The 230686-nt window shown below is 44.0% G+C and carries 189 protein-coding genes, 1 pseudogene, 3 riboswitches and 1 other annotated feature (1 of these 194 running past the window's edge); of the genes and pseudogenes, 146 read left to right on the forward strand and 44 right to left on the reverse strand.

Annotated elements, in window-relative coordinates; genetic code table 11:
• Positions 1-35 precede the first annotated feature (35 nt).
• Both MHI01_RS00275 and MHI01_RS00280 read left to right on the forward strand, forming a co-directional pair.
• A complete protein-coding gene (locus tag MHI01_RS00275) occupies positions 36-1106 on the forward strand; it encodes a leucine-rich repeat domain-containing protein (RefSeq protein WP_340982231.1) in 1071 nt (356 codons plus the stop codon).
• Between the two features lie 168 nt (positions 1107-1274).
• Entirely contained in the window at positions 1275-2057 is a 783-nt protein-coding gene (locus MHI01_RS00280; protein WP_405157442.1) for a cupin domain-containing protein, read from the forward strand.
• 695 nt (positions 2058-2752) lie between these two features.
• Here the strand turns inward: MHI01_RS00280 and MHI01_RS00285 are convergent.
• A complete protein-coding gene (locus MHI01_RS00285) occupies positions 2753-3799 on the reverse strand; it encodes an aromatic ring-hydroxylating dioxygenase subunit alpha (protein WP_340982233.1) in 1047 nt (348 codons plus the stop codon).
• A 409-nt stretch (positions 3800-4208) separates the two neighbouring features.
• Here MHI01_RS00285 and MHI01_RS00290 point away from each other — a divergent pair, with 409 nt between their 5' ends.
• A complete protein-coding gene (locus tag MHI01_RS00290) occupies positions 4209-4655 on the forward strand; it encodes a carboxymuconolactone decarboxylase family protein (protein ID WP_036613386.1) in 447 nt (148 codons plus the stop codon).
• A 32-nt stretch (positions 4656-4687) separates the two neighbouring features.
• Complete coding sequence (locus MHI01_RS00295) at positions 4688-5623, forward strand: sigma-70 family RNA polymerase sigma factor (protein ID WP_340982234.1); 936 nt, start codon at positions 4688-4690, stop codon at positions 5621-5623.
• Positions 5624-5722: 99 nt separating this feature from the next.
• Here the strand turns inward: MHI01_RS00295 and MHI01_RS00300 are convergent, their stop codons facing one another.
• Together MHI01_RS00300 and MHI01_RS00305 are read right to left on the reverse strand one after the other, a co-directional pair.
• A complete protein-coding gene (locus tag MHI01_RS00300; protein ID WP_340982235.1) occupies positions 5723-6676 on the reverse strand; it encodes a hypothetical protein in 954 nt (317 codons plus the stop codon).
• 240 nt (positions 6677-6916) lie between these two features.
• On the reverse strand, positions 6917-7558 hold the full coding sequence (locus MHI01_RS00305) for a spore coat protein (RefSeq protein WP_405159401.1): 642 nt from the start codon (positions 7556-7558) through the stop codon (positions 6917-6919).
• A 359-nt stretch (positions 7559-7917) separates the two neighbouring features.
• Between MHI01_RS00305 and MHI01_RS00310 the strand changes: the two genes are divergently transcribed.
• Both MHI01_RS00310 and MHI01_RS00315 read left to right on the forward strand, forming a co-directional pair.
• Entirely contained in the window at positions 7918-8454 is a 537-nt protein-coding gene (locus MHI01_RS00310) for a hypothetical protein (protein ID WP_076250069.1), read from the forward strand.
• A 29-nt stretch (positions 8455-8483) separates the two neighbouring features.
• On the forward strand, positions 8484-9212 hold the full coding sequence (locus tag MHI01_RS00315) for a DUF1361 domain-containing protein (protein WP_315372723.1): 729 nt from the start codon (positions 8484-8486) through the stop codon (positions 9210-9212).
• Between the two features lie 142 nt (positions 9213-9354).
• Here the strand turns inward: MHI01_RS00315 and MHI01_RS00320 are convergent, their stop codons facing one another.
• Positions 9355-10293: an alpha/beta fold hydrolase gene (locus MHI01_RS00320; RefSeq protein WP_315372724.1), complete on the reverse strand. Its 939-nt coding sequence runs from the start codon at positions 10291-10293 to the stop codon at positions 9355-9357.
• Positions 10294-10477: 184 nt separating this feature from the next.
• Here MHI01_RS00320 and MHI01_RS00325 point away from each other — a divergent pair, with 184 nt between their 5' ends.
• Together MHI01_RS00325 and MHI01_RS00330 are read left to right on the forward strand one after the other, a co-directional pair.
• Positions 10478-11071, forward strand: a complete 594-nt coding sequence (locus MHI01_RS00325; RefSeq protein ID WP_340982236.1) for a TetR/AcrR family transcriptional regulator — start codon at positions 10478-10480, stop codon at positions 11069-11071.
• Between the two features lie 143 nt (positions 11072-11214).
• Positions 11215-12237 carry a serine hydrolase domain-containing protein gene (locus tag MHI01_RS00330; protein WP_340984811.1) on the forward strand — a complete coding sequence of 341 codons (1023 nt, stop codon included), beginning with the start codon at positions 11215-11217 and terminating at the stop codon, positions 12235-12237.
• 84 nt (positions 12238-12321) lie between these two features.
• Here the strand turns inward: MHI01_RS00330 and MHI01_RS00335 are convergent, their stop codons facing one another.
• On the reverse strand, positions 12322-13302 hold the full coding sequence (locus tag MHI01_RS00335; RefSeq protein ID WP_340982237.1) for a serine hydrolase domain-containing protein: 981 nt from the start codon (positions 13300-13302) through the stop codon (positions 12322-12324).
• 253 nt (positions 13303-13555) lie between these two features.
• On the opposite strand from MHI01_RS00335, the gene MHI01_RS00340 reads away from it, so the two are divergent.
• From MHI01_RS00340 to MHI01_RS00365, 6 genes are all read left to right on the forward strand, one after another.
• Entirely contained in the window at positions 13556-13825 is a 270-nt protein-coding gene (locus MHI01_RS00340; RefSeq protein WP_340982238.1) for a DUF6809 family protein, read from the forward strand.
• A gap of 284 nt (positions 13826-14109) precedes the next feature.
• Positions 14110-15417: an SPFH domain-containing protein gene (locus tag MHI01_RS00345; protein WP_340982239.1), complete on the forward strand. Its 1308-nt coding sequence runs from the start codon at positions 14110-14112 to the stop codon at positions 15415-15417.
• A 53-nt stretch (positions 15418-15470) separates the two neighbouring features.
• A complete protein-coding gene (locus MHI01_RS00350) occupies positions 15471-16160 on the forward strand; it encodes a hypothetical protein (protein ID WP_340982240.1) in 690 nt (229 codons plus the stop codon).
• An 18-nt stretch (positions 16161-16178) separates the two neighbouring features.
• On the forward strand, positions 16179-16556 hold the full coding sequence (locus tag MHI01_RS00355) for a hypothetical protein (protein ID WP_340982241.1): 378 nt from the start codon (positions 16179-16181) through the stop codon (positions 16554-16556).
• 20 nt (positions 16557-16576) lie between these two features.
• Positions 16577-17053 (forward strand): hypothetical protein, encoded by a 477-nt coding sequence (locus MHI01_RS00360; RefSeq protein WP_340982242.1) that lies wholly within the window; start codon positions 16577-16579, stop codon positions 17051-17053.
• Between the two features lie 290 nt (positions 17054-17343).
• A complete protein-coding gene (locus tag MHI01_RS00365; protein ID WP_340982243.1) occupies positions 17344-18696 on the forward strand; it encodes a glucoamylase family protein in 1353 nt (450 codons plus the stop codon).
• A gap of 180 nt (positions 18697-18876) precedes the next feature.
• Here the strand turns inward: MHI01_RS00365 and MHI01_RS00370 are convergent, their stop codons facing one another.
• Entirely contained in the window at positions 18877-19515 is a 639-nt protein-coding gene (locus MHI01_RS00370) for a TetR/AcrR family transcriptional regulator (RefSeq protein ID WP_127549474.1), read from the reverse strand.
• 125 nt (positions 19516-19640) lie between these two features.
• Between MHI01_RS00370 and MHI01_RS00375 the strand changes: the two genes are divergently transcribed.
• A complete protein-coding gene (locus MHI01_RS00375) occupies positions 19641-21203 on the forward strand; it encodes an FAD-dependent monooxygenase (protein ID WP_340982244.1) in 1563 nt (520 codons plus the stop codon).
• 138 nt (positions 21204-21341) lie between these two features.
• Here MHI01_RS00375 and MHI01_RS00380 read toward each other — a convergent pair whose 3' ends face one another.
• On the reverse strand, positions 21342-22880 hold the full coding sequence (locus MHI01_RS00380; RefSeq protein ID WP_340982245.1) for a hypothetical protein: 1539 nt from the start codon (positions 22878-22880) through the stop codon (positions 21342-21344).
• Between the two features lie 161 nt (positions 22881-23041).
• Here MHI01_RS00380 and MHI01_RS00385 point away from each other — a divergent pair, with 161 nt between their 5' ends.
• From MHI01_RS00385 to MHI01_RS00415, 7 genes are all read left to right on the forward strand, one after another.
• Positions 23042-23848, forward strand: coding sequence for a helix-turn-helix transcriptional regulator (locus MHI01_RS00385; protein ID WP_255319878.1), 807 nt, complete (start codon positions 23042-23044; stop codon positions 23846-23848).
• 135 nt (positions 23849-23983) lie between these two features.
• On the forward strand, positions 23984-24940 hold the full coding sequence (locus MHI01_RS00390; RefSeq protein WP_340982246.1) for an aldo/keto reductase: 957 nt from the start codon (positions 23984-23986) through the stop codon (positions 24938-24940).
• A 139-nt stretch (positions 24941-25079) separates the two neighbouring features.
• A complete protein-coding gene (locus MHI01_RS00395) occupies positions 25080-25676 on the forward strand; it encodes a cupin domain-containing protein (RefSeq protein ID WP_036613444.1) in 597 nt (198 codons plus the stop codon).
• Between the two features lie 207 nt (positions 25677-25883).
• Positions 25884-26564 (forward strand): hypothetical protein, encoded by a 681-nt coding sequence (locus tag MHI01_RS00400; protein ID WP_340030638.1) that lies wholly within the window; start codon positions 25884-25886, stop codon positions 26562-26564.
• 549 nt (positions 26565-27113) lie between these two features.
• Positions 27114-28703 (forward strand): methyl-accepting chemotaxis protein, encoded by a 1590-nt coding sequence (locus MHI01_RS00405; RefSeq protein ID WP_340982247.1) that lies wholly within the window; start codon positions 27114-27116, stop codon positions 28701-28703.
• 24 nt (positions 28704-28727) lie between these two features.
• Positions 28728-29153 carry a chemotaxis protein CheW gene (locus tag MHI01_RS00410; RefSeq protein WP_017687852.1) on the forward strand — a complete coding sequence of 142 codons (426 nt, stop codon included), beginning with the start codon at positions 28728-28730 and terminating at the stop codon, positions 29151-29153.
• A gap of 14 nt (positions 29154-29167) precedes the next feature.
• Entirely contained in the window at positions 29168-31183 is a 2016-nt protein-coding gene (locus MHI01_RS00415) for a chemotaxis protein CheA (protein WP_340982248.1), read from the forward strand.
• 98 nt (positions 31184-31281) lie between these two features.
• On the opposite strand, the gene MHI01_RS00420 is transcribed toward MHI01_RS00415, so the two are convergent.
• The gene (locus tag MHI01_RS00420; RefSeq protein WP_036613457.1) at positions 31282-32166 is read right to left on the reverse strand and encodes a LysR family transcriptional regulator; all 885 of its coding nucleotides are present in this window, start codon (positions 32164-32166) and stop codon (positions 31282-31284) included.
• A 112-nt stretch (positions 32167-32278) separates the two neighbouring features.
• Here MHI01_RS00420 and zwf point away from each other — a divergent pair, with 112 nt between their 5' ends.
• The 4 genes from zwf to MHI01_RS00440 all read left to right on the forward strand — a co-directional run bounded on the left by zwf (position 32279) and on the right by MHI01_RS00440 (position 37338).
• Positions 32279-33802 (forward strand): glucose-6-phosphate dehydrogenase, encoded by a 1524-nt coding sequence (gene zwf, locus MHI01_RS00425; protein ID WP_036613459.1) that lies wholly within the window; start codon positions 32279-32281, stop codon positions 33800-33802.
• A gap of 36 nt (positions 33803-33838) precedes the next feature.
• Entirely contained in the window at positions 33839-34504 is a 666-nt protein-coding gene (fsa, locus tag MHI01_RS00430; protein WP_036613461.1) for a fructose-6-phosphate aldolase, read from the forward strand.
• A gap of 68 nt (positions 34505-34572) precedes the next feature.
• Complete coding sequence (gene gndA, locus MHI01_RS00435) at positions 34573-35991, forward strand: NADP-dependent phosphogluconate dehydrogenase (RefSeq protein ID WP_036672842.1); 1419 nt, start codon at positions 34573-34575, stop codon at positions 35989-35991.
• Positions 35992-36237: 246 nt separating this feature from the next.
• Positions 36238-37338, forward strand: coding sequence for a metallophosphoesterase (locus MHI01_RS00440; RefSeq protein ID WP_340982250.1), 1101 nt, complete (start codon positions 36238-36240; stop codon positions 37336-37338).
• Positions 37339-37566: 228 nt separating this feature from the next.
• On the opposite strand, the gene MHI01_RS00445 is transcribed toward MHI01_RS00440, so the two are convergent.
• Complete coding sequence (locus MHI01_RS00445; protein ID WP_340982251.1) at positions 37567-38589, reverse strand: hypothetical protein; 1023 nt, start codon at positions 38587-38589, stop codon at positions 37567-37569.
• Between the two features lie 272 nt (positions 38590-38861).
• On the opposite strand from MHI01_RS00445, the gene licT (MHI01_RS00450) reads away from it, so the two are divergent.
• From licT (MHI01_RS00450) to MHI01_RS00465, 4 genes are all read left to right on the forward strand, one after another.
• On the forward strand, positions 38862-39716 hold the full coding sequence (gene licT, locus MHI01_RS00450) for a BglG family transcription antiterminator LicT (protein WP_307535137.1): 855 nt from the start codon (positions 38862-38864) through the stop codon (positions 39714-39716).
• Between the two features lie 132 nt (positions 39717-39848).
• Entirely contained in the window at positions 39849-41768 is a 1920-nt protein-coding gene (locus MHI01_RS00455; protein ID WP_339186843.1) for a beta-glucoside-specific PTS transporter subunit IIABC, read from the forward strand.
• A gap of 49 nt (positions 41769-41817) precedes the next feature.
• Positions 41818-43281 (forward strand): glycoside hydrolase family 1 protein, encoded by a 1464-nt coding sequence (locus MHI01_RS00460; protein WP_340982252.1) that lies wholly within the window; start codon positions 41818-41820, stop codon positions 43279-43281.
• A gap of 168 nt (positions 43282-43449) precedes the next feature.
• Positions 43450-44016: a 5' nucleotidase, NT5C type gene (locus MHI01_RS00465; protein WP_036613472.1), complete on the forward strand. Its 567-nt coding sequence runs from the start codon at positions 43450-43452 to the stop codon at positions 44014-44016.
• 24 nt (positions 44017-44040) lie between these two features.
• Here MHI01_RS00465 and MHI01_RS00470 read toward each other — a convergent pair whose 3' ends face one another.
• Positions 44041-44910 carry an AraC family transcriptional regulator gene (locus MHI01_RS00470; RefSeq protein WP_051449882.1) on the reverse strand — a complete coding sequence of 290 codons (870 nt, stop codon included), beginning with the start codon at positions 44908-44910 and terminating at the stop codon, positions 44041-44043.
• A gap of 134 nt (positions 44911-45044) precedes the next feature.
• Between MHI01_RS00470 and MHI01_RS00475 the strand changes: the two genes are divergently transcribed.
• The 11 genes from MHI01_RS00475 (at position 45045) to MHI01_RS00525 (ending at position 58912) form a co-directional block, all read left to right on the forward strand.
• The gene (locus MHI01_RS00475) at positions 45045-47774 is read left to right on the forward strand and encodes a family 78 glycoside hydrolase catalytic domain (protein ID WP_445744884.1); all 2730 of its coding nucleotides are present in this window, start codon (positions 45045-45047) and stop codon (positions 47772-47774) included.
• Positions 47775-47888: 114 nt separating this feature from the next.
• On the forward strand, positions 47889-48362 hold the full coding sequence (locus MHI01_RS00480) for a putative immunity protein (RefSeq protein WP_340982254.1): 474 nt from the start codon (positions 47889-47891) through the stop codon (positions 48360-48362).
• Positions 48337-48876: a GNAT family N-acetyltransferase gene (locus tag MHI01_RS00485; RefSeq protein ID WP_076250098.1), complete on the forward strand. Its 540-nt coding sequence runs from the start codon at positions 48337-48339 to the stop codon at positions 48874-48876. Before MHI01_RS00480 ends, MHI01_RS00485 begins: the two co-directional genes overlap by 26 nt.
• Before the next feature lie 71 nt (positions 48877-48947).
• A complete protein-coding gene (locus MHI01_RS00490) occupies positions 48948-50105 on the forward strand; it encodes an acyltransferase (protein ID WP_340982255.1) in 1158 nt (385 codons plus the stop codon).
• Positions 50106-50270: 165 nt separating this feature from the next.
• Positions 50271-50831 carry an AAA family ATPase gene (locus MHI01_RS00495; RefSeq protein WP_339283093.1) on the forward strand — a complete coding sequence of 187 codons (561 nt, stop codon included), beginning with the start codon at positions 50271-50273 and terminating at the stop codon, positions 50829-50831.
• Between the two features lie 57 nt (positions 50832-50888).
• Positions 50889-51194 (forward strand): hypothetical protein, encoded by a 306-nt coding sequence (locus MHI01_RS00500; protein WP_282321015.1) that lies wholly within the window; start codon positions 50889-50891, stop codon positions 51192-51194.
• Positions 51195-51418: 224 nt separating this feature from the next.
• A complete protein-coding gene (gene licT / locus MHI01_RS00505) occupies positions 51419-52258 on the forward strand; it encodes a BglG family transcription antiterminator LicT (RefSeq protein ID WP_036613486.1) in 840 nt (279 codons plus the stop codon).
• A 167-nt stretch (positions 52259-52425) separates the two neighbouring features.
• Positions 52426-54363, forward strand: coding sequence for a beta-glucoside-specific PTS transporter subunit IIABC (locus tag MHI01_RS00510; protein ID WP_340982256.1), 1938 nt, complete (start codon positions 52426-52428; stop codon positions 54361-54363).
• A gap of 445 nt (positions 54364-54808) precedes the next feature.
• Positions 54809-56722, forward strand: a complete 1914-nt coding sequence (locus tag MHI01_RS00515; protein ID WP_340982257.1) for a beta-glucoside-specific PTS transporter subunit IIABC — start codon at positions 54809-54811, stop codon at positions 56720-56722.
• Positions 56723-56756: 34 nt separating this feature from the next.
• Positions 56757-58199 (forward strand): 6-phospho-beta-glucosidase, encoded by a 1443-nt coding sequence (locus MHI01_RS00520; protein ID WP_339283089.1) that lies wholly within the window; start codon positions 56757-56759, stop codon positions 58197-58199.
• 314 nt (positions 58200-58513) lie between these two features.
• Positions 58514-58912, forward strand: coding sequence for a RidA family protein (locus MHI01_RS00525; RefSeq protein ID WP_127547577.1), 399 nt, complete (start codon positions 58514-58516; stop codon positions 58910-58912).
• Between the two features lie 123 nt (positions 58913-59035).
• On the opposite strand, the gene MHI01_RS00530 is transcribed toward MHI01_RS00525, so the two are convergent.
• On the reverse strand, positions 59036-60193 hold the full coding sequence (locus tag MHI01_RS00530; RefSeq protein WP_340982258.1) for a S8 family peptidase: 1158 nt from the start codon (positions 60191-60193) through the stop codon (positions 59036-59038).
• A gap of 221 nt (positions 60194-60414) precedes the next feature.
• Here MHI01_RS00530 and MHI01_RS00535 point away from each other — a divergent pair, with 221 nt between their 5' ends.
• The 8 genes from MHI01_RS00535 (at position 60415) to MHI01_RS00570 (ending at position 88153) form a co-directional block, all read left to right on the forward strand.
• Complete coding sequence (locus MHI01_RS00535) at positions 60415-60936, forward strand: GNAT family N-acetyltransferase (protein WP_339283084.1); 522 nt, start codon at positions 60415-60417, stop codon at positions 60934-60936.
• Positions 60937-60992: 56 nt separating this feature from the next.
• The gene (locus MHI01_RS00540) at positions 60993-61451 is read left to right on the forward strand and encodes an SMI1/KNR4 family protein (RefSeq protein ID WP_340982259.1); all 459 of its coding nucleotides are present in this window, start codon (positions 60993-60995) and stop codon (positions 61449-61451) included.
• 74 nt (positions 61452-61525) lie between these two features.
• Entirely contained in the window at positions 61526-62383 is an 858-nt protein-coding gene (locus MHI01_RS00545; RefSeq protein WP_047843448.1) for a Cof-type HAD-IIB family hydrolase, read from the forward strand.
• A gap of 175 nt (positions 62384-62558) precedes the next feature.
• Positions 62559-63824 carry a YncE family protein gene (locus tag MHI01_RS00550; protein ID WP_340982260.1) on the forward strand — a complete coding sequence of 422 codons (1266 nt, stop codon included), beginning with the start codon at positions 62559-62561 and terminating at the stop codon, positions 63822-63824.
• A gap of 364 nt (positions 63825-64188) precedes the next feature.
• Entirely contained in the window at positions 64189-65394 is a 1206-nt protein-coding gene (fabD, locus tag MHI01_RS00555; protein ID WP_340982261.1) for an ACP S-malonyltransferase, read from the forward strand.
• A 272-nt stretch (positions 65395-65666) separates the two neighbouring features.
• On the forward strand, positions 65667-77552 hold the full coding sequence (locus tag MHI01_RS00560; protein ID WP_340982262.1) for an amino acid adenylation domain-containing protein: 11886 nt from the start codon (positions 65667-65669) through the stop codon (positions 77550-77552).
• A 35-nt stretch (positions 77553-77587) separates the two neighbouring features.
• On the forward strand, positions 77588-87409 hold the full coding sequence (locus MHI01_RS00565) for an amino acid adenylation domain-containing protein (protein WP_340982263.1): 9822 nt from the start codon (positions 77588-77590) through the stop codon (positions 87407-87409).
• Between the two features lie 561 nt (positions 87410-87970).
• Positions 87971-88153: a YjfB family protein gene (locus MHI01_RS00570; RefSeq protein WP_036613510.1), complete on the forward strand. Its 183-nt coding sequence runs from the start codon at positions 87971-87973 to the stop codon at positions 88151-88153.
• Between the two features lie 147 nt (positions 88154-88300).
• Here MHI01_RS00570 and MHI01_RS00575 read toward each other — a convergent pair whose 3' ends face one another.
• The 5 genes from MHI01_RS00575 to MHI01_RS00595 form a co-directional block, all read right to left on the reverse strand.
• The gene (locus MHI01_RS00575) at positions 88301-89038 is read right to left on the reverse strand and encodes an HAD family hydrolase (RefSeq protein ID WP_340905297.1); all 738 of its coding nucleotides are present in this window, start codon (positions 89036-89038) and stop codon (positions 88301-88303) included.
• 71 nt (positions 89039-89109) lie between these two features.
• Entirely contained in the window at positions 89110-90159 is a 1050-nt protein-coding gene (locus tag MHI01_RS00580) for a zinc-dependent alcohol dehydrogenase (RefSeq protein ID WP_047843442.1), read from the reverse strand.
• 275 nt (positions 90160-90434) lie between these two features.
• Positions 90435-91673, reverse strand: a complete 1239-nt coding sequence (locus MHI01_RS00585) for an aspartate aminotransferase family protein (RefSeq protein ID WP_253501068.1) — start codon at positions 91671-91673, stop codon at positions 90435-90437.
• An 89-nt stretch (positions 91674-91762) separates the two neighbouring features.
• Positions 91763-92971 (reverse strand): MFS transporter, encoded by a 1209-nt coding sequence (locus tag MHI01_RS00590; protein ID WP_253501065.1) that lies wholly within the window; start codon positions 92969-92971, stop codon positions 91763-91765.
• A 343-nt stretch (positions 92972-93314) separates the two neighbouring features.
• Positions 93315-93947, reverse strand: a complete 633-nt coding sequence (locus MHI01_RS00595; protein WP_253501062.1) for a DUF1963 domain-containing protein — start codon at positions 93945-93947, stop codon at positions 93315-93317.
• A 204-nt stretch (positions 93948-94151) separates the two neighbouring features.
• On the opposite strand from MHI01_RS00595, the gene MHI01_RS00600 reads away from it, so the two are divergent.
• Entirely contained in the window at positions 94152-94853 is a 702-nt protein-coding gene (locus MHI01_RS00600) for a pseudouridine synthase (RefSeq protein ID WP_340905295.1), read from the forward strand.
• A 70-nt stretch (positions 94854-94923) separates the two neighbouring features.
• On the opposite strand, the gene MHI01_RS00605 is transcribed toward MHI01_RS00600, so the two are convergent.
• The 3 genes from MHI01_RS00605 to MHI01_RS00615 all read right to left on the reverse strand — a co-directional run bounded on the left by MHI01_RS00605 (position 94924) and on the right by MHI01_RS00615 (position 98050).
• Positions 94924-95862, reverse strand: coding sequence for a DMT family transporter (locus tag MHI01_RS00605; protein WP_253501057.1), 939 nt, complete (start codon positions 95860-95862; stop codon positions 94924-94926).
• Entirely contained in the window at positions 95859-96710 is an 852-nt protein-coding gene (locus MHI01_RS00610; protein WP_253501054.1) for an AraC family ligand binding domain-containing protein, read from the reverse strand. The genes MHI01_RS00605 and MHI01_RS00610 overlap by 4 nt, the downstream gene beginning before the upstream one ends.
• A 224-nt stretch (positions 96711-96934) precedes the next feature.
• A complete protein-coding gene (locus MHI01_RS00615; RefSeq protein WP_340905294.1) occupies positions 96935-98050 on the reverse strand; it encodes an NADH:flavin oxidoreductase in 1116 nt (371 codons plus the stop codon).
• Between the two features lie 223 nt (positions 98051-98273).
• Between MHI01_RS00615 and MHI01_RS00620 the strand changes: the two genes are divergently transcribed.
• The 8 genes from MHI01_RS00620 to tyrS all read left to right on the forward strand — a co-directional run bounded on the left by MHI01_RS00620 (position 98274) and on the right by tyrS (position 106179).
• The gene (locus MHI01_RS00620; RefSeq protein WP_076328505.1) at positions 98274-98855 is read left to right on the forward strand and encodes a TetR/AcrR family transcriptional regulator; all 582 of its coding nucleotides are present in this window, start codon (positions 98274-98276) and stop codon (positions 98853-98855) included.
• Positions 98856-98909: 54 nt separating this feature from the next.
• Complete coding sequence (locus MHI01_RS00625; RefSeq protein ID WP_076250139.1) at positions 98910-99209, forward strand: Dabb family protein; 300 nt, start codon at positions 98910-98912, stop codon at positions 99207-99209.
• Between the two features lie 46 nt (positions 99210-99255).
• The gene (locus MHI01_RS00630) at positions 99256-100035 is read left to right on the forward strand and encodes an NRDE family protein (RefSeq protein ID WP_340982264.1); all 780 of its coding nucleotides are present in this window, start codon (positions 99256-99258) and stop codon (positions 100033-100035) included.
• Between the two features lie 323 nt (positions 100036-100358).
• A complete protein-coding gene (locus tag MHI01_RS00635; protein WP_340982265.1) occupies positions 100359-101675 on the forward strand; it encodes a nucleobase:cation symporter-2 family protein in 1317 nt (438 codons plus the stop codon).
• Between the two features lie 315 nt (positions 101676-101990).
• Entirely contained in the window at positions 101991-103460 is a 1470-nt protein-coding gene (locus MHI01_RS00640; protein WP_340982266.1) for a protein adenylyltransferase SelO, read from the forward strand.
• Between the two features lie 96 nt (positions 103461-103556).
• Positions 103557-104000, forward strand: coding sequence for an Imm63 family immunity protein (locus tag MHI01_RS00645; protein ID WP_340982267.1), 444 nt, complete (start codon positions 103557-103559; stop codon positions 103998-104000).
• Positions 104001-104020: 20 nt separating this feature from the next.
• Positions 104021-104470, forward strand: a complete 450-nt coding sequence (locus tag MHI01_RS00650) for a DMP19 family protein (protein WP_340982268.1) — start codon at positions 104021-104023, stop codon at positions 104468-104470.
• A 98-nt stretch (positions 104471-104568) separates the two neighbouring features.
• Positions 104569-104796, forward strand: a binding site (T-box leader).
• Positions 104797-104916: 120 nt separating this feature from the next.
• Positions 104917-106179, forward strand: coding sequence for a tyrosine--tRNA ligase (gene tyrS, locus MHI01_RS00655; protein WP_036672932.1), 1263 nt, complete (start codon positions 104917-104919; stop codon positions 106177-106179).
• A 154-nt stretch (positions 106180-106333) separates the two neighbouring features.
• Here the strand turns inward: tyrS and MHI01_RS00660 are convergent, their stop codons facing one another.
• The 4 genes from MHI01_RS00660 to MHI01_RS00675 all read right to left on the reverse strand — a co-directional run bounded on the left by MHI01_RS00660 (position 106334) and on the right by MHI01_RS00675 (position 108529).
• Positions 106334-106612 (reverse strand): YxcD family protein, encoded by a 279-nt coding sequence (locus MHI01_RS00660; protein ID WP_017687903.1) that lies wholly within the window; start codon positions 106610-106612, stop codon positions 106334-106336.
• A gap of 5 nt (positions 106613-106617) precedes the next feature.
• On the reverse strand, positions 106618-107115 hold the full coding sequence (locus MHI01_RS00665; RefSeq protein WP_036613538.1) for a hypothetical protein: 498 nt from the start codon (positions 107113-107115) through the stop codon (positions 106618-106620).
• A 98-nt stretch (positions 107116-107213) separates the two neighbouring features.
• On the reverse strand, positions 107214-107780 hold the full coding sequence (locus tag MHI01_RS00670; RefSeq protein WP_036613540.1) for a PadR family transcriptional regulator: 567 nt from the start codon (positions 107778-107780) through the stop codon (positions 107214-107216).
• A gap of 173 nt (positions 107781-107953) precedes the next feature.
• On the reverse strand, positions 107954-108529 hold the full coding sequence (locus MHI01_RS00675; protein WP_036613541.1) for a beta-class carbonic anhydrase: 576 nt from the start codon (positions 108527-108529) through the stop codon (positions 107954-107956).
• Between the two features lie 349 nt (positions 108530-108878).
• Between MHI01_RS00675 and MHI01_RS00680 the strand changes: the two genes are divergently transcribed.
• The 19 genes from MHI01_RS00680 (at position 108879) to glnA (ending at position 133702) form a co-directional block, all read left to right on the forward strand.
• Positions 108879-110393, forward strand: coding sequence for a carboxypeptidase M32 (locus MHI01_RS00680; protein WP_127547619.1), 1515 nt, complete (start codon positions 108879-108881; stop codon positions 110391-110393).
• A gap of 160 nt (positions 110394-110553) precedes the next feature.
• A complete protein-coding gene (locus MHI01_RS00685) occupies positions 110554-111558 on the forward strand; it encodes an ABC transporter substrate-binding protein (RefSeq protein ID WP_253509198.1) in 1005 nt (334 codons plus the stop codon).
• A 29-nt stretch (positions 111559-111587) separates the two neighbouring features.
• Entirely contained in the window at positions 111588-112382 is a 795-nt protein-coding gene (locus MHI01_RS00690; RefSeq protein WP_047843426.1) for an ABC transporter ATP-binding protein, read from the forward strand.
• Positions 112383-112420: 38 nt separating this feature from the next.
• Complete coding sequence (locus tag MHI01_RS00695) at positions 112421-113212, forward strand: ABC transporter permease (protein WP_370739078.1); 792 nt, start codon at positions 112421-112423, stop codon at positions 113210-113212.
• Between the two features lie 348 nt (positions 113213-113560).
• A complete protein-coding gene (locus tag MHI01_RS00700) occupies positions 113561-114538 on the forward strand; it encodes an aromatic acid exporter family protein (RefSeq protein WP_076317597.1) in 978 nt (325 codons plus the stop codon).
• 75 nt (positions 114539-114613) lie between these two features.
• Positions 114614-115174, forward strand: coding sequence for an outer spore coat protein CotE (locus MHI01_RS00705; protein ID WP_282321040.1), 561 nt, complete (start codon positions 114614-114616; stop codon positions 115172-115174).
• A 201-nt stretch (positions 115175-115375) separates the two neighbouring features.
• Positions 115376-116626, forward strand: a complete 1251-nt coding sequence (locus tag MHI01_RS00710) for a putative amidoligase domain-containing protein (RefSeq protein ID WP_282321041.1) — start codon at positions 115376-115378, stop codon at positions 116624-116626.
• Between the two features lie 207 nt (positions 116627-116833).
• Positions 116834-119635 carry a DNA mismatch repair protein MutS gene (gene mutS, locus MHI01_RS00715; RefSeq protein WP_253509195.1) on the forward strand — a complete coding sequence of 934 codons (2802 nt, stop codon included), beginning with the start codon at positions 116834-116836 and terminating at the stop codon, positions 119633-119635.
• 21 nt (positions 119636-119656) lie between these two features.
• Entirely contained in the window at positions 119657-121885 is a 2229-nt protein-coding gene (gene mutL, locus MHI01_RS00720; RefSeq protein ID WP_340982269.1) for a DNA mismatch repair endonuclease MutL, read from the forward strand.
• 17 nt (positions 121886-121902) lie between these two features.
• The gene (locus MHI01_RS00725) at positions 121903-122688 is read left to right on the forward strand and encodes a class I SAM-dependent methyltransferase (RefSeq protein ID WP_036672760.1); all 786 of its coding nucleotides are present in this window, start codon (positions 121903-121905) and stop codon (positions 122686-122688) included.
• A complete protein-coding gene (gene miaA / locus MHI01_RS00730; protein ID WP_339283036.1) occupies positions 122669-123625 on the forward strand; it encodes a tRNA (adenosine(37)-N6)-dimethylallyltransferase MiaA in 957 nt (318 codons plus the stop codon). Before MHI01_RS00725 ends, miaA begins: the two co-directional genes overlap by 20 nt.
• 373 nt (positions 123626-123998) lie before the next feature.
• Positions 123999-124241, forward strand: coding sequence for an RNA chaperone Hfq (hfq, locus tag MHI01_RS00735; RefSeq protein ID WP_017687918.1), 243 nt, complete (start codon positions 123999-124001; stop codon positions 124239-124241).
• Between the two features lie 170 nt (positions 124242-124411).
• Positions 124412-127066 (forward strand): PBP1A family penicillin-binding protein, encoded by a 2655-nt coding sequence (locus tag MHI01_RS00740; RefSeq protein WP_340982270.1) that lies wholly within the window; start codon positions 124412-124414, stop codon positions 127064-127066.
• 288 nt (positions 127067-127354) lie between these two features.
• Entirely contained in the window at positions 127355-127918 is a 564-nt protein-coding gene (locus tag MHI01_RS00745; RefSeq protein ID WP_036613560.1) for a DUF402 domain-containing protein, read from the forward strand.
• A 110-nt stretch (positions 127919-128028) separates the two neighbouring features.
• Positions 128029-129000 carry an AAA family ATPase gene (locus MHI01_RS00750; protein WP_036613563.1) on the forward strand — a complete coding sequence of 324 codons (972 nt, stop codon included), beginning with the start codon at positions 128029-128031 and terminating at the stop codon, positions 128998-129000.
• 124 nt (positions 129001-129124) lie between these two features.
• Positions 129125-130411, forward strand: a complete 1287-nt coding sequence (hflX, locus tag MHI01_RS00755; RefSeq protein WP_076317601.1) for a GTPase HflX — start codon at positions 129125-129127, stop codon at positions 130409-130411.
• Positions 130412-130494: 83 nt separating this feature from the next.
• Positions 130495-131748, forward strand: a complete 1254-nt coding sequence (locus MHI01_RS00760; protein WP_340982271.1) for a methionine gamma-lyase family protein — start codon at positions 130495-130497, stop codon at positions 131746-131748.
• Between the two features lie 82 nt (positions 131749-131830).
• Positions 131831-132244, forward strand: coding sequence for a MerR family transcriptional regulator (locus tag MHI01_RS00765; RefSeq protein WP_017687924.1), 414 nt, complete (start codon positions 131831-131833; stop codon positions 132242-132244).
• A gap of 129 nt (positions 132245-132373) precedes the next feature.
• On the forward strand, positions 132374-133702 hold the full coding sequence (gene glnA, locus MHI01_RS00770; RefSeq protein ID WP_340982272.1) for a type I glutamate--ammonia ligase: 1329 nt from the start codon (positions 132374-132376) through the stop codon (positions 133700-133702).
• A gap of 88 nt (positions 133703-133790) precedes the next feature.
• On the opposite strand, the pseudogene MHI01_RS00775 reads toward glnA, so the two are convergent.
• Positions 133791-134910 (reverse strand): annotated as a pseudogene (locus tag MHI01_RS00775) (tyrosine-type recombinase/integrase).
• Between the two features lie 1223 nt (positions 134911-136133).
• Here MHI01_RS00775 and MHI01_RS00785 point away from each other — a divergent pair.
• The 3 genes from MHI01_RS00785 (at position 136134) to MHI01_RS00795 (ending at position 141816) form a co-directional block, all read left to right on the forward strand.
• Positions 136134-137153, forward strand: coding sequence for a phosphotransferase enzyme family protein (locus MHI01_RS00785; RefSeq protein WP_340982274.1), 1020 nt, complete (start codon positions 136134-136136; stop codon positions 137151-137153).
• Between the two features lie 1341 nt (positions 137154-138494).
• Entirely contained in the window at positions 138495-139214 is a 720-nt protein-coding gene (locus MHI01_RS00790; protein ID WP_340982276.1) for an adenosine deaminase, read from the forward strand.
• Positions 139215-140514: 1300 nt separating this feature from the next.
• On the forward strand, positions 140515-141816 hold the full coding sequence (locus MHI01_RS00795) for an aldehyde dehydrogenase (RefSeq protein WP_340982277.1): 1302 nt from the start codon (positions 140515-140517) through the stop codon (positions 141814-141816).
• 103 nt (positions 141817-141919) lie between these two features.
• Here MHI01_RS00795 and lexA read toward each other — a convergent pair whose 3' ends face one another.
• Complete coding sequence (lexA, locus tag MHI01_RS00800; RefSeq protein ID WP_017688034.1) at positions 141920-142546, reverse strand: transcriptional repressor LexA; 627 nt, start codon at positions 142544-142546, stop codon at positions 141920-141922.
• Between the two features lie 297 nt (positions 142547-142843).
• Between lexA and MHI01_RS00805 the strand changes: the two genes are divergently transcribed.
• The 5 genes from MHI01_RS00805 (at position 142844) to MHI01_RS00825 (ending at position 146617) form a co-directional block, all read left to right on the forward strand.
• Positions 142844-143221 (forward strand): LysM peptidoglycan-binding domain-containing protein, encoded by a 378-nt coding sequence (locus tag MHI01_RS00805; RefSeq protein WP_127547640.1) that lies wholly within the window; start codon positions 142844-142846, stop codon positions 143219-143221.
• Between the two features lie 95 nt (positions 143222-143316).
• Positions 143317-143526, forward strand: a complete 210-nt coding sequence (locus MHI01_RS00810) for a DUF896 domain-containing protein (RefSeq protein ID WP_017688036.1) — start codon at positions 143317-143319, stop codon at positions 143524-143526.
• Between the two features lie 125 nt (positions 143527-143651).
• Complete coding sequence (locus tag MHI01_RS00815; protein WP_017688037.1) at positions 143652-144161, forward strand: hypothetical protein; 510 nt, start codon at positions 143652-143654, stop codon at positions 144159-144161.
• A gap of 28 nt (positions 144162-144189) precedes the next feature.
• Positions 144190-144981, forward strand: a complete 792-nt coding sequence (locus MHI01_RS00820; protein ID WP_340982278.1) for an HAD family hydrolase — start codon at positions 144190-144192, stop codon at positions 144979-144981.
• Between the two features lie 595 nt (positions 144982-145576).
• Positions 145577-146617: a hypothetical protein gene (locus tag MHI01_RS00825; protein ID WP_340982279.1), complete on the forward strand. Its 1041-nt coding sequence runs from the start codon at positions 145577-145579 to the stop codon at positions 146615-146617.
• Between the two features lie 482 nt (positions 146618-147099).
• Here MHI01_RS00825 and MHI01_RS00830 read toward each other — a convergent pair whose 3' ends face one another.
• Positions 147100-147645, reverse strand: a complete 546-nt coding sequence (locus tag MHI01_RS00830; protein WP_036613600.1) for a cupin domain-containing protein — start codon at positions 147643-147645, stop codon at positions 147100-147102.
• Positions 147646-147824: 179 nt separating this feature from the next.
• Here MHI01_RS00830 and metH point away from each other — a divergent pair, with 179 nt between their 5' ends.
• The 27 genes from metH to MHI01_RS00965 all read left to right on the forward strand — a co-directional run bounded on the left by metH (position 147825) and on the right by MHI01_RS00965 (position 175151).
• Positions 147825-151265, forward strand: a complete 3441-nt coding sequence (gene metH, locus MHI01_RS00835) for a methionine synthase (protein ID WP_340982280.1) — start codon at positions 147825-147827, stop codon at positions 151263-151265.
• A gap of 77 nt (positions 151266-151342) precedes the next feature.
• Positions 151343-152281: a ribonuclease Z gene (gene rnz / locus MHI01_RS00840; protein WP_076317608.1), complete on the forward strand. Its 939-nt coding sequence runs from the start codon at positions 151343-151345 to the stop codon at positions 152279-152281.
• 128 nt (positions 152282-152409) lie between these two features.
• On the forward strand, positions 152410-152556 hold the full coding sequence (locus MHI01_RS00845; RefSeq protein ID WP_157116158.1) for a hypothetical protein: 147 nt from the start codon (positions 152410-152412) through the stop codon (positions 152554-152556).
• Between the two features lie 81 nt (positions 152557-152637).
• Entirely contained in the window at positions 152638-153447 is an 810-nt protein-coding gene (locus MHI01_RS00850) for a TIGR01457 family HAD-type hydrolase (RefSeq protein ID WP_340982281.1), read from the forward strand.
• A 6-nt stretch (positions 153448-153453) separates the two neighbouring features.
• Entirely contained in the window at positions 153454-154275 is an 822-nt protein-coding gene (locus MHI01_RS00855) for an Fpg/Nei family DNA glycosylase (protein ID WP_091029323.1), read from the forward strand.
• Positions 154265-155113, forward strand: coding sequence for a deoxyribonuclease IV (locus MHI01_RS00860; RefSeq protein ID WP_340982282.1), 849 nt, complete (start codon positions 154265-154267; stop codon positions 155111-155113). The genes MHI01_RS00855 and MHI01_RS00860 overlap by 11 nt, the downstream gene beginning before the upstream one ends.
• Before the next feature lie 19 nt (positions 155114-155132).
• Complete coding sequence (locus MHI01_RS00865; protein ID WP_017688046.1) at positions 155133-155471, forward strand: cyclic-phosphate processing receiver domain-containing protein; 339 nt, start codon at positions 155133-155135, stop codon at positions 155469-155471.
• Positions 155471-155788, forward strand: coding sequence for a thioredoxin family protein (locus MHI01_RS00870; RefSeq protein WP_036613610.1), 318 nt, complete (start codon positions 155471-155473; stop codon positions 155786-155788). The genes MHI01_RS00865 and MHI01_RS00870 overlap by 1 nt, the downstream gene beginning before the upstream one ends.
• A gap of 2 nt (positions 155789-155790) precedes the next feature.
• The gene (locus MHI01_RS00875) at positions 155791-156564 is read left to right on the forward strand and encodes an ABC transporter ATP-binding protein (protein ID WP_253509533.1); all 774 of its coding nucleotides are present in this window, start codon (positions 155791-155793) and stop codon (positions 156562-156564) included.
• 6 nt (positions 156565-156570) lie between these two features.
• Positions 156571-157620: an SAM-dependent methyltransferase gene (locus MHI01_RS00880; protein WP_253509130.1), complete on the forward strand. Its 1050-nt coding sequence runs from the start codon at positions 156571-156573 to the stop codon at positions 157618-157620.
• Positions 157621-157848: 228 nt separating this feature from the next.
• Complete coding sequence (locus tag MHI01_RS00885) at positions 157849-159327, forward strand: serine/threonine protein kinase (RefSeq protein WP_253509128.1); 1479 nt, start codon at positions 157849-157851, stop codon at positions 159325-159327.
• 24 nt (positions 159328-159351) lie between these two features.
• The gene (locus tag MHI01_RS00890) at positions 159352-160371 is read left to right on the forward strand and encodes an SAF domain-containing protein (protein WP_076250215.1); all 1020 of its coding nucleotides are present in this window, start codon (positions 159352-159354) and stop codon (positions 160369-160371) included.
• Between the two features lie 75 nt (positions 160372-160446).
• Complete coding sequence (locus tag MHI01_RS00895; protein ID WP_340982283.1) at positions 160447-161160, forward strand: hypothetical protein; 714 nt, start codon at positions 160447-160449, stop codon at positions 161158-161160.
• Entirely contained in the window at positions 161157-161987 is an 831-nt protein-coding gene (locus MHI01_RS00900) for a hypothetical protein (protein WP_047843391.1), read from the forward strand. Before MHI01_RS00895 ends, MHI01_RS00900 begins: the two co-directional genes overlap by 4 nt.
• A gap of 7 nt (positions 161988-161994) precedes the next feature.
• On the forward strand, positions 161995-163821 hold the full coding sequence (locus MHI01_RS00905) for an ATPase, T2SS/T4P/T4SS family (protein WP_339282958.1): 1827 nt from the start codon (positions 161995-161997) through the stop codon (positions 163819-163821).
• Positions 163811-165877, forward strand: a complete 2067-nt coding sequence (locus MHI01_RS00910; RefSeq protein WP_445744885.1) for a hypothetical protein — start codon at positions 163811-163813, stop codon at positions 165875-165877. Before MHI01_RS00905 ends, MHI01_RS00910 begins: the two co-directional genes overlap by 11 nt.
• 62 nt (positions 165878-165939) lie before the next feature.
• Complete coding sequence (locus MHI01_RS00915) at positions 165940-166425, forward strand: hypothetical protein (RefSeq protein WP_036673846.1); 486 nt, start codon at positions 165940-165942, stop codon at positions 166423-166425.
• Between the two features lie 16 nt (positions 166426-166441).
• The gene (locus MHI01_RS00920) at positions 166442-166840 is read left to right on the forward strand and encodes a hypothetical protein (protein ID WP_282321096.1); all 399 of its coding nucleotides are present in this window, start codon (positions 166442-166444) and stop codon (positions 166838-166840) included.
• Positions 166837-167388 (forward strand): hypothetical protein, encoded by a 552-nt coding sequence (locus MHI01_RS00925; protein WP_340982285.1) that lies wholly within the window; start codon positions 166837-166839, stop codon positions 167386-167388. The genes MHI01_RS00920 and MHI01_RS00925 overlap by 4 nt, the downstream gene beginning before the upstream one ends.
• Positions 167375-168358: a hypothetical protein gene (locus MHI01_RS00930; protein ID WP_340982286.1), complete on the forward strand. Its 984-nt coding sequence runs from the start codon at positions 167375-167377 to the stop codon at positions 168356-168358. Before MHI01_RS00925 ends, MHI01_RS00930 begins: the two co-directional genes overlap by 14 nt.
• Before the next feature lie 138 nt (positions 168359-168496).
• On the forward strand, positions 168497-170047 hold the full coding sequence (locus MHI01_RS00935) for an ABC-F family ATP-binding cassette domain-containing protein (RefSeq protein WP_036613631.1): 1551 nt from the start codon (positions 168497-168499) through the stop codon (positions 170045-170047).
• Positions 170048-170122: 75 nt separating this feature from the next.
• Positions 170123-170232, forward strand: a riboswitch (TPP riboswitch).
• A gap of 226 nt (positions 170233-170458) precedes the next feature.
• Entirely contained in the window at positions 170459-171121 is a 663-nt protein-coding gene (locus MHI01_RS00940) for a thiamine phosphate synthase (RefSeq protein WP_340982287.1), read from the forward strand.
• 17 nt (positions 171122-171138) lie between these two features.
• Positions 171139-172311: a glycine oxidase ThiO gene (thiO, locus tag MHI01_RS00945; protein ID WP_340982288.1), complete on the forward strand. Its 1173-nt coding sequence runs from the start codon at positions 171139-171141 to the stop codon at positions 172309-172311.
• The gene (thiS, locus tag MHI01_RS00950; RefSeq protein ID WP_340982289.1) at positions 172308-172511 is read left to right on the forward strand and encodes a sulfur carrier protein ThiS; all 204 of its coding nucleotides are present in this window, start codon (positions 172308-172310) and stop codon (positions 172509-172511) included. Before thiO ends, thiS begins: the two co-directional genes overlap by 4 nt.
• Before the next feature lie 2 nt (positions 172512-172513).
• Entirely contained in the window at positions 172514-173281 is a 768-nt protein-coding gene (locus MHI01_RS00955) for a thiazole synthase (RefSeq protein ID WP_340984812.1), read from the forward strand.
• The gene (locus MHI01_RS00960; protein WP_340982290.1) at positions 173278-174327 is read left to right on the forward strand and encodes a ThiF family adenylyltransferase; all 1050 of its coding nucleotides are present in this window, start codon (positions 173278-173280) and stop codon (positions 174325-174327) included. Before MHI01_RS00955 ends, MHI01_RS00960 begins: the two co-directional genes overlap by 4 nt.
• A 119-nt stretch (positions 174328-174446) precedes the next feature.
• Positions 174447-175151 (forward strand): response regulator transcription factor, encoded by a 705-nt coding sequence (locus MHI01_RS00965; RefSeq protein ID WP_051449965.1) that lies wholly within the window; start codon positions 174447-174449, stop codon positions 175149-175151.
• A 109-nt stretch (positions 175152-175260) separates the two neighbouring features.
• On the opposite strand, the gene MHI01_RS00970 is transcribed toward MHI01_RS00965, so the two are convergent.
• The gene (locus tag MHI01_RS00970) at positions 175261-175761 is read right to left on the reverse strand and encodes a C40 family peptidase (RefSeq protein ID WP_076250238.1); all 501 of its coding nucleotides are present in this window, start codon (positions 175759-175761) and stop codon (positions 175261-175263) included.
• A gap of 296 nt (positions 175762-176057) precedes the next feature.
• Positions 176058-176699, reverse strand: coding sequence for a thiamine diphosphokinase (locus tag MHI01_RS00975; RefSeq protein WP_340982291.1), 642 nt, complete (start codon positions 176697-176699; stop codon positions 176058-176060).
• A 182-nt stretch (positions 176700-176881) separates the two neighbouring features.
• On the opposite strand from MHI01_RS00975, the gene MHI01_RS00980 reads away from it, so the two are divergent.
• Together MHI01_RS00980 and MHI01_RS00985 are read left to right on the forward strand one after the other, a co-directional pair.
• Positions 176882-177583, forward strand: coding sequence for a trimeric intracellular cation channel family protein (locus tag MHI01_RS00980; RefSeq protein ID WP_036613646.1), 702 nt, complete (start codon positions 176882-176884; stop codon positions 177581-177583).
• A gap of 1 nt (position 177584) precedes the next feature.
• Positions 177585-178055 (forward strand): low molecular weight protein-tyrosine-phosphatase, encoded by a 471-nt coding sequence (locus MHI01_RS00985; protein WP_340982292.1) that lies wholly within the window; start codon positions 177585-177587, stop codon positions 178053-178055.
• 165 nt (positions 178056-178220) lie between these two features.
• On the opposite strand, the gene MHI01_RS00990 is transcribed toward MHI01_RS00985, so the two are convergent.
• Positions 178221-178955 (reverse strand): alpha/beta hydrolase, encoded by a 735-nt coding sequence (locus MHI01_RS00990; protein WP_074095466.1) that lies wholly within the window; start codon positions 178953-178955, stop codon positions 178221-178223.
• 256 nt (positions 178956-179211) lie between these two features.
• On the opposite strand from MHI01_RS00990, the gene pdhA reads away from it, so the two are divergent.
• From pdhA to MHI01_RS01035, 9 genes are all read left to right on the forward strand, one after another.
• On the forward strand, positions 179212-180279 hold the full coding sequence (gene pdhA, locus MHI01_RS00995; RefSeq protein ID WP_017688072.1) for a pyruvate dehydrogenase (acetyl-transferring) E1 component subunit alpha: 1068 nt from the start codon (positions 179212-179214) through the stop codon (positions 180277-180279).
• A 101-nt stretch (positions 180280-180380) separates the two neighbouring features.
• A complete protein-coding gene (locus MHI01_RS01000; RefSeq protein ID WP_036613653.1) occupies positions 180381-181358 on the forward strand; it encodes an alpha-ketoacid dehydrogenase subunit beta in 978 nt (325 codons plus the stop codon).
• Between the two features lie 176 nt (positions 181359-181534).
• Positions 181535-182854: a dihydrolipoamide acetyltransferase family protein gene (locus tag MHI01_RS01005; protein WP_340982293.1), complete on the forward strand. Its 1320-nt coding sequence runs from the start codon at positions 181535-181537 to the stop codon at positions 182852-182854.
• 3 nt (positions 182855-182857) lie between these two features.
• Positions 182858-184273 (forward strand): dihydrolipoyl dehydrogenase, encoded by a 1416-nt coding sequence (gene lpdA / locus MHI01_RS01010; protein ID WP_036613658.1) that lies wholly within the window; start codon positions 182858-182860, stop codon positions 184271-184273.
• A gap of 477 nt (positions 184274-184750) precedes the next feature.
• A complete protein-coding gene (gene thyA, locus MHI01_RS01015) occupies positions 184751-185545 on the forward strand; it encodes a thymidylate synthase (RefSeq protein WP_036613661.1) in 795 nt (264 codons plus the stop codon).
• 50 nt (positions 185546-185595) lie between these two features.
• Entirely contained in the window at positions 185596-186084 is a 489-nt protein-coding gene (locus MHI01_RS01020; protein WP_047843376.1) for a dihydrofolate reductase, read from the forward strand.
• A gap of 616 nt (positions 186085-186700) precedes the next feature.
• A complete protein-coding gene (locus tag MHI01_RS01025; protein WP_036673826.1) occupies positions 186701-188188 on the forward strand; it encodes a glutamate synthase subunit beta in 1488 nt (495 codons plus the stop codon).
• A gap of 230 nt (positions 188189-188418) precedes the next feature.
• The gene (gene fur / locus MHI01_RS01030; protein WP_036613667.1) at positions 188419-188910 is read left to right on the forward strand and encodes a ferric iron uptake transcriptional regulator; all 492 of its coding nucleotides are present in this window, start codon (positions 188419-188421) and stop codon (positions 188908-188910) included.
• A gap of 125 nt (positions 188911-189035) precedes the next feature.
• Positions 189036-191375, forward strand: coding sequence for a type IA DNA topoisomerase (locus MHI01_RS01035; protein WP_282321107.1), 2340 nt, complete (start codon positions 189036-189038; stop codon positions 191373-191375).
• 35 nt (positions 191376-191410) lie between these two features.
• On the opposite strand, the gene MHI01_RS01040 is transcribed toward MHI01_RS01035, so the two are convergent.
• Both MHI01_RS01040 and MHI01_RS01045 read right to left on the reverse strand, forming a co-directional pair.
• The gene (locus tag MHI01_RS01040; RefSeq protein WP_036613669.1) at positions 191411-192175 is read right to left on the reverse strand and encodes an HAD family hydrolase; all 765 of its coding nucleotides are present in this window, start codon (positions 192173-192175) and stop codon (positions 191411-191413) included.
• 49 nt (positions 192176-192224) lie between these two features.
• Positions 192225-193145, reverse strand: coding sequence for an ArsR/SmtB family transcription factor (locus MHI01_RS01045; protein ID WP_076317627.1), 921 nt, complete (start codon positions 193143-193145; stop codon positions 192225-192227).
• Positions 193146-193525: 380 nt separating this feature from the next.
• On the opposite strand from MHI01_RS01045, the gene MHI01_RS01050 reads away from it, so the two are divergent.
• From MHI01_RS01050 to MHI01_RS01070, 5 genes are all read left to right on the forward strand, one after another.
• Positions 193526-194716 (forward strand): MFS transporter, encoded by a 1191-nt coding sequence (locus tag MHI01_RS01050; RefSeq protein ID WP_340905164.1) that lies wholly within the window; start codon positions 193526-193528, stop codon positions 194714-194716.
• A gap of 83 nt (positions 194717-194799) precedes the next feature.
• On the forward strand, positions 194800-195525 hold the full coding sequence (locus MHI01_RS01055) for a phosphonate ABC transporter ATP-binding protein (protein ID WP_036613671.1): 726 nt from the start codon (positions 194800-194802) through the stop codon (positions 195523-195525).
• A 127-nt stretch (positions 195526-195652) separates the two neighbouring features.
• Positions 195653-196867, forward strand: a complete 1215-nt coding sequence (locus MHI01_RS01060; RefSeq protein WP_143780983.1) for a hypothetical protein — start codon at positions 195653-195655, stop codon at positions 196865-196867.
• Positions 196860-197558 carry a response regulator transcription factor gene (locus MHI01_RS01065; RefSeq protein WP_017688086.1) on the forward strand — a complete coding sequence of 233 codons (699 nt, stop codon included), beginning with the start codon at positions 196860-196862 and terminating at the stop codon, positions 197556-197558. Before MHI01_RS01060 ends, MHI01_RS01065 begins: the two co-directional genes overlap by 8 nt.
• The gene (locus tag MHI01_RS01070; RefSeq protein ID WP_282321109.1) at positions 197555-199063 is read left to right on the forward strand and encodes a sensor histidine kinase; all 1509 of its coding nucleotides are present in this window, start codon (positions 197555-197557) and stop codon (positions 199061-199063) included. Before MHI01_RS01065 ends, MHI01_RS01070 begins: the two co-directional genes overlap by 4 nt.
• Positions 199064-199187: 124 nt before the next feature.
• Here the strand turns inward: MHI01_RS01070 and MHI01_RS01075 are convergent, their stop codons facing one another.
• Positions 199188-200414 (reverse strand): glucose-1-phosphate adenylyltransferase, encoded by a 1227-nt coding sequence (locus tag MHI01_RS01075; RefSeq protein ID WP_282321110.1) that lies wholly within the window; start codon positions 200412-200414, stop codon positions 199188-199190.
• Positions 200415-200607: 193 nt separating this feature from the next.
• Here MHI01_RS01075 and glgB point away from each other — a divergent pair, with 193 nt between their 5' ends.
• A complete protein-coding gene (gene glgB / locus MHI01_RS01080) occupies positions 200608-202614 on the forward strand; it encodes a 1,4-alpha-glucan branching protein GlgB (RefSeq protein ID WP_127547716.1) in 2007 nt (668 codons plus the stop codon).
• Positions 202611-204053, forward strand: coding sequence for a glycogen synthase GlgA (gene glgA, locus MHI01_RS01085; RefSeq protein WP_340982294.1), 1443 nt, complete (start codon positions 202611-202613; stop codon positions 204051-204053). Before glgB ends, glgA begins: the two co-directional genes overlap by 4 nt.
• Before the next feature lie 142 nt (positions 204054-204195).
• Here the strand turns inward: glgA and MHI01_RS01090 are convergent, their stop codons facing one another.
• Together MHI01_RS01090 and MHI01_RS01095 are read right to left on the reverse strand one after the other, a co-directional pair.
• Complete coding sequence (locus MHI01_RS01090; protein WP_340982295.1) at positions 204196-205962, reverse strand: alpha-glycosidase; 1767 nt, start codon at positions 205960-205962, stop codon at positions 204196-204198.
• Between the two features lie 268 nt (positions 205963-206230).
• Positions 206231-207406, reverse strand: a complete 1176-nt coding sequence (locus MHI01_RS01095; RefSeq protein ID WP_340982296.1) for a M20 family metallopeptidase — start codon at positions 207404-207406, stop codon at positions 206231-206233.
• 183 nt (positions 207407-207589) lie between these two features.
• Between MHI01_RS01095 and MHI01_RS01100 the strand changes: the two genes are divergently transcribed.
• The 3 genes from MHI01_RS01100 (at position 207590) to MHI01_RS01110 (ending at position 210851) form a co-directional block, all read left to right on the forward strand.
• The gene (locus MHI01_RS01100; RefSeq protein ID WP_083677436.1) at positions 207590-209053 is read left to right on the forward strand and encodes an ABC transporter substrate-binding protein/permease; all 1464 of its coding nucleotides are present in this window, start codon (positions 207590-207592) and stop codon (positions 209051-209053) included.
• On the forward strand, positions 209040-209762 hold the full coding sequence (locus MHI01_RS01105) for an amino acid ABC transporter ATP-binding protein (RefSeq protein ID WP_076328542.1): 723 nt from the start codon (positions 209040-209042) through the stop codon (positions 209760-209762). Before MHI01_RS01100 ends, MHI01_RS01105 begins: the two co-directional genes overlap by 14 nt.
• Before the next feature lie 217 nt (positions 209763-209979).
• Positions 209980-210174: riboswitch (cyclic di-AMP (ydaO/yuaA leader) on the forward strand.
• Positions 210175-210176: 2 nt separating this feature from the next.
• The gene (locus MHI01_RS01110) at positions 210177-210851 is read left to right on the forward strand and encodes a 3D domain-containing protein (protein WP_339193704.1); all 675 of its coding nucleotides are present in this window, start codon (positions 210177-210179) and stop codon (positions 210849-210851) included.
• Positions 210852-210960: 109 nt separating this feature from the next.
• Here the strand turns inward: MHI01_RS01110 and MHI01_RS01115 are convergent, their stop codons facing one another.
• A complete protein-coding gene (locus MHI01_RS01115) occupies positions 210961-211752 on the reverse strand; it encodes a polysaccharide deacetylase family protein (RefSeq protein ID WP_340982297.1) in 792 nt (263 codons plus the stop codon).
• 153 nt (positions 211753-211905) lie between these two features.
• Between MHI01_RS01115 and lpdD the strand changes: the two genes are divergently transcribed.
• From lpdD to MHI01_RS01140, 5 genes are all read left to right on the forward strand, one after another.
• Positions 211906-212247: a prenylated flavin chaperone LpdD gene (gene lpdD / locus MHI01_RS01120; protein ID WP_340982298.1), complete on the forward strand. Its 342-nt coding sequence runs from the start codon at positions 211906-211908 to the stop codon at positions 212245-212247.
• Between the two features lie 111 nt (positions 212248-212358).
• A complete protein-coding gene (locus MHI01_RS01125; RefSeq protein ID WP_340982300.1) occupies positions 212359-213030 on the forward strand; it encodes a PspA/IM30 family protein in 672 nt (223 codons plus the stop codon).
• Positions 213031-213125: 95 nt separating this feature from the next.
• Positions 213126-213527: a DUF350 domain-containing protein gene (locus MHI01_RS01130; protein ID WP_036613690.1), complete on the forward strand. Its 402-nt coding sequence runs from the start codon at positions 213126-213128 to the stop codon at positions 213525-213527.
• 23 nt (positions 213528-213550) lie between these two features.
• The gene (locus MHI01_RS01135) at positions 213551-214057 is read left to right on the forward strand and encodes a DUF4178 domain-containing protein (RefSeq protein WP_076317633.1); all 507 of its coding nucleotides are present in this window, start codon (positions 213551-213553) and stop codon (positions 214055-214057) included.
• 11 nt (positions 214058-214068) lie between these two features.
• On the forward strand, positions 214069-214809 hold the full coding sequence (locus tag MHI01_RS01140; protein ID WP_017688102.1) for a DUF4247 domain-containing protein: 741 nt from the start codon (positions 214069-214071) through the stop codon (positions 214807-214809).
• Positions 214810-214923: 114 nt separating this feature from the next.
• Here MHI01_RS01140 and MHI01_RS01145 read toward each other — a convergent pair whose 3' ends face one another.
• Positions 214924-215214 (reverse strand): HNH endonuclease signature motif containing protein, encoded by a 291-nt coding sequence (locus MHI01_RS01145; protein WP_017688103.1) that lies wholly within the window; start codon positions 215212-215214, stop codon positions 214924-214926.
• Between the two features lie 200 nt (positions 215215-215414).
• On the opposite strand from MHI01_RS01145, the gene MHI01_RS01150 reads away from it, so the two are divergent.
• Together MHI01_RS01150 and mobB are read left to right on the forward strand one after the other, a co-directional pair.
• A complete protein-coding gene (locus MHI01_RS01150; RefSeq protein WP_338708969.1) occupies positions 215415-216704 on the forward strand; it encodes a molybdopterin molybdotransferase MoeA in 1290 nt (429 codons plus the stop codon).
• 6 nt (positions 216705-216710) lie between these two features.
• Positions 216711-217262, forward strand: coding sequence for a molybdopterin-guanine dinucleotide biosynthesis protein B (gene mobB / locus MHI01_RS01155; RefSeq protein WP_340982301.1), 552 nt, complete (start codon positions 216711-216713; stop codon positions 217260-217262).
• Between the two features lie 223 nt (positions 217263-217485).
• On the opposite strand, the gene xerS is transcribed toward mobB, so the two are convergent.
• Positions 217486-218577 (reverse strand): tyrosine recombinase XerS, encoded by a 1092-nt coding sequence (gene xerS, locus MHI01_RS01160; protein ID WP_256704194.1) that lies wholly within the window; start codon positions 218575-218577, stop codon positions 217486-217488.
• A 193-nt stretch (positions 218578-218770) separates the two neighbouring features.
• Here xerS and MHI01_RS01165 point away from each other — a divergent pair, with 193 nt between their 5' ends.
• From MHI01_RS01165 to MHI01_RS01180, 4 genes are all read left to right on the forward strand, one after another.
• Entirely contained in the window at positions 218771-219259 is a 489-nt protein-coding gene (locus MHI01_RS01165; protein WP_036613700.1) for a GNAT family N-acetyltransferase, read from the forward strand.
• Between the two features lie 296 nt (positions 219260-219555).
• On the forward strand, positions 219556-220329 hold the full coding sequence (locus tag MHI01_RS01170; RefSeq protein ID WP_282321118.1) for an SDR family NAD(P)-dependent oxidoreductase: 774 nt from the start codon (positions 219556-219558) through the stop codon (positions 220327-220329).
• Positions 220330-220463: 134 nt separating this feature from the next.
• Entirely contained in the window at positions 220464-221357 is an 894-nt protein-coding gene (locus MHI01_RS01175; RefSeq protein ID WP_340030565.1) for an aldo/keto reductase, read from the forward strand.
• A gap of 621 nt (positions 221358-221978) precedes the next feature.
• On the forward strand, positions 221979-223325 hold the full coding sequence (locus MHI01_RS01180) for an amino acid permease (protein WP_340982302.1): 1347 nt from the start codon (positions 221979-221981) through the stop codon (positions 223323-223325).
• Between the two features lie 56 nt (positions 223326-223381).
• On the opposite strand, the gene MHI01_RS01185 is transcribed toward MHI01_RS01180, so the two are convergent.
• The 7 genes from MHI01_RS01185 to MHI01_RS01215 form a co-directional block, all read right to left on the reverse strand.
• Complete coding sequence (locus MHI01_RS01185) at positions 223382-224143, reverse strand: YqcI/YcgG family protein (RefSeq protein WP_036613709.1); 762 nt, start codon at positions 224141-224143, stop codon at positions 223382-223384.
• Positions 224144-224225: 82 nt separating this feature from the next.
• Positions 224226-224852, reverse strand: a complete 627-nt coding sequence (locus MHI01_RS01190) for a LysE family translocator (protein ID WP_017688112.1) — start codon at positions 224850-224852, stop codon at positions 224226-224228.
• A gap of 117 nt (positions 224853-224969) precedes the next feature.
• On the reverse strand, positions 224970-225587 hold the full coding sequence (locus MHI01_RS01195) for an urea carboxylase-associated family protein (RefSeq protein WP_340982303.1): 618 nt from the start codon (positions 225585-225587) through the stop codon (positions 224970-224972).
• 148 nt (positions 225588-225735) lie between these two features.
• Positions 225736-227232, reverse strand: coding sequence for an amidase (locus MHI01_RS01200; protein WP_340984813.1), 1497 nt, complete (start codon positions 227230-227232; stop codon positions 225736-225738).
• Positions 227233-227557: 325 nt separating this feature from the next.
• Positions 227558-228538 (reverse strand): DMT family transporter, encoded by a 981-nt coding sequence (locus MHI01_RS01205; protein ID WP_047843351.1) that lies wholly within the window; start codon positions 228536-228538, stop codon positions 227558-227560.
• Between the two features lie 144 nt (positions 228539-228682).
• Positions 228683-228836: riboswitch (FMN riboswitch) on the reverse strand.
• Between the two features lie 84 nt (positions 228837-228920).
• Entirely contained in the window at positions 228921-229265 is a 345-nt protein-coding gene (locus MHI01_RS01210) for a DinB family protein (protein ID WP_445744886.1), read from the reverse strand.
• Positions 229258-229422, reverse strand: coding sequence for a hypothetical protein (locus MHI01_RS01215; RefSeq protein WP_340984926.1), 165 nt, complete (start codon positions 229420-229422; stop codon positions 229258-229260). Before MHI01_RS01215 ends, MHI01_RS01210 begins: the two co-directional genes overlap by 8 nt.
• A 143-nt stretch (positions 229423-229565) precedes the next feature.
• On the opposite strand from MHI01_RS01215, the gene MHI01_RS01220 reads away from it, so the two are divergent.
• Entirely contained in the window at positions 229566-230117 is a 552-nt protein-coding gene (locus MHI01_RS01220; protein ID WP_340982304.1) for a CGNR zinc finger domain-containing protein, read from the forward strand.
• Positions 230118-230228: 111 nt separating this feature from the next.
• Positions 230229-230686: the 5' end (the start) of an amidohydrolase family protein gene (locus tag MHI01_RS01225; RefSeq protein ID WP_340982305.1), read on the forward strand. It continues 922 nt past the right edge of the window; 458 of the gene's 1380 nt are visible here — the first part of the coding sequence; it begins with the start codon at positions 230229-230231; the stop codon falls past the right edge of the window.

A 230686-nucleotide genomic window follows, 5' to 3' on the forward strand; every position in this document is an offset into this window, starting at 1 on the left:
TTCAGATGATACAGCAGATTGAAGATTGATGAATAATGAGTAATGAGGGGGAACATATGGTAGCCGTAGCTTTTCACACTGATCCAAGAGGAACGGCCTATGAACTGTTGATTGACGAATTGATCGAGAAGACAGACCGGTTTATGCTGGTTGATAGAAAGTATGTTGAGGAAGCTACACCTGAAAGAGTTACTACAGTGTTACGGAGATTGGATCCGTATTTGATTGAGAGCAGTACGATGGAAGAAATGATGATGAAAAGTGGCGCCATGTATTCAGAGGGGATTTATTACATATATCGTTGCACGCCGGAATCAGGGCAGATCCTCAAGGAGGAAGCCAACCGCTTTCATGACTGGTTATATCCCTCAATGCCAGATGATCTTTGTTTTTTGAACGAGGATGGAAGTGACTACTTCTACACTGTTGCTCATGAGAATATGTATGGCATGCATATTACACAAGAAGAAGCAATTGAGCTAATGGAGCGAATCACTGGGTTATTTTTTAGATTAGATCTGCATCAGGACATTCATTGTTTACTGGACGACGCGATTAGACATCAGACGGATGTGCTGAATATTAGTTCACATTACTTGAAAGAGATTCCGGAACGTATTCGGGAATTAAAGCACTTGAAACGTTTGACAATTTTTGAGCAGGATGTTTATACGCTTCCTCCAGCCCTTTTCGAACTGACATCATTGGAAGAATTGGAGATCATGACGGCGGATTTGGAAGGTATTCACCAAGACATTGGAAAATTGAAACAACTTCGAGAGCTTAGAATTTATTGCGGCAGTTCTTATCATGTTCCGACCGGATGGAAGCCAAAGGAGAAGTCGGATCTTGGTCTGAAACATATTCCAGCCGAGATTGGTGAATTGAGCGAACTCGTAACTCTGGATATAGGGTACTCGGGTATTTGTGAGCTTCCGCCTGAACTGGAGAAATTAAAGAAACTACGTTATTTGAGTGTAACTGATGGTTTGATCGAGGGAATGCCAGAGATGGTCAAGCGAATGAGTTGGCTTCAGAGTGTAAATTTGAACAGTACTCCATTAGGGATTAGTTGTGATGACATCTCCGACGAAGCAGAACTTTAATAGCCAATGAGCCCTGCTCTCGGGATGTCCGAGTCAGGGATATTTGTTATGCGATGAGAACTTGGCGGAAATGGGCTCACGTATCTGGGCGCTGGGCATAAGCTGGCATATAGGTTATGACCTAAACCGAGAGCGAAGGGCAGGCGTTTTATTTTGGCAACCTCATACATGGATTACACTTTACCAACCACCGAATTTACTTACGATTTGAGCAATAACCCGTTATTCAAGAAGGATGAGAACAACTATATTAACGCTCTTTCCATCAAGCAGTTAAACACACTGGGCAATGTTTCTTTACTGGATATTTTCCTCAACACGGGCAATGTGGTTGAACCACATACGCATCAGAATGCAACGGAGTTGGTATACTGCATCAGCGGTGCGGCAGTTGTTTCCCTCATTAATCCATTTACCAACGAGCTTCTTCATTTCCCGATTACTCCGGGGCAGGTGGCTAACGTTCCTCAAGGCTGGTGGCACTATGAAGTGGCCACTGCAGATCACACGCACTTACTCGCAATCTTTGATGCACCGGTTCCTGAAGCGATATTTGGCTCAGACACCTTACGTCTTACACCTGCAAAACTTTTGGCTTATACGTACTGTCTGGATGAGAAAAAAGTTCAAGAAGCACTTGCTCCCATTCAAAAAACAGTGATTATTGGCCCGCCGGCAGATTGCCAGCCTTCAACTGCTCCTGCCTCTAACGGTGCTCCAAATGTGAATCATCAGCCTTACGTAATGCCTAATGTACAGCCAAACATACAACCCAATGTACAACCAAACATGCAACCCAACTCACAGCCGAACAACCAACCAAACATGCAACCTTACGTAAACCGTCTTCCGTACTGGGGCACTTGGGTTGATCCACGTATTATTCATGAGCCGGGCTGTCCGTATTATAGAGAGCTCCCTGTGAATACGAATAATCAAGAGGAAAGATGACGGTCATGAGGCGAGGTTTATCTAATACACATAAGTATTTCAGTTAAATTAGGTATAACAAAAGAAGCGTCCGCAAAGGAACGCTTCTTTTGTTGATTAAAGGTGTCTTCAAACCTGCTGAAAGCCGATGCATACCTGAACGTGTCCGGAGCATGGAGTGCTAACGAATCGTAGGCGTCTTAATCAAGGATTTAAGGCGTGCCCAAAAATCTAAAGAATCTGAGACACGTTATATCAGAATAAACAGCCGTATGAAGTGTTTTTATCGGGGATTTTGGGAAATAACGAGTCTGAGGTTCCTTACAATTTTAACTGAGGACCTAGAGGCCAAATAAGATGTCCTGAGTTCCTAAGAAAATTTTCAACCCATTCCCCAGAGACCGCAGGATAGTACTTCAAGACTTTTTAGGCGCGACATCCATCATCGATAGCTTGCCTGAGATTGAAGAAAACCTACATAAGTTCAACTAAACATTTACACGATAGCGGAGAGGGCAGAAATAACTTGAAGAAGCGGAGCGTTCGCCTAAAAGCTTTCTAAAAGAAAGCTACATCGAAAGCATACGCTATCACCGGATTTTCTCTATGAAAAAATGGAATAAAAAAATCTGGGGATAACAGCGAACGTAAAGTTATTCTGCCATCGGAGTGCCAGTGTAAATATATTCATTAGTTGAACTTATATATGATTTAATTTACGATGTGTAATTTCGTCCCAAGCCAAGCTCCGTTAATAATTGACGATAAGCAATCGAAGTACGGTCTGCGGGAATATGGGCCTCGGCATGCAGATCTAGGGGCAGATCCTCCGGTTTCTGTGACTCGACCATCTCGCGGTCTTCTTCAAATACCTGCAAGTTGAACTTGATAGTGTCTTCAATCGGAGCGTCTTTGTCAAAGTTGCGTGTAATTGGACAGAATAGACGTGTATAACGGGCAGAGATCGGCGAAGCACAATTTAGAATGTTCAGCTTGTCGTCTCCTGGGAAATGTACCGTAAGAGAAGCCGCAAAAGGTGGGAACACTCGAAACTCGCGCAGCCATTGGAAACCTTCAGGTGCAACAAGATCTTGTTCTTTGCCATAGTTACTTACCGTACTCCAATACTCGGCCAGTAACTCATTACCTTCGCGTTTCACTTTGTATTGGGGGACTTCTGTGTTGTTTCGGTCACCAAACGTCTCGGTATGCACATAGGCAAAATGGGATACATTCAGGAATCCCTCCATTTGTCGTCCAGAGGAACCAGCAATGTCAAAGTTGGGTGGCAAAATATTGATATAATCCGGATCATCCCATCCAGGGAAGGAGGGGATCTGTTCTTCTGCTCCTGCCAGTGTAGTCCATATTAAGCCATAACGTTCGACTGCCGGGTACACGATAAGTTTGAGCTTAGGCGAGATCTTGGAGCTTGGGTGCGCAGGTACTGCGGTACATTTACCTTCACAATTATAACGGAAACCGTGATAAGGGCAGACAATCTCGCCATTTTCTACCCAGCCTTTGCTCAGTGGAGCCCCGCGGTGAAAACAAAGATCCTTGGCTACCACAACTTGATCATTACTGCGGTAGAGAACCAGCTTCACATCGAGTAATTGAGCAGCCAGGGGTTTGTCTGTTACTTCGGTTGCTTGGGCTACCGGGTACCAATATTGGGATAATACATGCCAGTCTTCAGCAGTGAACGTACACCCTCTAGGTAATTCAGAAGTCATTGTATGGTTTGCGTTGGAAGTTATCATAGGAAACACTCCTTGCTGATATGGATAAACGATTCTCTTTTTTAATGTCAGAAAAGTTAACTTCATTAGCCGTATGTTACTACTCTTTTGGTCAAAATATCAATATATCCAACCTGCTTTTGGTTAAAATCACAAACACTACAGCAAAAAACGTACATGAACACGGAAAAACGTGGATTTTTCTTACGTTAGATGTTAATTGTAGAAAAGAGAACAACCTTTCAGTATGTTTTTCCATTACTGATTATTGACTCCATGGAGGTTGTCCTGCCATCAGAATCTCAGTGTGAATATCCGTTTGTTGAGCAACCATTCTTGTGGGCTTAAAAAGATTTTCGCAAAGAATGTCACAGATCTCGGCCGTCATTTGTCTACAGTATGTAAACCAAATGACGGAGGCGAATGAAAAATGAATTTAAGAACGAATTACAGAGTAGCGAATCCAGGCGCATTTAAAGCGATGATGGCAATGGAGCAATATATTTCTGGGCAATTTGAAAATAAAGTATTGTATGAGCTGTTAAAAATCCGAGTGTCCCAAATTAATGGCTGCGCCTTTTGTCTTGATATGCATGCCAAAGATCTGATGAAACTGGGAGATTATGCGGATCATATTTTATTGCTGAGTGTATGGCGTGAAGTGCCTTTCTTCACGGATCAAGAACGTGTTATGCTGGAGCTGGCTGAGGCGGTGACCCGAATCTCGGAACATGGTGTACCCCTTGCGTTGTACGATAAGGTCCGTGAACATTTCAGTGAATCCGAACTGGTGGATCTGATCCTAGCCATTAACACGATTAATAACTGGAACCGGATTGCGATCACAACTGGGATGTATCCGGGTTGCTTTAACTAAAACTACACGCACCATGCCAGAGGAGGCTTCTTATGAATTCTAATTTCCACGCCAATGAGCCAGAAGTGTCTTCTCTGGATGTTGGTGAGTTGTATATTCGTTATAAAAAATATGCATTTTCAATAGCTTACCGCATGCTGGGCAGTGTGGCAGAAGCTGAAGATATTGTGCAGGATTGTTTTGCGGGGATTCAGAGCACGTCTGCTCAGGATATTCGTAATCCCAAATCCTACATCGCCAAATTGGTTGTGAATCGAAGTTTGAATCTGCTAAATTCCGCCCGTAATCAGCGGGAAAGTTATGTTGGTGAGTGGCTGCCAGAGCCGATGGGTGACAGTGAAGAGGCGAACATGCCAGAGGAAACGATGGAGAAAAAAGAGTTGATCTCCTACGCCTATCTGGTCATGTTGGAGCGTCTATCGCCCATGGAGAGGGCTGTTTTTGTCCTTCGTGAAGCGTTCCGATATGATTATTCCGAAATAGCGGATTGGCTGGGCAAAACGGAGAGTAACTGCCGTCAAATCTTTAGCCGCGCCAGACGAAATCTGCCCGAAAGACTTCCGCCGATCGAGCAGAGTGATGCGGATATGATAGCCAAAGGTGAATTGCTGAGCCGTTTTACAACGGCATTCCTTCGTTATGACGTCTCTGCCATGCTGGAGTTACTGGCAGATCAGCCTGTATTTACAGCAGATGGCGGTGGCGTTGTGCATACGGTTATGAGAACAATGAACGTTCACAAAGGTGTGCTTGCACTCCTGACCTCACGGCGAGTCCTTACGCGCTTGCGTGAAAGGGAATGGGTACCGATGTGGATCAATGGCGAACTTCAACTCGCGTTGATGAAAGAAGGGCAGTTGTCCGAGGTACTATGTTTGGAGTTGGACGCTTCTGGAGAGCGGATTGAGGGCGTGTATCTCATCGTAAATCCGAATAAACTTACATCAATAGACACTTCAACTCTTTGATCCAAACGTAAGGACTTGATATGTAAACTTCAAAGCGGCACCCTCTGTCTCGAGGACTGCCGCTTTTTTGGCGTTCACATTTTGTTATTCAGCATCCGATTATTCACGGGCAAATTGTTGTTGAACAGGTTCAATGATTGCTCTGACTTCAGGTGTAAGCTCATTATTGTTCTGATTGAGAACCAGTAAAATCTTTTCCATAGTGTCCAGAAGAACACTCTCCGTATTGGGCTCCCGCTTAGCCAAAGCTTTCTCGTAAGCCTTTTTCACCTCAGGGTCCATGGTGCGGATTTCTTCATCCGTGTACCAATCATAAGCAGGCGTGTTGTCACTTCCGTAAAACAGATAATCCACAAATAACCCTTGCTTCACTGCTGATGTGCGATTGGAATTCGGGAAGTTGTTCAAAAAGGCTTCTTTCTCCAATGCACGCTGGATTAATTCGTTCCAAGAGATGATAATGCCACCATCTGAAGTTGTCATTTGGTTGGACTCGGTAGCCATAATATTAATGTACGCAGCAATATCAGCCTTAACAAAAGGTTTGAACTTTTGATATATCTCATAATTGATGATGGGGTAATACAAGCCTTCACTGGTTTCCAGTTTGAACCCGAGATCAGATGCTTCCTGCAGAAGTTTCTTCGCTGTCGGATCTTTAATTTCTTTGAGCAGACGACTATATGTAAGCTTCTGTTCGTAACCAAGTTGTTCATGGGCTTGAGATATGGCCTGTTGAAATTGTTCCGTATACATTTGGTAGTCCATATTAGCCAATTTCACGTTCTGCATGTTCTCCAGTTGCAACGTCATTAGTGTGGCCTGCCAAGGGTCGACTTTATCGATATGATTCATCAGGTATTTACGCGCTTTAACCAGACTTTCTGTGGACTTCACTGCTTCTGTTCGATAGGTTTGGAACTGATGATACACCGCTTTGGAAGCGGGGACAGGTGCAGCTAGTGTTGTTGAAGGTGTGAGTGTTGTGCCAATGGCAGTACAGCCGAGAGCCATAGCCAGTAAACCAAGTTTAGCAGGTTGCTTCCATCTCATTTGTATACCTCCCCATAATGAAGAAAAAGCCATTTGAATTCTCGTATAACGCATTTCACCCTATTTTATATGTATGATCCGTAAGTTGAATATGTACGGGTTTGTCTTTGATTAAACCAGTTTCTGGTAAGCGAATCAAGTGTCTTCAGTAGGAAAATGATTACAAATAATGAAAGAACAGCCCCTATAACCCGAAAGGGTTGAAGAGACTGTTCTGGGGAATCGGACTTTATTTTCTAATTAATGAAGTGGTTTATTGTTAATAGGCATCTGAGGTGCTCCGTTTGCTGGAATGTATGCCTGAAGCATCTGTTGTGTATCACTTGGAGTGAGTTGAGGTACTTGATAATAGGCGTTTTTATTCTGGAACATGAAAATTTCATAGGCCATCTCGATAAAATGCTGGATCTGTGAAGCGATGACTCGGCGAACCGTCCCATTTGTGATCTCGCTACAGGACATGCCGAGCAGACTCGCATGTGACTTGATCAGTCCCAGCATATGACCGCTAATCCCGGCATCCTTTACATCGGCCAAGCTCTGGTTTGGCTTTTTCGGTGCTGATGGCTTAAGGCCATATACCGGTGGTACCATGTTGGGGATCATATAGGTAGCTGTCTCTTGATGAGGCTTCTGTCCGGATGCAAAACACTCTGCTGTCAGATTGTACTGGGATAATATGAAATTGTACTGCCGGTCGAGAATGCCAATCAGTTCCTGGCTCTGCACAAATGTACGAAAGATCATATATTGATCCAGGACGTTAATGGTGGAGGACAGAATCTCATGTACATCGAACATCTCATGGCCGCCATGATTCATGTTAGGGGTGACATTTGGATTGGTGTTCAATGTAGGTTGTACTACATTCTGAGGGTTCATGGAATTTGGATTCATTGTAAATTTGATTCTCCTTTGGTAAATGGTATGATTCTATATAAGTTGAACGAAAGAATATTTACACTTGCCACTCCGATGACAGAACAACCTTCCGATCGCTGTTTTCCCCAGATTTTTAATTCAATTTTACAAAGGTGAAAATCCGGTGATAAGCTTATGCTTCCGAAGTAGCTTTCTTGTAGAAAGCTTTTAGCGAACGCTTCACTTCTTCAGGTTCTTTCTGTCCTCTACGTTCTCGTGCAAATGTATAGTTCAACTTCTATAGTATGCTTGGAAAGTAGTAAACTTATGTAAAGTGTTAGGAGTATATGCACAAATAGGAACAGGTATGGTGGTTAAGGATGGAAGAGACCGATTGGGGTGTAGCAAAGGATTTGTTCGTCAAACATTACGGGAGCGCTATACAGATGCATCGAGAAGGCGTGTATGCCGACTATAAGCGATGGGACGTACCCCAAGAGTTAGAGGAACAATGGATAGGGGAGCGAATTCAACAATTAAGTTCCGAGCTGTCTATCATGAATTGGGATGCGGTGGATGAACTTGCGTTGATTGCCAAACATCGAACAGAACCAAGTATAATTAAGGCTATTACAGCATTTGCTTCAAGACAATTGAAGAGTGCGGACAGTATGGTTCGTCTCGTGTATGCTGAACGTCTGATTGAGCTGATCAAACGGTATGAATCCTCTCTGCCGATGGACAAGTTACGGGAAACCTATCAACTGACGATGGATTTGCTGGTTGATGTGGCGACTAAACCGCTGGTGCTTGATCCGGGGCATGAATTACAGCAGTATGGATTAAAGGATAAGCGAGGATTGAATTTGCGAGTTGAAAAGAATAAGGAAGAAATCATCCGATATTTTCGAAACTAATTGAATTTTACCAAGTGAGGTCAGAATCATTGAGAAAACTGAATTATATTCGCATATTTATTTTCCTTAGTGTGGTCACAATAGTAACGCTTGGCTTGTACTATGTAGCCGCAGATTGGCTGGATCAGCGTTATTTCCGCTTCCTGATCTGGAATCTGTTCTTGGGCTGGATTCCTTTTGTGTTCTCTTATGCAGCCTATCTTCTAAGTGATGTGAAATGGAAAGGTGCCGCATGGCTTGCAGTTGCAAGTGGTCTGCTGTGGTTGTTATTTTTCCCGAACTCTTCTTACATTGTTACGGATCTGGTTCATCTGACAGCGAGAAGTTCCCGGTATTATGGTGGGAACGGGGTGGACTACACGTATTGGTACGACTTAAGTGTTCTATTAATGTTTGTCTGGACTGGTCTTCTGCTTGGATTCCTGTCGATGTATCAGCTTCAGGAAGTGATCTATCACCGAATTGGACGCTGGGCATCCTGGATCTTTGTACTGGTTGGCAGTGCTTTGGGAAGTTACGGGGTATTGCTTGGACGTGTATATCGACTGAATAGCTGGGATGCACTGACGAATCGCGAGACGCTAATTGAACTGATGCACGAAAGTGTAAGCCGTCCGTCTCTGGCGTTTTGCCTGTTTTTTGGCACGTTTATCACTACAATCTATGCCACATTGTATTATCTGATCAATACGAGGGCTCCCCGTGAAAAGAAGAAGAGTGCAGGAAGTCCCAACTCGGACCTGCAAGCGTTACGCTAACTCATGTTTTTCTTAAGGCCGAACTCATTAGATCTAATCTTAATGTATATTACTTAAAGGGCTGTTCCAGGTCATACACATGGCTATTGGAACAGCCCTTTAACATTGGATCGAGCGGAGGATGTTCTGAAGAAAAATACCTCTACTTATCAAAGATTAGCTCAAGGATTGTTTTCACAACCAGTTCAGGTTCATCGTGAATAATCATATGACCACTGCGGGTGGCCACAATGAGCTGACTATCCTTCGATATATTCAACATGTTCCGTTGCCCCGATTGCCATATGGATTCGAGCTTCTGCGCAATGTCAACCGGAATCCCTGCACTAACATAGTCTTGAGGACGTCCGCGTGCAATGATACGTACAGGGATTGATCCAAGACTTTGGCCACGAATGGCATCTTCTGTTGAATGGGCGTGGAGGGCTTCTTCTTCTTTGGCGTGAAAATATGAAGGGGTAGCAATCACATTAACAAAAGTATCCCGATCTTGCTTGGCAACCAGACCATCAAGCATAAAGTCTGGAAATAATCTGAAAGCTCCAGATACCTTCAGTAAAGATAACAAGGACGCAGACGGGTTTCCCTGAAACTGAGCCTGTTCCAACAAAGCCTTTGTGTTCCGTTCATCATCCTCAGGTCGCGCATCAATGAGGACAAGGCTCTGAACCTCATTTGAATAGGTCTGTGCAAAGAGTCTAGCATACATACCCCCAAGAGAATGACCTACCATAACGTAAGGGCCGCGTATGTTCTCCTTCTCCAGAGCAGCATGTAAATCTTTGACGATATTTGCACCTGTACGTTCTGTAGGTGCAGATTCACTCCAGGCATATCCTGCGCGATCATACGTGACCACCGTTGCATGCTGGGCTAGTTCCACAGGAATGTCTCTCCACGACAAACTGGTTTCACCACTTCCAGCCTCCATAAGTATGGTCGGTGAACCATTGCCTTGTTTATGAATGTGTAGTTGGTAACCGCCGACTTGAACGAGTGTACCTGGAGGTGGAAAGTCCTTTTTGGCCTGCGACGAAGCAAACCGCTCATAGAGGAATGCGGCACCTATCAGTAGTAGCATTGTGCAGAATAACCTTACTATGAAGGTGAAAACTCTGAAATTCTTTCGTGTTGAGGCTGGGGTAGTTGTATGCATGATCTTATGAATTCCTCTCCTACAGCTGTTTTTATATTTTAGTACAATGTATTAAAAAGATTATAGCACAGTGTATTACAAAAAGAGAGGTTTGTTGTATAATGTTGTCATGCCAAAAATCGTAGATCATGAAGCTCAAAGGAAAATCGTTGCTGATGCAGCCATCCGGGTCATTCAAGAGCATGGACTTGAGCATGCTACCGTTCGGAATATAGCAAAGGAAGCGGGACTATCTGTAGGTTCCATGCGTCATTATTTTGCCACACAGGCCGAATTATTCACCTTTTGCATGAATCTTTTTGCAGAACGGGTACAGAAAAGGGTGGAGGCGTTACAGATGAGTGGATCTGTACTGCAGGATATGAAGAATCTGCTCTTGCAATTTCTCCCGTTGGACGAAGATAGAATGATGGAAATGGAGGTCTGGTTTTCGTTTACAGCCAAATTATTGGTGTACCCCGAATTAAAAAAGTTAAGTGATCAGATGCATCAAGGGATGTATCGATCGGTTCAATGGGTAATACAGGAGTTGCACAAGCGGGGGATGACACATCCTGAACTGGATGCCGAGATGGAGATAGAGAAGTTATATGCTCTGGTGGATGGGCTCGCAATACATATGTTAATGCAGCCAGATAGACTTACGGTAAAACGAGTGGAACAAGTGATTGAACAGCACTTTAGCATGCTTTGTCAAACTTAATCTTACGTTGTCTGAAGAAGGGTTATTTCCTTTTATAAGGGAGTAATCCTTCTTTTTATGAAAATATGGCAGGTATGCAGGATATGACGAAGAATTAAGAATGAGAATGTAATGAATACATAGACAAGTAGGTGAACAACAAAATGTTGAATGCAGTAGAGCTGACAACAAAAGTAGAAGAAGTCATGGAACGCGTGAATTTTTCGGGTGTTGTATTACTCCAGCAAGCCGGGAAAACCCTTTTGAATATGAAACGTGGTTATGCAAATCGTAGCGAAGAGCTAGCCAATCAGGTGGACACACGCTTTGGGATTGCATCAGGATGTAAGATTTTCACGGCAGTGAGTATATGCCAACTAATTGAAGCGGGCAAGTTGTCTGCGGATTCCAAGCTTACGGATGTATTGGATGTGGAGTTTCCACTGTGGGACAAAGGGATCACCATCCAGCAGTTGTTAACACACACGTCAGGCATTCCTGATTATTTCGATGAAGAAGTGATGGATGACTTTTCAGAATTATGGAAAGACAGACCCGTCTACGCGATGCGGCGTTTAAGTGACTTTCTGCCCATGTTTCAGCATCTGCCAATGAAGTCTGCTCCGGGTGAACGTTTTCATTATAACAATGCGGGTTTTATTGTGCTGGGACTTATCGTGGAACAACATTCAGGATTGTCGTTTACAGATTATGTGGAAGAGCACATTTTCAAAAGGTGTGGCATGAAGGACTCCGGTTATTTCGTAACAGATCAGCTCCCGCGTAACACAGCTTTAGGGTATATCGATCATGAAGATGGCTCCTGGAATACCAATATGTTCTCCATTCCTATCAAAGGTGGATCAGATGGTGGAGCCTATGTTACGGCACCGGATATGATTCGGTTTTGGGATGCTTTGCTGGGTCACCAATTGTTGAATGAAGAAACGGCACAGCAGTTATTAACCCCACATGCTCATCAAGAGGATGAAGAGTATTATGGGCATGGTATCTGGATTGACCGCAAGGGAGAAGCGATTTTCAAATTTCATGTCATGGGGTTTGATCCAGGAGTGTCGTTCATGTCTTCCGTGTATCGGGACTATGATCTACAACTGGTTGTGGTCTCTAATCAAGAGTCTGGTCCTTATCCAATAACAATTGCTATCGAAGAAGCTTTGGCATGACAAATAAACCCTCAACCAATGGTCAGGTTATGGCCAAAAGGTTGGGGGTTCATTGTTGAACAGGATAGAAGGATTGTTCTCCGTTTATAACATTTTCCATAGCTCAGGGGCGATTAATCGAGGGAAAACATCCAGCGGAGGTTTCTCTTTCTTTCGTTTGTCATTGGTTAACACGGTAACGAGCTCTAGCTCAGGGACAATATATACATACTGACCACCAAATCCTCGTGCGTAATAATAATGGAGATTGGGTTGGTCGTCTTCAGCAGCAATACCTTCGGAGTCAGACCTTTCGTTCGGATAGACATCCACCCACCAATGCCAAGCATAGCTGCCGTGATTCGGTGGAGTGACTGTAATAAAAGGCTGCGTCGAACGAGATACGAGATCACTTGAAATGAGAGACTCACCCTCCCACATACCTTGCTGTAGAAACAGCTGACCGAATTTGAGCAGATCTACGGGTAACATCTTAAGACCGAATCCGCCTGTATGAACACCTTGAGGGTCACTTTCCCATTCGTAATGCTTAATTCCGAGCGGGTCAAAAAGATAACGCTCTGCGAACTCGGCTACGTTCATACCTGCATTTTGCATCAGGATGGCGGATAGGATCTGTGATACTCCTGAATTGTATTCCATGTATGTACCCGGTTCATGACTTAAGCGTTGTTCCAACGCAAAATCCACCCAATGATCGGTGCGGGTCATGCGAGGGAATGAATTCTGCCCGCCGAACTCGTCCCAGTTGAATCCGGCTGTCATGGTAAGCAGTTGTTCCAGTGTGATCGCTGGTTTGCGCGGGTCAGGATCGGATGTCAACTGTGGAAAAAAGGTGGAGATTGGGGTTGATGCCTCTGGCAACAAGCCTTTATCCATCGCTATACAGATGAGGGCGGATAGCACACTCTTGGTACATGAATTGATTTTTGCAATATCAGTCGCAGCCTCTTGGTTGCGGTAGTGTTCGTACATAATCTCACCGCGTACGCTGACGAGGCAGCTTCGCAGATCCAGTTGCGGAACGATCTGTTGTAATTTGGGTGACAGTGATGAAGGATTCATAGTGTCCTTTCTGTACGGTTGATTTGTTATAGGATTTTGTAGAAATAGGTGTCCATTATCTTAGCATACTCCCGAGGTAGGGCTCAACAAGCGCTACATTATTATGTCAAAGCAAGCATGTAAAATGCGATATCCTATGAAAGCTATAAGAATCACATGCGAATATCGCATAAATTCCCAGCATTGTCTGTCAATCTTATATAATTGTCATGAGAAGAGTACCAGACATGTATAAGAGAAAGGGGTCTGTGATGTGGGAAATATAATAGAAGAATTATATTACGGTAACCTGAGACCAGAGGAGAATATTGTTCCTAAAGATTCGGAGTATCGTTCTATTCATAAGGAGATTACAGCTTATATCGAAAAATTTCAGAGCAAGCTTTCGGAGGATGACTTTAAACAGTTGGAGGAACTATTAGATATGACGGATCAAGTTCACTCTATGCATTCAAAAGAGGCTTTTGCCAGTGGTTTCAAAATTGGGACGTTGATTATGATCGAGAGTGGATACTCAAGCTAATATTCTGGTTTTTCACAATTTGTGGTTACATAGTTAACCTCTTTCCTATGAACATATGGAAGAGGTTTTTACTAATATGAATATGCCAATATAGGAAAAATATCATATGAAAAATGAACTATGTTAGTGCGTATTAAGGTTAGAAATGGTAAAATATCAATGCCTAAACATGGAACAAGTAGATGAAAGATAATTAAATATAGGAAATAGTGTAGAATCAGTGTTTTAGCAAAAAAACTTTTTAGTAAATTATAGTAATCTAATACTGAATTGAGGAATTAAACATGGCGATTATTGACGTAATTAAGTATGATGGCTCACCTGATGTGTTTGCTTGGAAACATCCCGAGACTGAACTGGGAACATGGACTCAGTTAATTGTTAATCAATCTCAACAAGCAATTCTTTTCAAGGATGGAAGAGCGCTTGATATGTTTGGACCCGGAAGGCATACGTTGAGTACTGCGAATATCCCAATCTTGAACCGACTCGTTAACCTTCCGTTCGGAGGGAAGTCACCTTTTGCAGCAGAAGTATGGTATGTCAATCAAGTAAGTGCATTGGACGTTAAATGGGGAACGGCGAATCCGATTCAGATCCAGGATCCCAAGTATAATATTATTGTTCCCGTAAGAACATTCGGACAAATGGGAATTAAAATTTCGGATTCACGAAAATTTTTGGTCAAGCTTGTGGGAACACTGCCTGAGTTTAACCAAGCTAATATGATTAATTACTTCCGTGGGTTGATTATCATGAATATTAACTCCATGTTGTCATCATATCTAATACATAGAAAAGTAAGTGTTTTGGAGATCAATGCATATATCGCCGAGATATCACGACATTTTGCAGATACGGTAGCTTCTACTTTTGAAGAATTTGGTATTGAGTTAATCAACCTGTATATTCACAATGTCAATCTGCCCGAAGAAGACCCTTCAGTCATTCGATTAAGAGAAGCGTTGGCACGCAAAGCTGAGATGGATATCATTGGGTACACATACCAGCAAGAACGTTCGTTTGATACGCTTGAAGGTGCAGCGAAAAATGAAGGAAGCATGCAGTCAGACATCATGGGCGCAGGGCTTGGTATGGGCATGGGGGTTGGTCTGGGGGGTTCTTTCAGTGGCGAGATGTCCCAGATGTCTAAAGTGATGTCTACGAAGGAAACGCCTGCAGTAAGTATATGTAAGCAGTGCCATCATCCGAATCAGGAGAACAGCTCTTTTTGCAGCAAATGTGGCAATTCATTAGCCGAAAAACCGGTAGCAACAACAGATTGCAACAATTGTGGACATGCCTTGCCAAAGGGAACCAAATTCTGTCCTAACTGTGGTGACAAATACCATGCATGTCCTTCATGTGGGGCGGATAATGCGGAGAACGCATTGGAATGTATCCAATGTCATCAACCGATGCCTAGCCCATGCCCAAATTGTAACCATATGAATTCCGGTCATACAAAATTCTGTGGCAACTGTGGCACAAGTTTGAGCTTGAAATGTAGTCGGTGCCAACATGAAGTAAAACCCGGCCAGAAGTTCTGTCTCGATTGCGGAAACAATCTGCAAGAAGGAGGACAGGCATAGTGGTGGTAAAACGGAGCAATCTCTTGATTTTAGATGTCGTCTATTTAATATGCATGTTAGTATCGTCAATCGTTTCTTTTACGGTATTTAATCATGCGCTTCTGTCGTTTTCTTTTTGGATGAATCTCGTTGCTTCTTATGTAGCGATTACGGCTATTTGGATCTACGCGCGGTTCATCATGCAAAATATGGATCGGTTTAAACGGTTTGTTCCAGGTTACACAGCTTTAGGTGTAGTATTAGGTATTTATCTGATTTGTGTGATGATCTACACGTTGTTAACAGGTTCAGCAGATCATGCGCTTCGCTGGTTCGTATTGTTACACACGGTAACGATTGCGATCGCAATTATTTTGTGCGGAATCATTATGATCTATATTCAGAGTGCGCGCCGTCATGAAACAGATGAACATACAAAAATCGCAAACTTACAATTAATCGAAAAAGCCTTGCAGCAATTGCTTCATACCATGGTGCAACATCCCGTCCTAACTGTGGAAGAAGAGCGCAAAACCGTTCAATCATTAATTGAACTTGTAAAGTATAGTGACCCAATCACTCCGGATTCCCTTGAGAAAAATGACCGCCAGATCTTGCTGGACATTGAATTGATGAACAGTGAGCTTGCAAATCAGTACGAAGCAGGGGAATTGGTAAATAGTGAACGTTTTGCTTCGCAACTATCCCAGTTAAAGTTCCGTTTGAAAGAGCGCAATCAACAGATCATGACAAGCAAATCATAAATTGCTGGAGGAAATGCCGTGAAAAGATTTTTTGGAATTATATTAATTATCATTTCGTGTCTGACGATCCTGTTCTCTTTAATCATGCTGTCTGAAGGAACGGAGATGGCCATTTTTAGTACAATTGTGTTTTTTATACCAGGGGTTATCGTACTTGTTACGGGAATTAAAATGTGTGGTCGGCCTAAATCTCGTTCTAACACTGATCAATACCATCACAATTCTAATGATAATCAATATTACGAAGATCAGCATCATGAGAAATATGAAGATAGAGAAGATGAACCTCAAGAATCTGTATCCGTGAATTGTTCAGGGTGTGGGGCCAAGGTAAAGGTATATCCTACTTTGTCTGCGGATTGTGAGTATTGTGGAACGACAATGAGGATCTCTTAAACTGCATAGGAGGAATCGTGTTGTTAAGGAAGTTATTTGGACTCTTTTTTATGTTTTATGCCATTGCGATCCCGATTGCCATGTTTAATGCAAATAATTTCAGAGGTACTAAAAATCTCATTGCTATGGCTGGATTTATGATTGTTGAATTTTTGTTTTTATATTTTGGTATTAAATTGCTTAGGAAAAAACGTGTCCCGGAACGAAAGTTTTATGGGGGAGACTATGGAGGTCATCTTGATCGCGAAAATGTGAATCCGCATACTTATTCAAGTTACAATAGCAACACCGTGAGTTACAGTAGTCATAATACAATTAACTATACAGAGATCAATTTTTCAGATAAGGAAAACACTGAAGAGAAAGCCGATGAAAAAGTTGAAGAGCCACAAAGGCCTGTTTCAGTGAGTTGTCCGGGATGTGGGGCGAAGGCAAAAGTGTTTCCTAAACAATCAACGGACTGCGAGTATTGCGGAACAACAGTTGTAGCAACTTAGAACGGTTCAGAATAGATACGTGAAGGGTTAAGCCTGATTCCTATGGAGTCAGGCTTTTTATCTCCTCTATTTAGAATCTCTAAAAGACCCTCAAACGATCAAGTCGTCATATAATTCCACGTGAGTTGCCTTAATGTAGTCCCTTTAATGAAACGTTTCGAATTCAAATTTATAATTAAGCCACATTATATTCAGTATCTGTAAGCGTTTTATTTTATTGTTTACGGAAATGGGAAATTTATGATAACATATACACGAAACGTTTCGAATCCATTTGAAGGGAGAAAATCATGAAAAAAGTAAAACAATTCAGCTTCATTTTAACTTTTTGTTTGTTAGCTAATCTAGCTTTAACTCCTATGGCTTCAGCAGGTGACTCAAGCAATTTAATTGGATTTCGAGCAGAATTGAAAGCGGTTGCATATAAGACCTATACGTTTTTTGAGGACTATACGGATCAAAATACTGGCTTGACTTACGATGAAGTACGGCACACTGAAAACGGGATAGAAGAAGCTAAACGTACCTCGCCCACAAACATCGCAATGTATATGATGAGTACGGTTTCAGCGCAACAATTGGGCATTATTTCAAAGAAAGAAGCTGTACATCGCTTGCAAACGACAATAAATTCCCTCGAGAAGTTAGAAAAGTGGAACGGCCTATTTTATAACTGGTATAACACAGATGACGGTTCGGTGAAGAAAGATTGGGGGCAATTTATTTCCCAAGTCGATAATGGCTGGTTATCCGCTGGTTTAATTGTTGTTGGGCAAGCCTATGAAGAACTTCATGGGGAAACAAGCAAGTTGGTTACAAATATGAATTATACTCCGCTATATGATCCTGAAGTCGGCCAATTCCGCGGCGGTTATGATGTGGCTAAAGGCGCGCTGACGGACCACCATTATGGGATGTTTTATACGGAACCACGTGTAGGCAGCTATATTGCTATTGGGAAAGGTGACGTTCCTCAAGATCATTGGTGGAAGATGTATCGCACATTACCTCAAGAATGGGATTGGCAAGCTCAGATTCCTCAAGGCAAATCCGTTAAGTACGATGGAGTGGATGTGTTTGAAGGAAGTTATGTATACAAGGATAAAAAGTTCGTACCAAGCTGGGGAGGTAGTATGTTTGAAGCTCTTATGCCCGGTATGGTCATAAAGGAAAAAGACCTGGGTACTCAAGCTTTGGGATTGAACAACCAGCGTCATGTCGAATTGCAAATCGAATATGCCAAAGAAAAAGGGTATGCCGCATGGGGCTTCTCACCTTCTGCCACTCCGACAGGTTACACTGAGTTTGCAGCAACGCCGTTAGGTACCTCAGGTTACAAAGATGGAGCAACGGTAACAGCACACGCAACATTCCTTGCTCTAGATTATGCCCCTGAAGCAGTTCGAAAGAACATTAAAGCTTTAAAGAACTTCAAAATGTTTGGCAAATATGGGTTCTATGACTCAGTCAATGTTGAAACGGGAGAACTTGCAAAAGCTTATCTGGCACTGGATCAAGGGATGATTATGGTGTCGATCGCCAACTATCTTCAAGATGGCGTTATCCGCGATTATTTTCACAGTGATGTGATAGGGCAGACGCCAGAAGAATTATTGAAAAAAGAAGTGTTTTCCATTCAATGAAGGGCTGCTTTAGATTAGAGCAAGATCACTAACGAAATGGGACGAAGATTAAAAGATGGGCGGAAAGAAGCAGGGTATCAGCATGCTTCGTTCCGTTTTTGCGTTTACCATTGATAATGAAGTCGCAGATCGATTAGATTATGGGATTTATTCAAAAAAAAGGAATTTACAATGGCGATTTTAAGATTTACGTTGTGGGGCATAAGCGCAAAGAAAGACGCGTACGCCTTCAGTGATGATATGTTTATTTTGTTCCTCATCTAATGTCCCGATTTTTCCCGGTTGATTGAATACCAATAAAAACGTTAATGCAGCGAAGTGCTTTGCAGCCATTTTAGGATCAATCACATGGAGCAGTCCGTTTTGTCCAAACGCTGTAAACCTTCTGATAATCCCCTCTTCAGTTGCGTTATCCAGCCTTTCAAAAAACGAGTCTGGCAGGTTGGCAGCTTCCACCATAACCAGACGGATCAAAGCCTTGTAGTCTGCCGAACCGTTTGCAGAAGCTACGATTTGCTCACAAAATAAGATGAGCGCCTGCTCAAGATCTTCGAATTTCAAGAGGTGGTCTGATATCCCTTGCTCAATCATGACCAGAACCGCTGAACTGGATTCTTCCACAACGGCAAGTAGTAGATTCTGTTTGTCGCCATAATAATCATAAACTGTCCGTTTGGAAACTCCCGCTTTAGTTGCGACCGTATCGACGCTGGAACGATCAAACCCGTCTGAAAGAAACAGCTCTCGTGCCGCCGCAATTATTTTAGCTCGCTTGTCTGAAGAGCCTTTGCGGATTTTCTTGTTTTCTGTATGATCCATTCTTACGTTTTCCCCCTTATATGTGTATTTCAGAAATGGATTAGGTCCTGCTTTACAAACTACACTGTACGGTGTAGTGTAACAAATGTAGCGTATCAAATCAATGATCAAGGAGGTTTTTATTCTTGAATACCATACCGTCTGTTGTTGATGTTCTCATTGTCGGGGCCGGACCCACAGGGCTTACACTTGCCTGCGACCTTGCCCGTCGAAACGTCAACCATCGTATTATTGAACGAAGCACCGTGTATAACGTTGCATCTCGCGCCAAAGGAATCCAGCCTCGCTCGCTTGAAGTCATTGATGAATTGGAAGCCGTTCACTACATTGTTGATACAGGTGTTGTGGACTTGCCTGTTCGTTATTATACCGCAGATGGCAGAAGTGTGGACAAGCCGACTATTACTGTTGCAGCCAGCGCCGAACTTGAGACACCCTATCGTGATCCGGTCTGGATTGCTCAATTTGATGTGGAAAAAGCGTTGCGCGACCGATATGCAGTGCTTGGCGGTCAAGTTGAGTTGGGCATGGAAGCTGTAGGGCTTGTTCAGGATGTGGATGGTGTATCGGTAACGTTGAATACAGCACAAGGAGAAGAGCAAATTCGTGCTCGTTATGTAGTCGGCGCTGACGGGGGCAAAAGCAATATACGCAAATTTATACACTTACCGTTGGTTGGGGAAACACATGATCATGAGCGATGGTATCTTGGCGATGTACGATTGGAAGGGTTAGATCGTGACCATATCCATATCTGGACTTCTTCGGAGGGGATGATCGGGGTGACGCCGCTGCCAAAATCCGATATTTGGCAACTGCAGGCTACAATTCCGGCAGCCATCGATGAACCAGAGCAGCCGTCGCTAGAGGCGTATCAAGCCATGTTTGACCGTCGTGCCGGGTCCGGACGTGTTCGGCTTACGGATGCTTCTTGGTTGTCCATCTACCGGGTCAACGTTCGTATGGTTGAATGTTACCGAAACAACCGGGTTTTCCTTGCCGGTGATGCGGCTCATGTTCATTCGCCGGCCGGTGGTCAAGGCATGAATACGGGAATACAGGACGCATACAACCTCGGCTGGAAGCTGGCGGCTGTCATACGCGGAGCAGACACCGCCTTACTCGATACCTACGATGAGGAGCGCCGCCCAGTGGCACAGGCCGTGCTCAAAGACAGCACAAAGAAAATGGGAGGCGTTATAAGAACGGCGACTGAAGGCGGAGGGTTGTCCCAATCCTTGAGCACCATATCCGACGATCTGACGAGCGGGCTTCTCATTTCCTATCGTTCAAGTTCGCTTACCCGTCCGTCTGCTCGAACAAATGCTACCCGTTTACTTCCTGGAGATCGTGCTCCTAATGCTACGGGACTACAAGGCACCGGGTTTGCAGGAAGTGTCTTTGACCTCTTGCGCGGCCCACACTGGACGCTTTTGGCTTTTGCAAACTACATCGATCCTTCTCTGAAGAACTTCACCAACGATGCACTCCATTTGCATTATATCCTTCCATCGAAGGTGGAGGGGGCGGAAGGCATAATAGACACTGCAGGGAATGCCTATCGAGTTTACGATGTCGCAAGTAAAGAACTTGTATTGATTCGTCCTGACGGTTACATCGCCTTGCGCACCTCCATTGATGATACCGCATCGATCCTGAATTACTTGAATTTGTGTGGCTTATCATAGGATCGAGCGACCCAAGGTTCTGCCCGAGTCACATCGTCTTATTGAAAATAGAGTGCAAGAAATTCTATTCATGCAAAAAAGGGTCCTGCCATTTTCATAACAGGACCCATTTTCCGTAAACAACGGTCTATTGGTAAACTAGAAATCCCTCAAACGATCAAATACCTCATATAAATCCTCGTGATTGACCTTAATCAAATCATCTTGACGCAGTTCCAAATGCTGCTGTAATTGATCCAGCAACTCCGTTAGAACAACATAAATCTCTTCCCGCTCAACAGTTTCAATAAAGCCGGTCTTGGCATCCATCTTGTTGAAGGTCTGTGTGTAGTTCTCAACCATGGAGACGAGCTGTTTGTGCATAGCTTCCTGATTATTAAAATCTTGACTTAACTGACGTATTTCCTTCAAACACTGCTTGTACAATTGAGCTGCTTTTTTGGCGTGTGCTGCCTTGATGTGGTCCCGCCCATCCCAATCCCGAAACGGATTGTTCAGGTTCTCCGCAAGCCATTCCGGTTTGCGTGCTTTGGTGATTTCCATATCAAGTCCGGCAGCAACGGATTTTTTATATCTTGTTTTGATTGATTTGGCTGCATCGGCAGGAAGGCTGGTTAGCCACAGCGTAGCCAATTGTGGAAGTTGCTCTGGATCAGGGAATTCGTCACCATTGAAGCCGAACAGGTCATATGTAGTGAAGGTTTGCATATTTGCCAAATGCTGAATCGACTCTATATGGGATACATTGCCGGGTTTACCCCACAGTCGCAACTCTGAAAGCTCAGGATAATACTGCACAAGTGGCTTCAGATTGAGCCCCGTGATATCTCTGATATACAGACCTTCAAGTCGCGAGATACCCGTAACCTGTGGCAGGCCCGATGGAACATTGAGAGTCATGCATTTACCCTCTTCATAAGCTGCGATACGCAGATCAGGAGACAGCTCACCTGTGAAATTCAGACTTTTCATCTTTGTGTTTAAAATTAATTCCTTCAACCCGCTGACATCCACAATAAGTCTGGTCAGGTGGCTCTTGCTGATATCGAGCATCGTTTGACCATGATGTATGATATGAAGTTCATTAATGAACGGGTTGTCCTCTATAAATGGAAAGATTGATTCCGTATATCCATCCATTTCAATATGTGTCAGACAAGGTAGCTTTGCGAGTTCGGCTACATCTTCAGAAGATCTAGGGCTGAAATCGCGGAGTGTACTCGTACTGCGCCGCATTACACGATCGCCAATCATCACATCTTCGTCATCATCCGCAGCTTGTTTGAACTGCGCTCTTCGGATCGCATCGATACCTTCCCATTCACGCTGGAGATAGAGACTTTCTCCGATCGGCCAGCCTCCGCCATACGTATTTGTTTCCTCGGTGTAGAGAGGGGGAATATTGCCTGCAAGCACATACTGTGAAGGAACATTAGCACTCACGAAACTATGGGCAAGTCGATCATTCCAGAAATAGAAGTTACAGATCAATGGTTTCATCTGATGAAGATGCATTTCATTAGGCAGTTGATCACCAGTCCAATCCAACTGAAGGACGGAGGCAAGCGTGTCAGAAGTTTTACCCTCTGTTTCTTTCAGTCCAGTTACCTGGCAGGCTGTATATTGTTGTAATTTTTCGACGTACACGCAGTACACATCTCCAACATTGGGGATCATGTTATGCTCCTTTCGTTCTGCATCAATCGATGCTAAGCTACTTGTAAACTAAGTATTCTGCAGAACTAATAATAGATGAATTATATCAAAGTCATTCAGAGACTACCATTTTGGATAGAGTCGAATAGGCTTGAATACTTTTATAAAAAGGAACGATGTCTATGGATACAAGTATGAGCCGCAACAAAAAACTGGGTGAGTTTTTGAAATCACGGAGGAGCCGCATTCAACCGGAACAAGTTGGATTGTCAGGATCTCATGGACAGCGAAGAACACCCGGTCTACGGCGGGAAGAAGTGGCAGTATTGGCTGGTGTCAGTGCAACGTATTACACGTGGCTCGAACAGGGTAGAGAGTTGGCGGCTTCACGAGAAGTGATGCAGAGTATAGCGAATGCGCTCCGTTTAACCCTGGAAGAGAAGAGTCATCTGTTTGACTTATGGGACCCTAATACGGAACATGAATTCCTTGCTTCGTATTCGCAACTGGAGCCAGGGTGGCAGAGCATTATTGGCCAGTTGACTCATCCTTCATTTATTACCAATGAACGTTCTGAGGTACTTGCCTGGAATGAAGCTGCAGACACGAACCTCTTCAACTTCTCGTCGATGAATGTGAATGAGCGTTTAATGATGCGGATTTTATTTCTGGATACAGCGCTCAGGGAGCGTATGCACAACTGGGAGGAATTCGCGCGGCACTCGGTAGCCGTATTCCGTACGTATTATGACAAGTATCCGAGTGACCCCGAATTTAGCAGAATCGTGAAACAATTGAGTGAAGAAAGTATAGACTTCCGAACGATCTGGAACCTGCACCAAGTTGAACTCAAACAAGTCAATCGTGTCCTGCTTGAAACGACGGATCGGGCAGATGGCGTTGTGCATGCTTACGATATCTTTTCCATGAATAATCTGAACAGCCAATCAGGCATTCATTGTTGTATTTACGTTCCTGCTGCCATATAGAAAGTTAATCAAACTGGTAATTTCTTTACTAGCATAAACAGAGTGTGGTTGGGGTCTCGGAAGTGAAATAGAATGAACTCAAGTTCATACGTATCTAGTTAACGTTTCTATTTCAAGATGAAAAGAGGGAGCCACATGCTCAAAACAAGAACACTGGGAAATGATAAATTACGAATATCTGCGCTCGGCCTGGGTGTGATGATGATGCCGGATAATGACGAATCTGTACATACCATTCAGGGTGCGCTGGATGCAGGAGTCACCATGTTTGATACGGCGGATCTTTACGGAGCGTATGAAAAACAGCAATTTGGTGGGAATGAAAAACTGCTTGGACGCGCGCTTCAAGGTCGAAGATCCAAAGCAATCGTTGCCACCAAATTTGGTATAACACACACGCAGGGCCCCAAGGGAGATCCGGCCTACATCAAAAAATCAGTAGATGCGAGTCTCTACAACCTGGGAATGGATTATATCGATCTGTATTATCAACATCGTCCTGATCCGAATACACCCATTGAAGAGACCGTAGGCACACTTGCCGATCTGGTTCAACAGGGGAAGATTCGATATATTGGTTTGTCCGAAGCGCCAGTGGAGATCATTCGGCGTGCACATGCTGTTCATCCGATTACAGCATTGCAGACCGAATATTCATTATGGAGTCGAGAGCTTGAGGATGAGATTATGCCTGTCCTGCATGAATTGAACATTGGATTGGTTCCATACAGCCCTTTGGGGCGGGGCTTCCTGACAGGTCAGATCCGTTCTATAGACGATCTGCCGGAAGATGATTATCGTCGTCACTATCCGCGTTTCCAAGGTGAGAACTTTCAGAAAAATCTGGAGGTTGTTGGATTGATCCAAGAGATGGCTAAGCAAAAAGGGTGTACGGTCTCTCAACTTGCTCTGGCTTGGTTGCTTGGAAAGGGAGAACATATCGTTCCGATCCCGGGGACTCGCAATCTGGAAAGAGTTCACGAGAACTTAGGGGCGCTACAGGTTTCGCTTACGGATGATGAGATGAACCAGATAGATCACATATCTCCCCAAGGCATTGCAGCCGGAGGCAGATTCCCTGGTCAAGTCTAGTTTGTTTATACAAGATTCTAAGAAACCTTAAAGTTCAGGATTAAAAACAATATATAACATGTGTCAACGGTATTATCTTTCTATTCTCCGGCATACAGTACAACAATGAGATGTATGCCCAAGGAGGAGAAATGATCGTATGATGAATCCGATTTTACAAGCCCCGAATGTTCCGCTGGCAGCCGATTCCAATGCGGTTGTCAATTATCAGAGGGATTCACGCAACTATGTAACCCAGTTGTTTGGAGAACAGCTGCCGACCATTGCAAATGGGTTCTTCAACGTGTACTTAAGCAAAGGAATCATTGTGCAGCCACACTGGCACACCAATGTCACGGAGATGGTTGTGGTCATCACCGGTGAAATTACAGCGTCAGTCTTTAATCCGTTTACGCGTGAACGATTGACATATCGTCTGAAACCAGGTCAGGTTGTGGTATTTCCGAAAGGCTGGTTTCACTGGTTTGTGGCTGAGACAGATGATGTATATGTATTAACTATCTTCGATCAACCAACGCCTGATATTGTATTTGGAGCGGATTTCTTGGCAGCTACACCGCCGGAAGTGGCTCACCGCGCGTACTGTTTGGATGAAGAGGCATATGCGAGAGCTGTTGCTTCCATTAAAAATGATGCGATTCTGGGCCCTCCAATAGGGTGTGATACGCAGGTTTCTGATCAATCGACTTCACCTTCCAAGACGTCCGTGTCACCATCCAATAAGCTGAAATCTTAATTCAAGATTCCTTATTTATTATCAAAGTACACAGCCTGTAACTGGAGAATATCAGTTGCAGGCTTTTTGATGTGTCGATGTAATAATCGTATGAAGTCCATGGAGGGGTTGGTATTATATTAGAAAAAAATTCAAAATGCCTGAGTCAGTGGGTTACGTTCTCTGTTAGTATAGTATGAACATCCAACAAAAACGGAGGACTCATGAATGAACATGTCAGAAATGAAAACGCTTGAAACTGCAATGAGTTATGCACCTATTTTGATGTTTGACAGAGCCGAACCCTTTTATCCTGATTTTGTTGGCATTTCTGTGTTGCATCAATCGGGGTCTTCACCATCGTTCAGAAGGGACATTAAGTTTCCGACCGAGGTAGTACAATATGTAATTGAATATGCAATCTGGTGGGATTATGAGATTGGACATCTGTATGAAATGGAGCATGTATGGGTTTATGTGGGTCATGACGGAGAGGTAGTAGACTGTGAAGCCAGCTTTCATGGGAAGGTGCTGCGTGGATTATTGAAGGAACGGGTCAATGTGGTTGGACATCATGTATGTCTGTACTCACAGCCTGGCAAACATGCTTTCTCACCACTTCCGGTTGTATTTGAGTTATTGCCAAACCTGTATAGTGCAGCAGGTGCCGAAGCTGGATGTGATGGGCTACTTGTGAATGAGTTGTTTCAAGATTATTTTGAAACAAATGAACAGATCGATGCTCAGGTGGAGCGTTATCTCCAGACCAAAGCGTTTGTACCTACCATGGAGTTCGAAGAATATTTACTAAAACCGGAGATGTTCATGACGTGGGATAATCTGTTTGGAATTATTCCGCACAGGATTAAGGACCGCTTAATTGAACTGGAGCAGCTATATAACACATAAATAATTAGTTTTAAACGGGTTTTATGTTAATTTAAAGTGTATTTTTTCGCTTCAGAACCAAACTTTGTTGATTCGGGTTTGGTTTTTTTTATGGGAAAAAGGACTCAGTATAAGTAATCATTTATTAGACTTAGGTCTTGAAATGTTGAGTGTGTACAGCAAAAATACATAATTTTTTGTGTGGACAATGATATTTGTTAGGCGTAAGAACTATATAAATTCTTGTATAAATATAAGAAGATCATCTCACATGAAATTTTTGTATGGAGATGTATGTGAAAGTCAATGCAGAATGCTGAATATACGTGTATGTGTAAGTATAAATAACCGTTAAATAGGTAAAAAGTATAAATTATATTAAAAAGAAGATTCTTTATATCTGAAATAAAAATTCATAATAGTGCAAATTTATAGAAATAAAAATCTCCTATTCAGTTTTAATATATTTATGTCGAAATAGATCGTAAGTTGTCTGGAGCGCGACCTAGAGAAGGGTTTACCAAGCGTTATATACATAACTGGACACTACGATGCCTAGGAGGAGATTACATGAAGTGGTTTGGAAATTTGAAAACAGCAACAAAGATTATCTCAGCGTTTTTAGTTGTGTCGATAATCCTTGCGGCGCTTGGCGTCTACTCTGTAGTAACATTGAGAAGTACGAATGAACGAATGCAAGAGATGTATAACAACAATCTAATCTCTGTCAAAGAATTATCATCTGCTCAGATTGATTATCAAAGAATGCGTGTGAATGTGCGTGATTTGAACTTCGAAACCGTTGAAGCTGAAAAAACTCGGATCACGGAAAACATTGCTTCGATTCGTCAGAGTGTGAATGATCGCCTGACCATCTATCGTCCGCTTGCAACAACCCCTGAAGAAATAGAGTTACTCCGTAATTTTGATGCGGAATATCCAGGATATTTAACAATGTTTGAACGAGCAACTAATCTGGCTGTCGCAGATGATCAAAGTGCCTTTAATACCTTCCTTAAATCTGAGCTTAAACCACAAGGAGACAGGATTGTAGAACTCCTTACCAATTTGATTGACGTTAATGAAAGTTTGGCTGAACAGGCGAATATACAATCTCAGGCTGCCTATTCACAAGCATTTAAAGTAACAATAATTCTTGTGGTTCTGTCCGTACTTTTCAGTATTCTCATTGGATATATCATCTCTCGCTCCATTTCGAAGCCACTCATGGCCATGTTGGGCCTAGCTACGGAAGTTGCCAACGGAAATCTGACCCTTAAGTCAGACATCTCCAGCAAAGATGAAGTGGGTCAACTAGCCGCGGCACTGAATCAGATGGTCGATAATCTGAAAGAGTTAATTAACAATATCGTGATGAACTCCCAAAGTGTTGCTGCTTCTTCGGAACAGATCTCAGCCAGCACACAGGAAATTGCGAGCACCAGCACGAGCCAATCCAGTGAGGCGGGGAATATCTCCGAATTGTTCAAGGAGCTTTCACTTGCGATTAACTCCGTTGCTGCAAGTGCGGAAGAAGCGGCTGAACTGTCCAACGATACGGTGAAGACTGCCCGTGAAGGTGGACTTGTTGTACAGACTTCATTGGAAGGTATGCAGGCTGTTAATACAAAAATGACCAAACTTGAAGACGATTCTCGTAAAATCGGTGACATCATTGAAGTGATTGACGATATCGCTGAGCAGACCAATCTGCTCGCACTGAATGCTGCAATTGAAGCGGCACGTGCCGGAGAACAAGGACGAGGATTCGCTGTAGTAGCAGATGAAGTCCGGAAGCTTGCCGAACGAAGTGGCGAGGCGACCAAAGAAATTACAGCCATCATCAAAGCAATGCAGGAAAATACGAGACAAAGTGTGCAAGCCGTAGCAGCCAGTGTTGAGCAGTCTTCCGTGACTGGACAGGCGTTTGATCAGATCATTGACATGGTCAATAACTCCTCACAGAAAGTAAACGAAATTGCTGCTGCATGTGAAGAGGAAGCAGCCCAAGCCGCAGAGGTGATGAGCTCTGTTGAATCCATCTCGGCTTCCAGTGAGGAATCCGCTGCAGCGTCTGAAGAGACAGCGGCAACATGCCAGTCTTTGGCACATCTTGCGGAAGAACTGGCGAATTCGGCAGCTGCCTTCAAAACAAATTAATAAAATTGAATTGAGGGTGAATTGATGTCTTCACTTCAGAAGGAACAATATATTGAACTGTCTGTAGGTGCAGAGACTTGCGCCATTCGAATCGAAGAAATTCACGAAATTATTAAAATGCTGAGCATCACAGATATTCCATTCAGCCGCCCAGAGATCAAAGGGGTAGTTAATCTGCGTGGCAAGGTTGTATGTGTGATGAGTCTGCGGAACCTGCTGGGTATGCCGGATGAACCGGACACCAGAGCAACGCGTATTATCGTAGTTCGACATCAGGAAGAGTATATTGGCTTGATCGTGGATCGGGTGAACAAGGTAACCACATATTCGGAAATACATCCGCCAACCGGCGGATATGGTCGTAACCGTGAAGGTTTATTCCATGGTGTGGGTCAACAGGAAGACAAGCTTGTGGGCATTTTGAAACTGGACGAAATATTGGGCGGTTAGGGAGGTATATACGAATGATGGATTTGTCTGCCTACCGTGACATCTTTATCGAAGAACTGAATGATCAACTGGAACGTATGGATCAGTCTTTATTGGCATTGGAGCTTTCGCCTTCTGTAGAACTGGTTCAGACGCTGTTTCGGGCAGCCCATACCATCAAGGGATCGGCATCCACTATGGATTTCCGTGAATTAAGCGACCTTACGCATGAAGTGGAGTATGCTCTTGAATGGGTCCGAGAGAAAAAACCGGAGATGACTTCGGAGCTAATTGATACGTTGTTCCGCTCTTTGGACGCCATGAAGGTGCTTCGTGATCAGTACATCCGTGGGGAAGCCTATGCAGATTTTCGAGCAGTAGTAAGAGAAATAAAGGATTTAATTCAGACCCCGACAGTAGTCGGGCAACTTAAAACACCTCAATTGCAACCAGCAGAGTCGATTATGGCACAGGTAGCTATTGTGTCAGGCAAGCAGTTATTGTCCATTCATGTTGTGCTGGAGCAGAAGTGCATGATGAAAGCGGCCAGATATCATATTTTACGACAACGCATTGAGGACATCTGTGGTACGGTTGTCGCTACTTCGCTCATGGAGAGTCAACCGGGCGCGCAGAATGAAGATGATCATTATGGTCAGTTCATCATCATCGTAGCAACGTCGAATGACCAACAGCAGCTTAAGGCAGAGCTGTCTTCAGACTCGGATATTCATATGCTGGAGATTGATCCATATCTGCTGGAATCCAATGAGGTTGTAGCGACGTCTGCACCACTTGAATTAATCTCTGAAACAGAGCAAACGAAACAAAGCTTTCCTACCGTGAATACAACTGGGCCGGATGAGAAAGTGAAAGTTACTCAACCTACAGTTCGTGTGAGTGTTGAACGTCTGGACCATTTGATGAATTTGGTCGGTGAACTGTTAATTGATCAGACATCCCTTGCAGATCTGAGTGGATCGGGTGCGCGTAAGGAGTCTTCAACACTCATCCGGAGTATTAGTGGTGTATCCGATCATATGGGCAGGGTAATCAAGGAACTCCAAGAAGGTGTAATGAAGACACGGATGTTACCCATTGATCAACTATTCAGTCGCTTCCCGAGATTGGTTCGTGACCTATCACAGAAGCTGGGTAAGGATCTGGAACTGGTTATTCAAGGTGGAGAGACTGAGCTTGACCGGATGATTATTGAAGAACTGAGTGACCCGCTGATCCATCTCATCCGCAACAGTGCAGATCATGGCATTGAAAGTGCAGAGATTCGGGCGGAGAACGGTAAGCCGTCCAAAGGACGTATTACATTAACTTCGTTTCATGAAGAAAATCATGTTGTCATTCGTTATTCGGATGATGGCAAAGGTATCGATGGTGAGAAGATTAAAGCTTCCGCCTTGGGCAAGGGCATCATTAGTGAGGAACAGGCTGCACGCCTAACAACACAGGAAGCTGTCCACCTCATATTTGAACCTGGCTTCTCGACGGCTTCTTCTGTCAGTGAAGTATCAGGACGCGGTGTTGGAATGGACATCGTGCGTAGTCAGATCGGGCGACTCAACGGCATCATTGATATTGATACGGAGGTTGGTGTGGGTACCACGTTTACGATTCGTCTACCTCTCACACTGGCGATTATTAAAGGTCTGTTAGTCAAAGTATCGGGTCGTGTGCTGATCTTGCCGATGTATAATGTTGCTGAGATTGTTCGAATTTCACCTGAAGATATTCAGATGATCCAGGGGCAACAAGCGATCCTGAATCATGGACGAATTGTACCTTTTCACCGACTGTGTGACAGGCTCAACTATCCACGAACAGACCGCAAATCCAAGACCATTCCACTGGTGATCGTGCGTTCCGTTGATAAAATTGCAGCTTACGCAGTAGATGAGATTATAGGAAATCAGGAAGTCGTTATTAAGACACTTGGTACGTATCTGGGAGCGATGAACCATCTATCTGGAGCAACGATCCTCGGTAATGGTAAGGTTGCCCTTATATTGGACGCGTCCTATCTGGTGAGTGTTTAATCGTTAGATAAACACAAATTTTTATGCAGGCCAAAAAGCCTCATCATCCATAACTGGACGGTGGGGCTCTTTGTTGTACCTTTTGACATTGTGACCACTCAGGATTTGAAAATGAGATCCATAAACCGGTTGGCTGCCAGAGAGATCGGCATATTGCGTTTGGTCATAATCCCCACATGGGAAGGGGGGAGCGGGACATCAAGCTGAATTTCGAAGAGAGAGCCTTCCTCCAGCTCTTTGGAGATAAATTCACGTGTGACATAGGAAATACCCAGTCCTCGACGCGCAAACTCAATCAACAGATCAACACTACCAACCTCAATCTCAGGTTTTAACGTGTAATTATAGCTGTTAAACAACTCAGTTATAGCCATCCGAACACGGCTGTTCCGGGAGAAGAGGATCAGTTGATGCTCCAGAAGCATCTCAAGTGTCATGATTTTACCCTTCAACTGAGCATAACGTTCCCCAGCTACAAAACAGTCCTTCAACTGAATACTTTCCCTGACTTCTAGCTGTGGATCAACAATGGGCATCCGAACAACACCAAGATCAATCTTGCCTTCTTTCAGAAAGGTGATGACTTCCGGCGTAGTTCCATGACTCAGATGTAGCTTGATATTAGGGTACAAGGTGTGGAATTCCTCTAGATACGCCAGCATGTAATGCTTGAACAGGGAGTCACTGCCACCAATTCTCAATTCACCATTGTCGAGATTCTTCAGTGCGGCCATTTTTTCTTCTGCAAGTGAGATCAGAATCTGGGATTGTTCAATATAGGAGTATAGACTGGCACCTTCCTGTGTCAGCGCTACACCCTTGGAATTTCGATAAAACAAGGTAAGACCAAAGCTCTCTTCCAATTGCTTAATGGCATGACTGACGCTGGGTTGAGTGATATACAGTGCTTTCGCAGCCTGTGTCAAACTTCCCGTTTTGGCGGCCCAATAAAAGACTTTATATAGCTCGTAATTTGTAGTCATAGATGTGGTCTATAGCTCCTGTGAAATATATTAATTACTTGTATGGCTATAAAACGTATTATAGTGTAACTACAACAAAGAAACCAGAGTTACTTGGAAGGAGAACGGTAAGATGGAACCAACTACCATTGTTTTATTTGGTGCAACTGGCGATTTAGCCAAAAGAAAAATATATCCTGCCTTATATAACTTATATCTTGAGCAGAAGCTTCCTGAAACCTTCTCATTGATTGGTCTGGGGCGTAGAGATTGGTCTGATGAATTCTTTCAGGCACAAGTGGAAAAATCATTAAATGAATTTTCCAGACGCCAAGCTGATCCTGAAGTTGTGAAGTCATTTGTGAAAGCTTTCCGCTACAGTGTATTGAATATAAGCCATAAGGAAGATTATATAAAGCTGTTGGGATTAGTTGAACAAAGAGAAGCTGAGCTTGGCATTCCGTCCAATCGCTTGTTTTATCTCTCGGTTGGTCCGGAATTTTTCGAACCGATTGCCGAGAACATTCAAGAAAGTGGACTGGGTTCCACAGAGGGTTGGAAACGTCTCGTTATCGAGAAGCCATTTGGTCACGATCTACAGTCTGCGAGAGACCTTAATCGCAAATTAAGCGAATCGTTCACGGAGGAAGAGATTTATCGGATTGACCACTATTTGGGCAAACCGATGGTACAGCGTCTGGAGACGTTGCATCAGAGTAACCCAATCATGAAGGCGTTATGGAACAACCGTTACATCTCCAATGTGCAAATTACGGCGAATGAGACTGTAGGTGTCGAAGAACGTGCATCCTATTATGATCATGTTGGTGCAGTGCGAGACATGTTCCAGAATCATATGTTGCAATTGCTCATGATGATGGCGATCCAGCTTCCATACAACAGTACTTCCGAAAAAGTTGGATTGAAGAAAAAACACATTATGGAATCGATCCAGCCGTTACAAAAACAAACTGTGGGCGCAAACATCATCCGTGGACAGTATGCAGAAGGCAACATTCAAGGTAAACCGGTAAATGCGTATACTGCTGAACCGGGTGTAGCAGAGAATACGATGAATGACACATTCATTGCTGCCAAATTGCAAATTGATGATTTCTTCTGGCGTGGTGTTCCGTTTTACATTCGCACGGGTAAAAGAATGAAGGAGAAATCAACACGTATCGTGATTGAATTCAAAGAACCTTCAGGACAGACTAATGTGCTGAAAAACAAGGGTTCCAAGCCAAACCTGCTTGTCATTGAGATGAGTCCGGATCAGAGCATGACATTGCAACTGAATGCAAGTGATCCTGAGAATAAAGGTGAATTCAAACCGGTTCATATTGATCTTTCTCCGGACAAAGGTGACCTTGCGGAAGCTTACGAGAATCTGATTCGTGATGCTTTGCTGGGTGATCCAACCTTCTTTGCCCACTGGGATGAAGTAGAATTGTCATGGGCATGGGTGCAGCCAATTCTGGATGCATTCCAGGAAAATCTGTTGCCACTTCACCTGTATCCTGCGGGTAGCTATGGACCGGTTGAATCAGATGTTATGCTTGAAGAAGAAGGTCACCACTGGTGGTTTGATGAGCCGGCGGATCAGGAGTCTGTAGTTACAAATAGCATACCCTTGGCGGTTAATGCAAATCTCTAAACCAAAATAAAAAATATATCTGGAGGTAATTTAATCATGAAATTTTTTATCGATACAGCTAACGTGGAAGATATCCAAAAAGCATACAAAATCGGCGTATTGTCTGGCGTAACAACAAACCCATCTTTGGTAGCCAAAGAAGGCGTGAAATTCGAAGATCGTATTGAAGAAATCTTGCGTTTGGTACCTGAAGTGGAGTCCGTTTCTGCGGAAGTGACACCAGATGCCCTTACTGCTGAAGAAATGATCGCGCAAGCAGACGAATTGATCAAAATTAACAACAGCGACAAAAACATTACGATCAAATTGCCAATGACACTTGCAGGACTTGAAGCTTGCCGTTACTTGACCAAAAAAGGTGTGAAAACCAACGTAACGTTGATCTTCACTGTGAACCAGGCACTTCTGGCTGCTCGTGCTGGTGCAACATATGTATCCCCATTCCTGGGACGTCTTGATGATATCTCCGAGGATGGCGTACAATTGGTTACCAAAATTGCTGAATTGTTCCGTACACATAACCTGGATGCACAGATTATTGCGGCTTCTGTAAGACATCCGGATCACGTTACACGTGTAGCGATGGCTGGAGCACATATTGCTACTGTTCCATTCTCCGTCATTGAACAAATCTCCAAACACCCACTGACAGATCAAGGTATGGACAAATTTGCAGCTGACTGGAAAAAAACAGTACAATAATCACTGAACATATATTCGTTTCAACTTACAATAAAACTATATAAATCATGGAGCATTGGGAGGACATAATGAGTAAACAACAGATTGGTGTTATTGGATTGGCAGTAATGGGTAAAAACCTGGCTTTGAATATTGAAAGCAAAGGTTTCTCGGTATCGGTATTTAACCGTTCCCCGGAGAAAACGAACGATCTTCTGAAAGAAGCAGAAGGTAAAAACCTGACAGGTGCGTTCACTATTGAAGAATTCGTGGAATCCCTGGAGTCTCCGCGTAAAATTCTGATCATGGTGCAAGCAGGTAAAGCAACAGATGCAACAATCGAGCAACTGCTTCCTCATCTGGATCAAGGCGACATTATTATCGATGGAGGTAATGCTTACTTCCCTGACACACAACGTCGCAGTAAAGAACTGGAAGAAAAAGGTTTCCGCTTCATCGGAGCAGGTGTATCCGGTGGTGAAGAAGGCGCACTGAAAGGCCCGGCAATCATGCCAGGCGGTCAGGAAAGTGCTTATCAGTTGGTAGAACCGATCCTTACAGCGATCTCTGCCAAAGTTGGCGATGACGCTTGCAGCACATATATCGGACCAGACGGTGCCGGACACTATGTGAAAATGGTGCATAACGGTATCGAGTACGGAGATATGCAGTTGATTGGTGAAGCTTATCACTTGCTCAAATCCGTATTGAACGTTTCCGTTGAAGAGTTGCATGAGATCTTCACAGAGTGGAATCAAGGGGAGCTGGACAGCTACCTGATCGAAATCACGGCAGATATTTTCTCCAAATACGATCCAGAAACAGGCAAACCAATGGTTGACGTTATTCTGGACGCGGCTGGACAAAAAGGAACAGGTAAATGGACAAGCCAAAGTGCGCTGGATCTCGGCGTTCCATTGTCCATGATTACGGAATCCGTATTCTCCCGTTTCCTCTCTGCGATGAAGGACGAGCGTGTAGCAGCTAGCAAAATCCTGAATGGACCAGCGACTGAAGCGTTCTCCGGCGACAAAAAAGCGTTCATCGAGAACGTGCGTAAAGCATTGTTTGCAAGTAAAATCGTATCCTATGCACAAGGATTTGCACAAATGCGTGCAGCTTCCGATGAATACGGCTGGGATCTGAAATACGGTAACATTGCCATGATCTTCCGTGGTGGTTGCATCATCCGTTCGCAGTTCTTGCAAAACATTAAAGAAGCATATGACAAAGATGCAGAACTCAAAAACCTGCTCTTGGATCCTTACTTCCAAAACATCGTTGAATCTTATCAAGGTGCATGGCGTGAAGTTATAGCGGCTGCTGTAAAACAAGGTATTCCAGTACCTGGATTCTCCAGCGCACTGTCTTACTACGACAGCTACCGCACAGAGCGTTTGCCAGCAAACTTGCTGCAAGCTCAACGTGACTACTTCGGTGCTCACACATTCAAACGTGTGGACAAAGAAGGTTCATTCCACTTCCAGTGGATGGACACAAACGAGTAATTTTAATTCCGAAAATATAGCATTTCTGCAGTTGTCCTTGAATTTAATTATTCAGGGCGGTAGCGGGAATGCTTTTTCTCGTTAATGGTTCGAATTTGAATATCATCAAATTGTAATAAAATGTACGAATCTGAGTTTGGCAAACAGATGATCTGACCCTTCAACTACGTTATACTTGTTCAGACGGACCTGTGTCCTTAATGAAAATTCAGAATACAACTTATTGACGTGGAGGTTAGACCGGGCATGTTTGTATTAGCAGGTATATTGTTTTTGGTCGTATACGGTTTATTAGTGTTCTACATAGGCTGGAGCGGTTGGAGTTGGATGAAACCAGTTGTGTCCGCCAGATTTCGATGGTTTTATATTATAGCGCTTGTATTCCTTGCCGTTTCCTTCATTTTGGCACGGGTATTTGGAAGCATTTCGTTCCTCGGTATCATCGGTTCTTACTGGCTGGCAATCTTCTCGTTGTTATTGTTGATCCTGCCCGTCGTCCACCTCACAATGTGGTTGCTGAGATTAACCCGTATTCCAAGACATCACACACAGAAATGGGCGGGAGTTGTTACGCTGGTGCTGTTAGTGTCCACATTGGGTTACGGAATTTTCAACGCTTACAGCCCTGTAGTGAGAACGTATAATATCCAGATTGATAAAAAAGTAGAAGGTGTAGACAAGCTCAACATTGTCATGGCTGCCGATATGCACTTCGGACTTCTATCTGGCCCTGCACATGCCAAACGCATGGTGGAGGAAATTAATGCACTGAAGCCGGATCTGGTGCTGTATCCTGGAGATATTATTGATGACAATCTGGATATGTACCTCAATAGCGGAATCGCCGATATTATCAGTGATATTCAGGCCCCATACGGCGTCTATGCTTCACTCGGAAATCACGATAAGTTCGATGGTCCGATTGAAGATCTGATTGCTGCGCTGGAGAAGAGCAACATGCAAGTTCTGTACGATGACAAGATCGTGCTGAATGACAAGATCACCCTCATTGGTCGGAAAGACCGAACAGAGAAGGATCGGGCAGAAGTAGCTACTTTAATGCAAGGCACTGATTTGACCCAACCGGTACTTATGATGGATCATCAGCCGTATGATCTGGATATTGCGGAGCAGAATAATGTAGATCTGGTCGTATCTGGTCACACTCATCGTGGTCAGATTGCACCGGCTCAGTTCATCACACAGGCCATTTATGAGAACGATTGGGGTTATCTGCAAAAGGGCTCTATGCACTCCATCGTAACCTCAGGATTTGGATTCTGGGGACCTCCAATTCGTACTAGTAGTCGTTCGGAGATTGTACAGATTAATGTGACCTTCCAGTAATGATGAAAGGCCTTCGAGAGAAGGGCTCCTTATAAGCACGTCAAGCATAGATTGATGATACTGGCTCCGCTGTATGATGACAAGCTCAAATCGACTGTCGTCATAACGCGGAGTATTTCTTATGCAAATTTAGATGAATGCTGATTGATTAAGGAGTTTATATTAACATAAGACGGCTCGATGCCCGGAAATCGGAGCTTCAAGCCGCCTGTTTTTTTATTATGTAAGTTAGTTTCTTACCCCTTTTGAAGGAATGGCTTCAAACGAATAAAATGCGCCTTTTGTATTGATTTTACCGATAAGCGTTGTGGCTCCTTTTTTCGTGAAGGTGTACTCGTTCTCTTGGATACGAACGGAATAACCTTTTAGCTCAATACCAAATATAGATCTGACTGTAGGTACAGCGATGGATAGTGCTTTGTTTTTGCTGAGCTTGGGCTTGGCAAAAGACTTTTTGAAATCAGCATCATTTTTCCAGTTGATACCTAATTCGTTGGTGACTTTCCATACCTTTCCGGTCTTGCTACCGATATGTACGTAATTTAGATTGTCGTTATCCCTATACTTCCATAACATATCTTTTCCTTCTACGGTAAATAAGGTGTAATCAAAAGCTTTTACTGAGGGTATTCCAAGTGTTTTGAGTGAATTTCGTGCTATGTTTGTCATCCAGGCATAGGAATCATCGATTTTATATTGCAGGATTGCCGACATTTGATTACCTTTGTCCACATCGATGTAAAGTTGTTGACTTGGTCCAAAGATGACCCAGTAGTTTTGGAGTAAATGTCCATGTTCCTGATCATTAGCTTTGAAACGCCAAAAACCACTTTTAATGAAGATATCTTCATCCTCAAATGTTTTTAAGAAGGCATCAAGCTTCAGGCGCAGCGCATTATCCATGACTTTATTGAGATCAGCGGTATCATACATGATAAGGGTGGACGCGACATGATTTGTATCAAGGTCGTATCTTTGTGTGAAATCTGCGAATCCAGTTCCATCTATAGTTCCGTTAATGACCCACGGATCAAATGATGTGTCTATTTTGATGAATTGAATGTTCTGTTTCCCCACGAGTTTAACTAGTTCATCACTCAAAAGTTGTTGTGTCTTCCGATCCAGCTGGTCAGCGGACATGTAATTCTCTATTAACGAGAGTTCATTGGATTTTGCGGCCAAGGTGGGCGGCGCTGATAACAATAGCGAGATGGCAGCAATGACGGCGGTAAATGAAGTGATTTTTTTCAAAGTGAATCCTCCTGATTAGTTTGGGTCATATTATTAGATATCAAAGGGTATATCGCATTTCAACATAACATAAAAGGTAAATGTTTCATATGATCTAAAAAAGTGGAATAGAGCGGTATTATTTTTGGGTTGACACCGTTTTCAGGTTATGATAAATTATATCCGAGGCTTGTTACCGGTAATGCGGGCAAAACCACTATGGAAATGATTTTATTATTTCTGTTTTGGTTTTGCCCTTTTTTATTCCTCAAAAAAAACCAGGTGGGTCCATAATGATTATTAAACAGATATTTAATAACAATATTGTCAGTACCGTGGATGACAAAAATCAGGAACTACTGATCCTCGGCCGGGGAATCGGATTTAAGTTCAAAGCAGGCGATGAGATTGATGAAGAGCGGATTGAGAAGGTATTTCGTCTTCAGGATGCATCGATTTATGAGAAATTCAAATCCATCGTAGCTGAAGTGCCGATTGAGATTCTGCAGGCAACAGATGATATTGTGACACTGGCACGAACGCAATTGAACAAAACCATCAGTGACGGGATCTATGTCTCGCTGTCTGATCACATTCACTTTGCTGTTCAACGCTTGGAAAAAGGAATGATTACTCGTAATCCACTTTCTTGGGAAGTTCAGCACTTCTATAAGGCGGAGTATGATGTGGCCAGAGAAGCACTGACCTTGCTGAAGGAAAGACTGGATATTGAGTTTCCCAAAGATGAAATCTGTAATATTGCCTTGCATTTCATCAATGCGGAAGTGAATGATTCCATGAACGATGTCACCCATCTGATGCAGCTGTTGCAGGAGATCATGAATATCATCAAATATCACTTCAACGTCGAATTGGATGAAGATAGCGTCAATTATTTCCGCTTCATCACCCATTTGAAATATTTCTGTCAGCGTGTCATTACCCATTCTTCACATGATGATGCTGAGGAGTATTTATATGAAGTGGTTCGGAAAAACTATCCGGAGACATTTAAATGTATTGGCAAGATCGAGACTTTTATCCATAAGAACTATCAGTATGACATGACTCACTCTGAGCAGTTATATCTAACGCTCCATCTGGAACGTTTGATGAAAACCAAGCGGGACGAAAAGTTCACGCAATAGAATCAAATCACAACTGGATATCCTATGGGCTTGTTACTGTTCAATCAGGCAATACCCGAATGAGATGGCGCCATCCATATGCGCTAGATTCGTTCGGGTATTTTTTATTGGAAAAATGAGGAGGAAAACATCATGAAACATCAGGAAACGGCACAGGAAATCATTAAAGCCGTTGGGGGAACAAACAATATTAACTCCGTTTATCACTGCGTCACACGTTTGCGCTTTGATCTGAAAGACAACGAGAAAGTTGATAACGGCTCACTCAAGAAACTGGATAAGGTCATGGGAACAAATATTTCCGGAGATCAATTCCAGGTCATTATCGGTAATGATGTGGCAAAAGTATTCGATGCCATGGTGAAGGAAAATCCGGCAATCCAGCAAACTACAGAAAACAAAGAGCCAAAGTCGGATAAAAAACAAAATGTCGTGCTGAAAATTTTTGAAACAATCGCAGGTGTCTTTGCTCCGATGCTTCCAGCGATTACTGCGGCAGGTATGCTCAAAGGATTACTTGCACTATTTGTGTCCGTAGGTTGGATGTCTGCCGGAACGGACACGTATCGTATTCTTTCAGCCATCGGTGACGGCGTATTCCACTACCTGCCTTTACTGATTGCAGTTAGCGCTGCTCGTAAATTCGGCAGTAACCCGTTTGTTGCGATTGCACTAGGTACGGCACTGATGTATCCAGACATGACAGCATTGTTATCTAGCGGTGAATCGGTTGGATTTTTGGGAATCCCGGTTACAGCTGTAAGTTATGCTTCATCGGTTATCCCGATTCTTCTTGCAGTATGGTTGATGTCCTATGTTGAGAAATGGGTTGACCGCGTTATCCCTGCTGCACTCAAGCTGCTGCTTGTGCCGCTGATTACCTTACTTGTTATGGTTCCAGTAACGCTGATTGCGATCGGTCCATTGGGTACATTTGTAGGTAGCGGATTGTCTGGCGGCATCAACTGGCTGCTGAATGAAGGCGGATTGATTGCAGGTATTGTTCTTGGCGGCGCGATGGCGCTCATTATTATGACAGGAATGCACTATGCACTTGTGCCGATCATCCTGAGTAATATCGCTACACTGGGCTTCGATAAATTCTTGCCATTGACCTTTATCTCCAATATGGGTCAGGCTGGTGCAACACTCGGCGTATTCTTCCGGGCAAAAGATAAAAAACTCAAAACCGTGGCATTGTCAACGAGCTTCACCGCACTCATGGGTGTAACGGAGCCGGCTATGTACGGCGTAAATATGAAATACAAAAAACCATTTGCTGCAGCCATGATTGGTAGTGCAGTGGGTGGCGGATTCGCCCTTGCTTTTGGCGCGAAAGCGTATGTACTTGCGGGTAACGGTGGTCTCCCAGGACTTCCTTCCCTGATCGGACAGACCTTCTGGTATTCCTTTGGGGGTATGATTTTGGCCTTTATCGTGGGTGCAATCATGTCTACGATATTTGGTATCAAGGAAGAAGAGGGAGACGCAGAGGCGTTAGCTCAATTCTCACCGGGTGCTTCTACAGCTCCAGCGAAAGTAACTTCCAATGACGCTGCAACCGTAAATGTAGACGACATGGGTGATCCAACACCAACGAGTGATGCAGTAGCTGTTGCACCCATGACAGGTAAATCCATCCCGCTCAAAGAAGTCAACGATCCAACATTTGGTGATGAATTGATGGGTAAAGGTGTGGCATTTGTTCCAACGGTGGGCGAATTGGTATCTCCAGTGACAGGTACCATCATGAATGTGTTCAAAACAAAACATGCGATCGTTGTCCGCAGTGATAACGGAATGGAATTGCTGATTCATGTTGGAATTAACACGGTGAAGCTGCGTGGACAGTATTTTGATGCACATGTTGCTACAGGAGCACGTGTACAGGCTGGAGACAAATTACTCACGTTTGAACTGGCCGAGATTGCAAAAGAATACGACATCACAACCGCTATGGTTGTTACCAATACGGCTGATTACAAGCAGGTTCTACCTGTGAAATTGGGCGAAATCACGATGGGTGAAGACGTCTTGAAAGCTGAGATTTAAACTGTCCGTCTTAGGACTAACAATATCAACAAAAGAAGGAGAGATTCGAATGATTAATCGACAAGGGTTCCCGGAAGGTTTTCTATGGGGCGGCGCTATTGCCGCTAACCAGGCTGAAGGTGGATTCGATGCTGGTGGCAAAGGATGGTCGACAGCCGACATGGTTCCTTATTTTGAGAAAAAGGACTACACCAACCTTAGAGAACTGATGCATGTTACCAGTGCAACGGTTGAGAAAGCAATGGCACATCATAGTGCAGAAGGTTATCCGAAGCGCTACGGGATTGATTTTTATCACCGTTTCAAAGAAGATATTGCGCTGTTCGCCGAGCTGGGCTTCAAGACATTCCGTCTGTCCATTAACTGGCCGCGTATTTTCCCAAATGGTTATGATGCCGAGCCCAATGAAGAGGGACTGCGCTTCTATGACGAAGTGTTCGATGAACTCCGGAAATACGATATCGAACCACTTGTAACCCTCTCGCATTATGAGATGCCTATGGCACTTGTCCTGAAATATAACGGCTGGGCTGGCCGCGAAGTGATTGGACATTTTGTAAGATATGCGGAAACCGTGATGAACCGATACAAGGACAAGGTCAAATACTGGTTGACGTTTAATGAGATTAATACAACCATTATTGAACCGTTCACAGGCGGCGGTATTATTGAAGACCGGGTTGAGAACACGATGCAGGCTTCTTATCAGGCACTTCATCATCAATTTGTAGCCAGCAGCCTGGTGACAGAGAAAGCACGTCAGATTAACCCGAACTTCCAGATCGGATGTATGCTTGCGCGTATGATTCACTACCCGGCGACATCGAAGCCAGAGGATGTGCTGCAAGCTCAGATCGATAATCAGCTGAACCTGCTGCATACAGATGTACAAGTTCGTGGTAGTTATCCAACGTTTATGGCTCGGTACTGGTCAGAGAACGGGATTACCATTGCCATGGAACCAGGAGATGAGCAGATCCTGCGTGAGCACACGGTTGACTTTATCTCGTTCAGTTATTACACATCCTTGGTGTCCGCAGTGAACCCGGAGGAATATGGAGTAACTGGAGGTAACCTGTACAGTACGATCAAGAACCCGAATCTGGAGCGTACAGAGTGGGGCTGGCAGCTTGATCCGATCGGTCTGCGCGTTGCACTGAAAGAGCTGTATGACCGTTATCAATTGCCACTGTTTGTAGTGGAGAATGGCCTTGGCGCGAAAGATACGATTGAAGCAGACGGTTCCATCAACGATGATTACCGGATTGATTATCTGAGAAAACATATCACACAAATGAAAGAAGCCGTTATGGACGGAGTGGACCTGATGGGATATACCAACTGGGGAGCGATTGATATCATCAGTGCATCCACTTCGGAAATGTCCAAGCGTTATGGCGTGATCTACGTGGATCAGGATGACAACGGACAAGGCACATTGAATCGGTATAAGAAAAAGAGTTTTGGCTGGTACCAAAAAGTCATTGCCTCAAATGGCGAGAACTTGGAATAGATTAATCTATAAAGGCACCCCGGGCGTAGCTGGTATTACGGCGCCGGGGCGCCTTTTTAATATAATCAGGTAGAATTCTCATCAACGCTATTGGCATTTCAAGGTAAAAAAGATGACTACATAACATTCTGGATGGTATACTGTGTTCGTATTGGGGGAGGGATAACCATGAAGAAGCCTATTATTGCTGTAGATATGGATGACACGATATGTCATCTGGTCAAGCGGGCTATATATCACAACAACCTCAACTTCCCGACCCATCCGTTGCGCTACGAGGATATGATTCATTGGGATACATCCCATTTGCGTCATCCAGAGAGCACGCATGATGTATTTTATGGTCGGCCGGGTCTGTTCGAGGAATTGGAGTTATACGACGAATATGTTGTAGATGAGATGCGAAAGCTGAACGATGCTTATGATGTTATTGTTGTGACGGCAGCAGAACCAAGAACAGTCGTTGAGAAGTGGAACTGGCTTCAGCAACATATGCCTTTTATAACCGCAGAACAGTTTATTACATGCAAAAGAAAAAACTTGCTCGGTTTCGATCTGCTCATTGATGATGGAGCACATAACCTGATCCCCGCGCATGAAGACGGCAAAAAGGTCATCTGTATTCCACATCCGTGGAATATACAGGAGCGTGAGCGATACAACTTTCCGTTGATGTCTTCATGGAAAGAGGCCAAGGCATACATAGATGAAGTGTTACAAGTTGTTGGTGTCTGAAAGTAAATCTTATTGTCCAGAGTGCTATGCTCTGGATTTTTTGCGATAGGCGAGAGGTGTTTCGCCTGTTATTTTTTTGAATGCAGCATAGAATGAATCCATATCCCGATATCCAACCAGCTCTGCAATCAGGCTGACTTTGTGCTGTGAACTCTTTAGAAGTTCGCAGCTTTTTTGTATACGGAGGTGTTGAAGGTGGCCGCTAAAGGTCTGTCCGGTATGTCTCAGAAACATTCGCCCAATTTGCTTTTCACTCCAGCCCGATACATGTACCAGATCAGACATTCGAATACGATTGCTTACGTGTTCCTTGATATAGTGAAGGATGTAATCAAAACCGGTGGAGTGATGCTCTTCATCATAATCCTTTTGATAAAGTTGTCTGTAGGTCATCAATACCAACTGGCTTACCAAGGTGTATAACATGGTAGACGAACCGATCCCCTGAACAGAGGATTCACGATATAGCTTCACCATTAGTTCTTCAATCCGATCGTTGTGATCCACAACGGATATATAAGGAACCTGATTTTGTTCCAGATCCATCAGATGTTGAATGATTTCTTTTTCCTGAATGATTGCTGTCAGCGTGTGGATCAATTCAGCATTAAATAAGCAATTATATATAATTAACGGATGCTCGGTTACGTTGGTGCTGACAGGACGAAAGACATGAGGAACGCCGACAGGAATGACAAACAGCATCCCCTTTGTCACCGGAATGACATCTTCACCGATATGATGAAAGCCCTTTCCTTCGGCAACGTAGCTATATTCAATAAAATCATGTGCGTGAAAAGGAAGCACAAAATCTTCAGAGCAACGATTGACAAAAAGTTGCAAATGATTATGCAGAAAGTATTCACTTTTCATGAGTTGTACAGATGAATTCACAAGCAACCTCCTCGCACAGATGGCTGAATCACCGGATGAAATAGTCCTGATTACCGGGTATTTAGGACAACAGGATCGATATAATTATATCGTAACCCCGAATGGGAAGCCAAGATGGAAAGGACGATCTGCTAATGTTCAACGTTAGTCACCTTCGCTGTGAGTATAGAATTAATCCGATAGGCCTTGATGTCAAATCACCGAGATTAAGCTGGCAGTTACAGTCTGATCGTCGAAATTGCATGCAATCCGCATACCAGATCCAGCTATCCCTGTCAGAAGATTTTGATGAGATTGCATGGGATTCTGGCAAGATAAACACGGATCAATCCATACATGTGGAATTAAACCATTTTCAGCCTTCCCGGCAAACGCGATACTATTACCGGATTCAGGCATGGGATGATGCAGGAAGTGATTCGGGCTGGTCCGAATCGGCTTATTTCGAGATGGGACTTATGGATAGTCATAACAAGTGGCAAGCAGAATGGATCACAGCTAAACCATCAGATGATGGAGATACGTCATGCCCGCGTATGCGCAAGCAGTTTAATGTGAAACAACCTATTACTTCTGCCCGCATATATGTAACAGCACTTGGATTATACGAGTTGCATATGAACAACACAAGAGTAGGAGAAGATTATTTTACACCTGGCTGGACCTCTTATCGTAAGCGATTACAATATCAAACCTATGATGTTACCCACCTGCTTCAGGATGGACAGAATACTTTAGGTGCTAATCTGGGAGATGGCTGGTACCGAGGATATCTTGGCTGGAACAAAGAACGGGAGATATTTGGTTCAACGTCCGCATTGCTGCTGGAACTGCATATGAAATACGCAGATGGATCAGAGGAATGTATTTTATCCAACGGGGATTGGATGGCTGCTCCAAGTGCCATTCGTATGTCGGACATCTATATGGGGGAGACGTATGATGCACGAATGGAGTCCGATTGGTCGGATTCATCTCAGACGAATTGGTCACCCGTGAACGTACTGGAGCATCCGAAAGATATCATCGTTGCTCAGGAGAACGTACCCGTTACCCAAGTCGAGCAGCTACAGCCAATCGCTTTGTTAACAACCCCACAGGGAGATCGTGTAGTAGACATGGGGCAGAATATGGTGGGATGGGTGAGATTCAGCATTCAAGGTGAGGCGGGTCAGACGGTTGAGCTGCACCATGCTGAGATATTGGATCATGAAGGCAACTTTTACACCGATAATCTTCGCGCCGCCAAGCAGTGTATTCGCTACACGTGCAAGGGGGATGGCGTGGAATCATTTGAACCACATTTTACGTTCCAAGGGTTCCGCTATGTGAAGCTGGTTGGCTTTCCGGAACACGTTCGTCTGGATGAATTCACCGGAATAGTGCTGCACTCGAATATGGAGCAAACAGGTCAGTTCTCATGCTCCAGTCCGCTCGTAAACCAACTGCATCACAATATATTGTGGGGGCAAAAAGGAAATTTCCTTGATGTGCCGACAGACTGTCCACAGAGGGATGAACGGCTCGGATGGACCGGGGATGCACAGATGTTTGTCCGAACGTCCTCCTACCTGACGAATACGGCTTCCTTCTTTACCAAATGGCTGCGGGATCTGCAAGCCGATCAGGGAGAAGATGGCGGTATTCCATTCTTTGTTCCGGATCTGAGAAGTTCCACCTCAGAAGGGTGGGGAGACACCAGTCATTCCTCCGCCGCTTGGGGGGATGCAGCAGTCATCTGTCCTTGGACCATCTATGAGATGTATGGAGATGCCAGATTACTGGCCGAACAATATGAGAGTATGAAGCGGTGGGTTGAATACATTCAGGTGCAGGGTGACAATCCGTACCTGTGGAACACGGGATTCCACTTTGGCGATTGGCTGGGACTGGACTCCAAGCCTGATAGTTATGTTGGCGCAACGGATACAGATTATGTGGCATCTGCCTTCTATGCCTATTCGGTTTCGTTAACTCAAAAAGCGGCTGAGGTCCTTGGAAAGACAGATGATGCTGAATATTTCAAGGAGTTGCACACAAACATTGTTCATGCGTTTCGAAATGAATTCGTGACTCCAGCCGGGAAAATTGCTGTTCCTACGCAAACAGCACATGTTCTTGCGCTTCAATTTGACCTGCTGGACGTGACTGCCCGAACTCGTGCTGTTGATCAATTGGCGAAACTCGTGAAAGAGGCGGGCAATCATCTTACTACAGGTTTCGTAGGCACACCTTATCTAAATCCGGTATTGAGTGATGCAGGTCTTCACGACCTGGCATATACATTACTTTTTCAAGAGGATTATCCGTCCTGGCTATATCAGGTGACTCAAGGCGCAACGACCGTCTGGGAACATTGGGATGGGATCAAAGAGGATGGCAGTCTCTGGAGTGCTGATATGAACTCATTTAACCACTATGCGTACGGAGCGATTGGAGAATGGTTGTATCGTTACGTTGCCGGCATTCGGTCCGATGAACATCAGCCAGGATTCCGAATGGTGCATATCGAGCCGCAACCCGGACCTGGACTGGATTGGGTGGAAGCGAGTCTGGAGACGATGTATGGTCAAGTTGCTTCAAGTTGGCACCGGCTGGCGGAGGGTGAAATGGAGATTCGGGTGCATATTCCCACCAACACGAGGGGGACGGTACGTCTTCCTGGAGCAGGTGCACAGATCGTTCTGGAACAAGGGAAACCGTTGGATCAGTTGGATCAGATAAGTGGAGTTCAGGATATTCAAAACATTGGAGACGATGTTGAAGTCACACTTGGATCTGGAAGTTACCAATTTACGTACAAAGACACGGATGCGAAAAAGGATCGGGATGTTCAGGAGGCTACATTGACAGAGTCCGTATAATGATAGAATAAGTGGTAAGATGTACACTTGAAGAGGATCTGCACACACGCAGGTCCTTTTTCGAACTTGTTGAGAGTAAATTTGTAGTATTTGAACAATGAAAGGAGCATGACCATGGCAAAACCTGCATTCAAAGATGCACCTTTACGTAGTGAAATAGAGGATTTTGCTAAGCAACAGGATCACCACACATTGGCCTGTTGGGCTGCGGAGTGTGCGGCACGTGTCTTGTATATATTTGAGAAGAAGACGGAGGATCTCCGCGCACGTGATGCCATTGATGCAGGAAGAGGTTGGATCCGTGGAGAGATTGCCATGGTTGATGCACGAAAGGCGGCTTTTGCAGCTCATGCTGCTGCACGGGAAGCCGATCATGTCGCTGCCTCTGCTGCCTCTCGTGCGGCGGGACACGCAGCTGCAACGGCCCATGTCAAAGGCCATGCGGTACATGCCGCAACCTATGCAGTGAAAGCTATCTTTTATGACTCTCTGATGGAAGAACAAGAACGTCGTGTCTTGGAAGAGAGAACGTGGCAATATCAATATCTGTTGGGAGGGTGTAATGATCATGGGGAAAGAACACGTTAGATTAATTAAACCATCACGAGCATATAAGGAAGCGTATTTGGCATTTTATGAAGACTGGGTCAGAAGTGGAGAATTGATGGTACCTTGGGTCATTTCCAAAGATCCTTATGCGTTCGATGAGATGTTGGCATTTTTGCAACGCAATGAACAAGGGATCGACATCCCGGAGGGCTGGGTCAAAGACAGTACATATTGGCTGGTCACGGAGAGTCAACAAATCGTGGGTGCTGTGAATATAAGGCATGAGCTTAACGATAAATTGTTCAACAGTGGAGGACATATTGGATATGGTATTCGTCCAGGAGAGCGGCACAATGGCTATGGTTCCGAAATTCTCAGGCTTTCTTTGGAGAAAACGAGAGAGCTTGGAATCACCAAAGTATTGATCGTATGTGATGCGGTTAATGAGCCTTCCAGAAGGGTTATCCTTCGAAATGGTGGCATTCGGGATGAAGACTATGTGGAGTCCAATGGCAACGTTGTTGAACGATTCTGGATAGAGAATGTCGAATAATGCAGAATAATGATGAAATAAAACGAAAATAATATGGATTATGATTGTATTACCCTCGTGTGCTGATTAAAATGAAGCATAGAATCTGGATTGCGGCCGGAAACTATCATCCCATATCAGGCACAAGTGAGGTTATCTTTATGAATCAACCGGTTAATCGGCCCCGGCGAATTGAGTATCTGGATCTCTATCGTGCTTTTGCCATCATGGCAGTGGTAGCTATTCATGCAACTTCAACAGCAGTTGCGCATTACCCCAAGCATACATTAGATCATGATGTGTATTATTTCTGGAACACGTTTTTGCAATTTGCCGTTCCAGCGTTTCTGTTCCTGTCCTCCCTGGTCTTGTTCTACAACTACAGCTCCAAGGTGAATGAGAAGGGTTGGATGCTCGCTTTTTATAAGAAGCGTTTATTTAATGTATTTGTACCCTATGTGGTGTGGTCCCTTATCTATTTTGCCATTAAACAGTTGCTTGCGGGCAAAGAACCTTTGACCCATAGTGTTCAATTTGCTAAACAATTAGTGATGGGAACTGCTCATACGCACTTGTACTTTTTTCTGATTATTCTTCAATTCTATATTGTTTTTCCATGGCTTCTGTCCCTTACACGCCATCGTTTGTTTAATCGTTATTTGCCATTATTCTTTATTGCGGGCCAAGCGATCTTCTATGCACTACATTTGCAGTTTCACTTCGAACGGACAGGAAGTTTGTTACCCAGTTATCTGATCGTGATTGGATTTGGCGCATGGGTTGGGTTGAACTTTGAGTGGGCATTGAACAAACTGTATACTCACCGTTATGTGCTCATAGCTGCGTTGATAGGTGGAGGTGCCATTTTTATATATGGTAATGCTTATATCAAAACCGCTTTTGCTGCATACCCGGTTATAACCTATACTGTGCTGTTCCTGTTCCGTAATCTGTTTACCTTGTCAGCCTGCCTGCTCCTACTGATCTTTAGTGAACGAATCGGCACAGGAAAACATACCGAGGTTCGTAAAGCTACGCGTATTCTGGACTCCTTGGGTACAGTTGCGTTCGGTGTATTTTTAATGCATCCACTCGTATTGCTCTTCTGGAGGCGTGAATTCACAGATGAACTGGCTCGGCACTTCAGCGTAGGCATCATACTATCTTATATTGTGGCGCTCCTGATCTCATGGATCTGCGCAATGGGTTTGCGCCGGATGAAGTGGGGATGGGTACTGATCGGACGGTAAGTATAAATAAACATATGTAATTTAAGATAAGAGATTTCAAGCCCTCACGCCTTGAGGGAATCACTTGAAACCTCTTTTTTATTTGCCCTAATGAAGGTATTATAGAGTTTAATGTCCATAAAATTGAATTAATGGAATGAACACTACTTTGTCAGGAGTGATCAAATGAAATTGGTGATTATTTTTGGTCCGCAGGCTGTGGGCAAAATGACGGTTGGGCAAGAACTGGAGAAGATAACAAAGCTTAAATTGTTTCATAACCATATGACCATTGAATTGGTGTCTCCTTATTTCAGCTATGGTACACCACAAGGCAAAAGACTGGTGAGTCTGTTCCGGCAGGAGATTTTTGAAGAAGTGGCAAAGAGTGATTTGCCGGGTCTGATTTTTACATTTGTGTGGGCTTTGGACGCGGAGTCAGATGGTGAATACATCCGTAAGATCAGTGAGTTGTTTACATCTAATGGAGGTCAGGTCTGTTATGTGGAACTGGAGGCCGATGCATCGGAAAGACTAGAGCGCAATAAAAGTCCGCATCGTCTGTTACATAAACCAACAAAGCGTGACATTGCGTGGTCTGAGCGAGATTTGCTAGATACGATGAAGCATTATCGATTGAATTCGGAACCGGGAGAAATCAAGCATGAGCACTACATAAGGATTGATAACACACACAAGAGTCCGGATGAAGTGGCACAGTTAATCCAGGAACGCTTTAATTTGTAATCTGAGAAACGTCTAACTTAGCAAAGTAGATACTTTATATGAGAGGGGCACTACATCATGTACTTTGTTATATTTTTGCTCATAGGACTTGTTTTATGTTATCTGATCCCATTCGGTCCTATTTTGGCTGGGGGCATTGTTTTCGCACTTGTGATAGATCATTACCGTCAGACGATGCATATGCGTGAAGATATCCGAGACATCAAGAATCATCTGGGGCTAATGAACAAAGGTGAGGCGAAAGAGTACGAGATGGATAAGCAATTTAAAGATGTCGATCGTTTGGATTCAGAAGAAATGGATATGATTAATCGGAAAATTGAAGCAGAGCTGGAGAAAGACAACAAAAACAATAAACCGTGAATCCCTGTAAAATAATTCTTGATTTGCTCACTCCTGTGAGTATATTTACCTAGATCAGGAGTCATGCTAATTCGATATTAACTTTTTGTTGCACTGTGTAGAAATTTGTAATATTATGAGGGAAGCGCGTACAACATATCGGGTTGTAACTGTTGAATCAGGCAAAGCCGTATACCTTGAGAAAAGGGATTGGTTTGTCTTTTTCTGTATATTGGAGTGATAAAGTGAAAATCGAGAAGGTGCTGAACAATAATGCTGTAGTTGCAATGAATGACGAGCAGGAAGTTATTATCATTGGCCGGGGGATTGCTTATCAGAAGCGGGCGGGTGATATGGTTTCCGAGCAGCATATCGACAAGATATTTACTTTACAGAATGAAGATATTCAGGAAAACTTCAAGGCATTAATCTCAAGCATTCCTCTGGAATACATGAAAGTATCCGAGGAAATCATCGCTTACGCCAAATTAAAACTTGGCAAGAAATTAAATGAGAGCATTTACTTACATCTCACAGACCATATTCACTTTGCCATTGAGCGGTATCGCAAGAATCTGCCCATACGCAACGGGTTAATCTGGGAGACAAAGCAGTTATACAAAGAGGAATATGAAGTCGGAATGGAAGCGCTCAATATGATCTGTGATCAATTTGGTGTGATCTTGCCTGAGGACGAAGCCGGTTTTATGGCACTTCACTTTGTCAATGCAGCTTTGAACGAGGAAATGCCCAACATCAAGAGTATGACCCAGGTCATGCAGGAAATCTTGACAATCATCAAGTATCATTTCAAGATTGATTTTGATGAGAACTCACTGACATTTTATCGCTTTGTGACACATTTGAAGTTTTTCGCCCAACGTTTGGTGAAGGGAAAACATTACAAGAGCAACAACGATGATGAATTGTTCCTGATGATTCAGAAAAAGTATCCAGCAGCGCACAAGTGCTCGGAGAAAATCAAGAAATTCATTGAAAGCAACTACACGTATCAACTAACTGACGAAGAATTGATGTACTTAACGATTCATATTGAGAGAGTTGTGAATGCAACTTCTGAATAATCCCATAGATCAGCTTGCAGGGTTGCAACCACTAGGGCAAAACCTGAACGCTTGAATGACTGAACATACCGTTAACCGGGTGTTCCATACATTCAGATGTTCAGGTTTTTTTATTCTCTCCAATATGCTTTGAATCCGTGTCTAGCCAGAAAGGAAGAAAAGACTTCATGAAACACGAGCAATTAGCCAAAGACATTCTGTCTGGCGTTGGTGGAAAACAGAACATTAACAGCGTGGTGCACTGTGCGACCAGACTTCGTTTCAAATTAAAAAATGACAATAATGCCAAAACAGACGAACTCAAAAATCTGCCTGGAATCATAACGGTAATGCAAAGCGGGGGGCAATACCAGGTAGTTGTGGGTAACGAAGTGTCTGATGTTTATAAAGCCTTGTTACAGGTGGGTAATATGAATGCGGATGAACCGGTCTCAAGTGATGATTCAGAATCTTCCGGTAAAAAAGAGAGTCTCTTGGGTCGGTTTATCGACTTGATCTCAGGTGTCTTTACACCAATTCTCGGATTGCTAGCTGCAACAGGGATGATCAAAGGTTTCCTGTCCATGTTTACTTCTCTCGAATGGTTGGACCCGTCTTCAGGAACATATCAATTGTTGAATGCTGCAGGTGACTGTCTGTTCTACTTCTTCCCAATCTTCCTGGGTTACACAGCTATGAAAAAATTCGGTGGATCTCCATTCCTCGGGATGGCCATCGGAGCCTCACTTGTATATCCGACCTTATCCGGTCTTAGTGGTGGGGAACCGCTCTATACGCTGTTTGCAGGCACATTGTTTGAATCACCGATTCATATCACGTTCCTGGGTATTCCCGTTATCTTGATGAGTTATTCCTCATCCGTCATTCCGATTATTATTGCTGCTTATTTTGGAGCAAAGGTAGAAGCGTTCTTCAAAAAGATCATTCCTTCTGTTGTGAGAACGTTCCTCACGCCATTCTTTACGATTCTGATTGTTGTCCCTGTAACATTCCTCTTGATTGGTCCAATTGCGACATGGGCAAGTCAGCTGATTGGTGCCGGGGTATCGGGCATCTATGACTTGAGTCCGTTGGTAACCGGTATTGTTGTTGGTGGATTGTGGCAAGTATTGGTGATCTTCGGGTTACACTGGGGTATCGTACCAATTATGTTGCTCAATCTGTCCACACTGAAAGCAGATCCGATTCTGGCAATGATGTTTGCTGCTTCCTTTGCTCAGATTGGTGCCGTTCTTGGCGTTATGCTTAAAACGAAAAATACCAAACTCAAATCACTGGGTGTTCCTGCCTTTGTGTCCGGGATTTTTGGTGTAACTGAGCCTGCTATTTATGGTCTTACTTTGCCATTGAAAAAACCATTTATTATGAGTTGTATTGCTTCTGCAACCGCTGGTGGTATTATTGGCTTCGCTGGCTCCAAAATGTTTGTATTTGCTTCAGGAATCTTTGGTGTTCCAGCGCTGATTAGTCCCACAGAGGGAATCAACTATGAATTCTGGATGGCCATGATTGCCACTATCATTGCTTTTGTACTAGGCTTTGTTCTCGTTTATTTTGTAGGATTCAAAGATCCTGCTAATCCAGAGACTGCCAAACAGGCTCCAGAGCCAGTAAAAGAAGAGAAGGCTGCACTTGAGCCTAATCCAAACAATCGCTACGAAATTGCCAGCCCGATGACGGGTGAGGTGGTTCCTTTGCAAGAAATTAATGATGCTACATTTGCTGGTGAACATATGGGTAAAGGGATTGCTATTCGCCCAACCAGTGGGAGAGTTGTATCCCCGATTAATGGTGTGGTACAGACGATTTATCGTACCAAACATGCAATTGGACTTGTAGATGATCAAGGTGTAGAGATTCTGATCCATATCGGTCAGGATACAGTACAGCTCAAAGGTCAACATTTCACTGCACATGTGAAAGATGGGGATCGTGTGAGTGTTGGCGATCTGATCGTTGAATTTGATCTGCAGGCCATTATTGAGGCGGGTTATGAGACCGTAACACCGATTATTGTAACGAATACGGCTGATTATTTGGACGTGGTTGCAACAACAAGTCGTGAAGTGCAAGAAAAGGATAAATTGGTTACGGTTATAGGTTAATTCTGCTTTAGTGCGAATTTTATTAATCTGAACATTAGCTCTATAGAGACCACTTTGATGTTTTCGAAGTGGTCTCTTTTTTTTATTTTCGGTCACTCCAATGTATTTGTGAAATTAATAAAAATAAGTGTTGCAAACGTAGTTCAGATGTACTATGATGAGTTCAAGAAGTAAGCGCATACATTAATCGGGTTGTAACTGTTCAATCAGGCAATGCCGACCACCCTCAGTTCAGAGGGTATGGAATGTAACTTACTTTCGTTATCTAAATAACTAAATACCAATGTGTACAGCCTTACAGGGTTGCAACCGTTAAGGGCAAAACCTGAATTGCTGAATAACACGACTGATTTCCGGACGATCCGGTATGTTGTGTATGTTCAGTGGTTCAGGTTTTATTTGTTTCAAAAGTCATGGGGAGTCTACTTAGAGAGGGAGAATTACAATGAGCAACTACGATCAATTAGCTAAGGACATTCTGTCACGTGTAGGTGGTCGCGAGAACGTAAACAGTGTATTCCATTGCGTAACAAGACTGCGGTTTAAACTAAAAGATGAAAGCGTAGCCAAAACGGAAGAACTTAAAAATCTGCCAGGTGTTATTACCGTCATGCAAAGTGGTGGACAATATCAAGTTGTTATCGGCAACGAAGTGCCAGATGTATATAAAGCAGTCGTTAAAGTAGGGAATTTCCCAAGTGAAGGACAAGTGGAAGAGGAAACGGACAACTCAGGCAAAAAAGTAGGGTTGTTCAGCCGATTTATCGACATGATCTCGGGTGTGTTCACACCACTACTCGGTTTGCTGGCTGCCACAGGTATGATCAAAGGTTTTAACGAGATGTTTGTAGCCTTTGGCTGGATAACTCAGGATTCCGGAACGTATCAATTATTGAAAGCAACGGGGGACTGTCTGTTCTACTTCTTCCCGATCTTCCTGGGTTACACTGCGATCAAGAAGTTTGGCGGTTCACCGTTCCTGGGTATGGCGATAGGTGCATCTCTTGTTTATCCGACATTGGGCGGTCTTAAGGCAGGAGATCCACTGTACACCTTGTTTACAGGTACATTGTTTGAATCACCTATCCACATTACGTTCCTGGGTATGCCGGTTATCTTGATGGACTACGCTTCATCGGTTATCCCAATCATTATAGCGACATTTGTTGCTGTAAAACTAGAAAGATTCTTCAAGAACGTTATTCCGAAAGTGGTAAGCACATTCCTTGTTCCCTTTTTCACCTTGCTTGTAATTGTTCCAGCGACTTTTTTGGTCATTGGTCCAATCTCCACATGGGCAGGACAATTGATTGGCGCGGGAGCTACTAATATTTATGAATTAAGTCCTATTGTTACAGGATTGATTATCGGTGGACTATGGCAAGTGTTTGTATTATTCGGACTTCACTGGGGACTGGTTCCAGTTGCATTATTGAATCTTAGTACGTCAGGCGCTGATCCGGTTATCGCAATGTCATTTGCTGCTTCTTTTGCTCAAATTGGTGCTGTACTTGCCGTATTACTCAAAACAAAAAATACGAAAATAAAAACACTCAGTGTACCAGCATTTATCTCCGGTATATTTGGAGTAACAGAGCCTGCGATTTATGGTGTTACGCTTCCATTGAAAAAACCATTTATTATGAGTTGTATTGCTGGGGGGATCGGAGGCGGTATTCTCGGTTATGCAGGTTCGAAGATATACATGATTGGCGGACTTGGCGTATTCGGTTATCCAACTTTTATTAATAAAGAAACAGGATTAGACTTCGCGTTCTACATGGCTATAGTTGCTTCATTGATTGCATTCGTTCTTGGTTTCGTATTGACGTATGTGGTTGGATTCAAAGATCCGGTGGAAAAAGTAGCTAAACCTGCACCAGTACTTGATCCAAATCCGAACAGCAGATACGAAATCGTCAGCCCAATGGCTGGTGAAGTTGTTGCACTGAACGAAATTAATGACGTAACGTTTGCAGGAGAGCACATGGGTAAAGGGATTGCAATTCGTCCAACCAGTGGTAGAGTGGTATCTCCAATCACAGGTGTCGTTCAAACCGTATATCGTACCAAACACGCCATTGGTCTTGTAAGCGATGATGGTGTAGAGATGCTGATCCATATTGGACAGGATACGGTCAAGCTGAAAGGTCAACATTTTACAACCCATGTGAAAGATGGAGACCGTGTTAACGCAGGTGACCTGATTGTTGAGTTTGATCTGCAAGCGATTAAGGATGCAGGATATGAGACGGTTACACCGATCATTGTCACTAATACTTCAAATTATCTGGACGTTGTAGGAACAAAAGATGCATCCGTTCATGAGAAAGATAAATTGATCACGGTATTAAGCTAATTCAAACTAAGGATAGTTAAGGAGGAACTCCTCAATGAATGAAAAGTTTACAGCCTTCCCGGAGAATTTTCTCTGGGGAGGAGCAACCGCAGCGAATCAATTGGAAGGTGCTTATCTGGAAGGTGGCAAAGGTTTAACAACGGTAGATCTGATTCCGATTGGTGCTAATCGATGGAATATTGCTCTGGGTAACCTGGATTCATATGAACCAAAAACAGGGGAATTCTATCCTTCACATGAAGCCATTGACTTCTATCATCGATATAAGGAAGATATTGCGTTATTTGCAGAAATGGGATTTAAGTGCCTCAGGCTTTCCATAGCCTGGGCACGGATTTTCCCTAATGGCGATGAAGCGGAGCCAAACGAAGCAGGCTTGCAATTTTATGATGATGTCTTTGATGAGTTATTAAAATACAACATTGAACCTGTCGTGACGATCTGCCATTTCGATGTACCTGTACATCTGGTCGAAACTTACGGCGGGTGGAAGAACCGCAAGATGATCGGTTTCTTTGAGAAATATGCGACGACGCTATTCAATCGATATAAGAATAAAGTGAAATACTGGATGACGTTTAACGAGATCAACATGTTGCTGCATCTTCCGTATATTGGAGCGGGAATTGTCCTTCAGGATGGTGAAAACAAAGATCAGGTTCTGTATCAGGCAGCACATCATGAATTGGTAGCGAGTGCACTTGCTGTTAAGGCTTGTCATGAGATCATTCCGGATGCACAGATTGGATGTATGTTAGCTGCTGGAATGGTGTATCCATACAGCTCTAATCCGGATGATGTATGGAAAGCCATGGAGAAAGATCGTGAATCGTTCTTCTTCATCGACGTACAATCGAAGGGAGCATATCCGGGTTATACGAAAAGATTTTTCAGAGAAAATGACATTTGGATTGACATGCAACCGGAAGATGCAGATATCTTGATGCAGAACACAGTCGACTATATCGGTTTTAGCTATTATGCAAGCCGGTGCACCAGTACAGACCCTGAGATTTTGAAAGATTCGACAGAAGGCAATGTATTTGGTTCGGTGAAGAACCCTTATCTGCAAGCTTCCGAGTGGGGGTGGACCATTGATCCTAAGGGGCTTCGAATTACGCTTAATCAACTGCATGACCGCTATGGCAAACCTTTGTTTATCGTAGAAAATGGACTTGGAGCAACCGATGTGTTGTTAGACAATGACTCCGTAGAAGATGACTATCGCATCGAATATTTGAATAGTCATTTTGCCGAGATGGCTGAAGCGATTCAAGACGGTGTAGAGCTCATAGGTTACACAAGCTGGGGACCGATTGACCTGGTCAGTGCGGGTACCGGAGAGATGAAGAAACGTTATGGCTATATCTATGTAGACCGAAATAATGATGGTACGGGCACACTTCGCAGAGTGAAAAAGAAGAGTTTTCACTGGTACAAAGATGTCATTGCGAGTAATGGCGCACAATATTTCTGATACAAGATGTCCGACGCTATAGAATAAACAAAGAGCAGTCTCGTTATTATGGGATTGCTCTTTGTTTATGAGGGGATGAATTTGACCCATGATGTGGCTTTCAGATATAATAAAGAAATGAAGAGAATCTTGTCACTTAAGAAGGGAGGAGCATCCACTCATGAAGAAAAAATCACTTGCGTTTATATCTTCGGGATATGGATACTCCACTGCTGTCTTTTTCTAGAATCTATTCCAAGGGTGAAGTCTGCCCAAAATCGGAAGAAAACTAGGAATTAACGCAGAAAAATCTTAAGAATGATGAGGTAATCCAGATGAATATTGACAAAATTACTAGAACAAATCCAGAAAATATGCCAGCTCCTGTAGGTCAGTACACGCATATTACAAGAATCCCGAGAAATGCAGAGTTATTTGTGACTTCGGGTCAAATTGGAGCAGATCATAATGGACTCTTTCCAGAGAGTCTGAATGAGCAAGTCACTAATACATTTAATAATATTAAAACAGTGCTCGAATCTGAGCGCTTAGATGCTGAACATATTATCAAAGTGAACGTATGGGCAACCGAGGAAATCGATTGGGATTTCTTATATGCCGAGTGGGGACAATTATTTAGTACGGATTACCCTGCAATGACGATTGGATATATTACGGCGTTAGGTCTCCCAGAGATTAAAATTGAAATAGAGCTTTGGGCAGCAAAAGTGTAACATCGAATACTTTTTAACCAAACGAAGGAGCATCTTACTTACAGATGCCCCTTCGTTTTTTTATTTGTGAAAAATACAAAGGATAATCCTTTGTGCAATCATGAGCGATAGTAGGTGGGTGTATTATGGCACCTGCAAGCTCTGATAAGCATTCAGTCGACCATATGTCCAGTAGATCCCGGAGCCTGATAGCGGATCAGAAGCGAAACACAGCCCATCACGAATCTGAGCATTTGTTTTCCCTTGTGCAGCGAGAAGTGCAGCTACTCCTGCCACATGAGGGGCAGCCATGGACGTACCGCTAAGGTAGGCATAGGAACCTCCCAGGTATGTGGATAGTATGGTATCACCCGGTGCGGCCATATCCACCCAGGAACCATAGTTGGAGAAATTGGATTTGAGATCGGAGGGATTGGTTGAAGCGACAGCAATCACGTTGGGATACGAGGCGGGTACGATTGGGAATGAAGTGTTGTCGTTACCGGCTGCAGCAATAATCACAGCTCCTCGATCCCAAGCATACTGTACGGCAGCTTGTAGGAAAGCATTTCCCATCGGCCCACCAAGGCTCAGGTTAACAACCTGTACACCGTTGTTGGCAGCAAAGACAAGCCCGTTACCTACATTACCTATCGTTCCTTGCCCGTTGTTATCCAGTACCCGGAGCGGAACGATGGATGCGAGTGGAGCAGCGCCTGCGATGCCCACACCATTGTTGGTAACGGAGGCAGCGATCCCGGCTACATGGGTGCCGTGGCCGTTCCCGTCCTCAGCAATGTTATCATAATCAACATAATCATAACCGGGGAGGAGCTTGGAGGCCAATTCTGGATGATTCAGCTGTACACCGGTATCGATAATGGCGATTTTGACAGAGCTGTTACTCTGAGTAATATCCCATGCAGCGGGTGCATTGATTTTGGACAAGTTATACTGATAAGGAAAGAAAGGGTCATTGGGAGTGAAGGATGCCTCAACGAGGTAATTCGGCTCTGCATGTTCAATAAGCTCATGATCTTTGTAATGTTTCAGCATCCGGTGCATTTTTTTGCGGGATTCCACACGGTACCATCCTAAATCTTCATAGGTCTCAGCGACCTTACATCTCCCTTTTTTGTGAAGGGTGTGCATCTCATCCTCGGTTGTACCTTCCTTGAATTTGACGAAGAGTTGCTTGGGAGCGTGAGGGTGAAACTTCCTCTGGGCAAGTTGGTTCAGATAACGATACACGAACCCGATTACTAGCACAATGAAAGCAAAAACACCTAACCATAACCACATGAGCGTTTATCCCTCCAATATGATTTGCGACACGCCTTATCGTATGCGAACTCTATCAGACTGCGCGGGCACTCTTGCAATTTGGATAGTAGTGTAGATAGATTGATAGGAAGGGATAAATTCGGTAAGATGATATGAAGAGAGCCGCTTTGGCATGAACAAGATTTAAGGCAGGGCCGAGAGGTAACTCCTAAATACAGAGGATAAGGAATGTGGTTTTATTGACACAACTTCAGAGTATACCGACAGTCACACCAGTTCAGTCACACCAGATTCATGATGCCATTGATTTTGCCATGCGTGTACGCAGAGAAGTGTTTCCGATGATGGATCATACGAAATTGCCTGTAGACTTCGAGCAGTTCAGAGAACATTATCTGGACTCCGATGATTCGATCTTTCTTGTTGCAATGATGGAGGATGCGGGCATCGTCGGTTCTATTGGGATATTACCATATGATGGACGTATCGAAGCTGTGGAAGGTCGATATGCAGCTCGATCGGCTGCCGAAATAGTAAAGTGTTATGTAGATCCCGCGTATCGTAGGTTTGGCATTGGTTCGATGTTGATGAACGAACTGGAGAGCGTGGTAAAGGATATGCACTATACGACGCTGTATTTGCATACACATCGCTTCTTGCCAGGAGCCGTAGATTTTTGGAAACGCCAAGGGTTTACGGTTATTGCTGAGCAGGATGATGACTGGCAAACCGTACATATGGACAAGTTGGCATGTAAGTAACCATTGGAATTTATTGAAGGAAAATGACATTATGATGGTAATGGGGGGATCTATCCATGTATTCAAGTCTGATTGAGAAACTGGAGCATACCGAGGTTATACGCTGGTCCCCGAATCATCAAGTTCAAGAGAGCTGGATTACCGAAATTGAACAGGAGTTGGGCTTTCCGTTACCTCCGTCCTATCGCTGGTGGCTTCTGAATTATGGTATAGCGATGTTAAGTGGAACCGGAATTCTGACCATATCGCCTCCAGAACACCGAGAGTATGCGGACACTGATATTTTGTATAGATACCGACTTGCCGACGAAGACGCGAAGAAGGAAGGGAAGCTGGAACTGTTTGTACCGGACGAAGATGAATATTACTATTTTGATACGCGGACGGCAGATCACCTTGGAGAGTATAAAGTGATGCGTTTGGATTACTTTAATGGGGAACCTGAAGTATACGCGGATTCTTTTGCCGAATTTTTGGAGAAGTTGATCGATCAGCGAACACCACGGAATAGGTAATTTTGTAAAAGGAAAATGCCTGTCGGCACTCGCTCGGTTAGACATAGACAATATACATGATGGGGGCTAGACAGATGAACGAAACGAAGCGAAAAATTGTTTTTATTGATATTGATGGCACACTGGTAGATGATGACGGAAGTATTCCGTTGTCAGCACAGAAGGCTTGTAAACAGGCCAGAGAGAACGGACATCTGCTCTATTTATGTACAGGCCGATCCAAAGCAGAAATTTATGATTCCATCTGGGATGTCGGATTCGATGGTCTGATTGGTGCAGGTGGGGGTTATGTGGAGTTTGGCAAGGACGTGTTATATCACAAAAGGGTAACAGCAGAAGATGTTCGACATATGGTCGATTTTTTCAATGAAAACGGCATTGACTTTTACCTTGAATCCAATTCGGCATTGTATGCGAGTAGCAATCTTCAACCTCACCTGGAACGCCGTATCTATGGCGATGTGGAGAATGACCCTGTAGCCAGAGAGAAGAAGGAGCTGAAACCGCACCCGTTTATTGCCGGATTGACGTATGGAGAGGCCGACCTGTACAAGGATGACGTGAACAAAGTATGTTTCTTGGAGAGCTCAGCCATCCCGTTTGAGCGGATCAAGCAAGAGTTTGAAGGGAAATTCGAAGTCATTCAGTGCACTGTGCCGATCTTTGGTGAAGGAAGTGGTGAACTGATGATCCCTGGCATTCACAAAGCCATTGCAATCGCCGATTTGCTGAAGCATCTGGGCATGTCCCAAGAAGATACATTTGCCATCGGTGATGGCATGAATGATGCCGAGATGTTGGAATTTTGTAACATCGGAATTGCCATGGGTAATGCGAAGCCTGGACTGAAAGCCATTGCAGATGATATTACTGGAACAGTCGAGGAAGATGGATTGTATCATAGTTTTGTGAAGTACGGATTGATCACTTGATAAAGAAATGAGGCAATCTGGAAAACAGTTAATACGTACACCCTTTGTCCCAAACCTTATTATAGACCCTGCATATATTATTGCAGGGTCTTTTTTTGGTTTAAACAGATCAATTTATATTTTTACAAAAGGGTTCTAATCAAACCATAACATCTAAGTGAAGGAGAGAATCGAAATGGCCATTCTATCAACCGGACCTATCGAGAATAATGCCGTCAGTGATGTACGGCCAACACAACAAGTTACCGTTAAAATTGATAACAGGAATTCTCTGGATGGATCCGTTGTTTTGATACAAGGGTATAATCTGACCTCTACGAGGACTTTATATGTCAGCGAGCAGATTTCAATTGATCCGGATCAGGTAGTGACAAGAACTTATTTTGCCAATCTTGATGCATTTGAATTTGTCTTTACAGTTGAAGGTGTAGCTATAGAGCAGACAGAGATTTCCGTGTGGGGCAAAAATGAAAACGGCCAGCTTGTTGCTGCACATCGATTAGTTTCTTCCGAACTTGATATAGAGGGGGATAATACGTCAGTCAACCGCATATATGTAGCCAATTTTAATAGTAACGATGTTTCCGTCATTAATGGCGATACGAATACGGTCATTGCTACCATTCCTGTGGGGACGAATCCTGCAGGGATTGATGTCAATCCATTAACGAGTCGTATATATGTCGCAAACAGAAGCAGTAATACCATTTCCGTCATTAATGGTGTAACCAACGCGGTAATTGCTTCTATTCCGGTTGGGAATGAGTCAGGGGACGTAGGAGTCAATATAGCAACCAATGCCGTTTATACAGCAAATTTTAATTCATTGGATACAACTGAAGATGTAACCGTTATTGATGGATTAACCAACACGGTGATTGATGCGATCACTATTCCTGGACTCAATTTTTTAACGGGTATAGGCGTCAATTCCTTAACCAATCGGATCTATGCAGTTAATTTTAATTCTGATACTGTCTCTGTAATCGATGGAGTAACCAATACAGTGATTGCTACAATCCCCGTTCAGGTCAATCCATTCCGTATAGGTGTCAATCCAGCCACCAACCGTATTTATGTATCGAATTTTACCAGTAATACGGTTTCCGTTATTGATGGATTGACGAATTCCGTCATTGATACCATTCCAGTCGGCGTTACGCCAGCTGAAGTAGCGGTTAATACCTCCACAAATGCCATTTACGTACCCAATCGAGACACGGATAATGTTTCAGTAATTAGTGGATTAACAAATACCGTGATTACTACTGTTCCGGTCGGGAATAATCCAAACGGAGCGGGCGCCAATCCGTTAACTAATCGAGTTTATATAAGCAATCAAGATGACAATACCATTTCTGTGATCGATGGCGAAACAAATACGGTGATTGCTACTATTCCGGTGGGGGCACGTCCGTTCGCAGTAGGTGTAAATCCGTAGAAAGGTGAGGGGGTTCGGATGAAAGAAGTTATAACGGCATCAGACTTAATGGAGCAGCTGATCACCATGAATAAAGAAAATTCTGTATGCCAAGTTAGGATTCCAGGTAAGGAGAATCGTGAGTCTTGAATGATCAGATCAGAATGGAACAGGCATCTCCTCAATGGGGGTGTCTATTTGCATTAAGGAGCCAAAAAAGAAGCACGAATTTTTTTCCGTTAATAGAAATAGATGCCCCTCCTTTTGACTTTGTTATTGCATAACTCCTAATAAAAGTTTATTATAAATTTTGCAAACAAGGAATTTATTGGTTTTAGGTTGTCAAAGTGCATGAAATATAAAGTTGATACATGGAGGATGCTGGATGAGTAATGTAGCTCTGTTGTTTCCTGGACAAGGTTCTCAGATGGTTGGGATGGGTAGAGACTTTTGGAATAACTTCGATGTGGCTAAGAAGTTATTTGAAGAAGCAAGTGATGCCATTTCTTTCGATTTGAGAAAGTTATGTTTTGAAGGTAGCATGGCTGATTTGACAATGACAATGAATGCTCAGCCTGCACTTTTGACTGTTAGTGTCATAGCATATCAGGTGTATATGCAAGAAATAGGGATGGAACCGGCTTATTTGGCTGGGCATAGTTTGGGAGAATATTCGGCTCTGGTATGCGCAGGTGTTCTCTCATTTCATGACGCCATTAAACTGGTAAGACAACGAGGTATCATCATGCACAATGCAGACCCGGATCAGAAAGGTACCATGGCCGCCATTTCAGGTATTCATTTAGATACACTTCAAAACATATGTGAACAAGTTTCCACGATCGAGCGTCCTGCTTGTGTGGCTTGTGTGAACGCGGACCAGCAGTTTGTCATTTCGGGACATCGGCACTCTATACAAGAAATTATTAAAAGGACAGAAACCCTGAGAACGAAACATTCTTATATCAATGTAAGTGGTCCCTATCATTCTCCCATGATGCAAACCGCAGCAGAACAATTCAAAGTTGAATTGGATCAATATCAATATGCCCATGCTAAATTCCCGATTATTTCAAATGTTACAGCAGCACCCTATGAGCCTGATCGATCTGTCGTGGATTATTTAACCATGCAAATGACGATGCCTGTAAGATGGTCAGAGTCTATGCTCTATCTGGTTGCAAATGGGGTTACAGAAGTTATAGAGTTGGGTTCTAAACATGTGTTAGTTAGTCTTATGAGTAAAATAACGAAGCGTATTATACCGTACTCGCTAAGTCAGCCTTCCGATTTACTAATGCTTACAAATACACAGGAAAGGAAAAATAAACGGTTAACGATTCGTAAAAAGTTGTTATCAGAACTTATAGTAACCGCACTCATTTCACGGAATTATAACCCTGATTCGATATCATACACCCAAACGGTTGAGCCATTATTTAACCAATTACAACGGGCAAAGGAACAAGTAAACAACAATGAATATGAACTTAGTGAAGAAGAGATAAATGATGCTCTACAGGTATGTCATTCCATTATTATAGCAAAAAATATTCCATTGGATGGAACCGCGTTGATTGATGCAATCTAGTACTCGATCTGTTCTTTTGCAAGATCTATATTACAGCAACAGACTGCCTTTTTATAAGGTAGTCTTTTTGTCCTTTAATGCATCTGAACTTGTTGAAGCTTCAGATATTTGGTAATAAATATGTCAATAACCCACAAATCAATCTCTATTTTTTACCATATAGTAACAATAAACTGATTGATTTTACATATATTTCTATGGTAAAATTTTGCTTGAAATATGTGTAAATAATTAGATAAGCATGTTAGAGATGATTCATTTGGAGGAGAGATATGTATACTAATCAGTTTCAAACACTAGTGGATATTATCCGCGACAGAGGTAAAATAACGGACCGCGGTATTCGTTTTATCGATGCGGACAAACGTGAAACTTTTATATCTTATCATCAATTATTTACTGAGGCACAAGGGTATTTAGGTTATCTACAAGCCATCGGAATTAAACCTAAACAAGAGATTATTTTTCAGATTCAAGAAAATAAACGGTTTTTAGTTGCATTCTGGGCTTGTATACTCGGTGGAATGATCCCTATCCCTGTAAGTATTGGTGAAGATGAAGAACAAAACTTGAAAGTATGCCGTATTTGGAATTTGCTAAATAACCCTTTCATGATTGCATCTGAGAAGGTGCTGGATAAAATGAAGAGATTTGTTTTGGAACATGACATGCTTGATTTCCATCATCAATTAGAAGTCAGAACGGATCTGATCCAAGATACCATATATCATTATGAATCTATTAATAATATAGTTGAACCTCAGTCTGATGACTTGGCATTTATTCAATTTTCTTCTGGATCAACCGGTGATCCCAAAGGCGTTATGCTCACCCATCGAAACCTGATTTATAATACTTGTGCTGCTATTAATGGCACACAAATTAGTTCAAACGATAGTTTTCTCTCCTGGATGCCCCTTACCCATGATATGGGTTTGATTGGATTTCATCTCGTACCCCTCGTGGCAGGAATTCATCAGTACTTGCTCCCAACGGAATTATTTATTCGCAAACCGATTCTATGGATGAAAAAAGTAAATGAACACAAAGCAACCATACTGTCTTCTCCTAACTTTGGTTATAAATACTTCCTGAATTTCTTTCGCGAAGACAAAGCGGAGGGATGGGATCTGTCATCTGTCAGAGTCATCTATAATGGGGCGGAACCTATATTACCCGAAGTGTGTGATGAATTCCTAAATGTATTGTCAGCATATCACTTAAAGAAAACAGCCATGTTTACCGTATACGGATTAGCAGAGGCCTCTGTTGCCGTCTCCTTTCCCAAGGTAGAAGAAGAATTTACTGCGGTGTACGTTCACCGGGATCATCTGAACTTAGGGGAGCGTGTCATCGAAGTCGAGAAACATGCTGAACATGTAGCATCATTTGTTGCCGTTGGCGAAGCAATTGATTATTGCCATGTTAGAATTTGCGATGAGGAAATGAACAGTGTTCCCGATTTGGTTATTGGAAAAATTCAAATCAAGGGGGATAACGTCACCCAAGGTTATTATAATAATTCACTTGAAACGGAGAAGTTATTAACGCACGACGGATGGGTGAATACAGGAGATCTGGGTTTCATCATGAATGGAAAACTGGTTGTAACAGGGCGGGAAAAAGACATTATCTTTATCAATGGTAAAAATGTATATCCCCATGACATTGAACGTGTCGCCATACAATTAGATGATATTGAACTCGGAAGAGTTGCTGCTTGTGGTGTGTATGATTCGAATAGTCAAAGTGAAGAAATTATTGTGTTTGTCGTGTACAAAAAAAAGATCGAACACTTCTTGACGCTTGTTAAAGAAATCAAAAGACATCTATATAAACATGGGGGATGGAGTGTCAAAGAGGTACTGCCCATCAAAAAATTACCCAAAACAACAAGTGGGAAAATCCAGCGGTATCAGTTAGCCAAGCAGTATGAAGCAGGCAAATTCTCAACAGAATCTGCATTCATCCATGACTGGATTAAGAATGACAATGACAAGGCAAAGGGAAAGGCTGCTGTTTCGGTTCGAGTCATAGAACGTGAATTAATTTCACTATTTTCTGAAGTGGTGGTTGGGAAAAAGGTTGAACTTGAGGATAGCTATTTTGATATGGGTGCAACTTCATTACAGCTGGCCCAAATCGCTGAACGTATAGAACAAAAATACGGAGAAGAGCTTGCTGTTACGGACCTCTTTACCTATCCCTCGATAACTGAATTGGCAACATATCTGGCTAGAGGCTACAGCGAGACCATGCAAGTCAACAAAACTCAAGAGGATCATACGCCATCCAAAGATATTGCTATTATCGGTATGTCTTTGAATCTCCCTGGTGCATCAAATGCAAGCGATTTTTGGCGTGTTTTGGAAAATGGAACGCATAACATTCGGGACTACCCGGAAAGTCGGATAAAAGACGCAGCGGATTATATACAATCCATGCGAAGTGGAATGAGCGAAGTTCAATGGATCAAGGGTGGTTACTTGGATCAAATTGATCAATTCGACTATTCTTTCTTTGGCATAACTCCAAAAACTGCACAATTTATGGACCCGAATCAAAGGATGTTCTTGCAAACGGCATGGCATACGATTGAAGATGCTGGGTATGCAGGGGAAGGAATCAATGGAAGAAATGTGGGCGTGTACGTGGGGTATTCCAAAGTTGGGTATGATTACGAACGGCTCGTGACGGCGAGTTACCCCGCAGAACTCAAAAATTATATCATTGGAAATTTACCATCTGTACTGGCGAGCAGAATTGCATATTTCTTGAATTTAAAAGGCCCGGCCTTAACGATTGATACCGCTTGTTCCTCCTCACTTGTTGCTGTTCACATGGCATGTAAAGGATTGCTCGCAGGAGACTGTGAAATGGCAATCGCAGGAGGCATTCGAACGGCATTATTACCGATAAGTATCGGACTGGATATGGAATCTCCAGATGCATTGACGAGAACGTTTAGCGAAGATGCCGACGGCACGGGATTTGGCGAAGGTGTTGGGTCGGTCATGTTGAAGCCAATGCAGCAAGCGATTAAGGACGGGGATCATATCTATGGTGTGATTAAGGGAAGTGCGATTAATCAGGATGGAAAGACGGTAGGAATCACAGCACCTAACCCGGAGTCACAGACCAATGTGATCGAACAGGCATGGAAAGAAGCCGGCATTTCTCCTGATACGCTTAACTTTATTGAAGCACATGGAACAGGAACAAAATTAGGTGATCCGGTTGAGTTCAATGCTTTGCGTAAAGCTTTTGAGAAATATACGGATCGGAAACAATTTTGTGCAATCGGATCTGCCAAAGCTAACATTGGACATGGTTTTGAAGCGGCGGGGATCGCTGGATTAATTAAATCTATTCTTATGTTTCAACATAGAAAGATTCCACCATTGGTTCACTTTGACAAGCCTAATCCCCTGCTTAAGTTTGAAGCTTCACCTTTTTATGTGAATCAGGAATTAATGGCTTTTGGTGAAAAAGAGGGTCCATTACGATGCGGGGTTAGTTCTTTTGGTTTCAGTGGTACCAATGCGCATGTGGTTCTCGAAGAATATGTTCCTTCCCCAACCGTAGATAAAAGAATGTCCCAAGAGCCTAATCTATTTGTTCTGTCTGCTGCCACGGAACGGGCGCTGGATGAATTGGTCAGAACGTATCATGAATATCTAACCGATCACACGGATGTTTCCATTCAACAAATCTGTTATACAGCCAGTACGGGAAGGGCTAATCTGGATTATCGACTTGCCATCGTAGTCACGAGTACACAAGAATTACATGAAAAATTGAAACGAATTGCAAGCGGAGAGGGTAAACTGCCAAATGTTTATTTTGGTTATGCCAAAAAAGACAAAACGCTTGTTAGCGATCATCTCTATGTTCGGGGAAAGGCAGAATCTTTAAATGAACTCGGTCAGTTATTTACACTGGGGGCAGTGATTGATTGGGAAAGGTTTTATAATCATGAAGTCATTCGGAAAATTCCATTGCCTCTATATCCATTTGAGCAGAAGCGCTGTTGGATTGAAGTCAAACACACGATACCAGCGGGACATAGGTCAGAGAGGAATGAGGTTCAAATGGAGATGAATACAAACGATATTGAATTAAAGATTAAAACAAGTATCAGTCGTGCATCTGGTTTGAAGTTGGAAGAGTTGGATCATCAAGCTCATTTTCTCCAGATGGGATTGGATTCCATCATTCTTGTGCAAATTCAGAAGGAGATCTCAGAGCTGTTCCGTTTGGATATCCCGATGGAAATGTTTTTTGAAACCCTTACAAATATTAATTCCTTAGTTAAGTATGTGTCAGAGAATATAAAACAACATGATGTATCTGAGAACATAAAGAATGAAACCGATCAGGAGCGTACTGAACAACAAAATCTGGCATCTGTGAACAATATAAACACGGCAAAATCATCAGGGAATGTGTCGGAACAAATTGTGATGTCTGCCATTCAGCTCATGGAGTCCCAATTAAAAAGTTTGAATGTGCTGTTAGGCGAGCAAGTGAATACAATTCAATCCCCGCTTCCGGAAATGAAACATCATGAAACCAAACCAACCAAAGAGATCCAACCCAATTCGGAATCAAAGGAAGCTAAACCTTTTATACCGTATCAATCGTTGAAGATTCATGAAGAGAGCGGATTATCACCGCTTCAGAACCAGTATGTTGAACAGTTTGTAACAAAGTATACCGCAAGAACCAAAGGCTCCAAATTAAAAACAGGCCAAACACGTTTGGTTCATGCGAATAATCGCAATGTATCCGGATTTCGCTCGTATTGGAAGGAAATGGTGTATCCCATCATTTCAACGCGTGCAGAGGGATCTAAGTTATGGGATCTGGATGGGAACGAGTATTTGGATCTGACGATGGGATTTGGTGTAAATCTATTTGGTCATAATCCAGCTTTTATTCAAAATGTAATAGCAGACAGCCTCCAGGAACAATTGCCTCCATTGGGCCCTATGTCAGATTTGGCAGGAGATGTTGCAGCAAAAATTTCCGAGTTGACAGGTGTAGAGCGTGTCGCATTTTATAATTCAGGAACAGAAGCTGTCATGGTTGCACTTCGTTTAGCGCGGGCAGCAACAGGGCGTTCCAAAGTTGTATTATTTTCAGGATCTTACCACGGTACACATGACGGCGTGTTGGGTGTAGCGAATCCTGGGGATGCTTTATCGTCTGCGCTGCCCATGGCTCCTGGTATTGTAAATAGCGCTATGGAAGATTTGATTATTCTTAATTATAACCATCCGCAATCCCTGGATATGATTCAGAACCTGGGTGATGAATTGGCTGCTGTGCTTGTAGAGCCGGTGCAAAGTCGAAGACCTGATATGCAGCCAACACAATTCTTACGGGAACTTAGAGAGATCACGAAACAGTTTGGCATTGCACTTATTTTCGATGAGGTCATCACTGGATTCAGAATTGGTCTGGGTGGGGCACAAGGTTGGTTTGGGGTTCAAGCAGATTTGGTTACGTATGGGAAAGTGGTCGGTGGCGGGCTACCTATTGGCATAGTCGCGGGTAAAGCTGAATTTATGAATCCGGTAGATGGTGGAACCTGGAACTTTGGTGATAGTTCTTACCCTTCCGACGCAGATAAGAAAACGTTTGTGGGTGGAACCTTCTGTACACACCCTCTTACGATGAGAGTGATGTTAACGGTATTACAGTATCTTCAATCTGAAGCAGAAACTTTATATAAGGAATTAAATGAAAAAACAGATTATCTTGTAAAAGAATTAAATGCGTTTTTCAAAACAGCGAATGTACCGATGCAAATGGTGAACTATGGATCTTTATTTCGATTTATATCATTTGGAGATATGGAATTATTCTTCTACCATTTAATTTATAAAGGTTTATATATTTGGGAAGGCCGTAACTGTTTTATATCAACTGTGCATTCCATGGGTGACATGGATACGATAATCAGAATCGTAAAAGAGACGATCCATGAACTACGCGAGTGGGGGTTTATCCCTGGTGAATCGCCTGTTTCGGAATATCCGCTCTCTTTAGAGCAAAAACAATTATTTTTAACTTCATTACATGGGGAAGATGCGAATGCTGCATTAAATCAGAGTGTTATTTTAAAAATGACAGGTGGAATAAAACCTTCCACACTGGATCAGGCCGTGAATCAAATCGCACAGCGTCATGAAGCCCTGAGAACAGTCATTCATGCCGATCGTGAAACACAACAAATCATATCCGAAATGGAACTTCAATGTACATGGTTGGATTTCTCAGCATATGCGGGTGAGGATCAAGAACGGGAAATTTCCAATTGGTTATCTGCCGATGCAAATGAAGCCTTCGATTTACAGTCTGGGGAACCTCTATTTAGAATTACCTTGCTTAAAAAGGCAACTGATCAATACCTTATGGTGCTGACATTTCATCATATTGTTGTTGATGGCTGGTCGATTGCTGTATTCATTCAAGAGTTGGAACATACCTATTCTGCTCTGGTCCGAGGAGTTTCGGTTCAATTACCTGAAGCCACTCCATTCCGAGCGTATTTAAGATGGCAACGACTTGAACATGAAAAAGGCTCATTTACCGAAGGGATTCAGTTCTGGAAAGAACAATTTTCCTTATCCTATCCCAACATTACACTTCCAACGGCACCGTCCGATGATGTGCCCAAGGGATATGACGGTGAAAGATATTCTATTAAGCTAGATCATCAATTAACAGAGTCATTGCGAACGTTAAGCATCAATAATAAGAGCAGTTTATTTGTAACGATGTTTGCAGCGTTTCATTTATATTTGCATCAACTAACAGGGCAGTCTCACCTTGTCATCGGCGTGCCTACAGCGGGTCAGTCTCATATGCGAAAAAATGCGCTGATTGGCAACTGTGTCAACATTATACCTGTTCATCATGCCCTATTAACGAAGCAATCCGTTGTAGACCATGTTCTTCAGCTCAAGGAAACGCTGGCTCTTGTCATGAAGCATCAGCATGTTCCATTGGCCCTCGTATCCGAACAGCTTGCTCATATGACTGCACCGGATACCCGGATTTTATTCAATATGGACAGAACGATTCATCATCTTCAATTTGAAAATATCAAGACTGGATTCATGTCGTATCCGATCAAACATATTTCTTACGATTTATTTCTTAATATTACGGATGTTAGCCATGAATTGTACCTGGATTTTGATTACAATACCGAGCTTATTGGACCTGAAATGATGAAATTGTGGTCTGAAGGATTTAAGGGTTTGCTGCAAAAAATGGTGAGTCATCCAGAGGCTGAAATTTCGTCTTTGACGTTGTTCTCATCCGAGCAACAGGACCAATTACAGGAAATATATAATCGGTTTGTTACGGAGCGTCTTCCTCACGTTAATCATGCAGCCATATTCGAGTCTCCAGTCAATGACGTGGAGAAAAAGCTGGCTTTGATCTGGGAGGACGTATTATCCCTCGATCAAGTGGGGAGACATGATCACTTTTTTGATCTCGGAGGTAACTCGCTCAAGGCGACAGTAATGCTATCCAAGGTACATGAACAGTTTCAACACAAAATTTCAATCGTTCAATTCTTCCAAAACCAACGTCTGAAGCAGCTGGCCAGTCTGATTACAGGCGAAAACGAGGAAACATTCATTCCGATTAAGGCATTGGACGTCAAGGAATTCTATGAGACATCATCTGCACAACAGCGGATCTACTTTTTGGATCAATTTGAGCCGAATAGTGTGTTTCAGAACATGTGCGGCCATATTACGGTCACAGGAAATATCGATGAAGCTAAATTGATTTCGTCATTGGAACAAATCGTGCACCGTCACGAAGCTTTTCGCACCAGTTTCCATCTGATGGATGGAGAGCTTTACCAGCGTATTGCTCCAACGATTGATTTTGAAGTGAAACGATCTCAGGAAAGTTCTGCTTCATTCGAACAACATGTTAAGGCGTTTGCCAAACCATTTGATTGCTCCAAAGCGCCATTAATACGTGCCGAATTCATTCGTGTAAACGATGATCATGCAGAGATTCTCATCGAGATGCATCATATTATATCGGACGGATATTCCGTTGGCATTCTTGCGAATGAACTGATCGATGTGTATGACGGAAGAAGCATGTCGGACATTGAGGTTGAATACAAAGACTTTACAGCTTGGCAGAAAGAATTTCTGGCGGGGGAGTCTTATAAGCAGCAAGAAAAATATTGGCTGGATCAATTCAAAGGAGAACTCCCGAACCTTAATCTGCCTACTGATTTTGTTCGTACACCTCATCTGACTTCGGCAGGTTCTAGATTGTCATTTGTGTTGGATCAGCATTTGAAGCAGTCGCTGGAAAAGCTTGCGAAACAAACGGGAACTACGATGTTTATGGTGTTATTGGCAGCGTATAATGTGCTGCTTCATCAATACACAGCACAAGAAGATATGATTGTAGGCACGCCAACATCAGGAAGAAACCATCCGGATGTCGAGAATATGATAGGTGTCTTTATCCAGACGGTAGCGATTCGCTCACAGCCGGTGGGGAATAAGTCGTTTCGATCCTATCTCGAAGAAATTAAAAAACAATCCCTGGATGCATTGGATAATCAGGACTATCTTTTTGACAATCTTGTAGAGAAATTAAACACACATCGGGATACCACTTGGACAGCACTTTTTAATACGATGTATATCTTCTTAAATACCGCGTTGAATCAACGGCAAGAACAGGATTGCAGCTTTAAAGTTAGAGAATTAAATGTCGGTGTATCGTTGTATGATCTGATGTTCATCGTTGAGGATGATAACGAGTGTCTGGAAATGCACTTTAATTACAAGACGGAGCTGTTTGAACGGGATACCATCGACAGAATGAAAACACATCTGTTCAACATCCTCAGAGACATTGTGATCGAACCTGATATTGCCTTGTCCGATATTCAAATGCTGTCTGAACATGAGCAGGACGTTCTTTTATATGACTTTAATGATACCAACATAGAATATTCCCGGGATCAGACCATACAGGAGTTATTCGAAGCACAGGTGGAACGGACACCTGATCAATTGGCTGTTAGTTTTGGAAATGAGCGATGGACGTATCGTCAATTGAATGAACGGGCGAATCAGTTGGCATATACGCTTAGAGCTGAGGGAGTGCAGCAGGATCAATTTGTAGGTATTCTGACAGATCGTTCGATTGATATGATCGTTGGCATCTTTGGCATTCTAAAAGCAGGCGGGGCGTATGTACCGATTGATCCGGATTCTCCTGAAGAGCGTATCCGGTACATCCTACATGATTCGGGGGCAACGTTGTTAGTCACGCAGGAGCATTTGAAGCAGTTGGTATCGTTTAATGGAAAAATGATTGATTTGGACGATGAAGAAACCTATGCAGCTAATCTGTCGAATCTGGAAACGGAAGGGAATTCCGAGCAGTTGGCTTATATGATCTATACTTCAGGCACAACAGGCATGCCAAAAGGTGTAATGATCGAACATCGTCAGGTTCATCACTTGGTTAAAGCGTTGTACAGTCAAGTTATAGATGATCAGCTTAGCGGTTTGCATGTTGCTTTACTTGCGCCTTACTATTTCGACGCATCTGTGAAGCAGATTTTTGGCGCACTGCTGTCAGGACATGCTTTGTTTATTGTAGATAAGGACACGGTACTGGATGGACAAGATTTAATGAATTATTATCAGCACCACCAAATTGATTTGACAGACGGAACACCTGCGCACCTGAAATTGCTTTCGAAGGCAAAAAACGTTCAAGGCATATCGCTAAAATATATGCTCATTGGCGGTGAAGCTCTTTCTCAGCAAAGTGTAAATGAAATCACATCATTATTTGCTCTCAATCATATCACGCCGCCAGCCATAATTAATGTGTACGGTCCAACAGAATGTTGTGTGGATGTTGCGACATACCGTGTACTTCCAGAACACCTGGATACAGCGAATCAACGAGCTCACCTACCGATTGGTCGAACATTAGGAAATAATCTCCTGTATGTATTGAACAAACATGGCAAAGTTCAGCCTGTAGGCGTCGTAGGGGAATTATGTATCTCTGGCGATGGGGTTGGTAGAGGATACTTGAATTTACCTGAGCTGACAGCAGAAAAATTTGTACGTGATCCGTTTGTCCAGGGAGCGACAATGTACAAAACGGGAGATTTGGTGAGATGGCTTCCCGATGGCCATATCGAGTATCTGGGAAGAATGGATCACCAAATTAAGATTCGCGGATATCGGATCGAAGTAGGAGAAGTCGAAGCAACGCTGTTAGATCTAGAGTGTGTGAAAGAAGTTATCGTCATTGCACATGAGGATGATCACGGGGACAAATCGTTATGTGCATACTTTACAGCGGATTCCACGCTGACGGTGGGAGAGTTAAAACAAAGCCTCTCTAAGGTGTTGCCGAATTACATGGTACCAGCCTACTTTATACAATTGGATCACATGCCTCTGACATCGAACGGGAAAATCGATCGCAAATCGCTTCCGAGTCCAGAAGAAAACATACAAACGGGAAGTGAATATATAGAACCCCGAACTGGGGTGGAAAAACAGTTGCTGCCTATTTGGCAGGATGTGCTTGCCGTGAAAAAAATCAGTGTAAAAGACAGTTTTTTTGATGTAGGAGGCAACTCTTTACGTGCGACCAAGCTGGCCGCCAAAATCAATCAAAAGCTGAATATCCACATATCGGTAAGAAACGTCTTTGAATGGCAGACCATTGAACAGATGGCTCAATCTATTGAACAAATGGAACAGGAAGTATCAGTTTCCATTCCTCAAGTGGAGGAAAAAGAATATTATCCTATTTCTTCGGCGCAAATGAGAATGTACATTATGAGTATCAAAGCTGGCAAGGAACTCATGTACAACATGTCAGGTATGTTTATGTTGGAAGGATCGCTTGATCGGACCAGATTGGAAGAAGCATTCCAACAATTGATTCATCGTCATGAATCGCTTCGGACTGGATTCAAAGTCATACACGGAGAACCAAAACAGATCGTATACCCTAAAGTGAACTTTGGAATTGAATTGATCGAGTCAACGGAAGTAGAGATCGAAGATCGAATTGAACAGTTTGTTCGCACATTTGATCTCGGGCAAGCACCTCTTATGAGGGTGGGACTTATTGAACTTCAGCAGGAGCGTCATGTATTGCTGGTAGATCTCCACCATATCATTGCAGACGGACTATCCGTGCATCTTCTGATGACTGAACTTAGCCAGTTCTATAAGGGAGAGGAGCTGTCTCCTCTTCGAATTCAATATAAGGACTATGCTGAATGGCAGCAAATGCAACTTCATAGTGAGCGGATGAAAAAGCAGGAGAAGTATTGGCTTACTGTGTTTGGTGAAAGTATCCCGCTATTGGATCTGCCAACAGACTACGAAAGACCTGAAACCCTATGCTATGCGGGAGATGTATTGGACATTGTTTTGCAGGAAGAGATCTTTCCAGGCTTAAGGAACATGGAAGCACGGACAGGAACAACGTTATATATGATTCTATTAGCCGCCTATACCATTCTATTATCTAAATACAGCGGACAAGAAGATATCATCGTGGGCACGCCGATTGCAGGAAGGACACATGCTGAGCTGGAGCCGGTTATGGGGATGTTTGTGAATACACTGGCTATTCGAAATTATCCTGCGGGGGATAAAACTTTTACGCAGTATCTGCTGGAAGTGAAAGAAAATATGTTGAACGCATATGAGAATCAGGATTATCCGTTTGAGGAATTGATCGAGAAAGTGAATATAACCAAAGATGCTCGGCGGAATCCGTTGTTTGACACCATGTTTGTATTGCAGAATACAGATGCTTCAGAGATTCAGATGGATGGAGTAACCTGTAAGCCTTATGCACCAAACACGAGAGTATCCAAATTCGATTTAACGTTGTATGTTACCGAATTGCAACACAAGTTAGAAGTGGCCTTTGAATACAGTACGATTTTATTTGAGAAAACAACGATTGAAGCGATGTCACAAAATCTGTTGGTCATATTAACAACCATTGCCAAAGACCCTCATATTGAAATCAACAAGATTCAATTGGTTGAAGAATTAATAGATGGGGATACGCTGGCGGATCTAATTGAAGTAGATTTCTAAAATAACTAAAAATATAAATGTGATCGGGGTGCCGTATGTCTATTTTCAAGAAACAGGAATCGTATTGGGCAAGCCGATTTGAAGATGATGATCATCTTGTTCATTTGCCTTATTGCAAGACAACCTCCAAACACCCAGACGATACGCAGCACCAGAATGATATATATAAGTCTTTGTCAGCCGATGTTTCACATAAAATCAAGTCCATGTCGCGAAATGCTCCTATGGCGATCTATACGATCTTATTAACGGGAGTTCAGTGTCTGTTATATAAATACACGAATGAAACCAAGATGATTATTGGTATACCAACGATGGAAGAAAAGAACAATGATCTATCGCTCTCGAATAAGGTTCTTATCTTAAAAAATAATATCAATCATGTGATGTCATTCAAATCCGTATTTAATCAAGTGAAGGCAAGTTTAACTGAAGCCGTTCAGCATCAACGAATCCCTTTCAGAAAAATGGTTGAACGTTTAAATGTTCAGTATGATTCGAACCATGTACCTCTAATTCATACCTTGGTTTCGTTAAATGAAATTCATCCTGCCCTTGATGAAAATAACGTAAAAGCGGCGACAATGTTCCACTTTGATCTCGAGAACGACTTCATTCAGTTAAGATTAGTTTATGATGATGATCGTTATGATCGCGATTATATGGTACAAATTGTAGAGCATCTTGACCAATTGTTTTCCGTAGTTCTAAACCAACCTGATCTGGAGTTAAGTCAAGTTGATATGTTATCAGAGTTTTATCGAAACAAGCTGTTATATGACTTTAACGATACAAGGGTTGAGTATCCACAGAACAAGACGATGCATCAATTATTTGAAGAACAGGTGGAACGAACACCGGACCATCCGGCAGTCTTATTTGAGAATAGACAGTTAACGTACAGAGAGTTAAATCAAAAATCCAACCAATTGGCCCGATTGCTTCAAGCTAAGGGGGTACAGGCGGGTCAGTTCGTTGGCATTATGGCAGAGCGCTCACTTGAGATGATCATAGGTTTATTCGGTATTCTAAAAGCTGGCGGGGCATATGTCCCAATCGATCCGGAATATCCGGCAGATCGTATTCACTATATCCTTGAGGATTCAAAAGTGGCTTGGTTGCTGCATCAAAGTCATATACAGAAGCCTGAACATTTTGCAGGGACATGTGTCATTCTGGATTCTGAAATAAATCATTATGAGGATCATTTAAATTTGGACGATGGAGCGATCTCCAGTGATTTGGCATATATGATCTACACGTCTGGAACAACAGGTCATCCCAAAGGCGTAATGATTGAACATGCCAGCATTGTGAATTCCCTGCAATGGAAATCGGATTTTTATCATTTTACCGGAGATGATCGGGTATTAATGCTGAATCCTTTCGTTTTTGATTCATTTATTACTCATTTCTTTGGTCCGATGATATCTGGCTCGACAGTGTATTTGTTAAACCAGCAACAGTGTAAAGATGCTCTAGCCATCAATACGATGGTCAAAAAACAGCAAATCACGCACATCCAAAGTCCACCCAGTTTCTTGATGACCCTATTGGAACAAGTAAGCGCGGAAGATTGGGCATCCATGAAAAATGTGGTGGCTGCGGGAGAGAAGATTGTTCCTGCCTTAATACACAAATTGCAGCGCATCAATCCACGCATCGAAGTGTGTAATGAATACGGTCCAACTGAAAATAGTGTTGTATCCACAGTTCTGTCGATCAAGTCGTCAGGTCAAAATATCTCAATCGGGAAGCCTATTGCGAACAATAGAGTCTACATTTTAGGAGAACGGAATGAATTGCAGCCTATTGGAGTTCAGGGAGAATTATGTGTAGCCGGAGCAGGGTTATCCAGAGGTTACTTGAACCGTCCAGATCTGACGGCGGAGAAATTCGTGGATGATCCATTTGTTTCGGGAGCAAAAATGTACAAGACAGGTGACTTCGCAAGATGGCTGCCCGATGGGAACATAGAGTATATAGGAAGGGTAGATCATCAAGAGAAAATTCGTGGACACCGGATTGAACTTGGTGAAGTGGAGACGGCTCTTCTAAATAGTACCCAGATAAAAGAGGCCATCGTCATAGCCAGAGAAGATGAAACAGGAACCAAACAATTATGTGCTTACCTGGTAGGGAAGGACGTAATCACCATCGGGGAACTGCGGGAGGCGCTGTCCCAGCAAGTGCCAAACTACATGATTCCGTCCTATTTTGTACAGCTGGATCAGATGCCGCTCACGTCTAACGGGAAAGTCGATCGCAAAGTGCTGCCTGCTCCCCAAGAACATATGTTGAAGGGCATGGAGTACGAAGCACCCCGAACGATGGTGGAACAACAACTAGTATCGATCTGGGAAGAGGTACTTGGGGTAGAGAACATTGGGATTTTGGATAATTTCTTCGAGCTTGGAGGAGATTCGATTAAATCCATTCAAGTTTCTTCGAGGTTATATCAAGCAGGTTACCAGGTGCAGATGGATCATTTGTTTAAAAATCCAACCATAGCAAGCTTGATTCCCTATGTTCAACCCATAAGTACCCTGTCAGAACAGGGAATCATCACTGGAAAAGTGATGCTGACTCCAATCCAGCATTGGTTTTTTGAGCAATACAAGGTAGATGCCCATCATTATAATCAGTCAGTGATGTTGTACCGGAAAGAAGGTTTTCATGAAGTCACACTTCGCCGTGTATTCGATAAATTGAGTGAGCATCATGATGCACTTCGTACAGTATATCGTCTTACAGAACAGGGTTATGAAGCGTGGAATGAAGGGTTGGCAAGGGAATCCTTATATACACTTGAAGTGATGGACTTCAAGTCATTAGCAGATCCGTCTCGAGAAATCGAGAAGAAGGCAAATGAAATGCAAAGCACGTTTACGTTGGAACGTGGACCTTTGATGAAGCTGGGCGTATTTCAATGTGCAGACGGAGATCATTTACTCATCGTTATTCATCACCTCGTCATCGACGGGGTTTCATGGCGAATTTTGATTGAAGACCTATCCAGAGGATATGAACAATTAAGTGATGGAGAATCGATTCAACTACCGCAAAAAACGGCTTCATTCCAATTATGGGCAGAACAGCTTCAGTTGTATGCGAACAGTGATGCGATAACGCAAGAGATTGCATATTGGAATGAAATTGAACAAGCAAGCTATAAGCCGTTACCTACAGATTTTAAAGCGGATCATGCACTGGAAAAAGACAGCGAAGAAATCACGATGGAATGGTCAGCGGCAGAAACGGAACAATTATTAAAACAAGCGAATCGTGCGTATAAAACGGAGATTAGCGATTTGCTGCTCCATGCATTAGGCATGTCTATTCACCAATGGACGGGCATGGATAAAGTGCTGGTCAATCTGGAGGGACATGGAAGAGAACAAATTTCACCGGATCTCGATATTACACGAACGATCGGATGGTTTACGAGCCAGTATCCGGTTGTACTTGATATGGAAGCAAGTTCAAATATGTCTCTTTTCATCAAAACAAACAAAGAAATGATTCGTCAAATCCCTAAAAAAGGGATTGGTTATGGTATTTTACGATATTTAAGTGCAGATCAGCAAGAAACGCCCTTTACCTTGAATCCTGAAATTAGCTTTAACTATTTGGGTCAATTTGATCAGGATCTTCAGAATAGCGGGATGCAGATCTCTCCCTATCCAGGCGGAGCAACAGCAAGCGACAATCACAGAAGAAATGTTCTTATCGATATGAATGCCTTAATTGTGGAAGGCAAATTGACGTTGTCCCTTCGGTATAGTCGCACCCAATATCAAAAAGAAACGATGGAGCGAGCGGTAACATATTTTAGAGATCATCTGCAAGAAATCGTGATGCATTGTGTGACAAAAGAGAAGCCGGAATGTACACCAAGTGATCTAACGTTAAAAGGAATTACCATTGAAGAATTAGAAGGATTTGTTCAAGAATCGGAACACATTGGTGAAATCGAAGATATATATGCTTTGTCACCGATGCAAAATGGAATGTTCTTTCATCATTTGCTTCATTCAAAATCGGAAGCGTATTTCCTTCAAACTACGCTGGATCTTCATGGTCCGTTAGACGTGGAAGCATTTACGAAGAGTCTGGATCAGTTGATGCAGCGTAATTCGATTCTCAGAACAAATTTTCATAGCAAATGGAATAATGGACCTCTGCAAGTGGTATACCGTCATAAACGGAATGGGCTAACATACGAAGATTTGCGTGAGATGAATGAAAAAGATCGTGAAGCATACGTGGCAGAATATACAAGAGCAGATAAAATAAAAGGTTTCGACCTGTCTCAGGATGTGTTAATGCGTATTTCGATCTTGCAAACGCATGACCAAACCTATCGTTTCATTTGGAATTATCATCATATTTTGATGGATGGCTGGTGCCTGTCTCTTGTAATCCAGGAGTTGTTTGATGGATACTTTGCTATTCAGGAACAACGAAAACTGGAGGCAAAGAGTACGATTCCATACAAACACTATATTGAATGGCTGGACAACCAAGATCATGAAGAATCCCTGAAATACTGGCGTGACTATCTGCAAGGTTATGATGAGCAGACCACTTTGCCAAAAAAACATTCAATTACGAAGAGTGATGAATATCATTCAGAGCATATGATTTGTACACTTAGTCAGGAATTAACCGGACAGCTCGCACAAGTGGCCAGTCAGAATCAGGTGACGCTGAACACGTTCATGCAGACAGCCTGGGGAATATTGCTACAGATATATAACGGCAGTGAGGATGTTGTATTCGGAAGCGTGGTGTCGGGCAGACCTGCGGCGATTGTTGGAGTTGAGCGAATCATTGGTTTATTCATCAATACCATTCCTGTACGCGTTCAGACTCAAGGTAACGAGACATTTGCAGCGGTTATGAAGCGGAATCAGGAACAAGCTGTGGCTTCGCATCCACATGACACGTATCCGTTATACGAGATTCAGGCGGAAACATCGCAAAAGCAAAATTTGATTGATCATATCCTGATATTCGAAAATTATCCTGTACAGGGCATTATGGAACAGTTTGGGGATCAGGAAGAGACAGCTCTTCGGATTACGAATGTAGAAGCAGATGAACAAACAAATTATGACTTTAACCTGATTATTAAACCAGGCCAATCGATGAAATGCATGTTCTATTACAATGCTAACGTCTATGATCGCGCAAGCGTAGAACGCATTCAAGGGCATTTGATTCGAATGCTGGAGCAAGTGGTCAACAATCCGCTTATCCCTATCCATGACATTGACTTGACGACAACACAGGAAAAAACACAAATTTTGGAACATTTTAATGATTCTATGGCTGAATACCCAATGGACAAGACGATTCATGGACTGTTTGAGGAACAAGCAGTAAGAACTCCCGAAAACGTTGCGGTTGTATATGATGATCGACATTTAACCTATCAAACGCTGAACGAGAAAGCCAACCAATTGGCAAGAACGTTGAAGGCTAAAGGCATTCAAAATGATCAGTTAATCGGGATCATCGCTGATCGTTCGCTAGACATGGTTGTAGGAATCCTTGCGATTTTGAAAGCGGGTGGCGCATACGTGCCGATTGATCCTGAATATCCGGAGGATCGTATAAACTACATGCTTGAGGATTCGGGTGTACATGTATTATTAATGCAAAGTCATTTGCAAGAACGCATCTCTTTTGCAGGAGAGGTCGTTTGCCTGGATCTACTTGAGTCCTATCATGAAGATCATTCCAATTTGGGAATGACTGCTACACCAACAGGCCTGGCATATGTAATTTATACCTCAGGAACGACAGGTAAACCAAAAGGGACATGTATTGAACATAAAAATGTGGTGCGATTGTTGTTCAATAGTAAAAATTTGTTTGATTTTAATGCATCAGATACATGGACATTATTCCATTCCTTTTGTTTTGATTTTTCGGTATGGGAAATGTACGGGGCATTGCTCTATGGCGGAAAACTGGTTATCGTACCTCAAATGACGGCAAAAAGTCCGGAACAATTTCTACAATTGTTAAAAAACGAGCAAGTGACGATATTGAATCAAACGCCAACGTATTTCTATCATCTTCTTCAGGAAGAACTGGCAGGTCATGCAGCAGATCTGAAATTAAGAAAAGTGATTTTTGGAGGAGAAGCCCTCAATCCCGTGTTATTGAAAGAATGGAAGCTGAAATATCCATTTATCCAGTTAATTAATATGTATGGAATAACCGAAACAACGGTTCATGTAACGTATAAGGAAATAACCGACATTGAAATACATGCTGGAAAGAGCAATATTGGAAAACCAATCCCAACGTTGCAGACCTATATTTTGGATAAACACCAGCGCATTCAACCGATCGGTGTTCAGGGAGAATTAGTTGTAGCAGGTGAGGGCCTTGCCAGAGGTTATCTGAACCGGCCTGATTTAACCGCAGAGAAATTTGTTGATCATCCCTCGATTACAAAAGGGAAAATGTATCGCACAGGAGATGCCGCAAGATGGCTGCCGGATGGAAATATTGAATATCTGGGACGAATCGATCATCAAGTGAAAATTCGCGGTTACCGAATTGAGCTTGGCGAAGTGGAAACTGCGCTTTTGCAAATAGACTCCATTCAGGAAGCAGTCGTTATTGCCCGTGAGCATAAGGATGGTTCGAAGCAGTTGTGTGCGTATTGGAAAGGCGACAGCTCACTGACAGCGAAGAAAATCAGAATGGCATTATCTCATGAAATTCCGGATTATATGATCCCGTCTTATTTTGTTCAATTAGAGCATATACCGTTAACTTCCAATGGGAAGGTTGACCGTAAGGCATTGCCATCTCCACAAGAACATATGCAAAAAGGGACCGAGTATATGGCGCCGCAGAACGCTGTAGAACAAGCAATCGTCGCTGCCTGGGAAGCTGTGCTTGGTGTTCAAAAGGTTAGCACATCAGATCATTTCTTTGAACTCGGGGGCGATTCGATTAAATGTATTCAAGTTTCCTCACGACTGCTTCAAGCAGGGTATAAAGTGGAAATGAAGCATTTCTTCACCTATCCGACAGTAGCGGAGTTGAGTGAACACGTGACATCTGTGAGCACTATTTCTGACCAAGGGGAAGTTACGGGGCAAGTGATGCTGACACCTGTTCAGCGCTGGTTCTTTGATCAAAATATGGTGGACGCACATCATTACAATCAGGAAATGATGTTCTTTCGTGAAAAAGGGTTTGATGTTCGCTTTATTCACAGCATCATGGATAAGATCGTGAAACAGCATGATGCTCTCCGCATCCTTTATCGACAAGCTCCTGAAGGCGGATATGAAGCGTGGAACCGAGGGGCAGACGAAGAAGGATTATACAGCCTTGAAATCGTTGACCTCAAAACAGTAGCAGATCATGCATCGTTCATTGAAAATAAAGCAAAAGAAATTCAGAGTGGTATGGATCTGTCTTACGGACCTTTGATCAAACTTGGTTTGTTCCAATGTGCTGAAGGGGATCACCTGCTTATTGCCATCCATCACTTGTTGGTAGACGGGGTTTCATGGCGTATTTTATATGAAGATATTCAGACAGGGCAAGATCAGTTCTTGAGAGGTGAAGAAATTCGGCTTCCTCAAAAAACGACCTCGTTTAAACAATGGGCAGAACAATTGTCGACGTTTGCAGACAGCCCGGCGATGAAGCAAGACAATCAATACTGGAGTCGAGTGGAGCAGGCCCAGCTAAGCCCGCTGCCTAAAGATATGGATTGTGATGAGACGATTGGCAAAGATAGTGAAACGATCACCATTCATTGGACCGCAGCGGAAACCGAGCAATTATTAAAGCAAACACATCATGCGTACCATACGGAAATTAATGATATATTGCTAACGGCATTAGGAATGGCTGTTCATGATTGGACAGGCATGGGAGAAATCCTCGTAAATCTGGAGGGGCATGGTAGAGAAGACATCCTGCCAGAGCTGGACATTACGCGTACAGTGGGATGGTTTACGAGTATGTACCCCGTTATGATTACGATGGAGTCCGGGGCTGACTTATCAAGGAAGATTAAGACCGTCAAGGAAGGACTGCGCCAGATCCCAACCAAGGGCATTGGTTACGGGATTTCGAGGTATTTGTCACATGGAAATGAAGGATTCAAGTTAGAGAAAAATCCCGAAATTAGTTTCAACTATATGGGACAGGTGAATCAGGATTCGGGCCAAGATGGCATTAAATTCTCGCATTATTCCAGCGGGCCATCTGTAAGTGAAAACAACAAGAGACCATTTGTGCTGAATATCAATGGCATTGTTACAGAGGGGCGGTTGTCGCTGTCCATTAACTATAGTTCAAAACAATATCGCCGGGAAACGATGGAGCAATTGGCTTTTCTCTATAAGGAAGGTCTTAATAGAGTCGTTGAACATTGTGTAACGAAGGAACAAACCGAGCTGACGCCAAGTGATATTTCATGCAAGTCATTAACCATTGATCAATTGGATCAAATCGTGGAGCAAACTGGGCACATCGGCCGAATTGAAAATGTGTACCCACTTACACCATTACAGAAGGAAATGTTGTACGAAAGTGAACGGAATCCAATTTCGGGCGCTTACTTTGTACAAATCATGTTTGATATGCATGGAGATTTGAATGTTGCCTCTTTTGCGCAAAGTTTGGATCAATTAATGCAAAGGCATGCGATATTAAGAACTAATTTTTACAGTGATTTCGTGGACATCCCTCTTCAAATTGTGTATCAAGAGAAGAAATTTGAATTTAACTATGAAGTTGTAGCTGGCACAAGTGAGCTGCAACGTAAAACGTATGTTGACGAGTATATCGAGCAGGACAAGGCAAGAGGATTTGACTTACAACGAGATTCGCTAATACGTATGTCTGTTTTACGAACAAACCATGAGGAATACCGCGTCATATGGAGTTTTCACCATATTTTGATGGACGGCTGGTGTATGTCTCTGGTAAGCAAAGAGATATTTGAGAATTATTTTGCGATTCGGGAAAATAGAAAGCCTCAAGTGACTCTATTAACCCCATATAGTCAATTCATTGAATGGCTGGAACAGCAAGATCATCAAGGTGCAATAACGTATTGGACTCATTACCTGAAGGGTTATGAAGGACAAACGAAATTGCCTGGAGAAAAAATCAAACCGAAACATGAAAGACAGGATTCCAGAACGTTAAACTGTTATTTGGATGATGTACTAATCGAGCAAATGAAACAGATTGCGGAACAGCAGCATGTTACTCTCCATACGTTAGTGCAGACGGTCTGGGGTGTATTGTTGCAGCAATACAATGAAAGCAACGATGTTGTATTCGGAAGTGTGGTATCGGGCAGACCGCCTGTCATTCCTGGGATCGAAAGCATGATTGGATTATTTATTAATGCAATTCCTGTTCGGATCCAGGCTCAGGTCGATGAGTCATTTATATCTCTAATGAAAAGGAATCAGGCACAAGCTGTGGAGTCACATGCATATGATACGTATTCGTTATATGATATTCAAAATCTGACCAAGAAAAAACAATCTCTGATTAACCATGTTGTTGTATATCAGAACTTCCCGGTAGAGAACCGAATGGAGAGTCTGGGTCAGAAAGGTGAAACACCGCTTGAGATTATGAATGTTGGGGGTACAGAACACAATAGTTTTGATTTTACCTTGATCGTCAAGCCTCATGAAAATATGAAGATCATATTGATGTACAATGCCAATGTGTATGACCCATCTACCGTTGAACAGATTCAAAAACACTTTATTTCCATGATTCAACAGGTGGTAAGTAACCCGGAAGTTAAAATAAACGAACTTGCGTTGAGTACGTCGAACAGTTATTAATGCACAAGTAATGGGCCGCTCCAAAAGTGAGTTTCCTCCTCACTCAAAGCGCTAACAAATCTGACGCGTCTTAAGAGGTAGATTCGATGTGAATGGCAAACTTTAACGAACCTCAGTAACGTTATTTCATCATATCAGGGTGTCAGAACCTAAAAAACGACCCAATCGACGAAATAATGTCTCTGTGATTCGTTACACCACAGACCTGTGCAAATCAGAGCGAATAGCGTGTGCCAGGTTCATTAGAATAAAATAACCTTAATAAGGGGTGTCCTCAGTCATGCTCATGACTTATGGCATCCCCTTTTTATGCTCCGTTAATGATGATAGCTGGAAAATTACTGTAGATGGAGAAATAAAGCATCTTAGGTGGTCGGATCAACATTGTGATGTCACCAACGTGGCAGATCAACTATTGAAATTGCGGATGTTCATTCAACAGATCGTGGAAACGAAAGAATCCTCCGTATACATTTTGATCGACCTTTTAACAATTCCTCTCTACTGACCGATATATAATAAGTACATCTATGTAATCAGAAAGTGAAAGGAGTGCAGAACATGGATATTGCAGCATTATCAATGGCGATGAGCCAAGCTTCAGTAGTGCAGTCGGCAAGCTTGCAAGTGATGTCGATTACAAAAGACATGGCACAGCAGCAAGGCCAGCAGATGGCGGAAATGTTGAAGTCAATGCCTGCTCCTCATCCCAATCTGGGTAGAAGTCTCGATCTTTCGGTTTAGTTGAAATTACAGTATGTGTCCTCATGTAATACCCATTGCAGCAAGCAAAACCCAAACAGCTCCAATTCGAATGAATTGAAGCCGTTTGGGTTGTTTTTTTTTCTAAATCCTCATTCCGAAATTACGATCTTTTTTATTACGATCTTCTCAGCGAAACTTTGACAAGCTTGGCAATCTGCCTTCAAAGGGCAGTGTATCCTTTAATGTCCATAACTCATCGTAACTGGAAATCTGAAGATCGGCTTTGGACAAGTCCTGATTGCCTGATCCCGGATTACGATATCCGATGCAGCGCATGCCTGCACTTTTGGCGGCCTGAACACCATTGCGCGAGTCCTCAATGACCAGACAATTCGACGGGGATGCACCAATCATCTCAGCTGTGGTCAGGAAAATATCTGGTGCCGGCTTGCCGTTTGTAACTTCCTCACCTGTCATTCTCACCTCAAAGTATTGTCCAAGACCGGTCTTGTCCATGATCAAATCAATCAGTGCACGTGGAGAGGAAGAAGCAACGGCTATGGGTATATGTTGCTCATGCAGCCAGCTTAACCAGCGTTCCACGGAAGGCATTGCCGTCAGATTCGAATGGGCGAGCATCGTTTGCATCACATTATGTTGATGATAAGCAAATATTTCTTCCAGCGTAGCGGTCAGCTGATGTTTGTCCAATACCTGCTGCCACATGGATTCCAGCGTAACTCCTACATAGTTATGATGTTCTTCATCAGTCACCCTTGCTCCAAAATGGGTAAAAGAGCTGCGCTCAATCTCAAAATAAATCGGTTCGCTGTCAATCAGTACACCATCCATGTCAAAAATGACCGCTTGAATGATGTCATCATTGGGCGCTCCCAGTCCGTTAGATTCTTGGTTTGCTGCCATGTTGTATTCCTCCTCCAGGATTGTGTATAAATATATCTCTAATGTAGTCCTTTCATGGTTAACCTTCCACTTTAGAAACTGGAACCGCTGGATTGCAGCACAACTTTAATGGCATGTGAAGAGGCTTGAAGTGTGCGTCCCTGAATATCGCAACCAAGTGTGCGGAAAGCCTCTTCGTAATCCTCCAACGGGAAGGAGTGGGTGATGATTTTTTTTGCCGGAATAATCCCTTGTTCAATCATATAATGTGCGGTAGCAAATGTCCCCAGAGAATCGATGGAACCAATGATTTTCAGACTGCGGTCCACAACTTCCTTGGGATTGAAGGATGTGTTTCCATCTCTCAGACCAACCAGCATCAGGTAACCGCCGCTGGCGAGCTGGGATAGCACTTGTGTGCCCACAACGCCCGTTGTATCCACAATCATATCGACCTGATGGGTTGCGGGTGACAGTGATTCTATGGCATTTTCGAAGGATGAATGAACTTCCCAACGATCAGGTGCAATAGAACCAGCAATGGCCAAGCGTTCTTCGGAGATGTCAACCAGACAGCCGGTAACCCCTTTGGAAGCGAGCGCATAGCTGTACAGAATGCCAATCGGGCCTGCACCGAGGATGATTGTTCTGAAATTCGGCAGTAGATGAATCTGATTAATCCCCGTCAGCATACAGCTGAGCGGTTCCGTCAAAGTCGCTTCCTCATAGCTCACATGGTCCTTCAATTTGTACAAAAAACGATCCTCGGTCACATAATAATCTGTAAATGTCCCGTCAGCACTCACACCTGTCTCGGTAACAGACTTGTGTGTGCAATGATTTTGTCTGCCTGTTCTGCACATGTCACATTGTCCGCAATAGTAGGTAGGATCGATCACAACACGGTCGCCCGGTTGTAATGTCGTTACCGCAGAGCCAACAGCAATGACTTCCCCGGCAGACTCATGACCGAGAATGACAGAAGGAACCGCATGATATTTGCCGCTGACAATACCGAGATCGGTACCGCATACGCCTGTCGCCCGAATACGAACCAACACCTGATAATCTCTTGTAATTTCAGGGACAGGCCTTTCCTCAAGAGCCACATCCCAAGCCGATTTGTATACCAATGCAAGCATGATATAACCTCCTTATAATTATATAAAATATAAATATAGCGATTCATCTTAAACAGTTTTTGACAAGATACGAAAGTAGTGAAGGGGACGAAATCGATTCTGGAGAAGCGAAGCGTTCGCCTCAAAGCTTTCTGAAAGAAAGCTACTTCGGGAGCATACGCTATCCACGGATTTTTCCCTTGGGAAAGGGAAATCAAGAAAATCCGTTGATAACAGCGATCATAAGAACGATTCGTAACCGAAACGACCACTTCGAACAGTTGCATTGAAATGTTTTAATTAACGCTGGCGAGCACTGAATCCAGCCGCTCCACAATCTCAACCAGTTCGTCTTCGGTTGTGGTCAGGGAAGGCCGGACCTTAACAACGTTGCCAAATCCATATCTTGAACTTCTCAAGATTAGATGCTCATCTGTAAAAGCACGGTCAACAATGGCATTGGTTTTGAGCGTATCCGGTTCATTACCGTCACCTACAATCTCCAACCCCCACATTAACCCGACACCACGAGCTTCACCGATACTTGGGTATTTCATAGCCAATTCTTGCAGCAACTCACCCAAAATTTCACCTTTACGTTTCACCGCATCCAGAAATCCGGGTTCGGATACCACTTCCAAGGTGGATTTGGCAGCAGTTACGGAGATCAGATTACTTCCTGAGGTGAAGGAGTGTTCGTGCTTTTCGAGCACATTCAACCGGGATTGCATTAATACCGCAGCAACAGGTACGCCGATCCCGCCAAGTCCTTTTGCAAGGGTGATCATGTCAGGCTGGATATCAAACAGTTCGCTGGCAAACATGGTTCCGGTACGACCGATGCCTGTCTGTACTTCGTCGGCAATAAGAATAATATTGTACTCATCACACAGTTTACGCAGACGTTTGAAATATCCAGCGGGAGGGATGATATTGCCGCCATTCCCGAGAATAGGTTCGATAATCATGCAGGCGACTGAGCCGGAACTTGCATATTCTATCGCATCAGATATAGCTTCAACGCATTGATAGTCGCAGTCTCCATTTGAGGATTTGAATGGGCAGCGATAACAGTATGGGGCAGGTACATGGACAGCGTTAGCAACAGCCGAATTGGGGAATCGTTTCCGCCGGAAGGCATTTCCCGAAATCCCGGTGGCAAATTGGGTCTGCCCATGATGGGACAGATACAGGCTGATGATGTCTGTCGATTCGGTATACTTCTGTGCAATTTTGGTTGCACATTCGTTGGCAGTTGAACCAGTGATATCCCGCATCCATCCGGCATTAATGTCGTTTGGAGCATATTCGATTAAGTGATCAAGTACTTCATTTACGTACGGTTCAGTGAAGGAGGAAGACATATGCGTCAGATTGCCGACTTGTTCCTGAATTTTGCTGACAACATGTGGGTGATTATAGCCCAGTGACAGATTGAACGTGCCCGACACGCCATCCAGGTATTCAACACCTGAATCGTCAATCAACTTAATCCCTTTTCCGGCTATGAAGCGGTTGTTGGTTAAAGTTTGCATACGATTTCCTCCAATATAATGGTGTACTAGCTCGAACGAAGCTCAACAATCCGGATGATGCGGGCATCACCTCCCTTAAGAAACGATGTTTACATTTCCTTGCTATGTTGTGCGAGAGCAGCACGTACTGCATTATTTTTTACAGTCCATAGATGAGAGATCATCAATGTGAGCAGCAGGATCAGACAGAATCCGGCCAAAATCCAGATCGTATTCACGACAGGCCCTGTACTCATACTCCATCCAGTCACATACTGCAAGATGGCACCTCCAATACCACCCGATGCGATCAGGATACTGGTTGTCCGCTCGGTCATACCGGGAATCAGAACATTTGCGTAGACTAGTGCGATACAGAACAGCCCTGACATGAACAGACCGGTTCCGAAGATCAGCACATACGTTGCCCACTGTCCAGTTACAAATACCATAGCGACCGTAAACAAAAGCGTGCCAACCGTGCTCCAGATCAGGAATGGCATATAGTTGACGGCTTCCGCTATTTTCCCGGAGAAAAGACGACCGATGATCATCGCAATCCACAGGATGGAGACACTCAGCGATGCGACAGATTCCTGAAGGTGCAATCGTTCTACGAGAATGGAGGGCAGGAAGTTCATCAATCCCAGTTCCAATCCCATGTAGATGAAAAAGAAGATGACGAAGATTGTCAGCAGACCCAGATGTTTTCTCGAATATCGGGCTTTACCTGCTGCATGTGCCACTGTATTCTCACCAGCCTGTTCCAGATACAGTGCGGCTGGCCGGGGCATAGTAATCCACAGCAGCATGAGAACCAGTGACAACACGGCCACCGTATAAAAAGTAAGATGCCACAGATCTATCCAGATGAATAAAGCAGCGACAGCCGGGATGAGAAGTGCTCCAAGAGCAAAGAAGACATCCAGCTTGGACATGGCGACCGCCTTTTGATTCTCAGTGAATTCGATTGTGAATGCACCTACAGAGGGTTCGATGATACCTGAACCGAAACCTACGATAATCGTGAGAAGAAGAACTACAGACCAGGATGGCAAAAAACCGAGTAATATATAAGCAGCTACAATACAGATCAGAGCTAGGGTCAGCATCGCTTTTCTTCCGATACGGGCTGTCAGGGCAGGAGCTGCGATGACACCGACAAGAAATCCAAGAAACTGCAGAAATAACAAAAATCCGCCATCACTGTAACCGCGCTCATAATGTGACAATAAAACAGGGAGAAGTGCACCGAGCACAACGCTGGTTATGCCGATTAACAGATAAAAACCGCAGCTTAGAGCGAATATTCTTTTCAAAAGCCCGCCTCCTAGTTGGGTGAAAATTTTATATTATGTAATTAATGTTTATTTCATATATAACTTATACCATAATTGTCCAAATGTACATGCTTTTTGTTGTAAAATAATGTTAAATTTTGATGAAAAGAAATATTTCTCGTGCTAAGTTTTTTCTAAAACGATTTCGTGTCGAAAGGGTAGATATGATTCAATCCATATGACCTTTTAACAGGGTTTGGCATCTGTATTGATCGAGAATAGTAAAACGTGCATATATAAAAAAACGTTCCCTGTCTAGGTAGACGGGAAACGTTCTGATTAACCGTTTTATATGATGATACCTGACTTCTACGTATCGCTCTTAAGCAGTCTGTACAAAGAAAATTCCATCGAATGGTGCGTGAGCAGACGCGGGACCCTTTCGCAAAAATAAATAACCATTTGCATCGGGAAGACCCAATATATCCCGATAAGGCTCAGGAAAATCTCCGGAATATATTTGACACACCAGTTGATGTTCCTCTAGCAAATGGTCAATTCCTTTCACACCGTTTGGTACAGTGGGAGAGAAAAATGAAAATGCAGGGAACTCCCGTTCGTCTAACTCCGTTTCAATCAAACGTACGCCGCTTAACGGAATGGGTGGAACGGGACATACGGAAGTGAGTGGATGCGAAGATACCGAGACATAAGTGCATCCGGCAACAATATTCTCGTTCCATTCCAGTTCATCTCCCGTATAGGTTACCTGATCCAGAAAGTATTCGGAGGCGGAGTAGGTCGAGAAGACCGAGATATATTTATCTTGTGGTAAAGAAGGGATATGGATCTGCTGTGAAAGTGTATTGCAATTGATGGAGAACAGATGCAATAAAGGTTGCCCCTCAGGGTTGAGAGGCCAGTCGGAAATGTATGCAGTTTCTCCACCAATCCACATGCCAGAGTCTTGGTTTGGATCATCGGGGTCAACTGTAAATCGAGTAACTTTGTACATGAGAAACTCCTTCCAGAGTGTATTTTGGCATTCCTATGTAACGTTGTATGTGTTTTTATATAACCAATCATTGCTTCGTTTCAGTATAAATGAGATGATGTGGAATGAAAATCAGTACAAGGTACTAACTGATTGCACGAAGCGAATGAACGTACCAGCACTCTAAGCACCAGTGGCAATACTATAGATGAGAAGCGGTGACACATGTTAATTAACAAATACATAAGTGAAACGGGATTCTGCTCCCGCAGGGAAACGAACCGTTTAATTGCAGCTGGACGCATAACGATCAATGGCAGGGTATGTGAAAAAGGGGCGGAAGTTGAACCTCACGATGTGGTACTCATTGATGGCAAGCAGATTCCTCGTAATGACAGCGAACCTGTCTACATTGCTCTGAACAAACCCATCGGTATTGTCTGCACAGCAGCAGAACATGTGGAGGGGAACATCATTCAATTTATGAATTATCCTTCTCGCATATTTGCGATAGGCAGGCTGGATAAGGCATCTGAGGGGTTAATTTTGCTTACGAATGACGGAGGCATTGTGAACAAGATGATGCGTTCGGAGCATAATCATGATAAAGAATATGTAGTGACTGTAGACAAACCCATAACTGACGAATTCGTAAAGTCCATGTCTGAAGGCGTTGAAATTCTGGACGTGGTGACCAAGCCCAGCGAAGTGTATAGGCAAAGTGACAATGTATTTCGTATTATTCTGACACAGGGTCTCAACCTGCAGATCCGTAGAATGTGCAAAGCCTTGGGGTTCCGAGTCCTCAAGCTGGAGCGCGTGCGAATTATGAATATTACGCTGGATCAACTGGAGCGGGGGCAATGGCGTCATCTGGAGCAAGAGGAACTGGAGATTCTGCTGTCTCAATTAAATGAGATAAAATGAATGACTTCTGCTCATGCCAACGGTGGTCAACCACGATGTCCAGTTATATCAGTAAAAAATGAAGCAAACACTAACCCCTATGCGGATTAGTGTTTTTGTTGTTAAGCTTGTGTCCTTTTTGTTCTGAAATGTAAGATCCAAATAAGGTTAAGAAAGCTCCGAGTACAATCACCCAGGTTATCTGCTCTTGAAGAATCAGTGCAGATGACACAACAGTAATGACAGGCACCAGATAGATATATACGCTCGTTTGGATAGCTCCGAGAAGATTTACGGCCCGGTTCCAGGTCACGAAACACAACGCGGAGGCACTCAGACCGAGGTAGAGGAAATTGGAGAGATTGGTCATGTTCGTGAAGCGCCCGAGTTCCCAATGGAATTCGAACAGGAATAGAGCTGGCAGCATGAAGATCAGGCCATAGAAGAACACTTTGCGAGTTGTACCAATGGTGTGATAACGAAGCTCGCCAATTTTCCGCATTAACACAGAGTAGATCGCCCATACCGCAGGTGCTATGAAAGCAAGCAGGTCACCTATCGGATTCAGTTGCAGGATGAAACTGCCGTTCAGTGCGATGAGTAGGATGCCGCTCAAGGCAATCCCGAATCCGATAATGAAGCGGCGAGTTAACTTCTCACCATCTAAGAAGAAGTGTGCGAGCACGGCAGTGAAGAACGGGGCGATGGAGACAATAACACCCACGTTGGAAGCTGTTGTGTACACCAGAGCAATATTTTCAATAAGAAAATATAAGGTTACTCCACATAGTCCTGCTCCTATAAATAACCATTCTTCTCTGAATGAGACGATCCGCAGTGAACGTGGATAAATCAATAACAGTACCAAATATCCGATCAGGAAACGGAAAAATAGAATCTCCACTGGAGTAAAGTCAATCAGCAGAACTTTGGTCGAGACAAACGTAGTTCCCCAGATCAGTATAGTAAACAAAGCGAGCAAATGTCCGGTAGAGGCTCTAGTGTTTTGATGATCAAGATGACTTGTCATACGATGTTAGTGGAGGTTCGTTTCAACTCCGAATCATGATTGAAGATACGTCTATATTGCTTGGGTGTCAGGCCGATCAGTTTTTTGAAAAAATTCGTGAAATGGCTCTGGTCACTGAATCCTGTCTGTGCGGCTACTTCAATCGGAAGCAGACCTTGTTCCAGCAGACGTTTGGCTTGATTAATGCGAATCGTCTCCAGATAACGGTAAGGTGATATTCCTTTCTGGCGGGTGAATAAACGCAGCAGGTGGTACTTGCTCATCTCCGTCAAATCGGCTAACTCGTTCAGCGAGATGCTCTCCATGTAATGAGCTTCTATGTAATCACATATGCGTCTGATCTCCAAGGTAACATCCTGTGTGGAAACAGGTGGTTCAGCATCCGAATAATCTCGCAGCAATTGATCCAGTAGTAAGAGTAACAATTCTTCTTTGCAGAAATCCGATTGCTCTTCCAGAATCATCTGATGCAGCTCGTGCAGGGAACCCACAAGTTCACTTTGGTAGAGAACGGGGGATGTAAACCGTGGCAAGTAAGCTTGTCCGGTAATCTCTCTCGCATAATCTAGCATAACCTCAGGCTGGACATTGATACAGCGATAATCGAGGGTTCTGCCATCGACCTGTTCGCAGGCATGAGGATCATGTGGATTAAAAACAATCATGTCACCACTATTCAGAATGTATTCTTCGTTGTTGCAGACGAGGTGTCGTTTGCCTTCCTCAATGAATCCAATGACATAATAGTCATGAAAATGATTGGGAAACTTCTGCATAATGCCTTCAAATTGATAAGCTTCTAGCTGTAGATCGGTATCAAATACGACAGTCCGGAATTCCCGAGTCATGATGCACCTTCTTTCTGGTAAGTTAAGATCATTATAGGTTGCAAAGAAGGAATTTTCTTGAATGATATTGCTATTGCTCGAAGTGTTTGGTCGGACAGATATCTCTAAAAACAAAATACCCGCAATCCCGGAGGGAAAGCGAGCCCTTTGCTAAGTATAGTTGATTCATGAGTTCAAACCTATATAGGGGAGAAAAAAATGTCTGGAACAATAAGTAATTGTTCTTAGTGTAACGTAGCGAGTACTTCAGGTGTAAAAGCTTGAATCTCGGATACGCGTCCTTCACGTATTTTGGCAGCCCATGCAGGATCGCCAAGGAGTGCACGTCCCACAGCTACCAGATCAAATTCCTCTTGCTCATATCGCTTCATAAGCTCGCTCATACCTGGATGTGTTGTTTTATCTGCTCCTGCTTCAGGCTCATCTGGCATACCCACAGAACCGACGGTAATGGTGGTTTGACCACTTAGCTTTCGCACCCAACCTGCAAATCCAAGCTCAGATCCTTCAAACTCGGGCTCCCAGAAGCGTCGTGTCGAGCAGTGGAAGATATCTACACCTGCGTCAACCAGCAAATGAAGGAATTGTTCCAGTTGTTCGGGGGTGTCGAACAGTCTGGCTTGATAATCATTCATCTTCCATTGGGAAATCCGCATTGCAATAGGGAAATCAGGACCTACCGCAGCACGAACTGCCATTACAACTTCAACCGCGAATTGAGTTCGTTTCTGTAGGTTACCGCCATAGCGGTCTGTTCTCCTATTCGTTGTTTTCCAGAAAAATTGATCGATCAGAAAACCGTGTGCACCGTGAAGCTCAATTCCGTCAAAACCAATGCTTTGTGCATTGGCTGCTGCATCTGCATAAGCTTGAATCACAGTTGCGATCTCTGCCTCCGTCATGGGCGCACCTACTTGAGTACCTTCCATATCAACTCCCGATGGACTAAGAGATTCAGCTTCTGGGTGAGGTTGAGATCCAGAAGGGCGGGTAATACCCAAGTGCAGAATTTGCGGGAAAATCTTGCCGCCAGCTTCATGGACTTGTTTGACTACTTCAGCCCAGCCGTGAAGAGCTGCTTCTCCATACATATGAGGGAGCCTAGGCTCACTTGATGCAGACGGATGCTCAATAGTTGCACCCTCTGTAATAATGAGTCCAACACCATGCTCGGCACGTCGGCGATAATATGCAGCTACATCGGGACCTGGCACACCATCCGGGGAGAAGGCACGAGCCATGGGGGACATGACGATGCGCGAGGATAGGGTTAACTTTTGAACAGTGTATGGTTGGAACAGAAGCTCCGTAGAAATAACGTTATGTTGTTGATTACTCAAACTAAGCACCTCCATTATTATGCACCTTCAAGCGGGTACGAGTGCAATCTTATCAAGGTGTATAGGCATGCTCAACCAACAATCGGAGCATTTTGTTGCTTAAGCGAAAGACACGGATTATTGTATGGTGTCTTTGCACTTACTTTCACTTGTTGAACAAATAACACTTATCTATAATGAAGGAGTCTAACCAAATATTTTGTGTACAAAGGAGGATTGGGACATGTCTGGTGTATTGTCTCCAAACTCGAATGATCCGCGTGTAATCCGCACGCGTCAATTAATTCTTGATGCGTTTTTAAACCAATTGAATATTAAAAATTTCAACAGCATTACGATTCAAAACATTACGGAACAAGCCACAATTAACAGGGCTACATTCTACGCCCATTTTCAGGATAAATATGCACTGCTTGAAGCCTTTTTAGCGGATGCTTTTATGGAATATGTGACGAAAAGAGTGGACCCGGATGCCCGGTTATCAGCCGAAACCATACAGCAGCTTATATTTTCATTATGTGATTATCACGTCTCAAGTAATGGTTGCATCAAAAAATATGAGACAGTTGCACCAATTATTGAAGAGAACATCAAGACTCAACTGGAGCAATTCCTTCTTGAATTATTGAGCAAAGTAGCGGGTGATGTAGATCCCAAAACGCTGAAAATTACGGCAACCACACTAAGTTGGTCGATCTATGGAATGACGTATCGATGGAATATTGAAGGCGGGCAGGAATCTCCGGCTGAATTAGCCAACAGAGTGGTCCCTTATATGATGGGTGGATTGGAATTGTTGAATTAACTTTATTTAACGAAATTGCATTAATATTCGGATGGATATGGGAGGAATAACAAGATGTTTGAACATTTGGTTGTTTTTAAATTTAACGATAAAACCACACTAGCTAAACAGCAGGAATGGGTGGATCAATTGCTCACGTTACAGGAACAAATCCCGGGGATTGTCGGGCTGACCGCAGGGATCAATGCAACGGAAGAAACGGATCGTATCCAAGGTTACACGATTGGATTGAGAGTGACGTTTGAAGATCAAGAGGCATTGCGCGCCTATGGTCCACATCCTGCTCATCAGGCATTTGTAGCTTCCCTCGATGGTTGGGTGGAAGATGTAATTGTAGTTGACTATGCTATATAAAGGCGCGAAATCAGAGGTTTAACGAATATAGGAGTTGAAGATTCCCATGTGTTTAATTTTATTTGCTTATAACATGCATCCAAAGTATCCGCTTATATTGGGATCCAATAGGGATGAATTCTATCACAGACCTACGGCTCAAGCACACTATTGGGAAGACCATCCTCATATATTGGCTGGCCGGGATTTGTCGAAAATGGGAACCTGGATGGGCGTAACCAAAGGTGGGCGTCTGGCTGCTGTTACGAATTATCGTGATCCAAATGAAGATATACATGCCAAGGGCTCAAGAGGAGATCTGGTTGCTGATTTTTTAAAGGGAACGTCCACACCTGAGCAGTATATGCAACACGCGGAGCAAAGTCAAAATGATTATCCTGGCTACAATTTGTTAGTGGGTGATCCTGAAGACCTCTATTATTATTCTAATGTGGGTAATGTTGTGATGAAGTTGAAACCGGGAATATACGGGATTAGTAATCACTTGATTAATACAGATTGGCCCAAGGTGAAACGTGGGAAAGAAGGGCTGGAGAAAATCATCCAAGGGGAGGACGAAGCTACCCTGACAGAGCAAATATTAGGTTTGCTGCAAATGGCAGACCCTTCAGTGGATGAGCATCTACCTCATACAGGTGTTCCATTGGAGTGGGAACGTTTACTTTCTCCGATCTTCGTTAGAAGTGAGAAATTCGACTATGGAACCAGAGCTTCATCCGTTGTTCTGATGAATAGAGAAGAAGTGTTGTTTACGGAGAGGGTTCACCAGAACGGAGAGGTAATGGAGCAACGTTTTAACATCAAGCCTCTTAACTCGACAAGCTGAGAATATGAAAGAAATGATGTTCTAACATTATGCATTAACATGAATTTACATGAATCACTGAAGTTAAATCCAAAGTTCATGTTTCTCTTCTTCTGAGTGTGAAGAGTATTTTCGTTTTTCTGTGTCAACTAATATAACGCGACATAAACCGTTTGAGAGCACCTTTTGTATAACACGCCCAATTTTAGTTGGGCTCTTTATCTCTTATCACAATTCTATGTTATGAATCATGGAACTTCCCTGAATAGTTTATATAATGTGAATCAACATAACATGATTTTGCAGCGGTTCTGTTGATTCTAATTTCAGGGGGGCAACGTGGGATGAAAGAAACCAAAAAGATGAGAGTTTTTTCACTGGGAATTCAGCACGTACTCGCGATGTATGCGGGAGCAATTCTGGTGCCTTTGCTTGTGGGCAGAGCACTAAATTTGACTGCAGAGCAGTTGGCATATCTGGTATCCATTGACCTGTTAACGTGTGGGATTGCAACATGGCTTCAGGCTCGGAAAGGGAAGTACTTGGGTATTGGTTTACCAGCGGTTCTCGGAAGTTCTTTTGTAGCGGTGACACCGATGATTGCGATTGGATCGCAATACGGAATTCCTGCCATATATGGGTCGATCATCGCAGCCGGGTTATTTATCGTTATCTTTGCCGTATTTTTTAGCAAAATCGTCAAATTGTTTCCGCCAGTTGTGATCGGTACAGTGGTAACCATCATCGGTCTTGCGCTAATCCCAACCGGCATTAAAAACATGGCGGGTGGAGCTAACAGCGAGAATTTCGGAAGTTTGGACAATTTGGCGCTTTCCTTTGGTGTATTACTGTTCATTCTAATCCTGAATCGATATGCTCGCGGTTTTGTAAAATCCCTGGCTGTTCTCCTTGGTATTATCGTGGGGACCCTCATCGCAGCCATCATGGGAAAAGTGAATTTTGCCTCTGTACAGGAAGCCTCCTGGTTCCATTTACCTCAACCCTTTTACTTTGGATGGCCTACCTTTGAAATCGGCCCCATTATTACAATGATTATTGTAGGTACGGTGGTTATCATCGAATCAACAGGTGTATTTATGGCTTTGAGCAAAATTTGTGATCAACCGATCAACGAAAATGATCTGGCACGGGGATATCGCGCAGAAGGTCTCGCGTTTGTTCTGGGCGGCATCTTTAATGCTTTTCCATACAATACATTTGCACAGAATGTTGGTTTGGTTCAGCTCTCCAAAGTAAAAACGACCAATGTTGTTGTTGCAGCTGGAGGTATTCTAGTCTTTCTGGGACTCATTCCGAAGGTAGCTGCTTTTGCAACCATTATTCCAAGTGCTGTCCTCGGAGGAGCGACTGTTGTCCTGTTTGGAATGGTTGTCTCATCCGGGATCAAAATGCTGCAAAACGTCGACTTTGGCAAACAATCCAATCTATTGATCGTGGCTTGCTCCGTTTCACTTGGGCTCGGTGTTACTGCTGTACCCGATCTGTTTACCCAGCTTCCTCAAAGTATTCGGATTATTGTTAGCGATGGTATTATTACGGGAAGCCTGTCAGCCATCCTGCTTAATGTCTTCTTTAACCTTGCTTTGAAAAAAGAGAACTTGCCAATACAGCCTGTACAGGCTCAAGAAGCACACACGTAATCCTTGTAATAACAGACGTGTCATCTAGTAGTAAGTAAGTGGAATAGATCCAAGACGGTTTTCTGGGAAGTGGAGTGAAAGGGAATGACCCCACTTGTCAAAGAAACCTCTTGGATTTTTTGGTGCTTACGATTCATGAGGAATGCAAAAGGCATGCAAATATGCTAAAGTTTCATCAAGAACATTTAATATGTTCGTTTAAGTCAACAACCTCTTGAATTGAATTTCCATGCGACTACATAAATGAGCATTGGTTCACAAGGCTACAATATAACCAAGGGATATCCCTGGTGCAGAAAAGGAGTTGTGATCACCATGCAACAAGAAACGTTGAACAAAGGGTGGAACTTGGAGAATAGTTATGCGCAGTTACCGCAACCCTTTTTTACAAGTCAGGGCGCAGTGCCTGTTGAATCACCAAAGCTGATCATTTTCAATAGATTGCTTGCATCCAGCTTGGGACTGGATGTGGAGTCTCTTGACAGTGATGAAGGAGCGCAAATTTTTGCAGGTAATTCGATCCCTGAAGGAGCCGAGCCTTTGGCTCAGGCCTATGCAGGGCATCAATTTGGCAATTTTAACATGCTTGGAGATGGACGTGCTTTGCTGCTGGGTGAACAGATTACGCCACAGGGCGAGCGAGTGGATATCCAGCTGAAAGGTTCAGGAAGAACACCGTACTCTCGTGGAGGAGATGGACGTGCTGCTGTTGGGCCCATGTTGCGAGAGTATATTATTAGTGAAGCGATGTATGCACTGGGGATCCCAACAACACGTAGTCTGGCTGTGGTATCAACTGGAGAAAACATTATCCGCGAAACAGAGCGGCCGGGTGCCATTTTAACCCGGGTGGCTTCCAGTCATATCCGGGTAGCAACCTTTCAGTACGCAGCAAGATGGGGGTCTATTGAAGATCTTCGGGCATTGGCTGATTATACGTTGCATCGACATTTTCCTGATGTTGCTCAAGCTGAGAATCGTTATCTTTTGCTCCTTCAGGAAGTTATTAAACGGCAGGCGGCACTCATTGCCCAATGGCAGCGTGTTGGTTTCATTCATGGCGTGATGAACACGGATAACATGGCAATCAGTGGTGAGACCATCGATTATGGTCCGTGTGCCTTTATGGATGCTTACAATCCTTCAACCGTATTCAGCTCCATTGACAGACAAGGTCGCTATGCTTATGGTAATCAACCGTATATTGCCGGGTGGAATTTGGCTCGCTTTGCCGAGATGCTTCTGCCGTTGTTGCATGAAGATGAAGAACAGGCCGTGCAGCTCGCTCAGGATGCTATTGCACAATTTTCTGAATTGTACCATCATCATTGGCTCAAGGGAATGCGTGCCAAACTGGGCTTGTTGGATGAAGAGGCCGAAGATGAAGCGCTGATCAAGGAGCTTCTTGAACTTATGGAGAAGCATAGTGCAGATTACACCAATACGTTCCTGGCTTTGACCTTTGATACAATGGAAGGGACAGCTTTGTTTGGCACGACAGAATTTGCTGAATGGCATGAGCGGTGGCAAGCAAGATTGGACAGACAGCAAGAGGAGAAGGAAGTCTCTCGACAGTTGATGAGAACAAGCAATCCAGCCGTCATTCCCCGAAATCATCGGGTCGAGGAAGCCCTTGAGCAAGCGGAGAATCACGGAGACCTTAGCGTGATGGAGAAGCTTTTGGCAGTTCTTTCAGACCCGTTCGCGCACTCACCTGAGCAGGCTGAATATGCCGAACTACCAGCACAGTGCAATACTTCGTATCAGACTTTTTGTGGGACCTGATTGAACAGTAGGAATAAATATGAAGAGGCTGCCTTGGGCAGCTTTTTCATTTTTTCATTCTGTCATCGATGTTACTTTATAGAGGCAGGTGCATTCATGTCCAACATGTTAAGCAAACAACAATTGGCAGACATCCTTTTACAGCTTTTAGAGCGTGCATCTTTCCCTAGGGAACAGATGCAGAACTATGTTAACCGCTTGTTTGAGAATTTTAAATGGGATGGGGTGCCTTATGTAGAGACTGGAGAAGATGCGTATATCGTTCGAATATACGAACGTGGTCTCGTCTCATTGGAGAAACGGGTGAAACAGCCGGATGAAGTCATCTATTGGTTGCTGGAGGATATTATTTTCACCGCGACGCATGTAGGGTTGTTGGAAAGACATGGCGTGGATAATAAAGAGACGCATTTGAACTATACAAATGAAGTGATGAAGGACCTGAACAGGAGTGTTCAGGAAGCCTTCCAGCAGATCGGTGATCCGTATTTACATTGGCATCAGACGGGTAAACGTCAGGAGTTAGAGGGCATGGCATAAAGAAAAGTGAGGTGTGTTACATGAGCGAGCAAGATATTAATGATGTATGGTATGACTATGCTGTGCTATTTGTCGAAAAAAAGAATGAATCTGAACAGGGCTGGGCATCGTTGACTTCGAACGAGCAGGACATTGCTGCTTTATGGCTATTAGAGGCGGATGTCTTTAATGGCGGTTTTATACAGTTTTTCTGTAACTGGGGGGAAGAGGTATACCGTTACGCGTTGCGGGCATTACATATCATTGGTGCGACTCAAGTCGTGGAGATTATAACGTCAGCATACGGCTGCATTGAGCATCTGAAAGAGGATGAAAGGCTTACTGAACTGTGGGATATTCCTAAATTCCTGACAAAGGAACAAGAGCAGCAGTTAGATGCGCTGGATCAGAAGTTTTGGAACAATGAGGATCAGATCGCGGAGAAAGCCTATGGTTATTATCACGGAAAATTGAACATGATGATTATATAATCTGGTTTCAACTATGCATCCGTTGTTCTGTTCGAAGATTAATACTTGGTCTTGCAATGACTGAAACGTTCGGCTATACTTGCTATAAATTGAATACATGAATCACGTTGATAGAGCGCAGTAGCGGCTTTGTCCCTGTTACAGAAAGTCAGGGGTTGATGGAACCTGATACATACAAGGGCTGCGAATTACACTCTGGAGTACTTGGGTAATGCCAAGCGGATGGGCAAACGATATATTGCCAAAAGTGGTATGGATAACGTGTTAAGGTCACGTGTTGTCCATGCAATTTGGGTGGTACCACGGTTATGATAATCGTCCCTGTGTCTTAATGAAGACAAGGAGGCGATTTTTTTGTGTCCAAAAAAGCCGTTCCAGCGTGTAATTTCGTAATTTAACGTTGATCATGACTGAATCTTGAGGATAGAAAAGGGGTTATACACATGATGAATATTATTGATGAACTACAGTGGCGTGACGCCATTAACCAGCAGACAGATGCAGAGGGACTGCGTGAGTTGACTGAAACCAAATCAATCTCATTGTACTGCGGCGTTGACCCTACGGGGGACAGCATGCATATCGGACATCTCATTCCATTCATGATGCTGAAACGTTTTCAACTGGCAGGACACCGTCCGGTTATTTTGATAGGTGGAGCTACAGGAACGATTGGTGATCCAAGTGGTCGGCAGGCAGAGCGTTCTTTGCAAACGATGGAGCAAGTGCAGGAGAATGTGGATGCACTGACAGCGCAGATGAAGAAGTTGTTTGTAACAGACGGTGATAATCAGGTTCGCATGGTGAACAACTACGATTGGACACACAAAATTAATGTGATTGAATTCTTGCGTGACTACGGCAAAAACTTTAACCTTAACACAATGTTGGCTAAGGATGTGGTTGCGAGCAGACTGGAAGGCGGAATCTCGTTCACCGAGTTTTCCTACCAGATCCTTCAATCACTTGACTACCTGCACCTGTTCCAGAACGAAGATGTACAGCTTCAAATCGGTGGTTCGGATCAATGGGGTAACATCACAAGTGGTCTCGATCTGATTCGTAAAAAAGAAGGATCTGAAGCGAAGGCTTACGGTCTGACCATTCCACTCATGCTCAAATCAGACGGTACGAAATTCGGTAAAACAGCTGGCGGCGCAATCTGGCTTGACCCGAACAAAACAACACCATTTGAGTTCTACCAGTTCTGGGCGAATACAGATGACCGTGATGTCATTAAATACTTGAAATACTTTACTTTCCTCAGCAAAGAACAAATCGAAGCTTTGGCTGAAAAGGTAGAGACAGAGCCGCACAGACGTGAAGCACAGAAAGCACTCGCGGAAGAAATGACAAAATTCGTTCACGGCGAAGAAATGCTCGAACAGGCTAAACGTATTACAGCGGCGCTGTTCAGTGGTGATATCCGTTCCCTAACAGCAGATGAAATCGAGCAGGGTTTCAAGGAAATGCCAACATTCGAAACGGACGGCGAAGCGAAAAATATCGTCGACTGGCTCGTAGATCTGGGGTTGGAGCCATCCAAACGCCAGGCGCGTGAGGATGTCACTAAAGGCGCGATCTCCATGAACGGTGAGAAAATCACGGAGCTTGAATTCACAGTCTCGGCAGAGCATGCCATCGGCGGTAAATTCATCATTATTCGTAAAGGTAAGAAGAACTACAGCCTGGTTAAACTACAATCGTAGTTTCCAAGAATTAGAACGTAACACAGAGACGTATAGAGACTATAATAGACACACAAATAAAGCTACAAATACAGAAACAAAAAGACCGCCTTCCATCTCTGTCAGGACAGAGGGGAGGCGGTCTTTCGTATATCAGGCCAGTGAGTGACCTATCTTATTGATTAACGATCGCTGTGATTTCTTCATCCAGATCAAGTCGTACATTCTCACGGTACGCCCGGATGTTGTATTCACTGTGCAGGTAACGAAGAATCGCTTCAATCATATTGGACTCCACCAGATATTGACTACGGCCTTGAATCCAAACTTCAGCGGAATAACCTGTATCTTCTTCCCAACTCAGTTCTACATTCACATCGGTTGGACGTACACCCTTACGTTCTGCCATATGAATACAGATTGCATTCACAATTTCATCCATGCTCAGAACCATAGAGATTAGTACCGTCCGTTTCTGTTACGGTCATCATCACGATCATTGCGACGGTCATAACGACCATCCGCTGCAGGTTTGCGACGATTGGAGATGGCTCTGAAGAGTGCCATAGCCAGCATAACAATCAACATAATTGCTGCAACGTTCACGAGCAATCCAAGGATGTTACCCAGAGCGCCCATGCCACCGAACAATCCGCCAAACATCATACCAGCAAGACCACCAAGCATCATGCCTTTCATGAATCCGCCGCCACCGCCGAAGAATCCGCCACGGTTCGTTGTAGCTGCTCCATTGCTGGAATTGTTATTCGTATTCGATTTGCTTACATTGCTGTCGGATTTCTTAGGTGTATTGCTATAACTTTTCGTACCGGATTTGAATCCGCCACCACGTCTTGCATCTGCAGAATCCGGATTCGTTACTCCCACTGTTGCGAACAATAATGTAAAGGCCATAAATACCATCATTAGATGTTTAACTCCGAATTTTTTCTTCATTGTAAAGATCGTAACCCCCCGATTAATTTGTTTGAATCGCCCAAAAATGGGCCTTACTCATGTAATACGGTCAACTTGCAGGAACGTTTCAAATTTTATTAAATTTCTGAAACGCTTGGACTTGGGTCTTGAATTGCAGCTTGGCCATCAAGCAATTGGGTAACCCAATGACACCATTCCAGGCCTGTTTGTGCGTGCATTAACCCTTTTTGTACCAGGATGTAGCTTCCAAAATCTCGGTTGCCTACACGAAGATTATCCTGAGGTATACGTGACTTCAGATCCTCGAAATAACGTATGCGTTCCATAAACCAGCTTTTACGCTCGTTAAGAATGCGTCTCATGCTTCCGTCTTCCGCTATGCCAACACACAAAATACGCAAATTAAATTCATCGCGTGTAACCGGTGCGGTAACAGGAGTAATCATCCATTCCAAGAGCTTTTCAATGCCTTTTTCCGTAACTGCGTACATTTTCTTGTCCGGTTTGTCAGACTGTTGTACCCAGCGGGAGGCCAATAACTCATCGTTTTCCATCTTGGACAGGAGTGGATAGATCTGGCTGTGTTTCGCCTGCCAATGAGGCTGGATTTTCAGCATCAGATCATAGCCCGATGACTCCTCGCGGGTAAGCAGCCCGAGTAATCCGTAGGAAAGTATGTTCATGCACATGTCTCCTTAATATTAGGGCTAGGTCAGAGAGAACAATCGTTTTTACTTTCTTTGACCGCTTTCATAAAAAGTGTACACTGAAACTGTATGGTTTGACAACCTGACAGAACAACTGCCTTAATTTAGACAAAAAAAGTGCGAACCATAAGGTCCGCACTCCAAACCATTTAGAGAGATGCCTGTTGTCCATACCCCTCAGCGACAAGATCAAGTTCACCTGTAGCAGAATCGATAACCATGCCGTGGACGGGTACATTGGGAGGAAGTAAAGGATGCTTCTTGATCACTTCCACAGTATGTTTTACCCCTTCTTCGACGCTGTCAAACCCGCGCAACCATTTTTGCAAACGGATGCCAGAGTTCTCCAGAGTAGTCATGACTTCTTCCGATACGCCACGCTCAACCATATGTCCAATCATGGTCTCAGCGTGAAGGGAAGCCATACCACATTCCGTATGCCCCACTACCAGGACTTCATCTGCACCCAGTTCATAGATGGCGACAAGTACACTACGCATTACACTCCCGAAAGGCTGAGAGATAATTGCACCTGCGTTTTTAATGATTTTCACATCGCCGTTTTTCAAGTTCATAGCCTTGGGCAGCAATTCCACCAAACGTGTATCCATACAAGTGATGATAACCATCTTTTTGGTTGGAAACTTGCCAGCCGTATACTTTTCGTATTCTTTGGTCTCGACAAATGATTTGTTGTAAGTCAAAATCTCTTGAATGTTGTTCATGTCCATTGCCTCCTGTTATCCAATACGACGAGCACGGCCACTTGCATATGATGCAGCTTGTCCTACACGCCTTTGCTTTAATAGTATTTCACGGTCAGCAGATGGAATTACTCCAACCCTTTAGAGGTTGTTCAAAAAGTCCACTTTTGATTACAAATCATGCCTGAGGGCATCATCAGCATCGAAGTTGAACGCCATTTCTATCTTCTCGGTAATGAAAACCAGACTTTTTGAACACGTATCTTTAGGAGAACAATGCAATTTTCATCTGTTAAAAGTTGATTATACGCAATGCAAAAAGTATCATCAATAGGGTATAACATTTTTTTTGAAGAGGTGAACGATAACAATGGATAAACAAACACAGGAACATTTGGAATCCTTCCGTAATCTGGCTCGTAAAATTAAGAGCTATCATGAAGCCATTGGTTTGCTTCACTGGGATCTGCGCACAGGTGCGCCGAAAAAAGGCGTTCCGACTCGTTCGGAGACGCTGGGTATGTTGTCCACCGAAGCATTCAAGCTGCAAACCTCGGCTGACATGAAGACTTACCTGGATGCATTAACGACTCCAGTAGTATTGGAACAGCTCGAAGATATAGATCGTCGTCTGGTTGAAGATTGCAAGAAAGAATATGATCGCAGTCAATCCGTACCACCTGAGAAAGTACAAGCTTATACCGTGCTAACAGCCAAGTCGGAAACGGCATGGGAAGATGCCAAGCATAACAGTGATTTTGCAGGATTCTCACCTTATCTCACAGATATCGTTAAGCTCAAACAGGAGTTTATTGATTATTGGGGTGTGAAGGATACACGTTATGATACGCTGCTTGATATGTATGAACCGGATCTGACGGTTGAGAAAGTGGACGCTGTGTTCGCCCGCCTCAAAGCACGTTTGGTGCCTTTGCAAGAGAAGATTAATGCTTCAGAAAACAAGCCAAATACAGAGTTCCTGAATCAGTTGTTTGACACCAAACAGCAGGAAAAATTCAGTCTGTTCATCCTGGAACAAATGGGCTATGACTTTGAAGCTGGACGATTGGACGAGAGTGTTCATCCTTTTGCAACGGGTCTTAACCCGGGTGATGTGCGGATCACAACACATTATCTGCAAGATGATGTAGCAAGCGCAGTCTTCAGTTCACTGCATGAGGGTGGACATGCCCTGTACGAGCAAAATATTGATGACAGTCTGGCGGGTACCCTTCTTGCCGAAGGAACGTCCATGGGGATTCATGAGTCCCAGTCCCGTCTTTGGGAAAACATGATTGGTCGCAGCCTGCCATTCTGGACACGTTATTACAAAGATTTGCAGCAGCATTTCCCGCAACTGAGCGAGGTTGAACTGGAAGATTTCTATCGTGCAATCAACCGGGTGGAGAGTTCACTCATTCGGATCGAAGCGGATGAACTGACCTATAACCTGCATATTATTATCCGATATGAGATCGAGAAAATGTTATTCAACGATGGTCTGGAAGTGAAAGACCTGCCAGAGACCTGGAATGCAAAATACAAGGAATACCTAGGTATTATGCCAACGAATGATGGAGACGGTGTTCTTCAGGATGTTCACTGGTCTGGTGGTGACTTTGGTTACTTTGCTTCGTATTCTCTGGGTAATATGTATGCAGCTCAAATTCTACATACATTGCGCAAGGAAATGCCGGAGTTTGATACCCTCATTGCCGAAGGTAATCTGATTCCAATTAAGGAATGGCTTGCAGACAAGATCTACCGGTATGGTAGAAGTCGCACACCTTCCGAATTAATTGTTGCCATAACGGGTGAAGAATTGAACCCGGATTATCTGGCTGATTACCTGGAAGCCAAATATGCCGAGATTTACAAGCTGTAGGTATCCCCGTAAATAACATACTGAATAACATTTCGAAGAGCTGAAGAGTCGGGCAACATTGCCCGGCTCTTTTTTGCATTTAAGTTCTTAACCTTTTGTTGGGCATCGGCATATCCATAATAGAGAGAAACTGCTGAAACCAGTGAAGGAGGGAAACAACATGAAATACACGCCATGGTTCGTCCGGGGCATCGTTATTCTGCTGATTATCATTGTGGCGCTCACCAGCTGTAATAAGGAAGAGAATGAAGCCAAGATTACGATTGGCGAAGTGACTCGTTCGGTATTTTACGCACCGGAGTATGTGGCTGTGGCTCAAGGTTTTTTTGAAGAGCAGGGACTTGAGGTGGATATTCAAACGACTGCTGGTGGTGACAAAACGATGGCGGCATTACTCGCAGGTTCGGTGGATATCGCACTGGTAGGGGCGGAGACGTCCATATATGTCTATCAGCAGGGAGCGGAAGATCCGGTCATTAACTTTGCCCAGCTCACCCAGACGGATGGTACATTTCTGTTCGCTCGTAACACAGAAGGTAGCTTCGATTGGGAGCAACTGAGGGATTCCACATTTCTCGGTCAACGCAAAGGCGGCATGCCGCAAATGGCAGGGGAGTTCGCACTGAACAAACATGGCATTGATCCGCAAAGTGATCTGGAGCTGATTCAAAATGTGGACTTTGCCAACATTGCGTCTGCTTTCGCTTCAGGCACGGGAGATTATGTTCAACTGTTTGAACCCCAGGCATCCATCTTTGAACAAGAAGGTCGGGGTAAGGTTGTTGCATCGTTTGGCACAGAAGGTGGTCTTCTGCCTTACACCGTCTTCATGACGAAACAGAGTTATCTTCACGACAATAAGGATATCGTACAGAAGTTTACGAATGGTCTACACAAAGCGCAGGCATGGGTGGATTCCCATACGGCTGAAGAGATTGCTGAAGTCATTTCTCCTTTTTTCAAAGACATCGATCCAGCCATTTTGGTAAGTAGTGTGAACCGTTATAAGGAACAGGGCAGCTATGCAACGGATCCGATCATTGATGAGGAAGAGTGGAACAATCTGCTTGATGTCATGAGTGCCGCCGGAGAGTTGAAAGAACGTGTGGATTTGAATGCCATTGTGGATAATGCCCATGCGGAAGAAGCTACGAAATCAAAGTAATGGGGTATTCAGGAAAGGAAGTGAGCAGAATGCCTGAATCCGAAAGTGTGATCCGACTGGAGGGGATCTCTCAAGTATACGTCAGCGAGCGGGAAGCTTCCTTGGTGCTTGAGGACTTGAGTCTGGAGATCCAAAAAGGAGAGTTCGTCAGTCTGGTTGGACCGAGTGGATGCGGTAAAACGACATTGTTGTCGATCATCGCCGGGCTGCTCACACCCACCCGAGGAGAGGTTAAGGTTAAAGGCAAACTCGTTGGCGGCCCCTCAGCACAGATTGGTTATATGCTTCAACAGGACTATCTGTTTCCGTGGCGGACCATTCTGGATAATGCATTAATCGGTCTTGAACTGACAGGCAGACTTGATGAACGGAGCCGTGAGCGTGTACGGGAACTGCTGGTAAGTATGGGGTTGGCCGGAACGGAGAATCAGTACCCTTCAGAGCTTTCAGGAGGAATGAGACAGCGAGTAGCCCTGGTGCGCACGCTGGCAACCGATCCGGGGATTTTATTGTTGGATGAACCATTCTCAGCACTTGATTATCAAACCAAGCTGCAATTGGAGGATCTGGTCTCGGACACGTTAAAACAGTTTGGCAAAACATCTGTTCTCGTCACCCATGATTTGTCTGAAGCCATTGCGGTCAGTGACCGCGTCATTGTACTGGATCGCAATCCGGGCCGCATCCGTCGTGAATTTATCATTCCCGATGGAATTCGTAAATCTCAGCCGTTTCATGCCAGGGAGCAAGAAGGATTTAATGCGTTGTTTCAGGCATTGTGGAGTGAACTGGATCAGTCCGGGGGAGGTGAGGAAGACGCGTGAATCCAATGAATCCGAAGCAGGAAAAGCGTGACGAATGGATGGGGCAGCTGCATCGGAATCATATTCAGCAGGTGGCCAGATGGCGACATCAAGTGCTTGCCGTACAGTTATCTATGTTAGTATGTATGTTTTTGCTATGGGAAGTGGCAGGCAGACTCCGTTGGATTGATGTACTGTTATTCAGTTATCCGAGTAAGGTTTTTGCCCAGATTGGCAAGGACATCGCTAGTGGCGAGTTGTGGGCACATGTTGGGGTAACCGTAGGAGAAACGGCAGTTGGTTTTTTACTGGGAACACTGGTGGGAACCTTGCTTGCGGTTTTAATTTGGTGGTCTCCTTTTTTGTCCAAAGTGCTGGACCCCTATATGGTTGTATTCAACAGTATGCCAAAGGTAGCACTTGGCCCGATCTTTATTGTGATGTTCGGCGCGGGTTTTACAGCGATTGTTATGACCACATTGTCCATCACGGTCATTATCACGACACTAGTGGTGTATAACAGCTTCAATGAAGTCGATCCCAATTATATTAAAGTCATTCGTACGTTTGGTGGAGAACGTTCCGAGATTTTTACCAAAGTTGTATTACCTGCTTCTTTTCCGGCGATTGTATCCACTTTGAAAGTGAACGTGGGCATGGCTTGGGTGGGTGTAATTGTGGGTGAGTTTCTGGTCGCCAAACAAGGGCTAGGTTATCTAATTATCTACGGATTTCAGGTATTCAACTTCACACTTGTATTATCGAGTCTGTTAATTATTGCCGCAGTTGCAACAGCCATGTACCAACTTGTTGTCTATGCAGAACGTAAAATGCTGGCTGGCCGCAGGTGATTCGGAAGTGTTTTACTCGTAATGTGACCGGGTATGATATGTATACAATTTCACAAGGGGTGTCACGTTGCCCGATACCGTAAAATCAAGTACCATATTTAGTATGATTATTCCGCGCAGATCCGGAATGAATGCGATGATTGGAGAAGAGGGCCTTGAGGTTCTGTCGCAACGATCTAACTTGCCAGCGTCCCTCATTCGGGGCGTGTTGCTGTGACCGGCATGCATGCGCATGTCGGTTGATGTCGTCTAGTTTACATTTGGATGAGACATACTAGTCATGATAAATGAATGAGGCGACGAGCTGGCTAAGAATTTTTTTGCAGCTTAGAGGAGATGGAATGTTAAATGGGTTTTAGGGTAATTAAAACTGCAATCGCCGCATTAATGGCTGTATTGATTGCAGACTGGTGTCGCTTGCCGGGACCAACATCAGCGGGATTGCTTGCCATTCTTGGCGTGGATGTAACGAGAAAACGAAGTATTCGCACCATATCGGCGCGGTTCTTTGCTTCCGTAGTTGGACTTTTATTTGCAAGTGTACTTTTTCACTTTTTAGGCTTCCATTATTGGGTGCTGGCGGTATACATATTGATCGCATTCCCGGCTATTGTCCGGGTAGGCTTCAAAGAAGGTATTGTTACAGGTTCTGTTGTGGTGTTTCGGGTGTTTGGCGGCGGGGAGATGGACGTGCATGTCATCCTCGTACAGATTGCTTTGCTGTTAATTGGTCTTGGTTCCGCAATGGCGGTTAACCTGGCCTATATGCCGGCAGCAGATCCACAGATGTTGCGCATTCGCAAACGAATCGATGAACTCTTCTCGAAGATTTTCAAGGAATTTGCGGCCACGCTACGTAATCCCAATGAAGCATGGGCGGGGAGAGAGCTGATTGAAGCAGATAAAGCGATTCTGGGCGGTATTGATGCTGCCAAACGTTCTCTGGAGAATCAGGTGATTCATCCGAATGAGGAATGGAGCGTCTACTTCTATATGCGCAAAACGCAGTTGGACTCAATCCAGCACATGATGCATCTCGTGTCCCAGATCTATCAGAAGATGCCACATGCGGAAATGGTCTCGGAGCTGTTCGATCAGCTTAGTCAGGATGTACTTACTGAATCCTACACCGGACGAACTGAAAAACTTCTTGCGGATGTGCAAGAAGAATTCAAACGTATGGAGCTGCCGGATACAAGGGAAGAATTCGAGATTCGTTCTGCAATTCTCCAGCTGTGCCGTGAACTCGCGCTGTATCTGAAAGTCGCGAAGAAGGACAAAGCGCCGTCCCCAATCTCGGACCGGTCCCAATCTACAAACGAATAATAGAAAATAGTTGTCACCCTAGACGAATGCCCTGCATACACTTGTAGTGAATGATTGTATGGAGGAGGTTTAAAGATGTCATTGAGTCATAAACATCAATGTAGAGAGATTATCACGAAGGCGATCTGCGGCAAAGGTCGTAAGTTCTCTACCGTAACACATACCGTGACTCCGCCAAATGGTCCGACAAGTATTTTGGGGGCTTGGATTATCAACCACCAATATGAAGCCGTATCAGCGGGTGACGGAATTGAAGTTATTGGTACTTACGATATCAACATTTGGTATTCCTACGACAAGAATTCTCAGACGGATGTAGCCAAAGAAACGGTCTCGTATGTAGAACATGTGCCTTTGTCCTATCTGGACCCGAAACACCGGACTTCCACAGTGGAGGTATCTGCGGATGCAACGCAGGAACCTAGCTGTGTGGAAGCCACAGTATCAGCAGGTGGAAGCAGTGTAATTATCCGGGTAGAACGGGAATTCGCTGTGGAACTTGTTGCCGAAACCAAAGTTTGTGTGAGGGTCTGCACAGATGGTTGCGGTGACTACGAAGACAAGGACTATGACTTTGGCAGTGCCGATGGAGATTATGACGATCTCGATCCCGATCTGCTCGACGATGAGCTGTGAGTTTGACGCCTGTATTTGATAACCTAAGGTATCATATGCGCCAGAAGGCGCGGTGAAGAGGGCGTAAGCCCTCTTTCTTCTTAAATATTAAAAAATGGGTGGTAACGAGCCTCGCAATGTGCCTGGAAAACCTTTCACGGGAAGGCTCCGCATTGCGGGGTTATTTTTATTTTAGTTGCATGATCCGGGAGGGGGCACGTAATGAATGTGATGGAACAAGCGGAGGAAGCGCTGCGCCGATATGAAAGGATGACTTCTGGAGAACGTGCAGAACGGTTGAAACAGGCAGGCATTGAAGTATTGTCACTGCACGATCGGCGCAAACGTGAACCAGGTTTGCGTGTACGCTATGACGTAGAGATAAGCTGTCTGCAGGCGATTCGGATCAAACGTAAGGATACTAGTGGCATGGGAAGGGCACAGGAAACTCTGTTGGAGCGTGAAGCGAGTTCAACCTTATTCAAGCGCATAGAACGACTTGCGACCAAAACGCTGTATACGCTAGGACTGGATCATGGAGCTGTTCGAATGGAATCCTCAGGGAACGGCGGTTGTGCAGTGATTTCGATTGATCCATGTCCCTGGAAAGGGGTGACCAACCTTGCTACTACCTATAGGGAAAGCTGGAAGCAGCATCAGGAACTGCTGGATGAGGAAGTAAGTCACAGACCTATTCCAATACTCGGCATGGACCCGGAGTTTCTTCTGGTGCAGATGCCGGAATCCAAAATCGTACCCGCCTCCAGATTTCTTGAACGTACAGGAATGGCAGGCTGTGATTCCGTCACGATTGGTGGACGGCGCATATATCCGGTTGCCGAACTGCGACCGGCTCCCAGCTCCGAACCACGAGAACTGCTGGCTCATCTGATGAGGGCATTCGCAGCCGCTTCCCGCAGCATTAGTGATCACTCACTCATCTGGCAGGCAGGCGGGATGCCACAGCGTGGGTTACCTCTAGGCGGTCATATTCATTTTAGCGGGATGAATCTTACCGGGGAACTGCTTCGTGCACTGGACAATTATCTGGCATTGCCACTGGCATTTCTGCAAGACCCACGAGGATCGGGAAGACGACCCCGTTATGGAGCACTTGGTGATTTTCGACTGAAATCCTATGGTGGGTTTGAGTATCGTACGTTACCCAGCTTTCTTGTATCGCCCCTTGTTGCGAAAGGTGTTGTGGCCTTGGCAGGTCTGATCGCGAGCGGGTATACTCAATTACGGCAGCGTCCGTTAGCGAAAGCTGAGGTCCATGCCGCTTTTTATGAGGGAAAGCGCGAAGTGATTAAGGAACACATCCCAGCACTCGTAGATGATCTGAAGAGGTTGGATGGATATGCACGTTATGAACGATATGCGTCTCCGTTAATCCTTCAATTAAAACTGGGAAGAACTTGGGATGAGAGCCGCGATATTCGCAAACTCTGGAATATTCGGGCAGGTTCATGAAGTACGGGCGTTTTTTTGATATAATAAGAAACAAGTCTTTTATGAGTAATAAGCTACTACGGAAGATATGGAGCAGCAACCCTTGAAGGAAGTGGCGATTAGCCAACACATAAGGCGGAGGCGCAAACACAGTGCCTGACCGTCTTATTGTCCTTCCAGGATGCGTTTCTTCCTGACATTATAGGAACGGGATGGAGGATATTCATCATGGCTCAGTATACGCCAATGATTCAACAATATTTGCAAGTGAAGGCCGAAGCACAAGATGCTTTTCTATTTTTTAGACTGGGTGACTTCTATGAACTGTTCTTCGAGGATGCGATTAATGCTTCCCGTGAACTTGAGATCACGCTGACCGCACGCAACGGAGGCACGGATGATAAAATTCCGATGTGTGGTGTACCTTATCATTCGGCTGACAATTACATACAGCGTCTGATTGAAAAAGGATATAAAGTTGCGATATGTGAACAGATGGAAGATGCAAGTGTAACCAAAGGCATGGTACGACGTGAAATTGTACGTGTGGTTACACCGGGAACGGTAATGGAAGGCAAGACACTCGGTGACAAGTCCAACAACTACATGGTGTGTCTTACAGGTAATCAAAATACGCTGGCGCTCGCGGCCTGTGATCTGTCAACGGGTGAGTTGTATGTGACATCCGTACCCTATTCCAAGGAATGGCTCAAGGATGAAATCGGCATCTACGAACCATCGGAGCTGGTGGGGGATGCAGCGCTGCTTGAAACGGTAGAAGCCGAGGCGTCTCCAATCGGTCGTCCTGTGGTCTACACGTCGTGGACAAAGAATAAGGAAGATCTGGTCCGTCAGCAGTTTGGCGAGGCTGTCTGGGCAAGATTAGAGCCTGAACGTCAAGCGTGCATTGCACGTCTTTTCTCCTATCTGAGTGAGACACAGAAACGTTCTCTGGGGCAGTTAACTCAAATCTCAACGTATGAGCCCGATCATTACATGATCTTGGACCCGTTTACCCGCCGGAACTTGGAATTGGTGGAAACCGTGCGTGAACGCTCCAAAAAAGGTTCATTACTCTGGTTGCTTGATCGGACCGAGACGTCCATGGGTGCAAGAATGCTCCGTCGTTGGGTCGACAAGCCATTGTTGCAAAAAGGGAAGATTAATGAGCGTCTGGAAGCGGTAGATACGCTGTACAACCAGTTTATATTGCGTGAAGACCTGCGGGCAGAACTCAAAGACATCTATGATCTGGAGCGTTTGGTAGGCCGGATTGCGTTTGGTAATGCCAATGGTCGTGACCTGAATGCGCTCAAATCATCGCTGGAGAAAATCCCAGGACTTCGTCAGCATTGCGCAGGATCAACTTCCGCAACATTGCAGCATATTGCCGAAACGATGGATGATTGCAATGATCTGTGTGAAGCTATCGGGCAAGCCATTGTGGACGAGCCGCCGGTATCGGTAAGGGACGGAGGTCTGATTCGTGAAGGGTATCATGAACGTCTGGATGAATTGCGTGAGGCTTCGGTTAACGGGAAGCAGTGGATTGCGGAGCTGGAAGCGCGAGAGCGTGAGGCGACAGGCATTCGATCGCTTAAGATTGGATATAACAAAGTGTTTGGTTATTATATCGAGATCACCAAGTCCAATCTGTCCTCGCTGCCAGAGGGACGTTATGAACGTAAACAGACACTTGCCAATGCAGAACGTTACATTACGCCGGAGTTGAAGGAAAAAGAGACGCTGATTCTCGAAGCTCAGGACAAAATGGTTGATATTGAGTATGGGCTGTTCGCAGAGCTGCGCGAGCGGCTGAACAAAGAGATTGCAAGATTGCAGAAGCTGGCCGAACAGGTTGCAGAGATTGATGTATATCAATCTTTTGCGGTAATTAGCGCTGAGCGTAACTTTGTACGGCCTACGCTGACCGACGGTTATGACCTGGTTGTGGAAGAAGGACGCCATCCGGTCGTTGAGGCGGTCATGCGAGATGGCGCATTTATTGCCAATCACACGGCAATGACCAAGGAAGAGGCACGTATTCTGCTGATTACCGGTCCGAATATGGCTGGTAAGAGTACGTATATGCGACAGGTTGCTTTAATCTCCATTTTGGCGCAAGTGGGTTGTTTTGTACCTGCGGGTCAGGCGGAAGTGCCGATCATGGATCGCATTTTCACACGGATCGGTGCCGCGGATGATCTCATTGGCGGACAAAGTACATTCATGGTGGAGATGGCCGACATTCAGGTCATGACGGACAAAGCCACACCACGCAGTCTGATTATTATCGATGAATTGGGACGGGGAACGTCAACTAGTGAAGGTATGGCCATTGCTCAGTCTGTTATTGAATATGTACATGATATTATCGGCTGTAAAGCTCTTGTATCAACTCATTTCCATGAGCTAGCTCATCTGGAGGAGAGTCTGGACAAGCTGGCCAACTACTCGATGGCGGTACAGGAGAGTGGTGACAAAGTTAATTTCCTGCGCAAATTGATTGCCGGGGCAGCCAGCAGCAGTTATGGTATCTATTGTGCACGTCTTGCAGGTCTGCCTGATAGCATTATTGAGCGGGCGAATGGACTATTGCATGGGTTCGAACATGCGGCCGCGCAAGTAGCTGTGGGCAGTGAATATATCGGGAATGAGAAGCAGGAAGCAGGCTTGAAATTAAAAGGTGTAGAATTCCAACACACGGCTTCAGCACCATTGATCCGGGAACACGAGATTGTGGAGAGCGCAGAGTACACACCTTCTATTGAAGATTCGGTTGGGAAGCAACATGCCAAGAAATCAAACAGCAAAGGACAGTCCAGCGCAAACCATTCGGATGTGGTTCAACTGTCCATCTTTGGGGATGATGAGCCGAATGTGGCAACGAAACCGGATGAAGTTGCGGTGGATAAACCAGCGCGAGAATTCATCCGTACGATGAAAGATATCGATGTCATGAATATGACACCTCTTCAGGCGATGCAGATATTGAATGATCTCAAATTGAAGGCACAGCAATTATCCTGAGTATAAGGGAGGGGAAAACCTGTGGCGAAGATACATGTGCTTGATGAACATATTGCCAACCAGATCGCGGCGGGTGAAGTGGTCGAACGGCCTGCTTCAGTTGTCAAAGAGTTGCTCGAAAACTCGGTGGATGCAGGCGCCACCAAAATTGAAGTGACGGTGGAAGAGGGCGGACTCCTCAGTATTCGTGTCAAAGACAATGGTACAGGTATTGAGCCAGAGGACATGGAAACCGCCTTTTATCGTCATGCGACCAGCAAAATAGCCCATGGCCGAGATCTGTTTCAGATCACAAGTCTTGGATTCCGTGGCGAAGCCTTGGCGAGTATTGCCGCCGTGTCCAAGGTAGAGGTATTATCGGCAAGTGGTAATGACGGGCGGGGGCGCCGCATCGTGATTGAAGGCGGGAACCTTGTTTCTCATGAAGATGCAACCTCACCCCAAGGTACGGATTTTGCAGTGAGAGAACTATTTTACAATACACCAGCCAGACTCAAATATATGAAAACGATCCAGACGGAACTGGGACATATTTCAGATGTCCTATACCGGATGGCGATGTCTCACCCAAACATTTCGTTCCGACTGCGCCATAATGAGAATGTGTTGCTTCAGACGTTGGGCAACGGCGATCTGCTGCAAGTGGTTGCAGCGATCTATGGGACAAGTGCAGCGAAAGCGATGCTTCCCATCCAGGGTGAAAGTCTGGATTACCGGGTGAGCGGGCTGATCAGCCTGCCAGAATGGACACGAGCGAATCGTAATGGTATGTCAACGATTGTTAATGGGAGATTTGTTCGCAATTACGGTCTCAATCAGGCGATTCTCAAAGCCTACCATACCTTGCTGCCGATCAATCGCTTCCCACTTGTCGTGGTGCAGTTGGAGATGCACCCCTCTCTTGTGGATGTGAACGTGCATCCGGCGAAGTTGGAGGTTCGCTTTAGCAAGGAACCAGAACTGTATCAATTCATAGAGACGACGTTGCGGGGTATACTCCGGCAGGAGGTACTGATTCCACAGGTCAAAAAACAGCAGATTCGACGTGGAGACGATAGTTCCTTTATTCAGGAACAATTCCTCTTTCCACGTGGTCCGCTGAAAGATGCATCTGATGCAGAAGGATATGGGCAACAAGGTCCACTCGGGAAACCTACTGTTGCAGCGCTGAAGTTAACTGCGGAAGATGATGATCTGGATTTGGATGCTCCGGCGGATGTGTCTACAGCACAGTTGGTATCTGAACAGGGTCACTCAGTGCCGTTGCCCGAAGCTCCACCTGAGGTTACACAGCCCCCGGAGCAGTTAGAAAGTTGGAACGGGGATATTTTGCAGAAGATTGCTAGTTATGACGGGGGGCAGACATCCGCTAACGTGCAAGACGGCACTAAGGATGTAAGTACAAGTTCAAATACAAGTTCTACCGAAACTGTTCCCAAATCTGACCTCTCTTCTCAAGATGGTGGGGATCGTGGAGCAACAGAGAAACCGCTGGCTGAAGGCAAACCAGCTACGTATCGCTCCGATTCCGTATATTCACCGGTTAGGGAAGCTCGTTCATCGTATAATCCGTCTTCGATTGCCAGAGGTGAACGGACGTGGAAAACTTCAGGTCTGCCTGATGCCACTAAACTTGCTGCTGCCATTAAATCGGATGCATCCATGCCTGAATTTCCGGAGCTGAGTCTGATCGGACAGCATCATGGTACGTATTTGATCGCGCAAAATGACCAAGGTTTATATTTGATTGATCAGCATGCTGCTCATGAACGCGTGAATTACGAATACTATTACGAGAAATTTGGTAACCCTGCCCAGGCCTCACAAGAGTTACTGCTGCCTATTACGCTGGAGTTCACACCTTCGGAGACGGAAAAACTGAAAACAAGGCTGGCCTGGTTCGAACAGGCGGGTGTATATTTGGAGCATTTCGGTGGACAGACGTTCCGCGTGCGTTCCCATCCGTTCTGGTTCCCCAAAGGGGACGAGAAAGACATTATCGAAGAAATGTCCGAGTGGGTGTTGAGTGAACGCAGCATAGATGTCGCCAAGATGCGAGAAGCTGCATCAATCATGTGCTCCTGCAAGGCGTCCATCAAAGCGAACCAAAAGCTGACCGATCAGGAAGCAGAGGTGCTAATTCAGCGTCTGGGTTCATGTCGTCAGCCCTACACTTGTCCACATGGGCGGCCGATTGTGATTTCATTTTCAACATATGATCTGGAAAAATTGTTCAAACGTGTTATGTAGCTATTTAGGAGGAATCTATGTATATTACAACCGGTGAAAAGGAAGCGGCTTTACTTGTGGAGCGGGCCCGAAACCTTGCTGAAACAACAGGGGGTACTTACGTGCGCCGTAATAAAATGTCTCTGCCCATGATGATTGAACACTATGAGGCGGAGGAGGTTCTGGTTGTGCTCCAGGGTAAAGTGCGTCTATTTCGGAAGGATTCACCGTTGCTGGAGTTCCACCCCAGCATGGGATTTGTTCGTGCCAAACGTATATTGCGAGGAGAACCTGATCCACTGCTGGAGGCGGGGGCGGTGAATGAAGGGGATACCATCATCGATTGTACAGCCGGACTGGGCACGGATGCACTGGTGTTCTCGGTTGCAGTGGGCAAAAGTGGACGGGTGATTGCATGTGAGAGCTCTCTTCCGCTATATACACTATTAGTGGAGGGGATGTCTCAATATGAGACGATCAAGCCAGCGGTAAATGAAGCTTTCCGCCGTATTGAGCTGCATCATGCGAATCATCTTGAGTTGCTGCGTTCCATGCCGGATCGAAGCTGTGATACCGTATATTTTGACCCCATGTTCCGTGAACCGATGATGGATTCAAGTGCTATACAGCCCTTGCGAGATTATGCAAATGCTCACGCGCTGGATGAACAGAGCATTATGGAAGCGAAACGGGTTGCCCGTAAACGGGTAGTCATGAAAGAAAAGCGCGGCAGCGCGGAGTTTGACAGGCTCGGATTTGAAATACTTGATCGGGCGAATGCAAAAACCCTGTACGGAGTGATTAATGTTGAAAGTGGAAGTTAGACCAAAACCTAAACTGCTTGTGTTGGTTGGACCAACAGCAGTAGGCAAAACAAGAATGAGCATCGAGCTTGCCCAAGCTTTCAATTGTGAGATTATCTCAGGAGATTCGATGCAGGTATATCGTGAAATGGATATCGGAACTGCCAAGATTACCTCTGAAGAAATGAAGGGTGTACCCCATCATCTCATTGATATCCATGAACCGGAGTATCCGTATTCTGTGGCTGAGTTTCAGGAGAGTTGCACACGATTGATTAGTGAAATCCACGAACGCGGTAAAATGCCTTTTATTGTAGGGGGCACCGGTCTGTATGTGGAATCGGTATGTTACGGCTTTCAATTTTCCGATAGTGGTTCGGACGAAGCGTTCAGGGAGCAACAATTCAGCTATGCTGAGCTAAATGGAGCTCAGGCCCTTCATGATCGACTGAGGGAAGTTGATCCAGTTAGTGCGGACCGTTTGCATCCGAATGACCAGCGGCGAATTGTACGTGCGCTTGAGATCCATCATCTCACTGGAGAGAAGTGGTCTGATCAGCTGGCAGTACAGAAGAAAGAGTCGCCTTATGACCTTCTTATTGTTGGTTTGACAATGGATCGACAGAAGTTGTACGCCCGGGTAGAAGAACGGATTGATCTGATGATCGAACAAGGTCTGGTGGATGAAGTGAAGTCCCTGTTGGAACGTGGAGTGGCCAGAGGTCATATTTCCATGCAAGGGCTGGGGTATAAGGAGATTGCAGCGTTCCTGCAAGGGGAAGTGAGTTGGGAAGCAGCAGTTGAGTGGTTGAAGAGGGATACACGTCGGTTTGCCAAACGGCAGCTTTCCTGGTTCCGTCATATGAAGGATATAGAATGGGTGGACATGACGGATACCCAGGATTTTGAAGGGAAATACAAGCAGATAAGTGAATTGATTACACGGAAATTTGATTGATTTGAGCGATTATTAGTATTCTTCTGACAGGCATCGATTAGATCAAGATATGTAAACCTCTACCTTCTGGTCATCAAAAGGATAGAGGTTTTTATTTATCACTAGAACAGATGGTAGAGATTAAGTATTCGCTAAACAACGAATAAATGTGCTTTAAAATGAAGATTTTGTCCCTCTTTTGCAAAACAGACAAGCGGTGTATAATGGATAAGTCTTCTATTTGTTCACCTCGCTAAGAATGGGGGTAAAATAGCAGACAAGGGGTTTTTGTGGATTATATGAAACTGTTCATGATATAATAGCACGAAAGCTACTCAGCGATATTGAATATTACTTGAACACGAATTCAAATGAACCAATGGGGGTACGGCTAATGAACAAGTCCATCAACATCCAAGATACGTTCTTGAACCAACTGCGGAAAGAAAATATTCCTGCTACGGTCTATCTGACCAACGGCTTCCAAATCCGCGGGACGATCAAGGCATTTGACAATTTTACGATCGTCATTGACAGCGACGGACGCCAGCAAATGGTCTACAAGCATGCCATCTCCACGTTCACGCCGCAACGCAGCGTATCGCTGATGCAGCAAGATAACAGCGGCGAAGCTTAAAAAAATTACGAAACCTTTTCACCAACCATTTCGTCTACAAGTATAGGTATTGAAACAGAGCAACCTGAATAAAGGGTTGTTCTTTTCATTCCGGGCAAAATATGTTTAATATATGCCTGAGCCTACAGACGATTAGAAATTATGCAACCGAAAGGGAGTCAGGAGGTAACATGCCAAACGATCCGTTGTCGAGGTCTAACAATCGCAACAACAATAACAAGTCACCCAAAAAAGCGAAGCCAAAGACCTCTAAAAAGAAAAAAATTACGGGTAAACGCGTTGGATGGACACTGTTTTTCACAATGGCAATCGCCATATTCTGTGCACTTGGCGGATATTTATTTATTATGGTGAGTGGTGAAAATCTGCTCAAAGCCAATAAGGACAAAACCACAATTAATGAAACTTCAAAAGTATATGATCGCAATGGCCAATTAATGGGGGAACTATCCATTCAGAAGCTGGAACCTGTCAAAGAAGATGATATTCCTGAGCTTGTGAAGCAAGCCTTTGTTGCAACGGAGGATAAGCGATTCTACGATCATCAGGGCGTGGATATCTGGTCCATTGGGCGTGCAGCGGTTAAGGATGTCATGGCTCGTTCCATGGTGGAAGGTGGTAGTACACTAACCCAACAGCTTGCCAAGAACATGTTCTTGTCCCGTGACAAGACGTTCTTCCGTAAAGCAACGGAAGTATCGATTGCCATGGCATTAGAGCGCAAGTACACAAAAGACGAAATCCTGACGATGTATCTGAACCGTATTTTCTTCGGTCATCAGCGTTACGGGATTAAAGCGGCATCTGAATTTTACTTTGGAGTTACTGATCTCAAGAGGTTGAAGTTGTGGCAAATTGCTACATTAGCAGCTATGCCGAAAGGGCCTTCTGCCTATAATCCGGTGAGCAATCCAAACGACTCAAAAGCACGCCGAGGTGTGGTATTGCAGCTGATGTATGAACAAGGCTACATTACCAAGGCGGAGATGGACGAAGCAAAAGAGATTAACTATAACTACAAGCGACCAGAGAAAGACAGGAAGTATCAAGGTTTTATAGATTATGTGCTCCGTGAAGCTGAACGAGTAACAGGTAAAACGGAAGATGATCTGAATATCGGCGGGTACAAAATCTATACAACTATGGATGCTCAGGCTCAAACAGCCATGGAAACTGCCTTCACAGATGATAATCTGTTCGAGGCAAGTAAAGACGATCAACAGGTTCAAGGCTCCATGGTTATCATGAACCATGAGAATGGTAGCCTCGTTGCCCTCCTGGGAGGACGGGATTATCAGACTAAAGGTTATAGCCGTGTAACGCAGAGTCGAAGACAACCAGGTTCAGCTTTTAAACCGATTGTGTCTTATGCACCTGCGCTTGAATCAGGAAATTACAGTGCCAACTCATCGCTGAGTAATGCGAAGCAATGTTTTGGTAACTACTGTCCTGGTAACTTGCATGGATATTCTTCAACGATCAGTATGACGGATGCAATTACGAAGTCGGAAAATATCCCTGCGGTTTGGCTGCTTGATAAAATAGGTGTTAACACAGGCATTAATTTTGCCAAGAGTGTAGGCATACAGCTGACAGATGAAGACAAAAACTTGGCGATTGCCCTCGGTGGTCTAAGTAAAGGTACAAATACACTGGAAATGGCGCAAGCCTATAGTGCATTTGCCAACCTCGGAGAATACCGACAAGCCTATGCGATTAAAGAAATCAAGGATAGCGCAGGCAAAACCACTTATAAACATGATAACTCGGACACAACTCGTGTCATGAGTGAGCAAAATGCGTATCAGCTTACACAGATGCTGCAGAACGTCGTTAATGACGGTACGGGACGTTCAGCACGTCTGGATCGTCCGGTAGCGGGTAAAACAGGAACAGTTCAAAGTGGTATCTCTGGCAACAGTGCCAACCGTGATGTATGGTTTGTTGGATACACCCCGGAATGGACTGCGGCAGTCTGGATGGGCTATGACAATCCGGATGCCAATCATATGCTTAAGAACAGCAGTAAGCTGTCGGCAGCTTTCTTTGCCAAAGTCATGGGAGATGCTTTAAAAGGCGTTCCAGTGAAGCAATTCAAAGCACCAGCTGGAGGGCAGGCACCTCCGCCAGTAGAAGAACCAGAAAAGCCGGCTCTGTCCGTTAGTGGGCTTAGTGGATCATACGATCCAAATGCACAAACCGTCTCCCTGAGTTGGACTGGAACGGGTGACGCGAGTACGCAATATCGAATTTATCGGAAAGAAACATCTGAAGCCCAGTTCACTCATCTCATTGATGCAATAGGAGCGACCAATGCACAAGATTTAAGTGCGTTGCCTGGTCTAACCTATGAGTACTATGTGACAGCTTACGACTTGGCATCAGGACTTGAGACGGATCCTTCCAACACCATCTCCTTGATGATTGAAGCGCAGGAAGTGCCGCCGGAGGAACCTGATCCTGGTATAGACCCTGGAACAGAGATAGATCCTGAGCAGCCAGGTACGGAGAATCCGGACAATGGTACACCGGATAATGGCAATTCGAACGGTAATAACGGTAATGAAAATGAAAATGGCAACAACGGAAATGGTAATAACGGAAACAATGGCAACGGTGGTAATAACGGCGGAAACGGTCAACCTGGGGAAGGAAATACGCCCCCACCTGGTCAGGGCACAACAGATCCTGGCGGAAATGGTGAAGGTCCCGATGATGGGGGCGTAACAACGCCGGGCGAAGTTGTAACTCCGGACAGCGGAACAAGTGGGGATACTGGAGGGACAGATGCACCTGCAGATTCCCAAGCTGGCACCGGCGGCTAAGCCAATGAATCACTAAATAGCTACATTGAAAAACTGCTTCCCGGGAAACCGGTGAAGCAGTTTTTTGGGTTATACAGAACCAACTGTAATGGAAGCTGATTTGATGAATAGGTGGGACAAAGCTTGATTTTGAGTGTAAACCTTAAATATGGTAAGCTGTAACTATTCGTAATACGTTGTGCAAGGGCGGACCCAGAGCGCTGGAATCCATCGGGCGGACGTTATTACATTGTTCACCAATAACATCAGAGCAGGTCACGGACCTGTAGTCGGCAAAGAGGGGTTCGTATGAAACGGAAATTCGGGGATCGCGCGAACTGGCGCCGGATTACGAACCGACAATTCACATGCCGGTTCGTTCAATCCAAAATTTTCACAGGTTATATTACTTTGTACACCATACAGGATTTGAAAGAACCTCTGTGGAAAACTTATGGAGGCAGTACCTTCTGTATCGCAGATAAAGGTTATTCCTGGCTGCAATACTATCCGAAGGGAGAGCACTTTGTAGTTACGGCGATGTTTGACGATAAGGAACGGATTGTAGAGTGGTACATTGATACATGTCGTAGTCAGGGGATAACCGATCAGGGTGTTCCTTGGTTTGATGACCTGTATCTGGATGTCGTTGTATTGAAAGATGGGGAAGTATTTTTGCTGGATGAAGATGAGCTTGAAGATGCACTGTCACGAAAACATATTACAACGGGTGATTATGACTTGGCTAACAAGACGGCAAAGGAACTGCTGCATGCCATTGATGCACATGTATTCCCATACTTTCAGTTATCACTGAAGCATAGGCCGAGTTTGTTTGAGAACGGAGAGTTTCGAAAAAACATTCAGATTTGAGTCATCTACTTATCCGTAGAATTCTTCATGATCCTTCTAATATTGGAGCACCTGATAGAATACATTAATAATCAGGAGAGTTCAGCCCGATAAAATAGAGGTGATGGCGAATGAACGGACGGGTCATGGCTGCAGGAGAGCAACCAGGAGGCAGACCATCCAGACAAATTAATATTGTGTTGCGTAACCAGGAACCTCAGATGTTGGTCAAAGATGAAGCAGCGGCAGTACAGGCAGCCAAGAGTATAACCAAACATGCGCACTTCCAGGAGATACAGGGTGAATTGGAGCAACTGGTTGGACTTGAAAATATCAAAGACTTGGTGTTTGAGATCTATGCTTTTCTACAGATTGCTCAGATGCGTACCGAAGCAGGCTTACTTAGTGGTGCGCACGTGTATCATATGATCTTCAAAGGTAATCCGGGAACCGGTAAGACCACCGTGGCGAGGATCGTTGCCAAACTCTTTCAGAAGATGGGTGTGTTAAGTAAAGGTCATCTTATTGAAGTAGAGCGTGCGGATCTGGTTGGAGAATATATAGGTCACACGGCGCAGAAAACAAGAGATCTGGTTAAGAAGGCACTCGGTGGGATATTGTTCATTGATGAAGCCTACAGTTTGGCCCGCGGGGGAGAGAAGGATTTTGGCAAGGAAGCTATTGATACACTTGTAAAATCAATGGAAGACAATAAAAACCAATTCATTCTCATATTGGCTGGTTATTCAGATGAAATTGATTTTTTTCTCCAGACCAATCCCGGATTACCTTCGCGCTTTCCCATTCAAGTGGAGTTTCCAGACTATAGCATTGATCAGTTGATTCAAATCTCTGAGATTATGGCCAAAGAGCGTGATTATATTCTAATGCCTCAGACCATACTCAAGCTAAAGCAACATTTGCTTCAGGAAAAAAATGATTCGCTGCATGCGTTCAGTAACGCCAGATACGTTCGTAATGCCATTGAGCGTTCGATCAGGCATCAGGCGGTTCGTTTGTTGGAACAATACTCGGAAGGCAGTCCAGGAAAACTGGAGCTGATGACAATCCGTACAGAGGATTTGAACTTTGAGCGAAAGTAAGCGATAATATAGTTTTTACACCAGCCGGCCGGGCCAACCGGTTCGGCTTAAGGCATGCCATGGCATATTCGTGGCAATGTATATCAACGGATTAATTTAGTAATTAGAGGGAGTGAACATATACATGACAAATGGCACGCATGATACAGATATGGTCAAAAAAGATCGCGCCGTCTTGGTGAGTCTTGTTACGGATGATGTAAAACGCACAGGTATCAATCCTGAGTACTCTTTAGAGGAATTGGTGAAACTTGCCGAGACAGCTGGAGTTGAAGTGCTAAGTGTACTTTCTCAGAACAGGGAAAAACGTGATACCAAATGGTTCATTGGTAAAGGTAAGGTGGAAGAACTCCGTGCAATCGCGGAGGAGCTCGGAGCAACTACGGCTATTTTTGATCAGGAATTGTCAGGTGCACAGGTTCGTAATCTGGAAGAAACCCTCGATCTCAAAATTATTGATCGTACCCAATTGATTTTGGACATCTTTGCACAACGGGCCAATACTAGAGAAGGTATCATTCAAGTGGAATTGGCTCAACATAGCTATTTGCTGCCACGGTTGTCGGGTCATGGCAAGAACCTGTCCAGACTCGGGGGCGGAATCGGAACAAGAGGCCCAGGTGAAAGCAAACTGGAGACAGACCGCCGTCACATTCGTGGTCGTATCGATGATCTGAAACGTCATCTGGAAGAATTGACACGTCATCGTAAGTTGCATCGTGAACGCCGTAAAAAGACAGGTATTGTTCAGGTGGCCCTTGTTGGTTATACCAATGCTGGCAAATCAACTTTGCTCAAGCAGTTGACGGCTGCAGATGTGTATATTCAAGATCAGCTATTCGCAACATTGGATCCTACATCACGTACGATGGAACTTCCAAGTGGAAAAGAAATCGTACTTACCGACACGGTTGGATTTATTCAAAATCTACCGCATGATCTGATTGCAGCATTCCGGGCAACGTTGGAGGAAGTGAATGAGGCAGACCTGATCCTGCATGTTGTGGACGCCTCATCAGCTATGCGTGAAGATCAGATGCGGACGGTTAATACGATTCTGCAAGAACTTGGTTCAGGGGACAAGCCGCAGTTAGTCCTGTATAACAAAAAAGATGCGTGCACACCAGAGCAACTTGAGATGCTTCCATTGGATAAAGACCATATTAAAGTAAGCGCATTAGACTCGGAGGATCTGCTTAAAATCCGTGAATTCATTCAGACAGAGCTGACAGGTGATACGAAGCGCTTCCGTATTCCGGCAGAACGTGGTGATCTTACGTCAGTACTCTATAAAATTGGTGATGTAGTGGATACCAGCTTTGAAGAGAATGATGTAATTTATGAAGTTGAATTGCAAAAAGGTGAATATGAGAAATTTGGTTATATGCTTGAAGAATTCATTGAATTGTAATATTCATGACATATTGATGTGATAAGTTACACGATAATGGATATTCGACGTCAGATTCGTGCTATGAAGGGGAATGAAGTAAGATGGTAAGCTTTGATTCAGAAATATCTGAACTTCAACGTCAAGTGGAGCGTCAGATTGAAGGACAACTGCAACAGATTGATCGGATCACAGATCACAATCAATGGAAGGTGATTAATGCTTTCCAACAGCGAAAAGTAAGTGATTTTCACTTTGCAGGTTCAACAGGTTATGCCTATAACGATCGTGGCCGTGAAGTGCTTGATGAAGTATATGCTGATGTTTTCGGCGCGGAAGCCGCGTTGGTGCGTCCTCATTTTGCTTCAGGTACTCATACGATTAGTACAGCTCTCTTTGGAGTTTTGCGTCCAGGTGACGAATTATTGTACATCACGGGTAAGCCTTACGACACATTGCATAAAGTTATTGGCAAACCCGGTGATGGTACAGGTTCATTACGCGATTTTGGCATCGGTTACCGTGAGACGGCCTTAACTGATGAAGGTGGAGTGGACTGGGTAGCAGTTGAAAAAAGCATTACACCGGCTACAAAAGTCATTGGGATTCAACGTTCACGTGGTTATGACTGGCGCTCATCCTTCTGTGTTGCTGAGATTGCTGACATGGTTACGCGTGTTAAAGAGCTTAAGGAAGATGTCATCGTATTCGTAGACAATTGTTACGGTGAATTCACGGAGGAACGTGAACCGACAGAAGTCGGAGTTGATCTGATGGCCGGATCACTGATCAAGAATCCTGGTGGAGGCATTGCGGAAACCGGTGGATACATATGTGGGAAGGAACAATACGTACAGCTGGCAGCTTATCGTCTAACAGCCCCTGGAATTGGGGGAGAGGTTGGAGCAATGCTGGGGACAACACGTGGCATCTACCAAGGACTTTACATGGCACCGACAATTGTAGGACAAGCTATCAAAGGAAGTACGTTTGCTGCTGCGATGTTTGCTGAATCCGGATTTGTAACCAAACCCGCCTGGAATGAAGCTCGCACAGATCTGATCCAGGCTGTTAAGTTTAGCTCTGCAGAGCATCTGATCGCCTTCGTGCAGGGGATTCAGCGTGCAGCAGCTGTGGATAGCCATGTGGTTCCTGAACCGTGGGACATGCCTGGTTATGAGCACCCTGTCATTATGGCGGCAGGTACGTTCATTCAGGGTGGAAGTCTGGAATTATCAGCCGACGCGCCTATTCGGGAGCCGTATATCGGGTATATGCAAGGCGGATTAACGTACTCTCATGTCAAATATGGCGTTTTGATGGCGTTACAGACTATGAAAGATCGTAAATTATTGTGAGTTTATCTAACACGTCATTGACACTTGGTAATAACTAAATGTACAATAGGGTGAAGAATAGATGACTGGAAGGTTGATGAACATGGGTGATGAAATCCGCAGAAATATGGCCTTATTCCCAATTGGTATTGTAATGAAACTTACGGATCTGTCTGCACGTCAGATTCGTTACTATGAGCAGCACAGCTTGATCGTTCCTGCGAGAACGTCAGGTAATCAACGGTTATTCTCTTTTAATGACGTAGAGAGATTGCTAGAGATCAAGGCTTTGATTGAAAAAGGAGTTAACATCGCGGGCATCAAACAAGTGATGAATCCTGTTTCAAAAGAATCCGAGGAAGCTACAGTTATCACGCCAGATACTGAAGTTAAACGCAGAGAGCTGTCCGATACGCAGTTGCACCGCTTGCTGAAGCAGCAGCTTGTATCAGGTAAGAGACCAGGACAAGTATCTCTCATTCAGGGAGAGCTTTCCCGATTCTTTAATAAAAACTAAATTCGCATAACTTGGCGAGTGAGGGGAAAACATGCACTTTTGGTGTGAGACTCCTTGACCCGTGGAACTTTCTAATGTACAAATATAACAGGCAAGCCAAATACGCAGATAAGAAAGGGAGAGGTTATAGTGAGTTATACAAAAGAAGACATTCTCCGCATTTCGAAAGAAGAAAACGTACGATTCATTCGATTGCAATTTACTGATTTGCTTGGAGCTATCAAAAACGTTGAGATTCCTGTGAGTCAGTTGACTAAGGCTCTGGATAACAAGATGATGTTCGATGGATCTTCCATTGAAGGTTATGTACGTATTGAAGAGTCCGACATGTACCTCTATCCAGATCTAGATTCTTGGCTTATTTTCCCATGGGTTGCAGAGAACCGTGTTGCACGTCTGATTTGCGACGTATATCTTCCGGATGGTAATCCGTTCCCAGGAGATCCACGTGGTATCTTGAAACGTAACCTGAAGGAAGCCCAAGATATGGGATTCACTTCCTTCAACGTTGGTCCTGAACCCGAGTTCTTCTTGTTCAAAACAGACGAAAAAGGAAACCCGACTAACGAACTGAATGACCAAGGTGGTTATTTCGACCTTGCGCCTACGGATCTTGGTGAAAACTGTCGTCGTGACATCGTTATCACACTTGAAGAAATGGGCTTTGAGATCGAAGCTTCCCACCATGAGGTAGCTCCAGGTCAGCATGAGATCGACTTCAAATATGCTGATGCTCTGAAAGCTGCTGACCAGATCCAAACGTTCAAACTCGTTGTTAAAACGATTGCACGTCAGCATGGTTTACATGCTACATTCATGCCAAAACCGCTGTTTGGTATGAACGGATCCGGTATGCACTGTAACCAGTCCTTGTTCAAAGGCAATGAGAACGCATTTGTTGATGAGTCGGACGAGTTGGGTCTGAGCAAAACTGCTCGTCACTTCATGGCTGGAACTCTGAAGCATGCACGTGCGTTTGCAGCAATTACTAACCCAACTGTGAACTCATACAAACGTCTTGTACCAGGTTATGAAGCACCTTGTTATGTAGCATGGTCTGCTAGTAACCGTAGCCCAATGATTCGTATTCCAGCTTCCCGTGGTCTGAGTACACGTGTTGAGGTTCGTAACCCGGATCCGGCTGCTAACCCTTACCTGGCTTTGTCTGTTCTGTTAAAAGCAGGTCTGGACGGAATCAAACGTGAGCTTTCCTTACCAACTCCAATTGACCGTAACATCTACATCATGTCAGAAGAAGAGCGTGTGGAAGAAGGCATTCCAAGCTTGCCAGCTGACCTGAAAGAAGCATTGAATGAATTGATCCGTAGCGAAGTCATCTGTGATGCTCTCGGCGACCACGCCTTGGCTCACTTCTATGAGCTGAAAGAAATTGAGTGGGATATGTACCGTACACAAGTCCACCAATGGGAACGCGATCAATATATCACTTCGTACTAATTGAAAAAAACCTTGTAACTACGGGGTTTTGAAGGAATGAGCCGGGGGACGTTTTGAGGGAATTGCACTTCTATTGAGGTTGCGTCCCCTAAACGTCCCTCGGTTTTTGATTTTCTGATCCAAAAATACGGGAAGTGTACTCTTCATATTTATCAATGTTACGCTTCTCTAGCTTTTTAGAAATATGAGCATACACATCGGATGTAATTTGCACACTGCCATGCCCAAGCTGCTCTTGTACAAATTTTATGTCGGCCCCAGCTTCAAGCATGATCACGGCATAGGTATGTCTGAAGGAATGGATCGTTAAATCCTCACTTAAACCCGCTTTTCTCAAAATTCTCTTCGAAGCATTAAATAAACTAGATTTAGGCATCGGACTACCATCATTCCTGCACAAGACGAGATTTAAATCGTGTCTGTACATGGACTCCCCTAAATTGATCTTATTTTGATTCTGCCATGAAGCATGGTACCTCAAATCATTTATGATTCCGTTACTTACACTAATGGTGCGGGTAGAATTTCCGGTTTTTGTTTCTCCGAAAAGTTCATCCTCGTCTGCGGCTTGAAAATCGAGTGTTTCATCCACGCGGATCGTCTTTTCTTTGAAATTGATATCCGACCACCTGAGAGCGGCAACTTCACCTTTTCGTAAACCCGTTTCAATAAGCAATTTGAAGAAAATCCAATAAATGTACCCATACCCTCGGGCCGTGTGAAGGAATTTGGGAATGTCTTCTGAATCAATTACATGGATTGCGTAATATTTTTCCTTGAATCAGTGCATGTTCCATGGCTGAGTATACAGTAGAGTTGATGATCTCGGCCGTACGTTTGCTGAGTCCCTTTTTAAACAGAGAGTCCAAAAAGACCTGATACATATCTGGTTTTAAATCTTTGAGCATCAGACGTTTAAAATAAGGTTTGATATGGGTATTAAGGTTGTTTTCATGTAGTTTGATCGTATTCTTTCGTACAACTTCTTTTTTGTAGTTATTTATCCAATTTCGAATGTAATCGACCAAAGGAATGTCGCTCTGTTCGAACCCTTGCTTTAGCTACTTTAAAAATTCAGCAGTAGCTAATTCAGCCTCTGGTTTAGTTCGAAAACCCGCTTCGGATTTCTCTTTTTGTTGTTGAGTGAACGGATCGGTGTATTTTAACCGATACCTCCAGCCACTTTTTAATTTCTTAAAACTTGCCAATTTCATTCCTCCCTACTAGAAAAAGGAGAAAGAGCTTCGAATTAAAGTCGGAAAAGATATTTTAAAAAAATCATCAAAAAACGAGCCTTCGGTAACTAAGGCTCGTTTGTGCAGGAGTCATATTTGGCTCCAATAACTATGTTTAAATTAGTGCAGAGGTTTCTTGCGGAAAAGTAACTAAAACAATTCTACCCTATTTCACAGGAATTGATCATACTTTAGCTTTAAAGTTCTTGTCCTTGGTTCGAGACCAGAACTTGTACCGATTGCCGAAAAGGAAATGATCTGATTACCGATTAGATAAGTATTTAACTACTTGTCACTGCTCTAATTCATTAAGCTGGCGGGCAGTTTAGTTTAAGATTAACTGAGGTGAACCATATCATCGCTAGTGATAAAGCAGAGAATTGAACTGGATATCGCATCGGCAACGCTGAGTTTGCAGGAAGGAGCTTAAAGTATTCACGTACTCGATACATGTGGAGTGTCTAATATTGATGGTCCGTAAGGAATAGATGAGATGTGACAGTTTAGCTCAAACGACTTAATTGTATAGTGTTGACACTTCGCCCACTCGGAGTAATATGTTACTATTGAGATAGCATTCTATTTCCGATGAAGATAGTTTGAATGTTATTTATGAAGGAGAGACACTATGACAATGTTCGAGAACAACAGCGGTTGTTTGTATAGAGCTAATAATATAAGTAACCGCCTTAAATCCGGATAGTGATAATTGTTATAGTGTAGACTTTGCTACCTTAAAATTCAACTATTTTAAGGAGCGGCTATCATGAGATATGTAAATGCCGACATCATCTTTCCGGAAGAATTACTAAATGAAATACAAAAGTATATGAACGGTGGATTGGTTTACGTCCCTAGATCAAAAGGTTTGAGTTAAAAATCGGGGTGAAAATTCAGGCAGCAGAAAAATTATAATCTTAGAAATGATGAAATCCGGCGAAAGTTTCTCGATGGTGACACTATCGAGAAACTTTCAGATCGATTTTTCCTTTCAAGCGATACTATTAAAAAGATCGTTTATACAAAATAATAGCTTAACAAAAGTCGCATTGGAAGAAATCCTAATGTGACTTTTTTGTGTATAGTATAGTTTAAATTGTTTATTACATATTTTCAAGCTTTTACTATCGTTATAATAACATATAAGAGAAGTAGTTGATTTACTTCATAAAATAAAAACTGCAGGGGGATAACAAATGAATGATTTTTTTAGATTTGATACTGATGAAGAACGGCGGGCGTTATTAATCAGAGCAAGGAAAGTCGCTTTATCTGCAATTCAAAAGTATAACTTAGAATGGGATAACATCCAGTTTATTCAACTATCCGATACGATCACGTATAAAATTGAAACCAGTACAGATAACAATTATTTACTTCGCATTCATTCGGACCGATTAAGCAGAGAGGAAATTCGTTCGGAGCTGCTACTGTTACAAGCCCTGAACAAATCGAAAGATCTAAATGTACCAGAAGGGATGGCAAATTGTGATGGTATTTATGTATTGGACATCGAAACAGAGATAGGATATAGGCGCCCTTATGTAACGATGATGCGGTGGATAGAAGGTGAAAAAGCAGTAGGTGAATTTACAGATAATCAAGCATATAATATGGGTGTATTGATGAGCAGGCTCCATGCAGCGGCAAAGGATTTCAATCCACCTTCTGATTTTGTAAGACCTACTTGGGGAGTAGAAAGTTTTAAACGTGAAATGGCTAAGTTGGAACGTTATTATGAACGTTTTTTATCCGAAGAGGGGTGGAAGCTGTATCAAGATGCAGCTGAGAAGGTTGTATCCCAACTTACCACGATGCATCCAAGTGAACATAACTATGGGCTCATTCATGCTGATTTACATACCGGTAATATGGTTTTTAGAGATAATCAACCCTATCCGATTGATTTTGGAAGATGTGGGTACGGATATTATCTCTATGATATGGCAGGTACCATATTGGAGCTTTGGCCAAAACATCGATGGATGCTTGTCCAAGGTTATGAGAGTATTAGGAAGTTGGAAACGGACTATATTCGGGATCTGGAATGTTTTTTTGTCATGTTCATGATCGAGAACACCTGCCATCACTCCTCTGATCCAAGAGAAACAACCAGTTTAATCGATGAACAAAAGTATGCCCAAGCATACATAAGAGAATATTTAAATGGTAATCCATTTTTATTCGAAGTGATCGAGCCTGTAAATGTGGATTAATACTAACCGATACCGGGCTAAAATAATGATATCTTATGGTGATGATTTACAATAGGTCGCTGTTTAGAGTGTTTGTTCGTATCATCAAGTTTTAAAAACGTGAGCTATGACTTCGAGTTTATATAAGATCTACTTGTGTACTTAGCGCTGAAACTTTTCTGTTTATTATGAAGATTTATGCTTATTCATGAAGTTTGTCCGATCCAATTGTTCTTCAGCTTCTCTAGTTCCCCTTCATTTTCGGGGTGTATTTTGACGGAGCTGTTTGGGTCGTTTCGTGATTTTTTAAACTGGCATTGAGTTGGAATGAAGGCGACTCGAATTGGTGGGTCGTCTTTTTTCTTTTCTAGGGGCTTGATGGTTTGCGCCGAATGTTCAGTTCAGCGAGATGCCAAAAACGGTTGAGGCATTATGGAAGATCGAGCTTTTATATGGAAAGCATCCGTCCTATACGGAGCGTCCAGAAGGGGTAGCTGTAGGAATGATGGGAAAACTTCTGATAAGAGATGATGGCACATCTCGAGAGAACGGGTACTGTATAGAACGTTATTTCTTTTTTTGTGTATGTAAAACCGCCTTACAGCGGTGTAAGCGCAAGTTAATCAAAGTATCGAACAGAGCAGTAAAATGTTGTTGTTGAAAGATGTAAAAAGGAAAATCTTCGAATTAGTAACAGAAAAGATATTTTACAAGATACATCAAAAAACGAGCCTTTGTATATAAGGCTCGTTTGTGCAGGAGTCATATTTGGCTCCGAAAGTTATGTTAAGTCTACTACATTTGTTTTATCGCTGAGAAAGTAACTATAAGTCGGAATAGAGATGTGTCTAATCATTGTGCGTTTAACTGAAAATATCATTTAGTATCCTAGCGCATGAGAAGTTACATATTATTATACAGCAACTGAAACGCTGAGATAAGGAGTCAGATATTAAAAAACGAAATATAGTACTGAAAATAGCTGTTGAGCAAAGGGAATTATACTGGTTAAAGCTATCATCATAAATATTATTTAAAAACTTTAAGGTATATAAGAGAAATTATACCAAATTTATGTTATAATATTTTTGAGTTGGAAAAACAATACTTGATTCTGTGAACAAGAGGTGAGAGCAACTATGAAAAATAGAAACATAACAGGTATTGTATTGGCTATAATCTATTGCATTGTTCTTTACTTTATTTTAACAGATTCTCCGCCTGGTGAAGCTCCAAATAATCCGTTCTGGGTTTATTTGTTTATTCCAATTGGGGCTATTGTGATTACATCTTTGTTTGATTACGTAATCAAATTCGATTTTTTTAGAAAAAAGAAAGATTAGAATTGAATGGAGGACTAAAATGATACAAACAATGAAAATTGCTAAAACATTTTTAGCCGGAGTCATGCTTTCTACATCTATCTCAATTCCAGCATTCGCTCAAGATCAGGCAAATTCTTTACCAGCACTTCAAGTGGAAAATAGCCTTTTAGAACTAGTCGAAAGTACAACCGATAATTCCATCACTTTTAAAGACGGTTCTACATTAATTCAATATGACAGCTATTATATTGCAACAGATTTAAATGGTAAAGATGAGTTAAAAATTACAAAAGTTGATGAGACTAAAGTAAAGTATGAAAATCTTCAAACTGGCGAAGTGAATTATGCTACAAACGAAATAAAACCTATTCACGAAGATCTCAGTTTCTCGCCACAAGCATTAGCAGACGGTTATGTATATAAAGGCAAAGTAGAAAATTCCACAGAGATAATATATGCAACTGCTTCTGCAATAGCAGGTATACTTGCTTCCTTTATAGGAGGACCTGTAGGTGGTAGAATAGCGGGCATACTTGTAAGCATCGGTGGTTATTATCTTTCTAAGGATGCTCCTAGAGCCTACTGGGTAACAAAAACATACACTAGAGATGTTAGGCATAGTGATTTTAGTGCGACATTATTCATCAGGAAGGACCATCACTATTATAAATATCATGATTATACCGGTTTTATTGATACCGCTTCTACAATCCAGACTTGCCAACCTTTTGGTTGTGGTCCAGTGAACGAATATTAAATCTATTTATGTCGGATAGAAAATATCCCATTAAAGTCGCTATTATAGCGGCTTTTTTGTTTTATTCGTACAAGTTCATTTTTCGATTACCGATTAGATAAATATTTAACTACTTAGCAGAAACTAAATAAATTGATAGAGTGGTCTTACGAAAAAGAAAAGCTCAACCGATAAAGCAATTGATGCTTTAATCCGTTGACAAAATATTAAAGGAGTAACAAGTAGGTTTCTAACTGGCGTAGGTGTTGTTGTCACTCTTCCAGTAGCTAAACCAGCTGATTAATGTACGTGCAAATACGAGTGATAGCTGCCATTGCTCACATGCGTGGTTATAATCCAAAAGATGATGAAGTTAAAACGTTGGTTTTTTCGTGTCTTACCAGACAAGCTGCTACAGATATTTTGAAGGCTGGTATAAAACCGGGCAGTATACCTGTAAAGAATGCGATTAGTAAGATTTCAAACGTAGCAATTAAGACTATAAATCATGTTTGGTGAAAATGGTATTATGTTTTCTTTCCAAATAAGTGTAGCCCAGCTGAATTAGACTTAAAAATAGTTTTAAGATAACGGACAGGATAGTGTAATTATTACGCGAATTATCCTAGGGAGTTGCATAAAGAAGGAAAAGCGTATCTAGAAAAATAAAAAAACTTCTTAGTGAGACTGGTGGAAAGTGTGCAAACCCGGGATGTTTAAGAATAGAGCCTGTTGATTACCATCAAATCAAGGTATGGGCAATTCATAAAAAACACGAAACTAGGCACATGATTGCGTGGAAAACTTAAAATAACTGATGATGAGTTATATAGATGGAAGCAGATAAAAGGGTCACCAAAGAAGCCTATGTTTGTCTGTAACCATGGCTTACTTTTAACATGATGCATTCGTTCACCGATAGATAATCGTAAAGCTCTCTTTTCATTAATGAAAGGGGAGTTTTTTATATGTGGTAACTAAACATTTCTATTTTGAAGAAATGTATCAATTCATGTTAGTAACAGCGCAAAAACCATTGTCATTTATCTAGTAACCCATTAAAGAGAAACTGAAATTAGAATTCTTTCTTACAGTGCATCAAACTGTCGGAAGCAAAAAATCTAAATTAAGCTTCCTTAGAAATTCTAATAGCCACTACATAGTAGCAAGTACTAGCTTTCACTCTATAAAAAATCCAACCATCGTTCAAATACATACAAATGGATGTTTCATTTGTATGTTGAAAGTTTCATATAGAAGAGGTATACTTTAATTAAATTTTGAACAATTTAATTTTAAATAATTAATTGGAGATGTTAATATGGATCAGGCAAAACAACTTGTGACAGAACAACGTACATTTTTTTATACAGGACAAACTAAAAATATCGAGTATCGGATTAATGCACTTCAACAGCTTAGAAAGGGAATTGAAAAGCATCAGCAATGGATTCAAGATGCACTTCGGGCAGATCTGAACAAATCTGAGGCGGAAGCTTACGGTTCCGAGATTCGCATTGTTCTGGGTGAACTGGATTTTGCATTAGAACATCTGCAGGAATGGGCTGCACCAAAACAAGTCCCAACTAATCCGGCTATGCAGGATGGGGTGAGCACCATTTACCCTGAACCATACGGAGTGGCTCTTATTATTGCACCTTGGAACTATCCTTTCCAACTGGCCTTTGGTCCACTGATTGGAGCAATTGCAGCCGGTAACTGTGCAGTTATCAAGCCTTCTGAATTAACACCAGCGGTATCTCGTTTGACATATGATCTGATTCTGGAGATCTTCCCTCAGGAGTATATCGCCGTTATGGAAGGGAAAGTTGAAGCCAGTACAGCATTGTTGAAAGAGAAGTTTGATTATATTTTCTTCACAGGAAGCACAGGTGTTGGTCGCATTGTTATGAAGGCAGCTGCGGAGCATTTGACTCCTGTAACCCTGGAGCTAGGGGGCAAGAGTCCTGCTATTGTCCATAACGATGCAGAACTAAAGCTGGTGGCCCAGCGTATTGTTCGTGGTAAGTTCCTGAATGCAGGCCAAACTTGCGTTGCTCCGGATTATTTGCTTGTACATGAACAAGTTCATGACGAATTGATCAATCTGATTGGCGCAGAGATCAAAGATAAATTTGGGGACGATGTGTTACAGAACGCTGATTTCCCGCATATTGTTAACTCGCGTAACTTTGATCGGTTGTCGAAATTCCTAACAGATGGCAAAACGCTGATTGGTGGACGTTCTGTACGAGAGCAGTTGCTCATTGAGCCGACTGTACTTGGAGATGTGAACTGGGAATCAGCTGTCATGCAAGAAGAGATCTTCGGTCCGATTCTTCCTGTATTTACGTACAGTGACCTGAATCCTATGCTAGATGAGATTGTTCGCCGGCCAAAACCATTGGCGCTATATCTCTTCACACAGGATGAGCAGTTGCAGGATCAGGTTCTGAATCAAGTATCCTTCGGTGGGGGATGTATTAATGACACACTTTCTCATATGACTTCACACTACCTCCCGTTTGGTGGTGTAGGAGAGAGCGGTATGGGCTCATATCACGGACAACAGAGCTTTGATGTGTTCTCGCATCACAAGAGTGTTCTGAAACGCAGTGAATAATTAGCCGCTAAAATAACAAAAACAAAAAAAAGAGGTTGTCCTGTTGATCAGGACAACCTCTTTCGTATTTCATTACATCTAGTTTTGTTACTCAAGTTAAATATTAATGAATATCTCGGAAAAGGCCAATGACTTTACCCAGAATACTAACATGTTTCAAACGTAAAGGTTCGAAGGTCGCATTCTCCGGTTGAAGGCGAATATGATCTTTCTCTTTATAGAACGTTTTCACTGTAGCTTCATCGTCTTCAGTCATTGCAACGACGATATCACCGTTATCAGCAGTTTGCTGTTGACGGACAATAACGTAATCTCCGTTAACGATTCCAGCTTCCACCATGCTATCTCCGACTACCGAAAGCATAAACACTTTCTGTTCGCCTACATAATGTGTAGGAAGAGGGAAGTAGTCTTCAATGTTCTCGGTTGCAGTGATTGGAACCCCGGCTGTAACCTTACCAACAACAGGAATACGTGCAACGCTATGAGCAAATTGATGAGAATGCTCAGATTCTTCCTGGCTCAAAAGCTCAATGGCTCTTGGCTTGGTAGGGTCGCGTCGGATCAAACCTTTTTTCTCCAAACGATCCAAATGTCCATGTACTGTTGAGCTGGAAGCCAGTCCAACCGCTTCACCAATTTCCCGTACGGAAGGAGGATACCCCTTCAACCGGACTTCATTTCGTATAAACTCCAGAATAGCCTGCTGCCTGCTGGATATCTTCGACATACCGTATCAACCCCATTTTAGTAACGTTTGGGAAAATTATAACATAGAACCTCCGTTCGTACAAACATAAGTTCTAAATAAAATAGCATTAAATCAGTGTTTTTTAACTTATAGAACAGAAATTGTTCAAAAGTCAGAGCATAATATTGCAAATGCTTTGCAAATGTACTTGAAATAAGATATTGCTTCTTCTAAAAAAGAAGCGAACAATTGTTCTAAAAATCTATTGAACAAAACAAGTGTTCGTGTTATATTGATTTCAACAGATAGGAACAAACGTTTGGAGGCGGGTATTTAATGAGATATTCTACTTATCAAAGCATTTATGAACCAATGAATTCGGAACTGGTGAAGTCTAACATAGGGAAATACAAGAAGGTTTTAGCGCGTTTCAAGATTTCTTCATGGATGTTAAAGGTAGCCATTACCTCTTTGATTATATTTATTGGATGTAGCACTGTTTTAACTGTATTTGCCGGCAATGAGAATGATGTTCTGCCTGGAGGAAAGATAGCTGTTTCACAAGGGGAAACATTATGGAGTATTTCTTTGGAACATAAACCGACGAATATGGATACACGTATTTATATAGAAGCAATTAAGAAAGTGAATCAACTTCATACAACTTCCATCCAAGTGGGACAAGTACTAGCTCTACCGCAATTTGCAGAATAAAATGCACATCAATAAGTGTTAGCGCGTGTCAGCTTGACAAGCAGCCTTTATAATGGCAAAGTTAATATGACTTTGTATTTTTGGAGGGGACAAGCTTGGATATAGATAGTCTGGTAGCACGCATTAACGAATTGGCTCGTAAGCAAAAGTCAACTGGATTGTCGGAGGAAGAACTTGCTGAACGTGCCGAGCTAAGAGAGATTTATTTGAGTAATATTCGCAGCAATTTCAGACAACAACTGGATACCATTGAGATTGTTGATGATGAGAATGACAAAGGCCACCAAGGCAAACTCAAACACTAACGAAACCTAATGATATCATTATGATATTTAGGTTTCTTCCTGTTATTTTGAGTGTGCAATTTATAGGGGGAAATGTTGGTTTGCAATTATGTAAGCCGATACAAAGACACATAAGGGGGATTCTCATGTCGCGTTCGTTCGAGAGAACGGTTAAGAAAAATTCCAAGCAGTTAAATCAGCAACGCAAAAAAAGTGGTCAACCAATCACTGGTACACCAGGTGAAGAAGTCTTTAAGGGACGCAGCTTGTTGTTCCCAATATTTTTGATCGGTCTCGCCTTTTTGTATCTGTTTATGAGCACATTCCTTGTGCAAGCTCCAATGACAACTTGGGACTGGGTGACCATGCTGCTTTACGTATTTTTGGCAGTCATCTTCATGCTTCGCCGTCCATACATCAAGATTAGCAGTAATCGGATTATAACGACGAAGGGTAATCGTGAACGTTCAATTGGGGTTGACGATATCGTCAAATTCAGAATTGAACCAGGTACAGTTGTTATCGAACATAACAGTCGCGGGAAAAGATGGGTGTTTACCAAGTTATTGAACCGTTACGATACAGATGCGATTGCAGAACGTTTGCTGAAATTTGCGAAAGCACACCAGATCACCGTGGAAACCGTCGAAAAGTAATTATTGCATAAAGGGGTAGATGATCGGAATGGCGTTAAAAGCGATTTTGTTCGACCTAGATGATACTTTATTATGGGATGAGCGTAGTGTTCGAGAAGCTTTTCATGAGACTTGTCTAATCGCAGCGCAAGAGACTGGGGTCAAACCAGAAGAACTTGAAGAAGCTGTTCGTAATGAGGCACGTGGGCTGTATGAATCATATGAAACCTTTCCTTTTACCAAAATGATTGGAATCAATCCGTTTGAAGGCCTTTGGGCTAACTTTACTGGTGGGGATCAACCTGAGTTCCGTCAGTTGGAACAGCTTGCTCCAGTTTACCGTAAAGAATCCTGGCGTCGTGGCTTGTTGAAGTTGGGTATAGATCGGGAAGATCTTGCTGAACAACTGGCTGCGCAGTTTGGAATAGAACGGAGATCTCGACCACATGTATACGAAGAAACGATGGATACCTTGCGTCAGTTACAAGGCAAGTACAAACTGTTGTTGTTAACGAACGGTTGTCCTGCTTTGCAACAAGAGAAGTTGGATGGTGTACCTGAATTGACTCCTTTCTTTGATGAGATTATTATCTCGGGTAACTTCGGAAAAGGAAAACCAGATCCGTCGATATTTGAACATGCTTTGAGTAAACTGGGTGTTAAACCCGAAGAGAGCATGATGGTTGGAGACAAGTTAACGACTGATATTCGTGGTGCTTTATCATCTGGCATCCAATCCGTATGGATTAACCGTGAGCATAAGAACAACAATGAAGCGTATGCGCCAGACCATGAAATCAAGCATTTGTCTGAATTAACAGGTCTAATTGCTAATTTCTGAACCCACTTGTGATTTCACTAAATCAAATATAACATGAAGCATTGCGGCTATTTGGACGGTATTATCGTTCACATAGCTGACAATGCTTTTTTGTTTTTAGGGTGGTTTAGCGGGTACGATGACCGAAATGAATGTTACATCTATTTATTATTTATTATGGTAAAATTTATTGAAATTGTATAGGGGGTCAATTAAAATATAGTTGATATACTAGTGCCGCGGCCATATCAAATTTAAGGTAGAGATGTTTTAACAAATTTCTAACCGCAATTATAGTGAATTGCCAGTCATTCAAATGTCTACTGTGCTTTATTATGTACGTATTCCTAATGGGATACCATAATACTGCAATTCTTGAATGGAGGGAATTCGAAGTGGAATACCTACCTTTTCACTGATCTGTGCTTCCCGAGCTCGCTCGAATTAATAGATCACAGACGACGCAAATGCTTGGGGTGTAAAACGGCTCACGAATTCCTTTTCGCTCATCTGTCACCCTGGGCTTGACAATCGGTCATAAAGAAAAATGAAATTTAATCCTTTTAATGGATTATAGGAATCCAAATAGTTACTAAGCCCACCAAAGGAGACTCTTATGGATAAAATCATCTCTCTTACTGATTTTCAATATTTCAACGGTATGAAAAAAATGTTCCCACATAGCAATCATCCCTTCCTAAATTGCAGCCATAATTCTCTAATGACAATTGCCGACTATTTCAAAAAGGATAAGTTTTCTATAGTTAATAATTTCACCACGATATACAGATTTGATAAAGATAAACTAGGAAGTACCGGTTATTTCAAACTGGATATTTTGAACTTTAAGAGGCTAGATGAAGTAATGGATGAAATGTGTATTTCAATGAATTTTACTTCACCACATATAGATTCGTTACAATCAGAAATCATTAGTTCGCTTTCAAAAGGAAACCCAGTTTCCCTTGTTATTGATTTATATTATCAAAGAGGCCGTGAGTTTTATTTTAACAAAAAGCATGGTCTACATCCCATTTTAGTTTACGGCTTTAATTTAACAACCAATGAGGTCTATATTGTTGATGATATAACGGAGTATAAGAAGTACGTTGTACCGTTTACGGAAATTAAAAAAGCTTGTATGAGTGAAGAAATCAAGTCAGATGAGCCTTATTTTATTGAATTTATAAACAATGTTAATTATCATCATGAGAGAGACCCTAAGGAAATGTTGCACGAAAGTATCAAACGTCTTAAAGATAATATGCTGAACCATCAGGACGAAATAATTGAAGGGATACAAAGTATATCATTATTGGCTGATTTTTACGGAGATAGTATAACTAACGAAGATATTATAGAAACTTTAAGTAGCACCATCTATAGAAAGTGTTCGGAAAAGTTTAGATTAGTCGCTCTTTATGAACAACTTAATCCAGATCTTATCCATACAACAAAAGAAGAAATTGATTTAATAATTAATGAAATTATTATGGATTGGACAAATATTAGGGCAATTACGACCAAGGCTATCTTCTCACAAAACATTAATAGCGACACAGTTCGTAAATGCGTCCAGTTAATTAGACATTTACATGACAAAGAATTAAAGTTCATAAAGCAATTTTATAATCTACTTAATATTTTAGCCATCTAGAGGAGCTTTCTCTGGCATAACTTCTGGAGCTATGAGGCATCGCAGTCGTAATTTTTCATCCGTATCACGTCAACCAAAGCAAGGGAGTTGAAGAATCTATAAACGAGCTTAGGTTCTAAACGAGCATGCAACTACTTGAAGCGGGCAAAACTTATATTGGAGTCTCAGCGGTCTTACATCGTCTAATATCGAGTTTTGATGATTCTTTTGGAGCAATATGAGTTGTTTGCTGTTTGCCAAGTAACTTGAAGATAGTATGCTGGAAGTAGGCAAATGTTCGAATTCCAGGCACGAAAGAAATGCTAACCTAGTGAGAAGTAAAGATCACGGAAAAAATGAAAACGGGACGAAGTAAGATAGATCTCTACTTCGTCCCGTTTTCAACTTATGAGAGTTGTTTCACTAAACCGATCGATTTAAAGGTCAGTTCGTTTGGGTCTTTGGGTCAGGGGCCATGAAAGACCTGAACACATCTTGAAGGGTCAGGCGTTCTTGATAAAAGTAGGATCAGGGTATGGATCTGCAATCCAGCCATCTTTTTCGATGAACAGACGTACAGCAATAATTTGTTTGTTCTCCATTAAAGTGAAGAAGTGCGGTGTATTCTCAGGTACAGAGATAACGTCTCCAGGAGACAGTTCTACATTAAAGTAGCCCACATCATCTGTAGCTTTGATAACAAAGATTCCTTTACCAGCAACAATTGCACGGATCTCATCTTCAGCGTGGGTGTGAATTTCTTCGAACTTGGCGAGCTTTTCTTCGATATCTGGTGTTTGTTCGGACAGCGTGATGACATCCCAGATCTGGTACCCGCGACGTGCAGCCAAATCTCTGATTTCATAATCGTAAGTTTCCAAAACCTCGGTTTTCTGTTCATCAGTTAATCCAAAGTTATTTTGCAGATCAGTGTTCAGTTTGGAAGCGTCCCACTTCTCATATAATACTTCGTATTTGTTTAAGAAATTTCGAACATTTTCGTCACCAGTGATGCGTTCGTTCGTATTTCGGATAACAATTTCAGCCATGTTCTTTCCCTCTTTTCCACTTGGTTTAATTGAATTATATCGGATTGCTTTGTTTTTGTCGATTCTCAAATTCCGTTCATATTCGTGCAAACCCGCCATCTTTCGGGACCAAACCCGATCTTTCACATTAAGTTAGTTTCTGTTAAACTAAGATCTAACGTTTTGCGGGGGTGAAGATATTGGATAAGATTAGTCTACACGATGCATTAAAACAACGAATATTAATCCTCGACGGTGCAATGGGGACCATGATTCAACAAGTTGATCTGACTGGCGAAGATTTTGGCGGCGAAGATCTGGATGGATGTAATGAAATGTTAGTGCTTACTCGTCCAGAACTGATCCAGCGCATTCATGAAGAATATCTGGAGGCTGGCGCCGATTTAATTGAAACCAATACATTTGGTGCCACATCCGTTGTGCTTGCTGAATACGATATTCAGGATCGGGCACGCGAGATCAACCTGGAAGCAGCCAGAATTGCGAAAGCTGCGGTTGATCGTTTCTCTACACCTGAATCTCCACGTTATGTGGTAGGTGCGATGGGACCAACAACCAAAACACTGTCTGTAACTGGGGGAGTAACGTTCCAGGAACTTATCGACAGTTATTTGGAGCAAGCGCTTGCTTTAATAGAGGGAGGCGTTGATGCGCTACTACTCGAAACCTCACAGGATACCCTCAATGTAAAAGCAGGTAGCATTGGAATTCAGCAGGCCTTCGAACAGAGTGGTGTTACACTGCCCCTGATGATATCAGGAACGATTGAACCGATGGGAACGACCCTTGCAGGTCAGAACATCGAATCCTTTTATATATCCTTAGAACACCTTAACCCAATTTCGGTAGGACTAAACTGTGCTACGGGTCCGGAGTTCATGCGTGATCACATTCGCTCGCTTTCCGGAATGGCATCGGTTGCCGTTAGTTGTTACCCGAACGCGGGTCTTCCGGATGAGAATGGTAATTACCATGAGTCACCAGACTCGCTTGCTCAGAAGATTGGTGCTTTTGCCGAACAGGGCTGGTTGAATATTGCTGGTGGATGTTGCGGGACAACCCCTGCACATATTCGAGCGATGCGCGACACACTTGCCCAGTACCCCCCAAGAGAAATGAACGGAACACATCCACCGGCTTTATCTGGTATAGAACCGATCTACATCGAACAGGACAATCGTCCATACATGGTTGGTGAGCGTACGAATGTGTTGGGATCACGGAAATTCAAACGACTCATTGTAGAAGGTAAATATGAAGAAGCCTCGGAAATTGCTCGTGCTCAAGTGAAAAATGGAGCGCACATTGTTGACGTGTGTGTACAAGATCCGGACCGCGAAGAGTCTGAAGACATGGTGAAGTTCCTTGAATTGGTTGTAAAAAAAGTGAAGGTTCCTCTCATGATTGATACAACAGATGCTTCAGTAATTGATCTGGCCCTCCAGTACTCGCAAGGTAAAGCGATAATTAACTCCATTAACCTTGAGGATGGCGAAGAGAAATTTGAGCTGATCACACCGTTGCTTCATAGATATGGTGGTGCGGTTGTTGTCGGAACGATTGACGAACGGGGTCAGGCGATTAGTCGGGAAGACAAGCTTGACGTAGCCAAACGCTCTTACGATTTGCTGGTGAACAAATATGGCCTCAAACCAGAAGACCTGATTTTTGATACGTTGGTGTTCCCAGTTGGTACCGGAGATGAACAGTACATCGGTTCAGCCAAAGAAACTATTGAAGGTATAAGAGTGATTAAGGAAGCGATGCCAGAATGTCATACGATCCTCGGGATTAGTAACATTTCATTCGGACTGCCTGAAGCGGGCCGTGAGGTGCTGAACTCAGTATTCTTATATGAATGTACCAAAGCAGGTCTTGACTATGCGATCGTGAACACAGAGAAACTGGAGCGTTATGCCTCCATTCCTGAAGAAGAACGCAGACTCTCCGAAGAGCTTTTATATAACACGAATGATGACACTCTGGCGGCGTTCGTAGCGGCGTTCCGTAACAAGAAGGTTGAGAAGAAGGAAAAAATCTCAAACCTTTCATTAGAAGAGCGTCTCGCTTCATATGTAGTCGAAGGAAGTAAAGAAGGATTGCTGCCAGATCTCGAACAGGCACTTGCCAAATATACAGCACTTCAAGTAATTAACGGTCCACTGATGCGGGGGATGGAGGAAGTAGGTCGTCTCTTTAACAACAATGAGTTGATTGTAGCTGAGGTGTTGCAGAGTGCAGAGGTTATGAAGGCTTCTGTAGCATATTTGGAGCAATTCATGGAGAAGAACGAAACTTCGGTTAAAGGCAAGATCATTCTGGCCACGGTCAAGGGCGATGTGCATGACATCGGTAAGAACCTGGTTGAGATCATCCTTTCCAATAACGGTTACCGGATCATTAATTTGGGTATAAAAGTACCACCTGAACGTATCATTGAGGCATACCGAGAAGAAAAAGTCGATGCGATCGGTCTCTCGGGTCTATTGGTAAAATCAGCGCAACAGATGATTCTTACCGCTCAGGATTTGCGAACAGCAGGTATTGATGTGCCTATTATGGTTGGCGGAGCGGCGCTAACACGCAAATTCACCAAAAATCGTATCCGTCCTGAATATAACGGAATGGTTGTATATGCCAAAGATGCGATGGATGGTCTGGATCTGGCGAACAAATTGATGAATCCTGTTTCACGTGAAGTGATGCAACTGGAGATGGAAGCTGAGAAAGAAGCTGATGCTTCAGGTGCTGTAGCTGTTCAGGCTCTTCCAGAGCTTACGCGAGTGGAGCGTTCGGATATTGCTGTAGATCATCCGGTTCTTGTCCCGCCTGATCTGGATCGGCATACGATGCGTAACTATCCTTTATCACATATCCTGCCATACGTGAACATGCAGATGTTGCTTGGACATCATCTGGGGTTGCGCGGTTCAGTAGAACAACTGCTTGCTTCAGGTGATAAGAAGGCTACCGACCTGAAAGCAGTCGTGGATGATATCATGCAAGAGGCTGTTCGTGACGGGATTATTCAGGCGCATGCCATGTATCGTTTCTTCCCGGCTCAGTCCAGTGGTAACAGCGTCATTATCTATGATCCAAAGGACACCAGTAATATTTTGCATACATTTACGTTCCCGCGTCAAAAAGTCGAGCCGTTCCTATGCCTGTCCGACTTCCTGAAACCTGTTGAATCCGGTCAGATGGATTACGTTGGTTTCATGGTAGTTACTGCCGGACACGGTGTGCGTGAACTATCCACGGCGTGGAAAGATCAAGGGGATTATCTTCGCTCGCATGCTCTGCAATCCGTAGCGCTCGAAGTAGCAGAGGGATTAGCTGAGCGTGTGCATCATATGATGAGAGATATCTGGGGATTCCCGGACTCTGCCCAGATGACCATGAAGCAACGTCATGGTGCACGCTATCAAGGGATAAGGGTATCTTTTGGATATCCGGCTTGTCCGGATCTGGAAGACCAAGGGCCGCTGTTCAAGTTACTACAGCCTGAGGATATCGGTGTGGAATTGACGGAAGGTTTCATGATGGAACCTGAAGCTTCCGTATCAGCGATGGTATTCAGCCACCCGCAAGCTAAGTATTTTAATGTAGAGAAGGCATAAATTCAGTAGAGTGTCAGGCAAAGCCCTCCGCATTGTCGGAGGTTTTTTGCTGGCAACAGAAAGAGGTGCGATCCAGAATGGAACTATATTTCCTGGGAACTAATGCTGGTGTACCTACGCTTCAACGGAATGTAACTTCCATTGGGCTACGCATGTTGGATGAGCGCAGAGCTTTGTGGTTGTTTGACTGCGGGGAAGGGACGCAGCACCAGATTTTAAGTTCTCCGCTTAAACTGAGCAAATTGGAGAAGATATTCATTACACATCTGCATGGTGATCATGTATTTGGACTTCCAGGACTGCTTTCGAGCAGAGCCTATCAAGGTGGCACCACACCATTAACCGTATATGGTCCGCCAGGTACGGAACGAATGATCAGTACAACAATGGAGCTGAGCCAATCCCGGGTTAACTATGATTTGAATATCGTGGAACATACGGGCGGCGTCCTGTTCGAGGATGACAGTTTTATCGTGGAAGCTGCTTTGCTTGAGCATCGGATTGACAGTTATGGATACCGGATTACCGAAAAAGATCGTCCAGGGAGCCTGGACCCAGCCAAACTGGCGGAATACGGTCTGAAACCAGGCCCATTGTTCGGCCGACTGAAACGTGGAGAAATCATTACGTTGGATAATGGTGATTCGCTTCGTCCAGAAGATGTATTGGGAGCGCCCAAGCGTGGTATGGTGATCACCATATTGGGTGATACACGTCCATGTGACAACGTACAGCCACTTTCCATAAATGCAGATGTACTTGTACATGAAGCTACATTCATGCATGATCTGGCCGATACAGCGCATGAGTACTATCATAGTACTTCTAAACAAGCGGCAGAAGCGGCTAGAGCAGCCAATGTAGGGCAACTAATCATGACTCACTTCAGTTCACGCTATAAGGATGAGGATCAACTTCAGCCACTTTTGGAAGAGGCGCAGTCCGTATTCCCGAATACCAGACTTGCAAACGAACACCAGCTTATTCCTGTCGTGCATCGCAAGCAAGAATCTTAACCCTGATTGCGAACCAGTGCACGGCTAAACACGTCATATAAAGATCCGGGTAATTGCACGGGACTGAGGGAGAGGAACTCCCGCGGTCCCTTTTGCAATCTGGTCAGAAAGCGTGTAGGATGGGCAATATGAAGAGGGAAATGATTCAAATTATTTTCCGGGAAAGCGCAGGAAATGACAAGCTTGTACAGAAGACGCGCGAGTTAAACCGTCGGTGTTCGATCCGGTTCGACTTGTTGCGTGCATATGCCAGCAAGCCATTATTTTTTGCCTGAATACATAGGTTCGCGGTCAAGTTCGAGGTAAATGATTAAGGACATGAAACGTTAATGGAATGAAGAAAGGAAGTGCTGTGTGTGATTAAGGCCTATCTGATTGACTTGGATGGTACGCTCTATCATGGCAGACATCGTATCGAAGGAGCCGATCAGCTTATTCGAACACTGCAAGAGCTAGGAAAGCCGTATTTATTCGTAACAAATAATTCTTCCCGTACACCACAAGGTGTGGCAGATCATCTGAACGGGATGGGCATACCTGCCGACGCGTCTCAAGTATGTACTTCTGCTGTGGCGGCTGCTGAATATGTTGCTGAAGAGTCCCCGGGTGCAAAAGTGGCATGTATTGGAGAAGCAGGACTGCTGGAAGCCATAGAAGAAGCAGGACTACAGCTGACGGAAGATGTACCAGATTACGTGATACAGGGGATTGATCGTGAATTTTCCTATCATAAACTGACCAAGGCGCTAAGGTGGATTAATGCGGGATCAAAATTCATCATGACCAACCCGGATCTGCAGCTTCCTTCCGATGATGGACTGACACCTGGGGCGGGAACTATTGGAGCAGCAATTGAAGCAGCAACCGGAGTTCATCCTAACGTTATTGGCAAGCCATCGAGTGTTATAATGAAGTCAGCCATTAGCCGGCTAAACCTGGAGTCTCATGAAGTGGCAGTAATCGGAGATAATATGCGAACCGATATTGCTGCTGGAGTGGCAGCAGGGTGTGAGACGCTGTTGGTACTTACCGGTGTGACAACACGGGATAATATGGATGGACACATTCAAGCAGCGAAGGCTCGACCTGATCATGTGTTTGAAGATTTGCATAAATTGATGGAGTGGCTGTCGCAAGAGGCAGACCAAGCTTCCAAAAAGGGGTAATGTACGATGCCGGAACTACCGGAAATGGAAAATTACCGGACCTTGCTGTCCGAGAAAATACTTGATCTACTGATTACAGGTGTGGTAATTAACCGCGATAAAACGATAAATACGGAGCCTGATCTGTTTATCAATGAACTTACAGGTAATCGCATTATATTTGTTGAACGCCGAGCGAAGCATCTGATTTTCCACTTGGCTAATGGCAAACGTCTGGTGCTACACCTCATGTTGGGCGGTATGATTTTCTGGGGAACGGAAGAAGAACGTCCTGATCGTTCCACACAAGTGGAAATTCAGTTTGGCGATCACATTTTATTCTTTATCGGACTACGCTTGGGTTATTTACATCTGCTTACTTCGAAAGAAACCGAAGAGGCGATGTCTGATCTTGGACCTGAACCTTTAGATCGACGGATGAATGTGGAACGTTTTGCTTCTCTGTTGAAAGGTCGCCGGGGTACGCTCAAGACAACGTTGGTAAACCAACATATCATTGCGGGGATTGGCAATTGTTATTCGGATGAGATTGCTTTTGCTGCCGGTCTGAGACCAAGCTCCAAAACGCAGAACATCGCGACTTCACCAGAGTTGACGGAGCGTTTGTTCCATTCAATGCAGTCCGTGTTGCGTGAAGCAGCTTCTGAGGGCGGTTATATGGAAATGCCGCTGATGCAAGGGGATACGAAGACAGGAAGTTTTGACGAGCAATGTCGCGTATACGATCGGGAAGGCGAGACTTGTCCGCGCTGCGGGGGAACGATTGAACGAGTGGAAATTACGGGCAAGAAGGCATTCTTCTGTCCGAAATGCCAGCATGAAGCCTAAAACCGGAATCGGGGCACATGTCAGCACCAGAGGCGGATTTCTTCAGGCAGCCAAGAGAGCACATGTGATGGGGGCAACGGCATTTCAGTATTTTCCGAAGAACCCGCGTAGTCTTGGCCTGAAAAGTCTGGATCTCAAGGATGCTGAGCAGTGCAGGGATTGGTGTGAACAGCAGGGACTTGCATCGATTGCACATTCACCCTATCCCACGAATCCGGCGTTGGGCATGACCCGTGGAGAGGCGGGATTTCATGCTACAATAGCTTCTATTCGCAATGATCTTGAAATTTCTAATGCTTGCGGTTCTGTTGGGACGGTGGTCCATTTTGGACATATCAAAACAAACAATCCGCTGGAGGGTTATCAGAACCTCATTCATTGTCTGGATACCGCCTTGGAGAATTGGAATGGACATTCAAAGGTGCTGATTGAGAATCAGGCAGGTGATCATGGCCCGATGGGCACGACAATGGAAGAAATGATACAGATTCGCAAATTAAGCCGATATCCGGAGCATATTGCTTTTTGTTTTGACACATGCCATGCTTTTGCTTCAGGTTTGTGGTCGTCAGGCAACGAAGCGGCGATGCTCGATAAGGGCAGGATGCTCGGATATTGGGATAATGTTGCTGCTGTACATTTTAATGATTCCAAATATGCGTCTGGTTCCTGTAAGGATAGACATGCAAGGATCGGACAGGGATATATAGGAAATGAATCAATGAAAGCATTGTTAAAGGCGCCTGAGTTCCAAAAAGCGGTTGTTGTGCTCGAGACAGAAACGGGCGAAGATGGAACGCACCGTGATGATATAGCGCTCATGCGTTCCTGGTTATAATGGGGAGAGGAGCGATTGTATGCATGTTTTTTTGGATGACTATCGGGCATGTCCGAAAGGATTTGTTCTTGCAACGAATGCTGAAGAGTGCCTGATGCTGCTAAGAGAAGGTGACGTGGACATTTTGTCTCTGGATTATGAGCTTGGTCCGGATTCGCCTAATGGCGGTGAGGTCGCGGCATCCATTGTACGAGAAGGTTTATTTCCGCGTGAGATCTATTTGCATACGTCCAGTATGTTTGGAAAACGCCAGATGTACGAGATGTTATATAGCAATAAACCGGATTCGGTAACCATTCATAATGGGCCAATGACGGGTGAGGTCATGCTGCGTGTTGCCGCGGGAGAAGAAAGTTAATGAAGCCAATTACATCCAAAATGTTAATGCGCAGTGTATGGGAAGGCATGCCACAGGCTGTATTTATATATACCCCTTTATGTGGGACATGTGCGGCAGCCCGCCGTATGTTAGAGGTAGTAGAGCACATGCTGCCAGAAGGTATTTTATTGGAAATGAACATTCATGACATTCCTGAACTTGTACAACAATTTAAAATTTCAAGTGTTCCAGCAGTGATGCTATTTGACGGCCAGCAAGATGTTCCAAAAATGGTTTATCGGATGAGCTCTGTGGAGCATCTGCTCTCGGAGATCCGGAAGGCGGTGCTGAAATGAGTATAATCTCGATGGAACATGTCTCACTTAGACGAGAAGAGAATCAAATCTTGGATGACGTACATTTGCGCATTGAACAAGGCGAACATTGGGTTATTTTGGGTCGGAATGGTTCTGGCAAAACAACGTTATTGGAAATGATGAACGGATATATGTTTCCAAGCCAGGGACGTATTGAAGTACTCGGTAATCTGTATGGACAATGTGACGTCAGGGAAGTACGTAAGGAAATCGGTTATATCAGCCAAACTTTGATTGAGAAACTCACGCCAAGAGATCCGGTATGGGAAGTCGTCGCTACAGGAGCGTATGCTTTTTTGCGTTTTTATCAGACGATTCCTGATGAAGTAAAAGCAAAGGCAATGAGTTTGCTAGATGACATGGGTTTTGCCAACCTGGCCAACAACTCGCTGGGAATGTTATCCCAAGGAGAGCGCAAAAAAGTCATGCTTGCTCGTTCATTGATGGCTGAGCCAAAATTGCTGATTATGGACGAGCCTTGTGCCGGGCTAGACTTATATGAACGTGAGAAAATGCTGGCTGAGATTGATCGTCTGCGCCAGCGTAACATTACAGTTGTGTATGTAACACATCATGTTGAAGAGATCGTACCTTTATTTACACATGTGGCCTTGATCCGCGATGGACGTATTGCGGATCAGGGCCCCAAACATGAAGTTTTGACACAAGATACAATTAAGCATACGTACGATGTTCCGGTCGATATCCAGTGGGATAATGGTCGTCCGTGGATACGCGTACGTTCTGGAGGGTAACACAATTTGAGTACACAATCGTCTTGGGAAGAAGGCAACTTCTCCCGTTTTATCTGCACAGCCAATCATGGCTTTGCCCCTTATGCTCAGGAAGAGTTGCGCCGTACGTTTGGTGCGGTGAAGAGCACGGTACTCGTACCAGGAGAAATATTGCTTGCGGGTTTGCCTGTAGCCGAGGAAGAAGTTGCAGATAAGCTGTGGGCAGAATATCCAACGTTTTTACGTCATATTCAACCTGTTCAGTTTCAGGAGAATACTGAAGATTCGGAGCAGTCTATTGAGAAATTGATTGCATTTGTGTTGAATCATAAGGAACTGACCGGTACTCCTGTCGTGCTACAGGTACGGAAGACAGAAGGGGCCTTTTGGCAAGAAAATGCAGCCTCATTGAAGCAACTGCTAACTGAAAAGCTGGATGAGCTAGGCTGTGAATGGGTTGTACGTGATGCTGAATATGTCATTTCTGTATTTGCTGCGAATGATATGTTGTATGCTGGCATATCCAGACCTGAACAGAACCTGTCAGACTGGAGCGGGGGAGCCGTACGTTTTCAAAAAGAAGATGGGCAGATCTCGCGTGCTAAGTTTAAATTGCTTGAAGCCGAGCAAACGTTTGGCATTGACTTTACTTCATTTCATAAAGCACTTGATATCGGTGCAGCACCAGGTGGATGGACCTCCTTCCTGCTTGAACGTGGGCTTGAAGTAACGGCGGTAGATCCGGCGAAGATGGACGCAACGCTGCTGGCATCACCCAAACTGACTTTCTTGAAAAAGAATGCAGGGGATGTTCGTTTTCGCGAAGGAGAATTCGACCTGCTCGTATGTGATATGAGTTGGAGTCCGAAGCTGATGAGCCGACTTGTATCAGACCTTCTATACAGTCTGCAACCTGGGGGAACAGCGATTGTTACCGTGAAGTTATTGCATAAAAAACCGCTCGCACTCATTAAAGATGTGATTGATACGTTTGAGCGTTCGCGGATGCAGATTCAACGTTCCAAGCAGTTGTTCCATAACCGGGAAGAGATTACACTTTATATGGTCAAATATTAAGAGATCTAGCTTTAATTAAAGTAGCTAAAGGCATTATGAAATTGATTCGATTAAGCTCATTTTATTTTGTGCTTTACAATCTATTCCTGGCTGTACTATAATGATACCAATATTAACCATAACAAACCTGAGGGAAAGCATCCCGAAGCGAACAAAATCGGATTATCCGGTCTGTTCTACTTCGGTGAAGCTTTCCCTTTTTTGTTGTGTAATGAAGGAGGAATTGATATGAGACATCCGGCCAGGCTGGAACGCGGAAGCCTGCTGGGAGGTAGATATCGTATCGTATCCATTCTGGGAACAGGCGGAATGAGCCATGTATACGAGGCGGAGGATCTGAAGTTGCCGGGCAAGATATGGGCAATTAAAGAAAGCGTAACGATTATGCCATATGAAGGCAGTATGGAGACGGAGGCCGCTCTTCTGACATCACTTCGCCATCCAAGATTGCCGCAAATTGTTGATTTTTTTGTCCCGGATGAAGATGGGTACACGTACTTGGTGATGGAATACATCGACGGGTTAACGCTCAGTGAGTATTTCAAGCAGTGTCGTGGGAAGATCCCGATGGAGCAGTTGACGGAGCTTGTACTTCAATTGCTGGATGTGTTGAGTTATCTGCATAATCTGAATCCACCTGTGATCTATAGGGATCTGAAACCATCAAACATCATGATCACGCCGGAACATGAAGTAAGATTAATTGATTTTGGCATCGCCAGAAGTTACAAACCGCAAAGTGCTGAAGATACCGTTAAGTTGGGAACCGCTGGTTTTGCCGCTCCAGAACAATATGGCTCGGGTCAGACCGATGCGCGTTCAGATCTATATGGACTCGGAGCATTGCTCCTGTATCTTATGACAAGTGGTGCGTATACGGAATGGATTCAGGGTGTGGAAAGCTCTATCCGGAGTGATGTTCCGCGGACATACATCCCTGTGGCGAGAAGACTGTTAAGGTATAATGCCGAAGAGCGATTCCAATCTGCCGATGAGGTGCGGAAGGAACTGCTCCGAATACCCGGCGGAACAACGCCTGGTCGAGATACAACGATGACCTTGAATGGGGGAACAAGAGTTATTGCCCTGACTGGTGCTTCATCTGGTGTAGGGGTTACCCATACGGCTATAGCTATCAGTCATTATCTCGAAAGGCAAAACTTCAAAGTAGCTGTGATTGAAATGTCACCTCGCTCTCAATCCTTTGCAAGGATTCAACAAATCGCTCAAGCGGGTAAACCGGTGCCAGCAGGCAGACAGTTTGCAGTCGATGGTGTGCATTATTGGAAACAATCCGGGCGAGCGGATATTTTGTCTTTGCTTGGGGGGAGTTATCAGTTCATCGTGATGGATCTCGGTAGTGGTCAGGATCAGAACCGGCTGGAAGAATTCCTGCGTGCAGATCTACCTATTGTTATAGGCTCAGGTGCCGAATGGAGACAGGCGGAGATTGGTGCTTTTGTTCGATCACATCATCGGTATCCACGAGAGAAATGGATATATTGTCTGCCCCTGGCAGCAAGTGAGGCTGTTCAGCGCATTCGTAAAGCTCTGGATACATCGAGTGTATATGGTCTGCCGTTACATATTGATCCTTTTGACAAGGACGCACAGATGGATAAAGTGTTTTCACATATTTTAATGCATATGATGGCACAGCAGCCCAAGAAACGTTCATTCTTTTCAAGAAGGAAAGTACATGATTAGAAGATTACGAAAGGAGAGCCTCTTTTGTCTAAATTAAGAAAACAAAGCCGTCAACTGATCTATGCCGGACTTATCGGAGCAGGAGCTGTAGGGTTGGTGTTTGGAGGATATGTTATTTACAATGTCAAAACGATGGGGGATGTCAGGTCAGCTGTAGAAGCCCGTTATTTATCGGCATATGAGGAAAAGGAAGCTGAATTAAAGCAACAATGGGATTCGGGAGCACAAGGATGGGTTACGATTCGGGATATTGAAGCAGGTGAACCGATATTACCTGAGGATCTGAAGCTTATTGCTGTTCCGGATGCACAAGCACCGCGAAATCTCTGGTCCAGTACGAAGCAGATGGAAGGCCAAGTCGCCAAAATAGAGTTGAAAAAAGGAACAGCCATTACCACCGAGATGGTGTATGAGGATGTACCGGCTCCGCCTGATTTAAGAAATCGAGAGCTGCAAGTTGTATTACTGCCGTCCTCACTTGTTAAGGGAGATATTATTGATGTTCGTATCCAATTCCCTACCGGACAAGACTATGTTCTCTTATCGAAGAAAAAAGTGGAACGACTCAATGCAGCTACCTTATGGATTACGATGACGGAGGAAGAAATTCTGTCACTCTCAAGTGCAATTGTAGATGCCTATTTACATAAAGCTTCAATCTATGCCTTAACCTATGTAGAACCACAGTTTCAGACACCTGCAATCGCGACGTATCCTGCCAATTCAGAAGTGTTAAAACTGCTGGAGAGTGATCCGAATATTGTTCGACGAGCCGAGCAGGAGTTATCCAGACAGGTGCGAAGTTCGCTTGAAAGTTCACTGGCCGCCTCCATGACAGCACCGTCAAAAGGGGTTGAACAGGATGTGGCACAATCCTCAGTTACATATAACAGTCGTCCATCATCAAATAATCCGGCAACGTCGGATGGAGTGATGTGGAATGATGGTTCAGGAAACGGAGCAGGAGCTAATTCTGGAAGCGTAAATGATCCTGCTGATGCTTCACAAACAGAACAACAGAGCTTGCTAACGGGTGGAGAATAGAGCGAAATCCGAGGTTTAATTTAGAATAATTCAGATAACAGGGAGTTTAAGAAAAAGAAAGGAGTTGTAACATCTATGCATACATGGATCTTTGCGGGTTTATGTGAGAAGAATGATCTGATGTTATATCTTTGCAAGATATTGGCTTCAACAGGCAACAAGGTCCTACTCGTAGATGGAACCTTACAGCAGAAGTATGGGTACGGTGTAGGTGACAGTCAGCAGTCTTTGCGAATTACGGAATTTGAAGGATTTGATATCGCTTGTCATTTTGTTACTTCAGCAGCTGTAGAGAATCATCTTGAAGTAAATGGAGAGCGATTGGACAGTTATGACTATGTGTTATATGACATGGAGACCTCGCATTTTGCTTCACGTAATCTCTGGCTAACCGCTGATGTAAGAGTCTGGGTGAGTGATTATGAGCGTTACAATCTGGAACGTGGCAAGGGATGGTTGACGCGGTTGCTTGAAGAACAGTCATTACCTGGTGAGCTGTCATTTCAGCGGCTCTTAATTAACGGGGTTGACTGCAAGCTTGAAGCTCGTTATCTGTGGGCGTATCTGGAGGGCAGTCCGTTTGTGTGGACAGGAGAATCCTTAGTACTTCCGTGGGATGAGTTAACAGCTGCGGTTAAGCTTGAGAATGAGCATCATCGCCGAGTTCATCTTGGACCTCTGTCACGAAATTACAAAAAATCGTTGTGTCGCGTGGTCGAGCAGTTAACAGGTTGGGAAAGTGTTCGCAGTCGCCGTGCGATGAAAGAAGCAGAGAGGATGAGAGCATGAGCACCATTACCTTTTGGAGCCCTTTTGCAGGAACAGGTTGCACTTCAAGCACATTAATTAGTGCTTATGCGATGGCACTTCACTACAGAACAAGAGTGTTACTTGTTAATGCAGGCCTTGCCGGAACTGGCACAGAAGCTGCTCTACCATCCAAAGATACGGATTCAGCGGATTTTATGTTCTCCTTCGAAGAGGGTGGCTGGGATGCGATTGAACGCCTGCATTCGAGCGGCAGTCTGAATAAGCACAATCTCAGGGATTATACCAAGCCACTTCTGAAGGAAAGACTTGATTTCTTAACCGGAAGAATTGATGAGATGGAACGTTCCCCGCAGGAACATGGTGAGACAGTGAAAAAGCTGCTAAATGTAGCTAACGAGTATTATGATCTGGTTCTTCTGGATGCGGATCATGCTGGTGTTGATTCACAGCTCAAGCTGCAACAGGCGGACTATGTTGTAATTAATCTCGATCAAAATATGCGAAATCTGGAGTTGTTCTTTGAAGAGATCCTGCCAGAACGAATGAACAATAAGAATATACATGTCGTCATTAACAAATACGATTTGCATTCCCGTGCAACGCTTTCCAATATTAAGCGACAGTTCAGATATAAAGGCACGATATCTGCGATACCGTACACAACCGGATACCTGGATGCAATGAATCGGCGAGATGTCGCTAGATACTTGCAGTTGGAAAGTTTGACTGAGGATAAGGATATTCGTAAAGGGAGTTTTGCTGCAAGCATGAGCGAACTCGCTCGCCTGATTATGGACGGTGCAGGTATGCGCACAGTTCTGAAGAGGCTGGAAAGGGGAGCGTGAACCTCCGATGCTCTGGAATACCATATGGATAAGTTTGATTTTGATTCTGTGCCTGACTTATATCTGGTTCAAGTATAGAACGTTTCTTCGTGCAAAGAGTGCTCGTGTTCCTGAACAGGAATCATTCACGATTGACATGTTGATTGAGAAGGTGAAGAACTCACTTCATGAGCTTAGTCATAGTCAGCTCGCGGATGCGGGTCTGCATGAAGAAGAATATCGTCGAAGAATTAATCAGCGTGCCGAGATGAGAAAAGCACTGAAGGGCTGTGTCTCAGGCAGTATCAGCGACAAAACGTATGTCAAAAATCTGATAGGGGATCTCCTGACCCGAAGCATAGGGCTGAACAAATCAAATGTAGATGAAGTTATTTTGTTTGCAGAACCAGATTTGCTGACGATCCAGGACCGATTCGAAATTGTATTTTATCTGTACCGACAGCAATTCGGTGTGGATGCACTCTCCCGAATGATTGATACCTACGATCTTGGCAGACTGAGAATGGAGGAAGGTACGGACGATGGAGGAAGTTATTATATTTCTGAGGAGGATATTCAGTATGTGTTCGAGTGCGAATATCGAGAGCTTGGATTCAGAGAAAAGACGGATATCATCGTGCAACGTATCTACCAACATTATAAAGGATTCTCGGTTGTTGATGAGATAAGGGACCAACGTATTGACGGTGTTAGTGGTGGTGTCAGCGGTATGCTTGATGCTGTTCATAATATGGGACTTCGAAAACCGGCATCATGGAATGATTTGCTGGATCAAGGACTGGAGGATAATGCACATGAAGAACCGCTTAGCGGCATGGAAAGTGTCTGGATTTTCTATAAAGGTAAGTCCATTCATCTATCCTTTCTGTCCTTCGGCAGTATTCGTGAACTGAAAAGGGTATGCCAGAATATATACAAATACAATTACCCCGGACAGTTGTCGGAAGCAAGTGGATACAAGGTGAACGAGATGAAAGACGGCTCCCGTGTCGTTGTTGTTAGACCTCCTTTTGCAGAATCGTGGGCGTTCTTCGTCCGGAAGTTCGATATTCCGAATGCTTCACTTGAACAGTTAATTACGGGTAACAACGCAGATCTGCCAATTACATTGCTTCAATACCTGATGAAAGGAAGCCGGATCACAGCTGTGACCGGGGCACAGGGTTCTGGTAAAACAACGTTGCTTATGGCTATGGTCAAACACATCTATGCATCGTACACCCTTCGGGTGCAGGAAATGGCGTTTGAACTTCAATTAAGACGGATCTATAGTCGGCGTAATATTTTGAGTTTCCGAGAAACCGAACACATTTCAGGTCAACAAGGGCTTGATTTGCAGAAAAAAACGGATGGTACCGTCAATATTCTCGGTGAGGTTGCGAGTGATGAGGTGGCCGCATGGATGATTCAAATGTCTCAGGTTGCCAGTCTGTTCACCCTGTTTACCCACCATGCCAAAACGTTTCGTGATCTGGTCTTCTCCCTCCGTAATTCCTTGCTCAAGACAGGTATGTTCCAGCATGAGCATATTGCTGAGGAGCAGGTTGTGAGTGTAATCAACTTCGATGTTCATATGAAGAAAGATGCTGAAGGACGAAGATATATCGAACGAATTACGGAGTGTCTTCCTCGTGCGAATCAAGGTGATAGCGTGGAAGAGAGGGCAGGTTTTACATTTCATAATGTTGTGGAGTACAGAGATGGAGCGTATGTTGCAACAGCTCCAATCTCTTCTGGAAGCATGGTGGATATGCGAGAACAGATGACATTAAAGGATGCCGAGAAGTTTGAACAGTTTATGAAGCAACACTGGGGTGATCAGAATGACAATTAAATGGATTCTGCTCCTCGTATTAAGTATTTGTGCAGGGGGGTTGCTGATTACACTTCTGGTTTTAAGTATGTTACGTCACAGAGGAGGTGGTTCAACAAGTCAATCCGGCGTGATTTTTGTTCCTAGCGGGAAGGGATTCAAAGGACTGGGATCAATCTTGTTGCAGTCCTACCGTCTTGGAATGAAAGTGCCATTGCTATCAGCTTATATTCTACAGGTGCAGAAACGTATTTCATTCCGCCATGTTGGGGATGAGCCCTCACTTCGCAGGCTGACGATGACAGTGGTTCTAATTATTCTTGGAGGTTATGGCGGCATAAGTGTCATTCTGTTTCTTCTGCAGCCGGGTATCGCTTTTGTAATACTGTCCGTGCTCTGTGCTGTGGTACTAAACAGCCTGGTATTGGATATGTGCCTTAGTCGTATGGAGAAAAGGTTGCTGGTGCAGATGTTGGATCTCTTTGCAGATGTAAGGCATCGGTATCATCAGCATGGCATGGTTGAGGAAGCACTCTATGAAGCCGCTGAAGCAGGTACAGGAGAAGCAGCAGAACAAGTAAGACTGATCTACGAAGCTCTAACTTCTCCAGATCCAAATGAAGCACTTGAGCGTTATTATGAAGTGGCTCCCAACCGTTTTCTCAAAGGATTCGCAGGCGTTTCCTATATGGTCATGGAGTTCGGGGATAAGGACAGAGCACAAGGGTCTATCTATCTCAAGGGACTTGGTAATCTGACTCAGGAGATTCATCTGGAGATTTTGCGGCGTGATAAATTGGATTACCTGCTCAAAGGACTTAATATCATCGCGCTCGCTCCGGTATTATTCACCGCTCCGATCGAACGCTGGGCTAGAGTCAGTTTCCCAACGATGGATGAATTTTATCGCAGCAAAATCGGTTTTGTTACCAAAATATCGATCTATGTGATCATCATCCTTGCTTATTTGCTTCTGCAAAGACTCCAGCAATACGATGAGACCCGTTATCGGTCAGGGCATAAGCATTCATGGTTGGATCAGTTTCTGTACAAGCAAATCTTCATACGGAAATTGGCGATGTTGTTTGCAGCAAAACCTGGCAGTGCACAGTACAGTCAAACGATAAGGCTCATGAGGGAGAGCAGTTCAGAGTTGAAATACGAATGGCTTGCCATTCGACGAGTGTTGTTATTCGCAGGTTGTTTGGTCCTTACAATGGGTTGCATCTTGCTGTTGCACCAGGTTGAACGTAACCACATCTTGTATGATCCAATCCGCGATGATCGAATGTTTGGTGCAATGGCTGAAGCGGATCTCAGGAAAGCTGAGGAAAAAACAGCGTTGGATCAATCCGTGCTGGAAAGTGTAGAAATGAACCGAGGAGCTACATACGAAGAAGTCTCCAAAGCGTTACAGCAGTTATCTCCAGTTCAGTTAGACCATGATACCCAGAATGAGACCATCACGCGCATTATGCAGAAACTTGAGGTATATAACAAACAATATGTACGCTGGTGGGAAATGATTATAGCCATTCTCATGGGTGCAGCGGGGTACTACATGCCCGTATGGCTCATGTTATTTCAGCGGAAAATGCGAAGGTTGGATATGCGACATGAAATCTATCAATTCCAGACAGTGATTTCCATTTTACGTGAGATGGACCGGATGTCAGTCGAGGAGATATTGGAGTGGCTTAATCGATTTGCCGTCATTTTCAAGCGCCCGCTGCAAAAATGTTTGTTGCATTTTGAACATGGACCAGAGCTTGCACTTGAACAATTAAAGGAAGAGGCGGGCTTGCCCGAGTTCCAGCGACTAGTTGATAAATTACAGCTTGCCCTTGGCAAAATCTCAATACGTGAAGCCTTCGATGATCTCGAGAGCATGATGGCATTTTATTTTGAACAACGCAAGCAGGAGTACAGCAAAATGATAGATGTCAAAGCATCATGGGGCAGAACCATCGGATTTACACCTATGTACGCCCTTATCTTTTTGTATCTGGTCATTCCATTGGTCGGTATGAGTTTCTTACAGATGAGCATTTATTATGAGCAAATTCAGAAACTGTAGCACAATTCATCTGTGTGACAGTCTGAAATAGTTTAATAACTTATAACTTGGGAGGATTTATCATGAACAATGCATCAAGCGCTTTAAAGGTGGCAGCAGGGATATTCTTAACAATCGCTTTGATCACAATTGTAGTTCTGTTGTTTATTTCGGCTCAGGAGGCAACCAAGACGGCCCAGAACAATTTTGCTGATATCCAAACCGAGTTGTCCCAGGCTGCATTTACGGTATATGACGGAACAACCATCAGTGGATCACAGGTAACGAATGCGCTGCGTAAATATGCGGACAAGGACCAGTTCGGTATTCAAGTTATTACAGGTAAAAATAAAGCGGGTCAATGGTACGGCAATCAATTAAACATTTCACAGGATCTCAATAATGCGGACTACGGCTCGGTTATTGCACCCGACGATAAAGTGGGGATTATTAACCAGACCATGAGTGAAAAAGAAAATCAATATGTCAATCCAAGTGGTAAATTCAAAGCCATTATCGTAAAAGACCGTTCGAACGTGGTAAGAGGGCTGATCTTCCAGCAATCCTGACAGGAGTTGGTTTAACATGTCCCGGAATACACAGCATCTCATGTTGTTTTGTACGGCGGTTGTCCTGTTTGTGACAGCCTGCCTGTACGGGCAACAGAATGTTAAGATTTTATCAGCGGCCTTGAACGACAGAGTACAGACAACAGCAGGCATGGAAGGTCGGCTGACAACAACACTGCATACCACCAATCCGTATCAGTATAGTGGTGCGGAAGTGTTGCATACCGTTAGACAGATGACAGGCACAGGCATTCCTGTGGAGGTAGATGGAACTTCGTATGTGATCGATCCACTTGTCAGCAAAACAGCGACGATTCCTGTCCAGCTCGATGCCACCTACAGACCAGAGTTTATACGAAATGAAACTGGAGAACTGCTCAAGATTGTTTTTTGGAAGGAGGCGAGTGTGAATTGATTAATGCCGCATCCAGGCTGCTTGCCGTATTGCTCGCAGTCCTTCTGCTCTATGTGTACCCAGCTGCTGAAACAGCCGATCGGCAGGATGATATAGCACGTATGACGGCTGTTCAGAATGTAACACGTTTTGTTGATGCTGTTCGAACGAAAGGGTATATTTCACCTCGAATGTTGGCTGAGTTTGAGGAGCAACTGTCCCAGACGGGCAATGTGTATGAGGTGTCGATGGAACATTTACATAAGAAATATGTACCGCACTATATAGACCCGATGGACAATAACAGTTTTAACGGGACCTATGAAGTGGTGCAGGATGGATATTATGCAACTCAGATTCGAGAAAGACTATTCCCATCCTCAGGTGTGATACCGGTTGATGATCCTGGCCGAAGATATACGTTGACGACAGGGGATTTTTTCACCGTGACGCTCCAAAATACAAATCGTACACCTTCCATGCTCATTCGTGAATGGTTGAGTGGCACGGCTCAGGCTTCAGCAGTATTTGTAACATACGGAGGTATGGTCCTCAATGAAGATTACTGAACTATCCATCGTATTTGTGTTGATCTTTTTCCCGCTCTTTTGGATCATCTCACTCCATACGCAAGATGCCGAAGAGGCTCAATATTTTGGTCAACGATACAGATCTGCACTTCAAACCTCAGTCATGGATGCAGGTGCAGTCATGCATCAGAATGAGAAACAAAATGATGAAGCGGGTTATGATTCAACCAAGTTTGTTAAAGCGGACAAAGAGCTTGCCTTGTTAACATTTACGCAGACGATGGCTTTGAATATGGGGATTCAAGACGATCCTGCAGCTATTCGAAACATGTTTAATTACATACCTGCCGTGGTTATTCTGGATTATGATGGCTATTATATGTTGTCCAAAGAAACAGAGATGACGGGTAACCGTGAAGATTCTTTCAGGCAAGTGTGGAGCCCCAAGAAACCTTATACATATTCAGATTCTAATGGTAACAGTATCAACTTTACACTGGATGACTACGTATATGCCTTTGACGCAAGCGCAGGGAGATGGATTGAGGGATTCCAAAAAGAACTGGCTTCAAGCACACAGATTCCTTTACTTCAGAATACCAGCGTATTTGAGCAAGTTAGACAAAGCCGGATTGTGACTACGGTGCAGGATGATCTGGCTGATGTGATTAACCGCCATAATGAGTTTGCCAGAAAAAACGGTATTTCCTATACATTTACAATGCCCCTGATTGCGCAGGAAGATTGGTACAACTCCATTAATGATACAGGGATTATGGCCTTTATCCAAGGTATAGGTGTGGGTGACCAAAAGATCAACAATTATGCGATCGGTGGAGGCAGACTTGTGAAGAAAACGGCCATCGTAGGTGGGGTAGATCCTTTAACGGGTATCAAGTACTACTATCCCTCCACATGTGGTAATGGTTACCGTGCTGAAGAGGTGTTTACAGACGCAAGACAAGCAGCTGCACAAGGCTATTTCGAATATAAATGCTCTAATCGTTAGGGTAGCCTGTATGACAAAATCATGTAAGAGGTTCCTGAACTGTTTACATTACTTTCAGAAAAGACGGGACCTGTGCTAGAATAGGGTTTCGGAACAATAATAAAAGTAATGTCTAATAGATAGGAGCAACCTCATCTTATGAGTTTATTGTCAGTAGAGAACGTAAGTCACAATTTTGGAGATCGCACGTTATTTAAAAATGTATCGTTTCGTTTACTTGCCGGAGAGCGTGTAGGACTTGTTGGTGCCAATGGTGTGGGTAAATCCACATTAATGAACATCCTTACCGGTAAATTGCTTAAAGATAGTGGAAAAGTGGAATGGACACCTAAGGTCCGTTATGGATATCTGGATCAGCACACAAAGCTTACCCCAGGCAAAACCATTCGTGACGTTCTTAAAGATGCATTCCTTCCGTTGCTTGAATTAGAAAAAGAAATGATGAATATAACGGACCAGATGGCAGATGCAGATCCAGATAAGCTGGAGCAGTTGCTGGAAGAGATGGGCGATATTCAGGAACAACTGGAACAGGGCGATTTTTATCTGATTGACGTAAAAGTGGAAGAGATGGCCAATGGTCTTGGTTTGTCCGCAATTGGTCTTGATCGGGATGTCGCAGCTCTAAGTGGTGGGCAACGTACCAAGGTGCTTCTTGCCAAGCTTCTGCTTGAGAAACCTACAGCCCTTTTGCTGGATGAGCCGACCAACTATCTGGATGTAGAACACATTGAATGGTTGTCACGTTACCTGAAGGACTACCCGCACGCTTTTCTGTTAATCTCTCATGACACGGAATTCATGAATGAAGTCGTAAATGTCATTTATCATTTGGAATTTGCCAAATTAACGCGATATGCAGCGAACTATAACAAGTTCCTTGAGATGGCTGATATGAATAAAGCCCAGCATATTGATGCGTACGAGAAACAGCAAGAGTACATCAAGAAACAGGAAGATTTCATTCAGCGTAACAAGGCACGTGCTTCAACTTCTGGTCGAGCGAAGAGCCGGGAGAAGCAACTGGACAGAATTGAACGTATTGATCGTCCAGATGAAGCGGCCAAACCAACGTTCAAATTCAAGGATGCCCGCGCGAGCAGCAAAACGGTCTTTGAGGGCATTGATTTTGAAATTGGATATACGTATCCTTTGCTGCCTAAAATGACAATGACAATTGAACGTGGTGAAAAAATTGCCATCGTAGGTTGTAATGGTGTGGGTAAATCAACACTGCTGAAAACCATCCTGGGAAAAATATCTCCACTCAGTGGAAAGACTTTCTTGGGAGATTATCTCGAAACGGCCTATTTTGAGCAGGAAGTTCGTGCTGGGAATATCACGCCGATTGAGGATGTGTGGAATGAGTTTTCACATTTGACCCAAAATGAAGTCCGGGGTCATCTCGCTCGCTGCGGGTTGAAAAATGAGCACATTACCCGTCCGCTTAACATGCTGAGTGGTGGAGAGCAAGCCAAGGTTCGTCTATGCAAACTCTTGATGCGTGAAAGCAACTGGATTCTATTCGATGAGCCGACGAACCATTTGGATGTCACAGCTAAAGCTGAGTTACAGCGTGCCTTGCAAGAATTCAAGGGAACGGTGTTGCTGGTATCTCATGAACCTGATTTCTACGAGGGTTGGGTTACCAAAACATGGAATGTTGAAGAATGGTCTGAGAAAAACTAGACAATTCAAGCAACGCTTAATAGAAATGAACGGTGACAAAAAAATCCTTCTATGGTAACATAGGCTACAACTTCATATGAACACTAGGGGGGCCGCACGATGTGGCTGAGATGGAAGAATGCGATTCCGGACCCTTTGCACCTGATCTGGATCATACCAGCGTAGGGAAGTGGCGAGCGGGTTTCAGTGAATGACGTGAGCAAATGGCAATTCGAAAGAATTCAACCGTCTTGCTTAGTAAATTGAAACATGCAGTTGCGTGTATAACGTTATGGCTATAAGGTCTATAGCTTTATTGCACGAAATGAACTGTATGTATCAGTCAGTCATCTGGTCCTATAATTAATACGCAGCCACTCCCCTACGGGAGTGGCTTTTTTGTGTTTTCATAGCATTCACGCATGGAAGGAGATGAAAAGTACGGTAATTTCTCATGAACGTGTACACGGATCATTTGAACTGCATGTTGTATCTACGGGTGTAGGGAATCAAGCATCTTTTGTAAAAGTTGCAAAGGACGTTTGGCCATGGGTGGACTACATCCATATACGAGAGAAACAACTCTCGTGGCAACAAAAGATCGGTTGGGCTGAAAGTCTGCGTGGTGTTGGCGTTCCGTCTTGTCGCATCGTTATCAATGGTTCAGAACTGCCACCACAGAATGACATCTATGGCGGTGTACATTGGGGGCAAGAGGCTATACGTAACTACAACCCTGCTGTTATAAGCAATGTCCAGCGAATTCGTCTGGGTGTATCTGTTCATTCAATCGATGAGGCAAAAATCGCTGAAGAACGGGGAGCCGATTACCTTTTCTTCGGGCATGTCTACTCAACCAACAGTAAGCCTGATCTTGAACCAAGAGGATTATATGCTCTGGCTGAAGTGTGCTCTGGTGTCTCCATTCCTGTCATGGCGATTGGGGGCATCGAACCGGGAAACATTCACGCTATTCGCTCTGCAGGCTCACAGGGAGTCGCTGTGATTTCGAATGTATGGGCGAGCGATTCCCCGGATCGAGCCGCTGAATCATTTAGGCAGGCTATCGTTGCTACAGAAAGTTTGAGCCGCTGAATCAAGGAGATGAGAGGATGAAAAAGATCATTACTGATAGACCGGATAAGATTTATGCAGAAACGATTATTGTAGGCGGAGGCGTTGTTGGATGTGCCATTGCGTATGAGCTTGCTTCCCGTGGACAGGATGTGCTGTTACTGGAGCGTTCGGCGATTGCAGGAGGGACTTCTTGCGCAGCGGCTGGGATGCTGGCAGCAGTCAGTGAGGATTTTGCTCATCCTTTGATGGCTAAGCTTGCCAGGCAGAGCAGGCAGTTACTTATCGAGCAACAGGTGCTAATGGCTACACTCAGTGAGGTAGAGACTGGTCTGCAACGCCACGGATTCCTAACTCCTTTTCGTTCATACAGTGAATTAAGTAGTTATAAGGACAATCGGAAGTCTGCGTTGTCTGCTTCTGCTGATGAGGTGTGGTGGGACCGTTCCGTTGTGCAACAGGAGGCATCATGGCTTAACAGAGATACGTATGGAGCCTACTACAGACCTTACGAGAGTGAGATTCTTCCTGTCCATCTAACGAAGGCATATGCTGAATCCGCTCAAGCATTGGGAGCACGGGTTATGGAGGACATACAGGATATACGTGTGCAAGCAAACGAACACGGTGTGCAGGGGATCACCACATCGATCGGTGAGATGAAATGCAAACATGTCATTATAGCGGCTGGATTACAGAGTGAAGAGTTGATGAGACATGTGAATCTGAGCTTGCCTGTGTGGTCGGTAAAAGGTGAAATAGCCGCGGTTCAGTTCTCAGATGAACATGCAGGGTACAGACCTGATAGAACGGTGTATGCAGAGGATATCTATATTGTTCCCAAAGCCAATGGAGAGGTTTGGCTTGGGGCAACCAGTCTGCCAGGCAGAACGGATTTGAACGTTTCTGTACAGGGTGTTCAGAAGCTGCTAACAGCGGCTACCCACTGGGTGCCTGGGATGAAGGAAGCACAATTTATACGAGCGTGGGCAGGCGTAAGACCGGCAACTCCCGATGGACTGCCTTATATAGGTGCTTGCAAGAGTATTCCCGGGTTGTTTGCCGCCTTTGGACATTACCGCAACGGTATCTTGCTTAGTGCGATAACAGGCAGGCTTATCGCTGAGTTGCTCGCTGGCAAAAGCTCAGAAGAACTCGGAATTGAGGCGCTGAGCCCTGAGCGATTGAACAGAAAGGGAGTGGTGCAGTGAATATCATCGTTAATGGTCAACGGATGGAGATTGAAGACAGATTGAATCGTGTGGATAAATTACTCCAATCTTTTGATTTGCAAGTCAAGACTGTAGTTGTAGAGCTGAACAAGCATATTTTAACGCGTGAGCATCATGAAACGACGGCATTAAGAGAAGGCGATCGAATCGAGATTGTACATTTTGTAGGAGGCGGTTGATGATGTTGAACATTGGTAAATATACGTTTGAGTCCAGATTGTTCCTTGGAACAGGTAAGTTTTCGGATCTGGAAGTGCAAAGTCAGGCTGTGGAAGCATCTGAAACGGAAGTTTTGACATTTGCTGTTCGTCGTCTGAATCTGGAAGAGCGTAACCAGAAGCATTTCTTGGATACGTTGGATCTGGATAAATACACACTTCTTCCGAATACGGCAGGGGCTTCCACTGCGGAAGAGGCGGTGCGGATTGCCGAGCTTGCGCGGGCTTCAGGACTTTGTGATATGATAAAAGTCGAAGTCATCGGAGATGGAATGACGTTACTCCCAGATCCGATTGAAACGTACAAGGCTTGCGAAATTTTGCTGGAAAAGGGCTTCACGGTATTGCCTTATATTTCGGATGATGTCATTCTGGCCAAAAGGCTACAATTACTTGGCGTACATGCTGTAATGCCTGGCGCTTCTCCCATCGGAGCTGGTAGAGGTATCATCAATCCATATAACCTTGAGATCATCATTGAGCAGGCCGTTGTACCTGTAATTGTTGATGCAGGATTACGCTCCCCAAAAGATGCTGCTTATGCGATGGAACTTGGGGCCGATGGCGTATTGTTAAATACAGCCGTATCCGGATCAGGGGATCCAGTGAGCATGGCTAAAGCGATGCGATTGGGGGTAGAAGCGGGTAGATTGGCATATGAGGCAGGCATGATTCCCGTAAAGCGTTATGCAGCAGCCAGTAGTCCGGTGGAAGGAATGGTTCATACATGACAGATCAAGTAACATCTTTCGAGCAGGCCGATCGTTATTCCAGACAGGAACGGTACGCGCCACTTGGTAAGGAAGGCCAGGCCAGATTAAAGGGCAGCAGAGTTTTAATTGTAGGCGCTGGCGCACTCGGAACAGGAATTGCAGAAACGTTAGTTCGTTCAGGAGTCGGACACTTAACGATTGTGGATCGTGATTATGTGGAGTGGAGTAACCTGCAGCGGCAGCAATTATATGTAGAACAGGACGCGCTTGAGCGGATACCGAAGGCAATGGCGGCGGAAAAACGTTTATCTGCCATTAATTCCACGGTTCATGTGGAAGGGAAAGTGTTGGACGTCAGAGTAGATGAGTTGGAAGAACTCGTTCAGCATACAGACTTGATCATGGATGCAACGGATAACTTTGATACCCGACTACTTATTAATGATATGGCACAGAAGCACGGTATTCCCTGGATTTATGGTGGATGCGTAGGTAGTTATGGTATTACCTATACATTTATGCCTGGAGATACGCCATGTTTAAATTGTTTGCTGGGTGAAGTCCCTCTGGGTGGAGATACCTGTGATACGTCTGGCATCATACCTCAAGCGGTACAGATGGTAACGGCGAATCAGACAGCAGAAGCGATGAAGTTACTTAGTGGCAATGCAAATGCATTGAGACGTAAGTTATTGTCATTTGACGTGTGGAGGAACGAATACATATCCATCAATGTGGATGGTGCGAAAAAGAAAGACTGTCCTTCCTGCGGTACTTCGGCAACGTATCCATATCTTTCTGCGTCCAATCTGGAGAAAACCGATGTGTTGTGTGGCAGGGACACCGTTCAGATCCGACCTGCACGGCGCATGAATCTGGATCTTCAACAAACAGCGGAACGTCTGGATAGACTTCAAGAAGGAAAAGTAGAATCCAATCCGTTTCTGGTTTCTTTTACAACAGGAGTCCATAGAATGGTTATTTTCCAAGATGGACGTGTCCTCGTACACGGAACAAAAGACACAGCTGAAGCACGTACGCTCGTCCATCGTTACTTTGGTTAAAGCAAGAAAGAAGCAAAGTCTGTTCCCTTGAGGGAATGGACTTTTTCATTTTACGGCATGCTATCTGTACCAACCATTGCTGCGAGCAGTGGGGATAGAGACAGGCCGGGTGAAAAAGAGTGAAAACAGCCATTTTGCTGATTGGAGCAGGAGAGCAGGTCAGCCTTATTCAGGATGTTTTATGTAGCGAAGGGTATGAGGTGCAACGAATGGAGTGGTCCGAACTAAACCAATCCGTCGAGCCTTCGTTGTTGCATATTAACCTGATCATCCTGGTAGACCGGGAAGAGGGGACGAAACATTGTGGCCAGGATCAGAAATTAGAATTAAAACGATGGTTAGATAAAGGTCAGGTTATACCTCTACTGGTTATTACTTCAATTGCATCTCCTCAGTTCATCGTGGAATGGCTGGATTATGGAGCTAATGACGTGATGGAGGAACCGATCCACATGACCGTAATGCTTGCCAGAATACGAAACTTATTGCGTGTTTTTGCGAATGCAACACCAGAGGGCGAAGAAGTAATTGTAGTTCATGATCTTAAAGTGAATTTGCGTTCAAGACGGGTAAATCGTGCGGGTGAATACCTGACATTAACACCAAAAGAGTACGAATTGCTGGAATTTCTGGCCCTGCATGTGAATGAAGCATGTACTCGGAGTGATATTTTGCGGGAAGTATGGGGATATGAGTATGCGATGGATACCAACGTTGTGGATGTGTATATCAAACATCTGAGGGTTAAGGTGGATAAGGGAAGAAGTGTGAAACTGATTCATACTGTGCGTGGGATCGGTTATATGTTGCATGATAAAAATTAGATTACTAGGTTAGTTCCATGAATCACCAGTTTAAAGTGTGGCAAAAAGAGGGTAAAAATAAAAGACCGGATAATACCCCCGGTCCTTACTCATTAGCTATGATGTGAATCTAAAGTACACGACGAGCTTTAACATACGTTCTCTTCCAAGTACCAGAGTCCAGATCAGAGAGGGTTACGCCTGGAGATCCGTACGTATGCAGAATCTTACCATTTCCCGCATAAACGCCTACGTGAGTGACATTGGAACCGGTAGAACGGCTACCGCTGGAGAAGAATACCAGATCTCCGACACGGAGATTAGCTTTAGACACAGCTTTACCTTCTTTGGATTGGTTCACGGAAGTGCGCGGCAAATCTACACCATACTTTTTGAAAATATATTTCATAAAAGAAGAGCAATCAAAAACTTTGGTTGTTGAGGTTGAAGCACCAAATTTATATGGAGTTCCAGTAAATTGTTTACCATAGTTAACAATCTGTTGACCTGTGGATACAGAAGCAGTTGCTGCCTGTGCAACAGGTGCGTTAGTCATTAATACAGCTCCAAAACCTAGTGTAGCGCACAACCCGACGGTTACGGCCTTTTGGACAAAGATGTTTGTTTTCATGTTAGTTAGTACCTCCAAAATTCGTTTTCGTTAAGTTGCTAGAGCGAGTATAACAGCTTTGTAACAGCCTAGAAATTGGATAGGGGAGTGTAATCCCTTGCACCACAATGGTTTGGGTATGTTTATTAAAATATGATTAAAAATGTCAAAAAATTAATCATTGACGAATGAAGAATAATGATGAAACAACAAAGACCCTTGAATATCAAGGGTCTTTATTATGTGTGAACCTATTTTCTTGATTGAATCACTGGTTACAAAAACGTAATAAATAACTATAAAGCATACGAGTAGATTCAATCTTTGCTCTGAATAATCAGTAATAAGCCGCTATCGATAGTGACTGTACCGGAGGAGCCTAAGAGCTGGTTGCTTACACCCAAGGATTGTCCCATGCGAATGGTGGCTTGATCTAGTGGATACATAAAACCATCTAGAGTTATTCCTGCAACTTCATGAGTCAAGGGGAGCAGAGAAACATATTTATAGTCACGGTGCTCAACCACAGCTTTGGATGTGGTCAGTGTCATGTAGTTGTGCTTGTCCTGAATGGCACAGGAGATATGATACTGCATCGCGCGAACCATGATATGTACATTGGCGAGTGTATGATCCATACGTGTACCTGTAGCACCTAACATTAAGATGTGAGAAGGTTCGTAATCTAGCGCTGTCTCAAAAGCCATTTCTGTATCAGTAAGATCTTTGTGAACAGGGTCGCATGTAATGAACCGAATGCTATTGTTACTTACAATGATACGTTCCTCTTCATTAATGGAGTCGAAGTCACCAACTGAAATGTGTGGCTGAATGCCGTGTTCAATTAAAAATAATGCACCGCGATCGGCCGCGATGATCATATCATCTTCTCGTATTTCCTGAAGTAATTCTACAGATAAGTTTCCGCCTGTAAAAATAATAATCCGTTTCGCCGTCATTTTATTTCATCCTTCCTAATTCAGAGAAAAATAGTTCATAGTCCAAACATAATGTTGGAACCTGTACAAATATATTCACCAAACCAGTATAATCCACAAAATGTGGTTGCACAATTTCAGTGCTCGCGGATACAATGGGTAGAGCGACATGGAGATGACTTGAAAAGTGAGGTTTGAACAGGTTGGACTTACACATTTTTGAAGTATTCAGCATTATAGGCACTATTGCATTTGCAATGTCCGGTGCCTTCGTAGCAATGGAAGAGGAGTATGACATTCTGGGTGTACTAGTGCTTGGACTTGTCACGGCATTCGGAGGCGGGATTATCCGGAATGTACTTATAGGTATACCTGTAACGACACTATGGAGTCAGGGATCACTTATTATGTTAGCCTTAGTATCTGTAGCAATTGCGTTTATATTGCCTCTCAAGTGGATTAGTCACTGGAAGCGAACAGAGGCGTTGTTTGATGCAATCGGACTCGCAGCATTTGCAATTCAAGGGGCGCTGTACGCGGCGAACATGGGACATCCCATTAGCGCAGTTATCGTTGCAGCAGTGATGACCGGTATTGGTGGGGGCGTTATTCGTGATGTGCTTGCTGGACGTAAACCGCTTGTATTGCGTGACGAAATCTATGCTGTATGGGCAATGACAGCCGGATTTGTTATAGGTATGGGTTGGTTGACAACGAATGCTGGATTATTATTTTGTTTCGCGGCCGTTGTGTTCTTCCGGATGTGCTCTGTACATTATAAATGGAAACTGCCACGTCGTTCGCTCGTACCATCTGAGACCGGAAACGTCAGTCCTCAGCCGGAGAACATTGTGACACAGCCAACATCGTCGGTACTTCAAGGTACGTTAAGCAAGGGGGATTAATATGATTAATGTTTTGTTTGTATGTCTGGGCAATATATGTAGATCACCAATGGCTGAAGCCGTTTTGCGTCACAAAGTCCTGGAGAAGGGGCTTGAACACCAGATTCGTGTGGACTCAGCGGGTACAGGGGACTGGCATGTTGGTAAACCTCCGCATGAAGGGACTCGAAAATTGCTGGATTCGTACCAGATTTCTTATGCCAACATGGCAGCAAGACAGTTCGACAGCGAAGACTTTACTCAATTTGATTACATTGTGTGTATGGATAATTCCAATGCAGATAATGTGCGCAACGTTCCAGGCGGAGCTGAGGCGGACATCATCAAGTTCATGGACATGCTTCCCGAGGAAAAACTCAGAGAAGTACCTGACCCATATTACACAGGCAATTTTGAAGAGGTGTACGAGCTGGTTAACGCAGGCTGCGATGTTCTGTTGAGTAAGATTGAAGCGGAACATTCCTTAGCCTAAAAAGCAAACAAAATTCATGCTTAATTTGTAATTCGATAAAGAAGCAGGATTAGAGCACTTAAAGCAAGCAGGATATCCTGCTTCTTTTTCAGGTTACAATTGTAAGCGGTATCATTAAAATGAAAAAAAATAGCGGCATTTCAGCCGCCTGTTAAAGTGGTCCATTTATCTTTCCTGGAGGAAATAAAGTAATGCTTCGGGCAATTCCTTCTGCCAAAAACCCCATTGGTGTTTTCCGTCTTTCTCCTGGTAGGAGACGAGGGCACCACGTTTTTCCAGCAATTCTCGAGTATCCCGGTTTAATTGAACAAAATCATACGTACCCGTGTCTGCCTCGAAATCAGTCTCCTGCAAACCAACAATCATCCAGATCGAGAGCCAAGACAGATCTTCAGCTGCGGCATAGATTTCCTGTGAAGCAGAGTAGAAGGCGCCAGACATGCTGATCACACGTGTGAACAGATCCGGATATAACAGAGCAAGATGAAGCGAAACACTGCCACCGAGCGAGTCTCCGGCAAGAATGCGTTCCTGCGGAGATGGACGCACAGGATATTTCTCTTCTATATAGGGAATAATCTCTTCAGCGAAGCAAGCGGTATATGCCTTGAACCGATCTCCAAATGGGGCATATTCCTGCGTTCTCACAGACACATCGACCTGAACCCCTACAATAATGAAAGGTTCGGCTCCTTCGTCCAGAATAATTTGGTTAGCTGTTGTAGCAATTCGTCCGAAATTAAAAAATTCTTCGCCATCCTGACAATAAACGACAGGGTAGCTAAGCAATTCGTTATAGCCCGGAGGAAGGTAAATACGGAGCGTTCGCTTCTCTCCGAGATAGCGACTTTCAATCTCTTCCTTCACAATCGTGCGTTTCAAATAGCGGGAATCCGTCATAAAACGTCACCTTTCTCGGTTAATTTTTTGCATTCGACCGCGCAATACGGTAAGATTACCCTTGTGCGGGGTTAGGTCAAACACGCAATCATGTATTATGCTGTTATACCAATATTAAGCCCCTGTTATACATACAATCCGGCGGGAAACATAAAAAAATTACGGATTTCTTTGACGTATGGAGTGAAACAGGTGTATAATAATATTATAACAGCGGAACTTGATATTCAAATTTTTTGTTGAGGTGAAGAAAAAAATGAGCAAGGTTCCTTATGAAGTGTATACAGAGGATGTAGAAGCTCTGTCCGTGCTGTCTCCTGACGGCGAAATTGTTAACAAAGACATGATGCCTACACTTTCCGATGATCAATTAAAAGAAATTATGTACCGCATGGTATTTACCCGTACTTGGGATGACCGTGCAGTAAACCTGGGCCGTCAAGGTCGTCTTGGTTTCTATGCTCCAGTATCTGGTCAAGAAGCGACAATGGTTGGTAGTGAATTTGCAATTGAAAAAGAAGACTTTGTATGTCCTGGCTATCGTGACATTCCGCAACTCGTATGGCACGGACTTCCTCTTTATCAAGCATTCTTGTACTCCCGTGGACACCAACATGGTGGACAAATTCCAGATGGCGTTAATGTATTGATGCCACAAATCATCATTGGTGCACAAATTCTGCATGCAATGGGTATCGCTATGGGTTACAAATTGAAGAAACAAAAACAAGTTGTTATCACGTATACAGGTGATGGCGGTTCTTCTGAAGGTGACTTCTATGAAGGTCTGAACTACGCTGGTGTATACAAACTGCCTGTTATCTTCTTTGTACAAAACAATGGTTATGCCATCACTACTCCTTTTGCTAAACAAACTGCAGCTCTTTCCATCGCTCACAAAGCGGTAGCAGCAGGTATCAAAGGTGTTAAAGTTGACGGTATGGACATCTTCGCTGTTATCAAAGCTGTTCAGGAAGCTGCTGAGCGTGGACGTAACGGAGAAGGCGCAACATTGATCGAAGCAGTAACTTACCGTTTCCGTCCTCACTCCCTTTCGGATGATGCTTCCAAGTATCGTACAAAAGAAGAAGAGGCAGAATGGTCTGCTAAAGATCCTATCGCACGTTTCGCTAAATATCTGGAGAAAAAAGGTCTTTGGACTGAAGAAGATACAGCACGTGTGAAAGAAGAAGCAAAAGCTAAAGTAAATGAAGAGATCAAAAAAGCGGAAAAAACCGAGAAAATGACGATTTCAGGCTTGATCGACAGCATGTTCGAACAAACGCCTAAGCACTTGGAAGAGCAAAAAGCTGATTTCCAATAAGTTTTTTCCGATAAAGCATAAACATCCGCGACTTTAATGTCCCGGTATACATGTACGAATTCAAATGTGAACTGTCAATGTTTAAGGAGGAAATGAAGCAAATGGCACAAATGAACATGAAAGAAGCAATCCGTGATGCGCTTCGCGTGGAGTTGAAACGTGATCCTAACGTTCTGCTTTTCGGTGAAGACGTAGGTAATGTAGGCGGCGTTTTCCGTGTAACGGAAGGTCTGCAAAAAGAGTTTGGCGAAGAGCGTGTATTTGATACACCACTGGCTGAGTCCGCTATTGGTGGTCTGGCTGTAGGTCTGGGTGTACAAGGCTTCCGTCCGGTTGCTGAGATCCAATTCGTTGGTTTTATCTTCGAAGCCCTTGACCAAATGGTAGTGCAAGCTGCTCGTATGCGTTTCCGCTCCGGTGGAAAATACAATTCTCCAATCGTATTCCGTACACCATTCGGTGGCGGCGTAAAAGCGGCAGAATTGCATACAGATTCCCTGGAAGGTCTGCTCACGCAAACACCAGGTATCAAAGTCGTAATTCCTTCTAACCCTTACGATGCAAAAGGTCTGATGATCGCTTCTATTCGCGATAACGATCCTGTATTCTTCATGGAGCACTTGAACTTGTACCATGCTTTCCGTGCAGAAGTGCCTGAAGAAGATTACGTTGTTGAATTGGGCAAAGCGAACGTTGTTCGTGAAGGTTCTGATGTAACGATCATTACTTACGGTATGATGGTTCACACTTCTGTGAAAGCAGCAGATGAACTCGAAAAACAAGGAATCAAAGTTGAAGTTATCGACCTTCGTACGGTTAGCCCGATCGACATCGATACTATCGTTGCTTCCGTTAAGAAAACAAACCGTGCAATTGTTGTACAGGAAGCTCAAAAGAGCGCAGGTGTTGCAGCTGAAGTCATTGCCCAAATCAATGAAAAAGCAATCCTGCACTTGGAAGCTCCGGTTCTGCGTGTAGCTGGTCCGGACACTGTATATCCATTTGCACAAATCGAAGATACATGGCTGCCTAACCCGGCGCGTATCATTGCTGCGGTTAACAAAGTCGTAAATTTCTAATTTAATCATCTGACATGCCGCAAGGCGCAGTATGGTGATTCACACCGCAGCGCAAGCTGCACTGTAAACAGCCATTAGCCCCTTGAGTAACAGTTATTTGCATTAGCAGTAACAGTTGTTTCTTGGAGTTAAGGGTTGTTTTCAGGATTGAGCACATAATCAAGGAGGTTTTTCAGTTGGCTAAATTTGAATATAAATTCCCTGAATTGGGCGAAGGCCTGCACGAAGGCGAAATCATCAAGATGCACATCAAAGTCGGTGACAAAGTAACTGACGACGACATCATCATGGAAGTACAGAACGACAAAGCGGTTGTAGAAGTACCTTGTCCGGTTAACGGAACAGTTACAGAAGTATTCGCTAAAGACGGTCAAGTCTGCCACGTTGGTGAAGTTGTAGCGATCATCGATGCAGAAGGCGAACTTCCTGAGCAAGACGACGCTCCTGCTGGCGATCAAGGTGAGCAAGAGAAAGACGCAGCTCAAGGCGGAGCTGACACAAGCGGTTCTTCTGCAGCAGCTTCCAGCTCGGATGCAGCTAAAGAAGGCGGCAACAACAGCGTTCCGGCAGTACCTGCCAAAGACGTTCTGGCAACACCAAGCGTGCGTAAATTTGCTCGCGAACAAGGTGTAGACATCGCTCAGGTTAACGGCACTGGCAACAACGGTAAAGTAACCAAAGAAGATGTTGAATCCTTCAAAAACGGTGGCGGTTCTTCCGCAGCGGTATCTTCCGAAGCTCCGGCTCAAGAAGAGAAAAAATCCGCAGCACCAGCAGCTGTAGCTGATCAACACGTTGAAGAAGAGCGCGTACCATTCAAAGGTATCCGTAAAGCGATCTCTAATGCAATGGTTAAATCGGCTTACACAGCACCTCACGTTACAATCATGGACGAAGTGGACGTAACTGAATTGGTTGCTTTCCGTACTCGCATGAAACCAATTGCAGAGAAAAAAGGAACAAAAGTTACTTATCTGCCATTCATCGTTAAAGCACTGGTTGCGGCTTCCCGCCAATTCCCGGCTCTGAACGCTATGATTGATGAAGAAGCTAACGAAATTGTTTACAAAAAATACTACAACATCGGTATCGCTACAGATACAGACAACGGCTTGATCGTTCCTGTTATCAAAGATGCTGATCGTAAATCCATCTGGATGATTGCTGATTCTATCCGTGATCTGGCTGCTCGTGGTCGTGAGGGCAAATTGAGCGCGAATGAAATGAGAGGAAGCACAATCTCCATCAGTAACATCGGTTCTGCTGGCGGTATGTTCTTCACTCCAATCATCAACTTCCCTGAAGTTGCTATTCTTGGAACAGGACGCATCAGCGAAAAAGCAGTGATCAAAAACGGCGAAGTAGTTGCAGCACCTGTAATGGCTCTTTCCCTGAGCTTTGACCACCGTATCATCGATGGCGCAACAGCACAAAACTTTATGAATTACATTAAACAGCTGCTCGCTAACCCTGAGCTGCTTGTTATGGAGGTGTAAGATATGGTAGTAGGCGACGCTTCTCTCAATATCGACACATTAGTAATTGGTGCGGGTCCTGGCGGCTATGTAGCTGCCATCCGCGCTGCTCAACTGGGCCAAAGCGTATTGATCGTAGACAAATCCGAACTGGGCGGTGTTTGTTTGAACCGTGGATGTATTCCATCCAAAGCCCTGATCTCTGCTGCACACCAATATGAGTCTGCACTTCACGGTGAAGCTTTTGGTATCTCTGCTGAGAACGTAAAAGTGGACTTCAGCAAAACTCAAGAGTTCAAAAACGGCGTTGTTAAGAAAATGACTGGCGGCGTAGCTGGTTTGCTCAAAGGCAACAAAGTTGAAGTTTTCAACGGTGAGTGCATGTTCATCAACGAAAACGAAGCTCGTGTATTCAATGACCACGAGTCTCCACGTTACAAATTTAAAAATGCAATTATTGCAACAGGTTCCCGTCCAATCGAACTGAAACCTTTCCCGTTTGGCGGACGCATTCTGTCTTCGACAGAAGCTCTGAATTTGCCTGAAGTACCAAAAAGCATGATCGTTATCGGTGGCGGATATATTGGTGCTGAGCTTGGTCAAATGTACTCCAAATTCGGTGCGAAAGTAACAATCATCGAAGGTTTGGATACAGTACTGCCAGGTTTCGATAAAGACATGACTAGCCTCGTGGCTAAAAACATGAAGAAAACAGGCATCGAAATCGTAACGGGTGCAAAAGCTGAAAGTGCTGAGCAAACGGATAAAGATGTAACTGTTAAGTACTCTGTAAATGGTGAGTCCAAAGAAGTAACTGCAGATTACCTGCTGGTAACTGTTGGACGTCGTCCAAACACAGATGGAGAACTGGGTCTTGACATGATTGGTGTTGACGTTGACGAGCGTGGATTTGTCAAAGTTGACCACCAAGGTCGTACCAGCATTCCTCACATCTTCGCAATCGGTGATATCGTATCTGGCTTGGCTCTGGCACACAAAGCTTCTTATGAAGGTAAAGTGGCTGCTGAAGCAATCGCAGGACAACCATCTGTAGTTGACTACAAATGTATGCCAGCTGTTGTGTTCACAGATCCAGAGTGTTCCAGCGTAGGTTACACTGAGAAAGAAGCTAAAGAAAAAGGTTACAAAGTAAAAGCAGGCAAGTTCCCTTATGCGGGTAACGGCCGTGCTGTATCTTTGAACCACGCTGAAGGCTTCGTGAAAATCGTAGCTGACGAAGAAAGCGGCCTTGTATTGGGTTGCCAAATCGTAGGTCTGGAAGCTTCCAACCTGATTGCTGAGCTTGGTTTGGCAATTGAGATGGGCGCTACTTTGGAAGATCTGGCTCTCACAATTCACGCTCACCCAACTTTGGGCGAAATCGTGATGGAAGCTGCGGAATTGGTTATGGGTCACCCGATCCACATCATCTCCCGTTAAGATCAACTAAGCTTCGGATCCGTCCGGCATTATACGTATATCAGAAGAGACGAATGACGTTAACGCGTTATTCGTCTCTTTTTTCTGAGCAAGAGTCGAGAAATATAAGATACTCGTGTATGTGATATGATGAAAATTTACACGCTCATAAGTTTCAGTGAATTGATTTTATCCAACAACTCAATTGTGGTACACTGTAGTAATGATCAGTCATGATGTGGCTCCAAGCCAATCGCGGTCTATATATTTAGTTAAACTAACCTTTTACACGAGAACGTAGAGAACAGGAAAAACCTGAAGAAGCGGAGCTAAAAGCTTTCTGAAGGAAAGCTGCATCGGAAGCATACGCTTCGCCTTTATCCCCGGATTTTACCTTTGGAAAAGGAGATTAAAAAAATCTGGGGATAACAGCGATCGGAAGGTTGTTCTGTTATCGGAGTGGTAAGTGTAAATATTCTTTAGTGAGGGGATTTCAACATGAAAAACTATCTCGATTTATTGCAGGATATTCTGAACAACGGCGTGCATAAAGGAGACCGTACAGGAACAGGAACACAATCTGTATTTGGCAGACAACTCCGTTATGATCTCTCCGAAGGATTTCCGCTGGTAACAACCAAACGAATTCATCTCAAATCGGTTATTCATGAACTGTTATGGTTTTTGAGTGGCGATACCAATATATCTTATTTGAAAGAAAACGGTGTGAAGATCTGGGACGACTGGGCGGACGAAAATGGGGATCTCGGTCCGGTATACGGCTCGCAGTGGCGTACATGGGAAGCCCCAAACGGAGAAAAAATTGATCAGATCGCCGCAGTCATTGATTCGATCAAAAATAATCCGGATTCACGGCGTCACCTTGTCAGTGCATGGAATGTGGCTGAGATCAATAATATGAAGCTTCCACCTTGTCATTTTGCGTTTCAGTTTTACGTTGCAGAGGGTAAATTATCTTGTATGCTTACGATGCGTTCCGTAGATACGTTCCTCGGATTGCCGTTTAACATCGCGAGTTATGCGCTCTTGACTCATATGATCGCCCAGCAATGTGATCTTGAGGTAGGTGATTTCATCTGGTCTGGAGGGGATGTTCATATCTACTCTAACCATGTTGATCAGGTCAAAACGCAGTTGGAGCGTGAACCTTATGCTTTACCTAAGCTGGTAATCAAGCGTAAGCCGGATTCTATTTTTGATTATAAGTTTGAAGATTTTGAGTTTGAGAACTATCAGCATCATCCGGGCATTAAAGCTCCAATTGCAGTCTAATTATGTGTTCAATCTCGACAAGAAACTTGGATTGAAGGAGTGTATTACCCTTGAGTATTGAATTGGTATGGGCAATGGGGGAGAACGGTGTGATTGGATTAAATAATTCGATTCCATGGCGTTTACCCAAGGATATGGCCTTTTTCAAACAACGTACGCTGAACAAAACCATTATCATGGGACGTAATACGTGGGAATCTTTTGGCGGTAAGCCGCTTCCTCAGCGTCGTAATATCGTAGTGACAAGAGATCTGAACTACAAGGTGGAACAGGCTGAAATCGTACATACGATTGAGGAGGGTCTGAGTCTAACCAAAGGTGAGGAACTGTGCGTAATTGGGGGTTCCCAAGTGTATCGTGAGTTCCTGCCGCTTGCAGATCGTCTTGTGGTGACCAAAATTCATGAGAATTTTGAGGGAGATACGTTTTTCCCTGAAGTGGATTGGTCCGAATGGGAACTGATTGAACAGATTGAAGGCGAACAGGATGAGAAAAATGTTCATGCTTATACTTTTGAATTTTACGAACGTAAACGGTAAATGTGGCATAAGAAATTCCTGACTTCGGTCGTATTTGTATGATGAGAGGCGCTGATTGCGAAATATTCGTGAACAGCGTCTTTTCTTTATAAAAAAAATGAGTCACTTGTTTAAACTGGAATACATATAACATTAATATAACACGAGTAATTGGTATTTATGTATATTATACATACGGCCAAGCATTAAACAGTAAAAAAGTGTAAAAGTTTTGAGGTTTTAACGTTGTGAAGCCCTAAAATAGGTCTGATATTCGGAATTGAGAACGATTTATAGCAAAATATGTTGAATTTGATGACAAATTATCTGACATTCACTTAACGTTTCGACCTTTTATTTCTTTAACACAAGCCAGATTTCGCAGTTCAAAACCACATTTAACACCAAAATAAGGGTATTGACCATGGGTAGACTTGAAAGATATGATGTATAAAATACAAATAATTATGCGGATAATCCATTTAATATTCAGCACAGTAAATGCTACTATAATTGAAATATCTTCGAGAAGATTTTGTGATACAATAGACAAAAACTCAAGTAATGAGTAATCCATTTCATATAGAACCATGCACATGAAGGGATTAAGACAAGAACGGATGGGGGAAAACGTAAGATGTCTACACCTACTGGATTTATGGAATACAAACGTCAACTGCCAACAGATCGTGAGCCAGCGGAGCGGATTAAGGATTGGGAAGAGTTTCATAAACACATGGCTGAAGAAGAGCTCAGAACACAAGGTGCACGATGCATGGATTGTGGTACCCCGTATTGCCATACAGGTATAGATATGATTGGCGGCACGTCAGGTTGCCCCGTGCATAACCTGATTCCAGAATGGAATAATCTTGTATATCGCGGACTGTGGAGAGAAGCACTTGAGCGCCTTCACAAAACGAATAATTTCCCAGAGTTTACAGGTCGCGTCTGTCCAGCTCCTTGCGAAGGATCATGTACAGTTGGCTTAATTGGTCAGCCTGTAACCATCAAAACGATTGAAGAAGCAATTATTGAAAAAGGTTTCGAAGAAGGATGGGTGGTTCCCCAACCTCCTGAAAAACGCACGGGTAAACGTGTAGCTGTGGTAGGTTCAGGTCCAGCGGGATTAGCTACTGCGGCTCAGTTGAATAAAGCAGGACACTCGGTAACCGTATATGAGCGTTCGGACCGTGTCGGCGGATTGCTGATGTACGGTATCCCAACGATGAAATTGGATAAAAACGTAGTTCAACGTCGTGTTGATCTGCTCGAAGCAGAAGGCATTCAATTCATTACGAACACCGAGATTGGTAAAGATATTGCAGCACAACAACTGGTGGATGAATATGACGCTGTTGTATTGTGCGGTGGTGCAACGAAGCCGCGTGAATTCAATATTGAAGGCAGCGACTTAAAAGGCGTTCATTACGCAATGGATTTCCTGAATGGCAGTATTAAGAGTTATCTGGACTCCAATCTGGAAGATGGTCAATATCTGTCCGCTAAAGATAAAGATATTATCGTCATTGGTGGCGGTGATACAGGATCTGACTGTGTGGCTACATCGCTGCGCCATGGTTGTCGTACGATCACTCAATTCGGTACGCATACACAAGCGCCTATGGAGCGTGATCGCATTAATAATCCTTGGCCACAATTCCCGAACGTATACACACTTGATTATGCGCAAGAGGAAGCCAAAGCGTTGTTTGGTCAAGATCCGCGTGAGTTCTCCATCATGACAACGAAATTTGTCGGAGACGATGAGGGGAACCTCAAAGAATTGCATACAGTACAGATCGAGCGTATTGTGGATGAGACTGGTCGCAAGATTTATCAGCCGATTCCAGGTACAGAGCGTGTATTCCCGGCTCAGATGGCCATGATTGCCATTGGTTTTGATGGACCGGAACAAACGTTGGTAGAGCAACTGGGACTTGCAACAGATCGTCGCACAAACGTTAAGGCACGTTACGGCAAATACAACACCAATGTGGATAAAGTATTTGCAGCAGGTGACATGCGTCGTGGTCAAAGCTTGGTTGTATGGGCGATTAATGAAGGCCGTGAGGCTGCTCGTGAAGTGGACAAATACTTGATGGGTGCTTCGGTTCTGGTGTAAAGTATAGAATAAGATATCAATGACAACCTTCGCGATCAGCGAGGGTTGTTTGCTGTTATTTTAACCAATTTGACTACATATTTCATGTAAGTGTGAGCAATATCATTGCTTTTTAAGTGATAAAGATTTATTATTATATTATAATGATTATAAATAAGGATTAACTGAAACCATGAATCCGTACGATAAAAGTAAATTTCAATGAATATAAATCGGAGGTGCGACCTGCTATGGCAAGTAACCGGGACAAGTCCATTTCAGAACAGATCTTTCACATTAAAAATCAATTGGTTGAAAAAGGATATAAGTTAACACAACAACGGGAAGTTACTGTACGTGTATTGCTTGAACATGAAAAGGATCATTTTAGCGCAGAGGAAGTATTTCTGCTGGTTAAGGAGCAGTTCCCTGAGATTGGATTGGCTACCGTATACCGCACTCTCGAACTGCTGAGTGACCTTCAGGTCGTTGAAAAGATTAACTTTGGTGACGGCGCTGCGCGCTTTGATCTGCGAAGTACAGACGGTTCCCATCACCACCATCATTTGATCTGTACAGAATGTGGTAAAGTGGAAGAGATTATGGAAGATGGTCTGCTTCGTTTGGAACAACAAATCGAGCGTCAGTATGGCTTTGCTGTTACGGATCATCGTCTGGATTTCCAAGGAGTATGCAAAGAGTGCAGACAAAAGCATGTATTAAAGGAACAGGCAGCAGGTTAATTCATTTCGGGAAGGTGCTCCCGAATCCAAAATCTGATATAATGAGTTTCAGAAGCAAGGGGCTTCCGTCGGCGGAATGCCCCTTTTTGCCGTCATGCGGACGGTGAAGGAGGAGAGATGGACGGATGAAGACACTGGTTATAGCGGAAAAACCCGACATGGGTCGAACCATTGCCGCCGTCATAGAACCAAAGGCCAAGAACAATCGCACGTATCTGGAGGGTGAACATTACATCATCACTTGGGCGATAGGGCATTTGCTTGGACTGGCTGAACCGGATGCCTATGATACAAAGTACAAACGCTGGAATATAGCGGACCTCCCGATCATACCCGATCAGTTCAAGATTGTACCCAATCCGAGGACTAAAGATCAGCTTAAAATGATTGGAGAACTGGCAAAACGGGCTTCAGCGATCGTTAATGCTTGCGATGCAGGGAGAGAAGGTCAGTACATTTTCGCCCTCATACAACAGCAATTGAAGCTGCGTCAGCCTGTAAAGCGTTTATGGATATCGGATTTGACGGCAGAGAGCATTAGACGTGGTTTTGATGGTCTGAAGGATGCCTCTGAATTTGAAAATCTGACCCATGCTGCTCGCGCCAGAAGTGAAGCCGATTGGCTGATCGGGATGAATGCCTCACGGGCGTTTACAACCCGCCATAATGCATTGTTGTCTGTAGGCCGTGTGCAGACGCCGGTACTCGCGCTAATCTACGATCGTGAAATCGAGATTGAAGCGTTCCAGTCACAGACCTTTTATGAAGTAGCCGCCTGGTTTCGGCAGGAAGGTGTTGAGTACCGGGGACTGCGTCAGGGAGATAAGTTGACCGATGCGGAGGCAGCAGAGGCCATTGCAGCCAGTGTGAAGGGCAAGACAGGGCAGATTACCAAATACGAAGCGAAGCAGACGAAGGAGTATCCGTATCGTTTGTATGACCTGACCCTTTTACAGCGTGAAGCCAATGCCAAGTTTGGATATGGTGCCAAAAAAACACTGGATATCGCACAGGCCTTGTATGAAAAACACAAGGTGATTTCGTATCCGCGGACAAACTCCAACTATGTTACAGAACAGAATATTGAAGGTATGCACAAAACACTAAACCTGCTTAAAAATGGTACCTATAGTGAGCTTGCGCAGGGGGCCAAGCCGGAGCTTGTTCATAAGAATAATAAAGGGGTATGTAATCCGAGCAGGGTTGAGGATCACCATGCGATCCTACCTACTTTGAAGCGACCAGGTACCTTATCCAAGGATGAGCAGAACATCTATGATTTGATTGTCAGACGATTCTTGTCTCACTTTTATCCTCCGGCAGAGTATAAGCAACATACCGTGCTCACCGAAGTGGAGAAACATCAGTTTAAGACATCTGTCAAAGAGCTGTTGTCCCTCGGATGGAAAGTGGTTCTCGGTTCTGGAGATCAGGAACAGGGCGGTGCAGGCAAGAAGAAGACCAAGAAAAACGGCAATGAGGAAGAGGAAGCTGAAGAGTGGACGGACAAGGCTTTTAGTGTGCAACCTGAATTGCCTGTTCAATGCACGAAGAGTGAGTTCAAGGAGAAGGCGACCCAGCCTCCCAAGAGTTATACCGAGGGAACATTGCTGAAAGCGATGGAGAGTGCAGGCAAGCAGATCGAGAATGAAGAGCTGCGAGACGCGATGAAAGATAGTGGCCTGGGTACTCCGGCTACACGTGCGGCTACAATTGAACGCCTCAAAAACGTAGGTTACATTACGCTGCAAGGGAAGAAAATGCAGTTAACGCTCAAAGGCAGAACAGCTATTGAGTTGATTCGTCGCGCGGGTGTAGATCTGTTAACTTCACCTGAGATGACCGGGCAATGGGAAAGAAGATTATATCAGATTTCCAAAGGTGAGGCGGGTCAGGACAAGTTCATGGAGAACGTCAAGAAATTCACCTTGTCCATCATTGAGAAAGTGCGTGTACAAGCTCCTGCTCCAGCAGATGCTTTTGGAGAAGATTCACGGGCAGGCAGGGGGAAAGGCAAGGGAGCCAGAACCCAGGCAGGCAATACAAGGACATCAGCCAAGACGGCTAGTGGCGGTTCAACTGTAAAAACGTCCCGTCAGACTTCGGCATCTTCATCGAGAGCCGGCAGTGTGAAAAATGCGACCACCAAGGCGCCGTCCTCAAGTGCGAGCCCATCGGGAGTGAGAGAGTTACTGGCACCTTGCCCCTCTCCTGGCTGCACGGGTCAGATTATAGAGGGCAAGAAGGGTTATGGATGCTCACGTTTCAAGGAAGGCTGTTCATTTGTGGTCTGGAAAGAGTATGCAGGCAAAAAAATCACCAGTACGATGTTAAAATCGCTGATTGAGAAGGGGAGTACACAAGTACTGTCGTTTAAACGAAAAGACGGGAGTACGGTGAAAGCACGTATTATTTTGCAGGACGTAGTAACAGGCAAATTATCTGGTGAGAAGCAGGATGCTTGATCTTAGTTAACAGTTAACATACAGCAAAAGGACCCTTATCCAAGGGTCCTTTTCTGTTGCTGCTGTTGTATATTTTCGTGTATGACTTTTGGTACCTCTTCCAGTGCAGTGATGGTATACATCGACGTTTCCGGATTAGGCTGAAGTTCTACGATGTTGTATTGCCATTCATTCGGTTGTTTGATATAAATGCTGTGAATTCCGGCTTTTACCGCAGGCATAATATCTGTGCGTAGTGAGTTGCCAATCATCCATGTTGCACGACGATCAAACGGACCATTAGACAGAATGCCTTCCAGTGCCTCGACGTTTTTGTGTTGTCGGATATAGATCCGATCATCAAAATAAGCCGAGAGTTTCATCTGATCAATCTTGCGCTGCTGAATCACGGTTTCGCCGCCGGTATATAAGTAGAGGGAGTGTCCAGCACCCTTGAGGTTCTCAAGCGTTTCAACCATATGAGGGTAGGGTTCAACCTCCTGATCGTACACACTCATACCCAACTTGCTCAGATAAGATTCTTCTCTGGGAGAGGTTAATCTGGCGAACTTGCCGGAGAAATAACGATAGGTATCAATCAGGGATTGCGGGAAATGATGACTCGCAAAACCAAGCTTGTTCACTCCGGTTACATCGATCTCCAGCTGTTTTTCCCGAATCTCTTGTGTTGTCAGAGAATGTCCATCAAACCACTCTTGCATATTCTCAAAGAATTCTCCCAAAATCAGGTTGAAGTACTTGTTGCAATATACGAGTGTATCATCAAGGTCAAACAAAATATGTTGTTTCATTATTTTCATGATCTAACTCACTCCTTGTAGCCAGTAAATCCACAATGGTTCAACTAAATTATATACGAATATAGGATTCCAGGAACATATTCAATTCAGATACGCCATCCGGCCGAATACTGTATTTCTCTTTACGGTTACTTCCGAGCAGATGGGTCCGTAGCAGACCTGCGATGCGTAGCGCCATCACCTGGTCTTTGACCGTGTCTTCGTCTTTACCCAGTTCTTCACACATCTCAGCGAGAGACTTGGGTTCATCCGATACGTAACGAAGCAGGCGAAGTCTTTCGGGATCAGCCAGGGCATGGGTGAAACGTAAAAGACATGTTGGTGGCTGGTCTTCGTTCTCTTCAGGTGCATCTACGGGATACTGCATGATCATCATACCCTCATAGAAGCAGTACATATTAATAGGGCGATTGTGCACCGTTGGGAAGAGGATGACTTCGTTCAGTCCAGGCATCGGTTCAACAAGAACACCGGCTGTAGCATATTCAATAAGAAGTTCAGGTCCCATTTTATCAAGCAAAATGCGTTTTTCTTCGGCATCTTCTTCCAGCCACACACGCTGATCTTCGCTCATATTCTGACAGTAGTGTTCATCCCATAGTCGCAATAATGGGACATAACTGTTCCGAATGCGCGTAGATTCTTCTATTGTAAGAGCGGGCAGAAGAGGAGACACACGTGCAAATAGGTCTTCCACTGTCATTCCGGCAAGCATGTCGAGGAAATCACGATTCTCCGATGTATCATTTTGATAGGCTGCCCATGCAAACAAAACATCAAAATCATCAAAAGGCCAAGTGGCAGCAGGTGCGAGCGCAGCTCGTACATTGGAACTTAGTTTGCCTTCCACTTCCAGAATCCATTCAGGACCAATATCCAGATGCTGAATCCATTTTTTCGTGACATAAACCAGAAAGCTGTTAAGCATTTCATATATCGGTGAAACATCAATTTTCACATGATAAGCCATAATGTTGCAGAATCCTCCCGTCACATCTAAATGTACGCAGCGACTTAAGTACGATTAGTGCGTGTTCAAAAAGTCTGGTTTTCAGTACCAAGAAGATGGAAATGGAGTAGCGGAGCGTAGGAAAACTACGTGAGCAACGGACATTTCGGCTGAATTTCATCTTCGAAGCTGATGATGCCACTAGGCATGATTCGAAATCAAAAGTGAACTTTTTGAACAACCTCTATTATGGCTTGTTTTGCAGGGCGTTGTCCACTATAATGTTCAAGTCCGGGGCAAAGCCCTGATCTTTGAATAGCAGTTTAAAACCATATGTATACCATACAAAAGTCGTCAGCGATGGCGATTTTTCTTTGTGTGCTCGCAGGAGGAATGAATTCGTGTCATCGATTACTCGTCCCAAACTATCACACTCGACAGCCAACTATCTCATTTTGATTACGGTTATTGTGGTGGCGGGAATAAGTCAGGGGCTTTTGCTGCCTGTGCTTTCGATTTTTTTGGAGCAAAAAGGGGTTTCACCAGGTTTAAACGGATTAAACGCCGCCGCGTTGTACATTGGCTCTTTTGCCATGACTCTCGTTGCGGAGAGACTACTGGGTGCATTCGGTTTCAAAAAGCTGATTGTAGGTGGCCTGATATTAGTCATGGTCCCTTTAATACTATTTCCGTATTTACCAGATATTAAAATATGGTTCATATTGCGTCTGATCGTTGGGATAGGAGACAGCGCACTTCATTATGCGGCTCAGCTCTGGGTGCTACTTGTTACCGCTCCTGAAAAGCGTGGACGCTACATATCACTATATGGCATGTCCTACGGGCTGGGATTCAGTATTGGTCCGCTGGGAATTAAGCTGCTTGGCTTCGGTGATGCTGTCCCTTTCTGGGTCTTGTTCATCTGTATAGCAGCAGTGCTTATACTGGTATTAATGAAGCTTCCGGATACAAAACCGGAAAAAGCAGAGCATGGCCAACTGCCTGAACGTCGCTTCCGTCGTAGTCTGGCATGGGCCTGGTATGCACTATTACCAGCACTCTTATACGGATATATGGAAGCAGGTATGAATAGTAACTTCCCCGTGTATGGGCTACGTATTGGATTCGATACCAATCAGATTTCGTCGTTGCTTCCTTTTATCGGGATTGGGGGTTTGTTCCTTCAATTACCTCTCGGAATGTTGAGTGACCGATATGGGCGGAAGAAGATATTGATGTTTGCGGGCATCAGCGGGGGAATCATCTTCATGCTGGTTCCAGTCGCAGGTACGCATTTCTGGTGGACGCTTGTATTGTTAACAATCGCAGGCGGCCTGGTCGGCTCCTTTTTCTCACTGGGCCTGGCCTATGCCGCAGACATTTTGCCTAAGGTGTTACTGCCTGCAGCCAACGTTGTGGCATCCTTTCATTTCACGATTGGAAGTATTATTGGACCGAATCTGGGTGGTCAGATGATCAACTGGATTTCACCCGGAAGCATGTTCACCTTGCTCGGAATCCTGTACCTTCTTTTCGGCTTGGCAGGTATATTATTTCGTCGTAAACCTGAGTTCGAATCTGTGTTAAAATAGAAGCTGGTGTTCGCATGGAAATTGATGTCCATTTCCGAGTACACTAGTGGTAGGGAAAAACATGGACAAGAGGAGACATCGCGATGATCAGAGTAGAGAACTTGAGTAAATCCGTTGGCGTGGACCGCGTTCCCGTTCTACGGGATATTCGATTTGATATGCAACAGGGTGAAATGATAGCTGTAGTTGGCTCAAGCGGTAGCGGTAAAAGCATGTTGCTTAAATGTTTGGCCATGATGGAAAAATGGGATTCCGGCCGGTTTACGGTGGATGGCGCCGAGATTTTGAAAGAAGGCTGGTCTGGAAAACGGAAAATCAAACGGGAATGGGCATACTTGGAACAAAATCCAGAATTATTTCCTAGACGTACGGCTCTTAAAAATGTATTAATCGGACGATCGGGTCAGACTCCTGTATGGAGAATGGTAACCGGTATGGTACGTTCCGATGATTATATGGGTGCTATGGATTATCTCGAAGGATTGGGATTACTTGATAAAGCACATCAAATAGCAGAGAAGCTCAGTGGTGGCGAGAAGCAGCGTGTTGCTATTGCAAGAGCACTTGCTCACGGTGCCAAAGTCGTTTTGGCGGATGAACCAGTGATTGGTCTTGACCCTCACACAGCAGATTCGGTGCTGGAAACGCTGCGCAAATTATGTGAAGAAGAACGTGCAACAGTCATTGCAGTACTGCCTATTGAGCTTGCTGAGAAACATGCCACACGGATCTGGGGATTGGCAGAAGGCAAGATTGCTTTTGATATTCGTGGACGAAGACTGACACAGCAAGAAAAAAACCAGATTTAAACTATTGAAAAGAGTGATGAGATTGTTTAATTCACGGTGGGGACGCTTTGTAGCAGCAGGAACTATGGCAATTATGCTTGGTTCTGTTCTAAGCGGATGCACAGTCATAAGTGACCCCAAGGGTTTGATGAGAAAACCAATGATGTCCACCGATAAGGAGAAACTGTACAACGTGGTTCAGGTTAAACTGCCGCCAGAGAGTACATTGATTCGTCCCAAGGATATGAATAATACCAGCATGATTCGGGTGGAAGACCTGAATGGGGATGGAACTCGGGAAGCGATAGTTTTTTATGAGACACCAAATGAGAATGTGCGAATCCATGGCATGATTTTGGAAGAGCAGGGAGGCACATGGGTTAAAAAACTTACTTTTGATGTGCCGGGAAATGAGTTGCAATCCTTTAAAGTATTGGATATTACGAATGACGGAAATCCGGATATTATTCTTGGTGTAAGCCTGCAGGAGCAGAAAGCCCTGACTGCATATTCCTACAAGGGCGGGGCACTGGAGCAGGTCTTGGGTGGAGTTCCGTATAATCAATATATCATTGATGATGCGCAGGGGAACACGCTGGATTTGAGCGGAGATGGTAAAAGTGATTTTGTTATCATTTCGCTGAACAACAGCGGTTTTGCAACGATTGCGTTATACCAGTACGAAGATGGCAGCTTCAAGGAAGTTGATCGGGTGCAGACCGATTATACCGTTAAAGAAGTTTATAATGCTCTGGGCGGAGAGATTGCCAAAGGACAGATGGGCATTGTACTGGATGCCGAGCTGGATGATCGGAGTTCCTTCTCGCAAATTATGTATGTTAAAGATAACAAGTTAGTCAATGCTTTCAAATCACCGGATCAAACGTATAGAGATGACAAAATTTTAAGCGGTGATGTTGATAATGATGGTATTATTGAGTTTGGGCTCAAAGAGACTCCAAAAGGTTGGGAGCATTACGTATTTGACTCTCGGTTGTGGTTTTACACCTATTATCAGTGGGATGGCAAAGATAGCAAGAAATTTGTCTCATTCCAATTCCGAGATGATGCTGATTTATTCCATCTAAATCTCAAGCCAGAGTGGTACGGTAAGATCACTATTGACACCAAATCGGAGAAGGAAAAATATATTCGATTTAAAATGATTGATACGGACGAAACCGTAGCAGAGATCAAATATTTCACCCTTTCCAAGTGGGAACAGGAGAAGGGTAAAAGCTGGAAGGAAATTACGCGTACCAAAGATCGGGTTATTGCTTCACGGGTAGCACAATCAGAGGCGGGTAAAGATGCACTGAGCAATACTTCTCAGCTGAATAGAAAGGGAGAACTTAATGAGTAAAGTACTTATTCTTGAGGATGAAGAATCCATCCGCAGTTTTATAGTGATTAATTTAAAGAGAAACGGATTCGAAGTGCTTGAAGCGGGTGACGGTCATGAAGCGCTTCGCATACTGCAGACAGTACCGGATATTGATCTGGCTCTGCTGGATGTCATGGTACCAGGTATTGATGGATTCGAGGTGTGTCGACGGATCCGTGAAACCAATGAACGTCTGGGCATCATCTTTCTGACCGCCAAAGTTCAGGAACAGGATAAAGTGTACGCACTCTCCGTTGGTGCAGATGATCACGTCAGCAAGCCTTTCAGCCCAACAGAGTTGATTGCACGTATTCAGTCATTGTTACGCCGCGTGAATGTGCATCGGGAAACTGCGGCAAAGGTTACGTTCCAGTCCGGGCCATTTTCACTGGACCTGATCTCGAAGCAATTCAAAAAACAGAATGAAGCCATTGAGTTGACTCCAACGGAGTTTTCCTTGATTCAGTTTTTCCTGGAAAAAGAAAATACACCGCTCAGCCGCGATGTATTGTTAGATCACGTATGGGGAAAAGAGTACATGGGTGATCCCAAAATTGTGGATGTCAACATTCGTCGTTTGCGTCAAAAAATTGAGAACAATCCTTCCGAGCCCGAATACCTGCAGACTGTATGGGGTCACGGGTACAAATGGAAGGGCCGGGAGCAATGATTAAAAAAGGCATTACTCGGCAGATCGTACTACATTATTTCTTTGTAGTTTTTCTCGCTCTGCTGTTGGTCGAATTCGTATTTATGTTGGCAGTTCAAAGGTATTATTATGAGAGTATCTACAATACGATTAGTACCCACATTTCTAATTCAAAGGACTTTTTCGAGCCGATCGCTCGTGAGAATACTACGGAGGATGGCAATAATCTGTCTAGACTCCTTGTGAACTTGGCATTGTCCAATACTGAATTGGAAATTTTGGATCTGAACGGGCGCGTATTGGCGAGTTCTACTGCTTTTGAATCTGACCGTGCTGTGCTGCAAACCAGTGATATTATGCAGGCTCTGAATGGGGATATGGGACGCTGGATTGGAAGACAACCGGGTACTGGAGAATCTGTCATGGCCGTTTCACACAAGTTTGATCTGGGCGGCGAAAATACTTATGTTATTCGATATCTGACATCACTTGAAGATGTGAATTCAAAGCTGTTGAATATGGGACTACTCGCAGCTGCCGTTGGTGTTGGAGTGCTTGCTATAGTGTTGATCATCAGTATTGGTATGGCAAATTCCATTGTACGTCCAATTAACAACATCACCGCAGTATCTGCCCAAATGGCTAGAGGACGGCTGGATGTCAGGGTTAAGGGGAATTATAAGCACGAACTGGGCGAATTGGCATCAACACTTAACTTCATGGCACATGAGATTGTGCGGAGTAATCAGATCAAGGATGATTTTATCTCTTCGATCTCACATGAATTAAGAACACCTTTGACCAGTATCAAAGGCTGGAGCGAGACACTGGATTCAGGCGGTTATGATCCGGAAGAAACCCGTATCGGTATGGGTATTATCTCCAAGGAAACCGAACGACTGATTGGACTTGTTGAAGAGATGCTGGATTTCTCCAAATTGCAACAGAATCAGATGAAGCTGGTCAAAGGAACGGTCAACATTCGTGAAATTGTACAGGAAACGATGTTGAATGTCTGGGCCAAAGCGGAACAAAAACAGGTCCATCTCAAGTTGGAAACGGACGAGACTCGTGCTTATAATGTCCATGGAGACGGTAACAGACTGAAACAAGTCTTCCTGAATGTTGTGGACAATGCGATCAAATTTTCACATGAGAATTCCTGGATCTTCTTGTCGGTCAAAGAGGAGAATGGTCAGATCATTGCAGCTGTTCAGGACACCGGTATCGGAATTAGTGAAGAACATTTAATTAAAGTACGGGACCGTTTCTTCCAGGTGAATCATCAAAATGGGGGAACGGGACTAGGTCTTGCGATTACGCAGGAACTGGTAGAACTGCATGAGGGAACGATCACGATGCAAAGTGAACTCGGATCGGGGACAACCGTTACGGTTACGTTACCGGCTGTGGCTGAGGAGATGGGTCCAGAAGAGTCTGTAACCGCGTCTGGTGATGCTGAAGTCACAGATGAGCGAACAGCTAGAGATGCAAGTGATACAAAATCAGATCTAGAAAAGTCTTAAGGTTTTAAAAGATAAGAGATTTTTCTACCTGATGATCGAGCATGTACGTTTTATAATATCCATATCAACACCAAAAAAAGGCGAGCCATCTGAGGCTCGCCTTTTTCATCTAATGTTTATTTCATTATGAAGAAAGTTCGCCAGTGCGCAGGCGTCCACTTTTCTCATATACTTCTTTCAACATACGAACAGGTTGCGTACGGACAGCAGGTTTGGCAGAGACGATCTCGTTAGGTCCAACGACCACAATTTCATCTGCTGTACCTTTAACGATTGCACCGTCCTTGATTATTGCACCTTCACCGATGATGGCGCGTTCGATGTGAACCCCACGGCCTATGCGTGCGTTAGGCATAACAACACTGTCTTTAACCTCAGAGCCTTTACCCACTTCTGCACCGCAGAAGATAACGGAACGTTCTGAACGACCTTCGATTGCACAAGAGTCGTGAATCATGGAAGTAACATGTTCGATCTTTGTATGTCTTGCTTTGTAAGCACTTGGTTTGGAGCGCCAGTCGCGAGTAAACATCGGCCAGTTTTCTTTTTGCAGACTCCAGTCTTCCTCGTTGTGTAACAGATCCATATGTGCATCCCAAAGGCTCTTAACCGTACCTACGTCTTTCCAATAACCATTAAAGTTATAGACAAAGAGGGGATTATTTTCGTTCAACATTTGAGGAATCACATCTTTACCGAAGTCATGGCTGGATTCAGGATTAGCGGCATCTTCCAACAGATGGCGTTTCAGATAATCCCATTTGAACATGTAAATGCCCATTGAAGCCAGATTACTTTTTGGTTCAGCCGGTTTCTCGGCAAACTCGGTTACACGCAAATCAGCATCGGCAGCCATAATCCCAAAGCGATGTGCTTCATCCCATGGCACTTCCATAACTGAAATCGTTGCAGCGGCATTATTGGCTTGATGAGCCTCCAACATATCGCGATAATTCATATGATAAATATGGTCACCCGACAAAATTAGAACATTTTCGGGGTTTTGTTGATCAATATAGTCGATATTTTTATAAATAGCATCCGCCGTTCCCAAGTATTCGTCATTTCCTGTATGATAAGATGGAAGCAAGGATATTCCTGCCTCACTTGAGTTACCATGTCCCCATGGTTCTCCTCCACCGATGTGATCGTGTAAAGATTCCGCTTGGTACTGCGTCAATACTCCTACAGTATCGATCCCTGAGTTTACGCAGTTACTGAGAGGAAAATCGATGATCCGGTAGTGCCCGCCAAACGGTACAGCGGGTTTTGCGAGACTTGAGGTTAAAGGGGCTAATCGCTTCCCTTCTCCTCCCGCCAACAGCATAGCGATGCAATCTTTATTAAACATAATCGTTTCCCTCCCAAAATATTGTGCATTGTAGTACATCATTAACGCAAAGTAGAGCAGATGAAACGATTGTTACTGTAAAAATTCTGAAAATGAACAACATTTTCTAATTCACCGCATTTTTCTTTTCAACTTGGCTAGACTGGGGTAATGGTTACTGTTATATCTATTTTCTTGAGAAGAAGGTGATCTCTTGGCCATTCAACCGTTAGCACACCCGGACATATTGCCGGAGCATATTTATTTATTTCATGAAGGTAACCTTCATCACAGTTATCGAATGTTGGGCGCGCAACCTGAGACTTGCGATGGCCTTCAGGGGTATCGCTTTACCGTGTGGGCACCAAACGCCGTAGAAGTAGGACTGGCTATGGACCGCAATGAATGGAAAGGCGAAAAGGAACCTTTATATAAGATACCCGAATCAGGATTTTGGAGTCGTTTTTTTCCGGAAATTAGCGAAGGAACTTTATACAAGTTCCGTATATTAACGGAAGATGGAACAGAATTGCTCAAAGCGGACCCATATGCGTTTCAAGCAGAGGTTCGACCTCAGACAGCCTCTGTCACCAGTTCAATCGAAGGGTACAAATGGAATGATGGAGCCTGGAGACGCAAACAACGTGCCATGTATAACAAACCTCTACATATTTACGAAATGCACATGGGAACCTGGAAGCGCAAAGAAGACGGAAGCCTCTATAGTTATCGTGAGATGGCTGATTTGCTTGTTCCTTACTTATTAGAAATGAAATATACACATGTTGAAATGATGCCCCTCAGTGAGCATCCATATGACCTTTCGTGGGGTTACCAAAACACAGGGTTTTATGCGCCCACCAGTCGTTATGGGCATCCAAAAGATCTGATGTATCTAGTGGATACACTACATCAGGCTGGGATTGGCGTATTGCTGGATTGGGTACCTGCACATTTTGCCAAAGACGCTCATGGGTTGCGTATGTTTGATGGTACGCCTTTGTATGAGTATGCAGATCCGATGTTAGCAGAGAAGCCGGGCTGGGGCACACTTAGCTTTGACTACTCGAAACCTGAGATTCGTTCATTTCTGATCTCCAATGCATTATATTGGATGGAGATGTATCATTTTGACGGACTCCGTGTTGATGCGGTTACGAGTATGCTACGGCTTGATTTTGAGAAGCAGCCAGGACAATATCGTACCAATGATGAAGGTGGTCTTGAGAACAAGGAAGCTGTAGCCTTTTTGCAACAACTGAATGAGACGGTGTTCAAGTATTTCCCTTATGCATTGATGATGGCTGAAGAATCCAGTGCATGGCCAATGGTGACTTTACCTGTAGATGAAGGTGGTCTGGGTTTCAACTACAAATGGAACATGGGCTGGATGAACGATACGCTTGATTACATGGAATCTGATTTTCATGAGCGTCCTTCCAAACATCATTTGCTGACTTTCCCGGTCGTATACTCCTTTGCTGAAAATTATGTGCTACCTCTGTCACATGACGAGGTTGTTCATGGCAAAAAGTCGCTCCTCGACAAGATGCCAGGAACCTATGAGCAGAAATTTGCCGGCATGCGTGCTTTTCTGGGCTATTTTATGACTTTCCCAGGGAAAAAGCTGTTGTTTATGGGTGGAGACTTTGGCCAGTTCATCGAATGGAAAGATGAGGATCAACTGGATTGGTTCTTGCTGGATTATGACAGTCACCGCAATTTGCATAAGTTTGAGCGTGAGCTGTCTAACCTGTACTTGAGTGAAAAAGCTTTGTGGGAGCTTGATCATTCCTTGGACGGTTATGAATGGATCACTCCGGATGATCAGGACCAGAGTGTCATTTCATACGTACGCAAAGGAAAAAAACCTGCGGATACACTCCTTGTGCTCATTAACTTTCAGCCGGTCAAGCGGGAGCGTTACCGGATTGGTGTCATGCGTCCCGGTATGTATACCGAAGTACTGAACAGTGACCATTCCGTTTACGGCGGTTCAGGCATTACTAATGATATGCAACTGCCTACCGAAAAGATTCCTTTTCATGGGCATCCGCATAGTCTCGAATTGGTATTACCTCCGCTTAGCATCGTGATTCTAAAAAAGAACACACGTCGGAAAACGGATGAATCACCTGCGAGTATAACTTCCGTCAGTTCAAAAACGAAGAATAAAAATGAAAGCAACACGCTCAAACCGAAGAGGAGGACAAAGGCATGAATATTCTATTTGCTGCTGCTGAAGTACATCCATTTATCAAAACAGGAGGCCTTGCTGACGTAATCGGTGCTCTCCCGTTTGCATTGAAGAAGAGCGGGGCAGATGTGCGGGTGATTATGCCTAAGTACAAGGGGATTCCCGATGAGTATAAAGACGCGTTACAGCCCGTAATTACAACGGATGTGCCTCTTGGCTGGCGCAGGCCCTATTGTGGAATAGAAATGCTGGTTCATGATGGAATTCCAGTCTATTTTGTGGATAATGAGTATTATTTTGGGCGTGATGGAGTGTACGGTTATATGGATGATGGCGAGCGTTTCGCCTTCTTCAACCGTGCAGTTCTCGAAGTGTTGCCACAGATTGATTTCAAGCCTGACGTGCTGCACAGTCATGACTGGCATGCAGGAATGATTCCTTTGGTGCTTGAAGCCCATTACAGACACGATCCATTCTACAGTGATATTCGTACGGTATTCACCATACATAACTTGTTGTATCAAGGGGTATTCCCGCATCAGTTATTCAGTGATATCCTTGAGCTGGACGATCGATATTTCACCGTGGATGGAGCCGAGTATTACGGTAATGTCAACTTCCTGAAGGCTGGAATTGTCTACGCTGACCATGTAACAACCGTTAGTCCAACTTACGCACAGGAAGTGAAAACATCTTATTACGGATACGGTCTGGACGGACTGCTCAGTTCACTTGGAGATCGATTCAGCGGGATTGTAAATGGCATTGATACCAAGAGTTACAACCCGGCTACAGACACCAAGATCCCGGTGAAATACAGAACAAGTCTGTCCAAGAAAACGGAAAACAAAATTGAGCTGCAAAAGGAACTTGGACTTCCTGTTCGTCCTGATGTACCTCTTATGGTCATGGTCACAAGGCTTGTGGATTCCAAAGGACTTGACTTGGTCTGCCGTATCCTGGATGAATTGTTGTATTATGATGATATTCAATTCGCTGTACTTGGAACAGGGGAGCAGTCCTATGAACACTGGTTCCGTGAAGCCGCGAATCGTTATCCACTTAAAATGTCTGCACAGATCAAGTTCAACGACGGATTATCCCGTCGGTTTTATGCAGGCAGTGATATCTTCCTGATGCCGTCCAGATTCGAACCGTGTGGTATTAGTCAGTTACTGGCTCTGCGGTACGGTAGTGTGCCTCTCGTAAGGGAAACAGGCGGTCTGAACGATACTGTGCAGGCATATAACGAGTTTACTGGAGAAGGTAATGGTTTCTCATTCACAAGCTTTAATGCTCATGACATGATGAGTACCATTCGGCGTGCTGAGGAGATCTACAAACAGCCAGAACACTGGAAGAAAATTGTGAAAAATGCAATGGGCGGAGAATACAGCTGGAACGTCTCAGCTGAAGAATATATGGACATTTATCGTCGGATCACACTTGACCCTGTAAATTGATGTAGTCTTGAATGAGTCACAGCACATGATGCTGTGGCTTGTTCTCATCCAAAAAAACACTTCCAAAGTTCAGAATGAAGTATCATCTGAGACGGTGGAAGTGTTTTTCTTTTCTTTTATATGACTGTTTAGAATTTAAACCTCAGTTGTGTTGGATAGTTGCCGGATCAAGCTGTCTGTACAAAATGCGATACCCATAGGGGTCAAGCTTAATGTTCATCATTCCATCGGCTGGAAACACAGGCTCTTCAGTTAATGCATCTTTCCAGTCTTTTGTTTCCATGGGATGAGAAAGCGTTCGATCTTGAGGTGTATTGTTCATCCATACGGTAAAGTGAAGGTTGTCATCCACACGCTCGTACACGATACAGGGATCATTGTGATCCGCCTTGAGGAATCGGAAGCGTCCTTTGCGCAGGGCTTCATTGCTTTTGCGTAAATCAATCATCAGACGATAAAAATCATACAATTCTCTGTCTTGCTTGGCCGGGTCCCATTCCATACATTTTCGACAATCCGGGTCAGCATCACCACTAATCCCAACTTCGTCGCCGTAGAAGATACAAGGTGTACCGATATAGGTGAAAAGAAATACAACCGACAATTTTAATCGTCGTTTGTCTTCTCCTAACCGGGTGAGCAGTCGTGGGGTATCGTGGCTGCACAGCATATTAAAGATCACTTCGTTGGTTTGTTGCGGATAGCGCATAATCAGTGAACCCATCTCGTTGGCAAAATGATAACCGTCCATTGAACCACAGAAGAACTGAAGCACTTTGTCGGCAAATGGATAATTCATGACGGAATCGAATTGATCTCCCATAAGCCAGGTCAAGGAGTCGCTCCATACTTCTCCAACAATATAGGCTTCAGGGTTCGCTGCCTTAACAACCTTGCGAAAATCACGCCAGAAATGGTTGTCCACCTCATTTGCTACATCCAGACGCCACCCATCCAGCTTAATTTCTTTGATCCAGTACTCAGCTACATCAAGTAGATATGCCTTAACCTCAGGGTTGGCTGTATTGAACTTGGGCATGTTGCCATAGAACCCAAATGTATCGTAGGTTGGTATACCATCCTTGATCTGAACCGGATATTCATTGATGTGGAACCAATCGGCATACTTAGAGTTTTTTCCATTCTGGAGAACGTCTTGAAAAGGAGGGAAGTCTTCGCTGCAATGGTTAAACACCGCGTCAAGCATGACACGTATACCCAGGCGATGACATTCTTCTGTCAATTGTTTAAGCAGAGCATTATCACCGAAATGGGGGTCGACTTTTTTATAATCAATCGTGTCGTATTTGTGGTAGGAATTGGCCTGGAATAACGGGGTAAAGTAAATGGCGTTCACGCCAAGTTCAGTTAAGTCATACAGATGATCCAGCACACCTTGCAGATCTCCACCAAAATAATTGTCCAACTCAGGTTTGCCACCCCAGTCATGGGTTTCTTTTGGATTCAGCTTGGGATCTCCATTAGCAAACCGTTCCGTCATGATCTGATAAAAGACGGCTTCTTTGGCCCACTCGGGCACCTTAAACAGATCAATTTCATGTATATACGAGAACTCATAATATCCTCCAGTTGGATAGGGGGTCTCATAATGAATTCCATTATCCGCAAGAAACACATCTTCTGAACCGGCAGTTATCCGAAATATATAAGTGAGACGTTTGAATTGTGGCTTGACGGCAGCCTCCCAATAATCAAACATGTTATCCGAAGCAGCCTTCTCCAATTGAATTTCCTTGTACGTTCCATTCCAATCGTACTTATCTCCGGTCAGTGCAGTCACGTAGTGCACATCATTACGTTTGGTTCGTACGCGCAGATGTATGGTAGACGAATTATAAGCATAAGCCCATTTGTCACGAGGAACATGATACATGGCTTCGAGCAGCATGACAGCACCTCCTGAATATAGGATAAGTTATGAAAACCGGTCTTTTTGAACACGCACTTATAGTTATAATTAACCAAGTTAGCCAGCAAACGAATCACATTTACTGTAATAAAATGTATTATTTTCATCGTTTTCAAAGGTTTCTTTCACAGCATTTCCAGCTTTGTGCTGAATATACTTACAGCTAATTTAGAAAAAAGGGTGCCCTGAACAGCTTGGAATTCAAGATTGTTCAGGGCACCCCTATATAACATGTTGAAAGTGAATTTTAGCGAATAGCTTGCTCGAACTCCGTGCGGATGGTTTGAAGCAGCTCTGGCTGGCTCAGTACGTCATAGGCTGTTGTTGCAAGTGCCTTGGCTCCCAGAATCATGCCATCCAGCGCACGCTCCTGAAGTGCAAGGTCACGGAAGGCTATGGAGTGCAGTGTATGCACCTCGTCTACAACACGAATGTAGGGATGAATTGCAGGACATTTCAGGGAAACGTTACCGATGTCCATAGAGCCGTGATCATTACCACTCACAATCTCTTCTTGCGGGATTCCAAGTTCCATCAGATTTTGACTAAACGCAACTGAGAATGCTTCATTGGTAACCATCTCGTCATAGGACGTTTCATAGTTGGATGTCACCAGCTTGCATCCTGTCTGGAGAGCAGAACCTTCAGCGATCTGAATCACACGTTCTGTGAGGATATTCAGTTCTTTACGAGTTGCTGCCCGTACATAAAATTGCGCAGAAGCATAGTCAGGAATGATATTTGCTGCCTGACCTCCGTTGTTGATCACACCATGAATCCGAACGGTGCTTTTCACTTGTTGACGGAATGCATTAATCCCGTTGAACGTTTGAATGACGGCATCAAGTGCATTAATACCTTCGTGCGGACTTGCAGCGGCATGTGAAGATCGGCCATGGAATTCAAATTGCACAGCATCAATAGCCAGCGAGCTGCCTGACTTTTCATAGGCATAATATGGATGCGCCATGAGAGCGACGTCACAGTCATCGAACAAACCTGCTTCAGCCATCGGAACTTTGGCACCACGTGTCTCTTCAGCGGGGGTACCAAACACTTTAATGGTTCCACCTACTTCATCCAGAATAGATTTTAGCCCAACAGCGGCCCCAAGACTCATCATACAGATTAGATGGTGACCACAAGCGTGACCGATCTCCGGCAAGGCGTCATATTCGCACAATAAAGCAATGGTAGGGCCGGGTTTGGCGGCTGAATAGGTTCCGATAAAGGCTGTCTCCAGACCGAGGATTGGAGCCTCTACAGTGAAACCGTGGAAGAGCAGTTCTTCTTTCAAACGGGCAGAAGCGAGATACTCTTCATTTCCCAGTTCGGGGTTGGCACCGATATATGATGAAATGGCTTTAAAACGGGAAGCATATTGATCAATAACCGTCAGAATTTGTGATTTGTTAGCTGTCATTAGTAAACTCCTTATGCAAAAATGAAAATAATTCATTGATTATATCATGTTTGCTTTATTTTTTCAGAAACAAGTCAAGATTTGTATTGTCAAAATGCATTGCATAATCATGCATTGTACTTTATAATGACTCAGTCATCAACATGAGAAGCATACAAAGTATTGTAAGGGGAGAGAAAAAGGTTGAAATTAATAAGTCGTTACACCATGATGCTGTTGACCTTTGTTATTCTGCTGACGACTGCCGTTCCTGTGGCACTTGCAAGTGGAACTACAGATAATTCAAGCAGTAAAAAGCTGGTGCTCGGTACAAGTGCCGATTTTGCACCATATGAATTCCATAAAGTGATTAATGGCAAAGATGAAATCGTCGGCTTCGATATTGAGATCGCCAAAGAGATTGCCAAAGATCTTGGCGCTGAGCTTGTGATTGAGGATATGGGCTTCGACGGTCTTCTGCCTTCATTGCAGAGCGGGCGTGTTGATCTGGTGATTTCAGGTATGACGCCGACGGATGAGCGGAAGAAAAGTATCGATTTTTCCGACACCTATTATAAATCAAAACAAGTGATTATGGTTCGGAATGTGGATAAAGACAAATATCCAACCATGGCAGAACTTGAAAATGCGAAGATTGGCGTTCAGAAAGGCTCCATTCAGGAAACGATCGGACAGAGTATTCCAGGAGCGAAGCTTACTGCGCTGGATAAAATCTCGGATATCGTGCTTCAACTGCAAACAAAACGCATTGACGCGGCAATCGTTGAAGATACCGTTGCTGTAGGTTATCTGGACGATATCATTGGACTTGCTGCTGCTGTTCCGGACGAAGAGCAAGCAGAAGCGGCAATCGGGATTCGTAAAGGTAATACCGAGCTGCTAGCTGCAGTAAATGGAACACTGGAGCGACTGAAAAGCGAAGATAAAATCAATCAGATGGTGACGGACGCCAGCCTCTTGATGGCGGATAAAGCGAACAAATCACAAAATATTTTCCAAGTATTCTGGGAGTACAAAAGTTTCTATGCTACAGGTGTAGGATACACACTTCTGTTGTCTGCACTTGGGGTTATCTTCGGGGTAATTATTGGATTGATCATCTGTTTGTTCCGTTTGCATGACGCTGCAATCTTGCGCTGGATCGGTACGGCTTACGTTGAAGTGATCCGTGGCACACCGATGTTGGTACAGTTGATGATTATTTACTATGGTTTTTCCCTGAGCTTTGGCATTAACTTCACTGCCCTTCAGGCAGGTATCATCACGCTTTCCATTAATAGTGGTGCCTATCTGGCGGAGATTTTCCGTGCAGGTATCCAAGGTGTGGATCGTGGTCAGTTGGAGGCAGCGCGTTCATTAGGTATGGGAAGAGGCGCCGCGATGCGTTATATCATATTGCCACAAGCCTTCAAAGCTGTATTACCAGCGATCGGTAATGAATTCATAACTATCATCAAAGAATCCTCCATTATCTCCGTTATCGGTATGGTGGATATTATGTATCAGGCAAGTGTAGTCAAGAACATTACGTACCAAGGGTTGAGTCCATTTTTGATTGCAGCAGCCATCTACTTTGTAATGACGTTCATTTTGTCCAAGCTGCTGGGACGACTGGAAAGGAAGTTGAGTGCAAGTGATAGACGTTAGACAATTACACAAATCTTATGGAAATAACGATGTGCTTAAGGGCATTAACGTGACGATTGGCAAAGGTGAGGTTGTCGTGGTCATCGGTCCTTCCGGTTCAGGTAAAAGTACTTTCTTACGTTGTCTGAATCTGCTGGAACAGCCTACCTCAGGAGAGATTGATTTTGAAGGCGTGTCAATCACGGACCCCAAGCATAACATTAACGCAACTCGTGAGAAAATGGGCATGGTGTTCCAGCACTTCAACCTGTTCCCACACAAAACGGTACAGCAAAACATCACGATTGCTCCGATTAAAGTGAAGAAACAATCCACTCAGGAAGCGGAGAAAATTGCCTCTGATCTGCTTAACACCGTGGGCTTGTACGATAAAAAAGATACATTCCCGAATCAGCTGTCTGGTGGACAGAAACAGCGGATCGCCATTGCTAGAGCATTGGCCATGCAGCCGCATGTGATGCTGTTTGACGAGCCTACGTCGGCACTGGACCCTGAGATGGTCGGTGAAGTGCTGGATGTCATGAAACGTCTTGCAGAAGGCGGAATGACGATGGTCATCGTAACCCATGAGATGGGTTTTGCACGTGAAGTGGGAGACCGAATCCTGTTCATGGATGGCGGGGTTATTGTGGAAGAGGGAACACCTGATGAGGTGTTTGGAGCACCCAAAAATTCACGTACACGTGATTTTCTTGCGAAAGTACTCTAAACGATGTGATCAAATAGCGTTACTGACTTCGAGTCGGTAACGCTATTTTTATGGATAATAATGACGTATGGATTCGGAAAAGTAACTATTCTGTTACCAAATGTAAAGGAATCGGGTCAACCAAACTTTCTGAATTAACCAGTATTCTTAAAAATGCTTACATGCTAAAAACCATTTGGTAAGAATTACTACAAGTTCAGGTTACAAAATTGTGATATATTGAACTCTGCCGAAACTTCCGGACAGGGAGTGCGGGGGATGTAACGATGCAGATTGTGCAGGGGGAAGATCTACAGCACACTGCTTGGGGTGAATTGGGTACATAACGTTTCAAATGTAACGAATAACCTATAGGGTGGGCTCCTCATCCGAATCCGACAACTAACTTCGCAGGCACAATGAGGGAGGAAGACCATGATTAACAAGAAACGTATAGCCAAAACAGCAGTAGCATTAATGACAACAGCAATGCTCATTCAAGCCGTTCCGGCTCACGCCGATTCAGTTCATGTGGCCAAAGAAGGGGATACCTTCTACACCTTATCAAAACAATATGGAGTAGCACTCAACACGTTGGTTAAAGCAAACAACGACATTTCGGCTTACAACATTTATGGTGGTTTGAAAATTACGATTCCCGGTAAGGCAAACAATGTTGCAGCCGCTGCGGCAACGGAGAGCAAGACCCAAGCGAAGACTGTTACTACAGCGAGCTTGGACGTTAACGCAGATAACAAAGTGGTTCAAGCCTGGGGTAAAACATTCGATTACAGCAAAGCTGTGAACGTAAAAGCAACGGCATACTCTGCAGATCCGTCTGAAAATGGAGGCTGGGGTGCAGTCGATTATTTCGGGAATGACCTTGAACTGGGTACGATTGCAGTTGATCCAAGTGTGATTCCACTTGGAACTAAAGTACTGGTAACTGGTCACAGCCATCCAGGATTGCCAAAACAAGCTTTTGTAGCCACAGCGCGGGATGTGGGCGGTGCAATCAAGGGTCACCGGATTGATATCTTTATCCCGGGTAGCAAACAGTCTGTAAGCTCATTTGGTTTTCAGGATATCGAGCTGTACATTCTGAAGTAGAGAGAAAATAACATTTAAAATGAATTCAAACAGGGTGTCTGCCAGTCGCTAAATTTGCGATTGAACAGCACCCTTTTAATATTCTCATTTATTTTCTATCACGTTCATCTTAATCTTTGGCCTTTGGCAATCCCAACATTTCGTCCAAGGTGACCAGTTCATATCCCCGATTACGTAGTTCCTCAATGATTTCAGGCAAAGCCTCAATCGTGCCGTTCAGGTTTGATCCTACACCGCCTCCAGCATGTTGCAGAACGATGGAGCCAGGTTTCACGGCAGACAGGATGTTATTTTTCACCTGTTCCTTTGAAAGGCCTTTCCAGTCCAGGGAGTCTACGTTCCAGTTCACAATGCTATAGTGTTGTTTGGCCGCCCATCTCAGCTGTTCTTCATTAATGTCTCCATAAGGTGGCCGAATCATCTTGGGCGTATAACCCGCCAAACGTCGAATAATATCCCCGGTATGTAAAATTTGTTTGCGAAAGGCATTCATCGACAGCTTACTGAATTCAGGATGATTGTAGCTGTGATTACCAACCATATGCCCTTCCTTAACAATGCGTTTCACTAGATCCGGATGTTTCTCAGCACGACTACCCACGATGAAGAATGTAGCTCTGACATTGTATTTCTTCAATACATCCAGTACTTGTGGAGTAAATCGTGGATCAGGTACATCATCAAAAGTCAGTGCAACCTTCTTGGTTGAAGGACCATTGGTTTTGAACGTATCGGCATATTTTTGACGTAATTGTCCCAATGTCAGTTGTTCTTCTTCCGCAGAATCCGAACCTGATACGGATTCACTTGGCGGGCTTGAAACATCCTGCGATGAAACTGGAGCATGAGATCCCCCGAGAAAAATAACGATAACCATCAGCATAATGAGGCGTACGCGCATAATAACGGCCTCCTTTTCCAAAATGACGTTCTCCTTGGTATGCCCGGGGGTTCCATAAAATATGCGCAGTGTGAGAAGTTTCATTGCCGATTTAGCTCATGACAGCCATAATTCCTCCATATATAACATATAGAAAAGGATAGGTGGATGGGGATGAGTACATTTGATTTGAAATCCATACGTTTACAGGTGATTGAAGCAGGAGAAGATAAGGTTTTTCTCGTTACCGGAGGAAAGGCGCATATTGGCGCCGTAGCCACGTTCTATGTGGATCATGAGCGCGTAAGCGGGACGACAGTACATATTCCTGGGCATAAAGAACAAGAGCTGTGTGAGCGGCTTGCCCGAAAGGCTGCCTTGCAGCTGAAAGTAACCGTTACGGTGATCATGGGTATCCATTTTGATTCCATCATGCGGATGCAGATCGACGAAATCGTGCAGACTGCAGAGAGGTTGATGGAGGATCATCTGAACAAAGATAAACGATCTTCCTGACATAAGAGCCATCGAATGTTTTGATTTTATTTGCTAAAATTGAAACGAGTTGTAGATTGTTACGTATGTATGTTTATATACGATGTAATATCGACTAGGAGGAATAACATAATGTCCATTTTCAAACGTTTGCGTGATCTAACTATGTCTAACATCAACGCCATTATTGAAAAGGCGGAAGATCCAATCAAGATGACGGACCAATATATCCGTGACATGCAAGAGGATCTGGAAGATGCGGAGAAAGCAGTAGCTCAACAGATCGCCATTGAGAAGAAATTCAAGCAGTTATTCGAAGAGCAGGAAGCTCTTGTGAAGAAACGTGAAGAGCAGGCGCATACGGCGGCACGTGCTCAGAATCTGGATTTGGCTCGACGTGCCCTGGAAGAGAAAAAGGCTGCTGAAGAGAAGATGGCTGAGTACAAAACCAGCTATGACCAAAACAAGGCTTCTGCAGATAACCTGCGTGGCAAGCTTGACGAAATGCGTAAGCAGTTGACTCAAATGAAGAACAAACGTGAAACACTGGTAGCCCGTTACAATGCAGCAAAAGCCCAAACGGAAATCAACAAAGCGTTGAATGGGTTTGGCTCTGATACTGCAAGTGCTGGTATGAAGCGTATGGAAGAGAAAATGATGCAGATGGAAGCACAGGCCGAAGCAAGTAACGAAATGTCTTCCAAAGGAAAATCTTTGGATGAAGAGTTCGAGAAGTTGGGTAAAGATCAGGCTGTTGAAGATGAACTCGCAGCATTGATGAAACAGTACGATAATAAGAACTAATACCTTGGTTGTCAGCAAGGTTAACCAGCGGAGGAGAAGAGTATTTCTCCTTCGCTTTTAAATGCGGTTCATGTTGATAAGTGGGGGCTGTGTAAATGGATTTGAACATTTTGGCGATGCTGGTCTGGACCGGATCTGGTTCGGTTTTGCTGTTTGTGCTGATGTATGTTGATTCACTGTTCACGAAATATAAGGATTTTGCTGAAGTTAAGGCTGGCAATATGGCCGTTACTACACGTATGGTTATGAAATTATTTGCACAAGGATATGTACTCGCTACGTCCATTTCTACGGCCGGTCACCTGGGAGAAGCACTGCTGGTCTCCGTTGTATCCTTTATCATTTTGTTGATTCTGGAGAGTGTTGTACACTTTATGATTCGCAAATGGGCCAACCTGGATCTGGATACGGGAATTCAGCAAGGGAAGACAGGGTACGGGTTGTTCTCTGGCGCTTTACATATCGTGGGCGCACTGATTATTGCAGCTTGTTTATAAGATAAGGAACAGGAGTAATTCTCATGAGTGTATGGAAACGAATTAAAGGAATACTAACGAAACCTGAACCACCGCAGGCAGAGAAAACGATGCTTCAGCTTGCACCTGGTGATATCTGTGAGGTTTCTCTGGTCACTTATGAAGTCGTTGGTCGGGTACAAAATCGTGCTCGAAATGCAGTTGTGCTCACGCTACAGGATGGTACCGCATTTCGATATTTGCATATCGAAGAACGGGAACTCACACGTTACGCCCTATATACACCAATTGATGGCAGGCTTGATGCGCCTGATGAGGTGCCTACATTGCTGGATCTGGATGGACGCGCATATCATCTGGAGGAAGAGTATGGAGGCATGGTATCAACGGCAGGTAGAACTCCATATGGCCAGGCTGGAGAACAATTGGTATGGCAGTATCAGTCGGATGATAATATGCTTCTTCGCGTGGAGTGGCAAGACAGAAGATTTACACTGTATGAGGGTGAGTCCATTCTTCCTGCGGATATCAAAGTGATTCGTTCGAGCTAGGAGAGGTTCCAATGAAAAAACGCTTGGCACATGGATTAAAATTAATGCTGGTCCTCAGCCTTGTCATGTCTCTGTTGTCCGCGTGCGGAGCAGCACCTTCTGTTCAGGACACATATCCGCTTGAATCGGTTAACGGCAGTGGTAACTCAACGTCCTATGTGTACCGGGCTTCGGACCGTACCGTTCCGGAAGTGGCTCAGGAATTGTCTGACCAGCGGCAACCGGATCAAATCTCGGCAGAGAATACAGAGCGTATGTTCCTCGTGTATCAGGACGAGTATTATCACCTGCAACAAGACCCGAACAAGCCGGAGGATACATTGGTTGAGGTGGACTCCAAGGAATATGTTCGGCAGAACTACGATTCATCTTTTTTACAAGGTTACCTCACCGCTACATTAATTGGTAATCTGTTCGATTCTTTTGGTGGGCGAGGTTATGGCAACTATCGAGGATATACCAATAAAGATACGTATAAACCGAGTGCAGGATCTTATCGTGCACCAACAAGTAATGACAAGAAGCTTGCTCCACCTATTACTGTTGATCGGAAAGGTACGATTACAAGGCGCGGAAGCGATAAAGATTCAAGCGTGGGATCTGGCGGAGGATTATTCAACCGCAACAAGGATCAGAGCAAGGGAACCATTGATCGCAACAAGAGCAGTGGTGGGTTGTTTGATTCACCTAAGAAATCCTATAAAAAACCAAAAACCAGAGTGGGCGGCGGCCGAATCAAGAGGCGTAGATAATGATTCAATTATAAGTTTGGCTGCCCAACATATAGTACAATCCAAAAAGAACAGGAAAAGGTATGACGGATTTATCACTATCCGCGCAATTACCTTGGAACTGTTCTTTTTGGTTTACGATTTGCGAACATGATTGGACTTGCGTACGCGGGGAATCGTTGTAGCAGGCTGTTTGCGAATCCAGCGGATAAATGGAATCATTCGTTCATCCTGTCTCAAGGATTGCAGATCCGTGAGACCAAGGGTTACAATATCGCGATTGGTGTATAGCGAATGAATCTGTTTGTGACAGGGGATGCACAGGTTGGCCGTTGGCAGAAATGTTCCGCCCATTTCTTTGGGTGTCAGATGATGAACGGTCGTGTTCACAGGTTCTCTTCCGCATAATTCACATCGATTACTCATGATCATCGCCTCCCTTTGTCACTTATATTATGGGCAGACAAGATGCCTTTCATGTTGAACACAGGTCAAGGAATGTTACACCTGTAAGAAATAAGATTTTGTCACAGGATTCAATAAGTGATGTACTTGTTATCTTACAGTATTCGGGCTACACTTTCTTAAAGGATGATAGTCTTTAGGAGGTAAGAATACTTTTGAAAATGAACTCACATTCACATGATATGACAACTGCCAAATTCAATCGTACAGCTGTACAGGTACCGGATGCCCAAGCTAAAATAGCTGCAAGAGTTACTGTAGGCTCCATAGAGAAAGTTCATCTTGAATCTGCTCATGGCCGCACACTTGCAGAGACGATTCAGGCACCCCATCCGTATCCATTCTTCCGGAGATCGGGTATGGATGGATTCGCGATTATCAGTACAGATACTATAGATGCATCGAGTGATCATCAAGTTTGGTTTCGAGTCATTGATGAAATTCCTTGCGGCTACACCTCGGATCACACCATTGTTTCAGGTACGACAGCTCGCATCATGACCGGTGCACAGGTTCCGGAAGGTGCGGATGCGGTAGTCATGATGGAGATGACCGAGAGCAAGGTAGAGGATGGAGAACAATGGATTGCATTGAAACGGCACATATTGTCGGGTGCTAACATCACTCCGATCGGACTGGAGGTCCAAGAGGGACAGCAATTGCTCGAAGCAGGAACGATCATCAGGGCAGGAGAGCAGTCCGTGTTAGCTACTTTTGGTATAGCAGAAGTTCCCGTATTTCAACGTCCAAAGGTGGCGATATTCGCAACCGGCACGGAATTGCTTGATGTAGAAGAGCCATTACAACCAGGTCGGATTCGGAATAGCAACAGTTACATGCTGCGCTCTCTGGTTGTTGAGGCAGGTGGAGAGCCTGTGATGTACGGTTCTATTGCAGACGATGTGAATACGGCAAGGGCCAAACTGGAAGAAGCCATTCAAGATAATGATATTGTGGTGACCACAGGCGGAGTATCCGTCGGGGATTATGATATTATGGGTGAACTTGTGCTTGAAGAACATGTGGAGATGTTGTTTAACAAAGTGACGATGCGACCAGGCAGTGTGACCACAGCTGCTATATATAAAGATAAATTGCTTTTTGCACTTTCGGGTAACCCGGGGGCTTGTTTTGTAGGTTTTGGTCTGTTTGTTCGTCCAACCATTCGTTCCATGCAGGCGGATGCTCATCCTTATATGGAAGAATGGACTGCGATCTTGGAAGAAGAGTACACCAAAGTTAATAATTTTACACGTTTCGTACGTGGACGCACAGAGATCCGCAACGGCATGGTGTACGCGATACCGGCTGCCGCCCGTGTAGATGAATCTAGCGTGATGATCACCATTAAGGACAGTGATTGCCTGATTGTTGTTCCACCTGAGAAAAAAGGCATTCCTGCGGGTGAGCAGGTACGCATTCTCAAACTGCCCTCAGGTCATGTGAGGTAGTAGTAGATGACTACAATGAGTGATACAAAGCCACATATCATACAGATTGTTGGATACAAAAACACGGGTAAGACAACCCTGACAGCCGCGCTGATCGGGCACTTTTCTTCTATGGGACTTAAAGTAGCAGCAATTAAGCATGATGGACATGACCATTTTGAGATGGATCAAGAAGGAACGGATTCGTATCGATTTGGAGAGGCTGGGGCCTCGGCGGTGGTTGTTATGTCAGAGAAACGTACTGCGATTATGGAGCGACAGGTAACCAAGCTGGAGGATATGTTAATTCATCTGTCCGGTTATGATTGGATTGTTGTTGAAGGATTCAAGGATGCTTCTTATCCCAAATTCGTGATGGTTCGAGAAGAGAAAGATCTGACCTTGGTTGATCAGCTTGAAGGGGTAGTAGGTATAATCTCATGGCTACCTTCAGAGCAGTTTATAGAGCGAAGCACTGTAAGCAGAGATACATGGTATTCGGTTCATGAAACGGAGGATATAGCCAAAGCGTTGTTAGCGATGGTTGAGAGCGAGGGTAGGCAGAATGGTAAAGTCTAATCGTAGAAACGTTAAAAAAGTAGGATATTATGATCGCTGGATATGATTGAATGTACAGAAAGCGTGATTTATTCTTTTTTAAATATAACGTAATATTTATTATGTAAACTATAATTATTTCTGATTATGCTCTTCTCCTTGAATGATGCAAAAAAAAAAGCAGCAGACCTTTCTCGGATCGAAATCCATGATGTGGCTTGCTGCTTTTATTCTGTTCGGGATGTTACATCCCGTCATCAGTACGACGTTCGATGGCTTCGGACATCGTTTTGTCGGTAAGGTGAGCATAGATCTCGGTCGTTTCCGTAGAAGCGTGTCCAAGCTGCTCCTTCGTTTTGTAAATATCATTTTGCAAATAATAGTCGGTTGCGAATGAATGGCGTAATTTGTGCACGGTCAAGTAGGGTTTACCAAAGCGCTTGGCATATTTCATGATCATGGCCTGGATCGCTCTTTTGGTCATTCGACTTCCTTCTGAATCTCCGTTACGCAAAGCAATGAACAGACCTTTCTCCCGCTTGGGCGTGCGGTAACGTGATTGCCGCAGGTTCATATAAGTTGCGAGTTCGTCCTTGGCCTGTTCCCTGAAATAAACGGGTGTTTTGTACGTCTCATCATTGTTACCTTTGCGATAAACATACAGGAGTTTGTTGTTCAGATCGAGATCATCGACGTTCAGGTTCACGACCTCCGACACCCGTAAGCCGGAATTCAGAATCAGGCTGGCAATGCAGGCGTCCCGTTCTTTGTTGAGCTCATGGGAATACAGTGCCTGTTTGTTCTTTTCCATATCGACAGCGTAACCTTCAAGGATATAGCCGATGAATTCCAGCAGTTCCTCTTCCTCCAGAATTTTACCTTTGAGTTTGGCAGCGGTGTCCTTGGGTTTATGGGTACGCTTGATCTCGATTTTGGCCATAATGTTCCGCTTCAGCAAAGGATAAAAGTCTTCATCTTCCGCAATCTGGCTCAGGTAATGAAAAAGGGAGCGAAGGGAAGAGAGCTTGCGAGATACGGTAATTCTGGAATTGGTTCCTTCCCGTTTGGTTGTAAGAAATAACCGATAGGCGGTAACCGAATCCATGCGAAGGACTTCCAGTTCAGTCAAGGTAACTTCTTTATTAGAGCTTGCCTCGGACAGCCCTTCTGCTCGCAACCATCCGAAGAAAGCTTCGTAATCTCTGAGATATTCGAGTAGGGTAGAGGGCGACAGGTCAGGCAGCTTGTAGTCCATGAATTGCTGAACGAACCAAGGCATGGAAGGTAGTTTGTCATCCAGCTTGCGTCGATCAATCTCTTTTTGCACGTTGGTCAAGTTCGACACCTCCATGTGAAAAACATATAAGATTAATATTCAATTTAATAGTATTCTATGCTCTAGTGTACCATAATTTACATGCTCACAGCTTGTTCACCAAAGCAGGCAGTAAGTAGGGTATGCTTCCTTGCCCTTCGGCGCGTAAACCTTTAAAGTAATTAGTATACGTAGAGCAGAGGAGGTGAACCGGATGAATATGAAAATAGAACTGGTTCCCCGGGAGCGCAGTCAGGTGATTCGGCATTTAATGCAATTTTATCTATATGATTTTACCAAATACCTGAATATTGATGTGGACAGTAACGGCATTTTTCCGGAATATCCCGGTCTGGAGGCATTCTGGGCAGAAAAGGACCGCAAGTTTCCTTTTTTGATTACAAGTGATGGGGCACCTGCAGGGTTTGCTCTGGTGGAGAAATTGGAGCCTGGTAGTAAGGATAATGACTACTATTTGACTGAGTTTTTTGTGATGCAAAAATATCGGCGCAGTGGAGTGGGTACTCGGGCAGCCTATGAACTGTTCAAACGTTTTCCAGGAAGATGGAAAGTGACCCAGGTTCGTAACAATGTCATTGCCCAGGCGTTCTGGAGAAAAATTATAGGGGATTATACCGGAGGCCGCTTTCGAGAAAAGTTCCATCCGGAACTGGGCAATCCAAGCCAGTATTTTGTAACCTGATTCCCATCAGGGTTTACCTACATATAGAAGCATTTGCATGATTGCGATATAAGTTGAACTAATCATTTACACGATAACGGAGAGGACAGAAAAAACCTGAAAAAGCGAAGCGTTCGCCTAAAAGCTTTCTGAAAGAAAGCTGCATCGGAAGCATACGCTATCCCCGGATTTTCCCCTTCAGAAAAGGGAATCAAAAAATCTGGGGATAACAGCGATTGGAAGGTTATTCTGTCATCGTAGTGTCAGTGTAAATAATCTTTAGTTCAACTTATAAATCTGATGAAGGAGTGAGTGACATGAACGTACCCACATTCCATCTCGATGGACAGACAGCACTGGTGACAGGTGCAGGGAGAGGGATCGGAAAAGCAATTGCGATTGGACTTGCCCAGTCAGGCAGTGACGTTGTACTTGTATCCCGAACGATGAAAGAAATTGAGGAGACAGCAGCCTACATCTATGAACAGACAGGGCGTAAAGCGCTCGCTCTGACTGCGGATGTGACATCAAAAGAACAAATGGAAGAGACGTTTCAAGAGGCGATCTCGGAGATGGGTAGCCTGGACATTCTGGTGAATAACGCAGGTATGAACATACGGACACCAGCACTTGAAGTAACAGACGAGCAGTGGGAGACCATCATGCAGACAAACTTAAAATCGGCTTTCTTCGCTTCGCAATTAGCGGGACAGCATATGAAAGAACGTGGGACTGGGAAGATCATTAACATCTCTTCGGTAGGTGGGCATACGGCTTTGCGGACAGGGGTTGTATATGGTGCGACCAAAGCTGCATTAATTCATATGACCAAAGTTCTCGCACTGGAATGGGGCAAGTATGGAATCCGTGTCAATTCAGTAGGGCCATGGTATTTCCGAACACCTTTGACTGAAAAGTTGCTGGATGATCCCCATTATTTGCAGGAAATTGTAAGCCGTACACCGTTACAGCGAGTGGGAGAACTGGAAGAAGTGGTAGGGCCGGTTGTATTCCTGGCATCAGATGCAGCGGGATACATAACGGGTCAGACGTTATTGGTTGACGGTGGAATGTCCATTTATGGCTTTTAAATAAATGAAGTTGGTTGCAGTTTGGAAAAGTGGGTGGCATAACCAAATCATGGGTAATAACATAAGGGAAGTTGAAGTTAATCTGTATTTCTATTTATCTGTACCCAATTCACTGAACTTGGAGGAAGATAACCATGGAAACGCGCAAGTACGGTAATACTGGCATGAACGTAAGTACACTTGGATTTGGCGGAGCGGAAATAGGAAAAAATGTATCCAAAACGGATGTAGCAACATTGCTGAATAGTGCCCTGGATGCTGGATTAAACGTGATAGACACGGCTGAATGTTACGGTGACAGCGAGGAATTAATCGGCGAGGTGTTGTCACATCGGCGTGATGACTACTATTTGTTCACCAAATGTGGACATGCTGCCGGGATCGAAGGTCCGGATTGGGATGCCAAAGTACTGGAGCAAACGATTGACCGTAGTCTGAAAAGGCTGAAAACGGACTATGTGGATGTTATCCATTTGCATAGCTGCTCCGAAGAAGTACTCCGACAAGGAGCAGTGATCGAAGTGCTACAGCGTGCCAAGGAATCAGGTAGGACCAGGTTTATCGGATACAGTGGGGATACAACAGATGCGCTATATGCGATTCAGACCGGAGTATTTGACAGCCTGGAGACTTCATTAAATATCGCAGATCAGGAAGCAATTGATCTTACGTTGCCTGAGGCAAGAAAAAGAAACATGGGTGTCATCGCCAAAAGACCAATTGCCAATGCGGCCTGGACGTATGATACACTTTCAGAAGAGGCTTATCCATTTATATACTGGAAGCGCTTAAGTGAACTGAACTATGGTTTTCTGGGTGAAGATGCCCAGGTAGCGGTGGAAACAGCACTGCGTTTTACGCTAAGTACCGAAGGTGTAGACACAGCTATTGTAGGAACAGCCAAGCCCAATCGCTGGCAGCAAAATGCTGATCTTGTGGCTAAAGGGCAACTCCCACAGGAATTGTATGATGAAATTAGAGCACGATGGAAAGAAATCGCCGGAGCAGATTGGACTGGCCGGACTTAAATCAGAAATATTAGCGAAGCCGCCATATGGCGGCTTTTTTATGACCAGCATAAAATATTTTCAACATATGAAAAATTCACAACAACTTTCGGATCAGGGGCTGCGAAAAATTTTAGGGAATAATGTCTATACGTCAGCTTAGTTCAAAACGGGTGACAAAGGATGAAAGAGGAAAAATCCCAGGAAATATCCATTCTTATAAGCGACTAAATTTATAAAAAACGACGAAGATATTGAGAAAATACGAAAAATAGGCAATCTACGTTCAATTTAAAAGAAATAACGACTGAGTTATAATATTTCAACATATGAAAAATTCACAATAGAAAGATCATTTTCTCACCTTAGTTACCATCTCTCATATAGCCACATTGACGCACCACCAAGTTTAAAGGAAAACCATTATAAGCGATTGAAGTCAACCACTTTTTTGCGGGTTTAAATCAAATTGAAAATATATCTTTATGAATAATCTCTAAAAGCATACAGCTTAAATTCATTATCAGAATAATTTTAACATATTAATTATTATGTAAACTAATAATAATTCTTTTGGTAATACAGACATAAAACCTCCATGACCTGTAAATCGTAAGGGGATAAGGCAGAAGGAGGAGCTTCATGAAAAGTAAGCAACACCGTAAAAACGACGACGAAAAACTAAGTTGGGTCAGCCTATCCTTGTTTGGCGCGGGTTGCACACTGGGAACGGGATTTTTTCTAGGGACCAGTCTGGCGATTCATTGGGCCGGCATATCCGTACTTATATTGTTGGTGCTGGCTGCGGCAGGTACTTACTTTGTATTTGGTGCGCTGGCTCAGATGACCGCAGAAGATCCAAAGGAAGGCGCTTTTCGAACGTATGCGGGCGAAGCATTCGGACCTTGGGCTGGTTTTGGTAGTGGATGGATGTACTGGGTCTCTGAAATGCTCATCATGGGCAGCTCATTAACGGCACTTGGGCTGTTCTCTCAATTCTGGTTTCCCAAGTTTCCGCTATGGGCATTTGTTGCGATCTATGCCGCTATAGGTCTGTTCATTGCTGCACTGGGAGCGAAGGGATTAACCAAAACGGAGAATATTCTTGCTGTAATCAAACTTGCTGCAACGGTTGCATTTATAGCTATAGCAGGAGCGGCTTGTCTGGGTTGGTTACCTGTAAAAGTCACACCCGAGCAATTGAAGAATGAATGGTTCCCGCATGGAGGTAAAGGCGTATGGACCGGTTTCATCTATGCATTCTTTGCTTTTGCCGGGATCGAGGTTATGGGTTTGATGGCAGCTAACCTGAAAGAACCAAAAGATGCAGTGAAATCAGGTCGAGTAATGCTATTGACTGTGAGTACACTCTATGTGATTGCAATTGCGTTGATCCTGTTGCTTGTGCCTTCAGTTCAGTTAACTCCAGATGAAAGTCCGCTTGTCAAAGCCATGTCAACCATTGGATTCACTGTTGTGGTCCACATTCTCAACGGAATTCTGATTATAGCCGGATTCTCGACAATGGTGGCTTCGTTATATGCCATTACGTCCATGTTGGTGAAACTCGCGGAAGATGGAGATGCACCAAAGTTGTTCACGAAGACCTGGGGAAAAAAGGACATGCCACTTCAGGCATTGTGTTGCACAGCGGCTGGATTAGTCCTGTCTACGTTGATGGCATTATGGATGCCCAAGAGTTTGTTTGAATATGTGACGACAGCAGGTAGTCTGGTATTAATGTATACATGGCTGCTTATCTGCATCACGTACATTAAAAAAATGAAGCCCGTGAAGTGGAATCACATCAAAGTGTGGATTGCCATAGTATTAATTGTGGCTGCTGTGGCTGGGACAGCGATGGAAAAAGCCAGCAGAACGGGTCTGCTGGCAAGTGTGGGACTTTTGGTGTTCCTTGGGATCATCACGTATGTTGTTCATAAGGTACGTGGCTCGAAAGCATCGCAGTCAGCACCATCCAAACCATAAGCAACTCTCAGCAACTTTCGTGGAGGTCGTACAACGGATTAATGAGTGCTTTAAGATTATTTCGTCAACTTGCCTAAGGCTTGCTTCATCCGCATGAATGGACATTTGGAAGGTGTCTGCTCATCATCAGGCAGGAAATACTGTTTCCATTCCAAATTATCCTGCTGACCATACCACATCAGCGAAGGGTGAGCAGGTACAGCATCATATGCAGCGAGACGTTTGCGAATTAAGGTTTTCATTTTACGGCCAAGAGGGGTGTTGTCATTAATGGATTCGAATACCCACCGTGGTTGAAAAGCAAACATGAGATAAGGAAAATGCCGGCTGGCTCGGAGTTCATGTGCAGGAGTTGCACAGAAACAAAAGTAAGGCTCTCCGCCAAAGCAAAACTCCCATGATGAATCATGAGGATCGGTTGAAATATGTTCCGGCCACGGCTCGGTATCGTGTGAACTTACCCGATTAAGCATTTGCCAGAATAACGTCTGATATTGCTCTACCGTTGTATGATCTTTCAGATCACTTGGTGTCTCACAGATCACGACCATCGAAGCGTAATGACCGGTGTCTCTGGAGACAGGACCATATTGTCTAAGCAGATCGGCCATATCTTCGGCAGCATGTTCAGATCGGGGGTCACACGTAAATCCGTACCTCAAATGTCCTGACAGAAATCCCATTCGTCCAGGTACACATGGATACGTATTATCTTCGTCGGCGATCATTTTACCAAATTGCGAATAAGCGTCCTGCTGCCAAGATGGAAGACGCTCAAACAAGGTGTTTATTTCGTCGGCACTATACAGCTCCGCCATTGATTCCCAACTCCATTCCACATGATACCGTTACAGTATTAATGTGGGGGAAGTTGGGTGACTGTCCAGCCTGATTTTGTTGTCAGAAAAATATGGAACGTACAGCTTCGTACCCAAAATACAAACCAAATCCGATCAGGCAGATTCCCGAAATGATAGAGATCCAGCGCAATACATTCTCACTGCTATGTTTGTGGAATCGACTGGCCATGCCAGCCATAATGACATCCCACACCAGAATACCAATGAATATGCCTGAACTGTAGAGCAGCAAATGAGCGGTATCCGTATGTTTCACAGTTGTCGCGAGAATAGAGCCATAGATCCCAAGCCAAAATAAAATATTCAGTGGATTGGACAGGGCCATCAAAAATCCGGATATAAATGATTTTCGAACAGTTGCTTCCGCAGTAGATGTACCCTGAATGCCTTGCTTTAGCTTCGAGAGCGTTTCCACTCCCGTGTAAATCAGAATAAAACTGCCAAATGACCAGAGAAAAGAGCGCATGAACGGCGTGTCCAGAAAATGGGCAACTCCAAAATAAATCAGCAGCATATACACCAAATCTGCAAACATAGCTCCGAGTCCTAGAATCCAGGCATGCATGAATCCGTGGCGGGCTCCACGGTCGAGTTGGGCGGCGTTAATCGGACCGATTGGAGCGGACAATGATATTCCCAGAATGATATAACTGAACAGTACAGACATAAACACGTTCACTCCTTAACGGGTTCGATGAATTATACCAGTTGTCACAGAAAATGGGTACAAGTCATCGTATTCCCGCAAGGAGTGAATTAGAACACACTGTGAGGATATAGCACTTTAAACGGCAGGCGACTCCACATCGAGTTGAACAGGTGTACAATGATAGCCATTGCAAGAACTTTCCTCGCACGGACAAGCCGATAAACCGATGATCAGATCCATCAAAGCTTCCATTTCAACATAATCACCTGCACATGATTCGGGAGCAATAACATCAATTTTGCCTTCACCATCTACTACGGAATTCATAAATAGATTGAAAGGATAATGCTGATCCGGCGGAGATATACCGAAAGGTTCAAGGGCCGTGTTCAGATTATCATAACAACTGGGATGGTCCTTTTTATCATATAAGACCTCATACATTTCCGGACGACAGGCCGAATTGAAAAAATCATGAATACCTACAGTTTCACTGACAATGGAAATGAGAGGTTTATAACGGTTGGAATACAGACATTGTCCCGGTTTAATCCTGTAATTGCGCAGAACATCGAGGGTTACCCCGGGATCAAGCCGATTATTAATATTCTGGGCATCATAAGCGACAAAATCAACCACTTGCTGCCCCTCCAGATCAGTTATACGGATCAGTGAGCCTTTTTTCACTTTAAGAGCGTAGCCTGTCTTGGCAGGAATGTGAATAGATTGCTTATGAGATTCCGTTGAATTCATCCCTATCTCCTCCGAGGTCTTTTTACTTCAGTATGCGGAGATGACATTGCTTTCATGCACTATAGCAAGTAATGTAGGCATGTGAATATAAAGAATAAGAATAGGGTGCACGAAAGATTACTCATCAGAAACGTGTGAAATTTTGCGTTTATGCTGGAAACAGTGGATTACCTCTCATCCCGATCCAGAGGTCTGATTGTTCAAGCTGTCCAGCCAGATGTAATAACCAATCTTCGCGTCCCTTGGTTGCCATCACTTGAACGCCCATTGGCAACCCTTCAGGTGTCATATGCAGAGGTACACTTATCGCAGGCTGACCTGTCAGATTCGCAAGCTGGGTGAACGGTGTATACGTAAGACTTGGCTCAAACATTTCATAGATGAGTTGCTGCTGCTGGGTCTTGTCCAATTCACTAATCCGCATTAGGTTACGAATCTGTTCGTCATGAGGCGTTAATTCACCAATCTTAGGCGCAGGAAAAGCATTAACAGGTGTGACGTAGAAGTCATAACGCTCGAACAAAGTGGACATCTGAGCTGCAGCTACATCCCATTCAGCTAAGCTATGTACAAATTCCGCAGCGGACACCTTTTTGCCTGCTTCAGCCAGAACCCAGGATTCAATCTCCATATCATCGGAGGTCAGAGCCCGGCCCATGGAGCGTTCCATGGAAGAGATCATCGCGGCCATCTCACCACTGTTCATCATGTAATAGTTCTCCATCAGCCTGACTCCATTGACTGGACTCAGTTTTTCTTCAACATGATGACCTTGATCTTCCAACCAGCGAACGAGCTTGTATACAGACTCTTTGGCTTCTGCGCTGACAGGTGTTCCCACGGGTGAATCCGTTGTGTATGCAATTTTCAGTTTGCGTTGATGTGGATAGCTCATATCAGCCAAGTAACTGCCTGGAAAGAGTGGAGCATGGAACGCAGCTTCGGGCTGAATGACTTGTAACGTATCAAGCAATGCAGCACTGTCCCGAACCGAGCGAGAGAGGGCAAAATCAATCGATGCGCCTTGCCATTGACGACCAACTCCCGGTCCTACAGGTGTGCGCCCGCGGGTTGGCTTCAATCCAAACAATCCGCTAAAGGAAGCCGGGATACGAATCGAACCTCCTCCGTCACTGGCTCCGGCAAGGGGAACAATACCCGAAGCTACAGCGGCAGCGGCACCACCACTTGAACCACCTGGGGAGTGGTTGATATTCCATGGATTGCGAGTGGGACCATGAAGACGGGGCTCGGTAATATTTTTCAAACCAAATTCAGGCGTATTGGTATGTCCTATGAAGATAAAGCCTGCATCACGGAGTCGAGTGACAAAATTGGAATTGCGTAATGCCCGATGCTCGCTGAACAAACGGGAGCCTGAAGTCAGAAATTCACCTTCCAAGGATTGCGAGATATCTTTCAGGAGCAGGGGCACACCGGCAAAAGGTTGTTCTCCAGGGCGAACCAAACCGGCTTCCTCACGTGCGCGATTTTCATATGTACGAATAACCGCATTAAGTTGCGGATTCACTTCTTCAAGGCGTGCAAACGCCGCTTCAAGCATTTCAACCGGGGATACTTCCCGGGATCGGATCAGTTCAGCCAAACCTACGGCGTCGTAGGAGGTATATGAGAATGAAGACATCATGATCGTTCCTCTCTGAATATAATTCATCTGTTTATTCCATATGTCATCGTACCACCGGATTAGACAAAAGACAAAACATAGAAGAATCGTAGTGCGATGATATGCATACTCGTTATGAGGTTGGAGGGAAAAGAGGGGGAGTATTTGCATATGCGATATAGAAATAAAGCACAGGGTTAATAGCTCATATTGCTAATTGAAAAAATGAACGAGTAATATCGAGTAATGGCAATAAAAAAACCAATGCTCATCTAATTTGATGTGCAATGGTTTTATTTTATATTTGACTATTTGTTTATATGTGAACCTCAGATATATCTACTTATTCTGTACGCAGCTTTGGTGCAGCATCGGCCGCAGTTGATGATCTTTCCTGCTGTCTGGAAATGGCGAAGAGGGCCACCCAGATCAGAATAAAACCAAGCAGCTGCTCCCATGTAATCAGTGTACGGAAAGCAATCCAGTTCACCAACACACCCGCCATCGGGAAGCTAAGTTCTGCGAGTGTTGCAACAGAGGCTTTGGTTGACGACAGACCTTTGTAATACAACAGAAGACTTAGCAAACCTGGCAACAATGCCTGACCGAGAATGTTGAGGATGACAGCGGTCTGTTCACCCGTTCCGGACGGGAATGTCCATGCTGCACCTTCATTCCACGTCATAAAGATCAGGAGGGGAAGAGCAACGACAAAGCGCAGGGAGGTGACCGTTTCATAACGCGCCTGTCCCAGCATCAATCGTCCCATAACGGTTGAACCTCCCCATAAGGCAGCGGCCCCAAGGGATAACAAGCTTCCAGCATGAATCCAGTTGTCCCAGTTACCTAATGGCAATGTGAAGCCAAATGTAAGTAGGTACGTTCCTGCTAATGCAATGAAGAACAATCCACCGAAGCGACGTGGTAACGTTTCTTTTAGTAACAGTTTAGCCAGCACGATAGCGAAGAGTGGTTGCATTTTTTGCAATAAAAGCACCGTATTCGGATCGTTATGTGTAAGCGCCATGGTGAACAATACCGTTGCGAGTGCTGATCCTCCCCATGAGATAAAAATCACGGCAATCCAGTGGCGAGCACGCAGGTTTTTCAGATCAGCCCGAAATTTCCACAGTACGGGAATGGCAATAAGGCTGACGATGATATGTTCCACCAGTACAATCTGCGTGGATGTCATCGTGTTTAGCAAAATAATTCGGAAGAGTGGGTCGACACCCCATAAGGCGGCGCCGAGAACTACAAGCCAGAATCCGGTATTACTTCGTTCCTTGCGGTAAACAGGTGATGCTGCTGATGTCTTTTCCATATTCAGGACTCCTTCGTCAGAACACGGAATCTTCAGTTGGCAAAATCGACAAAAGCCCCCGTTTTGGTATATACCAAATAAACGGGGGCTCATCCAAGGACATGCGTCAGGAAAGAGGCCTTCCCGTGAACGGCATGTCAATGTGTTGATCTTCTCTCATCCGGACTGTACCGTCGGCCTTGGATTCACACCAAGTCAGTCGCTAGATGTCCTTCGTTAAGAACAATTAGCGAGTCGCGGGCTAGTTCCGAAGAACATCACCGCCGGTTGGGAATTGCACCCTACCCCGAAGATCCTATTCAATTATATAGTGTGTTGAACAAGCTGTAACATTAATAAGTTCATCTTATTCCTGTAAGCGCTAGCAGTTCAAGCATTTTTTTTAGAAAACGATTTTCCAGCTTCCTTGCTGTCTGCGAAGGAGCACGATCTGACCTGCGTGATACGCATCATGGAGTACCCAGCGAGCTAGTTCGTGTGCCCATTTCTCTTCGGAGTCCATATATGCGGCTTCAAGATCAGACTCTTGTAGTGCAGCCAATTGATCTCGCAACTGCTGGGCTAATCGAGTTGTACCCTGCAGCAGTGTATTCCATCCGGCTGCGTCCGTTGCATCTCCAGGATTCCCAAATGTGTATTCATTGGAGTCTACAGCAGGAAGGGTAGGCTCCTTACCTTGCATGCGACATAATAAGCGATGGTTGTAATAATACATATGGTTAACCAACTGCCAGATGCTTAATCCCCCTGAAGGTGGAATCCAGGCTGCTTTGTTCTGCTGTAAGACCCTCCAAGGATTTCGACAAAGGTACAATCCAATTACATTGATCCCAAGTATCATCCTTTTGAATAAGTAACACATCTAGTGCTGTTGTGTTCGTCATTGCCTTTTCCTCCTTGCGTATAATTGTGATAGGTGATGTAACTAGCTAAAACTGATTAATAAGGTTACACTTAATATAACACATCAAAGATGAGTTGTAACCTTCTTTATTTAATTAGATAGTTACGATGAACGGAGGTATATATGGACAGGTTATGGACCGATTTTGTAAACAGCGATTATCATGACTGGCGTGGGGGAGATCGATCGGAGGACAGGCTCGGGAAGGCGAGCTGGCAGCAAGATTTTCTGGAACGATGGCAACTTAACGCTTCTGTCCCTGCATCTCCAGAAGAGGAGTTGTCGATGAGAAATTTCAGGAATGAATTGATAGCTCTTGGAGCCCGCTTATCTTCTGGAGCATCATTAACGGATATAGAAAAACAATGGTTGAACGGCGTTATGGAAGCAGGGCATGTGAGAAGAACATTGACTACAATTGATCAGGAACTGAAACTCCAACTGGTAGCTGTAGAAGCACATTGGAGTCAGGTTATGGCTGAGGTAGCTGCTGACTTTGCTTTGACTTTGGTAGAGGGAGAAGGCGGCAGGATTCGGATCTGTGATAATTCGGATTGTCGCTGGATGTTCTATGATGATACCCGAAGCAGAACACAGAAGTACTGTGATGATAAGATGTGTGGCAATCTGATGAAGGTCAGAAGATTTCGGGCGAAACGTAAATCCCAAAATTGATAAATACTAACAATAACTATATAATGTATATATACTAGCGAAAAAATAGTCAGAAGCAGTACAGATTCGTAAGCAGGATGTGATCGTCTTTCAAACCAAAATAGATGGGAGATGTTTCTTGTGCGGACAAGTTATCTGTTGAAAAATGGCTGTGTGTTGTCGATGGATGCTAAAATTGGACAGTATAAGAGGGCGGACGTTCTGATTCAGGATTCACTGATCATGGCTATTCAGCCCGACCTGGATATTCCGGATGCGGAGATCATTGATGCTTCATCGATGATTATTATGCCTGGGCTGGTGGACACACATCGGCATATGTGGGAATCACTTGTCAAAACAGCGGGAACCAACTGGTCGTTACCAGTTTATTTGCAAAATCTCTATTATGGTGCAATGGGAAGCAAGCTCCGCCCACAAGATAGTTATATTGCCAACCTGCTCGGTTCCTTGGAAGCGCTTAACGCAGGAGTGACGACAGTAATGGATTGGAGCATGCCATATTCCCCTGACCATACGGATGAACTGATTCGTGGACTTCAGGATGCTGGCATTCGGGCGGTATTTGC

This window comes from Paenibacillus sp. FSL M7-0656 (assembly GCF_038003225.1).
Taxonomy (GTDB): Bacteria; Bacillota; Bacilli; order Paenibacillales; family Paenibacillaceae; genus Paenibacillus; species Paenibacillus amylolyticus.

What these genes read in the sequence shown, in the direction of transcription:
- MHI01_RS00275 (WP_340982231.1), top strand. Translation starts at nt 36, where the DNA reads ATGAGTAATGAGGGGGAACATATGGTAGCCGTAGCTTTTCACACTGAT.
- MHI01_RS00280 (WP_405157442.1), top strand. Translation starts at nt 1,275, where the DNA reads ATGGATTACACTTTACCAACCACCGAATTTACTTACGATTTGAGCAAT.
- MHI01_RS00285 (WP_340982233.1), bottom strand. Translation starts at nt 3,799, where the DNA reads ATGATAACTTCCAACGCAAACCATACAATGACTTCTGAATTACCTAGA.
- MHI01_RS00290 (WP_036613386.1), top strand. Translation starts at nt 4,209, where the DNA reads ATGAATTTAAGAACGAATTACAGAGTAGCGAATCCAGGCGCATTTAAA.
- MHI01_RS00295 (WP_340982234.1), top strand. Translation starts at nt 4,688, where the DNA reads ATGAATTCTAATTTCCACGCCAATGAGCCAGAAGTGTCTTCTCTGGAT.
- MHI01_RS00300 (WP_340982235.1), bottom strand. Translation starts at nt 6,676, where the DNA reads ATGAGATGGAAGCAACCTGCTAAACTTGGTTTACTGGCTATGGCTCTC.
- MHI01_RS00305 (WP_405159401.1), bottom strand. Translation starts at nt 7,558, where the DNA reads ATGAACCCTCAGAATGTAGTACAACCTACATTGAACACCAATCCAAAT.
- MHI01_RS00310 (WP_076250069.1), top strand. Translation starts at nt 7,918, where the DNA reads ATGGAAGAGACCGATTGGGGTGTAGCAAAGGATTTGTTCGTCAAACAT.
- MHI01_RS00320 (WP_315372724.1), bottom strand. Translation starts at nt 10,293, where the DNA reads ATGCTACTACTGATAGGTGCCGCATTCCTCTATGAGCGGTTTGCTTCG.
- MHI01_RS00325 (WP_340982236.1), top strand. Translation starts at nt 10,478, where the DNA reads ATGCCAAAAATCGTAGATCATGAAGCTCAAAGGAAAATCGTTGCTGAT.
- MHI01_RS00330 (WP_340984811.1), top strand. Translation starts at nt 11,215, where the DNA reads ATGTTGAATGCAGTAGAGCTGACAACAAAAGTAGAAGAAGTCATGGAA.
- MHI01_RS00335 (WP_340982237.1), bottom strand. Translation starts at nt 13,302, where the DNA reads ATGAATCCTTCATCACTGTCACCCAAATTACAACAGATCGTTCCGCAA.
- MHI01_RS00345 (WP_340982239.1), top strand. Translation starts at nt 14,110, where the DNA reads ATGGCGATTATTGACGTAATTAAGTATGATGGCTCACCTGATGTGTTT.
- MHI01_RS00350 (WP_340982240.1), top strand. Translation starts at nt 15,471, where the DNA reads ATGTTAGTATCGTCAATCGTTTCTTTTACGGTATTTAATCATGCGCTT.
- MHI01_RS00365 (WP_340982243.1), top strand. Translation starts at nt 17,344, where the DNA reads ATGAAAAAAGTAAAACAATTCAGCTTCATTTTAACTTTTTGTTTGTTA.
- MHI01_RS00370 (WP_127549474.1), bottom strand. Translation starts at nt 19,515, where the DNA reads ATGGATCATACAGAAAACAAGAAAATCCGCAAAGGCTCTTCAGACAAG.
- MHI01_RS00380 (WP_340982245.1), bottom strand. Translation starts at nt 22,880, where the DNA reads ATGATCCCCAATGTTGGAGATGTGTACTGCGTGTACGTCGAAAAATTA.
- MHI01_RS00385 (WP_255319878.1), top strand. Translation starts at nt 23,042, where the DNA reads ATGGATACAAGTATGAGCCGCAACAAAAAACTGGGTGAGTTTTTGAAA.
- MHI01_RS00390 (WP_340982246.1), top strand. Translation starts at nt 23,984, where the DNA reads ATGCTCAAAACAAGAACACTGGGAAATGATAAATTACGAATATCTGCG.
- MHI01_RS00395 (WP_036613444.1), top strand. Translation starts at nt 25,080, where the DNA reads ATGATGAATCCGATTTTACAAGCCCCGAATGTTCCGCTGGCAGCCGAT.
- MHI01_RS00400 (WP_340030638.1), top strand. Translation starts at nt 25,884, where the DNA reads ATGAACATGTCAGAAATGAAAACGCTTGAAACTGCAATGAGTTATGCA.
- MHI01_RS00405 (WP_340982247.1), top strand. Translation starts at nt 27,114, where the DNA reads ATGAAGTGGTTTGGAAATTTGAAAACAGCAACAAAGATTATCTCAGCG.
- MHI01_RS00410 (WP_017687852.1), top strand. Translation starts at nt 28,728, where the DNA reads ATGTCTTCACTTCAGAAGGAACAATATATTGAACTGTCTGTAGGTGCA.
- MHI01_RS00415 (WP_340982248.1), top strand. Translation starts at nt 29,168, where the DNA reads ATGATGGATTTGTCTGCCTACCGTGACATCTTTATCGAAGAACTGAAT.
- MHI01_RS00420 (WP_036613457.1), bottom strand. Translation starts at nt 32,166, where the DNA reads ATGACTACAAATTACGAGCTATATAAAGTCTTTTATTGGGCCGCCAAA.
- zwf (WP_036613459.1), top strand. Translation starts at nt 32,279, where the DNA reads ATGGAACCAACTACCATTGTTTTATTTGGTGCAACTGGCGATTTAGCC.
- fsa (WP_036613461.1), top strand. Translation starts at nt 33,839, where the DNA reads ATGAAATTTTTTATCGATACAGCTAACGTGGAAGATATCCAAAAAGCA.
- gndA (WP_036672842.1), top strand. Translation starts at nt 34,573, where the DNA reads ATGAGTAAACAACAGATTGGTGTTATTGGATTGGCAGTAATGGGTAAA.
- MHI01_RS00440 (WP_340982250.1), top strand. Translation starts at nt 36,238, where the DNA reads ATGTTTGTATTAGCAGGTATATTGTTTTTGGTCGTATACGGTTTATTA.
- licT (WP_307535137.1), top strand. Translation starts at nt 38,862, where the DNA reads ATGATTATTAAACAGATATTTAATAACAATATTGTCAGTACCGTGGAT.
- MHI01_RS00455 (WP_339186843.1), top strand. Translation starts at nt 39,849, where the DNA reads ATGAAACATCAGGAAACGGCACAGGAAATCATTAAAGCCGTTGGGGGA.
- MHI01_RS00460 (WP_340982252.1), top strand. Translation starts at nt 41,818, where the DNA reads ATGATTAATCGACAAGGGTTCCCGGAAGGTTTTCTATGGGGCGGCGCT.
- MHI01_RS00465 (WP_036613472.1), top strand. Translation starts at nt 43,450, where the DNA reads ATGAAGAAGCCTATTATTGCTGTAGATATGGATGACACGATATGTCAT.
- MHI01_RS00475 (WP_445744884.1), top strand. Translation starts at nt 45,045, where the DNA reads ATGTTCAACGTTAGTCACCTTCGCTGTGAGTATAGAATTAATCCGATA.
- MHI01_RS00480 (WP_340982254.1), top strand. Translation starts at nt 47,889, where the DNA reads ATGGCAAAACCTGCATTCAAAGATGCACCTTTACGTAGTGAAATAGAG.
- MHI01_RS00485 (WP_076250098.1), top strand. Translation starts at nt 48,337, where the DNA reads ATGATCATGGGGAAAGAACACGTTAGATTAATTAAACCATCACGAGCA.
- MHI01_RS00490 (WP_340982255.1), top strand. Translation starts at nt 48,948, where the DNA reads ATGAAGCATAGAATCTGGATTGCGGCCGGAAACTATCATCCCATATCA.
- MHI01_RS00495 (WP_339283093.1), top strand. Translation starts at nt 50,271, where the DNA reads ATGAAATTGGTGATTATTTTTGGTCCGCAGGCTGTGGGCAAAATGACG.
- MHI01_RS00500 (WP_282321015.1), top strand. Translation starts at nt 50,889, where the DNA reads ATGTACTTTGTTATATTTTTGCTCATAGGACTTGTTTTATGTTATCTG.
- MHI01_RS00510 (WP_340982256.1), top strand. Translation starts at nt 52,426, where the DNA reads ATGAAACACGAGCAATTAGCCAAAGACATTCTGTCTGGCGTTGGTGGA.
- MHI01_RS00515 (WP_340982257.1), top strand. Translation starts at nt 54,809, where the DNA reads ATGAGCAACTACGATCAATTAGCTAAGGACATTCTGTCACGTGTAGGT.
- MHI01_RS00520 (WP_339283089.1), top strand. Translation starts at nt 56,757, where the DNA reads ATGAATGAAAAGTTTACAGCCTTCCCGGAGAATTTTCTCTGGGGAGGA.
- MHI01_RS00525 (WP_127547577.1), top strand. Translation starts at nt 58,514, where the DNA reads ATGAATATTGACAAAATTACTAGAACAAATCCAGAAAATATGCCAGCT.
- MHI01_RS00530 (WP_340982258.1), bottom strand. Translation starts at nt 60,193, where the DNA reads ATGTGGTTATGGTTAGGTGTTTTTGCTTTCATTGTGCTAGTAATCGGG.
- MHI01_RS00540 (WP_340982259.1), top strand. Translation starts at nt 60,993, where the DNA reads ATGTATTCAAGTCTGATTGAGAAACTGGAGCATACCGAGGTTATACGC.
- MHI01_RS00545 (WP_047843448.1), top strand. Translation starts at nt 61,526, where the DNA reads ATGAACGAAACGAAGCGAAAAATTGTTTTTATTGATATTGATGGCACA.
- MHI01_RS00550 (WP_340982260.1), top strand. Translation starts at nt 62,559, where the DNA reads ATGGCCATTCTATCAACCGGACCTATCGAGAATAATGCCGTCAGTGAT.
- fabD (WP_340982261.1), top strand. Translation starts at nt 64,189, where the DNA reads ATGAGTAATGTAGCTCTGTTGTTTCCTGGACAAGGTTCTCAGATGGTT.
- MHI01_RS00560 (WP_340982262.1), top strand. Translation starts at nt 65,667, where the DNA reads ATGTATACTAATCAGTTTCAAACACTAGTGGATATTATCCGCGACAGA.
- MHI01_RS00565 (WP_340982263.1), top strand. Translation starts at nt 77,588, where the DNA reads ATGTCTATTTTCAAGAAACAGGAATCGTATTGGGCAAGCCGATTTGAA.
- MHI01_RS00570 (WP_036613510.1), top strand. Translation starts at nt 87,971, where the DNA reads ATGGATATTGCAGCATTATCAATGGCGATGAGCCAAGCTTCAGTAGTG.
- MHI01_RS00575 (WP_340905297.1), bottom strand. Translation starts at nt 89,038, where the DNA reads ATGGCAGCAAACCAAGAATCTAACGGACTGGGAGCGCCCAATGATGAC.
- MHI01_RS00580 (WP_047843442.1), bottom strand. Translation starts at nt 90,159, where the DNA reads ATGCTTGCATTGGTATACAAATCGGCTTGGGATGTGGCTCTTGAGGAA.
- MHI01_RS00585 (WP_253501068.1), bottom strand. Translation starts at nt 91,673, where the DNA reads ATGCAAACTTTAACCAACAACCGCTTCATAGCCGGAAAAGGGATTAAG.
- MHI01_RS00595 (WP_253501062.1), bottom strand. Translation starts at nt 93,947, where the DNA reads ATGTACAAAGTTACTCGATTTACAGTTGACCCCGATGATCCAAACCAA.
- MHI01_RS00600 (WP_340905295.1), top strand. Translation starts at nt 94,152, where the DNA reads ATGTTAATTAACAAATACATAAGTGAAACGGGATTCTGCTCCCGCAGG.
- MHI01_RS00605 (WP_253501057.1), bottom strand. Translation starts at nt 95,862, where the DNA reads ATGACAAGTCATCTTGATCATCAAAACACTAGAGCCTCTACCGGACAT.
- MHI01_RS00610 (WP_253501054.1), bottom strand. Translation starts at nt 96,710, where the DNA reads ATGACTCGGGAATTCCGGACTGTCGTATTTGATACCGATCTACAGCTA.
- MHI01_RS00620 (WP_076328505.1), top strand. Translation starts at nt 98,274, where the DNA reads ATGTCTGGTGTATTGTCTCCAAACTCGAATGATCCGCGTGTAATCCGC.
- MHI01_RS00625 (WP_076250139.1), top strand. Translation starts at nt 98,910, where the DNA reads ATGTTTGAACATTTGGTTGTTTTTAAATTTAACGATAAAACCACACTA.
- MHI01_RS00630 (WP_340982264.1), top strand. Translation starts at nt 99,256, where the DNA reads ATGTGTTTAATTTTATTTGCTTATAACATGCATCCAAAGTATCCGCTT.
- MHI01_RS00635 (WP_340982265.1), top strand. Translation starts at nt 100,359, where the DNA reads ATGAAAGAAACCAAAAAGATGAGAGTTTTTTCACTGGGAATTCAGCAC.
- MHI01_RS00640 (WP_340982266.1), top strand. Translation starts at nt 101,991, where the DNA reads ATGCAACAAGAAACGTTGAACAAAGGGTGGAACTTGGAGAATAGTTAT.
- MHI01_RS00645 (WP_340982267.1), top strand. Translation starts at nt 103,557, where the DNA reads ATGTCCAACATGTTAAGCAAACAACAATTGGCAGACATCCTTTTACAG.
- MHI01_RS00650 (WP_340982268.1), top strand. Translation starts at nt 104,021, where the DNA reads ATGAGCGAGCAAGATATTAATGATGTATGGTATGACTATGCTGTGCTA.
- tyrS (WP_036672932.1), top strand. Translation starts at nt 104,917, where the DNA reads ATGAATATTATTGATGAACTACAGTGGCGTGACGCCATTAACCAGCAG.
- MHI01_RS00660 (WP_017687903.1), bottom strand. Translation starts at nt 106,612, where the DNA reads ATGGTTCTGAGCATGGATGAAATTGTGAATGCAATCTGTATTCATATG.
- MHI01_RS00665 (WP_036613538.1), bottom strand. Translation starts at nt 107,115, where the DNA reads ATGAAGAAAAAATTCGGAGTTAAACATCTAATGATGGTATTTATGGCC.
- MHI01_RS00670 (WP_036613540.1), bottom strand. Translation starts at nt 107,780, where the DNA reads ATGAACATACTTTCCTACGGATTACTCGGGCTGCTTACCCGCGAGGAG.
- MHI01_RS00675 (WP_036613541.1), bottom strand. Translation starts at nt 108,529, where the DNA reads ATGAACAACATTCAAGAGATTTTGACTTACAACAAATCATTTGTCGAG.
- MHI01_RS00680 (WP_127547619.1), top strand. Translation starts at nt 108,879, where the DNA reads ATGGATAAACAAACACAGGAACATTTGGAATCCTTCCGTAATCTGGCT.
- MHI01_RS00685 (WP_253509198.1), top strand. Translation starts at nt 110,554, where the DNA reads ATGAAATACACGCCATGGTTCGTCCGGGGCATCGTTATTCTGCTGATT.
- MHI01_RS00690 (WP_047843426.1), top strand. Translation starts at nt 111,588, where the DNA reads ATGCCTGAATCCGAAAGTGTGATCCGACTGGAGGGGATCTCTCAAGTA.
- MHI01_RS00695 (WP_370739078.1), top strand. Translation starts at nt 112,421, where the DNA reads ATGGGGCAGCTGCATCGGAATCATATTCAGCAGGTGGCCAGATGGCGA.
- MHI01_RS00700 (WP_076317597.1), top strand. Translation starts at nt 113,561, where the DNA reads ATGGGTTTTAGGGTAATTAAAACTGCAATCGCCGCATTAATGGCTGTA.
- MHI01_RS00705 (WP_282321040.1), top strand. Translation starts at nt 114,614, where the DNA reads ATGTCATTGAGTCATAAACATCAATGTAGAGAGATTATCACGAAGGCG.
- MHI01_RS00710 (WP_282321041.1), top strand. Translation starts at nt 115,376, where the DNA reads ATGAATGTGATGGAACAAGCGGAGGAAGCGCTGCGCCGATATGAAAGG.
- mutS (WP_253509195.1), top strand. Translation starts at nt 116,834, where the DNA reads ATGGCTCAGTATACGCCAATGATTCAACAATATTTGCAAGTGAAGGCC.
- MHI01_RS00725 (WP_036672760.1), top strand. Translation starts at nt 121,903, where the DNA reads ATGTATATTACAACCGGTGAAAAGGAAGCGGCTTTACTTGTGGAGCGG.
- miaA (WP_339283036.1), top strand. Translation starts at nt 122,669, where the DNA reads ATGTTGAAAGTGGAAGTTAGACCAAAACCTAAACTGCTTGTGTTGGTT.
- hfq (WP_017687918.1), top strand. Translation starts at nt 123,999, where the DNA reads ATGAACAAGTCCATCAACATCCAAGATACGTTCTTGAACCAACTGCGG.
- MHI01_RS00740 (WP_340982270.1), top strand. Translation starts at nt 124,412, where the DNA reads ATGCCAAACGATCCGTTGTCGAGGTCTAACAATCGCAACAACAATAAC.
- MHI01_RS00745 (WP_036613560.1), top strand. Translation starts at nt 127,355, where the DNA reads ATGAAACGGAAATTCGGGGATCGCGCGAACTGGCGCCGGATTACGAAC.
- MHI01_RS00750 (WP_036613563.1), top strand. Translation starts at nt 128,029, where the DNA reads ATGAACGGACGGGTCATGGCTGCAGGAGAGCAACCAGGAGGCAGACCA.
- hflX (WP_076317601.1), top strand. Translation starts at nt 129,125, where the DNA reads ATGACAAATGGCACGCATGATACAGATATGGTCAAAAAAGATCGCGCC.
- MHI01_RS00760 (WP_340982271.1), top strand. Translation starts at nt 130,495, where the DNA reads ATGGTAAGCTTTGATTCAGAAATATCTGAACTTCAACGTCAAGTGGAG.
- MHI01_RS00765 (WP_017687924.1), top strand. Translation starts at nt 131,831, where the DNA reads ATGGGTGATGAAATCCGCAGAAATATGGCCTTATTCCCAATTGGTATT.
- MHI01_RS00785 (WP_340982274.1), top strand. Translation starts at nt 136,134, where the DNA reads ATGAATGATTTTTTTAGATTTGATACTGATGAAGAACGGCGGGCGTTA.
- MHI01_RS00790 (WP_340982276.1), top strand. Translation starts at nt 138,495, where the DNA reads ATGATACAAACAATGAAAATTGCTAAAACATTTTTAGCCGGAGTCATG.
- MHI01_RS00795 (WP_340982277.1), top strand. Translation starts at nt 140,515, where the DNA reads ATGGATCAGGCAAAACAACTTGTGACAGAACAACGTACATTTTTTTAT.
- lexA (WP_017688034.1), bottom strand. Translation starts at nt 142,546, where the DNA reads ATGTCGAAGATATCCAGCAGGCAGCAGGCTATTCTGGAGTTTATACGA.
- MHI01_RS00805 (WP_127547640.1), top strand. Translation starts at nt 142,844, where the DNA reads ATGAGATATTCTACTTATCAAAGCATTTATGAACCAATGAATTCGGAA.
- MHI01_RS00815 (WP_017688037.1), top strand. Translation starts at nt 143,652, where the DNA reads ATGTCGCGTTCGTTCGAGAGAACGGTTAAGAAAAATTCCAAGCAGTTA.
- MHI01_RS00820 (WP_340982278.1), top strand. Translation starts at nt 144,190, where the DNA reads ATGGCGTTAAAAGCGATTTTGTTCGACCTAGATGATACTTTATTATGG.
- MHI01_RS00825 (WP_340982279.1), top strand. Translation starts at nt 145,577, where the DNA reads ATGGATAAAATCATCTCTCTTACTGATTTTCAATATTTCAACGGTATG.
- MHI01_RS00830 (WP_036613600.1), bottom strand. Translation starts at nt 147,645, where the DNA reads ATGGCTGAAATTGTTATCCGAAATACGAACGAACGCATCACTGGTGAC.
- rnz (WP_076317608.1), top strand. Translation starts at nt 151,343, where the DNA reads ATGGAACTATATTTCCTGGGAACTAATGCTGGTGTACCTACGCTTCAA.
- MHI01_RS00845 (WP_157116158.1), top strand. Translation starts at nt 152,410, where the DNA reads ATGAAGAGGGAAATGATTCAAATTATTTTCCGGGAAAGCGCAGGAAAT.
- MHI01_RS00855 (WP_091029323.1), top strand. Translation starts at nt 153,454, where the DNA reads ATGCCGGAACTACCGGAAATGGAAAATTACCGGACCTTGCTGTCCGAG.
- MHI01_RS00860 (WP_340982282.1), top strand. Translation starts at nt 154,265, where the DNA reads ATGAAGCCTAAAACCGGAATCGGGGCACATGTCAGCACCAGAGGCGGA.
- MHI01_RS00865 (WP_017688046.1), top strand. Translation starts at nt 155,133, where the DNA reads ATGCATGTTTTTTTGGATGACTATCGGGCATGTCCGAAAGGATTTGTT.
- MHI01_RS00870 (WP_036613610.1), top strand. Translation starts at nt 155,471, where the DNA reads ATGAAGCCAATTACATCCAAAATGTTAATGCGCAGTGTATGGGAAGGC.
- MHI01_RS00885 (WP_253509128.1), top strand. Translation starts at nt 157,849, where the DNA reads ATGAGACATCCGGCCAGGCTGGAACGCGGAAGCCTGCTGGGAGGTAGA.
- MHI01_RS00895 (WP_340982283.1), top strand. Translation starts at nt 160,447, where the DNA reads ATGCATACATGGATCTTTGCGGGTTTATGTGAGAAGAATGATCTGATG.
- MHI01_RS00900 (WP_047843391.1), top strand. Translation starts at nt 161,157, where the DNA reads ATGAGCACCATTACCTTTTGGAGCCCTTTTGCAGGAACAGGTTGCACT.
- MHI01_RS00905 (WP_339282958.1), top strand. Translation starts at nt 161,995, where the DNA reads ATGCTCTGGAATACCATATGGATAAGTTTGATTTTGATTCTGTGCCTG.
- MHI01_RS00910 (WP_445744885.1), top strand. Translation starts at nt 163,811, where the DNA reads ATGACAATTAAATGGATTCTGCTCCTCGTATTAAGTATTTGTGCAGGG.
- MHI01_RS00915 (WP_036673846.1), top strand. Translation starts at nt 165,940, where the DNA reads ATGAACAATGCATCAAGCGCTTTAAAGGTGGCAGCAGGGATATTCTTA.
- MHI01_RS00920 (WP_282321096.1), top strand. Translation starts at nt 166,442, where the DNA reads ATGTCCCGGAATACACAGCATCTCATGTTGTTTTGTACGGCGGTTGTC.
- MHI01_RS00930 (WP_340982286.1), top strand. Translation starts at nt 167,375, where the DNA reads ATGAAGATTACTGAACTATCCATCGTATTTGTGTTGATCTTTTTCCCG.
- MHI01_RS00935 (WP_036613631.1), top strand. Translation starts at nt 168,497, where the DNA reads ATGAGTTTATTGTCAGTAGAGAACGTAAGTCACAATTTTGGAGATCGC.
- MHI01_RS00940 (WP_340982287.1), top strand. Translation starts at nt 170,459, where the DNA reads ATGAAAAGTACGGTAATTTCTCATGAACGTGTACACGGATCATTTGAA.
- thiO (WP_340982288.1), top strand. Translation starts at nt 171,139, where the DNA reads ATGAAAAAGATCATTACTGATAGACCGGATAAGATTTATGCAGAAACG.
- MHI01_RS00955 (WP_340984812.1), top strand. Translation starts at nt 172,514, where the DNA reads ATGTTGAACATTGGTAAATATACGTTTGAGTCCAGATTGTTCCTTGGA.
- MHI01_RS00960 (WP_340982290.1), top strand. Translation starts at nt 173,278, where the DNA reads ATGACAGATCAAGTAACATCTTTCGAGCAGGCCGATCGTTATTCCAGA.
- MHI01_RS00970 (WP_076250238.1), bottom strand. Translation starts at nt 175,761, where the DNA reads ATGAAAACAAACATCTTTGTCCAAAAGGCCGTAACCGTCGGGTTGTGC.
- MHI01_RS00975 (WP_340982291.1), bottom strand. Translation starts at nt 176,699, where the DNA reads ATGACGGCGAAACGGATTATTATTTTTACAGGCGGAAACTTATCTGTA.
- MHI01_RS00985 (WP_340982292.1), top strand. Translation starts at nt 177,585, where the DNA reads ATGATTAATGTTTTGTTTGTATGTCTGGGCAATATATGTAGATCACCA.
- MHI01_RS00990 (WP_074095466.1), bottom strand. Translation starts at nt 178,955, where the DNA reads ATGACGGATTCCCGCTATTTGAAACGCACGATTGTGAAGGAAGAGATT.
- pdhA (WP_017688072.1), top strand. Translation starts at nt 179,212, where the DNA reads ATGAGCAAGGTTCCTTATGAAGTGTATACAGAGGATGTAGAAGCTCTG.
- MHI01_RS01000 (WP_036613653.1), top strand. Translation starts at nt 180,381, where the DNA reads ATGGCACAAATGAACATGAAAGAAGCAATCCGTGATGCGCTTCGCGTG.
- lpdA (WP_036613658.1), top strand. Translation starts at nt 182,858, where the DNA reads ATGGTAGTAGGCGACGCTTCTCTCAATATCGACACATTAGTAATTGGT.
- thyA (WP_036613661.1), top strand. Translation starts at nt 184,751, where the DNA reads ATGAAAAACTATCTCGATTTATTGCAGGATATTCTGAACAACGGCGTG.
- MHI01_RS01025 (WP_036673826.1), top strand. Translation starts at nt 186,701, where the DNA reads ATGTCTACACCTACTGGATTTATGGAATACAAACGTCAACTGCCAACA.
- fur (WP_036613667.1), top strand. Translation starts at nt 188,419, where the DNA reads ATGGCAAGTAACCGGGACAAGTCCATTTCAGAACAGATCTTTCACATT.
- MHI01_RS01035 (WP_282321107.1), top strand. Translation starts at nt 189,036, where the DNA reads ATGAAGACACTGGTTATAGCGGAAAAACCCGACATGGGTCGAACCATT.
- MHI01_RS01040 (WP_036613669.1), bottom strand. Translation starts at nt 192,175, where the DNA reads ATGAAAATAATGAAACAACATATTTTGTTTGACCTTGATGATACACTC.
- MHI01_RS01045 (WP_076317627.1), bottom strand. Translation starts at nt 193,145, where the DNA reads ATGGCTTATCATGTGAAAATTGATGTTTCACCGATATATGAAATGCTT.
- MHI01_RS01055 (WP_036613671.1), top strand. Translation starts at nt 194,800, where the DNA reads ATGATCAGAGTAGAGAACTTGAGTAAATCCGTTGGCGTGGACCGCGTT.
- MHI01_RS01060 (WP_143780983.1), top strand. Translation starts at nt 195,653, where the DNA reads ATGAGAAAACCAATGATGTCCACCGATAAGGAGAAACTGTACAACGTG.
- MHI01_RS01065 (WP_017688086.1), top strand. Translation starts at nt 196,860, where the DNA reads ATGAGTAAAGTACTTATTCTTGAGGATGAAGAATCCATCCGCAGTTTT.
- MHI01_RS01070 (WP_282321109.1), top strand. Translation starts at nt 197,555, where the DNA reads ATGATTAAAAAAGGCATTACTCGGCAGATCGTACTACATTATTTCTTT.
- MHI01_RS01075 (WP_282321110.1), bottom strand. Translation starts at nt 200,414, where the DNA reads ATGTTTAATAAAGATTGCATCGCTATGCTGTTGGCGGGAGGAGAAGGG.
- glgA (WP_340982294.1), top strand. Translation starts at nt 202,611, where the DNA reads ATGAATATTCTATTTGCTGCTGCTGAAGTACATCCATTTATCAAAACA.
- MHI01_RS01090 (WP_340982295.1), bottom strand. Translation starts at nt 205,962, where the DNA reads ATGCTGCTCGAAGCCATGTATCATGTTCCTCGTGACAAATGGGCTTAT.
- MHI01_RS01095 (WP_340982296.1), bottom strand. Translation starts at nt 207,406, where the DNA reads ATGACAGCTAACAAATCACAAATTCTGACGGTTATTGATCAATATGCT.
- MHI01_RS01110 (WP_339193704.1), top strand. Translation starts at nt 210,177, where the DNA reads ATGATTAACAAGAAACGTATAGCCAAAACAGCAGTAGCATTAATGACA.
- MHI01_RS01115 (WP_340982297.1), bottom strand. Translation starts at nt 211,752, where the DNA reads ATGCGCGTACGCCTCATTATGCTGATGGTTATCGTTATTTTTCTCGGG.
- lpdD (WP_340982298.1), top strand. Translation starts at nt 211,906, where the DNA reads ATGAGTACATTTGATTTGAAATCCATACGTTTACAGGTGATTGAAGCA.
- MHI01_RS01125 (WP_340982300.1), top strand. Translation starts at nt 212,359, where the DNA reads ATGTCCATTTTCAAACGTTTGCGTGATCTAACTATGTCTAACATCAAC.
- MHI01_RS01130 (WP_036613690.1), top strand. Translation starts at nt 213,126, where the DNA reads ATGGATTTGAACATTTTGGCGATGCTGGTCTGGACCGGATCTGGTTCG.
- MHI01_RS01135 (WP_076317633.1), top strand. Translation starts at nt 213,551, where the DNA reads ATGAGTGTATGGAAACGAATTAAAGGAATACTAACGAAACCTGAACCA.
- MHI01_RS01140 (WP_017688102.1), top strand. Translation starts at nt 214,069, where the DNA reads ATGAAAAAACGCTTGGCACATGGATTAAAATTAATGCTGGTCCTCAGC.
- MHI01_RS01145 (WP_017688103.1), bottom strand. Translation starts at nt 215,214, where the DNA reads ATGAGTAATCGATGTGAATTATGCGGAAGAGAACCTGTGAACACGACC.
- MHI01_RS01150 (WP_338708969.1), top strand. Translation starts at nt 215,415, where the DNA reads ATGAACTCACATTCACATGATATGACAACTGCCAAATTCAATCGTACA.
- mobB (WP_340982301.1), top strand. Translation starts at nt 216,711, where the DNA reads ATGACTACAATGAGTGATACAAAGCCACATATCATACAGATTGTTGGA.
- MHI01_RS01165 (WP_036613700.1), top strand. Translation starts at nt 218,771, where the DNA reads ATGAATATGAAAATAGAACTGGTTCCCCGGGAGCGCAGTCAGGTGATT.
- MHI01_RS01170 (WP_282321118.1), top strand. Translation starts at nt 219,556, where the DNA reads ATGAACGTACCCACATTCCATCTCGATGGACAGACAGCACTGGTGACA.
- MHI01_RS01175 (WP_340030565.1), top strand. Translation starts at nt 220,464, where the DNA reads ATGGAAACGCGCAAGTACGGTAATACTGGCATGAACGTAAGTACACTT.
- MHI01_RS01180 (WP_340982302.1), top strand. Translation starts at nt 221,979, where the DNA reads ATGAAAAGTAAGCAACACCGTAAAAACGACGACGAAAAACTAAGTTGG.
- MHI01_RS01185 (WP_036613709.1), bottom strand. Translation starts at nt 224,143, where the DNA reads ATGGCGGAGCTGTATAGTGCCGACGAAATAAACACCTTGTTTGAGCGT.
- MHI01_RS01190 (WP_017688112.1), bottom strand. Translation starts at nt 224,852, where the DNA reads ATGTCTGTACTGTTCAGTTATATCATTCTGGGAATATCATTGTCCGCT.
- MHI01_RS01195 (WP_340982303.1), bottom strand. Translation starts at nt 225,587, where the DNA reads ATGAATTCAACGGAATCTCATAAGCAATCTATTCACATTCCTGCCAAG.
- MHI01_RS01200 (WP_340984813.1), bottom strand. Translation starts at nt 227,232, where the DNA reads ATGTCTTCATTCTCATATACCTCCTACGACGCCGTAGGTTTGGCTGAA.
- MHI01_RS01205 (WP_047843351.1), bottom strand. Translation starts at nt 228,538, where the DNA reads ATGGAAAAGACATCAGCAGCATCACCTGTTTACCGCAAGGAACGAAGT.
- MHI01_RS01215 (WP_340984926.1), bottom strand. Translation starts at nt 229,422, where the DNA reads ATGACGAACACAACAGCACTAGATGTGTTACTTATTCAAAAGGATGAT.
- MHI01_RS01220 (WP_340982304.1), top strand. Translation starts at nt 229,566, where the DNA reads ATGGACAGGTTATGGACCGATTTTGTAAACAGCGATTATCATGACTGG.